This is a genomic window from Archangium primigenium (assembly GCF_016904885.1).
Lineage (GTDB): Bacteria > Myxococcota > Myxococcia > Myxococcales > Myxococcaceae > Cystobacter > Cystobacter primigenius.
The window spans coordinates 5,260,109-5,490,794 of record NZ_JADWYI010000001.1 but is presented as its reverse complement, the minus strand read 5'-3'; the positions used below and the strand labels follow the sequence as shown (position 1 = coordinate 5,490,794).

Genomic DNA, 230,686 nt, shown 5'->3' with positions numbered 1-230,686 from the left:
CACACCTGCACGGGCACGCGGTCATGGCTGCGCCGCCCGAAGTAGACCAGCTCGTCCTTGAGGAAGTGCAGCACGGCGCGGCGCCGGTAGCCGAAGTTCGTCGGGGCCACGAGCAGGGGCCGCACGGCGAAGGCGTCCCGCTGCACATGGCCCAGGTGCTCCAGGGCGGAGAGGACGATCTCCTGCTTCGCGGTGCGCTGGGCGGGCTCGGCGAGCTCCAGCCAGTCACACCCGCCGCAGCGCGCGCTCAGGGCGCACGCCGAGGCGCGCCGGTCCGGGGACGCCTCCAGCACGTCCCCGATCAGGTGCCCGCGCAGCACCCTGCCCTCCTGCTCGAGCCGCACCCGCACCCGGTCGCCGGGAAAGGCGCCGGGGACGAACACGGTGCGGCCCTCGTGGGAGGCCACGCCCTCGCCGAGCTGCCCGAGGCGCTCGATGGTCAACTCGATGGGCGCGTCCGACATCACGCTCCGAACTTCATCTCGCGCACGTCCGGGGCCACCTTGAGCGTGGGCTCGGTGAGCGACTGCACCTGCTCCACGGTCATGCCCGGCGCCAGCTCGCGCAGCACGAGCCCCTCGGGCGTCACGTCGATGAAGGCGTACTCGGTGACGATGTGGTTGACGCACTTGAGGCCGGTGATGGGCAGCGCGCACTTCTTGAGGATCTTCGGCTTGCCCTCCTTGTTGGCCTGCTCCATGGCCACGAAGACGCGCTTGGCGCCCACCGCCAGGTCCATGGCGCCGCCGGGGCCCTTCACCATCTTGCCGGGGATCATCCAGTTGGCCAGGTCCCCCTGCTCGCTGACCTCCATGGCGCCGAGCACGGCCAGGTCGATGTGGCCGCCGCGGATCATTCCGAAGGACAGCGCCGAGTCGAAGAAGGACGCGCCCTTGACGACGGTGACGGTCTCCTTGCCGGCGTTGATGAGATCCGGATCCTCCTCGCCCTCCACGGGCCAGGGGCCCATGCCGAGCAGGCCGTTCTCCGAGTGGAGCATGATGTCCATGCCCTTGGGAACGTAGTTGGCGACGAGGGTCGGCATGCCGATGCCGAGGTTGACGTAGTAGCCATCGCGCAGCTCCTGGGCGATGCGCTGGGCGATCTGCTCACGGGACAGGGGCATGGGGGTCAGGCCTTCTTCTGGACGGTGCGGCGTTCAATCCACTTCTGGAGGTTCTGCGCCTGGATGATCCGATGCACGAAGATCCCGGGCAGGTGCACCTCGTCCGGACCCAACTCCCCGGCCTGCACGATGTGCTCGGCCTCGACGATGGTGACCTTGCCGGCCATGCACATCATCGGGGAGAAGTTGCGCGCGGTCTTGTTGAACACGAGGTTGCCCCAGGTGTCCGCCTTCCAGGCGCGCACGATGGTGAAGTCCGCCTTGAGGGGCGCCTCCAGCACGTGCAGCCGTCCGTCGATCATCCGCGACTCCTTGCCCTGGGCGAGCTCGGTGCCGGCGCCCGACGGAGTGTAGAAGCCGCCGATGCCACAGCCCCCGGCGCGGATGCGCTCGGCGAGCGTGCCCTGGGGGTTGAGCTCCACCTCCAGCTCCTTGGAGATGAACTGGCGCTCGAACTCCTTGTTCTCTCCCACGTAGCTGGCGACGATCTTCTTCACCTGCTTGGCGTTGAGGAGGATCCCCAGGCCGAGCTCGGTGGTGCCGCAGTTGTTGGAGATGATGGTCAGGCCCTTGGTGCCCTTGCGGTGGATCGCCGAGATGAGGTTCTCGGGATTGCCGCACAGGCCAAAGCCGCCACTCATGATGGTGGCGCCATAGGGAATGTCGCGGACGGCCTCGTCCGCGCTCGGGATGATCTTGTTCATGCTCCCCTCCTCTTCACGGGCGGCGTTGGGTGGACTAGCGCTCCACCATCAGGGCGATGCCCTCGCCGCCGCCGATGCACAAGGATGCCACACCGCGCTTCTTGTCGAGATCCTTCATCTCGTGCAGCAGCGTGACGAGCACGCGCGCACCCGAGGCGCCAATGGGGTGGCCGAGCACCACCGCGCCGCCGCGGGGGTTGACCTTGGAGGCCTCCAGCCCGAGCAGCTTGTTGTTGGCGATGGCCACCACGGCGAAGGCCTCGTTGATCTCCCACACGTCCACGTCGCTCGTCTTGTGGCCCGTGCGCTTGAGCAGGGCGTTGATGGCGTCGGTGGGGGCGATGGTGAACTCCACGGGCTTGCGCGCCGCGCCCGCGTAGCCGGTGATGCGGCCGAGCACGGTGCGCCCTTCCTTCTTGGCGCGCTCGGCGCTCATGAGCACCAGGGCCGCGGCGCCGTCGTTGATGGAGGCGGCGTTGGCGGCCGTCACCGTGCCGTCCTTCTTGAACACGGGCTTGAGCGTGGGGATCTTGTCCATCTTCGCGCTCTTGGGGCCGTCGTCCTCGCTCACCACCACGTCGCCGCCCTTGCCGCCCGTCACGGTGACGGGGACGATCTCCGCGGCGAACAGGCCCGCCTTCTGCGCCTCAATGGCGCGGCGGGTGGACTCGAGCGCGTACTCGTCCTGGGCCGAGCGGGGGATGCCCTGGCTGGTGGAGCACTCCTCGGCGCACACGCCCATGTGCACGTTGCCGTAGGCGTCCCACAGGCCGTCATGGATGAGGGCGTCCTTGAACTCCACGTGGCCCATGCGGGCACCGCCGCGCATGTTGGGGCTCAGGTAGGGCGCGTTGCTCATGGACTCCATGCCGCCGGCGACCACCACCTCGGCGTCCCCGAGGGCGATGGCCTGGGCGCCGGCGATCACCGCCTTGAGCCCCGAGCCACACACCTTGTTGAGGGTGACAGCGGGCACGCTGTCCGGAATGCCCGCGTGGATGGCGGCCTGGCGCGCCGGGGCCTGGCCCACGCCCGCCTGGAGCACACAGCCCATGATGGTCTCGCTCACCTGATCGGGCGACACCCCGGCCCGCTCGAGCGCCGCCTTGATGGCGATGGCGCCCAGCTGGGGCGCCGTCAGCTTGGAGAGGGAGCCCTGAAACGCTCCGATGGGAGTCCGCGCCGCGCCGACGATGACCACTTCACGCGCCATGATTCGCCTCCTGGGGAAAAGATGCGGGAATCCGGATCCAATAACTCCCGGCCGAGCCCTTATCACCGTGCTCGGAAAGAGGGTCAAGCCGCCGCCCCGCTCGCACCCCATGGTGACACGAAAAAGCAGACGGCCGGGCCCCCTCTCGGGAACCCGGCCGCCGTGCGGTGCTTCGCTGGGCTTCTACGAAGCGTGAAGCGGACTACTTCTTGAGCTTGCTCGCCATGACGTCGCCGAGGCGCGCCTTGGAGCCCTCGGCCTGGCGGCGGAGGTACTCGCGGTAGTCATCGCCCTCGCCGATGAGGGCCTTCATCGACAGCGCGACCTTCCGGTCCTGGGTGTTGATGTCGATGATCTTCACCTCGACGTCCTGCGCCTCCTGCACCACGTCGCGGGGATTCTCGACGCGCTCCTCCTTCAGCTCGGAGACGTGCACGAGACCCTCGATGCCGGGCTCGATCTCCACGAAGGCGCCGAAGTCCGTCACCTTGGTGACCTTGCCCTTCACGCGGCTGCCCACCGGGGTGCGCTCGCTGAGGGTGTCCCACGGGTCCGGCTGCAGCTGCTTGATGCCCAGGCTGAAGCGCTCGTTCTCGACGTCGATGTTGAGCACCACCGCCTCGACCTCGTCGCCCTTCTTGAACATCTCGCCCGGGTGCTTGATGCGCTGGGTCCAGGAGATGTCGGACACGTGCACCAGGCCGTCCACGCCCTCCTCGACGCCGACGAACACGCCGAAGTCGGTGACGTTGCGGATCTGGCCCTTGATGACCGAGCCGATCGGGTACTTGTCCTCGAGCAGGGTCCAGGGGTTCTGCTCGATCTGCTTCATGCCCAGGGCAATCCGCTTGGCCTTGGGGTCGATGTCGAGGACGACGGCCTCCACCTCCTGGCCGACCTCCAGCATCTTGCTCGGGTGCTTGAGGCGCTTGGTCCAGGACATCTCGGACACGTGCACCAGACCCTCGACGCCCTGCTCGATCTCGATGAACGCGCCGTAGTCGGTGATGGAGACGACCTTGCCCTTGACGCGCGTGCCGACCGGGTACTTCTCGTCGGCGCGGTGCCACGGATCCTCCTGGATCTGCTTGAGGCCCAGGCTGACGCGCTCCTGCGCGGGGTCGAACTTGAGGACGACGACGCGGACCTCATCGCCCACGTTGAACATCTCGGAGGGGTGACCGATGCGGCCCCACGACATGTCGGTGATGTGCAAGAGGCCGTCGATGCCGCCCAGGTCGATGAAGGCGCCGTAGTCGGTGAGGTTCTTGACCACGCCCTTGAGGACCGCACCCTCCTTGAGGTTCTTGAGGGTCTCCTTCTTCATCTCCTCGCGCTGCTTCTCGAGGAGCACGCGGCGGCTGAGCACGATGTTGCCGCGCTTCTTGTTGAACTTGATGACCTTGAACTCGAATTCCTTCGAGATGTACTGGTCGAGGTTGCGCACGGGGCGGATGTCGACCTGGCTGCCCGGCAGGAACGCCTTGACGCCGATGTCGACCGAGAGGCCGCCCTTGACGCGGCCCACGATGGTGCCCTTGACGATTTCATCGCGCTCGCAGGCGGCGCTGATCTCGTCCCAGATGCGCATCTTGTCGGCCTTCTCCTTGGAGAGGACGACCATGCCGGTGTCGTTCTCGCGGCTCTCCAGGAGGACCTCGACCGGGTCGCCCGCCTTGACGGAGACCTCGCCGCGAGGGCTGGTGAACTCGGAGATCGGAACCTGTCCCTCGGACTTGTAGCCGATGTCGACGATGGCGTAGTCCTTGGTCACCTGAACGACGGTGCCCTTGACGATCTCGCCTTCCTTGAGGATGCCTTCGCCGCCACGCTCCTTGAGCGAGGCCTCGAACATCGCGGCAAAATCCTCGTCGCCAACATCTCCGATCTGCTGGTTCACGTTCTGCTGCATTTGGTTGGTGATCCTTGGGAAACGGTGCTGCTGCCCCCGGTTGTTGGACGTCGGCCATTCGCGGGGAGCTACGAATGGCCCGCGATCAGTTCCACACTGGAGCTGACTCGAAGCCGCGCACCCTAGACACCGGATACACCGGCAGTCAAGCGAGCACGTGGTACTGGATTCAGATCTGTCAATACGGTGCTGACCCCCGGCCTCCTTTTTCCTCCAAGGAGCCGACGGAACAGCGGTCCAGGGACGGTAGGGACAAGACCCACAGGGTGCCAGGGTGCTTGCCGCTCCTGGTCCCAGGGCACTCGACCAGGCGTCCCAGGAGGGCGCGGTATCGTTGTCAGGCCTGCCAATGAAGCGGAGGCGGTGTTGTCACCGCTGACAACGAAACGAGGCGCGCATGATGACTCGACGTCCGGTCCGAGGTGTCCGCCCCACCCCGCCCCGGCGCCGCCGGACCCCCGCGGAGGCGCGTGAGGCCCTCCTCCGGGCCGCCGAGCCGCTCCTGGTGGCGCGAGGACCGGACGGGGTGGGCCTCCAGGCGGTGGCGCGCGCCGCGGGGGTGAGCCACGCGCTCGTCACGCACTACTTCGGCACCTACGAGGCGCTGGTGCGCGAGGTGCTCGTGCGCCGGACCCGGCTGCTCACGGAGGCGCTCGCGCGGCGGACGAAAGGGCGCGACGCGCCGTCCACCGCGAGCCAGCTCCTGGAGCACGTCGCCTCCCTCTTCCAGGAGCCAGGGCTCGGACGGCTCCTGGCGTGGGCGCTGCTCACCGGGCGTGCCGAGCACACCCCGCTGGGACAGCCCGGGGCCTTGAAGCCCGTGGCGGACGCCCTGGCGCTCCAGGTGGGCCGCATCGCCGAGGCCCAGGGACTGCCGCCGCCCTCGCGCGCGGCCGTGGAGATGACGCTGCTCGTGGGGCTGTGCGCGAGCCAGGGGTACACGCTCGCGCGGCCGCAGCTGCTCTCAGCGCTGGGGAGGAGTCCAGGTGCCGAGGCCGATGCGCAGTTCCGCGCGGTGCTCTCCGCCATGCTGCACGGCGCGCTGGGGATTGCTCCCGAGCGGTGAGGCCTGGAGCCGACCTACGCGCGCTCCCGCGGTGACTGTATCCACGCGTGAAGCCGGTGCTTGAGGGTCTCGAGTTCTTCGCACGCGCTCAAGACGCCCTGCCACTTGCCGGCCAGGGCGCGCATCGCCCAGGCGCGACCTTGACCTGGGTCGAGCTTGGGAGCCCGCTCGGCGAGAAATGGGTGGGCGTAGCGCTCCTTGGGATGCGGCTCCCGCCGAATTTCGCTCCAGGGGGCACTCAGTGAGTCCCGGTGGGCCGCGAGCATCCAGACCTCGAGTTCCTCGATGGCGAGGCAGACGAACAGGCCATGATGGGCGCTCTCCAGGGCGGTGGCCCGGTCCTGACGCTTGGGGTGGCCATCGCGGTCCACGAGGATCAGGAAGAGGTCCACCATGGGGTAGGTCCGGACGATGTCGGCGATCGTGTCGGCGTCCAGAGCCTGATCGACGCCGCGAAGTCGAGGCCGCGACAGGATCTGGACCCGTGCGTGCTTCCCGAGGTCCGCCAGGAGCCGCTCGACGATGGGCTTGAGGATGTACTGGTCGAGCGACGGGTCCTCGGGAATGACGAGCACCTTCAAAGGGCCATCTCCAACCAGCCCGTGGTGAACAGTTCCTCGATGCTCTTGTGCTGGGCGACTTCGTTGAAGTGCGGCAGGTCACCCAGGCGCCTCACGAGCGTGCCCTCATGATCGGGGACCCGGCCAAAGACGAGGCTGTCGCGCAGGGTCTTCTCGTTCAGCCACTGGAGGATGACGGGCGAGTGCGTGGTGGCGATGACCTGGATGCCGCGCTCGCGCGTCACTGTCTCCAGGTACTCGACCAGGAGGCGGATTCGGGTCGGGTGCAACCCCGAATCAATTTCCTCCAGAAGGAGAACCGAGCCATTGGGGGCGAGCCTGAGTGCCAGCAACATGCCTAGGAATCGAAGCGTTCCATCCGAAGCGCTTCGCGCCGAGACACGCCGACCGCCCTTCTCGACGAACATGGCCATGACGTCGCCGAGTTCCTTGACCTCGACGAAATCAATGTCGGCGATTTCCGGAGCGCAGAACTCCATCATCCAATCGACGAGGGCGCGCTTGGTGTCGGGCTCCTCGCAAAGCCGAGCAAGGACTCCCGAGAGGTTCCGTCCTTCTTCCCCAAGAGGCGCGCTCTTCTTGCCGTAGTCGCGCATCGCCGAGGGCTGAATATTCAGGAACTCAATTCTGGAAAAGAACAAGTCCAGCACCGTAGACCAAAGCGCTAAATATCCAGTGCGTGCTGACTGATTGAATCCTGCGAACACACTCCGGTTCGCGCTGAGCAATCGTGTTTGAGTGTTGTCTCCATCGGAATGCCATCCAGGGGGCACTGCTATCTCAATACGGTCGCCTTTGAGTGCGCCTGTCCTGGCTGTGCTCCCATCTCGGGTCAGGCTCTCCTCTTCCAACAACGGGTGAGGAACTGTCCGGCACGTCATGCGATGGGTGAGTACGAAGTATGGAATACCGGGGAGCGTCTGCCCCGTGTCACGCGAAAGCTCGTAATCCTCAACCGTCCCGTCCCAGTCGCTCTCGATTGTGAACCGCGATGCCCCAGAGCGCGCTGCTTCGGATGCGCCGCCTCTAAGGCCTCGCCAGGCGTCCGGTGAGGCTCGCTGGTCGCCGTTGAGGAGCTGCTCCAGGTTGAGATCGAAGGAGTTGGCGTGCAGGAACTGCAGTGCGTCCAGGAAGTTGCTCTTGCCCGAGGCGTTGGCCCCGAGCAGCAGCGTCAACGGCGCGAGGGGGACTTCTTCATCCACGAAGCTCTTGAAGTCCTTGAGTCGCAGCCGCTTGAGCATGGCGCTCCCCCTAGTCGAGCAGCTTGAACGTCTCGCGGGCGATGACCAGGCGCTGCACCTCGCTGGTGCCCTCGTAGATGGTCTGCACGCGCGCGTCGCGGAAGTAGCGCTCCACGGGGAACTCGTCGATGTAGCCGTAGCCGCCGTGGATCTGCACCGCCTTGTCCACCACGCGGTTGGACATCTCGCTCGCGAAGAGCTTGGCCATGGAGGCCTCGCGGGTGAAGGGCTGGCCCTGTTCCTTGAGGGCCGCCGCGCGCCAGGTGAGCAGCTCCGCCGCCTGGATCTCCATGGCCATGTTGGCCATCATGAAGCGCAGGCCCTGGAAGTCGCCAATGGGCTGGCCAAAGGCCTTGCGGTCCTTGGAGTAGCGCACGCTGGCCTCCAGCGCCGCCCGGGCCACGCCGCACGCCTGCGAGGCGATGCCGATGCGCCCGCCATCCAGCGCGATCATCGCCAGCTTGAAGCCGTCGCCCTCCTTGCCCAGGAGGTTGCTCGCGGGAATGGCGCAGTCCTCGAAGGTGAGCGCCACGGTGTTGGACGCGCGCAGGCCCATCTTGTCCTCGTGCTTGCCCACGTGCAGCCCGGGGGTGCCGCCCTCCACGATGAAGGCGGAGATGCCCTTGCTCCCCTGCCCTCCCGTCTGGGCCCACACCACCATCACCCCGGCGTACGCACCCGAGGTGATCCACTGCTTGCTGCCGTTGAGCACCCACGTGTCCCCACGCCGCACCGCCGTGGTGCGCATGGCGCGCGGATCCGAGCCCGCGTGGGACTCGGACAGGGCGAACGAGCCCGCGATGGCCTCACCCGACGTCAGCCGCGTGACGAACTTCTCGCGCTGGGCCTCGGTGCCGTAGGTGTTGATGAGCTCGGCGCACATGTTGGTGACGGCCATGGTCACCGACGTGGAGGCGCACGCGGCGGACATCTCCATCATCGCCAGCGAGTAGGCCAGCACGCCCGCCTCGGCGCCGCCGTACTTCGCGGGGATGTTCACCCCCATGAGCCCGAGCGCGGCCAATTCCCGGTACAGCTCGGGCGAGAAGTGCTCCTCCCGATCGAAGCGGGTCGCATGCGGGGCCACCCGCTCCCGGGCGAACTGGCGCGCGGTGTCGCGGATGAGCGTCTGGGTCTCGGAGAGCTCGAGGTTCACGGGGGCGTCCTACTTGATGGCCTTGAGGTTGAACGGGTACTCGATGGGGTAGGCGCGCTTGTCCGGCGGGGGCGGGAAGTTGATGCCCGTCAGCACGTTCACCACGCACTGGTTGAGCCGCTCGTTCTTGAGCGTGGTGCCCGCCTTGGCCACCTTCGCGTCCCGCACGAAGCCATCCGGGGAGATGGTGAAGGTGGTCAGGATGCGCCCCTCCTCCACCGTGCTGCCCTTGAGCGCCAGCACTTCCTCGTAGCACTCCTGGATGTCTTGCGCGTGGTACTGCATCACCTCGCGGATGGTGTCCGGGGTGAAGGGCAGCCGGTTGATGTCCGGCGGCGGCGGCCGGGTGGGCGCGGCGGACTTCTTCTCCGCGGGGGCGGCCTCGGGGACGGACGCGGCCTGCTTCGTCGGGGCGGGGGTCGCGGCCTTCTTGCCCGAGGCCGGGCCTTGCGCCAGCGCGAGGCCCGAGGCCAGCACCACGGCCAGTGCGATGGAGGAATGCTTCATGGCGACGGCGGCTCCTACTCCTTCAACAGGTTGGCGGCGATGACGATGCGCTGGATCTCGCTCGTCCCCTCGTAGATCTCCGTGATGCGCGCGTCGCGCACGTGCCGCTCCACGTCCATCTCCTTGGAGTAGCCCATGCCGCCGTGCACCTGCAGGGCCTTGTTGGCCACGCGGCTGGCCATCTCGCTCGCGTAGAGCTTGGCCATGGCGCTCTCGGTGGAGTGGCGCACGCCCTGATCCTTGAGCAGCGCCGCGCGCAGCACGAGCAGTCGCGCCGCGTCGATCTCCGTGGCCATGTCGGCGATCATGAACTGGATGGCCTGGTGCTCGCGGATGGCCTTGCCGAACGTCTTGCGCTCACCCGAGTAGCGCACCGCCTCCTCGAACGCCGCGCGCGCGATGCCGAGCGCCTGGGACGCGATGCCGATGCGGCCGCCGTCCAGCGTGCTCATGGCCACGCGGAAGCCATCGCCCTCCTTGCCGAGGATGTTCTTGGCCGGCACGCGCATGTCCTCGAAGAACATGCTGCACGAGTGCGCCGCGCTGATGCCCATCTTCTTGTCGGGCTCGGCCCGGATGAAGCCCGGGGTGTTGGTGGGCACGACGAAGGCGGTGATGCCCTTGTTGCCCGCTTCCTTGTTCGTCATCGTGAACAGCACGATGGCGTCCGCCTTGGGGCCGTTGGTGATCCAGTTCTTCGAGCCGTTGATGATGAACTCGTCACCCTTGCGCACCGCCGTGGTCTTCTGGGCGCTCGCGTCGCTGCCCGCCTCGGGCTCGGTCAGGCCGAAGCAGCCGAGCTTCTCGCCCCGGGCGTAGGGCGTGAGGAACTCCTCCTTCTGGGCCTCGGTGCCGTACTTGCTCACCGGATCGCAGTAGAGCGAGTTGTTCACGCTCATGATGACGCCCGTGGAGGCACAGCCGCGGCTGATCTCCTCCATGGCGAGCGCGTAGCAGACGTTGTCCAGGCCCGCGCCGCCGTGCTGCTCCGGCACCGCCACGCCCAGGAGCGACAGCTCCGCGAGCGACTTGATCGCCTCGGTGGGCCACTGGTGGTGCTCATCCCACTTGCGGGCGTTGGGGGTCAGTTCGCGCGCGGCGAACTCGCGGCACACCCGCTGGATCTCACGCTGGATGTCGCTCAGCTCGAAGTTCATGGCACTCCTGGGGGGTAAGGAAGGGGGGACGGGGGCCTAGCGGCCGGTGAAGCTCGCCGGGCGCTTCTCCAGGAAGGCCTTCATGCCTTCCTTCTGATCCTCGGAGCCGAAGAGCGCGGCGAAGCCCTGCCGCTCCAGCTCGTTGGCCGCGCGCAGATCCTGATCCGCGCCGAACTCGATGACGCGCTTGGCCTGCGCGATGGCCAGCGGGCCATTCTTGAGCATCTTGGCCACCACCGCCTTGCAGTGCGGCAGGAGCTGGTCGGCCGGCAGCACCTCCAGCACGAGGCCGATCTCCTTGGCCTTGGCGGCATCCAGGCGATCGCCCGTGAAGATGAGCTCCTTCGCGCGCATCTTGCCCACCACGCGCGTGAGGCGCTGGGTGCCACCGAAGCCCGGGATCACGCCCAGGCCCACCTCGGGCAGACCGAGCCTGGCCTTCTCCGAGGCGTAGATGAGGTCGCACGCCAGGGCGAGCTCACACCCGCCGCCGAGCGCGAAGCCGTTGACCGCGGCAAGGGTGGGGATGGCGAGCTGCTCGAGCAGCTGGAAGACGCGGTGGCCAAGGGCGCCGAACTCCCGGGCCTGGGCGGCGCTGATGGAGGCCATCTCCGCGATGTCCGCGCCCGCCACGAACGCCTTGTCCCCGCCTCCGGTGATGATGAGCGCGCGCGCCGTGGCCGGCAGGGACTGCAGCGCGGCCTCCAGTTCCTGGAGCGTCTTGCTGTTGAGGGCGTTGAGCGCCTTGGGGCGGTCGATGGTGAGGACGGCGAGCGTGTCCTCGATGTCCAGCCGGATGTTCTCGTAGGCCATGGTGGATGTTCCTCTCAGTACTTGTAGAAACCGCGACCGCTCTTCTTGCCATACCAGCCCGCGTCCACGTACTGACGCAGCAGGGGGCTCGGCCGGTACTTGTCGTCACCCAGCCCGTCGTGGAGCACCTGGGCGATGTAGAGCACGGTGTCCAGGCCGATGAAGTCCGCGAGCTGCAGCGGGCCCATGGGCTGGTTGGTGCCCAGCTTCATCGCCGTGTCGATGTCCTCCACCGAGCCCACGCCCTCCATCAGCGCGAAGCAGGCCTCGTTGAGCATGGGGATGAGGATGCGGTTGACGATGAAGCCCGGGAAGTCCTTGGACACCACCGTCGTCTTGCCCATCTTCTCGGAGAGCGCGCGCGTGGTCTGGTACGTGGCGTCCGAGGTGGCCGCGCCCCGGATGAGCTCCACGAGCTGCATGATCGGCACCGGATTCATGAAGTGCATGCCGATGACGTTCTCGGGGCGGCTGGTGGCCGCGGCGATGCGGGTGATGGAGATGGACGAGGTGTTGGTGGCGAGGATGCCGCCGGGCTTCACCACCGCGTCGAGCTCCGCGAAGATGCGCCGCTTGAGCTGCTCGTTCTCCGTCACCGCCTCGATGGCGAAGTCCACGTCCCGGGTGTCCGCGGCGCTCGTGGAGGTGGCCAGGTTGCCCTCGGCCAGCTTGAAGCGGGCCTCGTCCAGCTTGCCCTTGTCCAAGAGCTTCTTGAGGCCCCCGCGGATGCGCTCGGCGCCCTTGGCCAGCCCCTCGGCGGAGACGTCCACCAGGGTGACCCGCAGGCCCGCCTGCAGCGCCACCTGGGCGATGCCCGACCCCATCTGCCCTGCCCCGACGACGACGACGTGTTCCGTAGCCATGGCGTTCGTGACCTCTCGCGCGCGGTAAATCCGTAAATGAAGGACCGGGCGGCTATAGCCCCCCCCTCCCCACCGGTCAACGATTCACGGGGGGCCGCAGTGCGCGTTCCACCAGGAGATCCTCGTCTCCGAGCGACAGCCGATCCACTCGGGGTGGAAGCGAGGGGCCCGTCGCCTCGCGGGCGAACACCCACACCTCGTAGCTTCCCGGCGGCAGGTGCGCCTTGACCACGAGGCGCTCGGGCGGCGCGCGGGTAAATGTGTGCACCTCGCGCTCGACGACCTCGCCCTCGGCGTCCTTCACCTGCACGTCGATGGCGCGGATGGCGCTCCAGTCGCGCCCCTCGAGCCGCCACACCAGGGTGCGCTCGGGCACTTCCCCGCTCCTCCACCACCACAGGCCCACCACCGCCAACACCAGCAACGGCAGGCGCTTGAGCAGCGGGTGCTCGCGCCATCCGGTCCGCGTGACTCCCGTCATCCCGTCGTCATTCCTTCTTGGGCGTGGACTTCTTGCCCCCCCGGCGCGTGCGCAATTCGTGGATGGCCACGTCCGTGCGCAGGGGCTCCTTCTTGTCGTCGCGCTCGGCGGGCACCAGGCGGATCTGCGCCTTGACCTCCACCGTCATGCCCGACAGGAGCTTGAGCACCTCGTCGCGCAGCTTCTCCGATTGCAGGAAGCGCCGCAGCTCCTCGGACACGACCCGGCCCACCTCGTCCTTGGTCTTCTCCGCCTGGCCGAGGATGTAGCCGAGCACTTCCTTGGGCAGCTTGAGCTGGCCCGCCATGGCGCGCAGGCCCTCTTCCGTCATGAAGAGGGCCCCCAGCCCCGCCACGGCGACCTTGCGCATGAACTCGGGCACGAAGCCCGCCCGCCCGTCGCTTCGCTCCTGATCGTCGTCGAGGAGCGGGTCGAAGTCGGTCGCGGGGTCCTTGTCGGTCTTCATGAGCGGGGGTCCTCGGGCGGGTGATCTGCGCTTCTAGCGTACCACCGGCAGCTTCACCGCCACCCGCATGTTCTCGGTGGACACCCGGCCCGCGATGTTGCGCGCCATTGTCCTGAAGGCCAGGGCCTCGGGGCTGTCCGGCGCGCCGAGCACCACCGGCAGGCCCGCGTCTCCCGCCTCGCGGATCTTCAGATCCAAGGGAATCTCTCCCAGGAAGGGGATGGAGAACATCTGCGCGGCCCGGTGGCCTCCGCCCTTGTTGAAGATGGGCGTGACGTGCGAGCAGTTCGGGCAGACGAACTGGCTCATGTTCTCCACGATGCCGAGCACCGGGATGTGGACCTTGTCGAACATCTGCTTGGCGCGCACCACGTCCGCCAGCGCCACGTCCTGGGGCGTGGTCACCAGCACCGCGCCCGCGGCCCGCACCGACTGGGACAGGGACAGCGCCACGTCGCCCGTGCCCGGGGGCAGGTCGAGGATGAGGTAGTCCAGCTCGCCCCAGCGCACGTCGCGCACCAGCTGCATCAGGGCGCCGTGCAGCATGGGGCCGCGCCAGATGAGCGCCTGGTCGGCCTCCACGAGGAAGCCGATCGACATCACCTTGAGGCCGTGCTTCTCCATGGGCAGGAGCGTCTTGCCGTCGGGGCTCGTGGGCTTGTCGGTGATGCCCGTCATCAGGGGCACCGAGGGGCCGTAGAAGTCCGCGTCGAGCAGGCCCACCTTGGCGCCCTCGCGCGCCAGGGCCGTGGCCAGGTTGACCGCCACGGTGCTCTTGCCCACGCCGCCCTTGCCCGCCCCCACCAGGATGACGTTCTTCACCTGGGGCAGCAGCGCCTGGCCGGGCGTGCCGCCCATGCCCGCGGGCGCCGAGCGCACCTGGGCGCCCCACTCGATGTCGAACGTCTTGAGCCCCGGCACCGCCTTGAGCGCCGCCTCCGCGTCCGCCTGGATCTTCCCCTTCATGGGACAGGCCGGCGTGGTCAGCTCGATCTTCAGCCGCGCCTTGTCACCCTCCACGCGCACGTCCTTGACCATCCCCGCCTTCACCAGGTCGATGTGCAGCTCGGGGTCCATCACCTTCGACATCGCCGCGAGGATGTCGCTCTCGGAAACGCTCATGCTGGGGTACCTGAATCCTTGAATCCGGGGGTGGGGGACGTCCCTCGGCACGGCGCGCAATAGCGAGCGGCCCCCGGTAGTGTCAACTTCCACTAATCCCCCGACCGCCCGGATGCACGAGTCCTCATTCGAGCCCGGTCACCCGGTACGTCTCCGCCTCGCGCTCCAGCCGCACCGCCCGCTCGGGGCCCAGGGGGAACTCGGCGCCCGTGGCCGTCAGCCGCACCGGGCCCGCCACCACGAGCCGCGCCCGCCGCACCCGCTCGCCCGCCAGGGGCTCGCGCGTGAAGTCCTCGTGCAGGCGCTCGGGCGTGTAGCGCGCGCGCAGGGGCGCGCTCAGCAGCGACCAGGCCCCCTCCCAGTCGCCCGCCTCCACGCCATCCAGGAAGCGCGTCAGCACGGCCCGGGGGGCGTCCTCGGCGGGCGGTCGCGGGTCCTCCCGGACCGGGGCGGGGGCCGAGGCCTCCTCACGCGGACCGGGCGTGTGGGCGCACCCTCCGAGCACGAGCAAGGCCGTCAGGAACACGGGGGACACGGGCAGCCAGGGTCGCGGGGAGGTGGCGGGAGGCACGGGGCCGATATAATACGCCCCGCGCCTCGCCTCCATGACGCTCGCCCCGACGCCTCCCCCGCGCAAGGTCATCCACATCGACATGGATGCCTTCTACGCCTCGGTCGAGCAGCGGGATCACCCTCCCCTGCGCGGCCTGCCCCTGGCCGTGGGCGGCTCGCGCGAGCGCGGCGTCGTGGCCGCGGCGAGCTACGAGGCGCGCCGCTTCGGGGTGCGCTCGGCCATGTCCTCGGCCACCGCGCGCCGGCTCTGCCCCACGCTCGTCTTCGTGCCGCCCCGCTTCGACGTCTACAAAGCCGTGTCCCGGCAGATCCGCGACATCTTCGCCCGCTACACGCCCCTCATCGAGCCCCTGTCCCTGGACGAGGCCTACCTCGACGTCACCGACAGCGCCTCGGGCCTCACCGCCACGGCGATCGCCCAGGCCATCCGCGCGAGCATCCGCCAGGAGACGGGCCTCACCGCCTCGGCCGGCGTCTCCTACAACAAGTTCCTCGCCAAGCTCGCCTCGGATCAGAACAAACCCGATGGGTTGTGTGTCGTCACGCCCCGGAAGGGTCCGGCCTTCGTCGAGGCCCTGCCCATCGGTCGCTTCCACGGCGTGGGGCCCGTCACCGCCGCGCGCATGCACAAGCTCGGCATCTTCACCGGCGCGGACCTGCGCGCGCGCGACCTCGCCTTCCTCCAGGAGCACTTCGGCAAGGCCGGCGAGTACTACCACCTCGCCGCGCGGGGCATCGATCACCGCCCCGTCCGGGCCGACCGGCCGCGCAAGTCCGTGGGCTCGGAGAGCACCTTCCCGGAGGACCTCGTGGAGCACGAGGCGCTGGTCGCGGGGCTGCTGCCCGCGGCGGATGCCGTCGCGGGCCACTGCGCCCGGCAGGGGCTCGCCGGGCGCACGGTGACGCTCAAGCTGCGCTACGCCGACTTCCGGCAGGTCACCCGGGCCCGCACGCTCCCCGCGCCCATCGCCGACCGGGAGACGCTCCTGGCCACCGGGCTGGAGCTGCTGGCGCCGCTCGAGCCCGTCACGCAGGGCATCCGGTTGCTCGGGCTCACCCTGTCCAACCTGACGGGAGACGGGGACGACCCCCCGGACGGGCAGTTGGGGCTCGAACTCTGACAGTGACTTGCCCGGCCCCTTCCCTACAATGCGCGGCCCTGGGAGGGGCGTTCGAGACATGAACACTGACGAGCTGGTGCTGGCCTGGGTGCGGTTGCTCTTCAAGGTGGACGCCCCCCGGTGGGAGGACGCCCTCACCCGTTTCGAGAACGAGCTGGGCCCGGGCTGGAGCGTGCGCGCGCTCGCCGTGCCCAAGACGTACTCCATCGGCGCCCGTCTGCGCGACGGCCGCGAGCTGCCCCTGTCCGCCTGGCGCGAGGCGCTCGGCCTGGAGGCCGCCGTGGAGTCGCGTGTGGTGGACCTCGGGGCCTTCTCCGCCGAGGGCCTGCCCGAACACATGGCCGCCGCGTTCGCCAATACCCGGGGCCTGGGGCTGGCGGTCCGCGTGCGCGGCGTGCTCTCGGTCTACGCGCTGGAGACGGTGAACAGCCGCCGCCACGCCATCACGCCCGCGCAGTGGGTGGAGTTCATCCGCCAGCAGCCCCACCCGGACGCCGTGCGCGAGGCCCTGGCCCGGGAACTCTCCGAGTCCAACGCCTTGAACCACCGCGCGCCCGTCACGGCGGCCGGGCTGGAGGACTACCTCCGCTCCGAGGAGGGCGCGAGCGTGCTCGACTTCCTGGGCAATGATCTGCTCGCCGAGCTCCAGCGGACCCTGCGCCGCCTGGACGCCCGCGAGAGCGTGTCCGACACCCTGCGCCCCTTGTTCCGCATGAACGATCCGGACTTCCTGGATCGCATGATGCTCGGCGTGGAGCGGCAGCAGGAGTTCATCCCCTCCTCCAAGGCCCTCTCCTTGTCGAGCAGGGCCACGGGCCTGGACTTCGTGGCGCTGGTGGACGCGCAGCCCTTCGCGCGGAAGATCTGGGAGCGCGTCGCCGAGCACTTCAACCTCAACCGCTTCTCCGAGGACGCGGACGAGTTCGACGCGGCGGGCGCGCGGGACCGGCTGCTGCGCGATCCCGAGGACTTCTGGAACCTCTCCGTGGACCACCTGATGCGGCAATGGCAGGGCATCTGCCAGGGTCATGGGGCCGCGCCCGTCATTCCCGAGGCCCAGCGCGCGCTCGTGCGCTCCACCTACGAGGAGGCGCGGGCCCAGGACCAGGGCTTCGTCCCGCCCGAGGAGCAGCTGCTCCTCCAGGAGGAGGAAGAAGGCTACCAGGTGCTGCGCTTCCAGGAGCTCGAGCAGGTGCCGCCGGAGCGGCTCACCCCCGTGCCGTCCCCCGGCGCGGAGCGCGAGGCGTTCGTCATCGCCCTGCGCGAGGCGCAGGCCTTCGCCCAGAAGGAACAGTCCCCCTTCGCCGAGGCCTTCAAGCTCGCGCGCTTCGTGCTCGAGACGGACGCGTGGCGGCTGTCCGACGAGCGGCTGTCCGACGAGCGCGTGGAGGTGCTGCGCGCGGCGGTGGTGGCCGCGGGCTTCAGCGACCATGCCTCGGAGATCCTCGGCCGCAAGCTGCGGTTGCTCACACACTTCGAGCAGTTCCACCCCGCCGAGGACACGCTGCGGGGGCTGCTCGCGTGTGCCCTGGCCGATGTCTTCGGGGGCATGGGCTCGTGGAACGACCAGTACTTCGAGACGCCCGAGGCCCAGGCCACCTACGAGCAGGTGTCCGCCCGGCTCCACGCCGCGTTGCGTGCCTTCACCCTCGCCAACCTCAACGCGGAGTAGACGATGGGCCTCTTGCGCGCGTGGCGGCGCCGTTCCCTGAGCCGCCTTCCCTTTCCTCCCGAGTGGCTTCCCTACCTGGAGCGCTACTTCCCCTTCGTGCGGAACCTGGAGCCGGAGCCGCGCGAGCGCTTCCTGGAGATGCTCAAGCTCTTCGTCTGGGAGAAGGAGTTCATCAGCGCGGGCGGCTTCACCCTCACCGACGAGGTGCGGGTGGTGGTGGCGGCCACGGCGGTGCGGCTGGTGCTCTACCTGGACCTCTCCTATTACGATCACCTGCGCGAGATCATCGTCTACCCGGACGCCTTCCGGCTTCCGGACCGCACGGGCGTGGTGCTCGGCGAAGCGAAGCACTGGGGCACCGTCATCCTCTCGTGGAAGTCCGTGGTGGCCGGCCTGAGCAATCCGCACGATGGCCACTCCACGGCCACGCACGAGTTCGCCCATGTGCTGGATCGCGAGGATGGCTCCTTCGATGGCACGCCGGAGCTGCGCCGCTTCTCCCACTACGCGGCGTGGACCCGGGTGATGGACATCCACTTCCACCAGCTGCGCGAGGGCCGCGCCCGGGAGCGTCAGGTCCTGGACGACTACGGCGGCGTCAACGAGGCGGAGTTCTTCGCCGTGGCCACCGAGTCCTTCTTCGAGAAGCCCCGGCAGATGCGCGAGAAGACCCCGGACCTCTACGAGGAACTCCAGCGCTTCTACGGCTGCGACCCCCTCACGGGCCGCGCCGCGGCATCCCCGCCGACATCCTGACCGCGAGCGTGCTCGACCTTCCAGGCAACCCCGCGCCTGGCAGGAGGGGCACCGACGGGCCGTACGTGAAGTGACAGTCCTACACGACCCATGACGGATGCCCTCGGGCACGAGGGGATGTCATGGGTTCTTCGGAAAAATGGTGGAGCGCGTTTGCGTTCCGGGGCCCCCGCGGTGTCCAAGCGGTGGGGGTTCATCCACTCCCGAAGAGGACCTCGTGCTTCGACGACTCATTCTAGGGGCCGTGCTCTGTCTGGCGGGAGGGGCCCACGCCAAGCCTCCCGCCGGTGGCGTCTTCTGCGCCACCTACCCGTCCGCGCCGACCTGTACCGGGCAGCAGCCGGCGTGCACCTACTGTCACGTGGCGCCGCCGCAGCGCAACGCCTATGGGGCCCAGCTGGAGCCGCACCTGGCGCCTGGCGTGCCCCGGCCGCTCTCGGACAGTGACTACGCCGCCGCGCTCCCCGCCGCGCTCCGGGCCATCGAGGCCCTGGACGCCGATGGCGATGGCGTGACGAACCTCGTGGAGCTCCAGCGCGGCACCCTGCCCGCCGACGCCACCAGCTTCCCCCAGGACCCGGGGGGCGGCTGCGTGGCGGGCCAGAATCCCCAGTACGACGTGTGCCGCTATGACGCGCGCTTCGCCTACCGGCGACTGCTGCTCGACTTCTGCGGCCAGTCGCCCACGTACGCCCAGCTCAAGGACTTCCAGACGCTGGGCTCGGAGGAGCGGCTCGCGCGGCTCGACGCGGAGCTGGAGCGCTGCACCCAGAGCGAGTTCTGGCGCGGCAAGGACGGACAGGTGTGGCGGCTGGCCCACCCGAAGATCCGCCCCGTGGGCTCGATCAAATCGGGCGAGAACGCCGGGCCCATCCCCCTGGCGGACTACGACGACGACTACGCCCTCTATGCCTACGCGCAGCTGGACGACCATGACGCGCGCGACGTGATGACGGCGAAGTACTTCGTGCGCCGGCAGTCCGACCCCACGCGCTACGTGCAGGCCCCCACCCTGCCCTCGCAGCGGGTGGACGAGGCGCACCGCGCGGGCAACCTCACCTCGGCCTGGAGCCTGGTGACGTTCGTGATGTTCACCGCGCTGCCGCGCAACGCCGCCTCGCAGAGCTACCGCGCCTACCTCGGTCTGGACATCGCCAAGCAGGAGGGCCTGTTCAGCATCCCCGGCGAGCCCCGGGACTATGACGCCAAGGGCGTGAAGGCCGAGGCCTGCGCCGCCTGCCACGCGACGTTGGATCCCCTGAGCTACCCCTTCCGCAACTACCAGGGCCTCGTCCTGGGGGCCGGGAGCAACACCTCGGCGAGCTACGTGACCCACCGGCTCGAGCGCTACTTCAGCACCGTCTCGCCCACCATCACCCAGACGCCCGAGAAGGGCTACCTCTTCGGCCAGCCTGTGAACGACCTGCGCGAGTGGGCGGAGCTGGGCGCCAACAGCGACGCGTTCGCCATCGCCGCCGTGCGCGACTACTGGAAGCTCCTGGTGGGCCACGCGCCCACGGCCGAGGAGAACGCCGAGTTCGTCACCACCTGGAAGCGCTTCAAGGACATCCACCAGTACCGCGTGCAGCGCATGCTCCACGATCTGATCCGGACGGAGGCCTACGGTGCGCCGTGATCCCCTGCGAGTGATGTGCCTGTCGGCCCTCTGCGTGCTCACCGCGTGCTCCTCCGCCCGGCCGCCCGAGGACGGCGCCGGGCCGCCGCCCCTGCCCGACACGGGCACGCCCACGCCGGAGACGCCCCCGCCGCCGACCCCACCGCCGGGGGGCGGCGTGGCCCGCTCCACGCGCAACAACCCGCGCTTCAAGGGCGCCGAGCGCCTGGCCAACGACTTCGCGGCCGCGCTGTCGCTGCCCGTGGCGCAGCTGTGCAACGAGCTGGGCCAGTACCCCTGTACCTCGTTCGTGCACACGGTGACGCTCGGGGGCGTGGACCCGTACGAGGGCAGTCTGTACGAGCCCCTGTCCGCCTCGGGCGTGACGACCCCCATCGCCGTGGATCGCGTGGCCCTGACGGCCTGTGTCCAGCGGGTGTCGCGGGATGTCGCCACGCCCTCGGCCGCCGTCATCTTCAAGGACATCGCGCTGGATGCCCGGGGCCGGCTGGCCGAGCGCGAGGGCCCGGCCGTCCGGGACGCCGTCACCGCGCTCTACCAGCGGGGGCTCCTGCGGGATCCCTCGGACGCCGAGCGGACGGCGCTGCTCCAGCTCGCCACCGACATCGAGGGCACGGGCAGCACGACGCCCGGCCAGGACTGGATGAAGGCGGCCTGCTTCGTCGTCCTCTCCTCCACCGAATCCATCTTCTTCTAGGGAGCACACGCCATGTCACTTCGCGATAACGGCCGGCTCTCGCGCCGGGAACTCCTCAAGGCGTTGACCCTGTGCGCGGCGGGCTCCTCGACGCTCGGCACGGTCCTCACCGGGTGCCGGGATTCACTCGTCACGCCCGAGCGGCTCGAGCGACTGGGCGGCCAGCGCACGGCCCGGCTCGACGGCAAACCCCGCTTCCTCATCGTCGTGGGCGCCACGGGCGGCGCCTCCATCGTCGATGGCATGCTCGCGGTGCGCGGCTCCGAGGCCGGCGCCAACGCCGCCACGCTCAACACCTTCCCGGACGCCCAGGTGCAGGACGTGCCGGGCTCGCCCTTCCGCGCGGTGAAGGTGGACAGCCGCAAGCTCGGCAGCATCCCCATCCCGGTGAAGACGGATCAGCTCCCCTTCGTGAAGAAGCACAAGGACACGATGCTGGTGGCCACCACCGTGGGCACCTCGGTGAACCACGCCATCGCGCAGAAGCGCAGCCTCACGGGCAACGCCATCTGGCGCGGCCGTACGCTGCAGGAGTGCATGGCCCTGCAATACGGCGCCGGCTTCGCCATTCCCAACGTCAACATGGCCGCGGGCGGCTACTCCGAGCGGGGCACGGACGACGCGCTGCCCGCGCACTGCTTCGGCGAGGTGGTGGCCAATCCGTCGCTCTGGCCGTTGGGGCTCGATGGGGGCAAGGGCATCAAGGACGCGCCCCCGCGCGACGTGCTGGCGCTGGCCCGCGGGACACGCAACGCGCTCGACTCGCGCTCGGTCTTCGGCCAGACGTTCGACAACGCCCCGGCGCTCCAGCGCTGGAACGAGCAGCGCATCGTCGGACAGCCCGCCCTGGAGATGAAGGATCTCATCACCCGGCTCAACATCCTGCCCGACACGCCCCCGCGCATCCCCCTCACCGAGTACGGGCTGGACAGCTCCCCGGACGGGGCGCGGCTGCGCGAGGTGTTCCCCGAGTACTTCACGGATCCCATCCAGGGCCAGGCGGCCATGGCGTTCCTGCTGCTCAAGTACCGGGTGTCGGTGTCGGTGACGCTGGGGCCCTCGTTCAACGTGGTGGTGGGTGGGCCGGTGGGCATCGCCAACCCGCCCCTGGCCTTCGACATCAGCCACAACGATCACCGCACGGGCCAGGCCTTCATGTGGGCGCGGGTGATGGGCGTGGTGGACAAGCTCATCGAGCTGCTCAAGGCCGAGCCCTTCGACGACTCGGGCGAGAGCATGTGGGATCGCACGCTCATCTACGTGGCCACGGACTTCGGGCGCACGCGCACGCGCACGCGCACCGCGAACGCCGCCGAGTTCGGCTCCGGGCACGACCTCAACAACGGGGTGTTGCTGCTCTCGCCGATGCTCCGGGGCAACACGGTGCTGGGCGGCGTGGATCCCCTCACCACCCTGACCTACGGCTTCGATCCCCGTACGGGCGCGCCCGAGCCGGGCAAGGTGTCCTCCAACGAGGCGGACATCTTCTCGGGCCTCTTGCACACCCTGGGGGTGGACACGTCGGGCAGCGGCCTGCCCGACGCGAGCGCCTTCGCGCGGGGCTGAGCTACTTCGTGCGCCAGCGCGAGAGGAAGGCCTCGACGCTGGGGCCCTGGGCCTGCTTGTACGCGATGCACAGGTCCATCTCCTCCAGGGCCTGGGCGTAGGTGCGGGGCCCCTTCGAGAGGCCCTTCATGCGCTCGGCGAAGAAGGTGGCGAAGTCCTCGCGTTGCTGGGGATCGCAGAAGGACGCGACGGCCCACAGGAGGAGGTTCCCCTCGTCCTCCGGCAGGCGGCGGACGAGCGCGTCGTAATGCGCCTTCACGAAGTCGAACGTCAGCCGCCGGGTGCGCGCGTCCCGGCCCGTGAAGACCAACAGGTAGCGCAGCTCGCGGATGTCCACGCCGGGGTCCAGGAGCAAGCCGAGGTTCTCCTGGACCCGCTCGGGTTGCCGGAAGCCCATGAGCGCCCGGGCGAGCTGTGCGCGCCGCCCGCGATCCGGCTCCAAGCGCCAGAGCTTCACCACCCGCGCATGGAAGGCCGCGTCACCATGCAGGGCCGCCACCGACAACACGGTGTTCTGCAGATCCTTGTCGCGCAGCGGCGACGTGCCCTCGAACCACTGGTTCGCCAGGCGCCGGGCCTCGGCGATGATCGCCGGGTCTCCGCCCATGCCCGTCGCCAGCCGCAGCAGCTCATTGCGGAGCAGCCGCGTGTCCTCGTCCTCGCCCGCGCGGGGCAGGAAGCCCGCGGCCCGAGCCCGTGCCGAGTAGGTCTCCCGCAGCAACCGCTCGCGCGCCGCGCGGCCCTCGTCCGACAAGAGCGTGGGCCTCATCAGGCCCATCAACTCCTGCGAGGCCTCGAACACCTGGCGATCCTTCTCGGCGGCCAGGGCGGGCACCAGCGCGAGCGCGTCCGCGGCCGGTAGCGTGCCGTTGTGGGCCAGGGCATTCACGTCCCCGAGCAGGGCCACGCGCTCGGTGCGCGAGAGGGCCCGCGTGTCGGAGGCCAGCAGCGGGCGGAGCGACTTGCCGTCCAGGGCCATGCGGAAGTAGCCGACGCCCTCCGCGTTCGGCAGGAACCACGCGGGACAGCCCTTCGCCTCGGGCAGGGCCAGCGCGCCCGTCTCCTCGCGCAGCACCGTGCAGGCGCGCGCGGGCTTGCCCGCAGTGGGGTAGCGCACGCACAGGGGGATTGCCCAGCGCCGCGCCGCTTCGCCCTGGGAGCCCAGGGGCAGGAAGCGGCTCTGGGAGAGCTTCACCTCGGGCGTCTGGCCCGCGCAGTCCAGCCGCGCGGAGACGAGCGGCGCGCCGCCCTGCTCCAGGAAGGAGGAGAGCACCTGGGACACGTCCTGGCCCGCCTCGGCGGACAGGGCGGACAGGAAGTCGTCGGCGGTGGCGTTGCCATGGGCGTGCGCGGCGAGGTAGCGGCGCACGCCGCGCTGGAAGACGTCCGCGCCCAGCCACGCCTCCGTCATGCTCAGCACCGCCGAACCCTTGCCGTAGGTGATGCCGTCGAAAGCGGCGAGGATGTCGTCCGAGCGCTCGATGGGCTGGCGGATGCGGCGCGCGGACACCAGGGAGTCACTCTCGAGCGCGGAGGAGCGGTTGCGCGCGGCCTCCTCCGTCGCGCCCCACGAGGGCCGCGCCTCGCGCAGGATGCGGGTCTCGGCCCAGGAGGCGAAGGACTCGTTGAGCCAGAGGTCATCCCACCACGCCATCGTGACGAGGTTGCCGAACCACTGGTGGGCCAGCTCGTGCACCTGTGTCTCGTAGAAGCGGCGCTGCCACTCCACCGAGCCCTCGGCGCTCTTGTTCAGGGCGAGCTCGGTGTTGAAGGTCACCAGGCCCGCGTTTTCCATGGCGCCGCCGCGCAGGGGGATGGCGAGGATGTCCAGCTTCTCGTACGGGTACGGGGTGCCGAAGTAGCGCTCCAGGAGGGCGAGGATCTCCGGCGTCACCTGGGCGGCGTAGGCGGCCTGGGCGCCGCGTCCCTTGGGGGTGATGATGCGCGTGCGCACGGCCTTCTGCCCCGAGGGCTGGGCCTCCACGAAGTCGAACGTGCCCACGCCGAAGGCGATGAGGTAGCTGGGCAGGGGTTGGGTGCGCGCGAAGCGCCACGTGGTGGTGCCCGAGGGGCCGGGCTCCTCGGCCACCTGCGGCGTGTTGGTGACGGCGGTGTAGCCCTTCGGCGTGTGGAAGGTGAGCTGCCAGGGCACCTTGAAGCCCGGCTCGTCGAAGCACGGGAAGACGCGCCGCGCGTCCAGGGGCTCGAAGTGCGTGAAGACGTACCAGCCTTCGAACTCCTGGGCCCGGAAGGCGCCCCCCGTCTCGCGCTCGGACAGGACGCCCTCGTAGACGAGCCGCAGCCGCGCGGCGCCGGGCACCAGCGCCTGTTCGGGCACGAAGCCGAGGAAGTCCCCCTCGCCCTTCGTCTGGCGCACCGGCACCGAGGCCCCGCCCACGGTCAAGGTGGCCTCCTTCACCGTGAGCTCCCGCGCGTGCAGCCACACCACGTCCGCGCCCTGCGTCACGTCCAGGTCGATGTCGATCTCGCCCTGGAAGCGCGGCTGGGCCGGATCGATGGTGAGCGCGGCCGTATAGCCGGTGGGCCGCACGTGGGTGGGCAGGCGCAGCGTGGGGGACGCGGGCGCCTTCGTCTCGACGGCGGGCGGCGGCGGGGACTCGGAGGGAGGAGACGGACGGGACGCACACGCCAACAGGGCGGCCAGCAATGCGAGCGGCGGACACCAGCGGAGTCGGGGCATGGGTGGGATCTAGCCCGGAGCGCCCGGGTTGGACAGCGGGCGCTCCGGCCCCCCTGCGTCAGAACAGCGCGAAGTCCCGGTGCACCATGAAGTTGATGATCGCGGGATAGGTGAGCTGTCCGGGCTCCCCGTCATGCGTATGCCCCGCCTCGATGAAGTGCTGGTACACGGGCACCTTGACGGCCAGCGCGAGCGCCACGTCCCCCACCGGGTAGAGCAGCGTGGCGCCCGCGAGCACGTCCGTGCGCCCCACGTTGCCATCCTGCTGCACCACCCCGTCCCACCGCTCGGGCTGCTCGTTGAGCACGTCCACGCCGAGCCCCAGGCGCAGGCGTCGCACCACGGCGGTCTCCACGGCCGCGCCCGCGGCGAGTCGGTTGCCGGCCTGGTAGCCCAGGCGGTTGCGGTAGAGGAAGAGCTGCGCCTGCCCATAGGCCTGGAGCCGGAAGCGCCCCAGGCTCCGCGCCGCATCCACGGACAGGACGGGATTGAAGGTGCCCGTGCCGAACTGGATGTGTTGATGGGTCAGGCCCCGGCGTCCCAGGTCGAAGGGGTTGGCCTCGATGCGGCCCACGGGCAGGGACACGCCCACGCGGCCCACCAGCGCCACGCCCCCCGGGGACCCGGCGCCCCGGCCGCTCAACCAGGGGTCGCCCACGCCCATCAGGGTTTCATTTCGGTGGTGGATGTTCGCGTAGTCGGGCGCGAAGAGCGTGCCGTCCAGCCGGCGGAAGAGGATGGTGGTGCGGGTGAGGCGCAGGGGCACCTGGACCTCCAGCCCGAGGTGCTCGGTGAGCCCCACCTCGAGCATGGGCCGCAGCTCTCCCGCGTAGAGCATCTGATCATGGAGCTGCGGGGGCTCCTCGCGCTCGCGGCAGATGGGGCCGATGTCCGGACAATGCTCGCTGTGGACGATGTTGACGGCCGTGGTCGTCAGGTTGAGGGTGGCGGACACCTGACCTGGCCGCAGGAGGGCGCCCGCGCTGCGGCCCACCGGCAGGTTCGGGTTGCTGCAACCGGCGCAGGCCTCGGCGCGCGCCGTCCACCCCAGGGTCGCCAGGACGAGCAGCCAGGGCAGTCGGCTCATCGCGCCCCCGCCTGGGTGATGGCGCGATCGAGCGCCCCGGTGTCCCCTCCGGACAGCGTGGCCACCTCCCGGCCCTGCTTGTCGTACACCACGAGCAGCGGCAGCCCGGGCGCGTCCGCGAGGTAGTGGCGCGCGAGCGGGGACTCCCACGAGACGACATTCAACTTGCGGTAGGCCACGTCCGGCCGCTGGTTGAGCCGCGCGTAGACGTGCCGGTCCACCTTGCGGCAGACGGCGCACCAGTCCGCGTAGAACTCGAACACCGTCACCTTGTCCGGCACGAGGTGGGGCTGGAGCGAGGGCACGTCCTCCCCGCCTTCCACCAGGATGCGCAGGTCCGCATGGGGCGCGAGCACGGGCAGGGGCTCGAAGGACAGGTCCGGGTGGCACGGGAAGCACTGGGACTCCGGAACGCCATGGGGGCCGCACCAGTCCCCCGCCTTCTTGAAGCGCGCCTCCAGCTCCGGGTGGCAGCGGGTGCAGGACTCGGCGGGGACGCGGTGGGCGCAGAACTCCGCCTGGGGCCCGTTCACGACACTCAACTGGCTCAACGTGCCATGGGAGGCCGCGGGCACGGCGGCACACCCCCAGGACAGGACGACACTTCCACAAACGAGGATCAAGGACCGCATGGACAGACGACTCCGGACAAAAGAAAGGGAGACGCACGGGCGGAGGACCGCCCGGCGGGGGAACCACGGCCAGGTGTGGCGTCAGGCCCTTCGGGGAGGTCGGAAGACCTCGGGGGGAGCGCCGTCCCGGGGAGCGCCCTCACGCATCAGGGCGAAGGCCCTCGAGGCCGGGGGAGGCGCGGGCAGCACGTGCTCGGGCGGCGGCGCGCTCCACATGCCGCGGGCGCACAGGCATGACTCACAGCCGTCTTCGTCCGGACCCTCGTGCTCCAGACAGCTCCGCGCGCAGTCCTCGCCCGCGAGCACGCGCGGCAAACCACTCAGCATGAAGCCGAGTACGCACACGAGCACGAGGAGGACGAGGCGAATCATCGGGGGCGGTGCTTTCTCTTAGACCGGTGCTCCCCTACCCGTCCAGCATGACGGCGCCCGGGGGCCGGCAGCGCGCGCAGTAGGGATCGCCCTGGTGGGCGAAGGCCCGAGGGCCCCGGACGACCACGCCGCACGCCGCGCACGCCAGGCCGCCGACGTCCGCCCTGACCGAGGGCCGGGGCTGGAGACTCGTCACGCCCTCCAGCCGCGCGAAGCCGGCCGCGTCCACCCAGACGCCCTCGCACCGGGGACACACGTCGAGCTCACAGGCGCTCGTCGTCACCCGCGCGAGCCGCTCGCCACACGCGGGGCAGCCCAGGGGCGCGCCCTGGCAGGTCGGGCACACCCGCCGCTCCTCGGGCACCCGGTGCCCGGCGCCTCGACAGCGGGACGGGGCTCCTCGCGCGGCCTCCCGGAAGACGCGCACCGGCGGCCGATCCGCGAGCCTGTCCCACTGCCCCCGGCCGAACCACAGACCATGGCAGTGCTGACACGTGTCCACCGCCACGGGGCCCACCCGCAGGGACCGCAGGGACTCCTTCGCGCACTGGGGACAGGGTCGCGCCATGCGGACCGTGAGTGTAATCGAGGCCCGTGCCGGGCCCCAGCGCCCCCGCGCCCGGGTGTCCAACGGCGAGCATCCGTGCCGCGCCGCCCCCTCCTCGGGCATGCGCGCGGGGGGGCTTGGAAGTCCCCGTGAACACATGCTACCCCGCCATCCCCGTTTTGCCGGACCCGGCATTGGGCACAGGAGTGCATCCAGGATGAGGCGTTCGATGTCGCGCGCGGTGTGGAGTGCGTGGGTGTTGTGGCTCGGAGCGTGTGGCGGAACCGAGCTGCCCGAGCCGGAGCTCGCCGAAGTTCCGGAAGCGCGTGCCCAGGGCCCCATCGAGGACTGTCCCATCGTCGAGGTCCCCGTGCAGGCGCAGGCGGGCGTCCGGGCCTCCTCGTGCGCGGTGTGCGGCGATGGCATCTGTGATGCGAACGAGAGCGACTTCTCGTGTCCCTCGGACTGCTCCTTCTGCGGGGACGGCGTGTGCAATGGCTGGGAGCACTCCGGGACGTGCCCCTCGGATTGCGGCTCTTACTGCGGCGACGGCTTCTGCAACGGGGGCGAGACGATCGGCTCGTGTCTGGTGGACTGCGGGCCGAAGCTGCGCGCCGCCCTGCTGTACAAGGTGCGCCATTGCCGCAACAACTGGCCGTGCAACAGCCGCCAGTCCCGCGATGACTTCCACTGGTGGGACGACTTCGGGGTGGCCACCGACAAGCAGAAGCGCACGTACATCGCCACGCCGCTCAACCCGCCCCGGCAGGACGTGCGGCACCTGGTCTTCATCGCCGCGGGCCAGCAGTTCGACGCCGACGCCTCGGGGCTCACCGGCCAGTACGAGGGGTACAAGAGCAACTTCGAGTACGACGAGCCGCAAAGCAGCAAGTGGGTCAACCTCGCGCCCAACTCCCTGGCCAGCCAGCTCGTGGAGAGGCAGTACCGCAGTTCGAGCGACACCTTCATGGGGCTCGCGTTCGATGCGCGCTTCAACTACGGCTTCAGCAACTCCAACAAACAGGACATCGAGAACGCCTACTACGAGTGGCTCAAGGAGAAGGCGTTCGCGTGGAACCTCCAGTCCATCTACCTGGCCGGCCACAGCCGGGGCGGCTGCCTGGTGTCGCGGCTGGCGCGGCGCTTCAAGCTGGACTTCCCCAGCATTCCGCTCATCGTCCATGTCTTCGACGGCGTGTGCCACAAGGACGACGGCGAGTTCGGCGTCACTCCCTTGTTCTTCCCCAACCCGGTGAAGCATCAATCGGACTGGTTCGCCTACTCCAGCGACATCGGGGGGCAGTTCTCCACCACCCAGAACCTGGCCTTCTACAACATGGTCTCGGGAGATCAGGTGATGCCCGACTTCGTCGATTTGTTCTCGGGCGTGCACGCGTTCGGATACTGGCATCCGAGCGCCTCCTCCTCGCCTTCGTTCACCGTGGGCGACTGGTACCGGCAGCAGTGGTACGACGCCCCGCACATGACCATGTCCCGGTGGTCGGTGGGCGACGCCCTTTCCCACTACCGGACGACCTGCAACCGCTTCGGCTGCTAGGCCTCGCCCTCGTCGACGATCGCCTGGGTCTCCACCTCCAGCCAGCGGCGGGTGGAGGCCAGGTGCGCCGGATCCAACGGCTGGATGGGCAGGAGCTTCCAGGTGGTGAGGAAGCCCGTCCAGAGGATGCTGATGCGCGCCGCCCGCGCCATGCCGTCTGGCGGGCCCAGCCACCGGGCCAGCGGCGCGATCAGCTTCGTCTGGAGGAACTCGACGCTCGCCGCGTGCGCCGCGGGGTCCGCCGCCGACAGCAGCATCATCGCGAGCGGGCCCGGCGAGTCGGGGTTGTCCACGACGGCCGCCATGAGGTTCGCGCCGAAGTGGCGCCGCTCCCCGCCCAGCAGCCCCTCCAGGCTCACCCGCTCGAGCGTCGCGCGGAACAGCCCCTGCTTCGAGTCGAAGTAGCGGATGACGAGCGCGGGGTTGGCTCCGGCGCGCTCCGCCACGTCCCGCACCCCGGTGTTGGCGAAGCCCCGCGTGCTGAACAACGCCTGGGCGGCATCGAGGATCGCCGCGCGGGTGCGCTCGGCGTCCCGCGGGCGCGCCGCTCTCTTGGGCTCGGTCGGACGGGGCATGGCTCCCTCTATTTACTCGGGTCGGGGGTTCGGGGTATGTCCAGGGTGTAAACGGCTGTTTACATACACCTCGAGGAGTTCCACCATGACCGCGGCACGCCCTCTCGAACCCGCCCGTGCGCTCAAGGAGTACGCGCCCTCCACGCTCGAGGTCCTCACGTCCATCCGGCGCGAGGGCTTCCTGGGCTGGCAGATGAAGGTCTGGCGCGAGCAGGGGGACCTGGTCCGCGTGCGCATGGGCGCGCGCGAGTTCGTGCTGGTGACCCACCCGGAGCACGTGCGCCACATCAACGTCACCCAGCGCGAGCACTACGACAAGGCGGAGAGCTACGACGTGCTGCGCGAGCTGCTGCTCGGCAACGGCATCGTCACCGCCGTGGGCGACGACTGGCGCCGGCAGCGCAAGCTCATGGCGCCGTTCTTCACCCCGCGAGGCGTGGAGAAGTTCTTCCCCATCTTCGTCTCCGACACCCAGGAGCTCATGGAGCGCTGGCGCGCGCAGCAGGGCGCCCGCCGTCCCGTGGAGATGCTCGACGAGATGATGAAGGTCACCGCCGCCGTCATCCTGCACTCGGTCTTCAGCACCGACTCGGGCGAGACCCTGCTGCGCATCAAGCACTCGATCGAGCGGATGATCACGCACATCACGGACATTCAGATGAGCCCCGTGCGGATCCCCCAGTGGGTGCCCACGCCCGGCAACCTGCGCTTCCGCCGGGCGCACACGCTCGTGACGGGCTACATCCAGGAGCTCATCGCGCGGCGCCGTACCCTGCCCGCCGAGCAATGGCCGGACGATCTGCTCACCAAGCTGATGACGACGCGGGACGAGGAGACGGGCACGCTCATGGTGGAGCAGCTCCTGGTGGACAACGGCATCACCATGTTCGCCGCCGGGCACGAGACCACGGCGCGCACGCTCGCGTTCCTCTGGTACGCGCTGTCGCAGAACCCGGAGGTGGAGCGGCGGCTGCACGCCGAGCTGGACGCGGTGCTGGGGGACGCGCCGCCGACGATTTCCGACTTGAAGAAGCTGCCGTACACCCTCCAGGTGGTGAAGGAGGTGCTGCGCCTCTACCCCGCCGCGCCCATGTACGCCCGCGACGCCATCGCCGATGACACGCTCGACGGGGTGCACATCCCCCAGGGCACGCGGACCATCATCTTCACCTACGCCACCCACCGGCACCCGGACTTCTGGGAGGCGCCGGAGCGCTTCGACCCGGATCGCTGGCTGCCCGAGCGGGAGGCGGCGCGGCATGCGCAGGCCTACCACCCGTTCGCCGCCGGGCCGCGCATCTGCCTGGGCAACAACTTCTCCCTGCTGGAGACGCACGTGATGACGGCGATGCTCGCGCGCCGCTTCAAGATGCGCCTCAAGCCCGGCCACGTGCCCCAGTTCGACCTGTTCGGCACCCTGGGCTCGCGCAACGGCCTGCCCATGCTGATCGAGGCGCGGTAGCGCGCGGCTCAGCGCGCCCGCTTCCCCTCGCGCGCGAGGCTCCACGCGGTCGGGCAGAAGGCATAGGTGCCCGACCCCGAGGCCCCGCCCAGCACCAGGCGCAGCAGCGAGAAGCGCCGCTCCGCCTCCCCGAACGTCTTCAGGTCGAAGGGCCCCGTCACCTGGGCGAGCGCCATGGCCCGCGCGCACGCCTCCTCGAAGCCCCCGTCCGTGCGGTCCACCAGCCCCACCGCGAGCGCCCGCTGGCCGCTGTACACCCGGCCCTCGGCCAGCGCGTGGATCTCCTCCTTGGTGCGCTTGCGCGCCTGGGCCACCTGCTCCAGGAAGGACTGGTAGGTCTCCTCCACCTCGGCCTCCATCAGCGCCCGCTCGTGCTCGGTGAAGCCGCGCGAGGAGGAGTAGATGCCCGCCGTCTCGCCCCGGGTGATGAGCGTGCGGTGCACGCCCAGCATCCGTTGGAGCCCCGAGAAGTCGAACTTGCCCGCGAACACGCCGATGGAGCCCACGATGGCGTGGGGCGTGGCCCAGATCTCCCGGGCCCCGAGCGCCGCCATGTAGCCGCCGCTGGCGGCCACCCGGTCCACGAAGGCGATGACGGGCTTCTTCCTGGCCACGCGCTGCACCGCCTCGAGGATGATCTCCGAGGCCACCGAGGAGCCGCCCGAGCTGGCCACGTACAGCACCACCGCCTTGGCCCGGCGATCCCGGCCCGCCGCGCGCAGGGCCTTGACGACCGCGTCCGAGCCCGCCATCTCCGGGCCGAGCCCCGAGCCGCCCTTGCCCGGGACGATCATCCCCGACACCGGCACCACGGCGAGTCGGGGCTTGAGGCGCAGCGGGCGCCAGCGCACCGGGGGCCAGGGCAGCCGCGCCCGGTACACGGCCATGGGCTCCACGCCCTCGTCGTCCTCCGCCTCGCCCTTCTTGAGGCCCAGACGCGCGGGGAGATCCACCTCGTCACACAGCCCGTCCACCAGCCCCTCGGCCGCCGCGCGCCGGGCGCTGTAGGGCCCCGCGTCGATCCACGCCTTCACCTGCTCGGGCGAGCGCCGCCGGCCCCGGGCCACGCCCTCCACCAACTCCGTGTAGCGCTCGTCCAGGAAGCCCTCGAGCGTGCGCCGCTGGACGTCCGTGGCCTGGGGGTGGGTGAAGAGCTCGGGCATGGTCTTGTACTCGCCGCGCCGGAAGAAGTGCGCCTGGATGCCCACGCGGGCGAGCCCCTCGCCCAGGGCCAGGGCCTCCGCGGCGTAGCCCACCAGCTCCAGGCGGCCCGCCGGGGACAGGAGCACCTCGTCCGCCGCGCACATCACCTGGTAGCCCAGGCTGTCCACGCTCACGGCCCAGGCCACCACGCGCTTGCCCGCGGCGCGGAAGTCCCCGAGCAGCTTCACCAGCACGTCCCGCTTGGCGGGCGGCACGGCCAGGTCCTCCAGCTCCAGGAGGATGCCCTGGATGCGCGGATCCCGGGCCAGGAGCGCGAGCGCCTCGCGGAAGGACTCCAGGGAGGTGACGGTGGCGGGCTCGGGGCGTGCCTGCCCGGAGAGCAGGCCCAGGCGCCGAGCGCGTGGCCGCTCGCGGTAGGCGGGGTCTCCGGACAGCCGGAAGCGCACGTAGGGGGAGCGGTCGCGGGCGGCGAGCAGACGCAGCGGCCAGCCCAGCAGGGTGCGGATCAGGGTCAGCAGGTTGAGTACGGGGACGAGGAGGAGGCGCACACCTCGGGCGCCTAGTGGACCCCGCTGGGGGACGCAAGCCCTGTTCTGCGCGGATGTCGGGTCGTGATAGGCTGCGCGCCCATGTCCTTCGCCCGTGCTTCGCGTCTGCTGGCGGTCCTCGCGCTCGTCTCCGGAGGCGCCTCCCTCGCCCAACACCGACAGCTCCAGTCCTTCCAGCGTGACGGAACGACGCAGCAGGAGCGCGATGCCCTGCGCTCGCGTCCCAAGTACAACGTCAACGAGTATGGCAAGGACATCAAGATCAAGCAGGATCCCATTCCCTGGAAGGCCATTGGCCTCGCGGTGATCTGCTTCTCGGTGGCGGCGCCCTTCGCGTGGCGCACGTACAAGCGCACGACGAAGGAGATGTCCGAGGCGAACGTGTTCGGCGTGCAGCGCGGGGACGCGGCCGTCGAGCCCGATCCGGAGTAGCCGCCGCGGTGAATGAGGCGCGCATGGCCCGTGGCGTCCAGATCCTCTGGATCGGGATCTCGTTGCTCTCGGGCTGTGCCGCACGAAGTCCCCTCCCCGGATTGTCCAATCAGACGACGGACTCCGCGACGCGATCCCGATGAGCGCGCGCTACCCGCGAATCCGGCTCCAGGAATTCTTCGAGGGCCAACCCTTGGCGTTGGTCCGCGAGGGGGTGTCGTTTTCCTTCTACACGCGGTGCGCTCACGAGCACCTGGCCCCCGCGGTCCTCCGCGCCTTGGAACTCTACCTTCGCACCGTGGGCCCGCAGGCATTGAGCGGATACTTCGATGCCGAGGGCGACTGGCGAGAGCTGGACACGGTGGGATGGCTCGACATCCGCCAGAAGCTGCTGAACCCGCGAGGGGCCCGGATCGAGTTGTCGAGGAGTCCTGACGCGCTCACCGGTCATGCCTGGCGCTACCAAGGGCGGGCCCTCGATGAATCCGCCGGAGCGTCCGAGGAAACCCGTGAGCTGTCCTTCTCGGTGCCCACCGAGTATCTGGAGCAACAAGGACCCCATCGGGTGCGGGACCTGGCACTCCGCATCGCCAGGACCCTTCCCTTCGACTCAGGCCACGCGGGAATGACCCTGCTGTTTCCTGGCTGGACCCCGCGCAATACCCCGCTCCTCCGCGATCGTTTCTTCCGACACCCGGGCCTGGACATTCCCGAACCCACGCTCGCCCGCTCCTTGGGGATGAAGCTCAAGGGCGCCTATTGGTTGACCTTCCTGGGCCCCACCGTCCTCGCGGCCCTGGGCGGAGAGGTGGGATTGCGTGAACGACTGCGCGATCCTGGAAGCAGCGTGGAGTCCTGGGATGGCGCGCACGCGGTGGTGACCTTGGGCGAATGGCCGGAGCTGGGCGATTCGCGGACCGCGGACGGGCTTCCCGCCTATCGCGCGCTGGCCCGTGTCTTGGAGCCCTGGCTCTACATCGAGCCGCGTTGGCCCTGGGGCAATCTCACCCTGGACGAAACGCGCCGCTGGCAATGCCGCTTCCTGGAGGACGAACGCCTGAAATGAAGCGGCCCACTCCCGCCGCGTGGCGGAAGTGGGCCGGCTCACACCCGACTCATGGACTCAGGGCTTGGTCCAGGTGTACGTCGCCGTGTCGTACTGGGCGCCGCTCTTGTTGTAGGTGAACGAGTACGTGAGCACCGTGCCCGAGCTCAGGCCCGACACCGTGTACTCCCAGCGGCCCGTGCCGCTGTTGTACGTGGCGTTCAGGTTCTGCTGGCCGATGCCCGGGGTGCTGTAGTGGAGGATCACGTAGTTCGCCGTGAAGCCCGAGGCCTTGAACCACAGCTGCGCCTGGGTGCTGCTCACGTTGGTCGCGCCGGTGGTGAACTCGGCGCCCGGGTTGGTCGAGCCCGCCTGCGTGGTGGCGCTCGCGGTGTTGCTCGCCCCCGAGGTGTTGCCCGCCGCGTCCCGCGCCCGGACCGTGTAGCTGTAGGCCGTGGAGGCCGACAGGCCCGTGTCGCTGTACGTGGTGGAGCCCGCCGAGCCCACCTGCGCGCCGCCCCGGTAGACGTCGTAGCCCGTCACGCCCACGTTGTCCGAGGACGCGCTCCAGGTCAGGTTGATCTGGCTGCTGGAGCTGGCCGTGGCCGAGAGGTTCGCCGGGGTGCTGGGCGCCTGGGTGTCGCTCGCGGGAGGCGTGCCCGTGCCCGCGTACTCGTTGTAGGTCTGGCGCATGGCGTCCGCGGGCGTGTTGCCGTAGACCCGGCCGCCCAGGCCGTTGACGATGTGGGTGATCTCGCTGCCCGCCGTGCCGTTGAGCCAGATGGTCGTCATGTGGTGCAGCTTCACGCCCGAGGTGTTGGGCACCTCGATGGCGTTCTCCAGCTTCACGGGCGCGTCCCGGAAGAAGGAGTACACGCCCAGGCCCCACGCCTCGTGGGTGGTGACGTTGCTGGCCACCTTGTACGAGGCGTAGCCGTTCACGGTGCCGTTCTTCCACGACGCCTGGTTGGGCACGTCGTAGGGGATCTCCGACTGGTAGAAGTAGACCCGGCCGCCGTTGGCGTTCCACACCGTCTGGTACTCGTTGTGGTGCTCGTTGAAGAGGCCGTAGATGGTCACGTCACGGCCGTTGACGACCAGGCCGTTCTTGGTGGGGTTGGTGGTCCACGCGGCGCCCTCGCCGTGGTCCGCGCGCCACAGCCAGAGCTGGTCGGCCACCACGTTGTGGCTGTTGATCTTGATGCCCACGTCGTTGCGGCCCGCGAACGAGCCGCCCGTGCGCACCGTCAGATCGTAGAGGAAGGTGGGGTTGGTGGAGTGGCTCGCCGAGCTGCCCGAGGGACCGACCTCCAGCAGGCTCGCGGAGTTGATGGGACCGGCCTCGAGGATGAGGCCACCGATCTTCACGCCGTCCACGTCCGCCACGGTGATGGTGGGCTGGCCCGTGGTGGCCACCAGCGAGGGCACGCCGAGGCCCAGCACGATGGTGTTGGCGTTCTTCACGCGCAGGGCGTCGTTGAGCTTGTAGACGCCCGGGGTGAACAGCAGGTGCTTGCCCTGGGTCAGCGCGCTGTTGAGGGTGGCGGCCGTGTCCGTCTCGGGGCGGGCGATGTAGAACTGCGAGATGGGCAGGGACTGGCCGGGCGTCGGGCCGCTGGCCCAGCTGATGCCCTGGGTGTTGGTCTGCAGCGCCGGCACGAAGACGTAGTACTGGCCGTTGCTGAAGTAGGGGTACGGCTTCTCCCGGATGATGGGCGTGCGATCAACCACCGTGTAGGGCGGCTCGGGGAAGGTGGCGCCCGAGGGCGTGTTCACGCTGCCCACGAACACCATGTTCCACACGGCGTTGTTCCAGCTGGCCCACTTGCTGTTGCGCGACAGCCACTGCTGCTGGGAGGCGGGCACCACGATCTTGTCCACGAGCGAGTCGGCCAGGAAGCCGCCGCTGGCCCAGCCCGCGTTCCAGCTCGAGTCGAAGTCGAACAGGTGCAGCTCGCCCTTGACGTGCAGGCGGCGCAGGGGCGCGGCCTGGGACACGGCGATGCGCGTGACGCCCGTGGACGGCGTGACGGCGAAGTTCTCCAGGGTGCGCCAGAAGTTGCACGTGGCGTTGGCGTTGGGCATCCACTGGGAGTTGACGTTCACCCCGCCGTTGATCTGCACGTCGTCCGGGCTCTGACCGAGGCCCGCCACGTGGGTGTAGAAGCCCACGTTGAAGTTCACGTTGTTGTACGTGCCCGGCTTGAAGAGCAGCGCGTAGCGCTCCTGGCCGAACTGGTTGGACTCCATCTTGGTGAAGATGGAGGTGGCGGTGCTGGAGATGTCCCCCGCCGGCATGGTGGGGTCGAAGACGTAGACGCGCGGGCCGAAGATGCTGGTGGTCGCGTCGGAGATGGGCGCCGCCTGGGCGCCGGTCGCGCACAGGCCCGCGGCGGTGGCCACCGCGGACAACGTGGATGCCAGACTTCTGTTCATTGCTGTCTCCTGGGGGGAACGAGCGCTCGTCCGACGGATCAGGGGCATCTCCGCGAGGCGCGGGATGGCGTCCGGACGCGATGTCAGACACTCGCAAGGACAGATTTAAAGAGGATTATCCTGGAAGTAAAGCTTTCTTTTTAAAGCCCTCTCAAGCAGCGAGAGCGGTATTTCGTCCGCATGCGTCAAGCTTTTGTCCGCAACGAACTCCTGGGGCATCTTGCCCCCATGCCAATCCCAGCCATCAAGACGTGCGCCGTCTGTGGCCGCGCCATCGCCCCGGACGCGCTGTACTACCGCTTCGCGCTCACGCTCCAGGCGGAGCAGGACGTGATCGGCGGCGGCGCGGGCACGCCGGGCGCCGACTCCCCCGAGGAGGAACTCACGGTGCTGCTCAAACGGTTGGAGGACAGCCCGGACTCGGCCGAGGCCTGGGAGGAGCAGGTGCACTGGGAGCGTGGCGGCACCGTGTGTACGGCCTGTCGCACCGTGGTGGTGCGCCTGCTCACCTCACCGCCCGGGCCCGAGCGGCCCCACTGAGCGCGGGCGCGCTTGCGAGGCTTTGTCCGGTACAGGACACCGCCTCCCGGCGCGTCTGGTGTTGCGCTGGGCAACCACTCTCACGTTCCGGTGCCGCGGCCCTCGCCCGACACGTCGAGCTGCTCGAAGGCACGGCCCAGGCCCACGATGCCCAGGGCCACCTCCCCCACCAGCACCGCCGCCGCGCTCAGGCCCGCGAAGGGCAGCGCCCACACGTCCAGCCCGCCGAGCTCGTAGAGCGCGAAGCCCACCACCGCCGCGAGGAAGGCCGCGGGCACCAGGCCCACCAGCAGCACCACCAGGGTGCCCACGAGCGTCAACAGCCGCTGGCCCATGGCCTCCAGGCCCCGCGCCCGCTCCCCCTCCGGGGGCAGCCAGGCGGGAAAGAGCACCACCGCCGCGTTCTGCACGAAGAGCCCGCCCAGCGTCACCGCCGGCAGCACGCACAGCGCGGCCAGGCCGCCCGCCACCCACGTCTCCGCCCAGGGCCCGCCCCGCCACAGCGCCAGGCCCATCGCCAGCACCAGCAGCACGATCTGGGTCCCGCCCAGCAGGAGCGCGGGCGCCGCCAGCTCCGCGGCCACCACCTGCCGCCCCGTGAGCGGCAGGGCGCGCAATTGCTCCAGGCGCGGCAGGTCCATGCGCAGGTCCACCCGCACCGACGAGGGCCCGAAGACGCACAACATCACCGCGATGCCCGCGCACAGCGGCGCGAGGAACAGGCGCAGGTGGCCGAGGATCTCCGCGGGCCCCTCGCCCGAGGCCACCGCCGCCACCACCCCGCCCACCACGCCCGCGGCCACCAGCCGGCCCGGGCCGCCCAGCCGCCGTCCGGCGACCAGGTTCTTCCAGAGCAGCGCCACCTCCGGACGGCCCCGGGCGGACAGCCGGAAGGGCTGCCGGCCCACGCGCGCGGGCGCCGCCCCGCCCCGTCGCGCCAGCTGCTCGCGCCGCCGCGCCCGCTCCTCGGCCCGCACCACCGCGGCCTCCTCGAAGGGCACGGCCGACGTCATCACCCAGGTGTAGTGCAGCCCGAGCAGGCCCAGGGCCAGGGGCAGCCGCCGCGCGAAGGACGCGCCCTCCTCCGCGAAGGCCACCGCCAGCAGCACCCGCCCCGGCCACAGCACGGGCGAGTCCAGCCAGGTGAGCAGCCAGGCCCGCAGCTCCCCGCGCTCGCGCGTCTCGGCGGGAAAGGGGTGCGCCTCGAGCCCCGCCAGCACCGCGCCCACCAGCACGGCGAAGACCGCGGTGAGCACGCCCCAGCGCAGCACGCTCCCCCACCGCCCCCAGCGCGCGAGCCGCGTGCGCGTGAAGGACGCCGCCGTGGTGTGCAGGCTCACCGTGGTGAGCGACAGGAAGGTGCCCACGAAGAAGAACGCCGGCTGGGGGCTGAGCACCCGGCTGGTGAAGACGGTGGCGAAGAGCGCGCCCGCCCCGGCGCCCACCAGGCCCCGCAGCAGCTTGAAGTGCAGCAGGTGCCGCCGCGACACGGGCGCGGGGAAGAACTGCTGCACCTCCGTCTCGCTGAAGGACAGCGCCGGCCGGTCCGGGCCCAGCGCCCAGGCGGACAGGAGCGTGCCCAGGGCGGCCGCCATGAGCAACGCCTGGGCGAAGTGCCGCGCCAGGGGCGGCACCGCCTCGCCCGCGTCCAGGTAGCTCAGCCGCCGCAGCAGGAAGGAATAGACGTACAGCGCGCCCACCGCCGCGCCCACCAGGTACTTGGGCTGGCGCAGCCGCCGCGCCTGGTGAATGAGCCGGTTGCGGGTGGACGCCACCCACAGGAACACCGCCGCGCGGGGAAAGCTCATGGCGCCGTGCGGGTGATGTGGATGAAGAGCTCTTCCAGGGACGCGCCCGAGTCCTCGCTCCCACTCAGGTGCGCGCGGATCTCCGCGAGGCTCCCGAGCGCCACCGCCCGGCCGCCGGCGATGACGAGCAGCCGGTGGCACAGCTCCTCCACCAGCGGCAACAGGTGCGAGGAGAGCACCAGCGCCGTGCCCGCCTCCGCGCGCTGACGCAGCGAGGCCTTCATGCGCCGGATGGCCAGGGGATCCAACCCCGTGAGCGGCTCGTCCAGGATGATGAGCCGGGGCTCGTGCAGGAATCCGCACGCGATGGACAGCTTCTGCTTCATCCCCCGCGACAGCTCCCCGGGCAGCGCCTTCTCCTTGCCCGTCAGCTCCATCTCCTCCAGGAGCGCCCGCCCCCGCGCCTCCCAGTCCTCCACGCCGTACAGGCGCGCCACGAAGTTCAGGTGCTCCCAGACGGACAGGTACTCGAAGAGCCGGGGCTCGTCCGGCAGGAACGCCAGGGCGCGCTTGGCCTCCACGGGCGTCTGGGCCAGGTCATACCCCGCCACCCAGATGCGGCCCGTGGAGGGCGGCAGGATGCCCGCCAGACACCGCAGCGTGGTCGTCTTGCCCGCGCCATTGGGCCCCACCAGGCCGAGCACCTCGCCCGGCGCCACCTGGAAGGTGAGGCCCCGCACGGCCTGGACCTCGCCGTACGTCTTCTCCAGGCCGCTCACGCGCAGCACCGGCGCCCTCGTTCCGGCCTCGTTCATGGGCGACAAAATACGCGGCCCCCCCGGGGGTTTCCACCCTCGCGCGCGCCCGGGGACGGTAGGGTGCGGCTCCCGACACGGAGGGTGTGATGCGGTTCCTCGATGGCCAGAAGCCCACCTACGATCTCACGTACACCGATCTCTTCCTGGTGCCCTGCCGCTCGGAGGTGACCTCGCGCCTGGACGTGGACCTGACGCCCCCGGACAAGGTGGGCACCACCCTGCCCCTGATCGTCTCCAACATGACAGCCGTGTCGGGCAAGCGCATGGCGGAGACCATCGCCCGCCGGGGCGGCATCGCCGTGCTGCCCCAGGACATCCCGCTGGACATCGTGGCGAGCAACATCGCCTACGTGAAGTCGCGCCACCCCGTCTACGAGACGCCCATCACGCTGCGGCCCGGGGACACCGTGCAGGAGGGGCTCAACCTCATCCACAAGCGCGCCCATGGCGCCGTCATCGTCGTCAACGAGCACGAGGAGCCCCTGGGCATCTTCACGGAGAACGACGCCCAGGACGTGGACCGCTTCACCCAGCTGCACCGGGTGATGTCCACCGAGCTGCTCACCTTCGAGGAAGGCACGCCCCTGGAGTCCATGTTCGAGCAGCTCGCGGGCAAGCGCTTGTCGTGCGCGCCCGTGGTGAAGGGCCGCCGGCTGGTGGGCGTGGTGACGCGCCGGGGCGCGCTGCGCTCCACGCTCTACAAGCCCGCTCTGGACCCCCGGGGCCAGCTGCTCATCGGCACGGCCATCGGCATCAACGGGGACGTGAAGGGCAAGGCCGAGGCCCTGCTGCGCGCGGGGACGGACCTGCTCGTCATCGACGTGGCGCACGGCCACCAGCGCAAGATGCTCGAGACGGTGGAGCTCGTGCGCGCGCTCTCTCCCACCGTGCCCATCATGGCGGGCAACGTCGTCACCCGCGAGGGCACGCGGGACCTGGTGTCGGCCGGGGCGGACCTGGTGAAGGTGGGCGTGGGCCCGGGCGCCATGTGCACCACGCGGATGATGACGGGCGTGGGTCGGCCCCAGTTCTCCGCGGTGCTGGACTGCGCCGAGGAGGCCCGGAAGCTCGGCCGCCACATCTGCGCGGACGGCGGCGTGCGCCACCCCCGGGACGTGGCGCTCGCGCTCGCGGCGGGCGCGGCCAGCGTGATGATCGGCTCGTGGTTCGCGGGCACCTACGAGAGCCCCGCGGACACGCTGCGCGACAACGACGGGCGGCTCTACAAGGAGAACTTCGGCATGGCCTCGCAGCGCGCGGTGAAGGCGCGCACCCGGAGCGAGTCCCTGTTCGAGCGTGCCCGCAAGGAGCTGTTCGAGGAGGGCATCAGCACCTCGCGCATGTACCTGGACCGCGAGCGGCCGGGCGTGGAGGACATCCTCGATCAGATCGTCGCGGGGGTGCGCAGCGCGTGCACCTACGCGGGCGCGCGCACCCTGGAGGACTTCCACCACAACGCGGTGGTGGGCACTCAGAGCCAGGCGGGCTACGAGGAAGGCCGCCCCGTGCGCACCAGCTGGTAAGGGGCGCCCGGCAATTCAGAAGCCCAGCAATCTCAAGGGGTTGCTGGGCTTCTTGTCCTCGTTCGACCCGCGGCTCGCTTTTTCGCCCTCCGCCAACTGGCTATGCTCGGCGTCGAGAGTTGGATCGTGGAGTCGCATCCGCGATGGAGTCGCTAGAAATGACGCGCCCCTCAGTCCCAGGAACAGCACCGGCCACAGTGAATGCGGCCCAGTCCGATGACGGGCGTCCTGAAGACACCCTTGCCGGCGGCGCCCCACTGCCCCGAGGCAACGACAAGGCCACGCCCGCGGCCAAACCCATCCAACCGCGTGTCGACTCCGATGCCTCGCATACCCAAGACGAGGGGCGCAACACCAGGTACTCCCGTGTCAGTAACATCAAGGAGCTGGTGACCCCGGTCGACGCGGAATGCTGCCTCGTGCAGATCCATGGGCCGGAGTTGGGCAAGAAGTACACGCTCCTCGACCTCGAGTTCTCCATCGGGCGTGAAGAGGGAAACCACATCGTGGTGGACCTCGACAACGTCTCGCGCAGGCATGCGCGCATCCTCCGCCATCAGGGGCGGATGTTCGTGCAGGACCTGGGCTCCACCAACGGCACCTACCTGAACGATCAGGAAGTGATGCAGCCGACGCTCCTGCGCAGTGGCGATCTCCTCAAGGTGGGGGGTGCGGTCTTCAAGTTCCTCACCGGCGACAACGTGGAGCTGCAGTACCACGAGACCATCTACACGCTCACCATCCAGGACGGTCTGACCGGCATCAACAACAGGCGCTACTTCCTGGAGCACCTGGAGCGCGAGATGATCCGGTGCCATCGATATGGCCGCCCCCTGACATTGATCCTCTTCGACATCGACTTCCTCACGAAGATCAACGACGTGCACGGCCACTTGGCGGGCGACTACGTGCTGCGCGAGCTGGCGCAGACGCTCAAGCGACTGATGCGCAAGGATCAGTGTTTCGCGCGCTACGGAGGCGAGGAGTTCGCGGTCATCATCCCCGAGGACGGGGGCGACAGAGCCCTCCTCTTCGCGGAGAAGCTCCGCTGGTGCATTGAGCAGAAGCAGTTCGTCTTCGAGAATCAGGAAATTCCCGTCACCATCTCCCTGGGGGTGGCGGGCTTGATGCCCGACATGGTGGAGCCCTTGCAGTTCATCAAACGGGCGGACGCCAACCTCTACAAGGCGAAGAAGACGGGCCGCAACCGAGTCGTCGGGGCAGGTGCGTCCGTGAGCGATGCGGGCCCCGTCGCGAGCCCGCCCGCACGGATTCCCCGTCGCCCCATTGGTGGACTGGCGCTGGTGCGGCGCAACCTCAACAGAGCCACTCCGGGCCCGGTCCTGGCGTTCGAGGTCGCGGGCGAACGCGACATCATCGACATCTTGGGATCCTCGGGCTTTGAATCGTGGCTCTTCGAATTGGAACAGGACGTTGAAAAAGTCATTGGGCTCACCACGCTGCTCGGGAGCTGGAGGGAACGCTACATCCTCGCGGCGCTGGACGGCGGTGACACGTCGACTTCGGCCCAGGACGTGATCAACGCGGTGAGGATCGCATGGACCTCACGGCCCATCCCAGAGGCCGCGAAAGGAAGATTGACGCGCTCATTGCGCACGGCGTTCGTCGCGCGAGACGAGGTCGTGAAGTTGAGCGAGCGGTGTTTGGATCATCTCGCGGTTCAACTCCTGGATGACGCGGGACGCGCCACTCAGCAAGGCGCGCGGCCCGAGTTCCCCTTTCCGCTCGCCGCGCCTTGTGCGCTGATCGCCGCCCAGCGCACGGCGTTCACCCGCTTCAAAGCCATCGTGGACGCCTTGGAGTCCGCGCTCCGCTTCGTGGTGGCCTTGGAGATCGCCCTGTTGCGCGAGAGTGACGAGGCACGCGTCCTCGGCCAGGCCTCGATCCTGCTCGCCCCGCATACCGGCCGACCGCTCCCTCTCAAGACCTGGGAATCACTGGCCGTCCAGCTCGCCCCATTGCTCGCGCTCGTGCCCGCCTCCCCTCTCGTCGGCATGTTGCGTCAGTTGACCCGACAGTATGGCGAGCGCTCCGGTGTCGCCGAGCGAGTCCACTGGGCGGTTCGCGAACAAGAGCGGCTCATCGGGCAAGGCGTCACCCTGTCCGACGATGCCTACCGTGAACAGGAGGGACTCTTCAGCAAGGTCCTCCATGATTTTCTCGTGATGCTCGGGCCGTTGAAGCACATGTCACTCGTCAGTGTCGCGGAGATCGAGTCACTCGACACGGATGACGAGGACATCCGCTATGCGTTCTACAGCCATCAAGGCATCGCCGAACATTTTCCCATCCACCACGGGAGCACCGAGGCGCGTCTCGCGCGTGACTGGTGCTACCTGATCGCCGAGGATCGGGGTCCGCTCTGCCTCGCGCCCATCGTCGCGGCACGAACCTGCGAGGAGTGTGGCCGGGTCGAGGTATTCCTGGCCGAGGGCCTCTGGCTGGGACCCAAGGGCGTGGAGTCAAGCCTCCGGGGCGTCACCTCCAACCATCGCGCCTCGATTCGTGTTCCCTTCGACAAGCGGGCGCAAGCGTTCTTCGCGGCCACCACGTCCACTCAGGCGCCTGCTGGGGCCCCTCCGAAAACACTGCCTGTCGCTCCCGCCGCACCGGTGGACACCGCCGCGGCTCCGCATCACGTGGGCCCGCTTCCCAAGAGTTCACAAACGGTGTTCATCCGGACGCCGGCGCTCGCGCCTCCGAGCGCTGTCCCTTCGGACATCTCGATTCCCCGAAGTCTGCGGGAGGCGCTCGGCGCGGGACGCGTCATCCCGTTCGTCGGTGCCGGCGCCTCCATGGCCGTCATGGACTCCGCCCATCCGGGCAAGCGACTCTTCCCAAGTTGGGAGTCGCTGCTGTTCACCGCGGCGCAGCGACTGGAGGCGGAGAATCTCAAGGGCGATGCGGATGCGGTGCGTGGCGCCTTGACCAAGAAGACGCCCAACTACCTCGATGCGGCCCAGGCCGCGCGGGAGGGCCTGGGGGCGACCTGGTACAAGATGCTCGGCGAGTTGTTCGATCCGCCTCGTCACCGGGCGCAGGAGTCGAGCCTCGCGCTCGCCCGTGCCCTCTGGAGCCTTGGCAGCAAGCTCGTCGTGACCACGAACTACGATCGTGTCCTTCACTGGGCGTGTCCGCAGTGGCAGGACCTGCGCTACTGGGACGTCCAGGCGCCCGACGGTTTGATGAAGCTCCTGCAAAGCACCATCGAGCATCCGACCCTCTGGCATCTGCACGGCTCCATCGCGAATTCGACGGGCCTGATCCTCACGCCGGACGGTTACAGCCGCTTGTACCCGGACAGCAAGGATAGGGTGCTCCACTACGAGGCCGCGCTCTCGTCGCTGCGCTACCTGCTCGCCTCCCACACCCTGCTCTTCGTCGGATTCAGCTTCGATGACACGAGCTTCGGCGATCAGCTCAGGTGGTTGGAGGAGACCTTCCAGGGCACTGGAGGACCGCATTACGTCCTCGTGCGCGAGGCGGAGCGCGATCGGATGCGTTCACGATTGAAGGGGCTTCCCCTCGAAATGCTGACCTATGCGGAGCATGGAGAGCCCCTCGTGAACCTCGTCACATCACTCGCCGCCGCGCAGCAGTCGAACGCGAAGGGCTCATGACCCCACCAGCTGGTGAGGGTCCCCCAGTCGCGCGGTCAACCTGGAGCGGGAGGCGGAGTGGACCACGTCGAGGTGAGACGACGCATGGCGCGGGCCCTGGAGGAGCGGAGGCTCGGCCCCACGCGGGGTGAGCCCCTGGCGGACGACGCGCTGCCCGAGGGCCTTCGAGCGCTCGTGGCGGTCGAGGGACTCGAGGCGGCCTGCGCGGCGGCGGTGGTGCTGTTCGAGCAGGAGTTCACGACCCTGCTCTGGCCTCCTCCGCTAGGAATCTCAATCCTCCGCGTGATCCTCGATGCGGGGGCGGTCGATGCACAACTCCTAGCGGTGGCGTGCGGCTATGTGTGCCTCTTCTACCAAGAGCTCGATGCAACCACCGACGAAGGCAAGGCGTTGCTCGCCGCCGGGGCGTCCCCCAGCGCCTTGCGAGCCTTCGCGGACCGCCTACGTGGGAAGCTCGCGACCCTGAGCCCTGAGCCGGGTTCTCCCGCCCGTGGAGACGTCAGCGCGTCGGCGGTGGCGGCAGTGGCGTCTTCGTCGTCGCGGTCCGCAGCGCCTCGGTGAGCGGGCCGTAGAGGGCCTCGGCCTCCTTCGCCGTCTTCGTGTGCGTCCGCGCCATGCGCACGATCGCGCCGTCGTCGACGCGGGCCTGGATGTCGTCGCCGAGCAACAACGGGCCCCAGGGACGGAAGCCCGCGACGTCGACGAAGCCATGGTCGCGCTTCGTCGCGCCCCGCACGCGCTCCGGCAGCGACGACGACCATGCCGACCGCAGCGCCTTCAACTGGGCCTGCATCCACGGCCGCCAGCGCGCCTGGGCCCGCGGGCTCACGCGCACCGAGGTGCCTATCGCGAGCGGGATCTCGACGTCGTCGCCCTCGCTCACGAACAGCGGCTGCCAGGCGCGCACGTCCTCGACGGCGAGCGGCGGCGCCGGGGGCGTGGGGGTCTTCGGCGGCTTCGGTCGGCCGTCGTCGAGGTCGACGGTGCCCTCGTCGAGGTCCTCGGGGCGCGCGAGCCGCAAGGACGGGGCATAGATGCCCTCGCGCTCGCGGCGGGGCTCGTAGGCCGGGGTCTTCAGCGCCTGCCGCAGTGACGTGACGAGGTGCTCGCGCTCGTCGTCGCGCAGCGCGCGCGTGGTGGTCAAGGTGATCGAGGCGAGGTCGCGGCCGAGGTCGCCGAGCGTGAGGTGCACGCGCCGCGCGCCGCCGCCCGCCGCGGACGACGGCGGTGACGACGACGACACGGGCAGCCGCCAGTCATCCACGGCCGCCAGGGGCAGCGTCTTGCGCGCCGTGGCGAGGGTGGTCCTCATGAGGGGCATCACGGTGAAGAGGTGACGCTCGGCATTCTCGCGGCGCTTGTCGAACCAGGCGCTGGCCTGTCGGTCGTCGATGAATGCCTTGCGCACATCGCTCATCACGCAGAGCGTGGCCTCGACATCGGCATAGCAGTCCTCGTAGCCACCGCTCAAATGGGCCTCCCGTGCGAAGAGCAGGACGCCCGCCATCAGCGCCCATCGTGTCGTCGTCAACCGTGTCATCTCGCTCCCCATCCGCGCCGCTAATCTTCCAGTTCACCAGGTCCGTCGAGATCGAGTACCAGAAGTTGAGCCGCGTCCGCGCCTGTGAGCGTGCCTATTTCAGGCGCACCTTCAAGCGCTCCACCGAGGCGTTGGGCCGCCCCGTGAAGGCATCGAGCAGGCGTTCCTCAACCCCCACCTCTTCCCAGACAGCCGAGCGCTCAAGCCCGACACACTCCTGGGGCTCCGCGCTTCTCTCATTGCCGACGGTGTCGAAGATCGTGCAGTCGCGGAAGTTCCCAATGTCCTGCATGAACTGGACGATTGGTTGAGAAGACTGCTCCTCCAGCTTTCTCCACCCAATGAGTTCCCAGGCTCTCTCCTCCATATGGCGAACCATGATCTTGAAGAGGATGGGCGTGGAGGCGATTCGATCCAGGTCTGAATCTGGAGTGTCGGTCCTGTAGTCGTGATAGGCCTCATGCGGCATTTTGAGCACCCTGCCGTAACCGAAAGAACCGTCGGCCAGGGGGATTCTCAAGAACGAGCCCGGTTTGTAGATTCGCGGCATCCCTAGTACCCCGTGTAAGGGTGAAGTTGGCCCCACGACTCCGTCGCGGCGGCGTGGAACCGCCTGCCTCGTGGATTTTCTTTCGCCACTCCGCGTGCGGCATTCTCGGTGCGGTAAGGCTCTCCGGTGTCAGAGCGGGCTCCACCTAGGAAGTCCATCAACTGCTGCTCCCTCCCGCGAATCCGCCAATAAGCGATGTCGTCATATCTCCGGCCATAGTCAACCGCGGTGCCGACATCGAATCGATCAGTCTGCGCCAGGTCGAACACGGCGCCCGCCGGTTCCGCATTCTCATCCAGGTGGTGATTCCGATCTCGAAGGAGAACCGCCAGTGCAGCCTGAACTCGCAGCGGCGCGGCAAGATCGACGACCATGCTGGTCCGCCCGGCGTAGTAGCGTTGGGTCATCCGATTGAGCTTCGTGTAGGTGACATAGATGCGCCCTACCCTCTTGCCGGTGCTCTCGTCGGGTTTCGACCTGGGCGCTGCGCCAGGAGGAGGAACCTGGGCCGGATATTGACCTTGAACCCACCCCTTCACGTCTCCGAAGTGTGTGCCGTAATACTCGTCCGCAATCTCGATAGGGGTCTTCTCCCCATCCAGAGCCGCTCGGGCCGTCAAGCAGACCAACAACCCACTGCCCACGGCCGCGACGAACGCTCCCCCCACCACCACCGTCTCCCCTACGGCACCGCCAACCCCTACATCCGCGCCCGCGCCTCCTTCAGGAACCAACCGGAGCACACCCCGGGACATACCGTCCCCCAACCCCTGACCTGACATCCCTTCCAGGGCTGATGCAGGACCTGGGGCAGAGGGAGCCACGGGAGAAGCCCCTGCCGTCGCCGAGACCAGCACCACGTGCACACCCGCGCGAGCGGAGGGAACCTTCTTCCAGGCTCTGGCCGCCTCGTCACGAGACGGGACATAGACACAGCGCCGCTGCTCATCCGGCTTGGGTCGGACGCGTGGCGCGGCACCGCCACACCCCAGCACGGCCACGCAGAGCAGCACCAGTGAACAACGCATCACGTAGCACCTCGAGGTGTGGGCGCCTGCCTCGCCTGTCGCCGGTTCGTGCTCCAGACCCTTCAAGTGAGGAGCTCACTCAGCCAGCGGCGGCCTTCGCGGAACGCGGAGCGTGTTCGCACCATTGGCTCAACATCTCGGTGAGCACCCGGATCTTCCTCGCGGGATTCTGACCTGGCGGACGAATGACATACACGCCCGCCGGGGGCGGTGGGAACCGGGTCATGAGCGGCACGAGCGCGCCGGAGCGGATGGCTTCGTCGGTGAGGCCATCGGGCAGGTAGGCGATCCCGAGCCCCGCCTTGGCGGCCTCGGCCAAGGCGATGCCGTTGTCGGCCTTGAAGCGTCCTTGCGGCCGAATCGTGATGCTCTTGTCTCCCTCCACGAAGTGCCACGCCTCGGTGCCTTGCATGAGGGCTTCATGGGCGAGGATGTCTTCCGGCGTCTCGGGTGCGCCATGCGCCTGGATGTAGTCCGGACTCGCGACGAGCCTGCCGTTGAAGGTTCCCACGCGCCTGGCGAGCAGACTGGACTCGGGGAGATAGCCGACCCGTATCGCGCAGTCGTAGCCCTCGGCGATGAGATCGACGAAGCGATCACTGTAGCTGGTGTGGATCTGGAGCCGGGGATGGCGCCGCGCCATGTCCGCCAGCAAGGCGGCGAAGGAGTTCGAGCCGAAGGAGAGCGGCGCGGCGATCCGCAGGCGGCCACGAAGGTCGCCGGAGGGGAGGATGACTTCCCTCGCGGCGTCGATCTCGGCGCAGACCCTGGCGGCATGCTCCCGGAACGCGACCCCCGCTTCCGTGAGCGCGGCGCCGTGGGTGGTGCGTGCGAGCAGCTGGACACCCAGACCCTCCTCCAGTCGGGCCAGCCGCCGACTGACCATCGACTTGGATACCCCGAGCCGACGCGCGGCGGGAGAAACCCCCCCGGCATCGGCCACCTCCACGAACGTTCTCAGCTCTTCGATATCCAACTCGGCGTTCCCCGTTGTGCAACACCCCGTACCCCGGAGCGAGGCTACCGTCGCATGAATGGGAATGACACTGTCATTCCAGGTGGCGGCGCGGTCCGTGCCCGCCCCCGGTAGCCCCTCCCACTCGCAACCCACAGAGAACAATCATGACCTTTCGCAACGGCCTCAAGTCGCTTCTTCGTCCCGAAGACTCCGTGCTCGTGCTGATCGACCATCAGCCCTTCCAGCTCGCGAACCTGAACAGCCACGATCCGCAGATGGTGGTCAACAACTCGGCGGGGCTGGCGAAGGCGGCCAAGGCCTTCAATGTCCCCACCATCCTCACGAGCGTCATCGCCGAGCGGGGCGGCTTCATCTTCCCGCAGATCACCGAGGTGTTTCCGGATCAGGAAGTGATCGACCGGACCTTCGTCAACACCTGGGAGGATCAGAAGGTGGTGGACGCGGTCAAGGCGACGGGCCGCAAGCAGCTGATCATCGCTGGCCTGTGGACCGAGGTGTGCGTCGCGATGCCGGTGATCCAGGCCCTGGGCGAAGGCTGGGACGTGACGGTCGTCACCGATGCGTCGGGGGGCGCTTCGGTCGAGGCCCATGAGGTCGCCATCCAGCGCATGATCAGGGCCGGCGCGAACGTGATGACCTGGCTGGCGGTGGCGTCCGAATGGCAGCGCGACTGGGCCCGGCTGGAGACGGCGGCCCGGCTGACGGAGGTGCTCAAGGAGCACGCGGCCGGCACCGGCATCGCCTACCTGTGGGAGCAGCAGCTGCTCCACACGCCGGTGCCGACCACCGCGGGCTGATCCGCGCCGGGCTATGCTGCCGGGCGGCCATGAACGAGCGTGACACCCGAGAAGCGCAACCCGAGCTGCGCGCGAGGCTCGAGGCGCTGGGCGCCCAGCACTGGATGGAGCTGGCGGGCGTCCAGCTGGCGTGGACCCGTGGCATGGCGTGGTTGGCGCGGGGGGAGGGGTTCGTCCCCCCGCCCCGCCCCATCGAGGAACTGGACGAGGCACTCCAGCGTTCCGGGGCGGACCTGGATTCGGAGGAGGCCCTCGCGGAGGTGATGGACCTGGTCGAACTAGTGACCGGGGCGCGCGTGGTCCGGACGCGAGAGCACCTGCACTTCCTCACGTTGGACCAACCGGGACCCGAGGTGATTCACAGCGGCACGGTCGGAGCACGGGGCCTGGCCCGCTGGGAGGACCCGCGACGGGATGCTCGAGGCCTGGTGTTCTACGCCAACCTGTGGCGAGCGGATGGCGCGGACTTCGTGTGCCTGCGGGTGGACCGCGCCTCGCGCGCCCTCTCGGTCGAGGTGGTCGACGAAGGATGGTTCGAGATCGCGGCGAGGTTGGGTTAGGGGTGGGCAATCCCGTCCCATGGATGGTGGACAGGGGATCGCCTGACGCGCTAGTCACCCCGCCCCTATGACTCCAAGCAAAAGGCGGCAGTGGGCTCGCGTCTTCATCAGCGCCCGGCGTCACGGGCTCAGTGGGTGGACGCTCCTGCGCTTCTCCTTCGAGTGCGCGAGGGTGCTGGGCTCCGCGATTCCCATTCTCCTGGCGCTGCGTGTGGCGCCTCGGCCGACGTTGAGCCTGCCACCCCTGTGGGTTCCCCGGGCCGTGGGCGTCGTCGCCGTGGTCCTCGCCTCGTGGGGGCTCCTGATGCACGGCGGCAGCCCGGCGCCGCGCGTGGAGAACACGGCGGAGGAGATGCAGGTGCCGGAATGGCTCCTCACCGACCGGAGTGACGCGGGGGTGATCGCCAAGAAGATGCCGAGCAAGAGGATGCGCGGGCAAAAGGCGCCGCCATGCGAGGCGCCCCAGGTGATGCTCAACGATGCGTGCTGGGATCGGCTCGAGCGCACCCCCCCGTGCGGCGACTTCTACGAGCAGGACGGGCGGTGTTACGTCCCGTTGGTCGAGCCGCGCAGGCTGCCCACCTCGGTCGAACCGTAGCGTCAAGGGGCTGCGCGCCCGCCAATCTCCGGGAAGCGGTCGTAGGCCCTTTTGAGCGCGTCCAATTGAGCGGGGTTGTCCAGGTCAAGCGGTGCATCCGTGAGTTGCACGACCCACGCGCCCGTCGCGGTACGCCGAGCGCGTGACAGCAGCTCCGTGTCGCGGGCCGGGTCCGGAAAGCCGATGGCCTCCGCGGTAGCGGGTGACCAGTAATTCAGCCACCCCAGGCGGTGCGGAATCTCAGGTGCGGGGATTTGCTCTGGGAGCTTGAGCGCTGGGAGCCCTCGGGGAGAAACCCCTGGCTTGCGCACCGGATCCCTCGTTTGCCGCGAGATTTCCACGCTCGCTTCGAATGGGGTCGCATGCCCCCAGAACGCGCGAGCACCTTCCGCGATGCCTTCCAGGATGTCCGCCACCGCCGCGAGTCCTGATTCTTCCAGGGGCAGTTCCGCGTGAACTTCGAGCAGCGCCTGGCCACCGGGTCCGAAGCTCGCCGACTCCGCCACACCGAAGATCGTCACGGGATGGCTCCGGTCATTGTTGCAGACGAGCGGAAAGCCCCCGTTCCTTCTGGCCTGAGCGAGCCACGTATCGCGCTGCGGTAGGGGGAGGAGTTCATGCTCGTCAGAGACGGTCCACTCCAGGCGCAAGCCAGGGGTCGCGCGTTCCATGGCATGAACAACGGCGACATGACGGCGGTCATCGTCCATCAGGGCGGGCGCGTAGACATGAATGCTCAAGGTGTTTTGTGTGAATGCCATTTCAGCACCACGTCATGAGGACGATGTTGAAACCGGGCAACAGCGCTTCCAACAGTTTCTTGTGTGCATCGGAGCGAACGCCGATGACAAAATGATAGCCGCAGGCCGCTGCGAGATCACGCTCACACCGCGCCGCCTCCACCTGCTTTTGAATTTCGATCCGCCGAACGAAGGCTTCGGTTCGGCGCGGTGTTCTGTGGAGCAGGCGCTGTTTCAGGCACGGGCAGCGTTTCAGGCGAGGGCCTTACTCCTTGGGGAAGGCCCTTCTTCTCCGCGTAGGTATCCAGCGCTTCTTTGATGGCGAAGCCCACGACCACCACGCCCGCGACAATCACCGCGCCCACGATGATCTCCGGTGCCGCCAACACGCAAACCCCAACCCCCAGGGCAGCGGCACCAGCAGAGGCAACAGCACATCGCCCCGTGGCGTCGTGAAATTCGACCCGGTCATGGTCGAGGGCATGAAAGCACCGTTCCGCCAGCTCGGGCCAGGGCGCGGAGGCCGCCTCGACGGCGCACCGCCCCTCATCCGTCCAGGGCAGCGTCGCTGCTCGCTGGAGGTTGGCGAGCCTCGCGTCCCGGATCGCGGGTTTTCTTGGGCTTGACGATGTTGTCGCGCAGGCTGGGCTCAAGAGCAGCAGTGCGATGCACGCCCGAAAACGCATGGCCAGGTCATCCATTGGAGCGAGGACTTGAGTCCCTGTACGTGGATGTTGTGAGGCGCCCCGCGCGGGCGAGCCGAAGCAGGCCCGCGCGGGCCTCGGACCACTGCCGCGTCAGCGCTTCGGACGGCTCGCCTGGCCGACTCACCGCCTCGAGCAGTGGGAACGTCGAGGCCTGGGCCCCCGGGCTGGGCGAGCGATCCGCCGTGGGGAGGATGGTGGTCATCCCGGCATGGGCCTGGCGCTCGACACACACGACGCCGTCGGGCCAGCGCGCGACGAGTTCCTGGACGACCGGGGCGACCGCGGCCTCTGGCAGCCGCTCGTCGGTGGCCTCGGCCCACTTCACCAGGACGGCCAGGCCGCGCAGCACGTCGTAGAAGTAGAAGCGCGGGAACGTGAGCGCGCGCCAGGCCCCCGCCGCGTCGCGCTCCTCGGCGTTGTGCACGCTCCGCGAGCCGTGAATGAGGGCTCGCTCCATCAGGAAGCCCGCGGCGCGATGGGCGAAGGCCTGTTGTTCGCTCGCTCCGGCGCCGCCGAGCAGCATGGCCTCGAGCGGCGCGACCGTCCCGACCATCGAGCTGGGGCACTCATGGGTCTGGAGGTACGCGGTGGGGTCGCAGGACAGGCCACCATCGGCCATCTGGTAGCGCACGAACCAGGGTTTGACCCAGGGCAGCGTTCGCTCGACGTCGATGCCGCACGCGGCGAGCACTGGCAGCATCGTGCCGAGCGCGCAATGACAGGCACAGTCGCGCTGCGTGTCCGCCCCCGGTGCATCGCCCGGGTGGATGGGGAAGAGGTGCAGGAGGCGATCCATCCGCGCGGCCATTGTCGCGGCCGTGCGCGAGGGAATCTGGCGGGCTTCGCCCAGCTCGTGGAGCAGCAGCATGTGCCACCACGGGGAGTTCCACTTGGGCCAGTACGGATCGCGCTCGAGGCTGTGCAGCGCGGCCTCCGACCCGAGGTAGGCAACGGAATCGGAGATCCCCCGCGAGACCTCCGCGCTCCGGGGCGGGCGGGAGCTGGGAACGGCGGCGAGGGTGTCGAGATCGAGGGTCATGGGGACGGGGAATGTACGAGAAAGCAAGGGAGCGCTCCCCGCGATTCTTCCCGCGGGGCCATTGACCGCGAGAAAACACCGCCGCAAGTTCACCGCGATCATCAGGAGGACATGATGAACAGCCAGATGCGTCCGCTCTACGCCATCGTCCGGTTCGACTTGAAGGCGGGAGAACTCGACACGGTGGTGTCCCTGATTCGGGAGTTCTTCGAGAAGGAAGTGAGCCAGGTTCCCGGTTTTATTTCCGCCAAACTTCATTCCAACGAAGAAGGCACCGTCTTGATCAACTACGCCACCTGGGCGTCGGCGGACGCCTTTCAGGCCTTCGTGACGAACGTGGCGAGGGTGTCTCCAATCTCCAGGAAGCTTCAAGCCTTCTCCCCGAGGACCGATCGCGTTCACGAGATCGCTCTGTGAGGTGACGGCACTGTCACCTTGACGTCAGCGCCCCCTGTCGCCGCCATGCGGGAACGGGCGTCCCTGGTAGGATGACGACCATGAATCAAGGCCAGCCCAGCAAGACCGCGGAGTGGGTCGCCCGTCAGCGCGCGGTGCACCAGGTGCGCGACCAGTCACGGCTCGTCCTCCAGGATCCCCTCGCCGTGCGCATCCTCTCCGAGGATCAGCGCTCGAAGCTGCTGCTCTCGGAGGACATCCACCAGGAGTTCTACGATCAGGACATGCGGGCCTACATGGTGGCGCGCAGCCGCTACGCGGAGGACACGCTCGAGCGGGCCGTCGCCGCGGGCGTCAGGCAATACGTCCTGCTCGGGGCGGGTCTGGACACCTTCGCCTACCGCAATCCCTTCGTCGACGTGCGGGTCTTCGAGGTCGACCACCCCGCCACCCAGGCGTGGAAGCGCGAGCGCCTCGCGAGCGCCGCCATCCCGATTCCCGAGCACCTCACCTTCGCCCCCGTGGACTTCGAGTCGCAGACGATCGAGGAGGGGCTGCGCGCGGTGGACTTCCAGTGGGATCAGCCCGCGCTCTTCTGCTGGCTGGGGGTGACCTACTACCTGACCCTCGAGGCCTTCCAGAACACCCTCGCCTTCCTGGCCGCGCGGCACCCGGGCAGCGGGCTGGTCCTCGATTACATCCTCGATTGGGAGCGGCTGAATGAGCGGGAGCAGCGCACCCTGGAGCGGACGTCGGAACGGGTCGCTTCCATGGGCGAGCCCTTCAAGACATTCTTCACCCCGGAGCAGATGGAGGCCCACCTGACGAAGGCGGGCTTCACGGGCCTCGAGGACATCGGGAGCCAGGGCATCAACGCCCGCTACTTCACGCACCGCACCGATGATCTGGCCCTGAACAACTGGGTCGGGCGTCTGGTCAGTGCGTGGCGCCCCGTGGGTTGAGTTCCGCGCCCTCCGCCTCGCCGCCCGGCCAACGCGTGAAAGGTTCGAGACCCTCCTGCTCAAGCTCGCGCCGTAGCGCGCGACGACCTCCATGGACGACACGACTGGACCCGAAGTTCTGCTCGAAGAGCTCACCGCCAATGTGCTGCGCCAGATCCAGGCCGACCCTTCCATCCAGAAGGGAGACCTCAACGCGATCATCAAGCTCGTCAATGAAAAAATCCTGCCGTATGGCGACTTCGAGCGGACCACGCGTCTGGTGATGGGACGCAACTGGCTCAAGGCCACTCCAACGCAGCGGGCTGAAATCACCGAGCAGTTCAAACTGTTGCTGATTCAGACCTATGCCGGGGCGCTCGCACGGGTGCGTGATCCGAAAATCTCGTACGGGCCCCTGCGCGTGCCGCACGATGCGACCGATGTGGTCGTGTACGCCCAGGTGCTGGACCAGGGCCAGGTCGCCGCGCTCGATTACCGGATGGCGAAAACGCCTAACGGCTGGCGTGTCTATGACATGAACATGCTGGGCGCGTGGTTGGTGCCGGCGTACCGGCAGCAATTCGGCGAACAGATCGCACAGCACGGCATCGACGGCCTGCTCCAGTTCCTGAAGCGGCGCAACGCGAGTCTGGCGAACCCGTAGCCGCCCGCTACCGCCGGGGGCCATCCGCGCCGAGGTGGGTCTGTCGGCGCGGCGCGGATTGACTGCTCTCGCGCGCGGCCAGCTTCGCGCGTTGCTTCCTCGCGAAATACACGCCCGTGGCGAGAACCACCCCCCACGCGAGCACCGGGGACACCAGGGACGTATCGACCCACGTCAAGGCCGCCAGCACGAAGCTCATCACGAAGGAGGCGCCCCCCACGGCGGCGATTCCCATGGCCAGCGGGCTCAGCTCGTCGTCCTCGCCGCGCAGCAACTGCCGCACCCACATGAGCATCCCCATGTTGAAGGTGTTCAGGAACAGCAGCAGGAAGAGGTACATCCCATCGACGCCGGTGATGAGCACCGCCTCCCCAGGCGACTCCGGGTCGTAGAACACCGGGACCTGCGCCCCCACGGGAAAGCGCCGCGCGAAGTCCTCCACCCTGCCCTTGTTCGAGGAGCCCCACGCGGCGTAGCGATACCGCGTGCTCTCGTAGGCAACGCCCTGGACCTCATACGTGTAGCGAACCTCGAAGCCGTGGGAGTTCTTGCCGACGCGCACCACCTCGCTGCGCGTGATGAGGCCCGAGGCGCCGGGATGGGACGCCGAGAGGTACTGACGCGCCATGATGTGGAAGAGCAGTCCATTGGCCGCCAGCAGGGGGAGCCCCACGAGGGCGACCATCAACAGAACCAAGGGGGGCGGAGAGCGCATGGCCGTATCCTACCTCTACCAACCAGAGGGCCCGCTCTCGGCGGATGCGCGCTGGGCGGCCCGTGCGCGCTGGTGCTGCGTGCGCCGCGAGGCCGACTTCGTGAGGGTAACCGCGTCGATCGCCAGCATGGGGACCCCCATGGCGGCGACGAGGAACAGCCTCACGGGGAGCGGGAGCGGGTACGGGTGCGGCATTGCCTCATCCTGGCTTTCGCGAGCTCCGCGTGCTGTTTCCTCGCGAAGTACACGCCCGTGGCGAGGACCGCCCCCCAGATGAGCACCAGGGGAATCAGCGACGAAGTGAGCGACATCGCCATGAACATCACGACGAGCGCCACGCAGGAGGCGATTCCCACGGTGCCAATGCCCATGGCCAGGGGGCTCAGGTCCTCTTCCGGCAAGTCGTAGACGGAGTCCGGGCGCTTGAACATCCCCGACAGGCCTTCCTTGTCGAGCAGCAGGTGCCGCACGCCCATGAACATCGCCGCGTTGAACGGGGTCACGAACATCAGCAGGAAGAGGTACATCCCATCAATGCCGGTGACGAGCACCGCCTCCCACGGCGACTCCGGGTCGTGGAACACCGGGACGCGCGCCCCCACGGGAAAGCGCCGCGCGAAGTCCCGCGCCCTGTCCTCACCCCCGCTCCACGCGGCGTAGCGGTATCGGTCACTCTCGTACGTCAGCCCCTTGACCACGTAGGTGTAGCGCACCTCGAACGTGTAGGTCTCCTCGCCCTCGGACACCACCTCGCTGTGCGTGATGAGGCCGGAAGCGCGGGGATGGGACGCGGAGAGGTACTGATGCGCCAGGACGCGGAAGATCAGCCCATTGGCCACCACCAGGGGGGCCATCATGAGGATGACCGCCAACAGCACGGCGGGATACGGGGAACGCATGGCCGCATCCTACCTCCACCCGGAGGACCGCGGCGCTCAGGGCAGGTGCGCCACGGCGCGGATTTCCACCAGTTGGTGGGGGAACGCCAGCCCCGTGACGCCAATGAGCGTGCCGGCGGGCCGGTGCGCGCCGATGTACTTCTTCCACACGGCGATGCACCTCGCGGCGTGCTCCTGGGGGTGGGTCAGGTAGACGATGACCTCGGCGAGCTGGTTGCGCGTGACGTTGAAGCCCGCCAGGACGCGGTCGAGGTTGCGCAGCGTCTGCTCGGTCTGGGCCTCGATGTCCCCTTCCCCGATGAACGCGCCGCTCATGTCATGGGAGAACTGGCCCGCGATGTAGAGGGTGCCGCCGACGCGGTAGGCCTGGCTGACGCCGTTGGCCTCCTCCCATTCGACGCCGTGGTGGTAGGTGGTGAGGGTGCTCGACATGGGGGCTGCTCCTTGGAAGGTGTTCCCAGAACCCTAGCGGTGGCATTGTCGAATGGCGGGCCCCACTGAGGGGACGCGGGAGCGAGGCCACGGGGTGCGCACCAACCTCAACGACATCTCCGTGTTCATGGCCGTCGTCGACGCCGGCAGCTTCGTGGCCGGTGGGCAGGCGCTGGGCCTGACGCGCTCGGCGGCGGGCAAGGCCGTGATGCGGCTGGAGGATCGGCTCGGGGTGCGCCTGCTGCACCGCACCACCCGGACGCTGAGCCTCACCGACGAGGGCCGGGCCTTCTACGACCGGGGCCTGCGCATCTTCGCGGAGATCGAGGACGCCGAGGCCAGTGTGGCCCGTCGCGCCGGGACGCCGCGCGGCGTGTTGCGGCTGACCGTGCCGGATGCCTTCGGACGGCGGGTGCTCATGCCCCTGGTGATGAAGTACCTGCGCGCCTGGCCAGACGTGCAGGTCGAGGTGAGCTTCACCGACCGCGTGGTGGATCTCATCGAGGAGGGCTTCGACCTGGCGGTGCGCATCGGGGTCACGGATCCGGACTCGCGGCTGGTCTCCCGCGTTATCGCCCGCTACCCGGTGCTGCTCTGCGCGGCGCCGTCCTACCTCGCCGAGCGGGGCGTGCCGGAAGACGCCGAGGACCTGGCGCGCCATGACTGCCTGGTGTTCAGCAGCGCCACCCGGCGGCAGGGCTGGCGTGTCCGGGGCGACGAGGGCGCCTGGGTGAAGGTGTCCGGACGCAGCCGCCTGCGGCTCGACAGTGGCGAGGCCCTCCGGGACGCGGCCGTGGCCGGGGCGGGCATCGCGCTGCTCCCCGACTTCCTCGTGGCCGAGGACCTCGCCGCCGGCCGCCTCACGCGGGTGCTCGCGGACCGGGACGTCGGCGAGGCGAAGATCGTGACGCTCTACCCGACCCGGCGGCTGTTGGAACCGCGCGTGCGGCGGTTCCTCGATCTGCTGACCCAGGAGCTGGAGCCCCTCAAGGCGCCGGAGCGGTGAGGGCCTCCACGGCGCACTGGACGCCCTGGACCACGCGGGCCATGCGCGCGTAGTCCAGGCGCTCCCAGGTGTCCTGGCCCGTGTGGTAGTGCGGATTGCGGAACAGGGCGGTGTCGGTGACCATGACGGCCGGGTAGCCCTCGTCCCAGAAGCTCGCGTGGTCGGAGAAGTCCACGCCCGTGAGCCCGCGCGGCGCGGCCAGGGCCTCGGTGGCGAGGCCCGGCTCGGCCCGCAGCGCGCCGTGCACCGTGGAGACGAGGGCCTCGTCGTCCGCGCGGCCCACCACGGCGATGAAGTGGCCCTCGCGGGGATAGCGCCACTTGAGCGCCGCCACCGGGTACTCCTGGCTGTCGGGCGCGTCGGAGAAGTAGCCCAGGCTCTCCAGGCTGATCATCGCGCGCACGCGCTCTCCCCGCTCGCGCAGGCCCCGGGCGTGCACCTTGCTGCCCTGCGTGGGCTCGCGGAAGTGGGGCGGCTCCTCCAGGGTGAAGCCCACCAGGTCCACCCGCAGGGCGGGCGGATGCGCGCCGAGCCAGGTCGCGAGCTCCAGCAGGCCCGCCACCCCGCTGGCGTTGTCGTCCGCCCCGGGCGCGCCCTCGGCCGCGTCGTAGTGCGCGCCGATGACGAGCCGCTCGCCCTCCTCCGGTCCGAAGCGGGCGATGACGTTGCGGTAGGGCCGCCCCGCCACCGTGTACGGCTCGGAGCGCACGTGGCCCCCGGCGCGCGTGAGCGCCTCGGTGAGGTAGACGGCCGTGCGCTCCAGGTTCTCCGGATGCGCGTGGTCGCGCGGCACGAAGGTCTCGCTCAACTGGCGCACGTGCTCCTTCAGGCGCTCGGGCGCCACCGGGACGGGCGTACACGCGCGCGCCGAGGCGGTGGCGGGCGCGCGCCCCGTCTCGAGGACCCCGGCGGCGAGGCCCCCCAGACACAGGACCGCGAGACTCCCCCCGGCGATCCACCCCTTCTTCATGCGGCGCTCCCCCATGTGACGGCCTCCTGTCTGGACTCCGCACGGGCCTTTGCAAATCATGCACCCGGGCACGGCTTATCGGGTGATGCAGGCCGCCTGCGCCGGGTTTGGGTCAATTTGTCCCAGCGGGGCTTTCATCACGCGACACCGTGTCGGGGTGTGTTTGGCTTCCGCCCATGCCAGAACATGTGAACAAGGTCTCCATCATCGGCGCGGGCGCGGTGGGCGCCACCATCGCCTACGCCGCGATGATCCGGGGGGTGGCCAAGCACTTCGTCCTCTACGACATCAACCGCGCCAAGGTGGACGCGGAGGTGTTGGATCTCAACCACGGGCTGCAATTCATGCCCATGGCCACGCTGGTGGGCTCGGATGACCTGGCCGCGTGCGCGAACTCGGACGTGGTGGTCATCACCGCCGGGGCCAAGCAGCAGCCGGGACAGACGCGGCTGGAGCTGGCGGGCGCGAACGTGGAGCTGTGCCGCAAGCTCGTGCCCGCCTTGATGAAGGTGGCGCCCGACGCCCTGCTGCTCGTGGTCACCAACCCCGTGGACGTGGTGACGTACGTGGTGCAGCAGCTCAGCGGACTGCCCGCCCGGCGGGTGTTCGGCAGCGGCACCGTGCTGGACTCCTCCCGGCTGCGCTTCCTCGTGGCGCGCCACCTGAACCTGGCCGTGCAGAACGTGCACGCCTTCGTCGCCGGGGAGCACGGGGACTCGGAGCTCGCCCTGTGGAGCTCGGCCACCGTGGGCGGCCAGCCCCTGCTCAACTGGTCCGTGCCCGGGCGCCCGGCGCTCACGGAGGCGGATCGCACCCGCATCTTCGATGACGTGCGCAACGCCGCCTACCACATCATCCGGGGCAAGGGCGCCACGAACTACGCCATCGGCCTGGCCACGGCGCAGATCCTCGAGGCGGTGCTGCACCATGAGCAGCGCGTGCTGCCGGTGAGCTCCCGCCTGGAGGGCTACCTGGGCATCGACGACGTGTGCATGAGCGTGCCCAGCATCGTCAACCGCGGCGGCGTGGAGGCGGTGCTGGAGCTGCCCGTGAACGACGCCGAGGCCCAGGGCTTGCGGCACAGCGCCGACACCATCCGCAAGACGATCCGCGCGCTGGGTTTCTGAGGCCCGCCCGGCTCAGGGCGCGGTGAAGACGCAGCGGGTGACCGGGCGGATGATGTCCTCCAGGACATACAGGTAGTAGGCCCGGCCGCTCACGAGCGCCGGGGGCGCGCCCACCCGCGGGAAGCGCTGGGCGAGGCCCCCGGGCACGGTGCCGTAGCGCACCGTGCCGCTCTCGAAGGGCACGCCACCCTCGGGCACGTCGAGGCGCCAGCGCGTGCCCTCGGGCAGATCCAGGTTGGGCGGCACGGTGGGCGTGGCGGCCTCGGCCTCGAGCACGTACAGGTAGCGCGCCGGACCGCCCCGCCACACGACGGTGCCGTCCGCGCCCACGCCCTCGCCCTTGTCACACGCCTCCGGCCGGAAGAAGCGCTGCGCGTCCAGGGGGCCCGCGCCGTAGGGATTGTCGCTGAAGTCGCCGCGCGAGTAGCCCCGGTGGGCCAGCTCCGCCTCGAAGAAGCGGGCGATGCGCGCCGCGTCCGTGGTGACGAAGATGGAGTCGTGGGGCCGCTCGGGCGAGGCGCGCGAGAAGCCGTTGTTGTCCTCGGGCCGGTAGGCGCCAAAGCCCACCGTGTCGATCCACCCCGCGCCCATGGCGAGCCCCCGGGGATGGAAGGAGTTGATGAAGTTGCCCGGCGACTCGACGAACCAGTTGGACGGGCCCCGGGGCGAGCGCGTGGAGTGGCAGCACACGCACGCCGTCGACTCGATCTGCGAGCGCACCCACTTCACCTCCGCCGCATAGGCGGGATCGTTCATGCGCGCATCCTCCCGCGTGGAGTCCGGCGCGGGGGGCACCGGGTAGTACGGGCGCTGGGTGCGCACCCGATCACAGCTCGCGTATTGATCGAAGGACCGACCGGGCTCGGTGGCCCCGGAGATCATCTCCCAGGTGCACACCTGGCCGCCCTCGGACAGCCCCGGGGGCTCGCCCGCCAGGGGCGCCTTGCAGGTGCGCACCGGCTGGAGGAACGTGGCCAGGCCGCCGCCTCCCCCACCGCCCTGCTCCTCCTTGCCGCCACACACGGGCGCGGGATCGAACACGCCGCCGCCGAACAGCTCACAGCCGCGCTTCATGGAGCCGCACTTCTGGGCCTCCGTGCCGGGGAAGCTGATGCGGGCCCAGCGCTCCTTGCCCTCCTCGAGGAAACAGTAGCCCAGCCGCTCCGACAGCCCACACGCCGAGCCCAGCACCACCTGGGCGTCCTGGTCCTCGCAGTCCTCCGTCGCGGCCTTCTCGGTCCACTCGCCCACGTAGTCGCGGCACTCCTCCAGCTCACTGAAGCGGTTCTTGTAGACACAGTGGCCCACCACCTTCTCCGGAACGACGGGGACGGTGCCGCCCTGGCACGCCACGCTGGCGCACACGAGCAGGGACAAGAACAACGGCCGGGACATGGACATACGGCTCCCAAGGGGGTCGGGGGGTGGGACGGCTCGGGACGTACGGGCCTTCTTTTATTCCGCTACACGGGGCATTTCGGGGGGCGCGGCGCCCTGTTCAGCAGTGGACATGGGACCAGGCGGGCGACCCCCGCCCCCGAGGCGCCGAATGCCCGGCCCCCCCGGCGCGGCGCGGTTAGAGTGCCCCTCGCATGTCGTCCCCTGAAGAAGGACCGTTCTCGACGCGCGGCGAGCTGGAGCGCTGGGCCGAGGCCCACCAGGTCCGCCACGCCCTCGCGGTCTCCGCCCCCCTGCTCCTCACGGAGCTGCCCCTCAACGAGGCGCGGCTCAAGGGCCTGCAGTATGCCCTGAGCGGACTGGCGGTGCGGGACGTGGGCTCGCGCGAGGGGGCCGTGCGGCACGTGGGGGCCCGGGGCGCGGGCCTGGAGACGGCGCTCGCCGAGGCGGCCTGGGCCTTCCTGCGCCAGGAGGCCGACTCCGTCGCGCGGGGCCTCGTCGAGGAGGCGGCTCGCCGGGAGTCCCATCCGGACGCCGCGCTCGCGCCCTTGTGGAGCCGGCTGCTCGGGCTGCGCCGCGCGCTGCGGCCCCTGGCGGCGCCCCGCTCGCGGGCCTGGCGGGCCGCCTGTGCGTGGGACTTCGACATGACGGCCTGCGCCTTCAAGTGGAAGGAGCGCGAGCGCGTGGTGCGCGCCGGTCCGGACTACGGCACCGTGGGCGTCTCGGCGCGGCTGACGTTCACCCCGGACGGCGAGGACAAGGTCGAGTGCAGCTGCCTCACCCGGCAGAAGGGCTGCGTGCATGTCCTCGCGCTCGTGGACACGGTGTTGGACTTGCTCGACGACGGCGCCCGCGCCCCCGAGGCCCGGCGGATCGCCGGGGAGATCCTCCGCCCCGCGTGGGCCCGGGCGCTCCAGGAGCTGGAGTGGCTGGAGGCCGAGGCGGACAAGCCCCGGGTGGGCATCGAGGTGTGGTGGTGCATCGCGCACGAGCTGGGCGCGCTGACGGTCTCCCCGCTCGTGAAGAAGCAGACGCGCCGGGGCACGTGGAGCTCGGGCATGCGGATGACCGCGGCGCGGCTGCTCGAGGAGCACCGCGAGCTGCTCGGCGAGGCGGATCTGCGCATCGCCGAGCACCTGGCCTCGTGGGCACCGGCCTCCCGCGCCGCGGGCACCTATCCCGCGCGGGCCTTCCTGGCGCTGGTGGGCCACCCCCGCGCCGCGCTGGAGTTGCGCCCCGACACGCCCCTGGAGGTCAAGCGCGTGCGGCTGGGCTTCAACGCCCTGGAGACGGAGGAGCACATCCAGCTGGAGCCCTCCCTGGACGGCGAGCGCTTCAACCCCAAGACGCTCGCGGCCCTGCTGCGCGCGTTCGCGCCGGGCGAGCCCCTGTTCACCGTGGAGGAGCACCGCGACCGCTGCCTGCTCATCGACGTGGGCGACGAGGCGCGGCGGCTGTGGAGCGTGCTCGACAAGCACGGGGACCGCTTTCCCCCGGAGAGCCACGGCGTGCTGCTCGAGCGGCTGTCCCGGCTGGAGGCGCGGCTGCCCTTGTCCGTGCCCTCCACGCTCAAGGGCCGCGAGTTCCTCACGGAGACGGGGCCCGTGGTGCGCCTGCGCCTGTTGCCCGACGTGTCCCTGGAGCTGGAATTGCTCGTGCGGCCGGGGCCGGGGGCGCCGCTGTACACCCCGGGGGTGGGCCCGCGGGACGTGCTGCTCGCGCGGGACGGCCAGCGCGGGTACGTGCGCCGCCAGTTGCTCAAGGAGGAGGCCCTGGCCCGCGAGGCCCTGCGCCCCCTGCCCCTGTCCACCGCCGAGGAAGGGCCCCCCTTCCACTTCCGGCTCGCGGACACGGAGGAGGCGCTGCGGCTCGTCGCCACGCTGCGCACGCCCCCCGAGGGCCTGGAGGTGGAGTGGCTCGACGCGAAGCCCACCGTCGTGTCGTCCGGCGGCCTCGAGGCGCTCAAGGTGCAGGTGGAGCGCAAGCGCGACTGGTTCGGCGTCCTGGGCGAGCTCAAGGTCGAGACGAGCCGGATTGAGTTGGCGGTGCTGCTGGACGCGGCCCGGCGGCAGAAGCGCTTCGTGCGCCTGGACGAGCACCGGTGGGTGGAGCTGAGCGACGCGCTGCGGCAGCGGCTGCTGGCGGTGTCGGATCACGCCTTCCTGGGAAAGAACCGCGTGGAGCTGTCACCGGGCGCCGTCCCGGCCCTGCGCGCGCTGGAGGACGCCGGGGCCGAGGTGGAGGCCGCGCCCGCGTGGCGGCTGCTGACGGAGCGCCTGGCCGCGTCGCTGTCGCTCAAGCCCAAGCCCCCCGCCGGGCTCACCGCCACCCTGCGCGACTACCAGGTGGAGGGCCATGCCTGGCTCAGCCGGGTGGCGGCCTGGGGCGCGGGCGCGTGCCTCGCGGACGACATGGGCCTGGGCAAGACGGTGCAGGCCATCGCCCTGCTGGTGGATCGCGCGCGGTTGGGCCCGGCGCTCGTGCTCGCGCCCACGTCGGTCTCCCTCAACTGGGTGGAGGAGCTGCGGCGCTTCGCCCCGGGGCTGCGGCCCGTGCTCTACGCGGACCAGGCGGATCGCGCCGCGTGCCTCCAGAAGCTCAAGGGCAAGGACGTGCTCATCGTGAGCTATGGCCTGCTGGTGCGCGACGCGGCGGCGCTCGGCGCGGTGGCCTTCGCCACGCTCGTGGCGGACGAGGCCCAGGCGCTCAAGAACCCCAACACCCGCCGGGCCCGGGCCGCGCGGCAGCTCACCGCGGGCTTCCGGGTGGCGCTGTCGGGCACGCCGCTGGAGAACCACCTGGGCGAGCTGTGGAGCCTCTTCTCCATCGTCTTCCCGGGCCTGCTTGGCAGTTGGGAGCAGTTCCGCGAGCGCTTCGCCAGCCCCATCGAGCGCGGCAAGCACCCCGAGGCGAGCGCGGCCCTGGCGCGTGTCATCAGTCCGTTCCTGTTGCGGCGCACCAAGCGCGAGGTGGCCCGCGAGCTGCCCTCGCGCACGGAGATCCAGGTCCCGGTGGCGCTCTCCGAGGAGGAGTGGACGCTCTACGAGGACGCGCGGCTGGCGGCGGTGGCGGAGGTGAGCGAGCAGGGCAAGGGCGTGCGGGACGAGCAGCAGCGCTTCCAGGTGCTCGCGGCGCTCACCCGGCTGCGGCTGCTCGCCTCGCACCCGCGGCTGCATGATCCGGAGTCCGCCGTGGCCTCGTCCAAGATGCGGCGCCTGCTGGAGCTCCTGGAGGAGCTGCGCAGCGAGGGCCACCGGGCGCTGGTGTTCAGCCAGTTCACCTCGCACCTGGCGCTGGTGCGCGAGGAGTTGGAGCGCGGGGGCTTCAGCTTCCAGTACCTGGATGGCTCGACCCCGGCGGGCGCGCGCGCCCAGCGCATCCAGGCCTTCCAGGAGGGGGCGGGGGACGTGTTCCTCATCTCGCTCAAGGCGGGCGGCACGGGCATCAACCTCACCGCGGCCGACTACATCATCCACCTGGATCCCTGGTGGAACCCGGCCGTGGAGGATCAGGCGACGGACCGCGCCCACCGCATCGGCCAGACCCGACCGGTGACGGTGTACCGGCTCATCGCCCGGGGGACGATCGAGGAGAAGATCCTCTCGCTGCACACGGACAAGCGCGCGCTGGTGGCCGGCGTGCTGGAGGGCACGGACGTGGCCGCGCGGCTCACGACGAAGGATCTGCTCGCCCTGCTCGCCGCCGGAGAAGCCCCGCGCGACGCCCGGGACGAGGACGCCGAGCCGCTCACACGCACGGTGCATTGAGCCCCCGCCCCGGGCACGTGGGAAAGGAATTCGCCCCCGGTGGGAACCGCCGCGCCCCGGCATCCGGGCGGGCACGCCGGGAGGATGTGTGCCTTGTCGCCCCGCCCCGGCGTCCCAAACATCCAGGGCATGAACCTGATCATCCTCCTGCTGGTCCTGGCGCTGATTTTTGGTGGAGTGGGCCTGTTCGTCACGGGGCTCAAGTGGCTGCTCATCGTCTCGGCGGCGCTGTTCGTCGCCAGCCTCGTGAGCGGCACGGTGAACCGGGGTCGCCTGCGCGCTTGACGCGGACGGCCCTGTCCAATCAAGGACACGGGACACGGACTGGGGTAGAAGGCGCGGGTTCCCTCTACCAAGGACACCCACGTGGCCGGATCCAGTCTGCTCGCCTTGCTCGATGACATCGCCACCATCCTCGATGACGTGGCGGTGATGACCAAGGTGGCGGCGAAGAAGACCGCGGGCGTGTTGGGCGACGATCTGGCGCTCAACGCCCAGCAGGTCACCGGCGTGAAGGCCGACCGGGAGCTGCCGGTGGTCTGGGCCGTGGCCAAGGGCTCCATGGTGAACAAGGCCATCCTGGTGCCCGCGGCGCTGGCCATCAGCGCGTTCGCGGCCTGGGCGGTGACGCCCCTGTTGATGGTGGGCGGTCTCTACCTGTGCTTCGAGGGCGTCGAGAAGCTGGCGCACAAGTTCCTGCACAGCGACGAGGAAGCCGAGGCGCACCACCAGCAGCGCGTCCAGGCCATGGCGGATCCCCAGGTGGATCTGGTGGCGATGGAGAAGGAGAAGATCAAGGGCGCGGTGCGCACCGACTTCATCCTCTCCGCGGAGATCATCGCCATCGCGCTGGGCGTCGTGGCGGTGGAGACCTTCACGGAACAGGCGCTGGTGCTGGTGTCCATCGCGGTGGTGATGACGGTGGGCGTGTATGGCCTGGTGGCGGGCATCGTCAAACTGGACGACGCGGGGCTCGCGCTCACCCGTCGGCCCGGGGCGGCGTCGCGCAAGGTGGGCGCGCTCATCCTCAAGGGCGCGCCGTGGCTCATGAAGGGCCTGTCGGTGGCGGGCACGGCGGCCATGTTCCTGGTGGGCGGCGGCATCCTCACCCACGGCATCGCCGTGCTGCACCATGGCATCGAGGGACTGGCGCACCGCGCGGGCGAGGTGCCGGGCGTGGGCGGACTGCTCGGGGTGCTCACGCCGATGCTGGCCAACGCGGTGGTGGGCATCGTGGCGGGCAGCCTGGCGCTGGGCGTGGTGATGGCCGTCCAGCGGCTGCGCGGTGGCAAGGCCAAGGCCGCCTGACCCGAGGCCTCAGGTGCGCGCGGGGGTCGGCGCCGACTCCGGCTCCACGCACCAGCGCGCGAGCAGCAGGCCGACCCCGGACACGAGCGTGCCCCACATCGCCCCGGAGCCGCTCACGCCCTGGAGCAGCGCCAGCACGACCTCGAGTCCCGCGAGCACGAGCAGGCCGCGCCGCACCCGCCGGCGCCCCTCCCCGGTGCGACCCAGGGCCACGGCGGCCCCCACGCTCCCGAGGTTGAGCACCGCCTGCACACCCATCCATGTCCGCGCCTGACGCTTGAGCCCCTGCCGCCAGGCGGGCTCGGGCGGAGGCGGCACGGCGCCCTCGACTCCCGCCAGCATGTCCGCCGTCGCGCCGAACGTCTTGAAGTGATCCTCGGTGGCCTCCACGAGGATCCACTGCGCCCCGAGCGCCATCACCACCGCCAGCACCATGCCGCCCCAGGCCACGGTCGAGCCCTCCGTCTTCATGACACTCCCTCCCGGGCCTCCGCCGATGGACGGACGGCCAGTTCCAGGCGCACCCGGGCGCCGCCCTCGGGTCGGTTCTCCGCGCGGATCGTCCCCCCGAAGCGCTCCACCATCTCGCGCGACAGGTTCAGCCCCAACCCCGTGCCCTTCTCCGGCCCCTTCGTGGTGAAGAAGGCCTCGAAGAGCCGCGGCAACACCTCGGGAGCGAAGCCCGGGCCGTTGTCCTCCACCAGCAGCACCACCCGCCCGTTCTCCACGCCGCCCGAGATGCGCACCTCGCCCTCGGGCACCCGCGCCTCCTCCAGGGCGTCTCCCGCGTTCACCAGCAGGTTGAGCACCACCTGCGCCAGCCGGCGCGGCGCGGCGATCACCTCGGGCAGCCCCGGAGGCACCTCCACGCGCAGCCGGGCCACGTTGCGCAGCCGCACCGCCGCCAGCATCGCCGCGTCCGTCACCACGTCCGCCAGCACGCACTCCGCGGGCTCCTCCCCGTCCATGCGCGAGAAGCCCTTGAGATCCGTGACGATCCGCTGGATGCGCTCCACGCCCACGTGCGTCTCGTCGAAGACCTCGCGGGCCTCCTCCCGCACGGACTCGGGCAGATGGGCGAGCAGCTCGGCGCGCAGGTAGTCCAGGTTGGAGCGCACGAAGGCCAGCGGGTTGTTGATTTCGTGCATGACGTTGGCCGCCAGCCGCCCCACCGTGGCCAGCTTCTCCGCCTGGGTCCGGTGCCGCTCGGCCACGGTGAGCTTCTCCAGGGCCTCGCGCCGGGCGCGCTCGATGAGCACCTGGGCCTCGCTGGCCTGGGCCTTGCGGAAGCGGATGGCCCCGAGCGTGCCGAAGAAGGTGGAGCTCACCACCAGCACGTACCAGCCCAGGAGCCCCTCGGGATGGCCCTCCAGCCCCCCCATGAGGACCAGGCCCAACAGACACACCGCGCCGGAGAGCACGGCGGGCATCGCCGTCTCCGTGAAGACGAGCGCGATCACCAGGGGCACGCTCGCCGTGGAGCCCACGTAGGGGCTCTGGGTGCCGCCCGTCAGGAAGATGAGCCCGACGAAGAAGGCGGACGCCAGCACGGTCTGGAGTGAATCGGCCCAGGTGCTCCAGCGCGCCTGGAGCCGTCCCCGCAGCCACATGACGGCCAGGACCTCCAGGCCCCAGGCGATCCGCAGCACCAGGGTCTCCGGGCTCGGGCGCCCGAGCATCCAGCGGTCCAGGGGATAGAGCAGGGTCATCGCCACGGCGAACAGCCAGGACAACCGCCAGCGCCGTTGGACGTCTGTCAGGGGATTGGACGGGAAGGACAAACGAGGAAGCGACACGTGGGAATCCAGGGAATCCAGCGGACCCCCAGCCTATCATTGGCCTGGAGTCCAGGGGGAGCCCGGCCCGCCCGTGGCCCGGGCCCCCCTTGGCGCGCTCACACGCCGCTCACCTCACTGGCATTGAGCCTGGACGGTGAGCGTGGCGGTGGCCTCCGAGGCAACGTACAGCGCGTCGCCGTCGTACACCGCGCGCACCGCATGGTCGCCGGGCGTCAGGGACAGGGCCAGACCGTCCAAGGACTCCACGGGCTGTCCGTCGAGGAAGTAGCGCACCGGGCGGCTCAGCGGCATGCCCGCCGTGGAGTCGAACAGGTAGGCCTTCATCGTGAGGGGCTGTCCTTGGGGCAAGGTCAAGTCGTGGAGGGACAGCGCGGTGGTGTGCCGGAGAATGGTCACCACGGCCTCGGTGGAGCGGGCATTGCCCGCGAAGTCCTTCACCGTGACGCGCAGGTGGTGGGTGCCCGGGTACAGGCGCTCGCTCCAGGCGCGCCGGCTGAACTCCTTCACCGTTCCGTTGGGGTACACCACCCGCCAATAGAAGCCCTGGACGCCCGAGCCGTGGTCGATGCCCCCGGCCTCGAACTCCATCGGCGCTTCCTGCCAGGGCACGGTCATCGACTCGGGCGTGCAGCCGAAGGTGGGCGGCGTGGTGTCCACGATGTGCGGCCCGCTCTGGGCGGGCTGGCCCTGGCCGGGCTGACCCGGAAGGGACGGATAGAAGAGGTAGCGGGGCTTGCAGTCGTAGTCCGGCCGCGCGAGCACCACCTGGACCCGGCCGCTGGCGTCCGCCGTGAAGGTGCCCCGGGGAAGCTCCCCCAGGCCATCGTTCTGGAAGACCGTCAGCACGCCTCCGGGCACGGTCTTGAGCGTCCAGGACAGCGTGTTCTGGGCGGCGCCGATGATGGCGGGGGGCTGGGACAGGAGGTCGGGCGCGTTGGGCACGCCGATGACCAGGGTCGTGCTGACGTCCGTGCCCCGGGCGTTGCGGGCCGTCACGCGCAGCGTGTGCGGGCCCAGGGGCAGGCGCACGTCACGCGCCCAGGCGCCGCCGCTCGACGGGAAGGCCGTGTAGAGCGTGCCACTGCCCGCCTCGCGGATCTCGATGATGCAGCCACACGGGTGGGCGGTGCCGCCTTCCACGCGCACGGTGAAGAACCCCGCGCCCCCACCGGCCTGGTCCGGCGTGTAGACACGGCCGCTCCAGGGACTGGTGAGCCAGACGGTGGGCGGCGGCGGCGGCCGGCTGGTGGGGTCCAGCGGGTTGGAGCCCGCCTCCACCTCAAGCCCGTCCCCGAAGCCGTCTCCGTCCGTGTCCGGGTCGAGCGGATCGGTCCCGATGATCACCTCGTCCCCGTCGGACAGACCATCTCCGTCCGTGTCCCGGTTGTCCGGATCCGTTCCCCGCGCGTCCTCCTCGCCATCCGGGACGCCATCCCCATCCCGGTCCTCGATCGCGGTGAGGGTGAGGGTGCTCGACACGAAGCCGGGCAACAGGTCCTGCTGGGGCGCGGGCAGATCGATGCCCGAGTAGATGGCGCGCAAGTCCTGCACGCCGGTGGCGGACCAGGTGGAGCCCGGCACCCACTGGACGGTGTAGACGCCATCGCCATCCGCATCGGTGTCCGAGCCCACGGCGATGCCCGCGACATGGAAGGTCACCACGCCCTTGCCGGGACCGGTGATGGCGCGCTTGTCCGCGAAGAGGGAGGCGCCAGAGACGGCCTCCTTCACCTGGACGGACAGGGTCTGGGGAACCAGCCGCGAGGTCACGGTGGCGTGGGCCCCGGAGAGGAAGGTCAGCGCGGTGGCCAGACCCGTCTTGGGGGGCGGCGGATTGGTGGACACGGTGACCGTCGCCGAGGCGGTGATGCGGGTGTTGAGCCGGGAGCGCGCCGTCAGCGTGAACTGCACTGGCAGAGCCTGAGGAAGATGGGCCGGAGCGATGATCTGAAGCGTGGCACTCGCGTGGGTACCCGACGCCACCGCGAGGGTCGGAGGCGTCACCGTGGCCTTCCAGCCCGGCAATCCACCTCGCACGGAGAGGGTATAGGTGTCGGTGACATCGAAGGCGCCCGTGTTCTCGACCTGGACCGGGAATGTCACGAGCTGGGGGTCGGAGGAGTTGGCGTCGATGATCCGATGAGAATCTTCCGGTAGGGCGATCCGCACCCCCAGCTCGCCGAAGCACGACAAACCCAGGATGGCAAAGGTGGTGGGAATGTCCTGGGTGACGAAGCGCTCGTTCTTCCAGAAGCCATCTGGGTCTTGCTGCTTCACCAGCCAGTTGGCCGCGTTGAACACATGCCTGTCGTCCTGCAGGCCTGTGCCCGAGCGGCACAACGCGTACAGGACGAGGCCCGTGTTGAATTCATCTGGAACTCCATCCTTGTAGTCGCCCCACGCGACGGAGCTGGAGGTGGCATTCAGCAGTGCGGTCGTCAGGGTCTGCACGTCCGCATCCGAGGCGGTAGCGCCCGAGGCGATCAGGCCCAGCAGCGCATAGGCCCGCTGGTAGTTGCGACCCATGACCGCCTCATGCGTGTTGTCCTTGTTCGCCCGCAGCCAGTCGGCGGCCCTGGCTAGACTGGCCGAGTACGCCTCGGCTTGCGCCCCGACCACACGCTTATGGGCCTGGGCGATGCCCATCATCATGCGCGCCGTCACGGGTACATCCCCGTAGGTGGTGGGCAGGGAGTGGTGCTCCTCTCGCCACCGACCGTCGGTTTGCTGAACGGACAGGCTCCACTCGGCCGCCTTCACCAGTTCCTTGCTGTAGCGCGTGGCCACGTGCTGGTCGTAGCCCGCGAGCCCGAAGAAGGCGTAGCTCGTCTTACTGACCCGAAGGGTATCCCCCTCATAGACCCAGAAGCCGTCGGCTGTTTGATCCGTCACGGCGTGAGTGGCCAGATAGGCCAGACCCTCCGTCTCACCTTCATCCACGGCGTAGCCCCCTGCCCTGGCGGTGGACGCCCCGAACAGGGCCGCGCCCTGCCGGTGACACGCCTGACAGCCATTGACGCGGGAGAACGCCACCACGTCTGGCACCAGGTAGTTGATGCCCTTCTGCACCGTTCGGGGAAGCGCGTCGCTGGACTGCGCGCGTGCGGGCATGACCATGACGAACGAGAGCAGCAAGGCCGCTCCCAGCCAGTTTCTACGGAATGACATGTGGGAAAGACTCCTCGACGAGCCCAGGTTCCGGCGAGAGCCCAGCTCCGCCCGCGTCCTGGGGACATGACTGCCGTTGAATGCCATGTCTCTTGAGTCCTAATCAATCCATAAGCGCCACATCGTGTCTGGATTGGAATTCGTCCTCGAAATCTCACTTTTCAGGGGCCGACGACGCATGGTTTCAAGACTCGAGGTCTCTATCCCTATCCGCCTGGGAAAAAAGCCTCGCGGCGCCGTTGACCCGCCCCCGGGACTCGGGTCTCTTCGCGCGCGTGAATCGGTTCGCCCTGCTCCTCGCCCTGGCCTTCGCCGTCCATGGCGCCGTGTCGTCCGGCTTCGGGCCCCAACTGCGCGAGGCGTGGAGCGCCGCGGGGGACTACCGCGAGCGGCGCGTCCTGCATGCCTTCGGCGGCATGGACCTCGAGGCCATCCGCACCCGGCTCGATGCCTGTCTGCCCACCTCCCAGGCCGTGGCGCTCGGGCCCGAGGCGCTCGTGGATGGCTTCGCGTCCCAGCGGCTGACCGAGGCCCTCTACCCCCGCCTCATCGACGCCACGTCCCCCTTCTCCCTGGAGTGGATGGATCCCGCGCGGCTCGACCCCTCGCGCATGCTTCCGTTGGCCGCGACGCGGGGGGAGCAGCGGCTCGCGCTGCTCGGCCCCTGCCCCTCCGAGCCGCCTGGCGAGACGCTCGCGGCGGACCGGACGCGGCTCGCCCTGCCCCGGCTCGTCCTGTCGGTGGCGGCCGTGATGGGCCTCGGGCTGTTGCCGTGGGCGCTCGTGGCCCGGCGCTCACGTCGGCCCCTGGCGCTGGCCTCGGTCTGGCTCCTGGGCGCGATGGTCCTCGCGCTGCTCGTCGCCGGGGCCACGGTGCTGCAGGGGCCCCTGTCCTGGACGGCCGTGCGCGTGGGGGGCGTGCTCCTGGGCGGCGCCGCGCTCGTGCGCACGCGGGCCGTGTGGGGGCCGGCGCTCCCCGCCGCGCTCGGGCGCCTGCGCCGCGCGCCGGAAGTCCTGGTCCTCCTGGCGCTGCTCGGCGCGTTCACCGTGCGCCTGGGGCTCTGGCCCGTGACGGGCTGGGATGGCCGGTCCATCTGGCTCTTCCACGCCCGGCGCATCTTCCTGCACGGCATGTTCGCGAACGCGGACGTGCTGAACCTGGACAGCCGCTGGTCCCACCCCCAGTACCCGCCCCTGTTGTCCGGCTGGCTCGCCTTCTTCGGCGCGGACGGCCCCGTCTTCAACGAGCGCTCCGCGGGCCTCGCCCTCGGGGTGCTGCTGGCGGGGCTCCTGGCTCTGCTCTGGCGCGTGGCGCGCGAGGAGCTCGGGCGCTGGGTGGGTGGGGCCCTCACCGTGGGGCTGTTCTTCGCCGTCCAGCGGCTGTGCGCCTGGGGCTACGCGGATGGCTTCCTCGCGCTGCTGCTGGTGCTCCAGGTGCTGGGGCTCGGCTCGGCCCGGTTCCGGTGGGAGGGCTGGCTCGCGGCGTGGGCCGCGGCCCTGCTCAAGCAGGAAGGCGCGCTGCTCGCGGCGGTGTTCGCGCTCCTCCACCTGGCGCCGCGGGTGCTCGCCGCGTCCTCCTGGCGCCAGCGCGTGCGCGAGGTGCTGCCCCTGGGCCTGTTCCTGCCCGCCCAGGCCTATGTGCGCTGGTTCGCCGCGCGCGGCCTGGGCAGTGACTACGCCCAGCCCAACTGGGCCGCCTTCCTCGCCCACCCGCTCGAGCGGCTCGCGGCCATCGTCCAGGCCCTGCCCGCCGCGGCCCGGGATCAACCCGCGCTGCTCGCGGGGCTCGTGGGCGCCGGGGTCTGCCTCGCCGTGCTGCCCGCCTGGGTGCGGCGCGCGCCGGGGGCCCGGGTGCTGACGGCGCTCGCGCCCGGGGTAGGCGTGGCGTTCGTGCTGGGCGTGTTCCTCGTCACGCCCTTCGAGCAGAAGTGGCACCTGATGACGGCGCTGGACCGGGTGCTGCTCCACGCCTCGTTGCTCTTCGTGCTCGCCGCGCTGCGCGCGCTCACGCCCGAGCCCGCCGCCACGTGAGCCCCGGCGGCCCGGGCCGGGGCCTCACCCCAGGGCGCGGATCTCCCGCAGGGCCGCGTCGACGTCCGCGGGCGTGTTGAGCACCCCGGGGGCCAGCCGCACGTACTTCGTCACGTACGGGGACACCGAGGCGACGATGCCCTTGTCCCCCAGGTGGTGGACGACCTCGGCGGGGGTGTGGCCCGCCACCTCGAAGCAGGTGATGCCCGAGGAGAGCGCATCGGCCATGGGGGTGCGCACCCGCACGTGCTTCATCGCCGCGAGGCCCTCCTTGGCCTGACGGTTGAGCGCGTGCACCCGCTCCGCCACGCGCGCGCGGCCCAGGCGCTCGTGCAGCTCGAAGGCCTTGCCCATGGACCAGCGGTGATCGAAGGCGTGGAACCCGCCCGGAGCGATCTGCGGCCCGGGGGCCACCTCCTGCGCGGGGATGTCCTGGGCCCACATGCGCACGGTGGGCGAGAAGAAGGTGGGCACGGACGGCACCACCCGGCCCCAGGCGGCCGTCCGGCCCCAGACGAAGCCCGTGCCCCGGGGGCCGAACATCCACTTGTGGCAGCCGGCCATGAAGAAGTCGCAGCCGAGCGAGGCCACGCTCTCCGCCTCGGCCCCGAGCCCGTGCACCCCGTCCACGCACAGCAGCACGCGCTCGGCCTCGCCGCGTCCGGCGTTCACCCGGGCCAGGGCCTCCGAGAGCGCCCGCAGGGGCAGCTTCACCCCCGAGCCCGAGTGCACCCAGGTCATCGCCAGGTAGCGTGTCCGGGGCGTGAGGGCGTCGAGCACCGCGCGCACCAGGCCCTCCTCGGTGACGGACTCGGGCTCGGTGTACAGGGGGATGCGCCGCACGCGGGCGCCGGTGCGCTCGGCGCGCAAGAGCAGGGACTTGTCCGTGGAGTAGTGCTCGTGGGTGGAGGTGAGGATCTCCTCGCCCTCGGACAGCCGCAGGCCCGAGTAGACGAGGCCCAGGCCCACGGTGGTGCTCTCGGTGAGGCCGATCTCCTCGGGCTTCACCTCCAGGTAGCGGGCGATGGCCTGGGCCACCTCCAGGTCCGCCTGGGGGTAGTACTGCTTGAGCGCCTTGACGGGGTTGGTGTCGAAGGCCCGGCGGTACACCTCGATGGACTCGCGCACGCTCCGGGGATGCGGGGCGAGCAGGAAGTTGCTCAGGTGGACCTCGTCGTGGGTCAGGTCGAACTCGGCGCGCAGGGCCTCCCACGACTCGGCGGCCGGAGGCGCGGCGGGCGGCGCCTCGGGGGTGACGGCGGCGGTGGCGGTGGCACACCCCGGGGCGGTGGTGGTCGCGAGCGCGGCGCCCCCGAGCGCGAGGCCGGTGCGCAGGAAATCCCGACGGTCCATGGACTTGGAACTCCAAAGCGAGAGAAGAGGCCCCATCCTAGTCGCGGGACGGTTGCCGGCGGGGCCCGCCCCATCATAAGGGCCCCTCCCATGACCCCCGCAAAGACGGCGCAGGCCGTGCTCGCCCGCCTCCACACCGCGCACCCGGACGCCCGCTACGAGCTGAACTGGACGACGCCCTTCGAGCTGCTCGTGGCCACCATCCTGGCGGCCCAGTGCACGGACGAGCGCGTCAACCGCGTCACCGCGACGCTGTTCCAGAAGTACCCGGGGGGCCCCCGGGCCCTGGCGGAAGCGGACACCGCGGGGCTGGAGGAGGACCTCAAGCCCACGGGTTTCTACAAGCAGAAGACGAAGTCGGTGCAGGCCATGAGCCAGGCGCTGCTGCGCGACTTCCGGGGCGAGGTGCCCCGAACGGTGGAGGAGCTCACCACCCTGCCCGGCGTGGCGCGCAAGACGGCCAACGTGGTGCTCAACACGGCCTTCCGCCTGCCCTCGGGCATCATCGTGGACACCCACGTGGCGCGCGTGAGCCAGCGCCTGGGGCTCGCCAAGAAGAAGAAGCCCGAGGACATCGAGCAGGAGTTGATGAAGCTCGTGCCCCAGGCCGAGTGGACCTTCTTCGGCCCCGCCCTGGTGCTCCACGGCCGCTACACCTGCACGGCGCGCAAGCCCCAGTGCCCCACCTGCGCGCTGGCGGAGGTGTGCCCGAGGCTCGGCGTGGAGGCGTGAGCCGAGCCTACTCGCAGCCGATGCGCTCCTTGCCCACGGCCAGATCGTCGATCCACCAGTCGGTGGGCACGGACAGGCCCTGGTAGAGGAACACGCCCGTCTCCAGCACCGTGAAGTTCGAGGCCTTCTCGCGCACGGGCGGCGGAGCGGGCGGATCCGAGAAGACGAACGTCTCGGGCCAGGCGAGCTCCTGGCCGTCCAGCCACACGCGCGGCAGGGCCGCCTCGGGCTCGGTGCCGTTCGCGCCGTCGAACTGCCATTCCAGACACGTCCACGCGTCGAGCACCAGGGGCGTGTCGGACACCTGCACCCACTCGGGGAAGCCGGGGGGCTCGGGCGGGTGCCAGATGGACATGTACTTCTTCTGGTAGGTGGCGACCTCGTACCAGTCGAGCGTGTCGAAGGCGCGCTCGCCGCTGCCCGGCCGGGGATAGCGGGCGTTGAAGAGCCCCGCGTGGGACATGGGGCGCTCGGGGGTGGCGTAGACGTAGGCGCGGCCCCAGAGCACGGGTCCGAAGCCCTCGGGCAGGTTGTAGCGGATCGTCTTCTTGGGGCCGCCCTGATCGCCTTCCTTGCCGCCCACCATGCCCTGGGCGTGCAGCGCGTAGCGGCCCCGGTGCGGCCGCGAGTCATCCACGAGCAGCCGGCCCGTGAACTCGTCCCGGAAGGGCGTCCAGCCGGAGGGAATCGTCCCCTCCTCGAAGTCCCAGCACAGGGTGCCCGGCACCGCGCAACCCGTGGCGGCGGGCGGTGGGGGGCTCGTGGGGCTCGGGGTGCCTGGAGCACAGGAGGCCGACAAGGCCAGCACCAACAGCGGGTGGAACCGGGTGAGTCGAGTCCGCACGGTCATCTCCTGCCAGGGGAGGAGGTCCATCCCCCTCGCCACGGGCGGCGCGACGGTACTGGACCCGGGGGGCGCGTCCGGTCGGGATTCGCCTGTTTCCTTCGCCGCACCTGTCCGTTAGAGTTCACCCCGCGTGGAATCGTCCGCTCGCGGAAGAACCGAGGGGTGCGCATGACCCGCCGGGGGACTCATGAACAGGGCAGTGAGCAGGTCGCGAGCCGGGGCGCTCGTGGGGTTGTGCATGGTGGCGTGGGTGGGCTGCGTGCCCTCGCGAGAGCCGGAGGCGCGGCCGTCCGGAGACACGGGCCAGAGCGCGGCGGCGTTGAGCCTCGCCACCGGCGACATGGCGTACACCCGCTATGACGGCTCCGCCACGCCGCTGGCCGACGGCCGGGTGCTGGTGGTGGGTGGCCAGAACGATCGCTGGGTGGTCAACAGCGCGGAGCTCTACGATCCCGCCACGGGCGTCTTCACCCGCACGCGCGACCTGAACAACTGGGAGTCGCGCAAGGATCACGCGGCGGTGCGCCTGGGCGATGGCCAGGTGCTGGTGGTGGGCGGCGCGCCGGACGACTCCGCCTTGCATCCCCACGGCCTGCGCTACGACCCGGCCGCCGATGTCTGGCGCACCACGGGCAACCTGCGGACCGCGCGGCGCAAGCCCACCGCCACGCTGCTGCCGGATGGGCGCGTGCTCGTCACGGGCGGCACGGACAGCAGCGGCTATCCCCTGGCGAGTTGTGAGTTGTTCGATCCCGCCACGGGCACGTTCACCCTCACCGCGTCCCTGAGCGACATGCGCCAGGGCCACACGGCCACGCTCCTGGCCAATGGCAAGGTGCTCGTGACGGGCGGCAACATCTCCCCGATCGCCGAGCTCTATGACCCGACCACCCAGACGTGGACCCGCACGGGCAACCCGGGGGCGCTGCGCAGCGGGCACCTGGCGCTGCGGCTCAACGACGGGCGGGTGCTCGTCGCGGGCGGGTACAACCCGACGCTCTCGTACAGCGTCATGTCCAGCGCGGAGCTCTACGATCCGCTCACGGGCACCTGGAGCGCCACCGGCGGGATGAACCGGGAGCGCATGAACTTCCCGGGCGTGGTGCTCGCCACGGGCCGGGTCGCCGTGTTCGGCGGCACCCCGAACGGCTCGTCTCCCCTGTCGGGCATCGAGCTGTTCGACGGGGTCTCCCAACAGTGGAGCACGGCGGGCTCGATGCTCAAGACCCGGAGCAACCACGACGCGGTGCTGTTGAACTCGGGCCGGGTGCTGCTCACCGGCGGCAGGCCGCTCGTGCAGAGCAACGGCAACGCCGAGCTGTACACCACGGAGTCGAGCTGCACGCCGCTCACGTGCGCGGGCCAGGGGATGAACTGCGGCACCCTGTTCGACGGCTGCGGCAAGTCCGTGGCGTGCGGCACCTGCTCGAGCACCCAGAGCTGCCTGGGCACCAACGTGTGCACGGCCTCCACGGGCGGCGCGGCCCATGACACCACCCGCCGGGCCCCCCGCTGCACCGAGCCCGGCCCGCTGTGTGACTCGATGAAGCTGCTCAATGGCCGGGCCGGTCTGGGTCCCGAGGCCAACGCCCCCAACACGCTCCTGGGCGCATGCGCGGACGGCACCGGAGGCCGCTACCACGTGGATGGCTCGTTGGATCGCCTGCGGATCCTCACGCTGGACGGCACGCCCCTGGCCGCGGGCAAGCGGGTGCGCATCGAGGCCACCGTGTGGGCCACCTCTTCCGGGGTGGACAACCTCGACCTCTACCTCGCGCCCCACGCCGATGCGCCCCAGTGGCGGCACCTCGTCACGCTCACGCCGAACGCCTCGGGGGCCGTCACGCTCTCCACGACCCTCACCCTCCCCTCGGGAGGCACGCTCCAGGCCCTGCGGGGGGTGTTCCGCTCGGGCGGCACGGCGGCCCCGTGTGTTCCCGGCACCACGAACGACCACGATGACCTCGTCTTCCCCGTGGCCGGCATCGCGGACCCGCCGCCGAGCGTCCAGTGGGTCGCACCGACGCAGGACGCCCGTCTCCAGGGCGTGGCGCGGCTGCAGGTGAACGCCACGGACGACCAGGGCGTGAGCCGGGTGGAGTTCTACGCGAACACGACGCTGCTGGGCACGGTGACGGGCGCGCCGTTCGAGTACTCCTGGAACACCACGACCCTGCGCAGCGGCCCGTATGACCTGACGGCCAAGGCGTACGACACGTCCGGTCAGGTGGCGAGCGCCGTGACGCGGGTCACCCTCGCCAACGACACGCAGCCCCCGGTGGTGATCCTGGATCGCCCCAGCGACGGGGACGACGTGGGCCACACGGGTGACACAAACATCACGGCCTCGGACGATCAGGGCCTGGTGCGGTTGGAGTTCTACGTGGATGGCCAGCTCGTCCAATCCAGGACCAGCGCCCACGAGACGAGCACGTCCTGGGACTTCTCCTGGAGCACCTACGGCTTCGCCTCGGGCACCCATACCGCGTACGCCCGGGCGTTGGACGGCGCGGGCAACAGCACCCAGACGACGCCCGTGTCCTTCATCATCGACAACGCACCGCCCCACCGGGCCCTCATCACCTCGCCCCAGAACGGGGCTTACGTGGACTGGGAGTTCGTGCCGGTGACGGTGGACGTGGCGGACAACCGGGAGATCCAGGCGGTGGTGCTGCTCATCAATGGCAACCCCGTCACCACGTCCTCCACGCCGCCCTACGCCATGACCTGGGAGACCCACTACACCACCCGCGCCCCGGGCGGCGCGTACCAGCTGAGCCTCCGGGTCTATGACGGCGTGGGCAACGAGACCACGGGCGCCCCCATCACGGTCCACATCGTCCCGGACACGGTCGCGCCCTCGGCCAGCATCCTCTCCCCCGCCCCGGGGGCCACGGTGTCGGGCACGGTGAGCGTCCAGGTGTCCGTCCAGGACAACCGGCGACTGGGCCACCAGGAGCTGTTCGTGGATGGCCAGCTCGCCGTGACCGGCCCCTACGCGGGGGACTCCCTGTCCTGGAACACCTCCACGTCCTCGAACGGGAGCCATGTGCTCGTGCTCCGGGCCCATGACGCCGCGGGCAACTCGACGGACTCCGCGCCCGTGCAGCTCACCGTCGCCAACGCGCCGCCCGCCCAGGGCGCGCTCGCCACCTACGACTCCACGCGCAAGGCGCCGGGGTGCCTGACGCCGGGCCAGGCCTCGTGTGACTCGGGGGCGCTGCTCAACGGCCGGGGCGCCCTCGGCCCCGAGTCCAACGCCCCCAACACCCTCTTCTCCTCCTGCGCGGACAACTCCTCGGGCACCTACCACTCCGACGAGTCCCTGGACCGGCTCAAGGTCATCACGGTGGATGGCACGCCACTGGCGGCGGGCAAGACGGTGCGCATCGAGGCCACCGTGTGGGCCTACTCCAGCAGCTCGGATGCACTGGACCTGTACACCGCCCCCAACGCCAACAGTCCGACGTGGACCTTCCTCACCACGCTCGTGCCGCCCGGCACGGGAGCCCGGACCCTGTCGGCGACCTACACCCTGCCGAGCGGCGCGCTCCAGGCCGTGCGCGGCGTGTTCCGCTACGGGGGCACGAAGAGCGCCTGCGCGCAGGCGAGCTACCGGGACCACGATGACCTGTTCTTCGCGGTGCAGTAGCCGATGAGCCGCTTCATCGAGCGCATCCAGATCCGCTGCCCCCGGGAGCGCGTGTTCGCCTACACGCAGGACTACGGGCAGCGGCTCGTCTGGGACACGTTCCTGCGCGAGGCCCGCCTGGTGGAGGGGGCCTCGCGGGTGGACGTGGGCGTCCGGGCATGGTGCGTGTCACGGTACGGGCTGGGCATGGAGACGGAGTACGTCTCCTTCGACCCGCCCGCCGTCACGGCGGTGAAGATGACCCGGGGGCCCTGGATGTTCGCGTCCTTCGCGGGCTCCTGGCGGTTCGACGCGGTGGACGCCGACACGACGACCACCACGTTCACCTACGCCTTCACCTTGAGGGCCCCGCTGCGCCCGTTCACGGCCCTGGTGCGATTCATCCTGGTACGCAACGTGCGGGAGCGGCTGCGCGACCTCAAGGCCCGCCTGGAGGCGGCGCTCTGAGGCCCGCGCGCGTCCTCACCGTCCGAACAGCGGCTGATCCACGAGGCGCGACCAGCGGTAGTCGCGGACATCGTAGCGGTTGATGATCCACTCGCCATCGCCGCTGGAGCCCTGGCGGTACTTGAAGAGGAAGTCCCCCTTCGGGCTCCGGTAGAAGCGCGGATAGGTGGCCCGCGTCTCCAGGGCACCCACCATGGGCTGCCGGGCGAACGTGGACGGGACGAGCCCGCGCGAGCGCCAGTACGTGAGCGGATGGCCATGCAGGTCGCCGGACAGGTGGACGTCGTGGTTGTCGTCCACCTCCAGGTTCAAATAGTTGTGGCTGTCCCAGCCCTTGAATTGATCATCGAGCACCTTGTAGCTCCAGGCGCCCTCGCCGTTGCGGATGGCGACCTTCACCCGCCGCTCGGCGTCGTAGTAGGCGACGAGCTGGTGGCGTTTGAAGACCACGAAGTCGAACGCGGCGGAGCTGCCGCCCCAGGCCTGATCCACCGGGCTGCTCTTCCAGGCCTGGGTGGCCGGGTCGTAGCGCCAGACGACGAGCCGCGTGAGGAACTTGCCCGGGCAGGTCGTCTCCGAGGGCTGGTACGCGTTGAGCGGCCGACCCGAGCAGTCATAGGGCTGATCCCGGTTGGTGGGCAGGGCCTCCCAGCGCAGGTAATGCGTGAGGGTGGGATCCTGCGAGTCCCAGGCCGTGGGCCCGTCCGTGGCGCCAAGCGCCGCGACGCCGCCCGTGCCGGACACGTCGGCGGTGCCGCCCTCCAGGATGTCGCGCAGGTGGTAGCGCTCGGTCACGGGGTCCACGATGCCGAGGGTGGACAGGCCGTCCTGGTTCCAGTCGCCCACGAGCGGCAGGAAGGGCGTGGAGGCCGGGCCGAAGGTGAAGCGCTGGGGCCCGTCCCGGCGCTGGAGGAGGAAGGTGCGCGTCTTGGGCAGGAAGAGGCCCGCGCGGTTGCCATCCCCGTCCCAGTTGCCGCGCAGGACGATGGCCTCCTTCTGGACCCGGGGCCGGACGAGGCGCAGGGAGAACGGCGTCACCCACCCCGACTCGCGGGGCTCCTTCACCTGGGCCTCGGCGGGCAGCGCGGGCACCGGCCGGGTGAAGGTGTCGTAGTCGATGCCCGCGCCCGGTGTCGTCGTCACCGCGAGGTCCGTCCCCGCGGCCGACAGGGTCCAGTTGCCCGAGGCGGGCGAGCCCGTGGTGTCGGCATCGGCGCGGGAGAAGGTCTGCACGACGGCGCCCGTGTTCGTCGCCCGGGGCACGGAGTAGGACACCGAGGTGGACGTGCGCGGCAGGGACCCGCCCCCCACGAGCACGTGCCGGGTGTTCCACGCCGTCATCTCGTGGATCGTCCACTGGGAGCCCTCGAGCCGGGCGTTGTAGACCTGGGTGGTCCACACGGGCCGCTGGGTCTCGGAGTAGACGGCCTTGTACTTCTGGTAGGTCAGGACGGGCCGCCCCTCGGCATCGAAGCCGACGCCCACGTTGTTGAGCACGCCCTGGTTCGTCTGGAGGGGATCCACGACGGCGCGCGAGGCGGTCGTCAGGGGCAGCGTGAGCTTCTCGCCGCAGGTGTTGTACCAGGTGACCAGATCCTGGCTGCGCGCCACGGAGACGCTGTGGTTGGTCTCCACCAGGGGCGTCTCGCGCCACACCCAGGCCATGTAGACCCAGGGTTGGCCGTGGCCCTGGGCGTTGTTGGAGGGATAGGCATTGCGCTCGGCGACGTCGCCCCAGAGCGAGGCCATGCACCCGCGCGGCGCGCTCGCGAGCGGCCGGGGGAAGCGAATCTTGCCCGAGTTCACCAGGGCGCTGTTGCGCACCCCGTCGACGACGCGGAGCCCATGCACGTAGATGGGCTGACCGCCCACCGCGGCGAGCACCTGCTCGGGAAGGGAGACGTGGAAGCGGTAGCGCCCACCACTGCCCGCGCCACAGAGCGCGTCCACCGCGGGCTCGGCGAGGAAGCGCGAGGTGCCCTCGAACAGGAACTGGCCCTGGGGCGTGTCATAGGCCGAGGCCCCGGCGTACACGTGCAGCTTCAGGGACGCGGCGGCGCCTTGCTGACACGTCCACCCGTCGAGGAAGTACTGGTCGCCCTCGAGCACCACGCCGTCCAGCTGGCCGATGACCTCTCCGGGTGAGGCGACGAGGGATTGCGCCGCGCCTGGAACGGGCAGCAGCAGCGCGGACACGACGAGATGACGAAGGCAGCGCGAAAGGACGCTCATGGAGGCCCGAGCATCCCATACGTGACGCGCGGGGAAGCGGGCTAGGCTGGCGTGCATGAACGAGTCTGTCGCGAATCCCTCGTGCGCCCTCGGACGCTGGCTCGGGGCCCTGGGGGTGCTGCTGGCCTTGGCCGCCTGCGGCCATGGAACGGGCCTGCCCACGGAAGCGGCTCGACCGATCGTGATCGGCCAGTCCCAACTCCTCCCCTCCTCCATCCTCGGTGGCGCACGACGGATCAACGTCTACCTGCCCCCGGGCTACGCGGACGCCTCGCGGCGCTTCCCCGTGCTGTATCTGCTCGACGGGGGCGAGGCGGAGGACTTCCACCACATCACGGGGCTCGCCCAGGTCGTGGCCTTCAATGGCAGGACGCAGGAGCTCATCGTGGTGGGGATCGAGGGCGTGGATCGCAAACACGATCTGACGCCGCCCTCGAAAGTGCCCGGCGACCGCGAGCTGTTGCCCACGTCGGGAGGCGCCGAGGCCTACCGGCGCTTCCTCGTGGAGGAGCTCCAGCCCTGGGTGACGGCGCGCTATCGCACCAACGGCCACTCGGCGCTCATCGGCGAGTCCCTGGCGGGCCTGTTCGTGACCGAGACCTTCCTGCGCGCCCCCAGGAGCTTCGACGACTACATCGCCATCAGTCCCAGCCTCTGGTGGGAGGGCGAGGCGCTGTCCCACGAGGCCACGACCCTCCTGCGCGCCCAGGGCTTCCAGGGTCGGCGCCTCTGGCTGAGCCTCGGCGACGAGGGCGGAGCGATGCAGTCGGCCGTCGACCGCCTCGTGAGGGCTTTGAAGGACGCGCCGCCCGCGGGCGTGACGTGGCACTTCGATCCGCGTCCGGACGAGCGCCATGACACCATCTACCACCCCGTGGCCCTCACCGCGCTGCGCGCCCTCTTCCCCGTGTCCGAGCCGTAGGCGACCGCGCGCTCACGGGGAGGGCCCGGGGCTCAGTAGTCGACGCGGCCCTTGGTATCGAGGTAGCCCCCGAACGAGTAGCTGCGCTTGGTGTTCTGGACGTAGCCCTTGAGGTACGCGTTGCCCTGGTAGTTCGGAGGGGACACGTAGAGCGAGCCGACGCACCCGGCGCACGTGGGCTCGCCGTTCTTGAAGACATCCCACTCGCCATTGATGGTGTCGAGGTTGGACGAGGTGACGCGCACCATCTTGAGCTCGAGCTGGTCGACGGCGCCGGTCTTCGCGTCGCTCAGCGTCGCGCGCAGGTTGCCGAACCCCTGCAGCGAGTTCTCCTGCCAGGACACCAGCGCGCTGCCCCCCAGGAACGTGGCGTTGCTGGCCTGGCCGTTCTCGTAGTGGCTGAAGAAGTAGAGGGTCGGCGCGCGCACGCTGTGCACGGGCAGGAGGTTGCTCCACGCGAGGACCGGGATCGCGACCGTCAGGGCCGCCAGACCATTGAACACGGACTTGGACATGTTGCTCAGCACGGGGGTACTCCTTTGTGGGGAATCCTGATTATTCACGGAGGATGGCGCGGGAGCCAGGGGGATCTCATTTTCCGAGAAACTCCAGGAATCCTCGCGCCGATAACCTCCGGTGCCCTTCCCTGGAGACCCCCGAATGCCCTCGAAGCGAATGACGTGGAACACCGCCCTCTTGTCCACGGGCCTCCTGCTGGCGTCGTGTGGCGGCGGGCCCGAGGAGGCGCCGGTCGTCGACGCCGCCGAGACGGGCTCGCTCGCGGCCGAGGCCAACTCGGCCATCTATGACCGGGCGCGCGCCTACGCCGCCGCCAACCCCAAGCGTGATGGCGGCTCGTGGGACCAGTGGTGCGGCTCGCTCATGTGGCGCTTCGGGCAGCTGCCCGATTCCTCCGCCCGCCCCTCCGCCATCGAGGCCTACCGGGCCTCGAAAATCGTCTCGACCAACGCCTCCACGGCGCTCATCGGCGCCTTCCACTGGTGGGACATCGGCGCGTACGGCCACGTGGGCGCGGACCTCAACGGCGGGGGCCGCCAGGTGTTCATGGCCACGCGCAAGCTGTCCGCCTCCTGGGGTGACGCCATCGGCATCAACAGCGTGTCCGGGTACTCGGCCGCCACGGGCGCGCGCTACCTGGGCTGGTCCATGGACTACGCGGGCGGCCGCATCTCCGGCGGGGGCGGCGCGCCCGTCGACGACGGCGGTGGGGGCGGCTCGTCGCTGCCCAAGACGACCACCGAGCAGGACGGCATCCCCGGCACCATCTACTACAAGCGCATCCAGACGGTGGGCCAGCGGGACTTCGGCTACACGGGCCCCATCGACGGGGTGACCGGCCCGGCGACGGAGAAGGTGCGGGTGCGCATCACCGCGCGCGAGCTCAACAACCGGGGCACGCCGCGCACCTCGGCGCAGGAGGATGGTGTCCCGGGCTCCATCTACTGGACCCGCGTGCAGACGGTGGGCCGGAGCTTCGGCTACACCGGCCCCATCGACGGCATCCCCGGGGAGAACACCTACCTGGCCGAGCACAAGATCGCCGCCTACGCGGTGAACCGGGCGTTCTAGCTCAGGGGAGCGCCACCGCCTGCTCCAGGGCCTGCTGGATCTGCGGCATCGAGTAGGGCTTGGGCAGCACCACCACGCCCTCCAGCGGGGCCTCGCCCTGGGGCAGCGCCACGTTGCCGTGGCCCGAGGCGAGGATGATGCGGGGCCCGGACTTGCGCGCCGTCACCTCGCGCGCCAGGTCCACGCCCGAGGCCCCGGGCAGCGTCACGTCCGTGAACAGCACGTCGAAGCCGCTGGCGGCCAGGGCGCCCTTGGCCTCCTCGGCGCTGGTGACGGCCAGGACCTCGTGGCCCAGCAGGTCCATCAACTCGCAGGCCGACGAGCGCACGTCCTCGTCGTCCTCCACCAACAGCACGCGCAGCCGACGTGACGCGGGCGGCACGGGCGCGCGCGCGGACACCGGCTCGGGGCGCGGCGCCGGGGCGCGCACCGCGAGCTTCTGTTGCCGGTGGTTGATGAGCTGGCGCAGCTTCCGGGCCAGGTCCTCGCGGCTGTAGGGCTTGCTCAACAGTTGCACGCCCGCGTCCAGCCGTCCGCCGTGGACGATGGCGTTCTCCGTGTAGCCCGAGGTGAAGAGCACCTCGATGTCCGGGTGCAGCACGCGCGCCTGCCGGGCGAGGTCCGGGCTGCGCACGGGGCCGGGCATCACCACGTCGGTGAAGAGCAGGTCCACGGGCACGCCGCTCTGCAGGATGATGAGCGCGCTCTGGGCATCCACCGCCTTGAGCACCCGGTAGCCCAGCTCCCCCACCATCTCCACCACGGTGGCGCGCACCTCGGCGTCGTCCTCCACCACGAGGATGGTCTCCGTGCCGCCCTCGATGGGGCCGGTGAGCACCTGGGCCTCGGAGGCCTCGGCCTCCAGGGCGCGGGGCATGTAGAGCTTGATGGTCGTGCCGTGCCCCAGCTCGCTGTAGATCTTGATGTGGCCGCCGCTCTGCTTGACGAAGCCGTACACCATGCTCAGGCCCAGGCCCGTGCCCCGGCCCTCGGGCTTGGTGGTGAAGAACGGCTCGAAGGCGCGCTCGAGCACCTCGGGGGACATGCCGCCGCCGGTGTCCGACACGGCCAACAGCACGTAGTGCCCGGGCAGCACCTCGGGGTGCTGGCGGCAGTAGCGCTCGTCGAGCACGGTGTTGCCCACCTCGATCGTCAGCTTGCCCGCGCTGTTCATGGCGTCGCGGGCGTTGACGGCCAGGTTGATGATGACGTTCTCGAGCTGGTTGGGATCGATGGCGGTGTTCCACAGCCCGCCGGCGGCCACGGTCTCCAGCTCCACCTCCTCGCCCAGGGTGCGGCGCAGCATGTCGTCCATGCCGCGCACCAGGCGGCTCAAGTTGACGACGAGCGGCTGCAGGGGCTGGCGGCGCGCGAAGGACAAGAGCTGCGAGGCGAGCTTGGCGCCGCGCTCCACCGCGCGGGTGGCCGTCTGGACGCGGGCCAGGGCGCGCTCGTTGCCCGCCACGTCGCGATGCAACAGCTGGAGGTTGCCGGCGATGACCTGGAGCAGGTTGTTGAAGTCGTGCGCCACGCCGCCCGTGAGCTTGCCCACCGCTTCCATCTTCTGGGACTGGCGCAGCTGGGCCTCGGTCTTGCGCCGCTCGGCCTCGCTCTCCTCGAGCGCGCGCGTGCGCTCGCGCACCAGCTCCTCCAGGTGCTCCTGGTAGTGGCGCACCTGCGCCTCGGCGCGCGTCTTCTCGGTGACGTCCTGGCCGTAGATGAGCACGGCGAGCACGGGGCCGCCCGGCAGGCGCACGGGCCGGTACTCGAAGTCGGCGACGATCTCCTCGAGGGGCCCGTCCACCGTCTTGCGCACGGGGACCTTGAACCCGCGCATGACGATCGTCTCGCCCTTGTAGAGCACGCGCTCGAGCATGTCGTAGACGGCCTTGTTGCCCTCGAGCTCGGGGCGCGCCTTGTGCAGCGGCAGGCCGACGACGTTGCGGAAGTTGAGGTAGGGCAGATAGCTGGCGTTGGCCAGATCGAACACGAAGTCGGGGCCGCGCAGCACGCCCACGCACCCGGGCAGCAGGTCCAACAGCTGCCGCAGGAAGAGGCGCTCGTGGTCCAGCTTCTGGTTGTGCTCCTGGACGGTCCACGCCTGGCCAATCAACGCCGCGATCTGCTCCGAGGACACCCCCTCGAGCCGCGCGCCAGGAGACTCCGAGGCGCGCAGGGCCGTCACGTCCACGGCGTGCTGGAGGATGAAGGCCACCTCCCCCGAGGCGTCCAGCAGGGGCCGGTGCGAGTAGGTCCACAGCCGCTTCTCGACCACCGGGCCCATCTCGGTGCGGCGGGTGACGGGCTGGACGGCCAGGGCGAGCAGATCCGGCAGCCGGCTGGAGCGCACCCGCTCGAGCGAGTCCCGCAGCCGCCGCGCGCCCGGGGCCTCCGCGGGGGCCTCGTCCTCGGGCAGCACCTCGAAGACGTTCTTGCCCAGGACCTCGTCCCGCCGCAGCGCGGTGGCCTGGAGGTAGGCCTGGTTGGCGGCGACGAACGTGAAGTCGCGATCCAGCACCATGAGGGGGGCCGGGGCGGAGTCGAACAGTTGCTGGGAGTCGATCATGGAGGACACGCGGGGCCGAGGCTCTTTGCGCTCGGAGGATAGCCGCGTGGTGGGAAAACGCGTGTCCGAAAGCAGCACCCCCCCGGTCCGCCCGCGTGGGGGGCGTTCACCCGACACCCCTCACTTCGACGCGTCGCTCCGGGGGCTCGGCGGCGGCGTCTCCGGTCGCACGGGCCGATCGCGTGAGTCCTGGATGCCCTGCTTGAAACCTTCCACCGCCTCCCGCGTGGTCTCCCCCACGTCCCGGGCCGCGTCGCCTAGCTGCCTGCCCGCCTTCCGGGCGTCCTCGCGGACCTCGCCGTCACGCCGCTCGTCGCAGCCCACCAGCCCACACCCCACGCCGACCAGGCCCAGCACCAGGGCCCTCCTCGCGCCGCGCATCCCCATGGCTCTCTCCTTCCGGATCGTTCGTCGTTGGCCGGAGAAAGCTAGGCATCGGGCCCGGAGGGCGCGGACCCCGGTGGGCCCGTGGGTGGGAGGGCAGGCAGGGGGCGGAGGGATTCAAGCCGCGCGGGGCCGGGGCGCGTCGCTCGCCGACGTGGACGGCTCCCGCGCCGGGTCGGACGCCGCCCGCGAGAACACCAGGGTGCCGTCGTCGAGCGCGCCAAAGCGGAGTGTGAGCAGATCCAACGCGTAGTTCTGATGCAGCCGCCAGGGCCGCCGGGCGCCTTGCTTGGGCAGCAGGTGCGCGGCCCGCTGCACGTAGCCCGAGGAGAAGTCGAGGAAGGGCCGCTCCTCCACCGCGGGGTCGCGCCGGGGCGTGCAGATGGCGTGGCCCCGCCGCTTCATGTGGTTGAGCAGCCGGCAGACGTACTCGCTGGTGAGGTCCGACTTGAGCGTCCAGGACGCGTTGGTGTAGCCGAACACGAAGGCGAAGTTCGGCACGTCGCTGAACATCATGCCCTTGTAGCAGAGGCTCCGGGACAGCTCGCGCCGCTCCCCGTCGATGCGGAACTCGACGTTGCTCAGGAACTGCACCCGCAGCCCCGTGGCGGTCACCACGATGTCCGCCTCGAGCCGCTGGCCGGAGCGCAGCGTGAGCCCGTGCTCGGTGAAGGTGTCGATCTCGTCGGTGACGACGGAGGCGCGGCCCTCCTTGAGGACCTGGAACAGGTCGGCGTCGGGCACGAGGCACACGCGCTGATCCCACGGCGCGTAGCGGGGCGTGAAGTGGGTCGCGACGTCGTAGTCCGCGCCGAGCTGCTCGCGCACGCCCTCGATGAGGTGGGCCTTGGCCCGCTGGGGCATGCCGCGCGCCACGCGGAACCAGAACATGCTCGAGAGCACGTTCTTCCAGCGCGTGAGCGCGTAGGCGAGCCGCTCGGGCAGCACCCGGCGCAGGGCATTGGCGAGCCGGTCCTCGGCCGGACGCGAGACGACATAGGTGGGCGAGCGCTGCAGCATGGTGACGTGCGCGGCCGTGCGCGCCAGCTCCGGCACGAGCGTGACGGCGGTGGCCCCGCTGCCGATCACCACCACGCGCTTGTTCGCGTAGTCCAGGTGCTCGGGCCAGAACTGCGGGTGCACGAAGGTGCCCCGGAAGTCCGCCTCGTGGGGGAACTCGGGCCGGTGCCCCTGGGCATAGTCGTAGTAGCCGCTGCACATGAGCAGGAAGCCGCAGGTGAAGCGCACGGGCGTCCTGTCCGGACCCCGCTCGGCCTCGACCGTCCAGCGCGCCTGCCGCGAGCACCAGGACACGCGCAGCACGCGGTGGCCGAAGCGCACGTGCCGCTCGATGCCATGCTCGCGCGCGGTGTCCCGCACGTAGCGCAGGATGGACGGCCCGTCGGCGATGGCCTTCGCCTCGGTCCACGGCCGGAACGAGTAGCCGAGCGTGTGCATGTCCGAGTCCGAGCGGATGCCCGGGTAGCGGAACAGGTCCCAGGTGCCCCCCAGGGCCTCACGGCCCTCGAGGATGACGTAGGAGCGCCCCGGGCACCGCTTCTGGAGGTGGTAGGCCGCGCCGATTCCGGACAGGCCCGCCCCGACGATGAGGACATCGTGGTGCTCGGGGGGCGTCTGCGTGCTGTCGGCCGAGGCGTCGGCGGGAGCCTCGGGGTTCATCCGGGAGACCGTCATGCGTACGTCCTGGAAAGTGACACGGTTCATTGTCAGTTTGAATCTGACAACGCTTCGTGTCAATCAGGGGCGCATGACCTCTCCTTCCGTGGCCGAGCAGCGGCGATACCGAGGCACCTCGGCCGAGGCGCGCCGGGCGCAGCGGCGTGAGCAATTGCTCCAAGCGGCGATCGAGGTCTACGGAGAAAAGGGCTACCGCCACGCGACGGTGAAGGCCGTGTGTGAGGCGGCCGGGCTCACCGAGCGCTACTTCTACGAGTCGTTCGCCAACAGCGAGGAATTGCTCATCGCGACGTTCCACACGGTGGCGGATCGGCTGTTGGAGGAGCTGGCGCGGGGAGTCGCCGAGGTGCCAGGCGGACCGCTGGAGCGGACGCGGGCGCTGCTCACCGCGTACTACGGAGCGCTGCGCACGCAGCCGCGGTCGGCGCGGGTGTTCCTGGTGGAGATCTCCGGGGTGAGCCCGGCGGTGAACCAGGCGTTGGTCGCGTCGCTGCGCACGTTCGGGGAGCTGCTCACGCGCACGATGGATCCCCACGGCCAGGGCGGCGCGAGCACCCAGCCCTTGCTCAGGACGGGCGTGGTGGGCGGCGTGCTGCACATCGCCCTGCGGTGGATCTCCGAGGGCTACACCCAACCCATCCACGAGGTCGTCGAGGCGGCCCTGGGGCTGTGCCGCGTGCTCGGCTGAGGCCGTGAACTGATTGATGAGGCCCGAATGAAACTCCAATCCGCCATGATGGCGGTGCTATTCGCTGCCAATGCATCCAACGCGAGTGAGGATCTCGTTCCCATTCCGCTGTCTCATGCGGAGATCAAATGGCCCGACGAGGTGAAGCCGCTCGCCACCCTGGATGGTCCGGCCATCATCGCCGCGAATGCCGCGCTTCAACGACTGCTGGCGAGCTTTCCGAAAGAGTACGCCACCGACTGCTCGTACTCCGCCAAGGCCATGGACGTGACCGTGGGACAAGAACGGGGGTTGTACTTCGTCGAGATCAAGCGCCGCCTGGAGCGGTGCGGTTGGGCAGCGCCCGGTTTCGAGCCCGTCCTCCCAGTGTGTCGCGCAGGCTCACGCGGACATCAACGCGTCCTATCCACGAGATGGCGGTACGCCCTTCAAAAATGGGAAGTTCCCGAATGACGCCGAGTGCCAGCGCGTCGTGCGGATGACTGAACGGGGACAGGCGGTGACCCTCGCGCAAGAACTGGGCAACCGGAAGCATGCCGCCACCTTCGCTTGCATCAACGCCCGCCTCCCGGACGATCTGCGCGACCATTTCTCTCTCGAGCCTCGCTACAAGGGAGATCCCGCGCTCAATGGGACCCGCCTCACCCAGACCGAGCGTGGATCCCTCAAACCCGATGCGGTCGTGCATGCCACGCGCAACGCCACGAATGTGCAGTGTGTCTACGAGTTCAAGTTCCCCTGCCTCGAGCGGCACCGGCTCGATCCGCTGAATTCTCCAGGCGTCGTGGCTCAACTGGAGAGCTACAAGCACCTCTCCAAGAGCTGCCGGGTGACCTTGGTGACACCAGCGGGTCTCGACCCCTATCAGGGACCGTGATGCCGCGAGACTACCCGCGTCTTCGCCTTCGCGGCGTTCCCGACCTCCGGATGTTGCGTCCGGGAGGTGCTCCGCGTCCACGTCGACGCTTGCTCGCTCGCGAGGTCTTCCGTGTCGCCTTCTACCTGCCGCACGACCATCCCGACATCGCCCTGGGCGTGAGCCAGGCCATCGACCGTTATGTGCGTGCCGTGGGAGAAGGTCCCAAGACCCTTCACCACGTCAGTCTCTCTCATGACGAGGGGGGTCCCTTGACGGTGGAGCGGTGGACCTGGGTCCGCCGTCTTCTCTTGGAGACCCGCCGTTGGACCTTCCCGGACGATTACGAGGAGTGGGAGCGCCAGGCCATCGAGAAGAGGCGCTTCGAGCGTGGACTCCTCTTCACGGGAGGGGTCGGCATCCAGAATGGTTACGCGCTCGAGTACAAAGCGCGCATTCCGTGGCGACCCGAGGCGCCCTTCGCGAGTCTGCTCACGGCGACCCTGCCACTCAAGTACCTCGAGGCGCATGGACCTGGACACGTGCGCCAGTTGGCGCTCGACATGGCCGCTCCTCTCCGGTTCTCCTCGGGGCACGCGGGACTCGCCTTGCGGCTCCAGGGACCACTTGCCCCTCGGGATGCCGCCTTCCGCTTTGAAGCGCTGCGCCATCCCGGCATCGATCTCCGGGAAGCCTGGGGGCAGGAGGAAGGGATGGGCGATCGGATCGATGGCGTCCATTGGCTCAATTTCATCGGGCCGCCCGTCTTCTCTCGGCTCGGGGAGATGAAGGTCCTGAGTGCCCGACTCCGCCTGGCGGGGGCCTCAGTGGAGACGCTGGACGCGGAGCGCATCGTCATCTCGTTGGGCCCACATCCCGACGCGGGAACTTCAGCCGCTGGAGAAACCCTGCCCTCGTACCGCGAACTCGCCGGGCTCTTGGAGCCGTGGCTCGAACCGCCTCCCTCGCGACCACCACCCTTGCACCTCACCGCGGACGAGGCGCGGCATTGGTGGAGACGCTTTCTCGACTGACCCATTCCACCGTCGGCTCAGCGGGCGATCCGGGCGTAGTGGTGGGCGAGCCGCTCGATGAGCTCGCGGTTCTCCGGCTCGGCCGCGCGGAGCTTCGGAATCTGGGCGCGCAGTTCGTCCACGTTCTTCTCGTGCAGTTCGGTCAGCTCCTCCGCGTCCTTCACCAGCCAGTGGTCGAACACGTCCGCGGTGAGCTCCAGGTGGAACTGGAACGCGTACGAGTCCCCGAGCCGGAAGGCCTGCTGCGAGTAGCGATCCGTGGACGCCAGCAGCGTGGCGCCCGGCACGGCCTTGTAGGTGTCCTGGTGCCAGTGCGCCACGGCCGTGCGAGGCCGGACGCCCGCGAGCACCGGATCCGCGAGCGCCTCCTTCGTCCAGCGCACGGGGAGCACGCCCACCTCGAAGCCGTTCTTGCCGAGGAACACCTCCGCGCCCGCCGCCGCCGCGAGCATCTGCGCGCCCAGGCAGATGCCCAGCGCGGGCCGCCCGAGCGCCAGCCGCTCGGCCAGCAGCGCCACCTCCTCACCGAGGAAGGGGTGCCGCTCGGCCTCGTAGACGCCCATGTAGCCGCCGAGCACCACCAGCAGCTCGGCGTCCACGTCCTCACGCTTCGTGCCCCGGAAGCGGTGGACGAGCTTGAAGCCCGCCGCCTCCAGGGCCGGGCCCACGAGGCCCGCGTCCACGTTCTCCTCGTGCTGCAGCACCACCGCGCGCATGGCGCTCCCTGGGGTTGAGGGTCCTCGCCTACCCTAACCACCCCGGGCGTCCCGCTCCACCTGGAATGACGGGGAGCGAGGGACACTCAACGCAGGTTCCGGATGACCCGGCAGGGGTTTCCCGCGGCGAGGACGTACGGGGGAATGTCCCGCACCACCACGCTGCCGGCGCCAATGGTGGAGCCCTCCCCGATGGTGACGCCCGGGCAGATGATGGCGCCCCCCCCAATCCAGACCTTGCTTCCAATGGTGACGGGCCGCCCCAGCTCGGGGCCCTTGATCCGCTCGTCCGGATCCAACGGGTGCGTGGCCCCGTAGATGTGCACGCCGGGACCCAGGAACACGTCATCGCCCAGCGTCACCCGATGGCAGTCGAGGACCACGCACTGGGTGTTCATGAAGACTCGCGCGCCCAGCCGGATGTGCTCGCCGTAGTCACAGAAGAACGGGGGCTCGATCCAGACGCCCGTGCCCGTGGCCCCCAGGAGCCGGGCGAGGAGCTCCTCGCGCCGCGTCGGCTCGTCCTCCGTGGTCTGGTTGTAGTCGCGCAGCAGCTTGCGCGCGCGGCTCCGTGCCGCCGCCAGCTCCGGGTCCGCCGCGGAATACAGCTCGCCCGCGAGCATCTTCTCCTTCTCCGTCCGCATCACCGCACCTCCTCGAGTTTCGCGTTCCAATCCTCGCCATCCCCGCGCTTTCCGGAGGCCCGGGGGGAGGCCCGGGTGGCGGACAACACGCCCGCGAGCGACAGCACGAGCAGGCCCGCGAAGGGCACCACGAGCAGCCCCACCCTCAAGCCCACGGCGTCGGCGACGAGCCCGACCACCGGGGGAGACAACAGGAACCCGAGGCGCATCAGCCAACTGACGACGGTGAGTCCGGTCCCGGCGCGCAGGCCCGGCAGTTCGTCGGCGCCGTGCATCGCGGCGGGCACCAGCGTCGCGACGCCGAAGCCCGCGAGCGCGAAGCCCACGAGGGTGCCCGGCACCGAGGGGAACAGCAGCGCCGAGCCCATGCCCACCACCAGGGTCGCGCCGCCTGTCCGGGCGACCGCGCGCTGACCGAACCTGTCGACGAGGCCATCGCCGAGCAGCCGCCCGACGAACTGCGCGCCCACGAGCGCGATGTAGCCGAACGAGGCGACGGCGATACTCGTGCCGAGCGTGCCGGAGAGATAGACGGCCGCCCAGGTGGAGCCCGCGTCCTCGACGAGCGTGCCGCCGATGGCGATGAGCACGAGCGCCGCGATCATGAGCCCGAGGCGCGCGGAAAAGCCCTCCGTCCGAGCGCCTTGCTCGGCGCGCTCGCTGGACTCGACGGGCTCCGGGCCCGGCAGCGTGGAGCGCAGCGCCGTCAGCGCGACGAGCGCGAAGAGCCCGGCCGACAGGGCCAGGTGCACACCGCGCGGCAGGTGGAGGCTCGCGGCGAGGCCCCCCATGAGGCCCCCGCACACCGCGCCGACACTCCAGATGGCGTGGAACCCGTTGAGGATGGACCGGCCGTAGAGCCGCTGCACGCGCAGGCCGTGCGAGTTCTGCGCCACGTCGGTGATGGCGTCCATGCAGCCCGCGAAGAAGAGCGCCCCGGCGAGCAGGCCCCAGGTGGGCGCCAGTCCCGCGAGCAGCACGCCCGCGCTCGTGAGCAGCGTGCCCGCCACGGCGACGCGCGACGAGCGGAAGCGGCGGATGAGGGCCCCCGCGGTGAGCCCGGCCACCAGGGCGCCGAACGGAAACGCCGCGACGGCGAGGCCATACTCGGCGTTGCCGAGCCCGAGGTCGGCCTTGATCTGCGGATAGCGCGGCAACAGGTTGGCGAAGATCGCGCCGTTGGTGAGGAACAGGGCCGCGACGGCGAGGCGCGCGGCCCGGGGCGGACGCGGCGTCGGAACAGGAGAATCAGTCGTCATGGGGGAGAGGCTCAGAGCGAGAGGATGCGGCGCACGGCGTCGCGGGTGACGGCGCGGCTGCGGGGAATTGAGTCGAGACTCGTGTGGATGAACAGGCCTTCGATGAGGGCATCGAGTTCGTATGCCGTCCGGGCGTCGACGAGCCGCTCGAGCGCCTGGCGGCTCTGGCGCATCCAGTCATGGGTGAGTTGCCGGAAGGCGGGCTGGCGCGCGGCGAGCGTGTAGAGCTCGAGGGAAATCACGAGATCCTCCGGGCTGGCCGCCAGGTCCTCGTGCACCAGCTGGACGACGGTCTCGGCCAGCGCGTCGAGGTCCGCCGCCGCCGCGATGCGCGCGGTGAAGTGCGCGCTCATGCGCGTGGCGAAGCGCGTGAACGCCTCGCGCAAGAGCTCGTCCATGCTCGTGAAGTGGTAGGTCATCGAGCCGAGCGGCACCCCGGCGCGCTCCGCGACCCGGCGGTGCGAGGTGCCCGCGACGCCTCCCTCGGCGATGACCGCCAGGGCCGCGTCGATGATGCGATCGCGGCGCTCGGGATCGTACCGACGCGTCCCCCCTCGTTTCTCCGGTGTGTCGTTCATGCGTACGCTCGTCCATATCATAGGGACGAACGTACGCATCCGCCCGTGTCATTCCCGGTTGCGCGCCGGAGGACCCGGCCTTCAATTCCGAGAAAACCCGAAAAAACCTGGCTCCGCCTCTTCCTCCGCCATGACTCCACGGTTCGTCACGTCCCTGGCCACGGCGCTCGCCGTCTCCGCCATGTCCCTCGCCACCTCGGCCCTCGCGGCCCCCAACGTCACCTCTCCGGTGAAGGGCCTCGCCGGCAAGTGCCTGGATGTGTCCGGCGGCAACACCGCGAGCGGCACCCGCATCCAGCTCTGGGACTGCAACGGCAGCGCCGCCCAGAACTGGGCCTTCCAGGCCGACGGGACGGTCCGCTCCTTCGGCAAGTGCCTGGACGTGTCCAACTCGGGCACCGCGGATGGCACCGTCATCCAGCTGTGGGACTGCAATGGCAGCGCCGCCCAGCAGTGGCTGCACACCGGCGCCAATGATCTGGTGAACCCCCAGGCCAACAAGTGCCTGGATGTGTCCGGCGGCAACAGCGCGAGCGGCACCCCGCTCCAGCTGTGGACCTGCAATGGCAGCGCCGCCCAGAAGTGGACCGCCAACGTGCGCCCGGTCAACAGCCGCCGCACCGTCGTCTACTACCAGACGCAGTACGCCAATGGCGTGTACGTGTCGCCGCTCGGGCTGACGAACAACAACACCCGCGTCACCGACGTCATCGTCGCCGCCATCCACCTCAACTCCCCCACCCTCGTCCACCTCAACGACGATCCGCCGAGTGCGTCCAAGTTCACCCAGATGTGGGCGGACCTGCGGACGATGCAGTCGCGCGGCGTGCGGGTGCTCGGCATGGTGGGCGGCGCGGCGCAGGGCAGCTACAAGCGCCTGGACACCGAGTTCACCACCTACTACCCCCTCCTCAAGAACATCATCACCACGTACCGGCTGGATGGCGTGGACCTGGACGTCGAGGAGTACATGTCGCTGGCCGGCATGGAGCGCGTCATCCGCGCCTTGCGCGCCGACTTCGGTGACGACTTCGTCATCACGCTCGCCCCGGTGGCCACCGCGCTCTACGGCGGCGGCAACCTCTCTGGCTTCAACTACGAGCAGCTCTACCGGAACGTGGGCGGGCAGATCTCGTGGTTCAACGCCCAGTTCTACAATGGCTGGGGCTACATGGGTTCCACCGCCAACTACCAGTCCATCATCAACCGCCGTGTCATCCCCGCCCAGAAGGTGGTGGCCGGCATGCTGAGCAACCCCGGGAACGGCGGCTCGGGCTACGTGGACATCACCACGGCGCAGAACACCGTGCGCGCGCTCGTGGGCGGCTCCCAGGACTTCGGCGGCGTGGCGAGCTGGGAGTACTTCAACTCGCTGCCGGGAGACCGCGCCGCGCCCTGGCAGTGGGCGGGCACGATGTCCTCGGCCATGGGCCGCTAGCCGCCTCCACTCGCCTCCGCGCCCGGGGCACAGGGCACGTGCCGCAGCGGCTTCTTCTCCTGCCGCGTCACGAGCTCGCCCTGGCGCGCGGCCACCTTCCAGGTGCGCGTCTCGGTCTCCACCCGCGTGCCGTCCTCGCACGTGTCCACCACGCGCTCCTCCAGCACCACCTCGCCCCGGGCCGTCCCCAGGCGCTTCACCGTCGAGGCCACGTCGTCCTCGGGGGGCTCGATCACGGTGCTCTCCGCGTTCCCCTTGGTGAGCAGGGCCACCACGAGCAGCCACGTCGGGGGCTTGCCTTCCTCCGTGAAGTCGAAGCTCGCGGCGGCCAGGGTGCCGCCCGCCCCGCGCGCCCGGGTGCTCTTGCCGAAGGACCAGCCCGGCAGGAACGCGGGACACGGCGAGGCGCTCCCCTCCTCCCACAGGACGCTCCGGGTCGTGCTCAGGGGCTCGAGCGCCTGGAAGACCTGGGCCAGCCGCGCGCCCTCACGCGCCTCGCACACGCCCAGCGCCACGAAGAAGGCTCCGGGGCGCAGGCCCGGCACCTCCGCGCCCTCGAAGACGCGCGGGTAGCCCGGCGCCAGCTCCAGCACCCGCGCCCAGTCCGTCGCGCGCTCCCGGTAGGCCGTGACAAACGTCTCCGCCTCCTCGCGCGTGCGGCCCCCGCCCCACAGGAGCATCACCCGATCCCGGAAGCCGGTCAGCGGCAGCTCCGGCGGCTGGGCCCGGGCCGGAGAGCACCACGACAAGAAGAGGAAGAGCACGCACGGACGGTACATGGCGCGGCGCACCATGCCACGGGAGGCGGTCCGCCGCCGAGGGGCTTCAATCCAGGGCGCGGGGCGACACCCGGGCGCGGCCCTCCAGGGACGCGCGCGCCACGGCCACCTGCTCCACTTTGTAGCCTGGAAGCGCCCGGAACAGCAGCCACTCGCCGCTCGCCAGGGGCCCCTTCACCAGCTGGCCGGAGTCCTGGAGCTGCCGGCCCAGGGGCGAGCCGTCGTCCCCCCGCGGGTGCTGGAAGTCCTGGCGCTCGCGGCGGCCATCGTCCAGCACCACCTCGCCCTGCACGCACACGCTGTCGTCGCGCAGGAAGATGCGCGAGGCGCCCTTCACCCGGCCGTAGGAGTTGTCCCCGAGAAGGAGCTCGAAGTCGTCCTCGCGCAGCAGCGAGGGACAGTCCCCGCTGGGCGTGTGCCCCACCACCAGCCGGTGGAGGCCCTCGCGGGCCAGGGTGGCGATGAGTCCGGGGGACGGCAGCCCGGGGTGGTTGATGGCATCGGCCATGCGCCCGTACACCACGCTGGCGGTGTTGACGCGCGTGCGGGGCACGGGGGCCTGGTAGGCGATGAGGGGCTCCCACGCGGGCGTCCCGTCCGCCTCCAGCCGACCCTCCACGAAGTCGCGCACCTGGGACTGGTACCAGCGGTTGAGGGCCTCGCCCCAGGCGTCCACGCCCTCCACGCGGCCCACGTGCGTGGGCACGTACCCGAGGCTGTCCTCGTGCAGGCCGCCGTGCAGGAACAGCGTGGCGCCGATGCGGTGCACGAGCCGGGCCGCGGCGAGGTAGTCGCGCATCGGTCCGCCCGGGGCCACGTCCTCGAGGAAGCTGTCCACCACGGCCTCCTCGCTCACGGAGGCGTCTTCCCGAGCCAGCTCCTGATGGCGGAACTCGAAGGCGCCCTGGGCGCCCATGGTGTTGGCGAAGATCCAGCGCAAGAGCGCGGGCCGGGGCCCGTCGCGCACCTCCGCCGGCGTGCGGGCCAGGGGGTGGCCGGTGAGCTCCCGGCCGAGCCGCAGCTTGTTGATGTCGCGGTTGCCCGCGAGCAGCACCACCTGGCCGGGCTGACGGCGCCAGGCGTCCACGAGCACGCGCAGCACCCGCCGGCCGTCCGGGCCCCGGTCCACGGCATCGCCGCCGAACACGAACGTGGAGCCCGGACGCACCACGAGCCGGTCACCCGCCTCGAGCGACACGTGGGGGTTGCCCTGGCAGAAGCTCGCGAGCTTCTCCCAGAGCCCCTCCACGTCCGAGAGGTAGGCGACGGGGTGATCGACGATGGGGGGTGCCCGCGGCGAGCCCATGGCGCGTGAAGTGCCGCGTCAGCTCACGGGCAGGGCGTCGAGCACATCAGCTGGCCGGTGATGGGGTGCTTGTAGCAGGTCGGCGTGCAGTCACCGGCCTGGGCGGACACGGACACCCCCACGAAACCCAGGGACAGGACGGCGGCGACGGCGAGGACGAGACGCTTCATGGGATGGCTCCAAGCAAGAGGGACGGCGGGCGCAGTCTACCGGCAGAAACACGGGGGCGCCTCCACGGATTCTGCACGAACAATCCCCGGGGGCTGCACGGGGGCGCCATCCGCCGTGCACGGCGCGGGTCCACTGTGGGCCCATGAACCTCGACCCACCGCTTCCGCCCCGTGCCGCCCCGTCTCCGCTCAAGCGGACGCTCCGGGGACTCGGGCGTCACCATGTCCTGGGCAGCCTCGCCATCGTCGTCTTCGCCACCGCGGTCATCGCCAGCCAGGTGGTGGACCGGGCGGACTTCGCCAGCTCGGAGCTCGCCAGCGACGTGCGCGAGCGCTGGGGCGCGCCCGTGGTGCAGCCCGCGCCCTCGCTGCGCTACGTGCAGAGCGGCACCCTGTTCACCGAGCTCAAGCCCCTGCCCTTCGAGCAGCAGCACGTGCAGGTGCGCGCGGAGATGAACTACCGCAAGCGGGGCCTGCGCTACTTCTCCGGCTTCGACTTCGCGCTCTCGGCCGACTACGCCGCCGTCAACCGCGAGGGCCATGACATCGACGTGGCCTTCATCTTCCCCATCGAGGTGGACAAGTCCCAGGTGCTCCTGTCGGAGCTGGCCTTCCTGGTGGATGGCGCCGAGTCGGCGTTGGACCTGGGCGAGGCCGGCAACCGGCTCGTGTGGACGGGCCGCATCCCCCAGGGGACCACGCGCCACTTCTCCATCCGCTACCGCGCCCGCGGACTCGACTCGTTCCTCTACAAGCTGGACCCGGCCCTGCCCGCGCGCGACGTGCGGCTGCACGTGGCCGTGCAGGGCGGCGAGACGTACGACTACCCGGCCCAGGTGCTCGCCGCGAGCGAGGTGAAGAGCGGCGAGGGCACGGTGGTGCTCGACTGGGCCTTCCAGTCCCTGGAGTCGGGGGTGAACCTGGGCGTCATCCTGCCCTCGGTGGAGGCCTATGACGCCCTCATCGCCACCATGGCGGGCCGCGCCTGGGTGCCCTTCCTGTGCCTCCTGGCGCTGCTGGCCGCCTTCAGCCTGCACCACCGCCGGCCGCTCGCCTTCTACGAGTCCTGGCTCGTGGCCGCCGCCTTCGGCTTCTTCTTCGTGCTGCTCGCCTACCTCGCGGCCTTCATGAACTTCTACGTGGCCTATGCCGTATCGCTCGGGGGCATGGGCGCCGCGGGGGTGCTCTACGTCTGGCGCCTCTATCCCCAGGAGCGCGTCTGGCGCCTGGCCGCCGCCTGGGCCGCCACGCTGGGCGTGCCCACCGCCGCCGTCCTCCTCCAGGGCTATACCGGCCTCATCTACACCCTGGAGCTGCTCGCCGCGCTGCTCGGCCTGATGGTGCTGTCCACCCGCGCCGAGGTGCGCGCCCTCCTGTCGGATCTCCCCCTCGCCGCTCCGGAAGCGAAGTGACCCATGTGGACCGCCCTCTCCTCCCTCGTGCTCGGTACCGTCCTGTCCGCCGCGCCCGCCGCCGCCTCCGGCACGGGCTCGGTGACCCTGCCCCTCTCCGACCTGTTGGCCCTGCACGAGCAGCAGCAGCAGCGCACCGACGCCCCCACCCCGCCCCCCGTCGCCGCCCTGGTGGTGAAGAGCCAGCTCAAGGGCCGGCTGTCCGGGGACGCCCTCCGGGTGGAGGGCCACTTCGAGGTGGAGGTGCTCGCCGGGGACACCTGGACCGAGGTGCGCCTGCTCCAACTGGACCCGGACACGTACCTCACCGCCCTGCCCTCGCTGGACAAGGCCACGGTGGCCCCGCTGGGCGGGTACCTGAGCCTGGTGACGCGCGAGCCCGGCCGCTATGCCTTCGACGTGGGCTTCACCCTGCGGCCTCCGGCCACGGGCGCCGAGCGCCAGGTGCAGCTGCGCTTCGGACCCCACCTGCCCCCCGTTCCCTTGCGGCTGGAGGCGGACGCCTCGGCCTTCACGGTGACGGAGCCGCCGCTGGGCGGGAGCGAGGGCGCCGAGGTGTACCCGCGCCAGGGCGCGCTGCGCGTGGCGTGGCGCACGGCCGCGGAGCCCAAGGTGGCCCGGCAGGCGGTGCGCCCGCCGCTGGAGCCGAGCATCCCCGAGGCCCGGGCCACCTGGGTGTCCACGCTGGAGGGCAAGGCGAGCCTGCGGGTGCGCTACGCGCTGCGTCTGGATCGCGAGCAGCCGCTGGAGCTGACCCTGCCCGAGGGCTACCACCTGGAGCGGCTGCTCCTGGACGCGGTGCCCCTGGCGCCCGGTGAGCCCCAGGACGGCCGACTGCGGGTGCGGGTGGCGCCCACGCGCGTGGGGGAGACGGAGGCCACCCTGGAGGTGGTGCTCACGCGGGACCTGGGGGTGTTCCACTTGTCGGGACGGTTGAACCTGGCGCTGCCCCGGGTGTCGTGGCCGGTGGCGCGGCTCCAGGCGCGGGCGCACTTCCCGTCCGTCTTCAACTACCGGCGCGAGGGCGGCAGCATGGAGCCCGTCGAGGAGTCGGCCCCGGACGAGTCCTCCTCCGACATGCCCCTGCCCGGCAAGGTGCTGCGCTTTCGCCAGTACCTCGTGGCGGCGTCCGCCCCCACGCTCGAGCTGGGCTATTCGGTCGACATCTCCCAGAGCTACTTCCGCTAGGGTGTCGCCCATTCATTCGTGAGGGAGGTCGGCGTGACGCGTGCGTGGTGGGTGCTGGTGGCGGTGGTGCTGGGGGGGGTCGGTTGCAAGAAGGAGGCACCCGCCTCGATGGAGCTGGTCCGCGCCTCACCGGATGCCCTGCTCGCCTCCTTCGACGCCACCGGCAAGGAGCTGGAGGTGGTCGGCCTGGTGAAGGACATCCGCGACGCCGGCGGGCTCTTGACCGTGTCCCTCGAGACGCGCCACGCCTCCCGCACGGTGGCGTGTCAGGCGGACGCGGCCCAGTCGGTGGCCGTGGGTCGGCTCGTGCAAGGCCAGCTCGTGGCGCTGCAGGGGCTCGCCCGGGGCGCCCAGGGTGAAGACATCCTGCTGGACCGATGCCGGGTGAGCTGGACGGGACCGTCGCCCCGGACGGATCCCCCCGGGGGACGCGAGGCCGTGCGCGCGGCACGTTCCCTGGAGGTGTGCCTGATTCCCATCCTCGTGGACAGGCAGCGGCGCGGGGGCCTGACCCGGCCGGACGGCAAACCCTCCACCGAGGCCACCTTCCGGCAGATGCACCCCGAGGAGTTCCAGCGGCTCGAGGCCGCCGCGAAGTCCGCCCGCGCGGAGCTGGCCACCCTGGGCCTCACCGCGCTGTCCTGCGAGCACCCGCTCATCCACCTGCTCAATCGCTGTGAGAGGGGCTCCACGCAGGAGCGCGGGGGCGCGGAGTGCGCGTCCCGGTACGTGGTGGAGATCCGCGACCTGCTGCCCCACTGACGTTCGGGAGGCTCGACGGAGACGGGCCTAAGCCGGAAAACAGAATTAACGTTATTTTCTTGTAAAGACCGGAAGATTCAGGGATATCCCCGGGCGACCAACTTGAGCCCTCCCCCTCCACATGGTTGACTTCCGGGGTCGGTTTCCCGAGGGGTGACACATGATGGGCCGTGGAATCCGCGCCTCGGCGGTCGAGGTTTTGAGCCTCAACATCCAGTCGCTGCTCGGGACGTACAACGTCCTCAATGGCGAGGTGCAACGCATCCTCGCCTCGCACGGCATCGAATTGGAGTCCGACAGCTCCCGGCGCTGGTACCCGCTCGAGGCCATCATCCGGAGCCTGGAGGACATCCGCGAGCGCATCGGCACCCATACCCTGAGGGCCTTTGGCTCGCAGGTGCCGCGCATGGCCATCCTCCCTCCGCAGGTGGACACGTTCGAGCAGATCCTTCCCCTGCTCAATGACGCCTACCGCAGGAACCACCGGGGCGAGGGCGACATCGGGGGCTATCACTATCAGCCCTTGAAGAAGAACAGCGGTCGGCTGCGCAGCGACAATCCCTATCCGTGCGAGTTCGATCAGGGCTTGCTGGATGGCTTCCACGCCCGCCTGCCGCCCCGGAGCAGCGCCTTCCAGTTGCGGATCGTGCACGCGCCGGAGGGCTGTCGCTCCCGGGGCGCCGAGGCCTGTACCTACGTGCTCACCTGGTGAGCCAGGGCTCGTCCCGGGGCATCCGCACGGGCACGGGCAGCCCGGGGGCCTCGGGCAAGAGGAGCACGAAGCGCGCGCCGCCCGGATGATTCTCCGCCTGGAGCGTGCCCCCCACCCGCGCCACGTACTCCCGGCACAGCGCCAGGCCCAGGCCCGTGCCCTTGCCCGGGGGCTTGGTGGTGAAGAAGGGCTCGAAGAGGTGGGGCAGCACCGCCTCGGGGATGCCCGGCCCGTTGTCCTCCACCTGCACGCGCACGCCGCCCTCCTCGCGCCGGACCCGCACCTGGATGCGCGGTCGCCGCACGGGCCGCGCCGATTCCACCGCGTCCCCGGCGTTGATCAGCAGGTTGAGCAGCACCTGCACCATGTGCCGCTGGCCCAGCCGGACCATGGGGAGGCCCGACGGCAGCTCCAGCACCACCTCGCCGCCGTGCAGCCGCATCGCCGCCAGCCGGGTCGCCTCGGACAAGGCCTCCGGCAGTCCCCCCCGCTCCTCCGGAGACGTGCCGGCGCGCGAGAAGCCCCGCAGGTCCTCGACGATCTGCTGGATGCGCAGCACGCCCTGCTGGGTCTCGTCGAGCATCTCCTGGAGCTCCTCGCGCCCGAGCGTCCCTCCGCCGCCGCGCGTCTCGCGCTGCAGGTAGCTCAGGTTGGCCTTCACATAGGCCAGGGGGTTGTTCACCTCGTGCGCCACCCCGGCGGCCAGCTGTCCCACGAGCACCAGCCGCTCCACCTCCGCGCGCGCTCTCTCGGCCTCGCCGCGCAGCCGCTCGCTCTCCGCGAGCCGTTCGAGCGCCCGGAGTCGCTCCTGATGGGCCGCGACATGCGAGTGGAGGATGTGCCGGTACATGCGGGTGCCGTAGAGCGCCAGGCCCAGGAAGATGCAGAAGCTCGTCACCGTGAGGATCTGCTTGGGCAGGGGGACGCCGCCCCACGCGTTGAAGAGGAGGATGGCCAGCAGCGAGCTGACCCCGCCCACCACCGCGGGCAGGCGGCTGTCCGGCGAGTACACGGCCTGGAGGAAAGGCAGGGCGATGAGGATGTGGAAGTAGGGACTGTTGGCGCCGCCGCTCAGCAGGATGAAGCCCGTGAGCCCCAGGAACGCGAGGGCCGCGGCGGCGGTGCCCGTCCATTTCAGGGACAGCCGGTCCGCGCCCAGGCCGATCCCCATCAACACGAAGATCAGGACCCACGCGGACTGGAGGAGGATGAGGTTCACGGACCACGCGCCCAGCACCGCGCAGTGCAACACCAACCCCAACACCAGGCCCCCCGCGCCGATGAAGTAGTTCGTGCGCTGCATCCGCAGCAGGTCCGTCTTCCCAAAGGACAACATGTGCTCACCCCGACTCTCCGCGCCCGTCAACCACGGCCACCCATGATGGGCCAAGTGTCCCCGCCGTGAACCTGGACCCGGGTACACGCGCGCGGGCCCCGACTGTTCGCTTGAGCGCGAAGGAGCGGCGCCTCCGGCTGCATCCGGGCCGCGTCCCGGTGACACTCGGCGGACCATGAGCGCCGTGCGCCGCCTGTTCATCCTCCGCTGTGGCTATGAGATCCTCCCCCGCTCCGTGTCCCTCCGAGGCGCGGATCCCACCGTCATCCTGTGCGAGCCCGTGTGCGCGTACCTCCTGGACACGGCGCACGGCTGGGTGCTCTTCGACACGGGCGCGGATCCGGCGGCGCTGAAGGATCCCCTCCGCCGCCAGCGGTTCCAGGGTCCTGGCTGGGTCGCCCCGCCCGTCATCCTGCCCGAGCACGAGCTGCTGCCCCAGCTGGCCCGGCTGGGGGTCCAGCCCGAGGACATCCACGCGGTGATCCTCAGCCACGTGCACTACGACCACACGGGCCACCTCAAGTACTTCCCCCGGGCGAGCATCCACATCCAGCGCCGGGAGTACGCCTACGCCATGGGTCCCCACGGCAACCCGGCGGTGTTCGATGAGGACTTCCGGCTGCCGGACCGCGACTGGCGGCTGGTGGACGGGGACTGGGAGCTGATGCCCGGCGTGCGCGGCGTGCTGACGCTCGGCCACATGCCGGGGCACCAGTCCCTCGTCGTCGAGTTGCCCCGGAGTGGCACGAAGATCCTCGTGGCCGACGCGGGAGACCTGCGCGAGAACTTCGAGCGGGAGATTGCCCCGGGCGAGTGCGAGGACCCCGCGCTGGGGATTGCCTCGATCCGCAAGCTCAAGGCGATCCGCGACGCCTCGGGGGGAGAGCTCGTCCTGCTGCATGACCCGGACGAGGTGCACGCCCGGCCCCTGGCCCCCGCCTGCTACGATTGAGGGTCACTGCCCTTCCCGAGCCGCGAACGAGGACAGCGCGCGGACCCCTCGAATGGCGGCACCGCAGGCGAGCGCCGCCAGCACCAGCAACCCGAGCATCGGCGCGAGTGGCAGGGAGGCGCTCGACGGCCGGGGTTCGTAGCGGGGCAGCTGCTCGAAGTCGGCCCGTTGGAACGGCCGCTCGTGGAACAGGTACGGGTAATAGAAAGCGCGCAGCCGGGTATGGAACGCCTCGATGCCCCGCTGGTAGGCCAGCTGCGCCCGCAGGTCGCTGTCCGCGGCCCGGTGGAGGAACGTCTGCACGGCGGCCGCCGGGAGCACCCAGCCGAGCCGGGCGGCCCATGCCTCGCGCGCCGTCAGGCTCTGGCGGTAGTCCGCCACCTCGGCGGCGACCCCGTCATCCCCCACCTCGTGCATGGCGTAGTACCACTTCCAATGGAAGCGCCCGAGCACCGGCGGCGTGTCGCGCCACTCCGGATGCTTGACGAAGAAGGGCCGGAAGGTCTCCTCCTTGGGAATGTCCCAGGCCCGGTGCACCCGCTCGCGCTGGGCCAGGGTCAGGTCGACGCCTTGGGCCACGGGGAGGGCGCGGGAGATGACGGCGTTGGCCAGCGCGGGCGCCAGCAGGGTCAGCGCGATCCAACAGGCCATCAGCGCCGCGCCGTTGGCCGCCGAGCCGCGGCCTCGCGCGGAGACCCAGAGCGACAGCGCCGACCAGAACGCCGCGTAGAGCGCCGTCGCCAGGGCGATGGTCAGGGTGCCCGCCACCGGGGCCCGGGCGATCACCGCGCCCACCCCGAACGGGACGAGCAAGGCGCCCAGGACCAGCAGGGAGCGCAGCAGGCCGCGGCGTCCCCAGACCCCGAGGCCCGAGCCCGGCAGGGAGACCAGGAGCCGCAGCCGCCCCGCCTCGCGCTCGCCTGACACCAGCTCGTGCATCAGGGCGATGATGACCAGGGGCGCCAGGTAGATGAGCACGAAGGCGAAGTCGAACGCGCCGGGGAGCGCGAGCTCCGGGTTCAAGGTCTCGGACTCGTAGAGTTGGGACTGCAAGCCCAGCAGCCGCACCCGCAGGACATAGGGCTGCACATCCCGCTGGCCCATCGCCGCGAAGGCCAGGGGCGATGGAGGATCCGTGGTGAGGTGGAAGGTGTAATAGGCGGCGGAGCCCGCGTCTCCCTCGGGCTTGCCGTACTCCCGGGTCACCGCGTCCAGGTCCTGCCCCTGCGTGGCTTCCACCCGCTCGATGATGGCGGCCTGCCGGGCGGTCGCCGCGAGGCCGGCCGCCACGGACAGGGCCGTGAGCAGCAGCAGCAACAGCAGCGCGCCCACGCTCAACGGCGCCCGGAGCAACAATCGGAGTTCCACGGTCCAGGTGCTCATCGCGAGGCCTCCTCCAGACGCCGGGCCGCGAGGCCACAACCGACGAGCAGCGCCACGAGCCAGCAGACCAGCACCAGGAGACTGGCCTGGATGCGGTCGCCCGCGAGCTGGAGCACGTCCGGTGGCCGGTAGGTGAAGCCGGGCAGTGTCTTCCAATGCTCGGCGGCGATCCGAGGGTCCGCGCCGGCGTTCTGGTTGGGGATCTTCGTCACCTGCAGGAGGTTGAGCGCCTGGACGAAGGCGTAGCGGTGCCGCTCCACCTGCTCCAGGAAGTCCTGGTGGCTCTCGGTGTCGGTGGCGGCCAGACTCATGGAGAGCTGGCGCACGGCGATGAGCGGGCTGAGCACCCCGAACCGGCGCACGAGCTGGTTCTGCTCGGCCTCGCGGGCGAAGGCGTCCCGCGCATGGCGATCGAACAGTCCGCTCGTCATGCGCTCGCCCTCCATGGCGACCAGGCCCGCCCACTGGACGGGAAGCGCCTCCACCGAGTCGACGCCATAGTGGGCGAGGGTCTTCGCCTTGAACTCGGAGAAGTAGGGGTCGTCCGGATCGTGGCTGTCGCCGAGCCGCTTGAGTTCCTGATGAATGGCCACGTCCGTCTCGATGCGCGTGGGCGTGGGGACGCGTGCCACCGCGAGCTCGGGAAGGAGCCGGGGCGCGAGGATGACCACGCCCATCCAGGCCGCCACCAGGACGATCATCGCGTCCCGGGCGCGCCGGACCCGCAGCGACACGAGCAGGGCCCCCACCGCCCAGATGGACAGGTAGAGGAGATAGCCGGACACCAGCAGCAGGCTGGGCATGGGGGGCACCCAGCCCGCGAGCCCCGCGGCCGTCAGCACCAGGAGCGCCGGCGCGGCGATCGCGGCCACCACCCCGGCATGGGCCCCCAGCTTGCCCAGGGCGAGCTCGGACGGGCGCAAGCCCTGGGCCAGCAGGAGCCGCAAGGTCCCCTGCTCGCGCTCGCGGGCGACGGCCCCGAAGGCGAGGAAGACGATGAGCAGCGGCGCCAGGGTCTGCAGCACGAAGGCCGGCGTCAGCTGACCAAACCGCAACAGCAGCGAGGACTGCCGCGCCTCGCTGAAGTTGGCGCTGTTCTGCCGGTGCCCTTCCAGGAACACCGTGTTGCCGGTGAAGCCATCCACTCCCGGATCGAAGAAGGCCAGGGCCGAGAGGGGCCGGAAGACGAACTGCCCGTAGTGCACCATCCGGTGCGGGTGTCGGTCCGGCTGGGCGTCGAACGCCTCGTCCGCCGTGGCCTGGTAGCGGGCCCGGGCCGCCCGCGTGGCATCGCGCTGCTCCACGCCCAGGAGGGCGGAGGTCACCAACAGGGCCGCGAGCGTGACGCTGGCGATCATCGCCACGCGGTTGCGCGCCAGGGCCCGCAGCTCCTCGGCGGCGACTCGGAGCACCTTCGTGCGGTGGGCGCTCATGCGGCCTCCCCTGCCCGCGCGTAGCGCTGATGCAAGGCCCGGACGTCGAAGCGCTCCGCGCCGGTGGCGGCCAACTCCTCCTCGAGCCTGCCCTGGGCCAGGAAGCCGATCCGGTCGGCGATCTCCGCGGCGCTCAGCAGGTCGTGCGTCACCATCAGGGTGGCGACCCCGCGCGCGCGCGCCGTGTCCAAAAGCCGGTTGAAGTCCCCGGTCGCCCGGGGATCCAGGCCCGAGGTCGGCTCGTCCAAGAGGAGCACGGGCACCCGCCGGGCAATGGCCAGCGCGATGGCCACCTTCTGGCGCATGCCCTTGGAGAACCCGCCCACGCGCTTGCCCCAGGCCTCGTGCACCAGGCCCACCGCCTCCAGCGCCGCGTCGATGTCCGACGGCGCGCGCTGCTCACTCCCCGCGACGGTCAGGAAATAGTCGAGGTTCTCCCGCGCGCTGAGGTGCTCGTAGAGGGCCACGTTCTCCGGCACGTAGGCCAGGCGCGAGCGCGCGGCCTGGGGATCCGCCGCCACGTCCTGGCCACACACCCGGGCCTGTCCCGCCGTCGGTCGCACCAGGCCCAGGAAGATGCCGAGCGTCGTCGACTTGCCCGCGCCGTTGCCGCCCAGCAGGGCGTAGATCCGCCCAGGCTCCACGGTGAAGTTCAACCCCCGAAGAACGGTCTTCGAGCCATAGCGGTGCTCGAGCCCAAGGGCCTCGAGCCCGCCGGTATTCACGATGTCGGACATGCGCTCCTCGCTCCGAATGAACCGCGACCACCCGCGGCCCCCCGTCCCATCACGGGGATTAAATGCAACACGGTGGCAATTGCAAGGCGGTTGTCGGAGAGTGGGGGCGCCTTCACGCGAGGCGAATGGGAACCGCTTATCGGGCGGATGATGTTTCCGCCCTGCCCTGTCAGCGGAGGGTCCTGACGCGCCAACGGGAGGACGGACACGTCAGGCGAGGCCCCTCCGAGAGGAAAATGGGCCTGGGCCTGCTGGGAACGGGATTTGCTGTGGGTCCTCCCGCACGTCGCGACACCCATCCCAGCCCCGAGGAATCACAGATGGAACAGCAGTCCTGGAATCCGTTCTCGATCGCCGATGTGAACGTCCGACTGGAGACGCACTGGTGGGGCTTCACCCTGCACCTCAACGAAGCGGCGACCCAGCTGCTCGAGCAGATCGACAAGTGGGAGGGCTACCTGGTGAAGGTGCTGGGCTCGGAGTTGGGGCCCTGCGCGTCCCTCATCAAGTACTACCTCAAGGCGCGCAACCTCATCATCAAGGCCGAGGATCAAAACGGACTGGGCGTCCGGCTGGTCTCGCCCTGGATCATGCCGACCCTGCTCGTGCCGCTCCCGGAGACCGGGGGCCATGTCGACGACTCCCAGCTGCGGTGGTCCGCGTTCGACCCCAGCAGCGGTGCATGGGGACCCGAGCAGAAGTTGAGTCATGTCTACGCGGAGTATGGCGCCGAGCTGGCGGTCTTCCAGGACAAGCTGTTCTGCGTCGCCCGAGGCGGCGGCAGCGACAGCCACCTCTGGTGGATGACCTTCGATGGCGAATGGTCCACCTATGAGCAGGTGGGCGGTTCTGTCTTTTCCGCGGATGCCCCGGGCCTCGCGGCCTACCAGGGCAAGCTGCACCTCGTCGCGCGCGGTGGCGGGAACGATCAGACCTTCTGGTGGTCGACCTTCGATGGACACGGCTGGAGCGGCTACCAGCAGATCCTCGGGGGACATGCCACGTCCCAGTGTGGCCCGGCGCTCGTGGAGTTCCAGGGCAAGCTGCATCTCGTCGCGCGCGGCTCCGGCTCGGACTCATCCCTCTGGTGGACGACCTTCGACGGCCACGGCTGGAGCCGCTACCAGCAGATCCATGGAGATCGGGCCTCGTCCATCTGCAGTCCGTCGCTCGTGGTCTTCCAGGGCAAGCTGCACCTGCTGGCCCGAGGCTCCGGCAAAGATCAGTCGATCTGGTGGATGACGTATGACGGAAACACCTGGACGACCTACCAGCAGATCCGCGGGGGCCACGCCTACTCCCAGTCCAGTCCGTCGCTCACCGTGTTCCAGGACACGCTGTACCTCGTCGCGCGCGGTGGCGGGAAGGATCAGACCCTCTGGTGGACGACCTTCGACGGTCAGGGCTGGGGGCAGTACCGGCAGTCCGACGGCGTCCACACGTGGATGCGCCCGCGCATCATCACCTACCGCCATCCCTCGGGAACGCGCGATCAGCTCCTGTGCGTGAACCGCGGCATCGAGACCTGAAGGGAGTGGCGCGCCACGCCGTCCCGGGAAAGGCTTTGACACCTGAATGAAGCGTCATTCATGTTCTCCGGGTGAGCCCGTCCCCTGACGGACGAACCCGGAGGAGCACGATGACGAAGCGACTGATGAGCGCGGTGGCCCTGCTGTCCGTCTTCGCGGTGGTGGGAGGCGCGGCGTCCGCCGAGGCGGCCTGCCAGGACGCGGTGGTGCTGGTGCACGGCAACGCGGGCAAGCCGGCGGACTTCGACAACACGTACAACGAGCTGCTGCGCCGGGGTTACGCCGCCGGGGACATCTTCCGGCCCAACTGGGGCTCGAAGACGTGCGCGGCGTGCAACGATCATGACGGCTCGGAGCTCGTCGCGGTGAAGGACGCCATCAACCAGGCGCTCGCGCGCTCGTGTACGGGGAAGATCGACGTGATCGGCCACTCCATGGGGGTGACGTTGTCCATCAAGTCCATCCTCGATCTGGGCGTGGCCGGCCGCGTGGACGCGTTCGTGGGCATCGCGGGGGCCTACCGGGGCCTGTGGAGCTGCGGCACGTACCCGTACAACGTGGTGACGTCCACGTGCGGCTACCACGGCCTGTCCATCAGCAGCCCGTTGCTCAAGGGCATCGCCGGCAAGCGGATGGCCAGCCGCATCTATTCCATCAAGAGCAACAGCGATCAGATCGTCTGCTCCACCCTCGTGTGCACGGTCAACGGCGTGCACTCCAGCAGCATCGACAACGAGAACGCGTCCTACACCTACAACACGGGCCACTTCGGGCTGCTGACGGACACGGCCACCCGGCAGGCGGACCTCATCCAATAGGCGCGCCGCCTCCCCGTGTTGACAAGCCTTGAACAAGGCTTCTACGGTCCCAATCACCTGGAGTGACAAAGTGTTCACTCAGGTTGCCGCTCGGAGGCGGCAAGTGGTCCAACACGAAGGGAGATCATCGGTCATGGCGCACATCTTCGGAAAGCTCGCACTGGCGTTACTCGCAACGGGAACGGTCACGGCTCCGCCCGCCCTGGATGAACAAGGCGCGGAAGACGCCATGGAGACGGCCGCCGTCGCCACCAACATCTGCTCCAGCGCTCCCACACCGGCCGGCTGGGTCGACATCCAGTGGTACTACTCGGCGGGCTGCGGCACGGGCTCCTTCGCGCCGAACACCAAGCGGATCCAACAGATCTCCGGCGAGCCCATCGGCGCGACGGTCAACGCCTGCAACACGACGCCGATCCCGGCGGGGTGGAGCCAGCTCGACTACTACTATTCCAGCAATTGCCAGTCGGGGAGCGTGGGCAGCCTGAACCCGAACACCCGGATGTTGAAGCGCGTGTATTGAGCCGCGGCACCGGGTGAGCATTCTCCAGGCCGCGGTTTCCGGGGCACCTGCCTGGAAATCGCGGCCTTTGTTTCGACACCGCGTCTAGGTTCGACCTCTCCAAGGAAAGTGGCTTGGACAAGGAGTCGACATGGACGTGCGGTGGAGCAAGTCGTGGGGGGCGCGGATGTTGGCGCTGCTGGTCGTCACGGTGGGGGCGCCAGGAGCCTGGGCACAGCAGCAGCAGCAAGGCGCGGGCTGCGCGGATGGGCAGCGCGAGGGCTTCGTCGATCAGGCGCGCTACCCGAACATCGCCGGCTGTAGCGGCGGCTGGAGCATCGCGGGCGTGCTGATCTCCACGCCGGGCATCAAACCGTATTGCCCCCAGTCCCCCTTGAACGCCACGGACAAGCCCGCCTGCAAGCGCGCCGGCGGCGATGATGGAAAGAACCCCTGGGGCGAGGGCTGCAACGTGGAGGACCTGTGCGCCTCCGGCTGGCACGTCTGCGCCGACACGCATGACGTCGAGGCCAATTCCCCCACGGGCTGCAAGGGCGCGACCCGCTCGGGAGATCCCGCCCTCTTCTTCGCCACCCGCCAGTCCGGCACGGGCCACGGCGTCTGTGCCACGGGCACGGACACGGGCCCCAAGTGCGACAGCAGCACGGGCGTCCCCACGTGCAAACCGACGACGCGCACCAGCAATGATCTGTTCGGCTGCGGCAACCTCGGCGCGCCGGCCGGCCCGGCGTGCGGCGTGCTCGACCGCTTCTCCCACGATGCCTGCTCCTCCCTGGGCGAGCCCTGGCTGTGCGGCCGGTCCCCCGAGTACTGCGAGGCGCAGATCGTCCGCAAACCCCATCCGGGCCGGGGCGGCGTGCTGTGCTGCCGCAAGCGGATGGAGGTGGCCCGGGGCGCTCGCCCCGCCCGCCCGGCGCTGGTGGGCACGGACCTTGCTGACGCGAGCACGCATGAGACAAAGCCCGCGCCAAACACCAGCGATTCCCCGGGACGTCTACGAGCTGCGGCTCTGGCGGATCTGGTCGGAGCATCTGCGCCGTAACGACTTCGGGATGAAGGACGATTTCTTCGCCCTGGGGGGTGACCGCGACACGGCGGAGGCCCTTCGCGCCGAGATCGTGACCCGATTCGACACACCGCTCTCGCGCGAGGCCTTCCTCGATGCGCCGACCATCGAGCGCCTCGGCTGCCTCCTGCGCGCCCATTCTCGGAGCCTCAACGAGGCGCCCGTCGTCGAACTCCAGCCCCACGGCCCGAAGCGGCCCTTCTTCTTCCTGCCCGGCGGCGAGGGGACCACCCTCAACGCCTACGCGTTCGCGCGGCGCATGGGGCCGGATCAGCCCGTCTACGGGCTCCAGAGCCGGGGGCTCTATGGAGATCGCCCCCCGTTCAGCCGGATCGAGGACATGGCGGCCGATCACCTCGAGTCCCTGCGGACCGTACAGCCGCGCGGCCCCTACCTCCTGGGCGGCCATTGCGCGGGCGGCTGGGTCGCGCTGGAGATGGCGCTGCAGCTCCAACGCCGAGGGGAGCAGGTGGCCATGCTCGCCGTCTGTGACGCCTGGTCCCCCGCGATCGTGGGTGCCCGCATGGCGAACGAGACCTTCCTGGACGATCTCGTCGAGTTCTGTGCCATCGCCGCGGCGGGCTTCCGGTACTGGTTCGGTGCGGACCTGCGGCTCGACAGCGACGAGATGCGGGCCCTCGCGCCGGAACAGCGCGTCGCGCACTTCATGCGACTGGCCCGGGAGCACGGGGCCTATGCGCCCGACGAGCCCGACACGCGCTTCGAGCGGCTCCTGGCGGTCTTCCGCTCCTACCCACGGGCGGGCTACGTGCCCACGGAGCGCTTCCAGGGGCCGCTCACCTTCCTGCGCGCGATCGACAGCAAGTTCTGCGAGACGCCCACCGAGGGCTGGGAGGACGTCACGACTCAGCCGCTGCGCTTGCGCATGGTCCCGGGCAACCACGTGTCGCTCCTGACCGAGCCACATGCGGAGGCCGTGGCCCACGAGGTCCGCGCCGCCATCGCGGAGTCCGGGGTGTCCTGACGCTGTCACGTCCGTGGCGTGTCATTGGCGTGTCAGCCCAGACCGCATGGGAGCGCCGCCGCGGCGGTGCCTCCCGTGGGGGTGATTGGTACGGGCATTGCTGTGAGGTCGCGGGCCACGCCCCCCGTACCCGCCAGGAGTTCGCCGTGTCTCCGCGTTCCGCCCCCGCATCTTCCGTCGCTGTTTCCGAAGGACATCCGACCCAGGCGTCCGGCGCGTCGCCCGCGCTTCACCCCGAGCGGTGGGGCCTGACCCGCGCCGAGGGGGGATTGTGTCTGGGGGGCACGTCCCTCGCGGGTCTGGCGGACCGGTGGGGCAGTCCGCTCTTCGTCGTGGATGCCCACCGGCTCGACGAGAATGTCCGGCGCTTCGAGCAGGCGCCCCCGGGCGTCGACGTCTTCTACTCCTACAAGACCAATCCGGTGCCGGCCGTGCTCCAACGCCTGTCGGGGCTTGGCGTGGGTGCCGAGGTGGTGTCCCCGTACGAACTCTGGCTCGCCCTGCGGCTCGGCGTGGCGCCCGAGCGGATCATCTACAACGGTCCGGGCAAGACCCCGAGCGCGGCGAGCGCGATCGTCCAGGGCGATCTGCTGCTCACCAACTTGAATCACCGCGAGGAGATCGCGCTCGTCGCCCAGACCGCCGCGCGGCTCGGCAAGCGGCCCACGGTGGGTCTGCGGGTGGCCACCTCGGACAGCTGGTCGGGCAAGTTCGGGATCCCCATCGCCGGAGGGCAGGCGCTGGCGGCCTACGAGGAGGCGCTCGCGCATTCCTCGCTGCGGGTCGTCGGGTTGCACGCGCACCGGGGCGTGGCCATCGAGGACGCCGGGACCCTGGCGGGCTTCCTTCGGGAGGTGCTGGAGTTCTGTGACACGCTCCACGCCCGGCTGGGCCTCACCGTGGAGTTGCTCGACCTGGGCGGAAGCCTGGCGGTCCCGACGGTGCTGCCCCTCGACACCTCGACGCTCCCGCTCGACGAGCGGGTGCGCCGCAGGCTGACGATCGAGCACTACCTCGCGCTGCTGGTCAGCCAGGTCGAGAACCACTTCCGCCGCGTCGGCCGTCCCATGCCGCGCATCCTGCTGGAGCCCGGACGGGCGCTGACCGGCAGTACCCAGATGTTGCTGTGCCGGGTCAGCAGTCTCAACGAGGCCAGCGCGGGGCCCGCGCATGCGATCCTGGATGCCGGCGAGAGCCTCGCCCACATCCTGCACCGCGAGTATCACGAGATCTTCCACGTCGAGCGCTGGGGCGAGCCCCCGGGCGGGACGTACACCCTCGACGGTCCCACCTGCAGCCCGATGGACCGCCTGCGCACCGCCATCGACCTGCCCCGGCTCCAGGTCGGAGACACGCTCGCGGTCATGGACGCCGGGGCCTACCTCGTCTCCTTCTCGAACTCCTTCTGCTTCCCCCAGCCGGGCATCGTGCTCCTGGAGCAGGGCCGCGAGACGCTGGTGCGTCGCGCGGAGACCTACGAGGACATGGTCGACCGGGATGCCTACGCGCGCGAGGTCTCCCGGTGAGGGCCGAATCGCGGGTCGTGTATCCGCCGTGGGACGAGCCCTCCTGGACGGTTCGCGGAGAGGTCGTCGTGCTGTCCTTCGGCCGCATCGAGGTGCACTACCTCGCGCCGGGTGCGCTTCCCCGGATCACCGTCGCGGGACAGCCGCTGGCCCTCGCGGACGCGCCGCCCGCCGAGGGCACCGGGGCCTTCGCCCTGGCCGCGGGCGCGGAGGGGCTCCTGGTCTCGGATCGCGAGGCGCGGCGGGCAATGCTCGTGCCCCGCGACGGCGCCTGCGCGCGGGAGGCCCGGACGCCGTTCCATGTCACGGAGCCGGATCCCCAGCGCGAGGGCCGCTTCCGGGTGAGGGCCCACCGGGGATCGGCGGCCCCGGGCGTGGTGTACGTCGCCCAGGCCTTCGGGCACACGACGGGCTGGGTGCCGGCGGTGCATGGCGCGCTCGCCCGGCTCCCGGAGCCGCGGGCCTTCACCGCCGCCATCCGGCGCCCGGAGGACGCCGCGTACGCACGTCGCAAGGCCGGGGCCACCGGGGAGCTCCAGGTGGTGCCGCTTCATTACAACGACGCGGAGTCGGCGACGATCACCCCCGCCGACATCGCCAACCCCTCGCGCCCGGCGCTCCTCAACCGCGAGGCGGCCCTTCTGTGGCTCGCGGACAATCGAGAGCTCGCCCGGGTCAGCGTGGGCGCGACCGCCCTGGTGAATGATTGTCGGCCCGAGACGTGGATCCTCCACCAGCTCGCCGAGCATGCGCAGCACAAGGAAGTCCCCCTGCATGCCGTGCGCTATGCCTTCGAGGAGTTCGCGTGGCTGCGGCGGCTGGCATCCCCGCCCTCCCCGGCCGCCCCCCCGGAGGCGGGCCTGGCCGAGCTGCTGGAGGCCTCCGCGCCCGCCATCCATTCGCGGCGCGCGCTGGAGGACGTGCTGCGCGCGTGTGACATCGATCCGCGCCGCAACCCCTCGGTCGACTTCGAGGGCGCGAGCCGGGCGCTCATGGACGACGTGCCGGAGCGTGGCACCATCTGGTACCAGGCCATCCACTGGCGCGAGGGGCGCTCGCTGGAATCGGGCACTCGGCCCTATGTCGTCATCCCGCCCCTCGGTCAGGCGAGTGCGCTCTCCGCCGAGGAAGCCGCGGCGCGGGCCGGCGCCGTCCTGGCCCAGCATGACCCCTCGCTCCAGCACCTCTTCACCCCGGAGGATCCGCGCGGCGTCGTGCTCGTGTCCCAGGGCAATGGCTACTCCACGTGCAGCCGTCAGCACTGGCGCGCGATGCTGGCGCTGGCGGCGGAGATGGAGGATGTCCACTTCCTGTTCGCGGGCGGCAACGCGGAGGACCGCGCCTGGCTGGCGCACGCGCTCGAGCACACGCGGCGCACGAACGTGACGCGGCTCGGATGGATCGACGCGCACTGGAGCACGTTCCTGCGGGCCCTGGGGGCCAAGCCACGGGCGACCTTCGTCTGCCGTCCCGGCCTGAGCAGCATCGGCGCCGCGCTGGCCAACGGCATTCCGCCGCTGCTCATGTCGCCCGACCCCCTGGTGGGGCCCGAGGGCGCCGTGGACGCCATCACCGCGGAGGTGGCCATGGAGCGCGCGGTCTACGCCTTCCAGTTGGATCGGCTGTACGCCACCCAGTGCGCCTCGCACCGGGAGGACCCGCTGCCGATCCTCGTCGACACCCTCGGCCCCCGACCCGAGCGGGCGCTGCGCACGCTGCGCCGGGCGGTGGACCCTTCCGTCCAGCTGCGTCAGCGGGCGGCGATCCACGGGTACTGTGATTGGTCACGCGTCGCGCACCTCATCGCGAGTGTGCTCGCGCGGGAGGCGGCCTCCGGGGTGCTGCCCCTCCCGGTCAAGCGCCAGCTGCGCGATCAGGTGCTCTCCGGGGCGGCGGAGGACGAGGCGCGCTCCTCGTCGGGCCGGGTCTCCGGCATGCCCATCGCGAAGAGCACGAGTCCCGCCAACGCCAGGACCGAGAGCGACAGGAACCCCGCGGTGAAGCCAAAGCCCTCGACGATGTAGCCCGCGAGGAAGTTGCTCAGTCCGGCGCCCAGGCCGGTGGCGAGCGCCACCAGCCCCTGAGCGAAGTTGAAGCGGCCCGTGCCCCGCATCACGTCCGCCGCGATGATGACGGAGATGACGCCGAAGATGCCCGCGGCCACGCCGTCGAGCAGCTGGATGCCCACCACGCCCACGGGACTGCTCGTCAGGCAGAACAGCACGCCGCGCACGGGCAGCACCGCCAGGGCCACGAGGAAGATCGTCTTGCGGCCCACGCCCCGCGCCATGGCGCGGCCCACCCCCCACGCCACGCCCACCATGACGAGCTGCGCGGCGATGATGCAGGCGCTCAGCGCGAGCGTGTCCGCGCCCGGGTGCTTCAAGGCCAGGACCTGACCCGCCATGGGCAACATCGCCGCGTTGCCCAGGTGGAAGAGCGTCACCGCGCCGAGGAAGACCCGCAGCTCGCGCTTGCGCCACACCTCGCGGAAGCTCAGGGCCCCCTTGCCACTCACCTCCTCGCTTCCGCTGGCCTCGGGATCCACGCCCCCGCCCCGCGCCTGCTCGTGGTCGATCTCCCGAGGGTCGATGAGCCAGGTGACGAGGGCGCTCGCCACCGCGAACGCACACACGAGGTAGAAGATCCACGCGTAGCCGAAGTACTGCCCGAACACGCCCGCGAGCACGGCGGCCAGCAGGTTGCCCGCGTGGTTGAAGGACTCGTTGCGGCTGATGCGCGTGGGCAGGCGCCGCCGCCCGACCAGCCCCAGGCTCAGCGCCGCGATCGCCGGGGGAATCACCGCCGAGGCCGCGCCCAGCAGCGACTGCGCCACCATCACCGTCCCGAGGCCCGGCACCCACACGATGGCCAGACAGGCGACGCCCACGGCCAGACCCGACACCGCCACCAGGGCGCGCTTGATCTTCAAACCATCCACCAGCAGCCCGGCGGGCACCTGGAAGAGCGCCGCCGCGATGCTGCTGGCGGCGAGCGCGGCCCCGATGGCCCCCGGCTTCCAGTGCAAGGCCCCCGTCAGATAGACGGACAGGTAGGGACCGACTCCGTCCCGCACGTCCGCCATCAACAGGTTCAAGCCATCGAGGCCCCGCAGGCTGGACGACGAGGGTCGCTGCTCTCGCATGAAGCCTCCTGGCTCACCCTAGGGGCCGCGCGCGGTCCGCTCCAATCCGCTCGGCTCGCGCTGTCCAAAGGTATACACTCCACGACGAGATGGCTTGTGGCGGTCCGAGCGCTTTCAATGGCCGAACCCGCACAAGGAGTCCTGTTTGTCAATTCAGCAAATAACTGAGTTGTCTATTCCCGCGACGGTTCGCTAGGAGTGCTCCCCCCTTGCCTGGAGCATGACAAGGCTTCACCGCCCCGCGTCTCGTAAGGAATCAAACACATGAGCCCACTCGCCACCTCGGAAGTCCACGCGGCGGTCAATCGCGCCGCGGCCCAACTCCTGGACGCCGCGGGTCCCGACGGCATCGTCAGCCGCAAGGACATCCGCACCAAGCTGCTCTCGCTGGAGGGGGCCGAGCGGGACCTCGTCGACGCGCTCTACCGCTTCATCGATCGCCGCGACCCCGAACGCGCCACCCGGATGACCCAGAAGACCATCGACGCCGCGCTCGCGTACGTCCGCACCGAGCTCGTCGACCGCTTCGACCTCGACAACAACGGCCTGTCCGAGGACGAGGTCGCGCGCATGTCCGAGCTCGGCAAGCTGGCCGTCGGCCTCGCCCGGTCGCTCAAGTCGTCGACCGGCCCCACGGGCGAGGCCCTCGCGCAGAAGCTCCAGACGCTCTCCAAGGGGCTCTTCTTCGACGGCTACTTCGGCACGGAGGGCGGCACGCCCCTCCAGGTCACGCACACGGCGGCGAAGCTCTCCCAGCTCACCCGCGAGACCTTCCGCGCCGCGCTCAAGCTCACGGACGGTCCGGAGCACGAGATCGTGCGGTTCGAGCCCGCGGAGCGCTGCCTCCAGGCGCTCGTCAACGTGCATGCCGACATGCCCGAGCAGGAGCAGATCGAGGCGCTCGTCCAGTTCATGAAAGAGCAGCTGCGCGAGCTCCACGCGGTGCTCATCGGCCGTGACGCTGGTTACGACACCGATTGGGAACACGGGCTCTACATCGTGGGCCTGGACGCCGCCGGCAATCTCGCGGGGCTCAAGACGCACGTGGTCTGGACCTGAGGCATTACCGCGACACCGCATCACCGCGACAAACGCAGACCCCCTCACACAAGGAATCTCAAACATGGCAGATCCATCCAAGGCCCCCTCCGCTGAAGCGCTCGACCTCGTGTTCTGGGATCCCTCGGGATACAGGTGGGGTGGCGGCGGTGACTGGAACCAGTGGCGCTACGTCCCCGACGGCCTGGGGGGAGAGATCGGCATCCGCTTCGGCGTCAGCGCCGGTTTTGGCACCTTCGACTGGAACAACGGCGGCGTGGCCCCGCACGGCTCCATCAACGACGGCACCGGCGCCGCCTCGTTCGGCAAGAACCAGCAGGCGCACCTGGCCTCCGCCAGCGTCAACGCCATCCGCATGCAGGCCAACCGGCAGTTCACCGGCGCCCAGAACAACTTCACCGTCGAGTTCGACTTCTCCCGGTACAAGGGCTCCAAGGTCGGGGGGAAGGACGGCGTCGCGGGGGCCAACACGTTCGTCGGCGTGAGCGACATCTACGCGGGCCTGACCTACGCCAAGACGGTGGTCACCATCACCGGCACGCTCGGCGACGGCGGCGCCGCCAGCCCCCAGGGCTGGACGCTGGTCAACGGCGGCGTGGCCCCCAATGTCGCGGGCGGCAATCAGCCCAGCGCGCAGCTGAGTCTCACCAACGGCGCGCTCCAGGGCACCAACACGCCCGCCCCCGGCGGCATGGCCAATTCGATCGACACCGTGATGGGTCTGGTGCGGCTCGACGCGGCTGGCTACAAGACGCTGCTGCTGCGCTACGACATCTTCCCGGTGGGCAACAACCGGTCGCCGCGCATCGACAACTCGGGCCTGTACGTCGCCTCCGCGTTCCCGCGCAAGGTCGAGAAGCCCGCCACGCCTCCGCCCGCGGCCGAGAAGCCGACGCCGCCCCCCGCGGCCGAGAAGCCGGCACCTCCGCCCGCGGCCGAGAAGCCCGCGACGCCCGCCGCGCCGCTCAAGCCCACCGTCGTCATCAAGGACGAGCCGGGCAAGAAGCCCGGGAGCACCACGAGCTACACCTATACCGTGCGCAATCCGGACGGTTCGATCGCGGGCAAGGGCTGCTTCACCTACGAGACCCCGGCGGACGGCGGCGAGCCCAAGCTGACCGCGTTCTACTACCACGACAAGATCGCCGGGACGATCGACCAGAGCCAGGTCCAGACGTTCTACTTCAACCAGGACAAGGGCGCGGAGCGCTTCACGTTCGTGGCCGGCAGCCCGGCCAAGGGCCTGTGCAGCGTGACCGCGGACACCACCCTGCCCGCCCAGCTCACCGGCATTGGCTCCGAGGGCTCGAAGTACCTCGGCAAGACGCTGGACTTCCCCAAGCTGGCCACGGGGACCTCGGTCACCGAGGAGAACACCACCACGCCCGCGGTGGACCTGGTGGTCGTCATCGACTCCAGCGTCTCGATGAAGGACGAGGCCGACGCGCTCAACCAGGCGGTCGGCGCGGCCATCGAGGCGGCGAAGACCAAGTGCCCCTCGGACTTGCGCGTCACGTACCTGGGCATCGAGGGCACGTTCAAGAACACGCGCTTCGACACCACGGTGAAGAGCTACCTGGTGGGCACCGCCAAGGCGGATGAGGCCGCGCTCAAGGGCCGCAAGAAGGGCAGCGTGGCGGGTGGCGGCGCGCAGGAGGACGGGTCTCGGGCCATCGAGGACGTCGTCGCGCACTACGACTGGCGGCCGGACGCCAGGCGCGCGATCTTCTACCTCGGCGACGAGGCGTTCGAGGGCGGTGGCAAGGTCGACAAGGACGACATCGAGGCCAACACCCGCGCCATCGAGGCCGCCAAGAAGGGCAACGTCAAGGTCCACACGTACCTCGGCACGAGTGGCGCCAAGGGCAAGGATCGCAAGGCCCTGGAGGACGAGTTCGCGCGCGCCGCGACCGAGACCGGCGGCAAGGCGTTCACCGACAAGGACGCGCTCAACGGCTTCCAGGAGCTCCTGGAGAAGGTGATCTGCGGCAGCAAGACGAGCACGACCACCACGACCGAGTTCTGCTGCTGCCAGGAGTACGTGGAGAAGGCCGGGGACTGACGGCCTCGCCAGACGGGCCCGGGGCACCTTCGCCGTCCCCCGGGTCGTTTCAAGGCGTCAGCGTGAACCGCGCCTCCTGGAGTTTGTCCGAGGCGGTGCCGATGAACAGCGAGAAGTCGCCGGGCTCCGCGCCCCAGCTCATGTCCTTGCGCGTGAAGGCCAGGTCGGCGTCGGTGAGGGTGAAGCGGACACGTCGACGCTCGCCCGGCGCGAGCTTCACCTTCTCCCAGCCCTTCAGCTCCAGCACCGGCCGCGTCACCGAGCCGACGAGATCGCGGACATACAGCTGCACCACTTCCTCGCCCGCGCGCTTGCCCGTGTTGGTGACGGTCACGGTCGCGGTCAGCGCCTCGCCGGGGCGGATCGACTGTTTGTCGAGCGAGACCGGCGAGTAGCCGAACGTCGTGTAGCTCAAGCCGTGGCCGAAGGCGTAGAGGGGCGTGTTCGGCACGTCGAGATAGCGCGACAGGTACTTCTGGGAGGGCGTGTCGGACAGGACAGGACGCCCGGTGTTCTTCATGTCGTGGTGGAGCGGGACCTGGCCCACGGTGCGCGGGAAGGTGACCGGCAGCTTGCCCGAGGGGTTGTAGTCACCGTGGAGCACGTCGGCGATCGCATGGCCGCCCATCGTGCCCGGATACCAGGCGTGGAGGATGGCGTCGACATGCGCCTGCGCCCAGCCGAGGGTGTTGGGTCGACCCGACAGCACCACCAGGACGATCGGCTTGCCGAGCTTCTTCAACTCCATGAGCAGCGTTTCCTGCATGCCGGGCAGGCCCAGGTCGGCGCGGCTCGCCGCCTCGCCGGTCATGTCCCACTTCTCGCCCATCGCGGCGATGATGACGTCGGCGTCGCGAGCCACCGCGATCGCCTCGGCGAAGCCCGAGGTGTCGGTGTCTCCGAGCGCGGAGCTCGCTCCGCGGGCATGGGTGAAGGTCACGCCCTCGCCGCGCGCCCGGAGCCCCTCGAGCAACGTGACCGGACGTTCCTTGCGATCGCCCGCGGCCGACCAGCTGCCGATCATGTCTTCCTTCGAGTGGCCCAGCGGACCGATCACCGCGATCCGCTTCACCGAGGCGGCCAGGGGCAGCGTGCCGTTCTCGTTCTTGAGCAGGACCATCGACTTGCGAGCCACCTCGCGCGCCGCCTCGAGGAACTCGCGCCGGTAAACGGTCGCCTTCTCGCGCTGCTCGTCCGAGTAGCGGTAGGGATCGTCGAACAGGCCCAGGCGGTATTTCATCCGCAGGATCGCCTTCACCGCGGCGTCGACCCGCGCCATCGGTACCCGGCCCTCCTCCACCAGCCGGGCGAGGTGGTTCATGTAGACCGCGCCCTGCATGTCCATGTCGACGCCGGCGTTGACGGCCTGCTCGCCCGCCTGGGCCAGATCCTTCGCGTACCCGTGCGGCACCATCTCGTTGATGGAGGTGTAGTCGGTGACGACGAAGCCCTGGAAGCCCCACTGCGCGCGGAGCACGTCGGTCAGCAGGTACGTACTGCCGGTCGCCGGCACGCCGTCGTACTCGTTGAACGCGGTCATCAGCGAGGCCGCGCCCGCGTCGATCGCGGCCTTGAAGGGCGGCAGGTAGACGTCGCGCAGGGTGCGCTCGGAGATGTCGACCGTGTGGTAGTCACGGCCGGCCTGCGCGGCCCCGTAGGCGGCGTAGTGCTTCACCGTCGCGAGCAGCGTATTGAGCGCGCGCGGATCCTCGCCCTGGTAGCCGCGCACGCGGGCCTCGGCGACGCGCCGGGCCAGGTACACGGCCTCGCCCGCGCCTTCGGACACGCGGCCCCAACGCGCGTCACGTGCGATGTCGACCATCGGCGCGAAGGTCCAGTGCAGCCCTTCGGCGGTGGCTTCCTCGGCGGAGACGCGCGCGGAGAGCTCGATCGCCTCCAGATCCCAGGACGCGGCCTCACCGAGTGGGATGGGGAAGATCGTGCGGTGGCCGTGGATCACGTCATAGCCGAACAGCAGGGGAAGCTTCAGCCGACTCTCCTCGACGGCGATGCGCTGGAGGTCGCGGGTGTAGCGGGCGGTATAAGCGTTGAAGACCGCCCCCACCCTGCCCGCGCGGATGTCGTCCCGGTAGCTCGCGCGCAGCGTCGGGCCGGTGGTGTCCCAGTCGCTGGTGAACAGCGTCATCTGGCCGATCTTCTCCTCGAGCGTCATCTTCGCCATGAGGAGGGCGATGAAGCGGTCCATCTCGGCTGTATCCGTACGTGTCCAGGCGGCGGCATCGACCTGCTTCGCGGTCGCGCGGCGAGGGGGGGCGTGGGCGGGATGGGCCTGAATCGGTGCGGCGAGGACGAGGGTGGCCAAACCAGCCCCGATGAGCGGACGCGCGGTCATTCGATTCCTTCTCCTGGTCACGCACTATGTGACAGGAGCCACGGAAGAAGGTGCTCCGCGACCGGAGGCCGAGGCTGCCCGGGGAACACGGAAAAGGCCGGGGACCGATGGCCCCCGACCTCTTGCGATTCCCGCGCCCCGCTTCGACGGGGCGTGTCTCGTGGAGCCTGGCTCAGAACACCGAGGTCTGCTGCGTGTCCTGCTGCTGGGGCAGCGCGGCGTTGAGCAGCGAGGGCACGACGCTGGCGGCGCCACCACCGACCTGGTTCATCAGGCCGGTCACGGCCTCGGCCATCTGGGTCACGGTGGAGACGGCGTTGGCCACCGTGTCGAGCAGGCCACCCAGCCCGGACGGGCCACCGGCAACCGCGCTGGGGGCCGAGGGCATCGCCCCGGCCAGCTCAGGGGGCAGGCCCCCGGCGGCGGCGTAGGGGTCCATCATCGGCGCCCCGGCCAGCTCGGGCGGCAGACCGCCGGCGGCGGCGTAGGGGTCCATCATCGGCGCCCCGGCCAGCTCGGGCGGCAGACCGCCGGCGGCGGCGTAGGGGTCCATCATCGGCGCACCGGCCAGCTCGGGCGGCAGGCCACCGGCGGCGGCGTAAGGGTCCATCATCGGCGCCCCGCCGAAGCCCGCGGCGGCCATGGGGTCCATCATCGGCGGCATCATCTGCTGCGCCATGCCCATGGGACCCATGGGGCCCATCATCTGGGGCGCCATCATGGCCGCCGTGGAGGCGATATCGAGGCCCGCGCCCGCCAGCCCGGCGACACCCTGGGCCACGCCGCCGAAGGCATCCACCGCGCCGCCCAGACGGCCGCCCAGGCCGTTGGACAGGGGGTTGTTGGGCATGTTGGGGGCGAAGTTGCTCGGGTCGAAGCCGGGGCGGTTCAGGCCCGGCGTGTTGCCGTTGATGTCGGGACGGGGCGAGAACTGGGGCTTGCCGCCCGGCGTGTTGCCGTTGATGTCGGGGCGCGGCGAGAACTGGGGCTTGGTGTCCGGCTTGGCGCTGCTGGGCGTGCTCGGCTTCGTGTCCGGCTTGGCGCTGCTCGGGGTGCTGGGCTTCACGTCCGGCTTGGGCGTGCTGGGCTTGGTGTCCGGCTTGGGCGTGCTGGGCTTGAAGCTCGGAACCTTGCTGCCGCCACCCTTGAAGAGACTGCCACCACCGATTTTCATGCCCATGACGTGCTCCGGAAGAAAGAGGTTCGAGAGAAGAAGAGGTTCGCGAGGACGCTGCGACGGAGAAGGGTTATTGCAGCGCGCGTGCCAAGCCTTGGTTCCTCGAAAAATCCTGTCTTCTCAGGGGGTTGGCTCGGAGGGCATCGCCTCGGGGGGCCCGGGTGGTGACGCGGCTCATCAGGTGCGGGGCGGAGCCGAGTCACCACTGGTGAGTGCTGTCATCAGGCCCGCGCACGAGGCCATGGTGACGCTACGGACCCAACTCCCTGTCCCACGCCGCCAGGCGCGCGGTCACCGCGTAGGTGTAGCCGCCGGAAACCTCCTCGAAGTCGTCCGAAGCGAGTGCGGCGAGCCGTTCGCGCAGGAAGTGTGGGTCACACAGCTTCTCGCGGTGTTTGAACTCGGGGTCCTCCGCGACCAGCACGGGCATCAACCGGAGGACGGCCTCCATGCACTCCTCCCGGGTTGCTCGAGACATGCGCCCGACCGTCAACTCCAGGAGCCCTCGTAGCGAGGATGGATATCCAGGACACCATGCCCGCAGGGTCTTGCCATGGATGTTCTCGACCAGTTCATCGAGCGTGGACCGCTGTTCCGCTGACCAGAACGCGTAGCGCGGGCCCTCGAGCACGTCCCAGAAGTGCAGCACCGAGGCGAGCCTCTTGGCCATGCGCTCCGCGCTCCTCAATGGCGGCGGAGACACCGCGTGGTAGAGCGCGCCCCACGGAGTGCTCAGACAAAAGGATTCAAAGGCCTCCCGAGCGCGCTGGCGGCTCTCTTTGGGAATGCCCTCATTCAAGCAGGAGAAAACACCGACGAACGCGTGAAGCCGCCAGCGTGGTTGTGAGCTGACGTCGAAGTCGGCTCCCGAGTGCATCACCAGGACGTCACCGGGTACGACCTGGAGCGTCTGTCGGGGTGGCGTAAAGGCACCGGTCTTGAGGTACTCCCTCGCCCACGCTTGCCCCTGGGCCTTGATCTTGCGGAGGACGGCGCCCTTGTGGTCGTGAAAAAGCGCTGGAAACTCGAGCACCCAGGACGGTGGCGTCGCCATGGTGGGGCCCTACCATGGCGGTCACCACGGCCTCAAGCGCCAGCCACTTCGAGGAGGGATCATCGACAGTCCACGGGCAGGTAGACCTGGCCCTGGAAACCCTCAGGCCAAGCATCCTTGTCATAAGCGGCCCGAAGCACCTGCTCGACCAGCTCGCCTCGCTTTTCCATTTCCCTCTTGGGAAGCACCTCTTCTCGCTGGGCCGTACGCTCCTTCCACGTCGCACCGGGACGCTTCGTCCAGTAGCTCCAGCGGTAGAGTGTCACCCCGGGCTCCGGCGTTCGCCAGGACAACCGCCACAAGGCGCCTCCCTCCTCGAAATCCAGGAACACAGAGCCCTCGAAGCCAACACCCCCGCTGAGTTTCTTGTCAGGATCAACGGCGTCATTGAGCGCCGCCAGGTAACGCCTCGAGCAAGACGCCCACCCACCATGGATGCGTCCTCATCCGCTCGTTCCTCATCTCCTGGATTCATTCGACGTGGTCGCCTCCGGTGCGCCCAGGTCCCAGGCGCCGTCGTGCCAGAAGGAGCTCGAGAGCACGTACTCCACCTCGGGCTCCTGGACGCCCTCGCTCAGGGGCAGTCCGAGCGCCTCGGCGAACGCCAGGTCGTAGTCGAGGAACAGCGCCTGGAGCGCGGGCGACGTGCTCGGCGGGTACACGCCGAAAGGCACCAGCGTGTCCTCGCGTGAGAGGGCGAGCAGTTGTCGCGCCAGCACACTCCCTCGGGCGTCCCGCGCGTAGAGCACCCGCTTGTTGACGTCGAGCGCCACCGCCGCCGCCGACTCCGCGCGCAGGCCATTGAGGCCGAAGCAGCTGCCCACGTAGGTGCCCATGCGCAGCACCTCCAGCGCGTCCGCCTCCAGCTCCAGCGTCACCGTCCCCCACCCCGGCACCTCCCGGCGCACCACCGGCCCGGTGAGCCACGTCTCCGGCTTCACCCGGGGGTGGCGCGCGAACCACGCCCGGGACGCGGGGTGCTCGCGGATGAAGTCGCGCTCGCCCGCGAAGTAGTGCCGGAGCAGCCGACGCAGGCCCCGCCGGTTGCCCTCCACCAGGCACGCCATCTGCAGCGCGTGCCGCACCCGCGTGTCCCCCACATCCGCCGCGAGGCTTCCCCGCAGGAACTCGAGTACGCGCCGCGCCAGCACTTGCATCCGCAGCCGGGGCAGTTGGGCCCGCGCCAGCCGCAGCGCCCGCTCCGTCTGGGCCGGGGACAGCGTCTCCCCCGCCTCCCACGCCCGCCGCGCCGTCCTCGGCAGCGGGCTGTCCACGCCCTCGCCTCCGTGCTCGCGCAGGCTCTCCACGAGGCGCCGGGGCTCCCAGGTCAGCGGATCCTCCCGGACCCACGGGTGCCGGGTGAAGTCCTCCAGCAGCGCGACCTGGGCGTGCTTGTGCGGGGTGCCCAGCAGGGCCACCGTGCGCGCCAGGGTTTCGGGGCAGGACTCCAGGGCCGCGAGCACCAGGTCCGCCCCCCGGGCCACCAGGGCCGCCATTCCATCGCCCAGCAGCCCCGCCATGTCGCCCCGGGAGCAGCTCTCCTCCAGGCGCAACAGGCTTCGCTCCGGCAGACGCGTGAGCCGCTCGCGCACCGAGGGCTCGGGGTGGTTCACCAGGGATTCGAGCACGTAGGAGAGGCGGTCCGCGTCCCCGAAGGGCGGCTGGCACACGCGCTCGGTCAGGGCGAGCACGGTGGGCTCGAGCCAGTCGGGACCCGACCACCTCGCCCCCGCGTTGCCCAGGAGGTTGAAGACCATCTGCACCGCGCGATGCTGGTGGCTCGCCGGAATGCGCTCCAGCAACCGGAGCAGCCGGGGATGGAGGCGCAGGATGGCCTCCCACGCCCGCCACGTTTCCTCGTCGGGCTGGAGGGCCTCGGTGAGACCGTCCACCAGACGTCCCGCCGCGTCCGGGCTCAGGCTCCGCCAGGGCGTCTCGACAAGCAATCGGGTGAAGCCCGAGCGTTGGCCGCACAGCGCCCACAGGCGCCCCATCGTGCTTTCGTCGTCCTCGATCGCCGCGAAGGAGAAGAGCTCCAACAGGAACGCCTCCGGGACGGGACGGCCCTGCGTGGGCAGCATGTCCATCAGCCGGGCCCGCGGGTAGGAGCCCTCGACGGCCGCGAGCAACCGGTAGCCGCTGAGCAGGTAGTCGCTGGTCAGGCCCAGGGCGAGGCCACACAGGTAATACATCCGCCGTCCGGGCACCGCGGCCGCGAAGGCCTCGATGCGCGGGTCGTACCGGCCCGGCTCCAGGCCCGCCACCTTGGACTTCGCATCGAGGAGGGTCTGGAGCAGCACCGCCTGGTGCCCGGGTTCGAGCGCGGCGGCGACCTCCAGCCAACCCACGCCCTTGTCCGCGGGCCACTCGGCCAACAGCCGCGCGGCGAGCACCCGCGCCTCGGGGTGGGTGTCGATCGCCAGGCGCCCCCGCAGGGCGAGCAGCCGGTGGAAGTCGGAGGCCTCGCCCGGCCGCAGCAGGCACCCGAGCTGGAGCAGGCTCCCGGGCAGCTCCGCGCTCCGCTCCTCCAGGACGCCATGGCGCCACGCCAGGGCCACGTCCGCGCGTCCCGGTGCCGTGAGCGCGCGATCCACCCACGCCAGCCGCTCGCGCGACAGGCCCTCGTCCCCGAGCCGTTGGAGGGCCTCGGCCCGGTGGGGCCGCAGGGGCTCGAGCAGGGCCCGCGCCGGGGAGCGGTGCAGCAGGGAGGGCCGCACGTCGAGCGCCTCGGGCTGGCCGCGCTTGGGGGGCTGAGAGGTGGTGCCCCGATAGCCCCGGGGGTGGGCGGCGGTCCGCTTGTGCGGCGCGGGCGGGGGCGCCAGCCACGGGTGGGCCCGCGCGGGCGCGGGGCCCGGCGCCCCCGGTACGGTGTGCAGCAGCACGCGCAGCACGTGGGTGAGCGTGTCCACCGTCGCGCCGCGCGCCTGGCCCAGGTGCGCCCAGGACGCGAGCAGCGCGGCGCGCTCCCGCGAGCCGTCGCCCTTCACGTCCCCGAGCGGCATCCGCACGAGGTGGCTCGCGTCCGGCGCCTCGGGCAACAGGAGCGCGACGAGTCCTTCCGGCTCACGTGACACACAGATGAGGCGTGGCATGCATCCCCCTTCCCCGCCCACGATAGCCCAGGGCCCCTGGCCCGTTGAGGCTTCCGGGCCACACGCGCCGTGGGCGCCGAGCCACGCCGCCGTGTCCTTCCCGGGGTCCTTCCGAGGGAACGGTCGCCGGGCACGCGGCCTGCACAAGGCCAGACGCGGCGGCGCCTGGATCCCCCTCGCCGCGGCTTTCCCCTCGTGGAGCACACAGACATGAAGCGGTTTCTCGCCCTGGCCCTCACCCTTGGACTTCCCCTGCACGCGCTCGGCGCCGAGGAGGTGCGCGTCCAGGTGCTCAGCGCCACCGTGAAGGATCAAGCCCTCTCCGGCGCGCAGGTCATCCTCCAGAAGAACGGCGAGGCCTCGGCCCAGACCACCACCACGGCCGAGGGCAGCGCGCGGTTGAGCGGCTTCTCCGGCGCGGACGACGGCTCGGTCAACCTCATCATCAAGAAGGACGGCTATTCCAACCTCGTGGCGCGCTGCCCGTGCAACGGTTTGACGTATGCCTTGAGCCCGGTGATGACCCAGAACCTGGACGGCATGCGCATCGTGCTCAACTGGGGCGCGACCCCGGCGGACCTCGACTCGCACCTGGTCCACCCCTCCACCCACGTCTTCTTCTCCAACCAGGGGGGCGATCTGGCCCGGCTCGACGTGGATGACACGACGGGCTTCGGTCCGGAGACCATCACCCTGGACAAGAAGAAGCCCGGGGTGAAGTACCTCTACGCCGTGCACAACTACTCCGAGGCGGCCGCCACCGGGAGCAAGAGCCTGGCGGACATCAGCAAGGCCAAGGTGTTCGTCTACGTGGGCTCGTCGCTCGTGCGCACGTTCACCCCGCCCCCTGGCCGCGCGGGCAACACCTGGGTGGTGTTCGCCATCGGAGAGAACGGCGAGTTCTCCGATCTCAACCAGTTCACCGACACGGGGGGCGGCAAGAACCTGGGCCCCCAGCTCCAGCGCATGCTCCAGACGGGCGATCTCACGTCCGCGCCCGCGGTGACGGGGGCGCAGGCCTCCAGCGCGGATGACCTCAACCGCCGGGGCGAGGCCGCCTACCACGCCAAGAAGCTGGACGAGGCCGTATCGCTCTACCTGGAGGCCATCGCCAACAACCCCGAGCACGGACAGGCGTACAGCAACCTGGGCCTCGCCTACCAGAAGCTGCACCGCGACGCCGAGGCGCTCTGGGCCAACCGCAAGGCCATCGCCCTGGCCTCCGGGCCCAACGCCGACACCGTCCGGGCCAGCTCCCACTACAACATCGCCCGCGTCTACGAGGCGGACGGCAAGTGGGCCGAGGCGCTCGACAGCTACCAGACCGCCCAGTCCTTCAAGGATCATCCCGCCTACCGCAAGGGCGTCGAGAAGATGAAGCAGAAGCTCGGCCAGCCGTGAACCCCTCGCCCCTCTCCTCCATGATCTCCCGCTCCCTGTCACTCGCGGCGCTCGCGCTGCTCCCCCTGTCGCTCACCCCCACCTCCGCCCGCGCCGCCGGGCCCCAGGAGGTGGCGACCCTCGATCGCTCCCTCTGGCCCGTCATCCCGATCGCCCCCCGCGAGTTCGATCAGGCCTCCCGCGCGGAGAACCTGGTGTTCGCCCAGGTGCTCGGCGAGCTGGAGGCGCACCCCGAGGCCTTTCCCACCCTGCTCGGCGTCAAGCAGGTGCACACCGCGTCCGTGAGCCGCTGGCTCACCCAGGTGAAGGCCACGGTGGCCGCCAACCTGCGCGCGGGCCGGGCCACGTGCCGCGATGCCACGGAGCTCGGGTGCGCGGGCGAGGCCCCCACCGCGGCCACCGTCGTCGCCCAGGGCCGGGCGTTCGTGGCGGACGTGCCCGAGCGGTACAAGGACTGGCTCGCCATGGATCAGCGCTTCTACGCCGTCTATGCCCGGGAGCAGCTGCGGCTCGCGGCGCTCTTTCCCGGGCCCACCAGCGAGATCCTCACCTTCGGCGCGGGCGAGGAGACGGGCGCGGACTGGCCGGACCGCGAGTTCCTGCTGACGTTCGACGATGGGCCCACGCCCGCGGGGGGCGGCACGGACAAGCTCGCGGCCCTGCTGCGCGCCCGGAAGGCCAACGGCGTCTTCTTCGTGCTCGGCGACGCGCTCAAGGCCCGCCAGGACAAGCTGGGGGCCGCGTCCCTGAAGGCGCTGTACGAGGGCCAGTGCGTGGCCTCGCATGGACAGAAGCACGTGTCCCACCAGAAGCTCGCCACGTGGAAGGAGTCCCTGGACACGTCCCGGGGCCTCGTGGCGGAGCTGGGCCTCGCGGGCACGAAGCAAGTGCTCTTCCGGCCGCCCTATGGCCAGCGCACCGAGGCGCTCATGCGCACCCTCACCCAAGAGGACAGCCAGGTGATGCTCTGGAACATCGACTCGCAGGACTGGAACGCCCGCATGGCGGCCAAACCCACCACGGATCGGGTGATCACGCTGATGCTGCTGTGGCGGCGCGGCATCGTCCTGTTCCACGACGTGCACGACAAGGTGCACCAGGCGGTGCCGGACCTGCTGGACTTCGCCCAGGTCACCGGCCTGCGCTGGCGCGACTGCCACACGCTGTAGCGGCGGCTCACCCCGCGCGGCGGCTCGGGGCGCGGACGTGGCCCTGGGCGAGCTGCTCGCGCAGCGTGTCGAGCACCACGCGCTCGGCGAGCGGGCCCGACAGGTAGGCGTGTACGCCCAGCGCGCGTGCCCGCTCCGTCTCGCGGCCCCGGCCGGCGATCACCAGCCGCGCCCGGACGCCCTTGCGCATCACGCCCTCGATGGACTGCAACGGCGCGAGCACCACCGTGCGCGCGCTCGCCTCGCGCACGTCCTCCGTGCGCGCCACCCGCGCCCGCAGGCCGGACGTCTCCAACAGCCGCATCAGGCCCCGCGTCGCCCCCGTGCCCCAGCCGTACACCCACACCTCGGGCTCGCGCGGCGGGGGCAGGGGCAGCAGGACACACGGCATCTCCCGCTCGGTGAGCCGCGCGTGCGCCGGCAGCTCGTCCGTGAGCGGCTTCATCACCGGCAGGCCATGCCCGTCCGCCTCGCTCGCCGCCTCCTGGCGCTGGAGCTGGCCGTCCAACAGGAGGCACTCGGCGCGGCCGAGCACCAGGGGCATGGCCGCCTCGGCCTCGGGCAGCTCGATGGCCTCCACCGGCCGCTTCGCGCCCACCAGGTGCGGGTAGTACAGGCGCTCGATGGCCTGGGCGATGGAGGCATCCGTCGCCAGCACCGATACCACACGCGCCTTGCCGGTCAGCCGCGCCACCTCGTCCAGGGCGAGCGGATCTCCCGGCGCCTGCGTGGCCACCACCAGCACCGAGTCCCGGGGGCCTTCCTGGCGCAGGGGGATGACCCGACAGGACTCCGCCACGTGCACCGGCAGCACGTCCACGAGGTCGCGATCCAGCACCTCCGCGTCCAGGTCCACCGTGGCCAGTTGGGCCTGCTCGGCCATGAGCGCCAGCACCTGCTGGGCGGTGCAGAAGCCCAGGTCCACCACCACCTGGCCCAGCGGCACGCCCCACGTGTGGTGCACGCCCAGCGCCGAGCGCAGTTGGAGGGCGTCCACGAGGCCCGCGTCCCGAAGCAGATCTCCCAACCGTTTCTTGCGCATCGCCAAGGCTCCTCGGGACCCGACCGCCGCCCGAGGGGCCTTCCTTGCGTCCCGCGTGCCAGGGTGCGCCCGCGTCCCACCTGAGTGATTCCAAGGGGTTGGGACGGAGGCGAGGGGTGGGAGCTGGGGTGCCCATTCACCACCCGGTGACTGAAGTCACCGCCCGTACTCGGACAGGAGGCCCTTGAGCCGCTGGCCCATCGCGTTGAGGTCCTGCATCGCCTGCTCGGTCTGCCGGGTGCTGGTGAGGCTCTGCTGGGTGGCCTGGCTCACGTCGCGCATGGCCTGGCGGATCTGCCCGATGCCGGTGGCCTGCTGGTTGGCGCTGGCGGAGATCTGCGCCGCGGTGAGTGACGCCTGGCTGAGCAGATCACTCAACGTCTGGATGGTGCTGCCCGTCTGGGTCACCACGCGGGTGGCCGAGGCCACGCTCTTGGTGCCCTCCTCGGTGGTCATCACCGCGCCCTGGGTGGCCTTCTGAATCTGTCCCAAAATCTGCCGCACCTGGGAGGTGGCCTTCTTGGACTGGTCGGCGAGCGCCTTGACCTCGGTGGCCACCACGGCGAAGCCCCGGCCGTGCTCGCCCGCGCGGTTGGCCTCGATGGAGGCGTTGAGCGCGAGCATGTGCGTCTGCTCGGAGATGTCGCTGACGGTGGTGATGATGTCGCCGATGGCCTGGGCCTGCTCGGCCAGGGCCAGAATCCGCGAGGCGATGGACTCCACCTGCTCGCGCACGCTCGTCATGGCGCCCACGGCCTCGTCCACCGCGCGCCGGCCGCTCTTGCCCACCTCCTCGGAGTGGCGCGCCGAGTCGCTCACCGTCCGGGCGCGGCCCGCGGCCTCCTCGGACGTCTGGGCGAGCTCCTCGATGGTGCTCACCGTCTGGGCCACGGCGCTGCCCTGCTCCTGGGCGCCGGCCACCTGCTGGGTGGTGCTCACGAGGATCTCCGCGGAGGTGCCCGCGAGCTGGTTGACGAACTCGGCCACCGTCTTGAGGGTGTGCTCGCGCTCCTGGGCCTGCTGGGCGAGCTGGGCGTCGGCCTTCTCGCGCCGATCGGCCATCTCGTTGAAGGCGCGTGCCAGCTCGCCCGTCTCGTCGGTGTTGCTCACGTCGATGCGGTGGCCGAGCTGGCCGCGGCCGAGCATCACCGTGCCCTGCACCAGCTTGGACAGGGGCCCGGTGATGTTGCGGGTGATGATGGAGCTGCCCAGCACGACGACGAGCAGGCCGAGCAGCGTGCCCCCGCCGATCACCAGCACGCTCAGGTGGGCGCTCTCCTGGGCCTCCTGATCGAGCCGCGCCCAGCGCTTGTCCTCGGCGTCGACCATGGCGTCGATGCCCTGGCGCACCTGGACCATGATCTGTCGGCCCCGGCTGGAGCCTGTGCGCACCGACTCCAGCACGGCCTCCAGTCCGTTGGGCCCCTCGCGCAGCAGGCGCGTCTTCTCCATGGTGACCAGGCGCTCGCGGATGACGGGCTCGACCACCTCCAGCCGCGCGCGCTGCTCCGGATCATCGCGCAGGTGCAGGCGCAGGTTGGCCAGCACCGTCTCCACGTCCCCCAGCGCCTGTCGGTAGGGCTCCAGGTAGGTGGTGTCTCCCGTGATGACGTAGCCGCGCTGGCTCGTCTCGGCGTCCACCAGGGCCGCGCGCAGGGCGCGCATGAGCCGACCCTGATCCCGGCAGTCCACCAGCAAGGCGGTGGTCGACTGGAGCGTCCGCGCCCCGACCAGCGCCACCGCCGAGACCGCCAACAACACCACCAGCGACAGCCCGAAGCCCAGGGCGATCTTGTTTCCGATGCGCATGCGTCCTTCCTAGACCGATTCCACGGTGGGCCGAAGCCCGCAGCAGCCTGTAGCACCCTGTGTCGGCCAATACAGCCTCACGGACTGGGCGACACTCGAGGCCCTTGGATCTCCTGATCCAGCCGGACGCGTGAGGTCGGGGGGTAGACGAGCGGGCGATCACGACTCAGATCGCGAGCGAGGATCACCCCCGGATCAGGAGTCTCCCCCCTTTTTCCCCGCCAGGACCGGTCCACCGGCCCCGGTGGGGATCAGCCCTGAGGGAGAAGCCGGACTCCAGGGCGTGTCCCGGGAGGCGGAGACATGGCCGGATTGGACTGGGTACAGGTGGACGTGGGCTTTCCCATGAGCCTCGAGGCGGTGTGCGCCGCGAGGACCCTGGGGATGGACCGGCGCGCCTTCCTGGGCTCGATCGTGGAGCTGCAGATCTGGGCCGTGCAGGCGCTGCCCTCCGGGCGCTTCGAACGCTTCGGTCTGTCCCGCGGACAGGCGCCGGACGCATCCGCGGACGCATCCGCGGACGAGGCGGTGTGGTGCGAGGCGCTCGAGTCCGCGGTCCGGTGGACGGGCGCTCCCGGCGCCTTCTGGGATGCCCTCCTGCGCGCCCGCATCCTCGTGCGGGAAGAGGACGCCGTGCGCCTCACCCTGTGTGATCGCTACGTGCAAGTGCTCGAAAAGAGGAGGAAAGAGGCCGAGCGCAAGCGCAAGGAACGGGCGGCGAAGACCCCGGGCGCGTCGGACGGACGTCCGGCGGACGGGGTCGGGACATCCGGCGCTAGAAAGAAGAAGGAAAAGGAGAGTGAGAAGAAGACTTCTTCTTCTGCTGCTGCCGGCACGGGTCTGGGAGGTTCACGGCTCCAACCCGTCCCGCTCACGCCGGTGGAGGCGGAGGAGCCCCGGACGGACGCCGAGCCCATCCAGCGCTGCCTGCCGGGCATGCACATGGTGCCCGCCTCGCCTCCGCCGGAGGAGCGGCTCCAGGCGGTGGTGACGGCCGGGGCCGCCGAGGCCTTCTTCAGCGCGTGCCAGGACGAGCGCTGCCGCACCCTGCCCGGCCTGCCCGCCGAGGAGCAGCCCCGGACGTGGGAGGGCTGGTACCGCTTCGCCCTGGAGAAGGTGGGCGGCGACGAGCGCCGGCTCCAGGCGGCCTGGCGGGGCTACATCCACTCGGACTGGGGCCGCACCCGGGAGCCGCGCTGCACCGCCCTCGCCTTCTGCTCGCCCAAGGTGTGGAGCCGCTACCTGGAGCCCGTGGCCGAGCCGTCCGCGCCGTCCACCGAGGACACCGCGAGCGAGTCCACCGAGGCGGGCCGGCGCTGGAAGGCGTGCCTCGGCTGGCTCAAGGACAGCGGCAAGCGCTACGCGCTGACGTGGCTGGCCCAGGCGCGCGCGGTGGACGTGGAGGACGGGGTGCTGGTGCTCGCCGTGCCGGACGCCTACTTCCGCCAGTGGGTGGAGGAGAACTACGGCGAACTGGTGCGCGCCGTGGTGCGGGACGTGGGCCTGGACGGGGTGCGCTGGTGCCTCGCCACGGAGGCGCTCGCCACGGGGGCCTGAGCCCCGCCTTTGGCCTTACCGGACTACATGAAAATTCCGGGGGCCGTCTCCAGGGCGGCGCGCAACTCCTCGACCGTCGTGTCCATGTTCTTGGCCACGGTGGGCGCGTGCCAGGTCACCGCGACCGTGTCCTTGGTGGACTCGCAGACCACCTCGATGGTGACCCGGCCGACCCGACCGGGCCATGCGCGCTGGCGCAACTGCGCCGCGTGCCCGAGGGGATCCAAAACGGTGAAGCACGGCCAGCGTGGCAGACGAATCGTGCTCATGTCGCAGTTGTAGAAGGCGCACCCATGGAGCTCGGCCTCGGAGAAGTCGCAGTCCTCGATCCCACCAGCCCTCCACCTGTCGTCCACGTCCTCGCGGAATCCGAAGTCGTTGCCCGTGAAGCAGCCCGTGAAGCGGCACCCCTTCAGCTTTATCGGCGCCCACGGCATCGTCTTGAGCTGGCTCTTCGCCTGAATGCCACAGTTGATGAATTGCCCTGAGACCAGGCTCAGTGAGCGTCGAGCCGCGCTGATGACAATGGTGCAGTCCCTCAACGTGAGGTCGGGGCCAAGCCAATAGAACGAGCCCTTGCGCAGCTCCAGCCGCTCGCCGATGAGCTCTCGCTTCTCGTAATGGATGTTGGGCGTCACACGGACCTCAGAAGAAGATCATGCGGAAAAAGGTGCTCGCCATCCGTCGCCCGTGCAGCGCGAAGTTCGACTCCGTCCCCGACAGGATCTCGTAGTGGTAGCTCTGCCCGCTCGGGCCTGTGATGTCTACACCGCGGCTGTTCCAGGACAAGCTTGGGAATCGGTCCTTCACCCGGAACTCGATCCAGCGCCCGCGAGCTTGGCGCTCCAGCAGATTCGCCCTGTGCTCCTTTCCCGCGTCCCGCATGGCCGTGATGGCTGCTTGCTCCTCCTTCGACAGTCTAGCGTGTGACCACCTCGCCGCCTCCTCCCTCACGGCGGCCTGCAGCTCGTCGCCAAGCCGATCCTCCGCCGGAATGTTTCTGTAACTCTTGCCGCGTGGGAGGTGCCATCGCTCGCCGTTGCTGAGGATGACCTGCGTGTTGCCCCCTCGGTGCTGGATGGCCACGGTGCCCCCAGGCCCTTGAGCAGTTCCCGAGCCGACGCTCCTCGCCAGGACGTTGAGGGCAGCGGGCGCCTGCGGCGATGTGAGGACGACGAGCGCCCGGCTCCGCTCCACCGCGACTTCGACCGCGGCGGCTTCTTCCAGGGCCACCGCCACCGAGCCCTCCATGCCCTGAACCACCCACTGCGCCTGCGCCTGGTTGAACCTGGGCAGCGAGCGCAGGTGCGTGGCCCCCTCTCCCAGCGTCCGCCCGGTGAGGGTGGCCACCGCGAGAACGAGCGCCCGGGCCGCGTCCGTTCCGATGCGGTTGCCGAAGGCCTCACCCGCGTCGCGCAACTCCTCGAACGTGGTGGCCTCGTGGGCCGCGTGCGCCATGAGGACCCACCCGTCCAGGAGGCCCCACAGGGCGTCCACGCCCAGCCAGGCCAGCAGCACCACCGAGAGCGAGGCCGCCACGGCCTTCGTGCTCGGCTCCGGGAGCAGCCAGAGCGCCAGGTAGAGGCCCGCGGCCCATACCAGGGAGGCGAGTAGCGCCTGGGGGCTGAGCTCGCGTCCGAGGGCCGCGCGCGTCTCGTCGAGCACCCCTCCGAACGCCAGGGCGAGTGCCAAGGTGCGCCTGTCGTCGGTCCTCAGGTAGGGCCCATCCGTGAAGAGGCCCAGGCAGTCACCCCCACCGCGTGACTGACACCACCGGAGGTACTTCTCCTGGAGCGCCGCCTCGGCTTCGGGGACGAGCGAGCCCTTGTCGGTGAGGGGCACCAGTGTGAGGACCCTGTCCCGATACACCTCGGCGAGCAGTTCCTCCTCGGGCAGGGTCTGGAGCATCCCTTGCGCGGTTTCCTGGGGCGTCCCCAGCACCGGGTGGTGCTGGAGGAGCCGCGACACCGCGCGTTGGTATTCCTCCCGCGTGACGGCCACCACCCGCGTACCGCCGCGCGCCTCGACCTCGGCCGCGTAGAGGATGACCACCGGTTGCAGGTCTCTCGGCGCCGCGCGCGCCTCGCGCTCCGCCGCGGTGTTACCTGCCCGGCCGCCCCCGGTCTCCCGACTCGCCATAGGCCCCCGCGACGCGCAGGCCGCATGGAGAAACAGGACAATGAGCCAGAGAGCTCCGGCCGGCGCCCAGGGGGGCGGGCCTTGTCGCCGAGGCTTGAGCTGCGTACCTTCACCCTCCCTTGCCCCAGGACGTCGGTGCTTCTCCGCCACGAACATTGGCTTCTCCAGGTGTAGCAGCGCTGAAGGATGGGATGCGGAATCCCAACCCCCAATGGCGGGGCATTACACTCCTGGAGTTTCAGCCACCGCTACTGACGGCCACGTGATGGGCTGGGGCGCCGCAAACGCGCTGGACTGGAATGTGTGAGCCTTGGGCTTGAGCCGCGCTGACGTGGACAGTAGGGCTATGCTGCCAACTTCTGCGGTAAGGCGGCAAGCTCAGACAATTATCGGCGAGGGCTATCAGATGAGCCCTCGCGCCCTGCTACAGCGTCGAGAGTCAGGAAGGTAGTGAGGCAGTCCAAATCGACACCCTCTGGCCGAACCAGAGGTGGAAGGAAATAGTAGCCTTGAATACCTACAACTCCAGCAGTCACACCGGCTTCGTTCCCGCCAGCATCCTGCCGCCTCTGCCCCGCAACCTGCACTTGGGCGGGGTCATCCAGCTCGGCGACCACCTGCGCTCCACGCGCGGCATGTACTACCACCACGGCATCTACGTCGGTGAGGGCCAGGTCGTGCATTACGCGGGCGACCGCACGAAGGACACCACCAGCGCGAGCGTTCGCCTCGGCACTCTCGCGGAGTTCGCAGATGGTCGCCCCGTCGAGGTCGTGCCCTACGGCCAGAGCCTCCCACCCATGGAAGTGGTGCTACGCGCCCGTGCCCTCTTGGGCGAAGCTCGCTACAACCTCGTGCTGCGCAACTGCGAGCACTTGGCCACGCTTGCCAAGGTTGGGGAGCCGTTCAGCAACCAAGTGCGTGAGGTGCTCGCGACGGCTGGGGCGCCGCTAGCGGCGAAGATGGCAGCTGTCTTCCTCGCTGGGGGAGCCGCGTTGAGCCTCACCGGTGCCGCCAGCACGATGAAGTCCCTCGCGACGGCTGGCAGCCTCGTTGGCGGTGGCCCCCTGGCCGGTGTGGCCGTTACCGGAGCCGCCGTGGGGGCCGCCTCGCTCGCGACGCTCTTCCTGGCCTATCGGGACGACCCGTACGCGACCGATCTTGAGCGCGAGGCGTGCTCCGATGCGCGCCTCTCCGGGTGGTCGACGCTCTTCTTGGGGGCGCTGGGCACGACCTTTCTCGTGGCGTGCCTCGGTCGTGGTAATGGGGCGGCTGTCGTGAGCAGCGGTCTCAAGTCCATCGGGAAGGCCGTCGGTGGTGGCATGGCCGCCGGTGCCATCATCTGCACGGGCGCGCCGCTCGTTGCCGCCGCTGTGAGCGCAAAGACGACTTACAAGCGCTCCAAGAAGCGGCGGACGCCGAGCGGGAAGTGAACTAGTGCCCGAGGCGCTCCCACCGGCCCAGGAGTGTCTCCATCGCTCTGTTTCTCGATGTGCAGTCCGGGCTGGTGGAGCGCGCGCAGCGGACGGGCCGCCTCATCGTGCTAGTGCTCGACAACGACGGCTGCTTCGTCAGCCGAGAGTTAGGTCGGCCTAACCGCCGATGTTGCGCACCACCGTCATGGCCTGCTCGTGATCGCCCTTGAGCAGGCCAGTGATGAGCTGCGTCAGTTCCTGCTCCTTCTGCATCTTCATCTGCGCCTCGAGAAAACCCCTCATCTCGGCGGGCGCCTGGGCGAGCACGTCCCGCTGGGCTCCGGACAGCTCCTCGAAACCCGCACGTACCTCGGCTGGCAGAGCCTTCAGGTTCATCATGCCTCCACGGCTGGGCATTATCGCGGGAAACGGCCGGAAGTTGCCGGGACGGGCGCGGCGCCCTCCTGCACCACCGCGAAGGCGGCCCCCCGGCCCTCGTCCGGGAGCAGTTCCAGCCGGGCCCCGAAGGCGCGCAGCATCGACTGGCCGATTGTCAGCCCCAGGCCCGTGCCGCCCTTCTCCCGCGCCGTGGTGAAGAAGGCGTCGAAGACCCGGGCCCGGTTGGCCTCGGAGATGCCCCGGCCATCGTCGCGCACCACCACCCGGCCAGGTTGGGCCTCCAACTGGATGTGCACGCCCTCGCCCCCGTGCTGCGCCGCGTTGGTGACGAGCTGCCAGAGCAGATCCTCCAGCACCTCCCCGGGCAGCGCGAGCACGTGTCCGGCGGACGCGGGCGCCACCGTCACGGACAGCCCCTCGGCGCGACCCCGCTCGGCGAGCGCCTCCAGGAGGGGCGCCACGTCCGTGCGCGCGGGCCGGGCCACGAGCGAGTCCGCGCGCGCCAGCTCCAACAGCCGCTGCACCAGCCGGGTGAGGCGCCGGGCGTCGGCGTCGATGTTGGCGAGGAAGCGCTCGCGCTGCTCCCCGGACATCTGATCGGCGCTGTCGCGCAGCAGCTCCACCGCGCCCTGGATGGCGGCCAGGGGCGTCTTGAACTCGTGAGACACGTTGGCCGCGAACGAGCGGATGTACTGGTTGCGATCCCTCAGGGCCACGGCCATGCCAGCGAGCGACTCGGACAGCTCGGCGAGCTCGCGCACCACGGGGTGGGCCACGGGGGAGAAGCCCTCGGGCGCGCTGGCGGCGATGTCGCGCGTCTGCCGCACCAGGGCCCGCACCGGGCGCACCACCAGCGCCGCGCCGGCGAGCGACATGAGCGCCACCACGCTCAGGAGCACCAGGCCCGTGGCGGAGAGGTTCCACCGGTCCGCGTACACGGCCTTGGCGAGTGTCATGGGCGTGCGCGAGAGCACCACCGCGCCCCAGACCCGGCGGCCCTCCAGCACGGGCAGCACCACCGTCACGCGCACGCCGGCGTCGCGGCTGATGGAGGCCAGGGGCGCGTCCGTGGCGGTGGAGAAGCGCTGGCGCAGCACCGAGCGCGGCTCGCCACGCAGCGCCGCCCGCACCTCCTCGCGCGCCACGAGCGAGCCCCCCACGTCCGTGTGGTTGCTGGCCACCACCACGCCCTGGAAGTCCACCACGCGGATGCCGGCCAGGGTCGCGCGGCCCACCTCGGTGACCAGCGCGGACAGGGACTCCCCCAAGGGGGCCACCTGGGCATCCACGGGCAGCAGGGCGCGGGGCGGCGCCTCGGCCGCGGGCAGCACCGGCGCCGAGGCCCGGAGCGAGGGCATCACGGGCCGCAGGCCGGACTCCGCGGAGAGCGGCGCCGGGGGCGGCACGAAGGCGCTCAGCCCGTAGCCCTCCCCCACCCGCTCGCGCAGCCCGGCGCGCACCACCTCGGCGATGACCACGCCCTGGGAGATGAGCTCGGACTCCGTCTGGCGGACGAGCTGATCGTCATAGAGGCGCAGGAACACGAGCCCGAGCAGCGCGAGCACGAAGGCGCCCAGCCCCACGGAGGCGAACACCATCCACAGCCGCGCGCGCGGGCGCCGGGCGTCAAGGGAGCGCGAGCCGGTAGCCAAGGCCATGCACCGTCTGGATGACGTCTCCGCCCGCGTCGGCGAACTTGCGCCGGATGTGCCGCACGTGACTGTCGATGGTGCGATCGCTCACCACGCCGTCGTCATAGACGCGGGTCATCAGCTCGTCCCGGGTGAACGCCTTGCCCGGAGCGCGCAGGAGCGCCGCGAGCAGGTGGAACTCGGTGACGGTGAGCACCACCTCGCGCTCGCCCCACCACGCGCGCCACAGGTCCACGTCCAGCTTCAGGGGCCCCCGCTGGAGCACGGGAGAGGGCGTGGCCGGAGGTGCCGCCACGGCGCGCGCCCGGCGCAGCACCGCCTTCACCCGGGCCACCAGCTCCCGGGGACTGAAGGGCTTGGTGATGTAGTCGTCCCCGCCCAGCTCCAGCCCGAGGATGCGATCCACCTCGTCGTCGCGCGAGGACAGGAAGACGATGGGACAGGTGTGCGTGCGGCGGACCTCGCGGCACAGCTCCAGGCCGTCCATCTCCGGCATCATGATGTCCAGGACGATGAGCTCGGGCACGGCGCGGTGGATGCGTGCCAGCGCCTCGCGGCCGTTGGTGGCCTGCTCCACGGAGAAGCCCGCCTGGGAGAGGGCGAACGTCACCACCTCGCGCAGGTGCGGATCATCGTCGACCACCAACAGGGACATGGGCGCGGCCTCCGGGAGCACACTCTAGCGCATGCACGAACGCATACCGGGAATGCGCAAGTGTGGATTCCCGCGGGCGCGCCGCTGGGCCACCTTGCCGCCCATGAAACCCCCCCTGATCGCCGCGAGTGCGCTGCTGTTGAGCGCGTGTGCTTCCCAGACCCCCCGCCCCCCCACGGACTCCCCGCTCGTCGTGGCCGCCGAGAGCCGCGAGCAGATCTGGAACGGCGTGGCGCTCGCCGAGGACGGCCGGGTGTTCGTCGCCGGGCCCCGCTGGACGGGCACCCGGGGCCCCGCGCTCGCGCACCTGGACGCGGACGGCAAGCCTCACGCCTTTCCCGATGAGGCCTGGAACGCGTGGACGCCGGGCGGGGACGCCCAGCGGGCGTTCGTGAACATCAACGCCATCCACCGCGAGCCGGACGACTCGCTCTGGGTCATCGACACGGGCTCGCCGGACTTCGGTGGCGCGCCCTTGCCGGGGGGCGCCAAGGTGGTCCGCATCGAGCTCAAGAGCGGCACCGTGAGCCGCGTCTACCCGCTGGGCGCGGACATCGCCACGCCCCAGAGCTACGTGGACGACATCCGCATCCACGACAAGACGGGCTACCTGACGGACGCGGGCCGCGCGGGCCTCATCGTGCTCGACCTGGAGACGGGCGCGGCGCGCCGGGTGCTGGACAACCACGCCTCCACCCTGGCGCCTCAGGACCGGCCCATCCGCCTGAGCGGCCAGACGGTGAAGGCGCCGGACGGCTCGGTGCTCCGGGTGAACGCGGATCCACTGGAGCTCAGCGCGGACGGCCAGTGGCTCTATTTCGCCTCACTGCACGGGCCGTGGTCGCGCATCGAGACGCGCTGGCTCCGCGACGCGAGCCTCTCCCCCGAGGCGGTGGCCTCGCACGTCGAGCCCTGGGCGGACCTGCCGCCCACGGGGGGCACGGCGCTGGATGCGAACGGCGACCTGTACTTCAGCGACCTGGCGGAGGACGCGATCAAGAAGCGCACGGCGGACGGCCGCATCGAGACGGTGCTCGTGGATCCGCGGCTGCACTGGGTAGACGCGCCCTACCTCACCCAGGACGGCTGGCTGTGGCTGCCCGTGCCCCAGATGGACCGCGTGGCGCTGTTCAACGGCGGCCAGGGGAAGACCACCTGGCCCATCCAGCTGCTGCGCCTGAAGGTGCGCTGAGCCTCAGGTGCGGTGACGGGCGGCGGCGTGGAAGAGCCCGGAGAGGGAGAAGTCCAGCAGGGCCTGTCGCGACTCCAGATAGCGGCGGGCTCGCGCGAAGGGCAGCCAGTTCCGGGAGCCCACCCGCACCTGGGCCTCCTCGAGGTTCTGGCGGGGAATCCACTGGCCGCCGAGGTGGCGCACGAGGACCTCGCCCAGATAGGCGCCGAGCGCGGGCAGCGCACGCTCTTGCAGGGACTGGGCGAGGTGCCGGGAGGGAAAGTCCTCACGCCAGAGCTGGAAGTCGATGTCCGAGAGGGACTCGGGTGTCGCGGCGAAGACGGAGGGCACCTCGGCGTGCAGCAGGGCCACGAGGTACTCGGCCTGCAGGCGGTAGTGCGCGAGGGCCGCCTCCCGGTCGCTCACGTCCGGAGGGAGAGCGGCCTCCGCGGGAAGCCATTCCTCGGGCGCTGGGGGCCGCCAAGCGTTGAAGTCGCGGATGGCGCGTGAGCGCAGGTGACTGGGCGTGGCGTCCACGACACGCGAGAGCAGTGGCGCCAGCTCTGGGGCGAAGCGGGGCTCTATGGGCGCGAGCGCGGCACTGCGCTCGTGCAGGGCGCGCAGGACGGTGGCGTAATCGAGGTCGGGTCTCAGGTGGACATGGGCACGGGCCTGGAGCTCTCGGGCCGCGTCGCTCGCGAAGTCCGTGGGCGTGGGCCAGAGCACCAGGAGGACGGCGCCGTTGGGCAGCGCCTCCACCCGCCAGGCCGGCGTGGAAAGCATGCGCTCACGGCCCACGGTCTCCACTAGCTTCGGACCGAAGACATTGAGCCAGAACAGCTCGTAGATTTGATCGAAGCCGTCACGGCGCGCGGTCTTTTCGTCGCGACCGAAGTCCGGAAAGTCAGCCAGCTCGGCGTCATCGCTGCAATGGGCGACGGCATGCTCGACGACGTAATGCGTTGCCCAGACGTGCACCAGGTCCACGAACCGACGGCTGTGTTCCTGCTCCGCGAAAAGGGACAAGGGTTTGACCTTGATCGTGACGTCCAATTCAGGCGTGAGCGGTGGAAACCATGTCCTGACCGTCATGTCCAAGGCGGGTACGGTGCTCCGATAGAGGCCAAGTGCCGCGCCCCTGTCGTGACGTTCTTCTTCCAGGGACTTCCAGAGGGCGGCCCGGGCGAATTTGCGGCGCCGCTTTCCCTCCACGACATCCGGCATCCACGCGTGGGAGTGCGTCTCGATCGCCTGGACGAAAGGCTCGAGTGCACGCTCCATCGGGACTCGGGAGTCGAGGGCGCCCTTGAAGGTGGACCAGAGGTAGTCTTCGTCGCGTGGACCTTGAAATTCCAGCACCTTCATTGGAACGCGATCTCCACGTCGGGCACTGCCTTCTCCACAACGTTCACCAGTGTTTGCAGATCCCTTCGCTTCGCGGGCTTGAACGTCCCCCCTTCGTAAACGAGGCGAACCCTTGAAACAGGTACGAATCGCCCCTCGATGAGGATGGGGCGAAGGGATGGCCGACGGATGTCCAGGGCCCCGCCGTAGTACACCAGCGCTTCCCGCGCGTCCGCAATCATCCGCGTCTCCACGGCTTTGTCTCCCAGATGCGACAGGTCCCGGCTCTTGAAGCTGAAGGTCTCCACACGCGGCGCCTGGCCCGCGAGCGAGCCCTCCTCGATGACGAGGACATCCGCGAAGCGCAGGCCACCTTCGGGTTTCCACACGCCCACGGACCGCTCGATACGTGGCCGCTCGAAATCCCCGAGGAAGCGGCGCGAAGCGCGGGGCAGTGCCGCGTCGGTCCGGAGCCGCTCCACCATGAGCCGCTCGAACTCCAACCCCCGAGCGAACCCTCCGCGCATCGAATCGTACGCGTCCCAACGCAAGGGTCCTTCGACGGCCCTGCCCTGCCGGAGTTCCACGAGACGCTGTTCCCGGTAGGTGATGTACTCGCCCCACCGGGGGTTGTGCTCGGCTCCAAGCGGAGGTGTCTCCCGTGCGGGGCGCTGCCGCTCCAACATCGCCACATCCGCGGACAGACGCGCGCCCAGGGCATCGCGCTCGGCCAGGGCCAGTCGCGCCTCCAGCACATCGGGGGAAAGGCCGACCCCCTCCTCCGCCAGCGCGGTCAGGCGCTCCGCGGCGCCCTTCCCAGCGGAGAGGTTCATGCGCTGGGGCTTCGCCTGGGACAACCAGACCGGGGCCTTGTGCACGTCGCCTCGGGCTTCTCGCAACGCCAGGGCCGCATCCAGGCCGCCCTCCGCCACGAAGAAGCTCGCCTCGCGTCGCGAGCGGATGTCCGCGAGCAACTCCCGCACTCCGCTCGCACCCAGCCGGGCTTCCCACCACTGCCCCAGCTCCTGGAGGGCCTCCCAACGTGAGGCGCGCGCGCCTCGACTTCCGGCCCCGGCGTACACCGCCACCAGCAGCGCGGGCGTCAGCTCCCGCGTGGCCTGCTCGTACTGGCCTTGGGACAAGCTGGTGAGTCCCTGACCCGTGCCCGCCACGAGCGCGTAGACGCCCAGCGGAACGCCGAAGGTCAACGCGTCGAAGCTGCCCGCGCTCACGTGGCCTGGGGCGAAGTGCTGTCGCGCCAGGGCGCGCTCCACTTCATGGAGGGCCTCCTGGTAGGGCAAGGGCAGTTGCGCCCGCCGAGTGGCGAGCTCGGCATAACGGAGGCCATCGCTCATCGGACTGGTGCCCAGCACGTCCCGGACGGCCCGTCCGAGCCCTCGTTGCACATCGCCAGGCGCTTCACCCCGGTCGGCGTAGGCGGACAAGGGTCGGCCCCGCGCCTTCAGTTCCTCGCGCACCGTGGGCATGAGCGCCAGGGTCTGTCCCAAGCGCTTGTCCCGGGCGAGCCGCCGCAGGATGTCGTCCACTTCGTCGTCATGGGCCGAGTGCAGGACGAAGAGGGCGAACACCTCGGCGTAGAAGGAACCGTATCGCTCGGTGGCGGAGACGAGGAAGGCGGCGCGCTTGCGATTGAGGATCGCGGAGGTGTCCTCGCGCACGGGGCCCAGGGCGCCCAGTCGCACGGCGCTCCAGTCGTCGAGCGCCTCCATGAGCCGTGGCAGGTCCATCCGCCGCTGCTGTGCCACGTAGTCGGCCAGCGAGACGCATGTCCGCAGGAATCCGAGCAACGCCTCGGCATCCTGGTGAGCCCACTCGGGCCAATCCTCGGGCGGAGGTGGCCTGTCACAAGCGATGCGGCGCGGAAGAGGGAACCCTCCCGCGCTGCCCACCGTACCAGGAGGGACGTTCATGGAGCCCGTGACGCACCCCAGCAGAAGCGTGAGCGTCACCAGGACCAGGGGCTTCATCGCGGGAGCACTCCAGGTGCGGCGCTACCGCGTGGCGTGAGTGAATACCTGGCGCGACACGTCGACGATGAGCGCGCGTGCCACCCGCTCGTCCGGAATGCCGCTCGTGAGCACCACGAGCACGTAGGGCGCGTGGCCAAGCGGATAGACGATCGCGGCGTCGTGGAGGACGCCGGAGATCTGCCCCGTCTTGTGCGCCACGGGCGTGCCCGGAGGCAGTCCCGCGGGAATCTCCTGGTTCAGCTCCTGCGCGCGGAGGATGGCGCGCATGGCGTCGGTGGATGCGGGCGAGGCCGCCTTGCCCTCCTCGATGGCGGCCAGCAGCCGGGCCAGGTCCCGGGCCGTGGTGGTGTTGTTGAGCCCCTTCGCGTACGCCTTGCCGTCCTCCACGCCGCGCAGCACCGTCATCTTCCGCGCCCCGAGCGCGCGCAAGGTCTTCGTCACCCGCTTCGCGTCCACCCGGGCGATGACCGCGTTGGTGGCCAGGTTGCTCGACCGGGTGATCATCCGCTCCACCAGCTCGCGCACGGGCACGGGCTGGCCCACGCGCTCGTGGAGGCCGGGGTCCTCGTCGTTCTTCGCGTCCACGGTGAAGGGCGAGCCATCCACGATGGAGGTGAAAGCGTTGGTGAGCACGGGCGCCGCGTCCAGGGACAGGGTGCCCGCGTCGACCTGGCGGAAAACCTCGAGCAACACCGCCACCTTCATGGTGCTGGCGGCATGGAAGACCCGGTCCGGCGCCAGCGTGACGGTGTCCCGGGGCGCGCCGAGGCGCTGGTACACCACGGCCACGGTGGCGCCCTGCTCCCGGGCCACGCGGGCCTGGAGCGCCGAGGTGAGGGTCTCGGTCGGTGTCGCGGCGAGCAGGACGGACACCAGGACGGACATCATGGGCGTGCCTCCTCCGCGGTGAGCACCGTGGCGAGGGCCCGCTGCGTGGAGTCGAGCCGACGCTCGGCCTCGCTGCCCGCGACCACGACCGGGAGTGCCACGCCCTCCAGGTGGGCCTCGGCCGCGAGCCTCACGGCGATGGGCGCCATGACCCGGGCCTCGATGAGCCGCTTGAGGGGCCGCGCGCCCAACTGGGGCTCATACCCCTGCCGCGCGAGCCACGCCCGAGCCTCCGGGTCCACGGCCAGCCGTAGCCGCCGCCGGACCAGGCCCTCGCGCGAGGCCGCCTTCTCCAGCTCCAGATCCACGATGCGCAGCACGTCCGCCTCGGACAGGCGGCGGAACGGGATGACATGGTCGATGCGGTTGAACAGCTCGGGCCGGAAGGCCTGACGGATGGCGCGCAGGAAGTCCTCCGCGCCGCGCTCGGCGCCGAAGCCCGCGGGCTCGGCCGACTCGACGCCGAGGTTGCTCGTCATGCACACCACCGTCATCCGGAAGTCCACCAGGCGGCCCAGGTGATCCGTGAGCCGGCCCTCGCCCAGGATGCCCAGGAGCAGGTCGAACACGTCCGCGTGGGCCTTCTCGATCTCATCGAAGAGCACGAGCGACAGGGGCTGGCGCCGCACGCGCTCGGCGAGGCTGGAGATGCCCGGCCCCACCTCCATGAGCCGCTGGGCCGAGCCGGGCAGCATGTACTCGGACATGTCGAGTCGGATCATCCGCGACTCGTCGCCGAAGAGCGTCCGGGCGAGCTGCTTGGACAGCTCCGTCTTGCCCACGCCCGTGGGGCCGGCGAACAGGAGCGTGCCCACGGGCTTGTCGGGATCGTTCAAGCCGGCCTTGAACCGGGCCAGCACCCCGGCGGCCAGCGTGCACGCCCGCTCCTGGCCGATGACCCCCGCCTGGAGCTGGGCGGCGAGCGCGCTCCGCTCGGCGGGGATGTCGTCGCTGATGAGCTGCAGGGGCAGGCCCGTGTAGCGCGCGTAGGCCTCGGAGGCATCGCGCGGATAGAGGGTGCGGCCGCGGCCCGGCTCGCCCTGTTGATCCAACCAGTCGATGAAGCGGAAGGCCTTGCCGGGAAAGGCGCTGTCGCGCTGGAACGTCTCCAGGTGCCCCACGAGCTGCCGCAGGCCCACGGGGTGGATGGTCACCCGGCTGCGGCGCACCGCCTGGTAGCGCAGCATCAGCTCCGGCATCCGCGAGGCCGTGGGCGGCTCGAGCCGCAGCACGTGGAAGGGCCGCAGCGCCTCGGGAAAGCGCCGCTGGCAGCGCTCGAACTCGGCCTCGGTGCACTCGGCGATGAGGGAGATCTCCCCGCTCATCGCCGCGGGCAGCAGCAGGTCTCCAATGGAGGAACCATCCGGCTGGGGGGCGAGCAGCGACGTGAGCTTGTCCACGAAGAGGTAGTCCTCCTCGAAGGACAGCGCCCCCACGAGCTTCAGGCAGCGCTCCTGCCACATGCCCAGGTACACCATGCCCGCGACGATCCGCTCGGCGCTCGTGCGCCAGATGTCCGGCAGGTGCGCGCTCTTGTCCTCGCGCCGCGCCTCGGCGATGCGCCGCGCCAGCATGAGCACCTGGCTCGTCTTGCCCGTGCCCGCCTCTCCCACGAACAGCAGCGACGGCGGCGGGTGGCGCCGCGCGAGCTCCCAGCCCTCCAGGGGCCCTCCCGCGTCGTACACGAGCGGCGGCTGGCGGCCGCCGAGCGCCCGGGACGTCAGCTCCTCGCCCACCTGGGTGAGCACCTCGGCGGGCGGAGGCGGCGACTCGTCCGGGCGCGCATCCTGGCGCAGGCCTCCCGGATCCCACGCCTGGACGTACTCCGCGCCCTCGTGGCGGAAGTCGTAGAGGCCCCGGGGGTTCTCCCCGAGCAGCGCGGTGGTGAGCGCGTTCTGCAGCACCTCGCGCGCGATGGACAGGTCCTCGAGCACGAACGACCAGCCGAAGCGCGGCACCCGCACGCGCCAGGCGCCGCCCGCCATGCGCCCGTAGACGTAGGTGAGCCGCAGGGGGACGAGGGCCCGGGCGATGACCGGGTGCTTGCGGTGCATCGCCTGGGGGTGGATCTCCACCGTGAGGGTGCGCGACTCCAATGTCTCCGACCACAGGAAGCGCTCGAGCGCGGCCGCGTCCTCCCGGAGCATCCGCCGCACGTGCGTCTCCAGCTCCGCGTACACGTCCGCCTCCCGAGGCCCGTAGGCGGAGGGCGGAGGCGCATCGAAGAGCCGCTCCCACACGGGCAGGAGTTGTCCGGTGAGTCGGCCGTCCTGGTGGGTGGTGAAGTAGACGCGCAGGCTCTTGTCGCTCATGGCGTCCCTCCCGTCTCGGTGCCGCTCGGATTCTGGCTCATGCGCAGCCGCCACAGGGTGGGCAGGGCGTCGGCCGGCGAGCGCACGCGGTGCACGCCGCTGTAGGTGAGCAGGTAGTCGTCCAGCTCGAGCTCCGCCACCTGCTGGCGCGAGGGAGGCTCGAAGCGGTAGGCGCGGACCACGGGCATGGCGGCCTCGGGATCCTCCGGCAGCGGCTGGAGTCCCTGCTGGCGTGCCTCGTGGAAGGCCTGGAGCCGCGCGGCATGGCTCGCGAGCAGCAGGGGCGGCGCGGGGGCGTCGGCCGGGTGGACACGCACCTTCACGATCTCCGGCAGGCGTCCCGAGGATTGCCAGACGTGCAGCCCGCTCTCGCCCTCCAGGAAGGGCCGGATGCCGGGGCCCACCAGCTTGATGGCGGCGTGCACGGGCTCCACGGTGGAGGCATGCAGGAATTCGCGCAGCTGCCGGGCGCCACCACTCACGCGGGCCCCGTTGGGCAGGAGCACGGCGAAGGACTCGATCGTCCCGCGCGAGTGCGCGTAGGCGGTGCACAGCCAGCGCGTGAGCTGCGAGCCCGAGGTGGCGCCCCGCCGCCACTGGCCGAGCGGCAGCAGCTCCAGTTGCACCAGGTGCTGCTCGGGCGAGGCGAGCCCCCGCAGGATGCGCCGCAGGAAGTACACCTCGGCCAGCACGTCGAGCATCTGCTCGCGCGACGCGGTGCGCACGGGGGCGAAGGAGCGGCGGTCGAACAGGCGCACCACGTTGGCGTGGGACACCTCCAGGAGGCCAAAGCGCTCCACCTCGATCATCTCGCGGGCGTCCTCCTCGGGCGCGCGCGACAGGGTGTCCAGCTGGGCGGCGAAGTGCTCCAGGTACATGCGCATCGCGTCCAGGGTGTAGAGCGACTCGGCGTGCTCGCGCTCCCCGGCCTGGAGCCGATCCAGGTGGAAGCGGACCTGCTCGGACAGGGCCCCGAGCGCCTCGCTCTCGCGCATGGCCCGCACGTCCTCGCGTGCCTCGCGCAGCGTCTCCCGCAGCCGCGCCATGGGCAGGGACAGGAGGGGCTCCAGCGCGAACCCCTCGGCCACGGGCTCGCGGGGGATGAGGGCATCGGCTTGGACCTCGAAGTGGCCCTCGCGCAGGTAGAGCTGGAACAGGCGCAAGGGGGACTGGGGCCCGCGGATGATGGCCTCCGCGAGCACCTGGCCCACGTGCTCCTCGAGGTAGCGCTTGAGGGGCCGCGCGCCGAGGTGCGGATCGAAGGACTCCTCCACGATGCGCCGCTTCACCGCGTCGTCCGCGGACACGAAGATGTTGCGGGACGTGAGCCCCTGACGCGCGAGCAGCCGCGCCAGCTCCTTCTCGACGACCTGCTCCCCCACCTCGCGTGACAGGGGCGAGAAGTACACGACGCGGTCGATGCGGTTGAAGAGCTCCGGGGGGAAGAACTCGCGCACGGCCCGGTCGGCCTCGAGCGCCTGGGCGCGCGCGTCCGCCTCCACCAACCCCACGCGGGGCCGGCGCCGGGCGCCGAGGTTGCTCGTCATCACCAGCACCGCGTGGGTGAAGTCCGCCGTCTCGCCGGAGGCGTCCGTCAGCCGGCCCTCGTCGAACACCTGGAGCAGCAGGTGGAGCAATGACGGGTGGGCCTTCTCGATCTCGTCGAGCAGCACGAGCGAGAAGGGCTGCTCGCGGATGAGCCGGGTCAGCCGGCCCTCGGGGTTCCACGCATCCCCGGTGAGGCGGGCCACGGCCTCGGGCGATTGGAACTCGGCCATGTCCAGTCGCACCAGGCGCGAGGCGTCTCCGTAGAGGTAGTGGGCCAGGGCGCGCGCCAGCTCCGTCTTGCCGGTGCCGGTGGGGCCGGTGAAGAGGTAGACGCCGTAGGGGCGCTGGGGATCCGTGAGCCCGGCGTGGATGCGCAGCACCAGGTCGCACGCCGCGTCCATCGCCGCGGGCTGGCCCATGACCTTGCGCGCGAGCGCCTCGCGCACGTCCTCGGGCATCAGCCGCTCGCGCGCGCTGAGCAGTTGGGGCGGCAGCCCGGTCCGATCCGCGAGGGCGGCGAAGAGCTCCTCGGAGGTGATGACCCGGTTCGTGTGCTGGTGGCGCGTGGCCAGCTCCCGCAGCGTGTCGATGGCCTTGCCGGGCAGCGCCGCGCCGGCGAACAGGGCGCTGGCCTGCTCGAGCAGGGCGGGAAACAGCAGGGGGTGCCAGCGCACCTGGTGCCGGACCTCCAGCTCCCGCGACTCGTGCAGCAGCATGCGCAGGGTTTCGTCGGCGGCGGTCGGCCGGACGTGCAGCTGGGTGAAGAGCGCGGCGAACGAGGGCGCGTCGGCCTCCAGCCGCTGGAGCTGCTCGGGCGTCACCGTGCCCACCAGGAGGATCTCCCCCCGCGCGAGCGCGCCCTGGAAGAAGAGCGCCAGGTGGGTGTCGCTGTCCCGGGTGCGACCGATGCGGCCGAAGGCGTGCAGGTCCTCCACGAGCAGCACGCGCGGCCGGCCCCGGACGTCCTCGAGCAGTTGGAGACAGCGCTGCTCCCAGTCGCCCACGTAGCTCATGCCCGCGATGATCCGCTTGCCCGCGAGCGTCCAGACGGCGGAGACCTTGTCGAGGTTGTGGTGGGTGGCGTACCCCTCGGACTCGAGCAGATCCACCACGAAGCGCTTGAGCAGCGTGCGCTTGCCACACCCGGGCGGCCCCACGAGCAGCACCGGCGTCTTGCGCTCGCCCCCGAGCAGCCACTGCAACTGGTCGCGATAGGGCGCGCGGGGCATGCCCGCCGCGAGCGTGCCCTCGGCGGCCTGGAGCGTGAGGTTGGTGCCGAGGGTGTGGAGCACCTGGGTGCCCCCCACCGAGGACTTCTTGTGCTTCTTCTCCGCGCCGGGCCTGTCCTGGGGATCCAGATCGGCCCAGGGCCCCTGGCGCTTGCCCAGCAGCTCCAACGGGCTTCGGGGCGTCGCCTCGAAGGACAGGACCTTGAGGCTGTCCTTGCGGTTGGAGCGCAGGGACTCGAGCTCCGGCGCCTCCAGGCCGGACCAGGCATGGGTGAAGAAGGCGCGGGCCTGCTCCGCCAGGGAGCCCTGGGCCTCCACGGTGAACCACTCCCCCTGCCGCTCCGGGTGGTAGGCGATCGTCACGGACTCGCCGCGCGTGCGCCACCGGGGCTCCAGGATGAGCGGGAACGCGCCCGACACGCGCAGGCGCTTGAAGTCCAGCTCCAGGGGGATCCGCTCCAGGCGCACGCCCCGGGAGAGCTGGAAGGCGGCGAGCTCGTGCACGGGGAGCTTGCCCACGAGCGTGCGCAGCTCCTCCACGATCTTCTGCTGGAGCTTCACCGCGCCCCGGCCCGTGCGCGCCTGGGTATGGGGGCCGAGCCCGAGCGTGGTCCAGGACAGCCCGCCCGCGCTGTCGCGGCGCTGGTAGACGGAGATCATGAAGTTCATGACGTGGCGCTCCGGAGCTGGTCGACCGGAAAGGACGGGGCGCTCTCCGGGTCGAACTGGCGGGCGGACTCCATGAGGAGGATGTGCTCGAGCAGGACGAGCTCCAGCGCCTGGAAGTAGCCCTGCCCGTCCAGCGCCACCGTGCGGGCGCCGTCGCCGATGGAAACCGTGCCATCGGGCAGGTGCTCGCGCGTGGCGGGGATCAACCGCAACTGCGCGAGCGGGGGCGGCTCGGGGGGCGCGACGAGCGGCAGGACGAGCTCCTTCTCGGACAGGTGGGTGGTCGTCGCCACGGGGCTCACGGTGAGCAGCACCTGCTCGCGCAGCTTGTCCGAGGACGGGTAGCGGTGCAGCCCGGCCTCCAGGGAGAGGAAGGAGCCGGCATAGGGGCCGCCCACCGACAGCAGCACCTCCCGGAAGGGACGCTCGGGCTCGTTCAGGGCCCGCTTGAGCGCCTCGGCGGACAGGACGTCGGGGGACCAGTCGCGCCGCTGGGGCTCGGCGCGCCGGGGCACGGAGATCCGGCCTCCGGCGACCCAGCCGCGCGCGGACAGGACGTCGAGCAGGGGCAGCAGCCAGCGATCCATGGCACGCGTGTCCCCCGCCTCCTGGACGATGAGCGTGATGCCATCGCGCTGGGGTTGCAGGGCGAGCAGGACGGAGGGCAACAGCCGCCGCAGCTCGCGCATGTGCGCCAGGGCCTCGTCCACGAAGGGGGTGACGTCCTGCTGCTCGTAGAGGGAGAGCAGGGCCAGCTCCTCGGCCGAGAGGATCGTGGCGCGCAGCCGCTCGACCTGGCTCCAGAGCAGCTCGAGCCGACCGTGCTCGGACTGCTGCCGGCTGATGGACACGGCCTCGGGCCCGCGCGCCGCGTGCGTCTGCTCGCGCGCGAGCTGGGCGACGAGGAAGCGCAGCTGCTCGCCCAGGCGCTCGGCCGCGTCCAGCTTCAGCAGGGCCTCGATCCGGACGCGCTCCGCGCGCAGCTCCTCCACGCGCGCCAGCTGATCGCGCACCTGGCGCGGACGGCCCCGGGCGAGCGCCACGGAGAAGCCCTCGTCGTTGGGCGAGAAGACCAGCTCCCCTCCCCGTGCATCGGGCCCGGCGGCGGAGAGCGCGCGGGCCAGGGGCACGACGAGGTGTTGATCCAGGTGCCGGCGCAGGCCCCGGGCCCCATGCGCCTCGTGGTAGCCCGAGGTGGCGAGCCGGGAGGTGATGTCCGGGGGCACGTCCAGCGAGAGCCCGCGCTGCAGCAGTCCGCGCCGCTGGCCGAGCTTGCCCACCGCGAGCCGCGCCACCTCCTGGATCTGCTCGGCCGACAGGGGGCGGAAGGCGATGAGCTGATCGATGCGGTTGACGAACTCGGGCCGGAAGTGCCGGTGCACCTCCCGCAGGTAGTAGGCGCCGTCGTCCACCTCCGCGGCCCCGATGCCCAGGGGCGAGCGGCGGTGCGCCACGCCCAGGTTGCTCGTCATGATGATGAGGGCGTTGTGGAACCAGGCCGTCTGTCCCCGCGTGTCCGTGAGCCGCCCTTCCCCACACACCTGTAGGAGCAGATCGAAGACGGCGGGATGGGCCTTCTCGATCTCATCGAGCAGCAGCACGCAGAAGGGCTGCTGGCGCACCCGCCGCGTGAGCAGGCCCTGCCCCTGGGCATTGCCCCGGATGAGCCGCTCGGCGGCCCAGGAGTCCATGAACTCGCTCATGTCGAAGCGGAACAGTCGCTCCGGGGAGCCGAAGAGGAACGTGGCCAGGAGCCGCGCCAGCTCCGTCTTGCCCACGCCCGTGGGCCCCACGAAGAGGAAGGTGGCCAGCGGCTTGCCCTGGGGCTGCAGCCCCGCCTTCACCATGCACAGCGTCTCCACCACCCGGCGCACGGCCAGCTCCTGCCCCACGAGCTGGCGGCGGAAGGTGGCCTCGACGTCCGAGGCCAGGAGCGCGCGATCCTCGCGCAGCAGGAACTCGGGCACGCCCGTCTTGAGGCTGAAGAGGGAGTAGAGCCGCGTCCGGGTGAGCCGGGGCACCTGACCATCGCCGGTGCGCTCCTGGTGAAGGCCCGCGCGCAGCTCCTCGTACAACCGCACCGCCTTGCCCGGCAGGGCCCGGCCCGGCAGGTAGCGCTCGGCCAGCTCCACGAGCGGCTCCACCGCGTCCTCCGCGAGCGAGGGCCGCGTGGGCTCGGCCCGCTGCTGCCACGCGGCGCGCAGGCGCAGGGCCTCGCGGGTCGGCCGGGCCCCCAGGGGCTCCAGGCGCACGCGGGAGAACGCGGCGAGAAAGCCCGGGTGCTGGTTCTCCAGGAGATCCAACGCCTCGGGGGTGAGCTCGCCCACCACCCGGACCCGGCCCTCGTCGAGGAAGGGCTTCATCGCGCCGGGAAGGTTGATGGACTCGGTGGAGTGCTGGGCCAGCAGCTCGCCCAGGTTCTCGAAGTAGAGGATCGCGTCGAGCTGCTGGGCGGCGCGCATCACCCGGAGCACCCGCTCCTGCCACTGGCCAAAGCCAGACATGCCCGCGATGAGCTGGGAGCCGCTCGTCGCGAAGACGGGCCGCGCCCGCCCCGCCTTGTGCTCCGCGCGCATGAACGCCAGGAGCAGCTCCGTCTTGCCCACCAGCTCCGGGCCCACCAGCAGCACGCCCTGGCGCTTCTCGCCGCCCACCAGGGTGCCCATCAGGGCCAGCTCGGTGTCCCGCCCCACCAGCGGGGGCCCGTGGCGCGCCTCGTCCCGGGGATGCAGGGGCGTGGAGACGGAGCGGAGCACCTCGTGCGCCTGATCCTTCTGGAGCTTCTCGTCCCGCCGCTTGCGCTCCGCGCGCGCCTTGTCCCCCGGCTCCCCTCGCCGGAGCGACAGCGCGAGCGTCTCCAGCGTCGTCGCGCGGGGCGGCAACAGCTTCAGCAGCTCGGGCCCGGACAGCTCCCGCGCGGCGAGCAGTCGCTCCACGTCGGCGCGCACCGTCTCGCGCACGTCCTGCTCGCGGCCCACGAAGACAGTGTGATCCAGCACCGGGACGGACACCCACGTCTCGTCCGCGAACGGGATGACGACGACGGCCAGCTCGATGGGCAGGGGCCGCGCGAGCCGCTTCGGCACATCGCCCCGCGTCACCGGCAGCTCGAGGAACTCCAGCCGCACCCGCTCGGGCAGGGAGAAGCGGGCCAGCTCCTCGGGCGCGCTTTGGGACAGGTGCTCCTCGAGGAACAGCCGCTGCTCGGTGAGACAGGCCTCCAGCGAGGCCGCATGGCTCGCCAGCTCCGGCGCCGCCACGGGGAACACCTGGTAGTCGCCGTTCCAGAGCTGCTGGCAGAGAAGCGGTGTGGAGAAGTCGAGGGTCCCGGTCGCGGCGTCGGAAACGGCCATGTGCTGGGCATCCTATGCCGGGTGGACACCACCATCAATCCCTATCATTCCGGCGATTGTTTGTTAATGATTGCAGATAAACACAGACTCAAAATAGACATCGAAAACAAAAGACAGACAAAAATCAAAGACAAACACGGGGCATGGGGTTCACATCGTCCGTCTATGTAGGCGCCATCGCGATACACTGTCACGTCGGTGACTGGCTGCCCAGTCTACGGCCGAGCGAGCGGGTGCGCCAGCCTTCCGTTACTCCCGTGGGAATCCGGAGCCGTGTCCCGCCTTTCCCTCGACGGGCTGGGCGAGTGTGCCCTAGACCGTCTAGGGGAAGCGGGGCGGGCCGGGTAGCATCCGCCCCCTTTCCCGGCCCCAGGAGAGCCCCGTGGATGAGACCGCTCCCCCCGACCTGCCCTTCCCCACCAGCCTGTGCCACCGCTGCGCGGCTCCGCCGAAGTACGTGCGGACGAAGACGTCCACCTTCATCCTCTGCCCGCTCCTGCCCAACAAGTATCCGCCCCAGCCCGTGCTCCGCTGCGCCCTCTTCCGGCCACGTCCCGCCGTGGAGTGAGCGCGACGCGGCTCGGTGCGAAGGGGGTTGACCTTGACGCAACGTCAAGCCGTACCGTGATCGTCGTTGGAGCGAACCCCAGGAGGCGCCCGATGGAGTGGTCCATTCAGGACATCGCTCGCCTGGCGGGCACCACGAGCCGCACGCTTCGTCATTACGACGACGTGGGGCTGCTCAAGCCCAGCCGGACCGGAAGCAATGGCTACCGCTATTACGACCAGGCGGCGCTCGTGCGCCTGCAGCGCATCCTGCTGCTGAGGGAGCTCGGACTGGGCCTGCCCGCCATCGCCGAGGTGCTCGAGGGGCAGCGCGACACCACCCAGGCCCTGCGCACGCACCTGTCCTGGCTGCGTGAGGAGCGGCATCGGCTGGAGCGGCGGATCCAGTCGGTGGAGACGACGATTCACAAGCTGACGCGAGGAGAGGCACTCATGGCCGAGGAGATTCTGGATGGGTTCGACCACAGCCAGCACGAGCAGGAAGTGGTCGAGCGATGGGGCCGCGAGGCCCATGACGAGAGCACGCGCAAGTGGGCGGCGCTGAGCCGCGAGGCCCAGCGCGAGCGGATGGCGGAGCACGAGCGGGTGGCCCAGGCGCTCGCCGAGGCCCACGTGCGGGGCGAGGACGTGGCCAGTGACACCGTGCAGTCCCTGGTGCGCCGGCACTACACGTGGACGTCCTTCTTCTGGACACCCAACCGCGAGGCCTACATCAACCTGGGCGAGATGTACGTGACGGATGCCCGCTTCGCCGCCGTCTACGAGCGGCACGCGGAGGGGGCGGCGGGCTTCATCCGGGACGCCATGCGCGTCTTCGCGGAGAAACACCTGGCCTGAGGTCCCATGCGCTTACAAGAAGGGCCGACACCCGTGCGAGGGGTGTCGGGCCGTATTCCCCGTGCGGCTACTTGCAGGTGGGATCTGGACGGTCCCACTCGCCCCACACGTTGAGGTTGGTCACACAGCGGGTCGGCGGGCCCCAGTCCAGGATGGGCGTCTCCGCGCAGGTGGCCTCCCAGTTCGAGCCCCAGGGAATGTTCCAGAGGACCGCGGAGAACCGATGGACATTCGCGCCCTTGCAGCCATCGTCCTTCAGATCACCCCAGTTCGCGGCGTGGGCCTGGGTTGACAGCAGGAGCGTGACGCCCACCACGGATGCCAGTAGCCATCGCATATTCCCTCCTTCAGACTTGCGTCCATTGTCAGATATTCAATAGGAAACCTGCGTCGGCCTGTCTGCCGATGCAAGTCCTTACCCTCCCTCTCTTGGATTGCGTGGGAATGGGAAGGCAGACGAGACACAGGCGACTCTATCGGTGTCACGCGGAGCGCTGCGCCGCCCGCCTGTTGCTTTCATCCCTGACGGGCGGATGTTTGCGCTGAGGATCGCACGCGAAGACACCGCACGCGGTGCTTTCACCTCGAAGCAACTCGACGCAAGGAGAGTGCCATGGTTGAGCGCAACAAGAGTCGTCACTCCGCTGGACGCATCCTGCTCGTCGCCACGATGGTCTGTGGGTGGCCCCTGCATGCCCTCGCCGCGGAGTGCCGTACCCTGCCCACGGTGAAGAACAGCGGCGTGGCCGACAACAACACGGGAAGCGGAGGACACCTGACGCAGCACATCCTCGGCAAGAGGCCTCCCGCGCAGCCGGCGTCTGGTCAGGCGGGCAAGACGCTCTACACCAGTCCCGAGGCCTACCTGGGCGTCTGGCGCAACTACGAGTCGAAGGAGGGCATTCCCAGCCTCAACTGCTCGGGCACGAGCGCGTACCACGAGGTGCCCGTCAACAAGGTGCTGGGCTCGGGCGTGGATCTGATTGGCGCGTTCTCCTGCGACAGCACCAACGCCGACGGCACGTGCAAGGACAAGCGCAGGACCCAGTGCGACAAGCTCGCCTTTGGCTTCGTCCTCTCGCCCCAGGGGCAGTGGATCCTCAACACCTCGTTCCCGGTCAACTGCAAGTCCTGACAACCCGCCCCGCCCTCCCCCATGAATGTCTGGGAAGGGCGGAGCGTCAGACCTCACTGCACCGCGAAGACCAGGTCGTCGTGGTCGATGTAGTCACCGGCGGTGCAGGAGGACGCGGAGCCGTTGTAGCGGAAGCGGGCGCGCACGACCTGCACGCCGCCCGTGGGCAGCGTGTACGAGGCGGAGATGGTGGTGAGCCCCGTGCTGCTCGGGCTGTACGTGCCGATGAGCTTCCACGAGGGGCTGGTGGCGCTCGCCGAGTAGTACAGGTCCAGCTTGTCGGCCGTGGTGGAGTAGGCATACACCGTGGCCTCCACCGTCACCGTCTTGCCCGCGGCCAGGGTGGCCCCGTCCGAGGTGCTCACCCGGATGCGCTCGTTGGACTCGTCCGTGCGGTAGGTGCCCTTGGAGCTGTCGGCGCAAGCCGCCGCGGCGATGGTGTTGGGGGCGTTGGCCTCGGAGGGGCTCATGGTGCCGCGGCCGTTGAGCAGCGTGCCGGAGTCACACCCGATGCCCGCCGCCGCGCAGCGCGGCGCCTTGTACGTGCTGTCGTAGGAGGCCGTGGGCAGGGTACCACCGCCGCCGCTGTCCACGGGGGGCGGCGTGTTGCCGGTGGTGGCGCCCTTGGCGAGCTCCGCCAGGAAGGACGCGCCGAGCTTGGCGAACTTGACCGAGTTGTTCGCGTTGCCCGACGTCACCGACAGCGTGTCGTTGGGGGTGTGGATGCTCTTGTTGTCCGTGGACATGGTGGCCTCGAAGGGCATCGAGGCGGGGTAGCCCGCGGCGGTCCACGAGGCGTGGTCCGAGCAGCCGTAGCCGCAGGTGATGTTGGTGTAGGAGAGGCCCGGCTGGTACTTGCCGATGAGGCTCGTGGTGAAGGCGTTGAGCTGGGCGTTGGTGTTGTCCGTCACCATGGCGAAGTCATAGCTGGAGCCCTTGTAGTTGGTCATGTCCAGCTGCAGCACGCCCACCACGTTGGTGCCCGCGCTCTTGAACGAGTTGGCGATGGCCTTGGAGCCGTAGAGGCCCACTTCCTCGCCCGCGTAGGCCATGAACTTCACCGTGCGCGCCGGCTTGTAGCCCTTGGCCACCGCCACGCGGAAGATCTCCGTCACCGAGGCGATGCCCGAGGCATCGTCATCCGCGCCGGGCGCGACGCCCGTGGAGGGGTTGCTCTGGTTGATGGAGTCCAGGTGGCCGCCGAGCACCACCACCTCGTTGGGGTGCGTGGAGCCCTGGATGGTGGCGATGACGGAGGACTGCTTCCAGGAGTGGGTGAAGAACTCGACCTTGATGTCCGAGCGGCCGTTGGCCAGGGTCGTCCACTGGTTCTTGAGCCAGGTGGACGCGTCCGCGCCGTTCTGCACGTTGTAGTAGCGGTTGGTCCAGTTGGTGGACAGGGAGTTGATGGTGTTGCGGATGTTGATTTCCTGGATGTCCTCGAGCAGCGCGTTCACCGAGGCGGCGTTGTTGAGCGTGTAGCTGGCCGCCAGCGCCATGCCCAGCGTCTGGGGCTGGTGGGCGGCCTCGGCGGCGGCCATCGCCTCCGCCTGCGAGTCATGGGCGATGAAGCCCGCGCAGCGGTTGAGCCCCTGGTGCATCGCGCCCGAGAGCTTCTCCACCTGGGACTCGCTCACGCGCAGCACCGCCACGCCGCCCTTCTCGAAGGTGGGCGCGGCCAGCCGCAGCCCCTGACCCGAGAGCGCCGTGCGCACCGGTGCCAGCGCGTCCGTGCCGATGGTGATCCACACCTCCCGGTCCTGCACCTTGCCCTTGAGCGGCGCCTCCGCGTACGCGGACGTGGCACACGCGAGCCAAACGACGACGGGGCCGAACTTGCTCATTCCCATGCACTTCTCCTCGGGGGACTGCGTCTACGGGGGGACGGACTCGAACAGGGCTTCTCGCTTCACGAGAAAGACGGAGTTATCCGTCACCCCCCGAATCTAGGGCCTGTGACGCCTCCCTGGAAAAACCCGACTGTGCTTTTCTAGACGGACGGGAAGTGCGAACCGTTCGTTGGCCCGTCAATGATTGGCGGGGGCGGAGGTCGGGGCGACCTCCACGGTGCCCTCGGCGTCCACCGTCACGCGCACGGGCAGGAAGCGCTCGAGCAGCCGGGCATGGGTGGTGAGGTGCTCGGTCACGCGCTCCGGGGTGAAGCGGGTGGTGCCGGGGGACGCGGGGCCGAGGCGGCCGGCGGCCAGCAGCGCCGCGGGCAGGAGGATCTGGTCTCCCAGGTGCGCGTCCACCGCGCCCCCGCTCTCCATGAAGCGCGCGAGCGAGTCGACGGCGGCGCGGCCCACGTCCTCGGCGGGCAGGCCCCGCCGACCCAGGGCGGTGAAGCCCGCGAGCGAGCGCTCGAACTGGGCCAGCACGAAGGTCACCGAGCCGCGCGAGTGCAGGGTGGACAGGGGCCGGTTCTCCGCGTGACTGGGCAGGCCGTGCTCGCGCAGCGCCGCCACGGCCGCCTGGGACTGGCGCTCGGCGATGCCAAAGGGCAGCCCGCCCACGAACGAGCCCACGGCGATGTCCCGGAGCATGCCGCGCGCCGTCCACTCCACGAGCCCGGGCGGTGCGTCCACGGGGGCCACCTCGGCGACGAACTCGCCGGCGCGTTCCGGATAGAAGCCCGCGTGCACCAGGCGCAGCGTGGTGTCCAGGCCGTACGCCCGCGCCATGGGCCGCCAGATGCCGGAGAGGTAGTGGTAGCTGGGGCTGTGCGGCAGGTGCGTCCCGCCCCGCAGGGTGAGGGAGCCGCCCCCCGCCAGGGCCAGGGGGTAGACCAAACATTGGAACAGCAACGGGGTGCTGCCCGCGGTGCCGACTTCCAGGACGTAGTCGCCGGGGCGCACCGGGCCCGGCTCGAAGTGCAGCTCGCTCGCGCCCACCTGGGCGCCCTCGCACCGGCCCCCGCCGAGCGCCAGCGCGCCCCGCACGCACGCGAGGTGCTGGGGGCGCAGGCCCGGGGGGTCGCGGTGGGCGCGCGCGTTCACCAGGTGGAAGGGGCGCCCGGTGATGAGGGACAGCGACAGCGCCGAGCGGAGGATCTGCCCGCCGCCCTCCCCTTCACTTCCATCCAGCTCCACCGTTCCCACGCCAGTCCTGTCCCTTCCGTGCACGGAGGGCAGCGTAACAGAACGCTTTGGGCTACTGTCCCGCGCCCCGTGGCCCTCGCGATCTTCCTGTTCACCTATGTCTTCATCGCGGGCATCCGCCTGCCCTTCCCCCGCCTGGATCGTCCCGGCGGCGCGCTGGTGGGCGCGGTGCTCATGGTGGTGGCCGGCGTCGTCACCCCCCACGAGGTCTTCAACTACAGCGATGACCCCGAGCGGCACGCCGTGGACATGGACACGCTCGTGCTGCTCCTGGGGATGATGCTGCTCGCGGACTACCTGGCGCGCGCGTCCTTCTTCCGCGCGGCCGGGGCCTTCGCGCTGCAGAAGGCCCACACGCCGCGGCTCCTGCTCGTGGCGGTGGCGGCCACCAGCGCCTTCCTGTCCGCCTTCCTCGTCAACGACACGGTGTGCCTGATGCTCACGCCGCTCGTGCTCGTGGTGGTGGAGGAGGCGCGCCTGCCGCCCATTCCGTACCTCTTGGCCGTGTGCATGGCCTCCAACGCGGGCTCGGTGGCCACCTTCACCGGCAATCCGCAGAACATGCTCATCCAGGGCGCCTCCCGGCTGCCCTATGCCCAGTTCGCCGCCTACATGGCGCTGCCCGCCGTGGTGTCCACCGCCGTGGTGATCGCCGGCCTGCTGTTCGTCTTCCGGCGCGAGCTGTCCCACGAGCGCTTCACCACCCACCCCGCGGCCACCGAGGTGGATCGCCCCCTCTTGGGGCTCACCCTGGTGACGCTCGTGGGCGTGGTGGGAGCCTTCTTCGCGGGCCTGCCCATGAGCTGGAGCGCCCTCACCGGGGCCGCGGTGGTGATGACGCTGGCGCGGCGGGTGGAGCCCCGCCAGGCGCTCGAGCGCGTGGACTGGGTGCTGCTGCTCTTCTTCGCCAGCCTCTTCGTGGTCGTCTACGGGGTGAACAAGGCGGGCTGGGCGGAGGACATCCACCAGCTCTTCGCCCCCGTCATGTCCGGGCCGCCGTGGCGCGAGACGCTGGGCTTCGCGGGGCTGACGCTCGTGGCGAGCAACCTCTTCAGCAACGTGCCCTTCGTCATGCTCGCGCGCCCCTGGGTGCCCACGCTCCAGGATCCGGTGCTCGGCTGGCACGTGCTGGCGCTGGGCTCCACGCTGGCGGGCAACCTCACCCTGGTGGGCAGCGTCGCCAACCTCATCGTCTTCGAGGCCGCGCGCGACAAGGTGTCCCTGAGCTTCATGGGCTACCTGCGCGTGGGCCTGCCCATCACGCTGGTGAGCTTCGTGCTGGGGCTCGCGGTGCTGCTGGCCGAGCACGCCCTGTTCTGAGGGCGCACCCGCCGGGCTCAGAGCGTCCAGGGAAACCCGGTCAGCAGCGAGTGGACCTGGGTGACGAGCTGCGCGGCGTCCACGGACTTGGCGATGTGCAGCTGGAAGCCCGCCCTGAGGGAGCGGGCGCGATCCTCCTCGCGCATGTGGGCGGTGAAGGCGGCGGCGGGCAGCTGGCGCGTGGGGGACTCCAGGGCGCGCACCTTGCGGATGAGGCCGTAGCCGTCCTCCCCGGGCATGGCGATGTCACACAGCATGGCGTCCACCCGGGTGCGGCGCAGCACCTCGAGGGCGATGGCGGCGCTCTCCGCCACGAGCACCTGGGCCCCGTGCTGCTCGAGCACGGAGCGCACCGCCAGGCCCGTGAGCGGATCATCCTCCACCAGCAGCAGCCGTGAGCCCGCGAGCCGCCGTTCGATGCCATGGGGGGGCGGCAGGGGCACGCCGTCCGGCACGTCCGTCATGCAGGGCAGGCGCACGGTGAAGGTGGCGCCCTGGCCCGGGCCGGGACTGGACGCGTCGATGCGCCCGCCATGCAGCTCCACCAATTGCCGGGCGATGGACAGCCCCAGCCCCAGGCCCCCATGGGTGCGGGTCGTCCCCTCCTCCTCCTGACGGAAGGGCTCGAAGAGCAGGGGCGCGAACTCGGCGGGAAAGCCCTTGCCCGTGTCCCGCACGGTGAGCAGGACCTGCTCCCGGTCGGACCGCAGGTGCACGAACACCCGGCCTCCGGGCGGCGTGTACTTCACGGCGTTGGACAGCAGGTTGCACACCACCTGGTGCAGCCGCTCCGAGTCCCCCAGGACGAGCCCCGTCTCCTCCAGCGTCACGTGGAGCGCCACGCCCTTGCGCGCGGCGATGGGGCGGATGTCCGCGAGGGCCGCGTTCAGGGGCTCGGTGGGCTCACACGCCTCCAGCGACACGCTCAGCTTGCCGCTGAGGGCCCGGGTGGTGTCGAGCAGATCATGCACGAGGGTGGATTGGACCTGGGTGCTCTGCCGCAGGGACGCGAGGGCTTCCGACGTGCGCCGCGGGTCGGCCTGGAGCACGTCGAGCCACAACCGCATGCTCAGCAGGGGCGTGGCGAGCTCATGGGACACGCGGGCGAGGAACTCGTCCTTGCGCCGGTTGGCGTTCTCCGCCTCCGCGCGCGCGGTCTGCTCGCTGCGCAGCAGGGCCTCGCGCTCGCGCTGGGCCTGGTTCCACCCGGTGACGTCGAACAGGGCGATGAGCATGGACTCCACCCGGCCGTCGGGCGTCTTGATGGGCTGACAGGAGAAGTTGAGGTAGCGATCCTCGAGCACCCCCGTGCGCTCCGGATCCACCCGCACCGGCATCTCCACGCCCGTGAAGTCCACGCCGTCGCGGTAGGCGGCGCTCAGCTGCTGGAGGAAGGACTGCCCCCGGAACTCGGGAAACACGTCCAGCAGGGGCCGCCCCAACAGGGGGCGGCGGGGCACGAGCGCCGCGAAGTTCGTGTTCACGAAGTCGAGCACCAGCTCCGGCCCGCTCAAGACGATGATGGCCGCGGGCGCGCGGCCGAGCAGCCGGCGCAATTGCTCGCGATGGAAGTCCGTCACCCACCGGGAGTCGCGCTCCGTGCGCGCCAGGAACGACAGCGCGAGCCCCGCCACCCGTCCACACTCGTCGCGCAGGGGGACCATCGACACGGCGTGGTCCGGCAGAAAGCGCGCGTCCTCCACCTGGAGGGGCTCGCCGCCGAGCGCGCGGTCGAGCAGGTGGTTGGCCTCTGGCCAGTCCCGTGCCCATTGCGTGCGGAAGCCCAGGCCCAGCGCCGCCGGGTGCCGGTGTCCGTGCAGCCGCCGACAGCCATCGTTGTAGAGCTGGATGAGCTCGGGACCCCAGAGGATCTCCATGGGCGCGATCGAGCCCAGACAGAGCGTCACCGCGAGGCGCAGACTGGCGCTCCAACTGGCGAGCGGCCCGAGCGGCGTCTGGGACCAGTCCCGGGCGCGGATGAGCGCCCCCAGCTCCCCGCCCCCCACGAGCCAGGACACCTCGGCCTGAGACTCTCGTCCGCCGGAAGCCATGTAGCCCACTGTGTCACCCCCCCTGGCCCGGCGTCTTGTGTCCCCCAGGCCGAGGACAGGCCTCGGCGTCCTTTGGCCGACACAGCCGTCAGGAGTCGGGATCCGGCAGCTCGCCCGGTGCGGGCTCGGGGGGCTCGGGCTTCTGCTGCAACGGCCGCTCGCGTCCCTGGGCGTCGGCCTCCGGTCCGGCGTCCGGCACCACGGGCGTGGCCTCCTGGCGATCGTCCGGGGTCATCTCCTGGGCGAACTCGGTGGACAGCTCGTCGAGCATCTCCGTCATGGCCTGGCGGAACAGGGAGGGCTCCTTGCCCACCTTGAAGGGATCCAGGGTCTCGGCGCCCTGCTCCACCCGGTCCACGCCGAAGGGGTGACGCCAGATCTCCCGCTTGTTCTTGAGCCAGAACATGCGGGTGTAGCCGCGCACGTACGCCCCCGCGCGGCCCTTCTTGCTGCGCATGCCGTAGTCCTGGATGACGAACTCCACCACCGCGTCCGTGCCGAGCGGGGCGAGCAGATCGTAGTCCGGGGCGTTCGCCGGGACCTCCTCCACCAGGAAGCTCTCCAGCACCGAGGCCACCCGGGCGGGGTCCACCGCGTTGAGCCACGGCTGCTCGCGGGGCAATTGCCGGAAGGTGGTCACCCGGAGGCGCTCGGAGACCTCGAAGCGCGTCACCGAGGAGGCCAGCTTCGACTGCAGCCGGCGGTCCGCCTCCTTCGGCTCGAGCTTCTTGAGCTTCTCCCGGTAGGAGTCGTCCTCGCGGAACACGAGGCTGTGGGGACCGGCGTCCAGCTCGATGCGCGAGATGAAGGCGGGCCGCTTCACCACGTCGAGCTCCCGGCCCGCCAGCCGCTGGGAGGCACATCCCACCAGGAACAACGCCACGAGGCCAAGCAATGCGTGTCGCGTCATTCCCCAGCCATACACCGGATCGCCGCCCAGGCCCTAAAGGACGGTGTGGGCTGAGTGACACGGGCCGGGCGCCGCCGGCCGGACATGCGTCGCGCGGCCGACGTCCGGGGCCGCGCCGGGCCCGTTCAGCGCGAGCCCTCCGTCGCGGTCACCGTCTTGGCCAGGGCCGCCTCGGCGCTCTCGCGCACCCGGCGGTAGTAGTCGCCCTTGAGGGCATCCAGGGCCTCGGAGACGGCGGGGGTGCGCGTGCCCATGCGCGCGAGCGCGGAGGCGGCCGCGGCGCGGATCTCCGGCAGATCATGGTACAGGTCGCGCGCCACCACGTCGGACACGGAGCCGTCGCCCATCTCGCCCAGCGCGGTGAGCAGCTCGCGGCGGCCCGGACTGCTCGGATCCTTGAGCGCCTTGACGAGCGTGGGCACGGCCTCCCGGGCCTTGATCCGGCCCAGCAGCGTGGCGGCCAGCACGGACTCCGGTCCGCCCTGCTCCACCACCTCGCGCAGCGCGGGCGCGGCGGACGGGGGCACCGCGCCGCGCATGAGCGCATCGAGCAGCACCAGCTTCTCGCCGCCGACCTGCGGCAGCAGCTTCACCAGGGCGGTCTGTCCCGCCTCCCCCTGCTCGGCGAGCGCCCGCGCCAGCTCCTTGAGCAGCTCGCGGTCGGACTCGAACATGCCCCCGCTGGCCACGGCCACGCCCTCGGGCCCCAGCCGCGTGAGCCCCACCAGCGCGGCCGTGCGCAGCGTCACGCTGGAGTCCCCCGCGAAGCCCTTGAGCACGTCCATGGCGTCGGGCGTCTTGAGCGAGCCGAGCGCGCGCAGCAGCGCCGCGAGCGGCTCCAGCCGGAGGGGCTCCACGTCGTCGAACAGCTCGGTGGGCACGCGCGGCTGCACCGTGGGGCGGCCCAGCTCGCGCGACTTGGCCTGGTTGAGCGCCTTGACCCGGGACATGAGCGTGGCGTGCCGCTCCTTCTTCTTGCGCATCGGGTTGTTCTCCTCCCCGAGCACGGGCGCGTTGGGATCGAACCCCACCCCGTACGTCTCCGGCAGCGCCTGGGGAACCCAGTCCTGCCGCAGGGCCTGCACCGCCGCGAGCTCCTGGGCATAGGCCTTCTGGAGGGCGGGCGTGGCCGAGGCATCACCGATGGCCGCGACGGCGTCCACGGCGAGCGTGCGCAGCGGCGCCTCGCCCTGGGTGAGCCAGGGCAGCACCTTGGGCAGCAGCTCCTTGGCCGAGGGCCCCAGGCCCACCACGGCCTGCAGTCCCCCCGAGGCGGAGGACGGCCGCGAGAGCCGCTCGGCGATGGGCTCGAGCGGACAGCCGCCCCGCTCGCGCATGGCGCGCGCCGCGCGCACCGCGTCCACGGCCACGGCGTCGAGCGCCACGGTGCACAGGGCCGCGTCGGTGGTGGCCTGCCGGGGCAGCTCGAGCAGCGCGTCGATGGCCAGCGGGCTCACGGCGCCCTTGTCCACCGCCACGGCCTGGAGCTGGGCGGTGGCCTGGGGCTCCTGCAGCCGCACGAGCGCGGTGATGGCCGACTCGCGCAGCTCCGGGAAGCTCTCGTCGAGCAGGGGCAGGATGGCGGCGGTGGCGCGCTTGTCGCCCAGGTCACCCAGGCCCCGCACCGCCGCGGCGGCGAGCACGACCTGGCTGTCACGCACCAGCGGCATCAACCGGGTGAACGCCTCGCCCCGGCCACTCTTGCCCAGCTCCTCGGCGGCCCCCACGCGCTCGGGCAGCGAGCCCTCTCCGAGCGTGAGCAGGTTGCGGTTCCAGATGCCCTTGGACTCGGCGGCGACGACCTCGGCCATGGCGCCGGGGACGTTGGCCTGCTTGAGCGCCTCGACGATCACCTGACGCGTCTGCCGACCCCGGCGGCCGTACTGCAGCGTGAGGTAGCCCTTGGCCTTGTCGTTCTTCACCTGCGCCAGGGCCATGGCGGCCTTGCCCTGGACGTCCACGTCGGAGTCCTCGAGCAGCTCGCCGAGCAGATCCACCACGCGGGGATCCTGGCTCTTGCCGAGCGCCACGGCGGCCTCGCCTCGGACGATGGCGGCCATGTCCTTGGCCGCGCGCGTGAAGAGCGGGAGGTCGTCCGACTGCGACTCCTCGGCCAGCTTCTTCACGGCGAGGGCCCGGACCTCCGGGCGAGGGCTCTGCAGATCCGCCAGGAGCTGATCCCGGTTGCCACTGCAACCGGCGATGCCGAGGAGGGCCAGGGTGATGAAGAAGTGACGCGCGCTGGTTCTCATCGGGCTCCGGAATGGAAAAGCGGAAGATTCCAGAGCCCGCTTATATCAGCGGCGCGCGTCACCGCCCAAGGCTCAGCGACCCTTGCGGGGGCCGCCCCGGCCGCGGGGCGCATCCCCACCACCGCGAGGCGACCATTCCCGGCGCTCCGTGCGCGGCTTCGGCGCGGGCACCCGGCGCTCGGCGCTGGGGTTCGAGCCGAAGGACGGACTCTCGGACCGGGCCTCCCGCTCGGGCCGCCCCGCCCCGAAGGGCTTGCGGGCCGGACGATCCGAGCCGAACGACTTGCGCTCGGGACGGTCGGCACCGAAGGTCTTGCGGGCAGGCCGCTCGTCACGGTCCGCGCCGAAGCTCTTGCGGGCGGGCCGCTCGGGGCGATCCGCGCCGAAGCTCTTGCGAGCGGGCCGCTCGGGGCGATCCGCGCCGAAGGTCTTGCGAGCGGGCCGCTCGTCACGGTCCGCGCCGAAGCTCTTGCGGGCAGGCCGCTCGGGACGGTCGGCACCGAAGGTCTTGCGAGCGGGCCGCTCGTCACGGTCCGCGCCGAAGCTCTTGCGGGCAGGCCGCTCGGGACGGTCGGCACCGAAGGTCTTGCGAGCGGGCCGCTCGTCACGGTCCGCGCCGAAGCTCTTGCGAGCAGGACGCTCGGGACGGTCCGCACCGAAGGTCTTGCGGGCAGGACGCTCGTCACGGTCCGCACCGAAGGTCTTGCGAGCAGGACGCTCGGGACGGTCCGCACCGAAGCTCTTGCGAGCAGGACGCTCGGGACGGTCCGCACCGAAGGTCTTGCGGGCAGGACGCTCGTCACGGTCCGCGCCGAAGCTCTTGCGAGCAGGACGCTCGGGACGGTCCGCACCGAAGGTCTTGCGGGCAGGACGCTCGTCACGATCCGCACCGAAGGTCTTGCGAGCGGGCCGCTCGGGGCGATCCGCGCCGAAGGTCTTGCGGGCGGGCCGCTCGTCACGGTCCGCGCCGAAGCTCTTGCGGGCGGGCCGCTCGGGGCGATCCGCACCGAAGGTCTTGCGAGCAGGCCGCTCGTCACGGTCCGCGCCGAAGCTCTTGCGGGCGGGCCGCTCGGGGCGATCCGCACCGAAGGTCTTGCGGGCCGGACGCTCGTCGCGGTTCATGCTGAAGCTCTTGCGGACCGACCGCTGCGCCCGCTCCGTCGGCGCCTCGCTGCTCTCCTCACCGAGGGGCAACTCCTCCTGCTCGTCCTCGCGAGGCGTCCAGGTCTTGCGCTCGGCCCGGCCCCCCGTCGCGCTCCGGAACGCGGGGCGAGAACCGCCCTCGCCCCGAGGACCTCCCGCCGCGGCTCGCGCCGGAGCGGCCGCGCCCCGCGCGGGCTTGCGCGCCGGACGCGACGGCGCCAGCGCGGGCACGTGCTCGGTCGCGATGTCATCGTCCTCATCGTCCGCCGCCTCGAAGCCCGGGGCCGACCGGCCATGGCGCCGGGGCGGCAGCTTGAGCTCGCGCTCGGTGGGCGAGGTCTTCCCGTCCGCCACGTCCTGCAGCAGGCGCACCTGGTTGTCGCCGAGCGGCCGCAGCTCACCGGGCCGCATGCCATCCACCGACACGCCGCCGTAGGACGGACGGTACAGGCGCACCACGGGCGCGCCCACCGCGGCGCACAGGCGCTTGATGAGGTGCGGCCGGCCCTCGGCCACCACGATCGTCAGCCAGGTGTTGCGCTCGGCCCGCTCGAACACCTCCACGGACACGGGCGTGGCCATGCCGTCCTCCAGCCGCACGCCGCCGCGCATCTTCTCGAGCGTGGCCGCGTCCGGGGTGCCCTTCACCTTGGCCAGGTACGTGCGCGGCACCTGGAAGCTCGGGTGCGTGAGCTTGTGCGCGAGCGCCCCGTCGTCCGTGATGAGCAGCGCGCCCTCGGCGTCGTAGTCCAGCCGGCCCACGGGGAACAGCCGCTTGCCCGTCTCTTCCAGGTAGTTGGCCACCGTGGGGCGGCCCTGGGGATCCGACAGCGTCGTCACGACGCCCACCGGCTTGTAGAGCAGGTAGTACGAGGACTGCTCGGGCGGGGTGACGAGCGAGCCATCCACGCCCACCAGGTCCCCCGGCTCCACCTTGGAGCCCAGCTCGGTCACCTTCTCGTTGTTGACCGTCACGCGGCCACTGGTGATGAGCTCCTCGGCGTGCCGGCGCGAAGACACTCCCGCGCGGGCCAGGTACTTCTGCAAACGTTCTGCCATGTCCTACACCTTCCGCCCGGCTATGCGGGCTCGGACCCCGGTTCGCCCTCGGTGGGCGGGGGGGTCGGGTTCAAGAGATTGGTGGCGGCCTTTTGCGTGATGTCCGCGGCATTCATGGCTTCCTCCAACTCCGCGAGCGCGGCCTCCGACGCCGCCACGCTCTTGTCCATCCGTTTCTGGAACTCCGGATCCGCCAACGCCTCCACCGTACCACTGGCGCCGGGGACCGCTGGGCGCTCCTTTTCCACAATCTCTTGATGTTCCTGGGTCAGCTCGTGGAATTCCCGGAGCGTGGGCAGGGCCGACAGATCCTTGAGGGCGAAGAACTCCAGGAACTCGCGGCTGGTGCCGTAGAGCATGGGGCGGCCCACCTCCTCCTTCTTGCCGAGGATCTTGATGAGCTTGCGGTCGAGCAGCGCCTTGATGACGGCGCCGCAGTCCACGCCGCGGATGTCCTCCACCTCGGGCCGGGTGACCGGCTGGCGGTAGGCGATGATGGCGAGCGTCTCCACGGCGGCGCGGGTGAGGCGCTGGGGCTTCACCCGGAGATAACGCCGCACGTACTCCGCGGAATGGGGATCCGTGCGGAACTGCCAGCCGCCGGCGACTTCATAGAGCACCAGGCCGCTGATGCCGTCGCGGTGGATGCCGGAGATCTGGTTGAGCGCCTCCTGGATCTTCTCCCGGTCGATGCCGGTGGCCTCGTAGAGCTGGTGGAGGTCCAGGGGCTTGTCGGCCACGAAGAGCACGCTCTCCACCACGGTGCGCACGCGCTCCGCGGAGAGGTTGCGGCTCTTCTGGACGAGCTTGTCGAAGGAGGTGTGGAGATCCGGGGCCTCGTCGGCCTCGATGGTGGCCGTCTCCGAGTCCTCCAGCTCGTCCGGGTCACCCGGGCCGGTGACGGCGGCGATCTCCTCCTCGGTGAAGGGACTGGGCCCGCCCGAGGCGCGCGGCGGCTTGTCCTCGAGCCCGTCGTCGTTCTCCTCCCCGGGGTCTCCAGGGTTACCGGTACTCACTCTCGTCTACCTCCGTGGGCAACAGCCGCTCCAGGGCGTCGCCATTGGGCGTGAGGAAGATGTCGGCCAGGGGCTCGTCCTGCCGCACCTTGAGCAGGCGGCGCTTCACCATTTCCAGCAGGGCCAGGAAGGTGATGAGCACGGACTGGCGGGTGCGTGTCTCGTCGAACAGGCTGGCGAAGGTGCACGTTCCCGCCTCCGCCTCCTTGATCCGCTGGGCGATGCGCTGCATGGCCTCCGACAGGCTCACCTTCTCGCGCACCACCTCGTGCTGGAGCTTGGGCGCCAGCCGCTCCATGACCCGGTCCAGCGCCTCGATGAGCTTGAGGACGCTGAACTCCTGCAGGCCCACCTCCTCCTCGGGGATGGGCACCGCCTCCACGGGCACGCGGCGCGGGAAGACGTCCCGGTCGAGCAGATCCTGGCGCGCGAGCTGCTCGGCGGCGTCCTTGTACTTCTGGTACTCGAGCAGCCGGCGGACGAGCTCCTCGCGCGGATCGCCCACGTCCTCCTGCTGCAGCTCGGCCACGGCGTCCACCACCCCGCCCTGGTCCGCGGTCTCCTGCCGGGGCAGGAGCATGCGGCTCTTGAGGTGGGCGAGCGTGGCGGCCATCACCAGGAATTCACCGGCGATGTCCAGGTTGATCTCCCGCATGCGCTCCAGGTACTCGAGGTACTTCTCGGTCACGAGCGCCAGCGGGATGTCGAGGATGTCGAGCCGGTGCTCCTTGATGAGGTGGAGCAGCAGGTCGAGCGGACCCTCGAAGTTGGGCAGGGCGAGTCGGAAGGCGTCGCCGGCGGGCGCACGGGTGACGTCCGCCTCGACATCGAGGGGTTCCTCGACGGGGAGGTCGTCGCGGCGTCCGCCAGTGCTCACCTGGAGTCCTTCACGTGAAGTCCGTCAACGGCCAGGGCTTCAGGGAACGCCCATGGCGCGGCGCACGCGCTGCATGAGACGCGCGGCCTCGGCACGGGCCCGGTCGGCGCCATCCGCGAGGATGCGCTCGAGCTCGGCCGGATCGTTGGCCAGCTCCGCGTAGCGCTTGCGCGCCGGGGCGAACGCCTCCAGGTAGGCGGCCAAGAGCAGCTTCTTGTAGTCGCCGTAGCCCTTGCCGCCCGCGCGCCACGAGGCGTCCACCTCGGGGAACTGCTCCGGGGGCACCATCAGCTTGAGCAAATCGTAGAGCGGCGCGTTCTCGGTGGGCTTGGGCGACTCCACGGCCGTGGAGTCCGTCTTGATGCCCATGATGCGCTTCTTGATGTCCTTCTCCTCGCCGAACAGCTCGATGGTGTTGCCGTAGGACTTGGACATCTTCTGTCCGTCCACGCCGGGCACCGTGGCGGTGTCCTCCTGCACGCGCGCCGCGGGCAGCTTGAGCAGGCCCGGGGCGTGGCCCTTCTCCTTGCCCTCGGGGTCCTGCGGGTCGTAGCCCGGCACGTAGGTGAGGTTGAACTTCACCGCCCAGTCGCGGGCGAACTCGATGTGCTGGATCTGATCCTTGCCCACCGGCACCACGTCCGGGCTGTAGAGCAGGATGTCCGCGGCCATCAGCACCGGGTAGGCGAACAGACCGAAGTCCGCGCTGATGCCCTTGGCGATCTTGTCCTTGTAGCTGGTGGCGCGCTCGAGGTTGGCCACGGGCACCACCGTGCCCAACAGCCAGTAGAGCTCCAGCACCTCGCGCACGTCGCTCTGGCGGAAGAGCACCGCCTTCTTGGGATCCAGGCCCAGCGACAGGTAGGCCATGGCGGCCTCGCGCGTATAGGCCTCGGCCAGCTTCGGGTCGCGCAGGGAGGTGAGCGAGTGGTAGTTGGCGATGAAGAAGAAGGCCTCGCCCTCCTCCTGGAGCTGCACGAACTGCCGGATGGCGCCGTAGTAGTTGCCGATGTGCAGTCGTCCCGAGGACTGCACGCCCGATAGAATCCGCATAGGCTCCACGCCCACCATCGAAAAGGGTGACAGTGGTGGTTCGCACACCCCCGTCCACCCTGCAACTTTCCGGCGGGCGCAAGCGGCACTTCCGTTCAGGCCCGCCTGGCCGCTCCCCCGGCGCCAGGACGGCTTGCACGTTGGGCCCGTGACACCCATTTCCCCGTGAATTCAGGGGGTTGAGGACAGCCTCGGTCTCCGCTATCCTGGGTTTCCATGGAGCGCTTCAAGGGCAGCCTGGCCAGCTATGGTCTGACATTGTTGATGCCCGCGTTCTTCGACGCCCTGGGCGTGGAAGGAACGCTGAGGGTCGAGCGAGCGGCCGTGCGGCGCCAGTTCTTCCTGCGAGATGGGTACCTCGTGGGCGAGAGCTCGAGCGATCCGCGCGAGCACCTCGGGCAGGTGCTCGCCCGGCTGCGCATCCTGGACGCCTCGCGCGCGGCCATGGCCTTCGAGGCCTCGGAGGCGGCGCGGGTGCCACTGGGTGCCTTCCTGGTGGAGCGCGGCCTGGTGGAGCGCACGCGCCTGATCGAGGCCATGGAGCACAAGGCCCGCGAGGCGCTCTTCGACTGCTATGGCTGGCAGTCCGGCGAGGTGGAGTTCATCCCCGGGCGGCCCGCCGCGCTCCAGGGTCAGGGCCAGGCGGTGGCGCTGCCGCGGCTGGGCCTGCGGGAGTTGCACCGGGACGCGCGCACGCGGCTGCGCGAGTGGAGTGTGTTCTGGACGCTCTTCGCGGGGCCGGACACGACGTTCGCGGCGCGGCGCGAGTTCCTGGTGGAGACGGCGGCGGCCGAGGAAGAGCAGCTTTTGCGGCTGGCCGAGCAGGGCCGGACGCTCGGGGAGCTGCTCGCGGCGTCCAACGAGGGCGCGGTGCACGCGGCGCGCTGGGTGCTGCGGCTCTACCGCCGGGGCGCGCTGTCCCCGTGCAAGGCCCCCGTGGTGTCGGCGGACGCGGGCCTGGCGGAGCTGCTCGCCCAGGCACGGCGCCTGGTGGAGGCGGGCCGCTACGAGGAGGCGGTGGCGGTGGCCGCCCAGGCGCTGGAGCGCGCGCCCATTCCCGAGGCACACGCGCTCTACCGGGAGGCCGAGGTGCGGCTGACGGTGGCCCTGGCCGAGGAGGTGCTCGCGCTGGATGGGCGGTTGAGCTTCGAGCCCCTGCCCCGCCCGCTCCCGCCGAGCCTGACGGCGGATGATCTGTACCTGCACGCGAAGCTGCGCAACAGCCGGAGCGTGCGCGAGGTGTTGCGCAACGCGGCCATGGGCGAGCTCGCGGCGTACCGCGCCCTGCGGCGCCTCATGGCGACGGGCGTGGCGCGGGTGCGCACGGAGCAGGAGTCGCGCGCGTCGAGCGGGCCCGCCAGGACGAACCCCTACGGGCTGCCCGTGGTCGTGGGCTGACGCTCGCGGTGGCGGGTGGGATGGGCTTGCGTGTCCCTCCAAGGGAGCGGCCCTCCGCACATTCGCGGGTGCCAGTCAATTCAACAAATTCTCTATGGAGACATCCCGCGCCAGGACATACAGCTCGCGCGCTTCACGAATCGGCATTCACGCCGAGCCTTGACGGTCACAGGAGCGACACCCATGGCGTATTTCGCATTCATGCAGCAACAGGGTCAGGAGTTCATCTTCGAGGTGACCGACGAGGCGAGGATCCAGAAGGCGCGGGACATCCTCGCCGGGAAGGAGAAGAACGAAATCCACGTCCACGGTCGGCTCATCAAGCGTCGGCAGCCCTACAACCCCAAGTGGGACTTCCACCTCGATCCGGCGACCATCAGCTTCTTCATGATGGCCATCGAGGTCTGTGATGCCAACATGCAGTACGTGCAGGATCACCTGGACGAGGCGGGCGGCGCGTTCCTCCCGGGCGCCCACTGGTGCCCCTGGGACTCCAGGCTGGTGCGGGAAGTCACCCCCTGATCCAGGGGCGCGCCGTCCCGGCCCTCGCGATTGGGGCGGGCGGCGCGCACCTTTCCAGCCCGGGGCGCCAGCCATGAGCGACAAGATCCTTCACCTGTCCGAGAACAGCTTCGATGCGCTCGTGCTGAAGAACGAGGGCCCCATCCTGGTGGAATTCTGGGCGGATTGGTGTGGTCCCTGCCATCGGCTCTCGCCCATCCTGGACGAGCTCGCCGAGGACTACGCGGGCCAGTTGACCATCGCCAAACTGAACATCGAGGAGAACCGCGCCCTCGCCCAGGCCCAGGGGGTGCAGCGCATCCCGGTGATGATGGTCTTCAAGCGGGGCGAGCGCGTGGCCGTGAAGGAGGGCGTGCCGTCCAAGGACCTCCTGTCCCAGTTCCTCAACGCGTATCTGTGACCCGAGCGGCGGCTCGCAGGCTCAGAACCCCGGGGGCCGCGCGTCCGCGACGCCCGAGGCCTTCTCCAGGGCCATGCCCACCCGGCCCAGGGTCCCCTCGTCGAAGAGCCGACCAATCAGCGTGACGCCGTGGGGAACGCGGCGCGGCGGCGAGAACGTGGGCAGGGGCTTCGCGGGGTTCGGCGCCCAGTCACTCCGGGCCTGGGACACCTCCACGAAGCCCGTGCGCACCGTGAGCGACGGGTGCCCCGTGTGGTTGGAAAGGGTGAGCATCTCCTCGCGCAGCGAGGGCACGAGCAGCAGGTCCACCTCCCCCATCACCCGCGTCATCTCCTGGGCCACCTTGCGCCGCAGCCGGTCCGCCTGCACGAAGTCCACCGCGGACAGGTAGCGCGACTGGCGGAAGAGGTTGGGCCACGCGTCGGGCACCTGCATGCCCAGCGCGTCCACGCCGTGCCCGAGCGTCAGCTCCTCGAAGGACGCCGCGGCTTCCGCGAAGAGGATGACCTGCAGGGAGGCATAGGGCCAGTCCGGCAGCTTCACCTCCACGGGCTTCAATCCCAGCCGCTCGAGCGCCGCGAGCGCGGCCCGGTCCACGTCCGTCGCCGGCGCCTCCTTCATCCACGCGGGGACATAGCCCACGCGCAGGCCCTTCACCGGGGCGTTGGCGTCGAAGTCGAACCGCGCGCGCACGCTCGACACGTCCCCCGCGTCCGGCCCGGCGAGCGCCGCGAGCACCAGCAGCGAGTCCTCCACCCCGCGCGTCATGGGGCCCAGCTTGTCGAGTGACCAGCTCAGTGTCATGGCCCCGGTCCTCGGCACCCGGCCGAAGGTGGGCCGCAGCCCCGTCACCCCGCAGCGCATGGAGGGCGAGACGATGCTGCCGCCCGTCTCACTGCCCAGCGCGAAGCCCACGCACCCCGCCGCCACCGCCGCGCCCGGCCCCGCGCTGCTGCCCGAGGCCCCCTCCTCCAGGAGCCACGGGTTCTTCGTCTCGCCGCCGAACCAGATGTCGTTGAGCGCGAGCGCCCCCAGGCTCAGCTTCGCCACGAGCACCGCGCCCGCCTGGTGCAACCGCGCCACCGTCGTCGCGTCCGTGGTGGGCACTCGATTCCGGAAGGGCTCGGCCCCATAGGTCGTCGCGATGCCCGCCGTGTCCACCAAGTCCTTCGCCCCCCAGGGGATGCCATGCAGCGGCCCCCGGTAGCGGCCCGCGGCGATCTCCGCGTCCGCGCGCCGGGCCTGCTCCAGCGCCAGCTCGGGCGTGAGGGTGATCACGCACTGGAGCTTCGGATCGAAGCGCCCGAGCCGCTCCAGGTACAGCCGCGTGAGCCGCTCGGACGTCAGGGCCCGGGACTCCACCCAGCGCGACAGCCGCCAGAGCGGCGCGAAGGCGATGTCCTCGTCCCGCGTGGGCAGCGGCCCCGCCGCCCCCTTGGCGGAGCGCACGAACCGGTCCTGGGCCCGCACCACCTTGCCCCCGGGCGGCAGCGGCTCCCAGCGCGACGCGGGCGCCAGCTCCGGCTCCAGCGCCACCCGGCGCGGTCCCGTGCGCCGCTCCAGGAGAGGCGCCATCATGCCCCGCCAGTTGCTGGCCGCCTGGGCGCACTCCTCCGGGGAGAGGGACACCTGCAGGAGCGGGCCGGCCGCGGCGAAGCTCGCCGCCGTCACCTCCGGCCCCACCGCGGACGCGGTCCCGAACGCGGGCGGGGCCCCGGGCGGCGAGGCCGGGACGCCCGCATCGGACGACGCCCCCTCCGCCCGGGCGGCGGCCACCGCCCCCACCAATCCGATTGCGCCCTGGGACAAAAACCGCCTGCGAGATGAACCGGCCATGGGAGATCCTCCGGACCGGAGTAAAGCGCATTTTCCCCCGTCACCCCGGAGTTGGATGCATGAACCCGTCTCCCCTTCCCTTCGTGCTCGCCGTGTCGCTGGCCCTCGCGGCCTGTGGCCCCGAGCAGGCCACGTGCGCCGTGGGCAACGAGCTCTACCGCACGGAGCTCTTCTTCGGTCTCGACCGGGCCAACGCCGCGCCCATCACCGACGCGGAGTTCCAGGGCTTCGTCGACACCGTCGTCACGCCCCGCTTCAAGGATGGCCTGACCGTGCTCGAGGCCCGGGGCCAGTACCGCATGGACACGGGCGAGCTGGTGTACGAGCCCAGCAAGCTCATCGTGCTGCTGCACGACGGCTCCGCCGCGATCTCCGGGGAGATCAACGCCATCCGCGAGGAGTACAAACAACGCTTCCAGCAGGAGGCCGTGCTGCGCATCGACTCCCTGTCCTGCGTCGCCTTCGACTGACCCTGTCCGCGACGTCCACCACCGGACGCATCGAGCGGGAAACCGAGCGGGCGCGGCGATACGTTTTGCCGCCCCCCTTGGCACGACACACCCTGTGGCGGTGGTGTGCGCGGTCAAGCGCGGGAGGAAGACATCGTGGCGGGAAGCGATTCGTCGATAGGCCAACCTTCGCAGGTCACCCTCAAGACGGCCTTCACGGTGTGCTTCGCCGTGGTGATGGTCGCGGCGTTGGTGGTGCTCGTCATCAAGGCGGAGTTCGCCCTCATCCTCACCGGGCTCGCCGCGCTCATCGCCGTGGCGCTCAACCACCTGGTGGTGTTGCTGATGAGCCGCACGCGCATCCGCCGGGGCCCCGCCATCGCGGTGGTGCTGCTCACGCTGGTGCTGGCCGTGTCCGCCCTGGGCCTCATCGTGGTGCCCGCCGCCGTCACCCAGGGCCAGTCGCTGACCGAGCAGGCCCCCGAGCTGACGGAGAAGATCCGCTCCTCGCGCGCCTTCCAGATGATCGACGCGCGCTTCAACGTCCTGCAGCAGATCAAACGCCAGAGCGACAACCCCTCGGAGCTGGCCTCGGGCACGCTGGCGGTGAGCGCCCTGCACGCCGTGACGGGCGTGTTCAGCCTGCTCGGCGCGTTCGTCACCATCCTCTTCCTCACCGTGTTCATGCTGGCGTTCGGGCCCGGGCTGGTGCAGCGGATGCTGTCCCAGACGCTGCCCGAGCGTCGGCCCCGCTACGAGGGCGTGCTCGACAAGGTGTACAGCGCGACGGGCGGCTACCTGAGCGGCCTGGTGCTCATCTGCACCATCAACACCACGCTCACCTCCACGTGCCTGGCGCTGCTCGGGGTGCCCTTCTTCCTGCCCCTGGGCATCGCCAGCGGCTTCTCCAGCCTGGTGCCCTACGCGGGCCCCATCGTGGCCGGCGGCGTCGTCACGCTCATCACCCTCGCCACGGTGGGCTCCTGGAAGGCGCTGGCCGTCTTCGGCTACTTCCTCATGTACGGCCTGCTCGAGGGCAACGTGCTCGCGCCGCTCATCTTCCGGCGCACCGTGCACGTCAACCCCCTGCTCACCCTGTTCGCGGTCGTCTTCTTCGGGGAGCTGGCCGGCATCATCGGCGCGGTGCTCGCGGTGCCGCTCATGGCCACCGCGCAGATCATCGTGCGCGAGCTGCTGCTCATCCGCCGCGAGAAGCTGGGCGACCGCGTGCCCGTGCCCTGACACGCGACGCGGGGCCCGGGAGCGGTGTGCTCCCGGGCCCCGCTGTCCTCGGGTGTCACTCAGGCCACGCGGGCCTGGGGGACGGCTACTTCTTGCACGTGGGGCTGCCGATGGCCGTGCCGCTCGGGCACCCGGCGCCGAGGCAGAAGCGGGTGCCGCTGTCGACCGCCGCCTGGAGCGGGTTGTTGGGCACGCTGACCTGGCAGGTGCTCTGCGTGGTCGCGCCGGACTTGCTCGTCACCGCGTAGTGCACCGTGTAGACGCGGCCGTTGCTGCGCTGATCATTGCCGTTGCCGTTGGCGCGCTCGACCCGCAGCTTCACGGACGAGGCGTTCAGCTCGGCCATGTCGTAGCAGGTGCGCAGGCCGTCGCGCTCCTCGTCGACCTCGTCCTCGTCGGAGGACACCCAGAGGATGCGGCCGTAGGTGTCCAGGGGCAGCGGGTTGCCGCACGCGTCGGTGGCGTTGGCGGCGCAGCTGGACAGGGACACGTTGGCGTAGCGCGAGTTGGGCGACCAGAGCACCAGGCCCTTGCTGGCGCCAGGGATGGGCGCGCCGCCGCCGTCGCCGTCACCCCCGGCCCCCTGCGTCACGTCCACCGAGAAGGCGCACGAGGAGGTGTTGCCGGCGGGATCCCGCGCGGTGCAGGTGACGGGCGTGGAGCCCACGGGGAAGTTGGAGCCGGAGGCGCGCGAGCAGGTGACGGTGGCCCCGCCGCAGGTGTCCGTGGCCGAGGTGGTGAAGGAGACCTGGGTGCCACCGGCCGCGCAGGTGCTCGCCCGCACCGGCGCGGTGGGGCACGAGAGCGTGGGCGGCGTGATGTCACCGCGCACCTTCACGTTGAACTGGCAGGAGTTGGTGTTGCCGGACTTGTCCTGGGCGGTGCAGGTGACGTTCGTGTCGCCCACGGGGAAGTTGGCGCCCGAGGGGTGCGAGCAGCTGACGGTGGCCCCGCCGCAGTTGTCCACGGACGTGGGCGTGTAGGAGGCCACGGCGCCCGTGGCCGCGCAGGAGTCGAGCTGCTGCGAGGCGGGGCACTCGAGCGCCGGCTTCGTCGTGTCCACCACGGAGATGGTGCCCACGCACGAGGCGTTGGCCTCGCCATCCCACGCGGTGAGCGTCACCGAGTGGCTGCCCAGGCCGAAGGACACCGAGGGATCCTCGGTCACCACGAGCGGCGAGGGCGCGTTGTCCGGATCATAGCTGCCGTGGTTCACGCTGGAGCGCGCGAGGCACTGGCCGTCCGCCTCCACGGTGACGTCGCGGCAGAGCGCCACGGGCGGCTTGTTGGTGGGCGTGGGGCGGCAGGTGAGATCCTTCGGGGCGGAGGTCGCGTTGTTGTCCTTGCGGCACTCGGTCTCGCGGCCCTTGCCCGCGCCGTCATCGTCCGCCACCACCCACACGTCCGAGGTGCCGGTGAGGGGCGTGGTGACGGAGACGGTGGCGAGCACGCTGCCACCCGCGGGCACGGCGTCCGTCAGGGTGGCCACGCCGAGCAGCGTGCCGCCCGCGGCGGGATTGCCCCGGTAGAAGGACACCTTGAGGCCCGCGGGCACGGGCACCTCGCCCTGGTTGCTCACCCGGGCGCCGAGCACCAGCGCGCCGAAGCCGTCACACGACGTGGTCACCGCGGAGACGGTGAGATCCGCGGCCGGCACGCCCCCGTCCCCGTTGGCCGGGTAGTTGGCCACGTTGGAGCGGAAGAGGTTGAGCGGGGCCGTGTGGCGCCAGTGCGCCGTGGGGCGCGAGGGAATGGTGCCGTCGTCGTTGACGTTCGTCACCGAGTAGGCGTGCTGGTTCCAGATGGGACGGGCGCGCGCCCAGCCCTCCTTCTTGTCATGGAACAGGCGCAGGCCGTTGGTGCCGCCCGGGGGCGCGTGGTTGTTGGTGATGACGAGCAGCTCGGCCGCGCCATCCGCGTCCACGTCCGCCACCACGGGGTACTCGTGCGTGGTGCCCGAGCTGTTGTTGATCTGCCAGCGCACGGTGCCCGTGGCGGCATCGAGGATGCGCAGGTGCAGTTCGTCGCTGTAGATGACCTCCAGCTTGCCGTCGTCCTCGAAGTCGAAGGTGGTGGAGGTGGTGCGGCCCGAGCTGTAGTCCTGGGTGGACAGGGTCCACAACACGCTGCCATCCGACTTGTAGACGGTGTAGTTCCAGTCGGCGGCCAGGCCGATGTCCGGCTTGCCGTCCCCGTCGAAGTCCGCGATGTTGGGCGCGCCGCCGTGGCCCGCCTCGTTCTGCGGATGGCCCGTCACGTGGACGTCCCGGGTCCACAAGAGCGCGCAGTTGTCATCCAACAGGCTCACCTTGCCGTAGCCCGCGACGACCACCTCGCCCGCGGGGTCCGCGTCGAAGTTGGCCACGCCCGCCAGGCCATGGGGGATGAAGGTGTTGGCGCACTTGAGCGTGCCGTCGTGCCGGTAGATGGCCCGGCCGTTGACCACCTCCTGCTTGCCGTCCCCGTCGATGTCCACCGCGAAGGAGACGGGGCCGGTGCCCTGGGCGCCGCCCATGCCGTCCGAGCCCACCCACTTGAGCACGCCGGTGTGGGAGTACACCCGGTTGCCGTCGAGGATCTCCACGGTGCCGTCCCCGTCGAGGTCCGCCAGCGAGGGCCCGCCCCACTCGTTGTAGTCGTTGGCGCCCGGCGCGGTGCGGAACTTGAAGGTGCCGTCGTGCTCGAAGCAGATGACGCCGCGGCCATTCTCGGGCACGCCGCAGATCTCCACCTTGCCATCCCCGTCGATGTCACCGGCGGCGATGCTGGCGGCGGCCTTCACGCGCAGCGTGGGATCCGACACCGCCCACAACTCGTGGCCGTCATTGCCGCTGATGGCGCGCAGCACGCCGTCGGTGGTGTAGTTGCCCCCCGCGTAGGTGCTGAAGATCACGTCCGGGACGCCATCCCCGTTCACGTCCACCACCGAGGGCGTCATCATCACCTGCTTGTGCTCGGCGAGCGTGGGGCTGCCCGTCCAGGCCCACTGCACCTCGGGCTCGAAGTTGCCCACGAAGGGCGCCCGCACCACACAGCGCTCCGCGACCTTGTCCGCGCGCGAGGCCGGGGCCTTGGAGGGGATGACGCCCTCGGCGGGCGAATCCTTGCTCGTGCACCCCCCGTTCGCCACGAGCGTCGCCAGGGCCAGGAAGAACGTCCCACGACCATTGCTTCGTCCTCGTCCTGGAACGAAACCCGGAATGTTGCGTTTGGATTTCATGTCGCGCTCCTTCTCTTTCGGGCTGGGCCCCTGTGCACGGCGGCCGTGACAGCGAAAACCACTGTACCGATAGTCTTTCAATGCGCGCAGTCCGAAAAAGACGCAAAGACAGATATTCAAACACAGTCTCACCAACGGGGATGGTGCTCTCGCAGTTCTGCGCCGCCGGTGGAATTCCCGTCGAAGTCTGTCATTGCATGAACGGGGACCGGGCGGAAAGGACGAGCCGGCCTCCGAGGGCCGACGAGTGTTCACGCGCGCCGCGTTCCGCCCCCGGAGCGGAGGCGAGCGTTGGGGATTGTGTCTGTCTTTGCCCCGGGGGGCGAGGCGTCCGGACACCCGCGCCCGGGCGTGCACCCCACGCCGGCGGCTATGCCCCGCGGGGAGGCTTGCGCGTGGGAGCCCGGCCGCCAATGGCGCCGCCGCCCCGGCCCCGCACGTCGTCCCCGCGCGGGTGGGCATGGTCATACACCGCCCGGAGCCGGGCGCTGTTCACATGCGTATAGATTTGCGTGGTGGCCAGGTCCGCGTGGCCGAGCATGGCCTGCACGGCGCGCAGGTCCGCGCCCCGCTCCACCAGGTGCGTGGCGAACGAGTGCCGCAGCTTGTGCGGGGAGATGGGCTTGAGGATGCCCGCCTTGAGCGCGTAGCGCTTGAGCAGCTTCCAGAAGCCCTGCCGGGTGAAGCCCTCGCCCCGGAGGGTGACGAAGAGCGCCTGGGACTGTCGCTCGCCGAGCAGTGCGGGCCGGGCGCTCTCCAGGTAGGCGCGCACCTTCTCCCCGGCGATGGTGCCCACCGGGACGATGCGCTCCTTGGCGCCCTTGCCCCGGGCCACCAGGTAGCCGGCGCTCAACTGGAGATCGTTCACCCCCAGGCCCACCAGCTCGCTCACGCGCAGCCCCGTGGCGTAGAGCAGCTCCAGCATGGCCTTGTCCCGCTGGCCCGTGGCGTCCTTCTCGTCGGGGGCGGCGAGCAGCTGCTCCACCTCCTCCAGCGTGAGGAAGACGGGCAGCTTCTTCGCCGAGCGCGGGGTGTCCAGGTCCTCGGTGGGATCCTTCTCCACGTACTTCTCCGCCACGAGGAAGCGGTGGAAGCCGCGGATGGCGGCCAGGTGGCGCGCCTGGCTGCGGCGCGACAGCTTCCGGGCCCCGAGCGTCGCCAGGTGGGCGAGGATGTCCTCGGGCGTGACGCGCCGCAGGTCGCCAATGCCCCGGCGCTTGAGGTCCGCGAAGTACACCCCCAGGTCCGCCGCGTAGGCGTCCACCGTCTTGCCCGACAGCCCCCGCTCGGCGCGCATGAATGCGATGAACGCGTCCAGGTAGCCCTCCACTGCCCCTTCCATCCGCCGCTCCTCAGTCCAGCTCGCCCTTGCCCTGGCGCAGCACCTCGAGCTGGTCGCCGATGAGCGACACCACGGTGCTGGCCTCCAACAGCGTCACGCCCGCGTCCAGGATGAGATCCAACCCGTGGCCCAGCGCGTCCTTGATGCTCCGGGCGTCCGTGAGGGGCTCGCCCTCCGCGTCCGTGGCGGACGTGGTGACGAGCGGCCGGCCCAGGCCCGCGGCGATCGCCCGCGCCAGCTCCGAGTCCGGCACCCGGATGCCCACCTGCTTCTGCTTGCTCATCATCACCTCGGGCACCAGGCGCGTGGCCTCGAGGATGAAGGTGAAGGCCCCGGGCGTCAGGCCCTTCATCGTCCGGTAGGCGAAGTTGCTCACGTGCGCGTACTTGGCCACGTCCGACAGGTCCGGGCACAGGAAGGACAGGGGCTTCTTCCGATCGCGCCCCTTGAGCTGGTAGAGCCGCTCGATGCCCTTCTTGGAGCCCAGGTCGCACGCCAGGCCGTAGTAGGTGTCCGTCGGGTAGGCGATGAGCCCCCCGCCCGAGAGCACCTCCACCGCCCGCTGCACGTGGCGGGGCTGGGGGTGCTCGGCATTGACCTCGAGGATGGGGGCCGCTGACGCCATGGTAGGGGGTCTCCGCTTACGCCACGTTCGGGGCGTCGTCCGTATGGGACTCGCCGCTGCGCTGGATGGCCCGCCGGGTGAGCACGGGACCGATGAGTTCGTGGGCGGTGATCATCGCCACGATGAGGACTTCCACCTGGGCCCCGAAGTCCGGGAAGGTCCGGCTCACGAGCGCCGCGAGGCCAAACGTCACGCCCGCCTGGGAGATGAGCCCCATCCACAGGTACTGGCGCAGGCGGGGATCGTCCGGGGGCGCGAAGCGGCGGCACGAGCCGTAGATGGCCACGGCGCGCAGGGCCACGAGCAGCAGCGCCGCCGGGCCCACCGTCACCAGCGCGTCCAGCTTGAGCCCCGCGCCCGCCGCGGCGAAGAACAGCGCGAAGATGGGCAGCCCCGCGCGCTGGATGGCGTGGTGGATGCGCTCGCCCTCGCGCTCGTCCAGGTTGACGATGAGCGCCCCGGCCGCCAGCGACACGAGCAGCGGCGAGAGGTGCAGGCGCGCGCCCGCCTCCGCGGAGGCGAAGCACAGCCCCACGAGGAACAGGGGCAGCTCGCGCTTGACGCGCCGCATGTACAGCAGCATGCACACCGCCAGCACGCACCCCACCACCACCGAGCCGAACAGCTCCCAGCCCACGCCGCCCACCAGTCCGCCCACGTCCAGCCCCCCGCCGAAGCTCGCGCGGGTGATGCCCGCCGCCACGGCGAAGCCCACCATGACCACCAGGTCGCCGATGATGACCAGGGCCATGAGGAATTCGGTGAAGGAGCCCCGGGCGCTCGTCTCCTGCACGATGGCGATGGTGACCGTGGGCGAGAAGGACACCACCACCATGGACACCAGCGCGCTCACCGCGAGCGCCTGCCCCGTCGTCATGGGCGCGAGGAACGGCAGCCACGGCTTGAGCGAGAAGAGCGCCGCGCAGATGACGACGAACGTCACCCCGCACACCAGGCAGCACAGGGTGGCCACCTTCACGCCCACCCGGCGGATGAGCCCCCACTGCAACTCCGTGCCCGCCACCAGCGCGATGAGGCTCACCGCGAGCCCCTTGACCAGCTCCAGCCCCTTGACGCCCGCGCCGGGGATGAAGCCCAGCGCGTAGGGCCCCACCGCCACGCCCACCAGCAGGTAGCCCGTGAGCCGGGGCAGCCCCACGCCCTTGGCCACCTTGCCCGCGAACAGGCCACACAACAGCAGCGCCCCGGCGGCGAGCGCCACCGACGTGCCCGTGTCCACGCGCCACACCTGCGCCCGCGCGATGACCGCGAGCAGCACCAGCAAGAGCAGCAGCCGCAGCAGCACCGCCCTCATGGTGTGCCCTCCCAGCCCCGCCGCCCATGGGACGGCGGCGTGAGCACCCGTTGGAAGGCCCGGTTGCCCAGGAGCTCGTTGATGATCGCCCCCGCCACCACCACGTCGAACACCCGCTGCGACAGGGAGCCCGGCACCAGCACGAGGTACTCGGCCACCAGGCACAGCGCGAGCCCGCCCTGGGGGATGAGCGCGTAGCCCAACCGGGGCGGCAGGGACAGCCGGTGGCCCGCCACCCGCTGGGCGAGCGCCCCCCCCAGGATCTTCCCGAGGAAGCGCAGGCCCAGGTACGCGGGCAGCAGGGCCCACGCCATCAGGTCGCGCGTGTGCACGTGCACGCCCACCAGGAAGATGAGCAGCAGATACGCCGGCCGCTCGAAGCGCCCGAGCACGCGCGCCGCCTGATGCACCGCGCGGCCGCCCACCCAGATGAGCGTGGCCCCACACGCCACGCCCGCCAACAGCGTGGACATCCGCAGGTAGGCCGCCGCCCCCGACACGAGCGCCACCCCGCCGAGCAGCACCGCCATCAGCTCGCCCAGGTCACTCAGCCCGTGCATGAGGAAGGCGAGCAGCGCGCCGCACACCGCGCCCAGGAGCAGCGTGAGCACCACGAGCCCCAAGCCCTCCCACGGCAGCGCCGCGGTCCCGAAGGACAGCGCGATCATCAGCACGCCCAGGCCCACCACGTCGTCCAGCATGGTGAGCAGCGCCACGGACAGGCCCCGGTGCCGCTCCATGCGCCCGGTGCGGTAGCCCAGCACCGCGAAGTGGCCCGAGGACAGGCTCGCCGCCGCGCCCAGCAGCGCCACCGCGCCCACCACCGCGCCGGCCGGCATCCCCGCGGTGAACAGCAACGGCCCCGCCAGGGGGAGCGCCACCCACAGGAAGGCCGTGCCCGAGTGCGCGAGCGCCGCCAGGTAGATTTCCTTCGGCAGCATCCGCAGGAGCCGGGGCTCCAGGTTGAGCCCCACGCTCACCCCGGCCACGCCCAGCCCGAGCGCCAGCAGGGGCTGCATGGCCACCAGATCCTTCGGGGAGAAGATGCGCAGCGCGTCCGGCCCCACCAGCGCCCCCAGGGCGAGGAAGAGCAGACCACTGGCGGCGAGCTGGGCCAGCGCCGCCGAGCGGCCCGGGTCCAACACCCGTCGGTCAGAGGCCAGCAGCGAGAGCGCCGCGATGGCGAGTAGGACGAGCAACGCCTGCACGGCTCGGGTGCTTACACCGCCGGACGCGCGCCGTCACCCCCGCCGATGCAGGGGGGCGCCGATCACCGGCAGGGCCACCAGGCGGCCCATGGGTGGGTCATCCGCGTCCATCTCCAACTGGACCCGGCTCACCAGCCGCTCCACCTCCTCGGCGGAGCCCGTGTCCAGCACACTCAAGAAAATCAGCCGGTCCTCGTCCGCGCCCAGCACGAGTCCGCGCAGGCCGGCGAAGACGGGCACCTCGGCCGACAGCGTGGCCTCGGCACTCCGGGCCCGAACGACCAGCGGCTCGGGAATTCCAAACTCCCGCAGCCGCCGGATGGCGCGTTCAGGCTGGTCCACATGGTCCAGTAGCGTGATCAGGAGGTACACGGCCCGGATGTCTACCCGGTCCCCCCTCCCACGTCACGCTTACTCCGTGCGGCCCGTGTCGGGCGTGCCCGGCTCGGGCGTGGCGGCGGCCGGGGCCTGCTCCTCGGTGCTCGCCGCGGGCGTGGCGGGCGCGGCGGCCGCGGTGGCGGCACCACCCTGCTGCTGGGCCTCCATGGCCGCGCGGGCCGCGCGCTTGCCCTCCTCGATGAGCTTCTTCACCTTCTGCCCACCCTTGCGGCCAATCTCCTCGTAGAAGTTCGGCCCGCGGGTCGCCTTCACCCGATCGCCGCCCTTCTTGCCGATCTCCTCGTAGAACTTGGCGCCGCGCTCGGCCTTCACGGTCTCGCCGCCCTTGCGGCCGATCTCCTCGTAGAACGAGCGGCCGCGCTCGGCCTTCACCGTCGCGCCGCCCTTGCGGCCGATGGTCTCGTAGAACTCGCGGCCGCGCTCGTTGCGCACCGTCTCGCCACCCTTACGCCCCGCCTCAGCCACGGTCATGCTGCCCTTGTTGTCTTTGTCCTGTTGCATGTCGGTCTCCTCCTGCGTTCTCCCCGTCCCCACGAGGGTGCTCCTTGCTTGAAACCTTGGGACGGAGGCGCCCCGATGCAAGCAAGCTCTGTACTCCGGCAACCGTTCACACCCCCTGAAACACCCCCAAAACCCCAATGATTCCGGGAGGTTGGGACAAAATGCTGTCCGTGCGTGCGAGACTACGGCCTGCCCGCCCGGATGCTTCATTGTTCACAACACACCAGGTCGCGTTGCCGATTCCCGATAGATGTCGCACTTTTCCCGGCGATCACGGCGGGGAGGTAGGCGTGGCGGACGGTGGGCAGGGTCGGGGCAAGGTCTGGCTCAAGGTGTTGGCGCCGGTGCTGCTGTCGGTCCTGGGACTGACCACGCTGCGCCTGCTCGGTCCCGATGTGGTCAACCAGGAAGAGCTGCGCGCATTCCTCAAGCCGCTCGGCCCCTGGGCTCCCGCCTTCTTCGTGCTCGCCCTGGCCCTGCGGCCCCTCGTGCTGCTGCCGGGCCAGCTCTTCACCGCCGTGGGCGGCATGGTCTTCGGCGGCCCCGCGGCGTCGCTCTATTGCCTGATTGGCAGCTTCCTCTCCTCGGCGCTCCTCTTCCTGCTGGCCCGCCGACTGGGCACGCGCTTGATGCGCCGCCTGGCGGGCCCGCGCTACCCGGCCATCACCCGCGCGGCGCGCAAGCACGGCTTCAAGTTCGCCCTGCTCACCTGTATCAATCCGCTCTTGCCCACCGACGTGATGATCATCGCCGCGGCGGCCTCCGGGGCGCGCTTCTGGCCGGTGGTGCTCGGCGTGCTCATCGGCACCGTCCCCGGCACCCTGCTCACCGCCTCGTTCGGCAGCGGGCTCGCCCAGGGCCGCACCTGGACGACGGTGGCCTCGGGCGTGGGCATGGTGATTTCGCTCGTGCTGGGCGCGGTGCTCGGCCGCCGCATCTTCCAGGAGATCAACCAGGCGCCCGAAGACGAAGGGGAACCCGCCCCGGCGCCCGTGCCGCCCCGCGTGGCGGTGACCCCGGTGCCCGTGCTCTCGGCCGTCCAGGACACGCCGCCGCCCGCGCCGTGAGCCTCAGCGTGACGCGAGCGCGTCCACCGCCTCGGTGAGCGTGGCCACGAGCGCCGCCTGCTCCGCGGGCGCCTCCAGCCGCGCGCCCGCCTGGGTGACGTAGAACGAGTCCATGGCGCGGTGGGCCTCGGTGGACACCTTGGCCAGGGCGATGCTCGCGCCCGAGCGGGTGAGCGCCGAGGCCAGGGCATGCAACAGGCCCACCTGATCCAACGCCACCACGTCCACCACGGTGAAGTCGCGCGAGGCGCGGTTGTCCAGGGTGATGCGCGGGGACACGGGCGGCAGGTGCCGCTTGGGCAGCGCGCCCGGACGGCGGCGGTTCATCAGCGCCTCCAGGGTCAGGTCGCCCCGGAGCACCCGCAGGAGATCCGCCCGGGCCTGGCGCCAGCGCGGGCGATCCAGGCGCGGCCCCTGGGGCGGACGCACGTCGAAGACATCCAGGGCGAGCCCATCCGCCGTGGAGACGATGCGCGCGGAGAGGATGTCGATGCGGTGCACGGACAGCACCCCGGCGAGCAGCGCGAGCAGACCGGGCCTGTCCGGGGCCGCGAGGGTGAGCTCGCTCGAGCCCGCGTCCGGGTGGTGGCGCAGGGCGGCGGCCAGGGGCTGACGCCGGGCCCGGGCCAGGAGCCGTCCGTGGAGCACGGCGCGCGCGGGATCCGTGCCCAGGAAGTAGCGCTCGGGCATCACCTCCGCGAGCTCCCGCGCCCGGGCCTCACCGGACACCTGGGCCCATCGGGCGTGGAAGCGCTCGCGCACTTGGCGCCCTCCCATGGGCTCGCGGCCGAGCAGGTGGGCGCGGGTCTTGTCATACAGCTCGCGCAGGAGCTGCGCCTTCCACGCCGTCCACATGCGCGGCCCCACCGAGCTGATGTCCGCCCAGGTGAGCAGGTAGAGGCAGGTGAGCTTCTCCACGTCCCCCACCCGCCGGGCGAAGTCCGCGATGAGCGCGGGATCACTCAGGTCGCGCCGCTGCGCGGTGTGGCTCATCGTCAGGTGCTCCAGGACGAGGAACTCGGCCACCTCGCGCTGCCGCGCGGTCAGGCCCAGCCGCTCGCCGAGCGCCACCATGAGCACCCGGCCCTTCTCCGAGTGATCGCCCCCCATGCCCTTGCCCGCGTCGTGCAGGAGCATGCCGAGGTAGAGCGGGAAGGGATCCGTCAGCTCGCGCATCTCGCGGGACAGCTCCGGCTCGGTCTCCACGAGCTCTCCGGCGCGCAGCGTGTAGAGTCGGCGCAGGGCGAACAGCGTGTGCACGTCCACGGTGTACACATGGTACAGGTCGTGTTGGTGGTGCGCGGTGACGCGGCCGAACTCGGGCACCACCGCACCGAGCAGGCCCAGATCATGCAGCTCGAAGAGGCGCTCGCCCCGGGTGCCGGGCCGGGCGAAGAAGGCGCGGAAGGCGGCGAGCACGGCGGGCGTGGCGCGCGCGGCCTCGAGCGCGGGCACGGCCAGGGAGGCCTGGACGCGGGCCTCGGAGTGCAAGGGCAGGCCGTGCTCCTCGGCGGTGCGCATGAAGTCGAGCAGCGTGGCGGGCTCGCGGGTGAAGCGGCCCGGGTCCGCCAGGGTGAGCTTGCCGTGGAGGGCCTGGAACGGCCCGAGCGGCTGCTCGGAGAAGCGGGTCGAGCGGCGCGCGGCGCTCAACTCCTCGCACCGGATGATGAGCGCGTCCACGGCCTGGCGGATGGCGCTCGCGGCGAGGTAGTCGTCGCGCATGAAGGCCTCCACGGGCAGCACGGGGCCCTCGGGGTAGCCGAGGAAGCGCGCCACCTCCTCCTGGAGATCGAACGTGAGCCGGTCCTCCTTGCGCCCGCGCAGGAAGTGCAGGTGGTGGCGGATGCGCAGGAGGAAATCGCGCGCGGCCTTGAGCCGGGCCACCTCGGCGGCGGGCAGGAGCGACTGCTGGAGCAGTCCGGTGAGACCCCGGGCATGGAAGCGCACCCGGGCGATCCACAGCGCGGTCTCTAGATCGCGCAGACCCCCCTCCCCTTGCTTGATGTTGGGCTCGAGCAGGAAGACGGAGTCACCGAACTTCTCGCGGCGGGCGCGCAGCTCCCGGGCCTTCTCCTGGATGTACGTGTCGGCCTGGTGCGAGAGCAGATCCGGCAGCACGTCGCGGTTGAAGACATCACAGGCGGTGGCGTCCCCGGCGACGAAGCGCGCATCGAGCAGCGCGGTGCGGATGGTCTGGTCCTCGTCGGCGGCGCGCAGACACTCCTCGGGCGAGCGGGTGCTCCAGCCCACGGCGCACTTGATGTCCCACAGGAGCGTGGAGAAGGCCTGGGCGAGCGGCGCGGCGGCGGCCTCGGGGACGGACCAGGGCCTGAGCAGGAGCAGATCCAGGTCCGAGTGAGGGGACAGCTCCCGGCGGCCATAGGAGCCCAGGGCGGCGAGCGCGAGGCCCGGGGGCGCCTGAAGCTCGGCGGACAGCTCGGTGAAGAGGCCCTGGACGAGCGCGTCGGTGGCGGCGGCGAGCAGACGGCTGGTGGAGAGGCCCGCGGCGCCGCCCCGGTGGAAGGCCTCGGCATGGGCGCGGGCCTCGCGCAGGAACTCCCGGGCCCGGGTCCGCCGGGTCTCGGGCCCGCCCGGGGTGAACACGGGCAGCGAGCCGAGGGTTTCACGGTGGGTCGCCGGCGGCGGCGGCGGGACGGGCGGAAGGCTCATGGCCCCGCGACCATGTCCCAGGAACGGCGAGGCCCCAAGCGCCAGTTCCTCGGGGACGTTCAGTCCTGGAGGCTGGCGCTCGGGGCCGGGTACGGGACTACGGCAGCTCTTCCAGCATCAGCAGGGACTGGCCCCGGAGCCATCCAAAATAGTTGGTGCCACAGATCGTTCCGTCTCCGTCATAGCGCGTCGTCGACCAGATGGAGAAGGTATGGGGCCCTGGAGGCAAATTCTTCACCAGGCACACCTGATTGATGGGGTGATAATGGTTCTGGTTGGCCTCTGCGTTGTACGCGAACTGGCCATTGCCACATCCCACCGGCTGGTTGTCGACATAGAGTTGGAAGTAGCCCCATCGGCCATTACATCCCAGCGCGGATCGGAAGGTATCCGAGTACGTCACCCTCAACGTCTTCTCGGGAGATGTCACGGTGTGGCTCAGCCACCGGCCTCCGCCAACGCCTGACCAGGCGCCGCCAATCTCGCCACTTACCCCAGACGCGGTAGTGTAAGAGATATTTTGGTTGATCAGTTCCTCCACCATGAGGAGTGGAGCGGACCGGCCCCATCCCAGTTGGATCGCGCCACCCGAGTCCGCTCTGGCCCAGACACTGAGGTTATGACTACCCGTAGAAACATTGGGCAACACACAGGTCATGACAAAAGGATGAATAAGGTTTCCACCTGTCCCTTGCGCATCGTACTTGCCGGTGACGCACGACGTATCGACGTCGTCCAATCGGACCATGACGGTGCCCAAGCCTCCGTTCTGCTTGTACCCGACGCTAAGGGTGTCCGCGAGAGTCACCTTGAGCAATGTCCCTGGGCTCTGCTTGGTGAAAAAAACTGTTCGACCAGAGGCGCGCTGGAACGACGTGCTCGTCGTCGAGAAGGCAGCTCCTGTCTGTGAGTGCCCGTAATTGCTGGTGGGCTGGAGTTCCTCCACGAGGAGAAGGGGCTGGCTCACGCCATTGCCAACTACTGCCTGACCCACATGCGCCTGGGCCCACGTGTCGAATTCATACAATCCCGCTGGAAGCACATCCGTGAGGCAGACGGTCGAAAAAGGAAACTGGTAGTTGTTCGCCCAGCCGGAGGCATTCCAACTGTACTGGGCTTGGTAGCACGCGGGCGTCATCCTGCCGCCGTTCATCCTGACTTCGTAGGTCCCTTGGCCTCCATTGGTTGAAATGCCGGTCGCGAAGTTGTCCGACACCGTGATCTTCAATCGAGAGGCTGAATTCACCTTGAAGATCGTGGTCTTCCTGCCCGTGGGGTGCCAGACACCGACAGGGAGCGTTCCTGAAGGGATTCCATACAGAGACGAGGCCGCCCAGTTGCTCGGATAGGGTGGGACGGAGGAACAGACGAACTGGGTCTGCACGACCTCGTCCTCCTCCAACACTCCGTTGCCGTTGTCGTCGAGGCCATTGCGCACCTTGGTGCCTCCGTAGGTGCATTGCGTGCCGATGGGCTCGGGATCGAGCCGCAGGAGCACCTGGCTTCCCGCCACCGCCTCGGTGTGGATGGTGCCGTGGCAGGAGGACGAGGTCTGCGTCACCTCGGCATCGTCCAGCGTGCCGTTGGCGTCCACGTCCGCGCCGGACTCGACCGTCGTGCCACCCGCCGCGCACTGCGAGCCGGGCAGGATCTCGCTCCAGCGAAACAGGACCTTGGCGTCGGACTGCTCCGGCACCGCGGGCACCTCTTCAGGGGCCACCGGCGCCTTGTTCGCCATCTCGGGCTCCGAGCCCGAACCGCACGCCACCGCCAGCAACCCCAGGACACATCCCCAGCTCCGCAGCCCACTCGGCATGGCTTCCACCCTCCGCTGCACCGCCCTCCAGGGCGGCTCCAGTGATTCGGAGTCGAATGTGTGGGGGCATGTACTTCGAGTGTAGGCCTGATATCTGACATTCCAGGGATTCCCCGCCTACCTGCTCGCCCCTCCGGCGGGGTGCCCTGCCGAGACGACAAATCCCCTATCGTCCGCGCATGGATGGCGGACGCGGGCCCTCGTATCTCTCCGTGGTCGAGGCCGGTGCCCGTCGGTACTCGGCGCACCTCCAGGAGCGGAGCCGTCACGCCTCCCGGTCCCCCCAGGACCTGGCGTTTCGGGAGGTGGCACGCGCCGTGTCCCAGGCCCTGGAGCGCGTCTTTCGGACCGGCCACCTGTCCGCCCAGGACCTCCAGATTCCCCAGGCGCCCTTCGCTCGCGGCGGGGGCCATCTGGAGCTGCTCAACCCCTGGTCGGTGGGGCTGGGCAATCCCCGGGCGCCCGTGGTGGTGCTCACCACCGGCCCCCACTACGGCCTGGACAGCCCGGAGTTCTTGCTCGAGGCCTTGCTGCTCCAGGCCCTCTGGCTCGTGGAGGCGCCCGTGCAACTCGCGGCGGAGGCCCTGGGGATTCCCGCCTGGAGCGAGGTCCCCTTCCAGCGCTACCCCAATGACTACTACCGGGCGCCGTCGGGCAGCTCCTGGGGTCGGATCGCGGGCCTGCTCGCGCTCGCCTGGGGCGAAGGCACCGCCCGGGAGTGGCTCCAGCCCAAGCACGTCATGGGCAACACCGCGCCGCACCTGTTCGATGAAGTCTATCTGCTCGACCAGGCCACGGTCCCCGAACACGCGTCTGCCCTCGTCGACGGCCCGCCCGTGGCGCAGCGCGAGGCCTTCCTGGGCGATCTGCTCGCGGCGATGCCCGAGGCGCGCGTGCTGCTCATCGAGGAGCGGCCCGAGGACACGCTCTGGTGGGACACGCGGCTGCGGCTCGCGTCCCGGTTCCTCGGGCTCCCCGTCCAGACGGTGAAGGACTGCCTCCAGACCGAGCGCCCCACCCGCACGTGGGCGGAGCTGCGCTGGTGCATTCAGGGAGCCCGGGGGGTGCTCTTCACCGGGCCGTTCTGGCACAACGCGGAGGCGGGTGACTGGGAGCGCGAGGCGGAGCTGCTGCGGATGCTCCTGCCCGAGCGCCCCACGCCGGTCTGACGTCTCAGGGGGCCTTGGCCACGGGGCCGCGGCCGCCCACGAAGCCCAGCACGCCCTGGGCGATCGCCTTGGCCACCTCGTCCTGGTACGCCTCCGAGGCCAGGCGCTTCTCCTCCTCGGCGTGCGACAGGAAGGCCGTCTCCACGAGGATGGCCGGCATCTTGGCGCCGAGCAGCACGTAGAACAGCGCCTCCTTGGTGCCCAGGTTCTTCACGTCCGAGTAGTGCGAGGACAGGTGGCCCACCAGGTTCTTCTGCACCTGGGTGGCCAGCCGCGTGGACTCGCTGGTGTTGGCCTTGGTGGCCAGGTCCGCGAGGATGAACTGCAGGTCGCTGATGCCCTTCTCGGACATGGCGTTCTCGCGCGCCGCCAGGCGGATGGAGTAGCGGTCCGCCGAGGTGTTGAGCGTGTACGTCTCGATGCCGCGCAGCTTGCCGCTCTCGGCCGCGTTGCAGTGGATGGAGATGAACAGGTCGCCCCGCGCCTCGTTGGCCACGTGGGCGCGCTCCTCCAGCTTGAGGTAGCGATCCTCGTCGCGCGTGAGCAGCACCTCCATGCCCTGCTCGCGCAGCTGCTGCGCGAGCTTGCGGGAGATGGCCAGCGTCACGTCCTTCTCCCGGGTGCCCTTGCGGCCGATGGCGCCCGTGTCGTGGCCGCCGTGGCCCGCGTCGATGACGACCCGGCGCACCTTGAGCCCCAGCTGCTCGGCGAGCGTCAGCTCCGCCTTGTTGGACACCCGGGCCACGGCCTTGAGCCGCGCCTGGGCCATGTGCTCGTCCACCGGCGCGGTGACGGGCTTGTTCGCCGCCAGGACCTCGGCGGGCGCGGGCCTCGGCTCGGGCTTGGGCTCCACGGGCCGCGGGGTCTCCACCGGCTTCACCTCGGCGGGCGGCGTCTCCACCGCGGGCGCCACGGGCGTCTCCACCACCGCCACGGCCTCGGCGGCGGGCGTCGGGGCCGGCGGCGTCACGGGCGTCTCGCCGCGCGGCGCGGGCGCGCGGCCCTGCTGGCTGATGGCGTCGAGCAGCGAGGGCGAGGCCCCGGCCGCCGACGTCTCGGGCTTGCTCAGGTCCACCTTGATGACGGTCGGCGGGGGCGCGGACGCCACGGCGGTCGCGGGCGGGCTCACCGGCGGCTTGACGCGCGCGGGCGAGGCCGGGGGCGGCGCCTTGGCGGGCAGCGAGGCCAGGAGCGACTTGAGCTCGGGCACCCGGTCCCCCTTGGGGTTGGCCGAGAGCATCTGGGTGATGACCCGGCGCGCTGACTCGGGCTGATCCAGCCGCTCGAAGTAGATGCGCGCGAGCACCGCCGCGGCGTCATCGGCGAGCCGGTGGCGCGGGTGGCCCTCCACCAGGCGGGTGTAGTCGGCGATGGCGGCCTGCTGATCCTCGGCCACGAAGGAGATGCGGCTGAGCGAGTGGAGCAGATCCGCGGCGGTGTACAGCGCGTCCGGAGCGCGGGGGCTCTTGGGGTGCTGCTGGGCCACGGCCTCGAACTTGTGGACCACGTTGAGCCAGTGGTGGCGCAGCTTGCGGCGCGCGGCGTCGTCCTTGAGGACGTAATAGGACCGGCGCGCGTCCTGGTAGGCGGCCTCGGCGGGATCCTTCCGGGCCTGGGCGGAGAGCGGCAGCAACAGGGCCAGAAGCGGAGCGAGGTGGGAGCGCATGGACACGGGTCCTCCGGGCGAGGGCGAGGGCTACAGACGTGTGTCACGGCCCCCCACCCCCAGCAATTTTTTGCCCGGCCCGGAAGTCGCTAGCGCACCCACCCCAGGCGCCGGGCCAGCTCCTCGTCGATGACGCGGGCCTGCCCCGGCAGGGAGGACAGCACCGCGGCGAGGACCTTGTCGCCGTTGCGCACCGGGGCGCGGCGGGGCCCCAGGCGCGCCCGCACGGAGTGCTTCTGGTCCTGCTTGAAGTAGGTGGCGGGGAAGTAGCGCTCCCGGGTCGACTCCTCCAGGGGCTGCTCGGGGGTGAGCCACACGAGCATGCCCTTGCGCAGGGGCGCCAGCTCGGCGCGCAGCGTGCGCCGCAGCTCCCAGGCGAAGAGGCTCACGGCGGCGAGCGCCCCGAGTCCGAGCCCCCAGGGCACCAGGCCCAGGCCCAGGGCGCGCTCGCGCACGTAGCCCGCCTCGCGGGGCCGGTCCGGGGCGTGGGGATCCACCAGGAGCAGCACCCGGGCCCCGCGGCCGATTCCCTCGGCGTACTCGGCGCGCGTGCGGACGCCCGCGGCGGAGTATTGCACCTTGCCCACCGAGTAGATGACCTCCAGCCGGGCCTCGGCGCCCTCGCGCTCGTCCTTGGGCGGCAGCGTGGAGGCCATGAGCTGGCCCTCGACCTCCTGCGCCCGCGCGAGGAAGGTGCGCTCCTCCACCAGGAAGCGGCCCACCACCCAGGTGCCCGCGACGACCAGGGCCATCAGCGCGAGGCCCACGATCACCACCTGGACGAGCCGGAACACGGCGCCGGGGACACGCGTGAGGGGGACCGGACGGGGAGCCTGGGGAATGGCGAGCTGCATGGCCCTCGTATACAGCACTTGCCCCCCTATCCTATACAGATACAGCGCGCACCCCAGGACCCGGAGCGGTCCGGGCCAGGCACGGGAACGACACATGCCGGAGACCGCTCAATCGCCGTGGCGTTGGATGGACGGCTTCCTGTCGCCCGAGCTCAAGCGGGTGCCGCCCGAGGAGATGGGCCGCGCGCGACTGCTCATCGTCATCACCCTCGTGCTGATGCTGTTCGACGGGATGATCCTGCTGTTCCTGCCCGTCAGCCCCCAGCCGTGGGTCCATGGCCCGGTGATCCTCATGTCGCTGGCCGCCAATGGCGTCGCCCTGGGACTGCTGCGCCACAGGTCCACGCTGGACGCCTCGGCGACGCTCGTCTGCGCGACCATGGCGGCGATGCTGGTGTTCACCCTGTCCACCAGCCAGTGGTCCGCGTCCGCCTCCCACGCGGCCATCACCCTCTTGCCCGCGCTGTCCGTCTATCTCATCGGCCCGCGCGCCGGGCTCCTCATCACCCTGCCCGTGGCGCTGTTCATCGCCGTCATCCACCCCTTGCGCTTCACGCTGTGGGGGGACCTGCGGGGGCCGGAGGCCGTGCGCCTGTGGATGATGAACGTCTCGGCGGCCTTCTGCATGGGGTGCCTGTGGGTGGTGAGCTGGCTGCACTCCTCGGCCCGGCGCAAGGCCCATCAGGCGCGCGAGCAGGCCCTGCGCACCCTGCGCGAGAGCGAGCACAAGCTGCACACCCTCATCGAGAACACGGATGATCTGGTGTGCTCGCTCGACGTGGAGGGCCGGGTGCTCGTCGTCAACTCGGCGATGCGCAAGGCCTATCGGATCCGCGAGGGCCGGGAGCCCGTACCGGGCGAGCCGCTCTTTCCCCGGGGCAGTGCGAAGCTCGCCGCGCTGGGCCGGATGATGGCCCAGTCGTTCAGTGGCCGGGGCGTGCGCCGCGAGGACACCTTCGTGCACGCGGACGGCCGGCACGAGACGGTGGAGGTCTCCTTCAAGCCCATGTTCGGCGAGGATAGCCAGCCCCTGGGCCTCACGCTCTTCGCCCGCAACATCACCGAGCGCAAGGTGGCGGAGGCCAAGCTGTCCGAGGTGCATCGCACCCTGCTGGACGTCTCGCGCAAGGCGGGCATGGCCGAGGCGATCACCGGCCTGCTGCACAACGTGGGCAACACGCTCAACAGCGTCAACGTCTCCGTGCACCTGGTCACCGAGCGGCTGCGCGCCTCGCGCGTGGGGGGCCTGGCGCGCGCCGTGGAGTTGCTGCACGCGCACCGGGGCTCGCTCGCCGCGTTCCTGGAGCGGGATCCTCGGGGCCAGCAGTTGCCCGCCTACCTCGTCGCCGTGTCGAGCCAGCTCGTCGAGGAGCAGCGCGCCCTCTTGGCCGAGCAGGACACGCTCGCCCACGCGCTGGAGCACGTGAAGTCCATCATCAGCACCCAGCAGCAGCACGCGCGCGTGTCCGCCCCGGTGGAGCGGGTGTCGGTGACCCAGCTCATCGACGATGCCCTGCGCCTGCACGCCCTGCCCCTCGAGCGCGCGGGCGTGGAGATCCGGCGCCAGTACGACGCGCTGCCCGAGGTCATGCTGGACCGGCACAAGCTGTTGCAGATCGTGCTCAACCTACTGAGCAACGCGCGCCAGGCCTTGCTCGACACGCCCCGCTCCGACAAACGACTCACCGTGCGCATCGCCGCGCGGCCCGAGGAGCGGCTGCTCATCCAGGTGACCGACAACGGCCCCGGCATCTCCCGGGAGCACCTGCCGCGCATCTTCACCCAGGGCTTCACCACCAAGAAGGACGGCCATGGCTTCGGGCTGCACACGAGCGCCCTGGCCGCCCTCGAGATGGACGGCACCCTCACCTGCGACAGCCCGGGCCCTGGCCAGGGGGCCACCTTCACCATCGATCTGCCGATGCAACCGCCGTCCGCCCGCTAGACTCGGGGGCGATGGCATCCACCTCCTTGCTGGCCCTCGTCTTGAGCACCCTCACCGCCCAGACCGCCCCTCCTCCGGACTTCAGCGCGGAGGCCGCGGAGCGCTTCGCGCGGCTCGCGCTCGAGTGCGTCCACCGCGAGTACCCGAACAAGATCGCCCACGTCATGGCCGGGGACGCGGATGCCCGGCCGCCCCGGGAGCTCACGCCCGCCTTCTACGGCTGCTACGACTGGCACTCCTCCGTGCATGGCCACTGGCTGCTGGCGCGGCTGGCGCGCGTCTACCCGGAGGCGCCCTTCGCCGCCCAGGCCCGCGAGGCCCTGGCCCGGAGCCTGACGCCCGAGAACATCGCCGCCGAGACGCGCTACCTCGGCGCCCCGGGCCGTGTGTCCTTCGAGCGCCCCTATGGCCTCGCGTGGCTCCTGCAGCTCGCCGCGGAGCTGCGCGAGTGGGACGACCCCCAGGCGCGCGGCTGGGTCACCACGCTCGCCCCCCTGGAGACGCTCTCCGCCCAGCGCCTGCGCGAGTGGCTGCCCAAGCTCTCGCGCCCCATCCGCGTGGGGGAGCACGACCAGACGGCCTTCGCCTTCGGCCTGGTGTTGGATTGGGCGCGCCGGGCGGGCGACGACGGCATGCGCGGCCTGGTGGAGACCCGGGCGCGGGACTTCTACGAGAAGGACCGGCGGGCGCCCCTGGCCTACGAGCCCTCGGGCCACGACTTCCTCTCCCCCTGCCTGGCCGAGGCGGACCTCATGCGGCGCGTGCTCCCCCCGGCGCGCTTCGCCACCTGGCTCAAGGACTTCCTGCCGGACCTCCCCACCCAGGCCGTCGGCTCGAAGTCCGCCCCGAAGGCGGACGCCTGGCTGGAGCCCGCCGTGGTCACCGACCCCGGAGATCCCAAGCTCGCGCACCTGGATGGGCTCAACCTGAGCCGGGCCTGGATGCTGGAGGGCATCGCCTCGGCCTTGCCCGCCCAGGACAAGCGCCGGGGGACGCTGGAGGCGGCGGCCCGGCGCCACCGGGAGGCGGGGCTCCGGTCGGTGACGGGCGCCCACTATGAAGGAGGGCACTGGCTGGGCAGCTTCGCGGTGTACCTGGTGACGCGCCGGGGCCTGAGCCAGCCCTGAACGCCCTCCCCCGTCCGCTTGCCCGCCATGGGAGCGCGGGCCGGTGCTAACTTGCGCGGACATGAAGCGTTTCGTGTTGGCGCTGTGTGGACTGCTGCTGCTCGGGGTCCTGGCATTGGGTGGTGTGTACATCTGGGCGGAGCAAGGGGTGCGTCAGGCCGTCGCCCCGCCGGGGGCTCCCGCCGTGGAGTTCGCCGTGGCCAAGGGCACCACGGGCCGGGGCCTCGGGCCCCAACTCGTCTCGGGCGGGCTCATCCGCGACGCGCGGCTGTGGCGCTGGCACCTGTACCGGCGCGGCGGACTGTCGCCCAAGGCGGGCCGGCACCTGGTCAGCCCCTCCATGACCATGGAGGAGGTCTCCGCCGCGCTCGAGGCCCCGCCCCTGCCGGAGGACGTGCCGTTCGTGGTCATCGAGGGCTGGCGCCTGCGCGACACGGACGAGGCCCTCGCCGCCGCGAAGCTCATCAAGCCGGGCGCCTACCTGGCCGCCGCCAGCCACCCCGAGCGCTTCACGGCGCCCTTCCCGCTGCCCACCCGGGGCACCCTGGAGGGCTACCTCTACCCGGAGACCTACGGCGTCATCCCGGGCGAGTTCAAGGTGGAGGAGCTCATCCAGCGGCAGCTGAACACCTTCGCCGAGCGCTTCTACGTGCCGCGCAAGGACGCGCTGGCCAAGACGGGGCGCACGCTGCACGACGTGGTGGTGATGGCTTCCATGCTCGAGCGCGAGGAGCCCGTGCCCGAGCAGCGCCCCGTGGTGTCCGGCATCCTCTGGAAGCGGATCGACAAGGGGTTTCCCCTGGGCGTGGACGCCACGTCCCGCTACGAGCTGGAGGAGTGGAATGATCGCAAGGCCTTCCTCAAGCGCCTGCGCGACACCACGGACCCCTGGAACACGCGCCACCGCAAGGGCCTGCCCCCCGGCCCCATCGGCTCGCCCACGGTGGCGTCGCTCGAGGCCGCGCTCCAGCCCCAGGCCAACGAGTTCTGGTACTACCTGCACGATGCCCAGCGGCGCCTGCACCCCTCGCGCAACGCCGAGGAGCACGAGGCCCTGCGCCGCAAGTACAACGTGTACTGACACGGGCGGTGCGCGCGGGTGTCCTGCGCGTCACATCCGCCTGCTACAGTGAATGCCTCACCGCATCCGAGCGCCATGACCTCTCGCACCGAAAACCTGAATGTCGTCGGCATCGACCGCATGTCCACCCCGGCGGAAATCAAGGAGCGCGTGCCGATGACCGACCGCGCCGCCGAGTCCGTGCTCGCCGGGCGGCGCGCGTTGATGAACATCCTGGAGCGCAAGGACCCGCGGCTGTTCGTCATCGTGGGGCCGTGCTCCATCCACGATCCGCAGGCGGGGCTGGACTACGCGCGCCGGCTGCGCGCGCTCGCCGACGAGGTGCGCGACACGCTGTGCCTCGTGATGCGGGTGTACTTCGAGAAGCCGCGCACCTCCACGGGGTGGAAGGGCTTCATCAACGATCCGCGCATGGATGACTCCTTCCACATCGAGGAGGGCATGGAGCGCGGCCGTCGCTTCCTGCGGGACGTGGCGGAGCTGGGCCTGCCCGCGGCCACCGAGGCGCTGGATCCCATCGCGCCGCAGTACTACGGCGACCTCATCTCCTGGACGGCCATCGGCGCGCGCACCGCCGAGTCGCAGACCCACCGGGAGATGGCCTCGGGGCTGTCCACGCCCGTGGGCTTCAAGAATGGCACGGACGGCTCGCTGGACGCGGCGGTCAACGGCATCCTCTCCGCCTCGCACCCCCACAGCTTCCTCGGGCTCAACGAGAACGGCGTCTCCTCCATCATCCGCACGCGCGGCAACGCGCACGGCCACCTGGTGCTGCGCGGCGGTGGCGGCCGGCCCAACTACGACACGGTGTCCATCACCCTGGCCGAGCAGACGCTCGCCAAGGCGAAGCTGCCGCCCAACGTCGTCGTCGACTGCTCGCACGCCAACTCCTACAAGAAGCCCGAGCTGCAGCCCCTGGTGATGCGCGACGTGATGCACCAGGTGCGCGAGGGCAACCGCTCGGTGGTGGGCCTGATGGTGGAGAGCTTCCTCGAGGCGGGCAACCAGCCCATCCCCGCGGATCTCTCCCAGCTGCGCTACGGCTGCTCGGTGACGGACGCGTGCGTGGACTGGGACACCACCGAGCAGATGCTGCGGCAGGCGAATGAACTCTTGCGCGGTGTGATCCCCCACCGTCGCGCCGCGTGAGCACCGCCCACCGGCTGCGCTGGCTCGTCGTGGGAGCGTTCCACCCCGAGCCCACGGGCCAGCGCTTCACCGTCTCCGCGGACGGCCTCGGCGAGCGGCTCGCGCTCGCCGCGCGGGATGTGTCCGTCACCGTGGCCGACCGCCTCGGCGCGGGGGACGCGAGCCCCTACCCCCTGTCCTTCCAGCGCCTGGAGGACTTCTCGCTCGAGGCGATCCTCGCGTCCCAGCCGGACCTGAGGGCCCTGGGCGCGCTGCGCGAGGCGCTCTCGGGCACGCGGCCCCTGGCCCCCGAGGAGGCCGCCCGGCTCCAGGCCACCGTGGGCACGGGGCGGCTGGCCGAGGCGCTGCGGCAGGTCCGCGGGTCCGCGGCCGAGGCCCGGCGCGCCGCGCTCGCCGTGATCGACGAGGCGATCCACGCCACCGCGGAGGATCTGCTCCACCACCCGCTCGTGGCGCGGCTGGAGTCCGCCTGGCGGGGCCTGCACTGGCTGGCGAGCCACTGTCCTCCCGGCACGGGCATGGATCTGGAGGTGCTCGACGTGGCGCCCTCCCGGCTGGAGGAGGCCCTCGCCGCGAGCCTGGACGGGCCGCCCCTGCTCCTGCCCGACGCCTGCTTCCTGCTGGAGGCGGATGCGCGTCCCGAGTCCCTCGCGCGCCTGGCGGCCCTGGGCGAGAGCGCCTCGGTGCCCCTGGTGGTGGGGCTGCCCCTGGACGCGGACGATCCGGGCGGCTGGAGCGCGCTCCGGGCCGAGGAGGCCTCCCGCTGGGTGTGTGCCGCCGTCAACCCGGTGGTGATGCGGGCGGAGCGGCGAGGCACCGTGCGGAGCACCTGTCTGGCCAGTCCGGTGTTCGCGGTGGCGGCGATGCTGGCGGCGAGCTTCCGCGACACGCGCAGCCTCGCGCACATGGTGGGGCCGGGTCGGGGCCTGCGCGCGCCCGCCAAGGGCACGCGGGGCACGGGCGCCCCCACGGGGACGGAGGTGGCCTTGTCCCTGCGGGAGCAGGAGCGGCTGCGTGCCCGGGGCCTGCTGGGGGTGAGCGGCTGGCCGGACTCGGATCAGGTGGGCCTCCTGGCGGCGCCCACCCTGCACGCGGGCCGGGACGTGACGCTCCTGCCGGCCCAGGTGCTCACCGGCCGCCTCGTGCGGCTCGCCCTGGAGGTGTCCGAGCGCCTGCCGGCCCAGGCCACCCCGGACGAGGTCTCCACCGTCTGCGCCCGGGCCGCGGCGGCGTTCCTGCCCGGGGGCACTCCCGGCGCGGGCTGTGAGCTGGGGGGACAGGTGGTGCCCACGGGTGGCGGCGGGCGGGGCCTGCACCTGCGCGCCGCGCTGCGGCCGGAGCTCGCCGGGACGCTCCTGCGGCTCGAATTCACCGTCCCGCTGCGCGGCTGAAGTGCGATGATGCGCGGCGAGGCGCTGGCGCGAGACAGGGGGTGCACCCGGTGAGTACGCCATTCCAAGAGGAACTCCGATGGGAGTTGTCCCTCACGTCCGGTGGCCAGTCCTTCACCATCCCGGGCGGACAGGTGAAGCACGTGTCCGCGCGCATGGCCCCCCATGGTTTCAGCGCGTCGCTCACCTTCTGGACCACGATGGAGAAGAAGGACGCGCCCCTCTTCCTCGCCTTCCAGAAGCCGGACCTCATCGAGGTGCGGCTGGCCGTGTCCGAGGCCCGGCCCCAGGCGGAGCCGCCCCCCGCGCCCCTCGTCCTGCGGGGGCTCGTGCGCGGCCGTCGGCTCCAGGCGGAGACCCACGGGGCCTTGAAGGGCGAGGCCCGCGTCTTCCGCCGCTACACGGTGGAGTTCGCCGACCCCGCCCAGGTGCTCTGGCGCCAGCACCGGCCCACCGAGCTGCACACCGACATGTCGATGGCGGAGATCCTCGAGGCGCACAAGGCCTCGCTCCAGCTGTCGCTCGACTGGGCCACGCTCAAGATCAAGCAGCCGCTCTTCTGCCTCGCGCTGGGCGCGGACGCGCCGGGGGTGAGCTTCTACGACTTCGTGCTCTGGTACGTGCACACCCACCAGGGCGTCTTCACCTACGACTCCCAGAAGAACCAGTACCTGCTCACGGACAGCAAGCCCGCCGAGGGGCAGCCCGCGAACCTGAGCCCCCTGTCCGTCCAGTCCCTGCGGGTGCACGTGCCCGCGCCCATCCGGCACGGCACCCGGGTGCTCAACGCCCTGGCGGCCGCGCCCACCACCCAGGCGCTCGAGCAGCCCCAGGCCGTCGCGGGCGTCTCCCATGACGTGCTCCTGCGCGAGCCGCTCGCCACGCGGGCCGAGGCGCGGCAGAAGCAGGAGAAGACGCGGCTCCAGGTGCGGCAGCCCCGCTACCAGCTCGCCTTCAAGGACTTCCCGCCCGTGAACGTGTTTCCGGGCGCGCGCCTGCAGCTCACCGGCCCGCTCTGGGCCGCGGGCCTCACGGGCCGGGACGAGGACCTGCGCGTGCAGACAGTGGAGCTGGAGGCGCGCGCGGACGACGAGGGCCAGCACGCGGGCCAGGCCAACCCCAGCGCCACCTTCCAGACGCGCGTGGCCCTGGAGCTGGAATCCGCGGCGGAGCCCGCCGTCGCCCTGCCCGCCTTTCGCGCGCCCCGCTACCCCATCCACGTCGAGGGCCTGGTGCACAGCCCGGGCGGCGAACCCGAGGACCGGCGCTACCTCATCTCCGAGGACGAGAAGACCTCCATCCACTCCTTCCGGATGACGGTGCCGCTGTGGAACAAGACGGTGAGCGTGCTCGCCGAGCCCATCCACTTCCCGGGGCAGTTCTTCTTCCCGCCCTACAAGAACACCCGGGTCCTGGTGGCGCTGCACCACGAGCGCGCCGAGCTCTTGCGCTTCCTGGACTGGAAGGAAGGCGTGCGGCCCCCGCAGGACGGCCAGGGGGATCAGATCCTCCTCGGGCAGAACAAGAAGAGCCAGACGGCGCTCACCCACGACTTCCAGGACGACAAGCCCGTCTGGCGCATGCTGCGCACCTCCGGGGGCGACACCCAGGTGGTGCGCATGGGCGAGGGCCACCTCTTCATCCAGGTGAAGGAGAGCGAGGCCTCGGCGGCGCCCACGCCCACCTATGACGTCTCGCCCCAGGTGCAGGCCGCCAAGGGAGACCTCACGGCGTCCGTGGGCGAGTCCATCGGGATGACGTCCACGGCCTACCAGGGGGCCATGGGCGCCACGCGGGCGAAGATGAAGAGCGCCCAGGCGGAGGCCAAGACGGCCTTGAGTGGCGCGCGCAAGGAAGTGGGCGCGAAGGTGGCCGAGGCCAAGGGCACCCTCAACGGCGCGGCGGCGCGGCTCGACCAGGGCACGGGTGAGCTCGCGGCGGCGGCGGCGTCGGCCAAGGCCTCACTGGAGAAACTGCGGTAGCCCCCGGGCGGACGGAGCACACCCATGCGGCAATTGAGCGGCAAGGTAGCGGAGCTGCGCGGAGAACTGGAGTCCTTCCACACCGGCATGACGGCCCAGGTGACGGCCCTGCGCACGGGCGTGGACGGCCTGTCGGGCAAGCTCGTGGCGGCCCTGGGCGCCTTGCGCCCCGAGGTGACGGGCCTGGGCCAGCGGCTCGCCGGGAAGATCGACGCGCTGGATGCCGAGTTCGCGGAGCTGGAGCCCTGAATGAAGGCCCTGTGGAGCCAGTTCGACAAGACGGCCGGGGACGTGCTCGCCCTTCGCGCGAAGCTGCAGGCCCCCGCGGGCAAGGTGCGCGCCACGGTGGCCTCCCTGGAGCCCGCCGTGTCCACGCGCTGCGTGGCGCTCGAGCAGCAGGTCAAGGGCAAGCAGCAGGCCTTCTCCCAGCAGCTCGACGGCCTCACCCAGGAGGTGAAGTCGCGCTGCGAGGCCCTGCTGGACGAGGGCAAGGCCGCGCTCGACCAGCGCAAGCAGGGCCTCGAGGCCCTGCTCGACGCCGCCCAGAAGAAGCTCGAGGCGGAGCTGGCGCAGGTCACCACCCGGGTGGAGCAGGAGGTGAAGAAGGTCCAGGCGCCCCTGCTCGAGCTGGAGAAGCGCTACGAGGAGGAGCACGCCCGGGTCAAGGCCAAGGCGAAGCAGAACCCCCAGGACGCGGCGCTCCAGGCCCACGCGGAGCAGGCCCTGGAGGAGCTGCGCAAGGTGCGCGCCCGGATGGACGAGGAGACGCGCAAGGTGCGCCTGCCGGAGACGCTCGCGCGCGAGCAGCTCCAGAAGGCCCGCGCCCAGGCGGACGCGCAGCTGCGCGCGCTCGAGGAGCAGATCGCCGCGCGGGAGAAGCAGCTGCGCGAGCTGCTCGACGCGGGGGGCACCCAGGTCGCGCAGCGGATTCGCGGCGCCAGCCAGACGATCACCGCCGCGACGGATCAGGTGTTCGGCAAGACGGCCAAGGCGCGCGAGACCGTGCAGGCGGAGACCCAGCGGCTGCTCGGGGTGCTGGACACCACCCTCGCCGTGCCCGCGAACACCCTGCAAGGCCTCCATGACGAGATCCAATCCACCGGAGAAACGTCCAAGGCCGAGGTGCGCGAGCGCATCGCCCAGCTGCGCGCGACGCTCGTCCCGGTGAAGACGCAGCTGGAGGGGGCCACGCAGACGGTGGACCAGACGCTGGCGACCCTGGAGACCACCGTGGGCACCACCCTGGAGACGGGCGGCAAGAGCCTCAATCAGGCCCTGGACACGCTGGAGCAGGCCCTGGGCACGCCCGTGCGCGCGCTGCTCGGGCAGATCGAGGCCGTGGAGAAGCTCATCACCCAGGTGGGCGAGCAGATCGACTCGGTCATCACCCAGGGCGTGGGCGCCGTGGAGGCCCTGATGAAGACGGCGCTGCTCACCGTCGAGTCCATCAAGTCCCCCATCCGCCAGACGATCGACGCCACCTTCGCCGTGCTCGACAGCCTCATGGACACGGTGGCCCAGCTGGAGAAGCAGCTCATGGCCGTCTTCTCCGCCCTGCCCGAGAAGCTCGAGCAGCTCCAGACGCTCTTCAAGAACCTGGTGGGCACCCTGGAGTCCCTGCTGTCCAAGGCCGTGCAGATGCTGGACGCCATCCCCGCGTCGGACCTGCCCAAGGCCCTGGTCAAGCCCGCCATGGCGGCCATCGACAACGTGGTGAAGCAGATCTCCACCCAGCTCGGCACCCTCACCCAGCAGGTGAGCCAGCAGATGACGGCGCTGCAGGACCAGCTCATCACCCAGGTGGAGCAGCTCCAGTCCCAGGCGCTCGCCCAGGTGGACGCGCTCAAGCAGCAGCTCGTGCAGCAGATCCAGACGCTCACCCAGTCCGTGCAGAGCGGGATCGATCAAGCGCTCGGGCAGCTGGAGCAGTTGGTGGCGCAGGTGACGCGGCAGATCGCCACCGCGCGCGATCAGGTCACCCAGCAGGTGGAGAAGCTGGAGGCGCAGGTGGTCGCGCGCGTGGACACGCTCAAGCAGCACGTGTCCGAGCAGCTCACCACGCTCCAAGAGAACCTGGACACGGGCGTGAAGGCCGCGATGCAACAGGTGGAGACCGTGGGCCAGACGATCGATCAACAGGTGGCCACGGCGCGCGAGCAGGTGAAGACGGGCCTGGACGCGGCCAGCACCGCGGTGGATCAGGCGCTGGCGCAGGCGCGCGAGGCCCGCGTCCGGCTCGAGGCCGAGCTGGCCCGGCGCATCGAGCAGCTGCTCGCCACCTTCGTGGAGCGCGCCGGGGGCGTGGTGGACACGGCGTCCCAGCGCATCGACGCGATGACGGGTCAGGTGGACGCGGCGAAGAACCAGCTGCTCGCGCCCGTGGACGCCCTGGAGGCGTCCCTGCGGGACTTCGATCCCTTCTCGCCGGTGGTGGAGCAGGCCCGCACCCAGGTGGGCGCGGTGATGGACGCCCTCCATGCCCAGGTGCGGGCGCTGGGGGGCTGAGCTACTTCTTGCCGCCCAGGGGGTTGGGCAGCTCGGGCATCTTCATGCCCTCGGGCGCCTTGGCCTCGGGGGCCTTGCCCTCGGGCGCGGCGGGCGCCTCTTCCTTGGCGTCCTCCTGGGAGATCGACTCGCGCAGGATGCGGCTCGTGGCCAGCTCCACGTCCACCGAGCGCGACAGGGGCGGGCTGAGCAGCAGCTGCCAGTTGCCGTCCGGCGCGGTGAAGAGGAAGGACACCGCCACCGAGCCATCCTTGGGCGCCTTCACCTGGAAGCGCTGGATGGTGCCCGGGTAGATGACGGACGTCTGCAGCACGGTCTCGTCCGGGGAGCCCACCCGCGAGGCCACCTCGGAGTACGCCTCGTTGGCGTACTGCTTGGGGTCCACCTGGCGCACGAGCATGTACAGGGGCCGGCCCATGTTGGTGCCCACGGGCGACTTGATGCTCAGGTTGATCCGACTCGGCCCACAGGCGCCCAGCACGAGCGCCGCCAGGGCGACGAGCCCCACGCGGAGGCTCATCGCGGCACCTCGCGGAAGGGCATCCACGGGTCGCCCTTGAGTCCGAAGCCAATCTCCACGCCCCGCTTGCTCACGTTGTTTCCTTGCAACACCAGGCTCCATTGCCGCCGTTGATCCGACGTCACCAGGGCCTCCTCGAACAAACGGAAGCAGCTCCACACGGAGCGGTTCCAGGGCAACGACAGGAACTTGGGATCATCGCGCGCGGGCGAGCGCAACTCCAGCACGATGGAGGACACCTGCTGATCCCACCAGCTGAGCGGGAAGTCCTGCCAGGTGGGGCTCTGGTTGAAGCCGTAGGCGGTCGTCTTGCCGCACTTGAGCGAGGACATGGTGACGAAGACGCCCGGCATGGGTGGAGGCGGCAGCGGCTGGGGCTGCACCTTGAGCATCAGCGGCCGGGGCCGGCCCTCCTCGTCCCAGAGCAGCTTGGACAGGCGCGAGAGCTGACTGAGGGTGGGCAGCAGCGGCTCGGGCAGCTGCAGCTTGTCGCGCAGGGTGCCGCGCAGGGCCCACTGGGTGCCCCGCTCCATGCACACCCGGGAGAAGACCTGGTCCACGAAGTGCCAGAAGGCGCCGTCCTTGCGCCGCAGCACTTCCAGCTCGCTCGGATCCACGTCCTCCTTGGCGCTGGCGTTGAAGGGGTAGCGCGTGAGCAGGGGCCGCAGCATGCGCCCGGAGGCCTCCGACCACTGGCGCGCGAGCGTGTTCTCCAGCTCCTCCTTGCCCAGCTTCTGCACGGCGATGAAGGGCTCGAGGAAGGGCTGGCGCAGGTCGCCCGTGATGCCCTGCTGATCCAGCCAGGCCTGGGCCTTGCGCAGGTAGGAGCCCTCCTCCTCCAACATCATGGCGAGGGCGACCTTCTCCAGCGGCGAGAGCAGGTCCGCGAGCTGGGCGTTGGTGCCTTCCGCGCCGGGCGCGGGGGCCTCGGCATCGGACTTGGCGGCGGGCGCGGCGCCCGGCTTGACGGCGCCAGGCGCGGAGCCGGCATCCAGCTCGTCGCGCATCTGCGCCACCAGGGCCTGATAGGGCGCGAGCGCCGTGTAGAAGCCGCTCTTGTCGGCCACCATCAGCTGAACGACGGGCCGGAAGGGGGCCACGGCGTTGCGCAGGGGCTCGTAGTAGGGGCCCTCCAGCGTCTCCAGGTTGGCGCGCGCGGCCACGTCGCGCAGCATGTCCACCTGCTCGGAGGACGGCTGGGACAGCCGGCCCAGCTCATCGAGCAGCAGCTTGCGCGGGGCGCTGAAGCGGTAGTGGCGCACGCTGTAGAAGAGGCCATCGCGGTAGCCCTGGGAGAACACGTCCACGCGCTTGCGGATGTACTGGGAGCGCTTGGCGGACTCCTCCGTGGGCAGCTGCGCGTCCTTGAGCCGCTGGGTGAACTCGTCCACCAGGGGCCGCAGGTCGGTCTCGAAGGGCGTGCGGCTGAGCACCATCTGTCCGGGACGGATGGGGGCCTGGCCATTCAACGTGAGCCGCCCGTTGGCATCCTGGGTGTCGAGCAGGGCCTGGAGCAGGTCCCGCGACAGCTGGGGCGGCCGGAACTCGAAGGACTGCTGCAGGAGCTCCACGCGGTAGGGGCCCTTGTTGCTGCCGGGCAGCCAGAGCCCATCGCGCGTGAGCAGCTCGGAGGGGCCCATCTTCTCCACCGCGAGCAGGCCCGCGTAGGCCTCCTCTTCCATGCGCAGGATGCCCGCGAGCGTCTCGCGGTTGCGCTGCAGCCACGCGAGCACGTCCACCGTGGTCTCGATGCCGTGGAAGTGCCGCGTGTTGACCTGGACCTTCGACGTGTCGAACAGGTTGAGCACGGTGGACAGCGAGGCGTAGACGTCCAGGTCGGCCAGCTGCGCCTGCAGCCGCTCGCGCTCGGCGCGGCGCAGGTCTAGGCGGGCGATGTCCTTGGCCTCCAGGGCCTGGCGCAGGAAGAGGAAGTGCTCCATCCACGGCTTGAGCTGGCTCTCGAACGTCAGCCGCTCGGTGAAGGGCCAGCACGACCAGGGCTCCTCGTTGCCGGACAGCTGCACGGTCGCGTCCTTGCGACACGGCGGGTTGCGCTCCCAGGGCGAGTCACTGGCGAGCACGTACGTGGCGATGAGCGGCTCGCTCAGGTCGAGCGCGGAGATCCACGTGCGGCTGGCCGCGGTGGTGCTCCCCGCCGTCTCGGACGGCGCGGCGATCACGTGCCGACGCGAGGACTGGACGTGGAGGCTGGAGTTGACGAAGGTGCCGAGCCCGTCCTTGTTGGAGGCATGCAGGGTGGACAGCAGGTAGACGACCTGCTCGGGGCGGCAGTCCTCGGGGTTCTTGCGGCAGCGCTCGAGCGCGGGCCGCAGGTGGCTCTCCCGGATGCCCGTGGCCAGGCGCTGGCGCAGGGCCAGGGTCTCCTGGGGGAAGCTGGTGCGCAGCGGGGGCCACCAGCGCTCGGCGCCCTTGAGGTGCAGCAGCGCGTCCGCGGCGTGGTTCACCAGCTCCTCCACCACCTCGCCCCGGCCCTCGATGCCCTGCTCACGCAGCTGGGAGACGGTGTCCTCGAGCCGTTGCACCTCGTCCTGGGCCTCGCCCAGGAGCAGGTAGAAGTGCACGTAGGCGGCCACCACGGGCAGACAGAACACGGCGGCGATCGCCGCGGCGCGCCGCAGGTGGGTGCTCAGGTAGAGCCGGCGCAGCGCCTCGTTGGCATTGGCCTCGGCCACCACGGACAGGGTGCCGCTGGCGCGCGCCTCGGGCGTGAGCGAGGACAGGTAGACGCGCGTGAGCCGCGGCTTGAACGAGAGCGTGTCTCCCTCGAGCAGCGCGGTGACGAAGCGGCCCAGGCCCGAGAACGAGCGGCCCCCCTGCGAGTAGAAGTGCTCGAGCCGCTCGAAGGCATCCACGGGCAGCGAGGTGAGGCCCAGGGCGAGGTACTGCTCCTGGCCCTGCAGCAGCGAGGACAGGCTGTCCTCCTCACCCCGCTTGGGGATGTCGAAGGCGAGCGACACGCCGTGCGTCTTGAGCAGCCGCGCGAAGTCCTCGAAGCCCTCCAGCCCGTCCATGTGCGTCAGGCACAGGCGCGTCTCCACGGGACCGCCGCAGGCCTCGGACATGAGGTTGAGCTTGCCGCGCAGGAGCTGCGCGTAGCGCCGCTGCTCGTCGGGAGGCGTATCGGACAGCCAGCGCACGTCCAGGGCGATGACGGCCATGCCCTTCTGCCGGTGGCTGAAGCAGCGCTTCCACATGCGGCGCAGGGCCGCGCGGGCCGGCAGCGTCTCGTCCTCGAGCAGGGGCGCCGACACCTCCTGCACCACGCAGTCCGGCCCCAGGTAGACCTGCAGCAGGGGATCCGACGTGTAGCTGGGCAGGTACTGGCGGGCCTGGCGCTGCCAGTCCACGTCCAGGCCGATGAGCTGCGTCTTGCCGCTGCCCGCCGGACCGAACACCACCACGGTGGGCAGATCCACCACGGCGGCGCGGTTGACGAGCGGCAGTCCGGACAGGAACGCGCTGCGCACCTGGGCCAGACGGTGGCCGTCCATGGGCGGCGGGCCGCTCTCGGTGGCCGCCGCGGGCCGACCGCCGCCGCGCCGACGCTTGAAGAACTTCCAGGTGAAGAAGACGGCGAGGCCCACGACGAGCGCGAGCAACACCCACGGGAGCACCGGCCCCACGAGCGCCCAGATTTTCTGGAGCACCGTGAAGCTGCTCTTGACGGCGGTGACCTCGGTGTTGAGCGCCTTGACGCCCGAGCTCAGGGCCTGCGTGGGCTCGGCGCCCAGCACCTGGGAAACGATGATGTCTTGGGGCGATACCACGGTTCAGCCCTCCCCCCGGCTCGTGCCCGCGGCGGGGCGGCCCGAACGCGCGGCCAGCTGGAGCGCCTCCAGCACTTCTTCCAGACCCTCCAGCGACTCGAGCAGCTTCGCGTGGCGCGCCTCGTGCTCGGCGGGAGCCAGCCGGGTGCCACCCGCCTCCGGCTCGATCGCGCCCACGCCCGCGCGCACCTCGTCCAGCAAGGGCACCACGCCCGCGCTCAAGCGCCCGAGCTCGGTGTGGATGAGCTGCTCCAGGCGGGCCAGCTGGGCCCGGGCCCCGGGGGCCTCCCGTGTCGTCTGCACTTTGTCCTTCATCGCGACAACCACCACAGGATGACGGGGAGCGTCACCACCAACAGCGAGGACGCCGCGTAGTAGCGCCAGGGAAAGGCATGGACGAGCGGGGCCTGGGCCTCGACGGGCGGCGGCGCCGGCATGGCCTCGGGCTTGGGGATGCGCGCCGCCAGCCGCGTCTTGTACTCGCGCAGCCGGGCGGTGTTGCCCTCGTAGCGGCCCTCGAAGCCCGCGGTGAGGCAGAAGTGCAGCATCTCGAAGACGAGCGCCGAGGCGGTGCGCTGCTGCAGCTTCTCGTCGGCCAGCTCGTAGAAGCGATCGCCGCCCGCGTCGGTGCCGAACAGCTTGAACTGGAGCATGGGCCACTCCATCTGCTCCTCGTCCGCGAGCCGGCGCCGCACCTTCTCGTCGATGAGGTAGACGAAGGGCCGCAGCGCCTCCTCCAGCTCCTGCTCCCCGTAGGCCGCCCCCAGCGCCGCGCGCAGGGCGTCCACGTCGAAGAGCAGCTGCTGCTGCAACAGCGCCAGGCCCTGCGCGCCCACCCGGACCTGGATGCGCTCCTGCGCCGAGGCGGGCTCGGGCGGCAGCGATTGATCCAACAGGGCGCGCACCTGCCGGTAGGTCCGGAGGATGTTCTGCCAATGCTCGAGTTTCATGAGGAGACCGCCAGGGGAAAGGCACCCGCCCCGGCCACGGAGGCGCGCAGCACCACCGTGGCCTCGCCATTCCAGGCACTCAACAGGCGCTGCACCTGCTCCAGGAAACACGCCACCAGGGGCTCGGCGCTGGCGTCGAAGGGCTCCAGGAGGATCTCGTAGACGTGCAGCAGGCCCGCGCCGCGCAGCGCCCCATCCGGCGCCACCGTGGCCTTGAGCTCGCGCAGCCAGGGCAGGACGCGGCGGAAGGGCTCCTCGACGGGCGTGCCCAGGTAGTTGAGCAGCGCGGCCAGCTCATCGCGCTCGAGCGTGGACTTGACCTTCCAGGCCAGCAGCCGCGTGAGGCCCGCCACGTCATGGCGCAGGCCACTGTCCCGGTGCGGCTGGAGCCGACCCACGAGCTGCCACCCCAACCCCTCCACGTGTCGGCCCGGCGTGGACACCGTCACCCGGCCCACGGCGTTGGAGACGAACTGGGGCTGGTACCACAGGGCATCCACCAACAATTTGCTGGGCTCGGAGAAGGCTTCGGGCATGCGCACGAGCAGACTGTGACGCGGGCGCATTTCCTCGTCGAGACCCTCATCCACTTCGTAGCTTGGCCCCTCGCCCGGTAGGAAGGCCGGACGCATGGGCATGCGCCCCGAGCGACCCAGCACGAACACCCCGGTAATGGAGTGCAGCTGGGAATCCCGGCCGGCGGACATCCCCCGGATGGCGTATTCCGAGCGGGTGCCATCCGCGCTGATGGGTTGGGCAGGCTCGGCCTTGAGGTTCTCCACGGGCACCACGAAGGGGTGGAGGAAGTCCGGATGCGCCGAGCGGCCGACCGACCAGGCGCGGTCCAGGTCCAGGCACAGGCTGAAGCGGCTCCACTCCTTGCGCGCCGAGGGCACCGTCACGTGCAGGAAGAGGCCCTGCTCGGGCATCTGGAAGAAGGAGCGCACCGCTTGCACGGGGTGCTCGTAGCGGGCCGAGTCCTCCTGCTCCGGGGGGCTGCCGCCGAAGGCGAACTCACACGGCAGGCCCTGCGTGCCGTCATTGGCCGGGGCGTCGTACACCACGCTCGCCTGTTTGAGGTGCTGGCGCAGCGCGTGGAAGACGGCGAGCGAGGGTCGGTACTCGTCCAGGTGGCGCACGTGCAGGCTGAACACGCCCACGGGATCCCGCCGGGGAAAGGCGGACGCGTAGCGGAGGATGAGCCGCCAGCGGCCATCGGCCAGGCGGACGACCTCGGCGCCCTGCTGCGCGATGGGCAGCACGCGCAGCGCGCGCCGGGTGCGGAACGTGCCCGGCGCCCCATGCGAGGGCGTCAGCCGCAGCTCGGTGCCCCGCGCCAGCTCCAGCGTCTCCGTCATCTTCTCCGCGGGCAGGGCCTGCACGAGGCCCACCGCGGGCAGGGGCTTGAGCAGGAAGTCGAAGAAGGAGGAGAAGAGCCGCAGCCAGGTGGAGCGCAGGTTGTGCTGCGTGGCCAGGCGGGTCTGCACCGAGAAGAACGCCATGGACTCGATGAGGCGCCGCACATGCGGATCCTCCCGGTCCAGGGGCACGGTGGGATGGGATTCCAGGAAGCGCTGCCGGAAGCGCTCGAGCGCGTCCAGCTCGTTCAAGTAGTCCAGGTAGATGCGTTCGGATGCGTCGCTCACCGCCCACTCACCCCAGTTTCACGAGCGAACCACCCACGGTGGTCATCGAGCCCTTGAGTTCCGCGAGGCCCGAGGACTCGAGCCCGAGTTTGCCCTGCGCGGCCACCTTGGTCATGGGCGCGGACAGCTCCGCCTGGGCCGTGCCCGCCATCTTCAGGTTGACGCCCTCCAGCTTGTTGTCGCCCGCGGAGGCCGTGAGGCTCGTCTGCATGGCCTTCATGTCCAGCTTGGACGCGGCCTCCACGGCCACGTTGGCGTTGGAGGTGAGCTTGGCGTCCTGGGTCGCGCTCTGGGTGAGCTTGGCCTTGGAGGTGAAGGCCATGTCCTTGGTGCTCTCCAAGGACAGCGTGTCCTGGCTCGTCCAGCTCGACTCCTTCTGCGACTTGAGGGTGAGCGTCCCGGTGGCGTCCACGGTGAAGTCCTTGCAGGTGATGGTGACGCTGTCTTGCTTCTGGACGTAGGTGCTCGTCTCCGAGGAGCCCTTCACCGTGATGGTGATGCTCGTGCCGTCCATCACCACCGTCTGGGTGATCTGATCATCGGCGTTCTCCACCTTTACGGTGACGCCTTTCTCCTTGTCCAGTTCGACGGTGCAGACGAGCTTGCCCATGGTTCCTCGCCTCGTGGGTGGGGAGCCCGCGGCTCCGCTGTCCTGTTACGACGGCTCTTCCTTCACCTGGATGAGCAGCGTGCCTTCGTTGAGCTGGATCTTCTGGGTGTCCTTGTCGTGGGTGCGCTGCATGAGGAACACGGGCTTGTCGTCCGCGTAGAAGTGCTTGAGCGCGGTGCCATTCTCCGGGGTCTTGCCCACCAAGAGCTGCACGCCCTGCCCATCCTGGGGCATGCGCGCGCCCGCGCGCCAGTCCAGGAAGCGCTTGATCCACGCTTTCTGGAACCCCAGCCCCACCAACACCCGCTCACCCTTGTAGGCGGGGAAGTAGAAGTGGCCCGGCAGCAGGTTGGGGTTGAAGGGCGTGGGGATGATCTGGTTGGCGAAGAGGGGAATCTTGACCTTGTACCCGTCCAGCGACGTGGCCGAGTCCGTGTACGCCTGCCACGTCTCGTCCTTGGTGTCGCCCTGCTCGCTGACGATGAAGCCCTCCACGTAGCGGGGGTAGCGCGGGGGCTGCCAGGCGGGCAGCTCCACGTGGGCATTCTCCTTGGCTTCCAGCCGGGTCGACATGCCGAAGGTGAACAGGGCGGCGTCATCGCCGTACACCTCCTCGCTCCCCTGCTCCTCCGTCACCTCGCCCCACAGGTGCAGGCCGCGCACGCGCAGCACGGCGTCCTGGGCCACGCCCGCGGCGCCCCAGGCCGCGCTCGCCGGCAGCTTGACGAGCGCGCCGGGCGTGAAGGCCTTCTCCGGAAAGGAGCGCCACACCAGCTCCAGCTCCGGCTCGCGCGCCTTGAGCCGCGCCGTCTCCAGGTTCACCTGGGCCTGCATCTCGTCCGCGATGGGCGTGCACAGCAGCACGTCCTGACGGATGCCGGTCACGGCGTTCTTCTGGCTCACCACCTGGGTCTGGGGACTCTCGGCCGTGGCGTTGAGCACCGTCACGTCGTGGCGGATGATCTCGGGCAGCAACACCTCCAGCCCGGCCAGGTTGTCCGCGTGCAGCGCCATCGGCGTGCCCGAGGCCTCCTTGGCGCCCGCGAACTTGTAGCCGTGGGCGGCGTAGTCGTAGGTGAACACGCCCGTGTGCTCGTGCACGTACCAGAGCACCCAGTCATAGAAGCTGATGCCACTGCCGGGCTCCAGCCCCACGAAGAGCATGGGGTGCGTGGCGCCGAGGCCCGCGTCCCAATCGTAGGCGAGCGCGATCTTCTCGCCCTTGTGCTCCTCGAGGATGTCCCGGACGGTCTTCGACGTGTAGAGCGCGCAGGGGTGGTGCTGGCGCCACAGCAGCCGCGCCGCGTCCTGGAAGCGCAGCCCATAGCGCCGATGGAGCACCACCTCCGAGGCGTCCGTGGCGACACTCTCCTCCACGAGCGTCTTGTCGGTGGCGAGCCCCTTGAGCTCCAGTGCGGTGTGGGTGGGCTTGGCCGAGGTCTCCGGGAGCACGGCGGACAGCGAGAGCGACACCTCGACCAGGTCGGGCTTGAGGAAGTCCGGCAACAGGACGTCCTTGTCCTGGCCCCCCTTGGCCTGGTTGTCCGTCAACACGAACTCGACCTCGCCCTCGAACCCCCAGCTGGACAGCTCCAGGGTGAAGCGCTTGAGGTGGCCCGCGTCGATGTCATGGGTCTTGCCGCCCATGCGCAGGGTCAGGCTGACCGCCAGTCGATCCTGGAAGACGCGCTCCATCAACGCTCCTCGTCCTCTTCGTCCACCCGGACCTGTCCACTCACGGTGTGAAACAGAAGACGCAGGGTACACGGAGCGCCGTGGAGCATGCCAGTCAGGACGAAGTGCAACCACAACCCGGAGTCCCGGCCGCGCAGCTCCAGCTCCGGCTCCTGCAGGCGCGGCTCCTGGTGGCGCACCACATGCAGCAGCTCGTCCGTCAGGGTCTGCATCAACTCCCGGGTGCCGAAGCGCTCGGTGTAGCGACCCAGCCCGAAGCCCTCGACGAAGTAGCCGTACCCCTCCTTGGTGTTGAGCACGGACTCCAGGTTCTGCCGCACGCGCACCAGCTCCCCCTCGGCGTCCGAGCCATGGGCGGGCGGGATGAATTTGTCGAGGAACGAGGGACGCGCCATCTCAAGCCCTGCGCCAGAAGAGGAAGACCTGCATGCCCTGGAGCGCGGGGGTGACGTAGAAGGCCATGCCGTTGTCGCGCTGGGCGAACTGCCACTCCTCGCCCATCGCCAGCTTGTACCAGGAGATTTCCGGACCGAAGGCGTGCGGGAAGGACGTGTGCGGCACGTGCTGGAACGCGATGCCCCGGAGGGCCAGTCGGCGCACCGTGGGCAGCCGCGCGGGGCTCGCCACCTTCACGCCCTCCATGGACGGGGGCTTGTTGGGATCCGCGCCCCGCACCAGCAGGTACAGCTCGCTCGAGGCGCCCTCCTCCAGCTCGGGCAGGGGCGAGAGCACGAACTGCCCGTCGCGCTGCTCGAAGGGCTTGTAGGTGAGCCGCGTGTCCTCGGGCCGGAAGACGCGGTTGAGCAGATCCATCCAGCCCCACAACCCCTGGCCCAGGTCCTCGTGCAGATAGGCCGGGAGCGTCTCGCCGGGCTCCTGCTCCAGATAGCAGCACGTCTCGAAGTAGAGGCGGCGCAGCAGATCGAAGAACGCGTGGGGATGCGGACAGATGCCGCCCCGCATGTCGGAGCGAAGCGACTGCAGGCGGCGCACCTCCAGCAAGGTCCGCCGGGCACTGGCGAGCCGCTCGCCGCGCTGGTAGCTGTCGAGCAGCAGCGTGCGCAACTGGCCGTGCACCTTCTCGAGCAGCGAGTCCAGCTCGCCGAGCAACTCCTCCAGGAAGGGATTGGGCCCCACGAGCAACAGGGGCGGCACCCGGCGGGGCGAGGCGTGCCAGGCGCCCTGGACGTCCTTGAAGAAGGTCGCCAGCTCCAGCGTGGAGAGCGCGCGCTCCGCGGACTGCTCGCTCGAGAGCATCAACCGGCGCAGCACGCGCTGCACGGTGGGCGGCTCATCGGCGTAGAGCGGCACGCCCTCGGCGCCGCGGGTGTCCTCCAGCAGGTGCAGGAAGACGGTGACTTCCGCGCGCCCGGTGGCCTCCAGCGAGAAGGACGGCAGCGCGGCGTTACCGGGCACATCCACCAGGAAGCCTCCCGGCAGGACGGCGGTCATGGTGGCGATGGACAGGCTGCCCTCGGCGAGCATCGCCTCGCTCCAGGCGAGCGAGGCGATGCCCGTTTGAGGCAGTCCGGACAACTCGGCATGCAGCCGCGCCTCCGACGAAAGGGCTTCATCCTGGGCGCGAAAGTGCTCGGGAAGGAGCGTCTGGCCAACCTGCCAGCGGACCCGCGCGAGCTTGAAGCGCTGCATGTCGTGGAATCCTGACGTGAGCGGTGAGCGACTAGCTCCCCGCGGTGATGCCCCACTTCTTGGCGACGTTCTTCTGGAAGCCGGTCGCCATCTCGATCGTCTGCTCCTTCGTCTGGGGCTTGATGCCCATCTGAAGGGTGAAGTTCTTGGGCGACTGCACCTCGGTGGACTCGTCGTCCGCCACCGTCAGGTTCAGGCTGTCGCCGTTCTTCTCGAGGATGCCCTCGAGCTTCTCGCCCTTGTTGGACAGGAAGTACTTCTTCTCGATGGGATCGTACTCGTAGACGACGTAGCTGAACGTGACCGACATGTCGGTCATGTCACCGAGCAGCGCCGCGCTCAGCTGCATCTTGTTCTCGGTGGAGACCTGCGCGGACAGGTACATGGCATCCGTGGTGCCGAGCTCCCACAGGTAGTGGCCGAGCACGCCCACCACGCCGCCGGACAGCGCCGCGCTGGGGTTGGCGGGATCCAGCACCGTCTCCTGATCGGCCTTGAGCGCCACGCCGCCCACGGTCATCTCGGTGACGAAACCGACCGCCGCCTGCTTGTCCTTCCGGAAGTTGAAGCCCTGGGAAACATTCAAGGAACGCGCGAATTGAGGCATTGTACCTTCCTGCTGTTGATGGGTGGGGGACTACGACGAGCGCCCAGCTATCCCAGGCGGGACTCCAACATCAGCTCCACATTCAGGCCCTCGAACTGGATGTGCGGCAGCACGGCCACCTTGCAGTCATACCAGCCGAGTTCTCCCGCCCGCGATTCTACCTGGACGCTGATGGCTTTGAAGGGGAATCGACGCAGAGTGAAATCGTCGGGGTTGGTCACCGTGGTGACGTAGCCCGCGAGCCACGACTCGATCTGCCGCTGCACGTACGTCGCATCCGCCGTGCTGCCGATGTTGTCGCGCATGATGCTCTTCACGTAGTGCGCGAGGCGGGTGATCGAGAACGTGTAGGCCAGGTTGGTGACGAGCTGCGCGTTCTCCGAGTCCTTGGGGTCCTTGAACTTCTGGGCCTGCTTGATGGACTGGGTGCTGAAGAACGTCGCCTCGCCGGTGCCCTTGCGGTACACGAGCGGGATGAAGCCGTTGCGGGCGAACTCGAACTCCCGGTAGTCGGGAATGGCGATCTCCACCGGCATCTGGATCATCTTCTGGCCCCGCAGGGTGAAGCTGTCCACCGGCAGATCCTGCACGAGGCCGCCGCTCTTGGGCCCGCGGATGGACTGGCACCAGCCGGACAGCTCGAAGGCGTTGGCCAGGTTGCGGCCCATCAGGTAGGCGGCGCTGCCCCACAGGTACTTCTTCGAGTCGCCCTCGGCGTCCTCCTTGAAGTTGAGCACCTCGCAGGGGTTGCTGTCGGGGTTCCACGGCAGGCGCACCACGTAGCGCGGCAGGGTCAGGCCAATGTAGGCGGCCTCTTCCTTGTTCCGCAGGGCGTGCCACTTGCTGTAGCGCGGGTGGCTGAGCACGCCATCCAGGTTCTTGAGCGACTCGAGCTGCTCGACGGTCTCGCAGTCGAAGAACTTGGGGCTCGCCGAGGCGATGAACGGGCAGTGCGCCGCGTTGGCGACCAGCGCCATGCGCTCCAGCCACGTCAGGTCCGCGCGCGTGGCGGCGAAGTCATACAGACCCAGCATCACGCCATAGGGCCGACCGCCGAACTGGTCGTACTCCTTGATGTAGACCTTGTCGAACAGGGCGCTGGAGAACAGGCTGCTCGAGTTCTTCTCGAAGTCCTCGGCCAGCTCCTCCTTGGCCACGTCCAGGATGTCGAGCGTGATGTCGGCCTGGAAGTTCGTGTGGTTGACGAGATCCTCGAGCCCGCGCCAGGCGGCCTCCATCTGCTGGAACTTCTCCGCGTGGAGGATCTCGTTGATCTGCGACTCGATCAGCTCGTCGATGCGCGCGATGCTCTTGAGCACCTCGCCCTTGTCGAAGCGGACCTGGCCCACGTCGTCCTGCACGGGCTCGACGTTGTAGAGCAGCGCCGCGAGCGCCGACATGAAGCGCTCGTCACCGGGCGTCTGCGTGTCGTTGGCCGACAGGGGCACCAGGCCCGTGCCGATCATCGGCTCGGAGCTCGTGGGAATCTCGAGCCCGCGGAACTTGAACAGCTCACTGAGGTAGTTTTTCTCGACGGCCATGGGAAGAGGAGTCCTCGGCGTGATGAAGGGGGCGGAAGGGAATCAGGCCTTGGCGGCCGCGGTGTTGTCGGCGGGAAGCGCGGGCTGTCCGGAGGACTGCGCGCGCGCCGTCTTGGGCAGCCGCATGGACACGTAGCTCTTGAGTTCGTCGCTCTCGAGCATCTTCTGCAGCTGCTCCTTGTTGGAGAACAGCTCGTAGATGGTGCGCCGCAATTCCTTGCGGTTGTCGATGTCCGCCTGCATCTCCATCAGCAGCTTGCGCAGCAGCATCAGCGCCTGGAGCTTGGGCACGTGATTGACAATCTCATCCGGGTTGAACGACTTGATCCCGGTGATGGGCAGCTGGATGTTCATCTTCCCCTGCCCATCCGCGCTGACCTTGTCGGTCACCTCGAGCGACAGGCTCATGCCCATGTCCCGCATCAGATCGTTGATGTTGGAGCCGGTGACCGAGCGCGTCTGACGCTCGTCCAGATCCGCCTGCCGATCCGTGGAGCTGCCTTGGGAGAAGTCCCCAAGCACAACCATCCGGAAGGGAAGCTTGACGTCCTCCTTCTGGCCGTTGATGGTGGTGCGGTACTTCAACGTGATACGAGACTTGGGCAACTTATCCTGGATGGACACGGCTTCTCCTTACAACACGAAGCGTTGTGCCGTTCCCGCGGTTCCCGACTCTCCCCCTCCACCGCGAGGACACAGCCCGCTGTGTTCTAGGGCGTTACTTTAGGGAGAAGCGATTCCGGGGGTCAAGGGTGGTCACCCACTTGGCGCCCGCGTGTACCCGTCTGGCGCGTTCGCGAGGCCCTGGAGCCCCGTGGTGTCACCCGAGAAGATGACGACCTGTTGGGTCTGCGCGGGGGAGTCCTGGAGCGCGTAGTACCCGAGGTACCCGTCCGGGGCCAGGCGCAGGACGCTCTCCTGGTCCCTCAGGACGAGCACCACCGTGAGCATCAGCACCGTCTCGGACAGCAGTGGGAGCACCTGCGCGTCGAACCGACGCCGCGCCTCCTCGGCCCAGAGCACGCCATTGCTCGCCCGGGGCTCGTCGCAGTGGATGCGCACCTCCACCCCTCCTGTGGGAATGGCCGCGAAGCCCCCCATGGAGTCCCCTTCCCCGAGCGTGCTGGCGCCCATGCGCAGCTCCCGCGCCGGCACGCGCTGCTGGCGCACCTCGCGCCGCACCGCCAGCTCCGTCTCCGGGAAGACCTTGTGGAAGAGCCAGTGCAGGGTGCTGGGACACGTCGGACGCAACAGCCGCAGGCGATCCCGCGACGCCCGTCTCCAGCCCGGCAACAGCGACTCCTCCCGCTCCGGATACAGCCCGGCGAAGCAGTCGCGCAGCAGCAGGTGATCGAAGTAGCCGATGAAGCGCTCGAGCCGATCATGATCGAGCTGATCCATCGTCTGCATCAGGAAGGAGGGCAGCGGAGACTGCGCACTGAGCAGCCCCATGTTCACCGTGATGATGACCTTGAGGTCCGGCGCGTCGATGAACTCGATGTCGTGTACCAGGTGGGACTGGTGCACGGCCGTGCGCTGCCCCCGGTACTCGATCTCCGCGCCCGCGTAGCGGGTCGTCTTGAGCAACGTGAGCAGCGCGGGGATGTCGAAGGAGCGGATGCGCTCGCGGATGCGCTGCTCGAGCGGGCCGTCCATCCGGTGCTACTCCCCTTCTTCCGGGCCCACGAAGGCCTCCAGGTCCACGCGGTAGAGCTGGTCCAGGGCGCGGAAGGTCAGCGAGTCGGTCCCCTGCTGCATGAGGGACTCCACCTCCTCGGCATGGCTGCTCAGCCCCACGAAGAACTTGGAGAACAGCGTGGGCAGGTAGACGCGCGGATCGAAGTGCTCCATCACCTGGAGCAGATCCGCCGCCACCACGCTGGCGCGCCGGTAGTCCTGACGCTCCAGGAGCGTGTCGAACGCGGCCAGCCGACGCATCAACTGCGCCAGGGCGGGCGAGACCGGAATCGTGGGCCCCGAGGGCTCGGGCGCCGCGCGGACGGGCTCGGCCACGACGGCGGCCACGGGGGCCACCTCGACCCGTGCCTCCTCGACCCGCGGCTCGGGCGCGGGCGGCGGCGCCGGCAGCGGCAGGGATTGCAGGTGGCCCTCCATCCACTGGGTGAGCCGCCGGAAGGGCGCCTCGCACCCGTTGCGGGGCATCACCCGGGCGAACGAGGAGAAGATCTCCTCGCTGAGCGCGAGCGCCTGCTCCAGCGGCTCGCGGTTGGCCGGCGCGCTCCAGCGCTTCCAGGTGTCGTTCTTGAGCCGCTCGTGATGCTCGATGTGCTTGTTGAGCACCTTGAGCAACCAGCGCAGGCTGCCATCGGCGAACACGTCCTTGCGCTCGCGCGGCCCGAAGGACGGCCAGTTGTAGAGCAGCGTGCTGGAGAGCGAGTGGAAGAGGATGGGCAGGGACGCCATGCCTCCGTCCAGGAAGAGGCCCAGCAGGTAGGGCCCCACCAGCCGCACGTCGTACACCCCGCCGCGCAGCAGCGCCTCCGCCTCCCGCGCCGCCTCGGCGTAGGCGCTCTTGGCGACCAGCCCGGTGATCCGCTCCAGCCGCTCGTCCGAGCCATCGAGCTCCGGCGGCTCGCCCTGCAGCGGCTTGTCCAGCAGGTGCGCCTTGAGCGGAGGCAGCGCCAGCGCGGGCTCAGCCATTCTGCACCGCCACCTGGCCCGGGGAGACGACCTGGATCATCCCGCCATAGGAGCACATCAGCGTGCAGGTGCTGTCCACCGCCGGCATGTTGCCGATGAGGACCTTGGGGCACCCGGGCGCCCAGGGGGCGGCCGTGGCCGGCACACACGGCATCGGCGTCAGCACGCCCAGCGCCGCCGCAGTCGCCGCGGCCACCATGGGGTTGGCCATCGATTGGCACATGCCAAACGGCAGGATGTTCACCATGGGCTTGTTGTCCATGATGTTGGCCGCCGGCGTCGTGGCCAGGATCTTGTTCGCGGGCAGGACCACCAAAGAGGAAGGCGCCAGCCCGAAGCTGCACTGCAGCATCGCACCCATCACGACTTGCACACCCATGGCCTACCCCCAGCGAGGAACTTCACGGGACGCGCCATTCTCACACAGCCGTCCCATCCTTTTCCAGGAGCTGCCCCCTGAGCGCGGTGAGCGCCTGGAACAGTCGGTCGGTGCTCTTGCGGTGGAGCGCACCCGTCAGGTACTGCGACTGGCACCACGCCACGTCCAGCGCGCCGTCCACCTTCTTGGGATAGAGCGGGATGAAGTCCGTGCGGTCCGGCAGATGCTCCGCGCCCAGCAACAGCTCGATCCGGCGGCGGATCTCCTGCAACCACGGGCCTGACTGCGAGCGCTGGGCTCCGGTGAAGACCAGCAACACCTGCCGGTAGTGCCCCGTGATGCCGCCCGTGGGCGCGGGCACCACGAGCGCGCCCCGGACGAAGGGCAGCTCCCCCACCACCTCGGCCACCTCGTCCGCCGGGTAGACGCGGCCCTCGCGTCGGGCCGAGCGCGGACCGCCATAGTGGTACACGCCGAAGGCCCGCGTGAGCACCAGGTAGCCGGGCGGGCGCTGCTCCGCCGGCACGAGCGTGAAGATGCCCAGGTCACCCGGGGCCTCCTGCCCGCTCATGTTCACGTCGCCCAGGATCCAGGCGCGGCCCGGCGCCGGGGGCGCCTCGGTGTGCACGTCTCGCACCCGGCGCGGCGAGTTGAGCACCGTGCCCCCCGCGGCCGGGTCCACGAGCACGTTCGAGGAGGGCACTGCGGCCAGTCCGCATTGCTTCACCCACGCCATCCAGCCCTGCCAGTCGATGGGCTCCTCGGGGTTGCGGAACCAGTGGGCCACGCCCTTGAGCGGCGTGCGCGTGCGCATCAGCAGATCCCTCAGCGCGGGGGTGACACCCAGCGCGCGCAGGGGGTGCTCGGTGAGCAGCTTGGGGTTGGCCTCCACGTCCGCCAGGTCCAGGTGCACGTAGGTGGCGCCCCGCAGCAGGGTCGCGAACAGGAACGCGGGCAGGTGTTGCAGCGGGTGATAGCCCGGCGCCGCCAGGTGCTCCCCCGGGCCCAGGCCGAACGTCAGCAGCCCGTCCACCAGCGCGCCCCGCCATGCGTCCTCCGCGAGCAGGGGCACGGGCGTGCCCGTCGGCTCCACCAGGGGCGAGAACAGCAGCCCCACCGGCTCGTCCGGCTTGTAGGTGTGCGAGGTGAACGCCGGCGCCGCCTGGCCCCGGCTCTGGAGCACCTGCTTCTCGAAGCCCTCCACGAGCAGCACCTGGTGCGGCTCGGTGGCGATGAAGTCGGGCTGGAGCAGGGCCAGCCGCCGCGCGATGAAGCGCCGTCCCTGGGGCGGCAGGTAGCTGATGCACGCACCCAGCCCCAGCGCCGCCGTGAGCGACACGAGCAGCTCCCCACCCACGGTGTACAGCAGGCAGACCTTCGCGCCCGCCTTGACCCCCTGCCGCGCCCACTCCGTGGCCCGGCGCGCCGCCTGCTCCTGCAAGGCCCGGTAGCCCAGGGTCTGCCAGCCCGCGCGCCGATCGTAGCTCCTGAGCGCGAGGCGCTCGCTCCCCCCATGCCGCACGACGATGTCATGGAAGAAGTCGTACTGCTGCCCCACCCGGCTCTTGAGCGGAGCGCCGCGGCCCACATGCGCGGCGGCCAGGGCGTTGGCGAACCCCTCCGCGTCGCTCCAGCTCGCCTGCTGCCACTCGGGCACGCCCGTCTCCGCGGGGGTGCCCGTCTCGAGCTGATCGAGGATCTTCCGGACGTCGAAGGGCATGCGTCGCTACTCCCGCCTCCGCCGCCGGGCGTGCATGCCCAGCAGGGTCAACAGCGTCACCATGCCCGCGCTCCCCCACTCCACGCCACTCGCGGAGCAGCCACTGCCGATTCCCGTCAGGATGCGGCCCACGCCTTCGACGGGGATCACCGCCTCGGGCGTCACCGAGTCCTGCAACCGGATCTGCACCTCGTCCTTGGTCTCACCGACCTCCTTCGGCTTGAACAGCACCCGGAACGTGGCGATGGCCGTGTCCGAGCCGGTGGGCCCCAGATCGAAGGTCCGCACGGAGTCGTTCTCCGCCACATGGAACACCGAGGCCCCCGCCTCCTTGACCGACACCAGGACGCGCTGGGACTGCGACGAGTTGTTGGTGATGAGCACGACCTCGGACTCCACTGACTTCGACACGTCGACCTGTCCGAAGTTCAGCGAACTCCGATTGACGTTCAGCACCTGCTTCGCCGCTTCTCCCTTCAAGGTCACTTCCACGGACTTCTGCTGGGAGGGCGAGGTCGTGCCGAACATCAACCGCATCAGCGAGGACGTCGCCACGAGGGGCTCGTATTCCACGGACACGTAGAGGGCCTCCTGCGCGGCGAGCACCTTGCCCTTCAAGGCCTCCAGATTGACCTTGAAGCGCTCGCCCTGCGTGCCAGGGGATTCCTCCACCGCAAGGGTGACGCTGTCATTGAGCTCATTGCGGATGTAGAAGCCTTCCGTCCGCTTGGGCCCGCCCGCGGTGACACTCCCGAAGTCCACCGCCGCCTTCGAGACGGAGAGCGTCGACGCCACGCCCTCACCCGTCAGCGTCACTTCCTTGTTGCCCGATTGTCCGAGCCCGAAGTCCAGCCGCAGGGTGCACGGCGCGGCCAGCGCGCCCACGGCCGAGGGCGTGAAGATGACGCGCAGCTCCGCCTCTTCCAGACCCGCCAGCGTGAAGCCCCGGTTCTGCTCGGGATCCGGCAGGAACTGCGAGCAGCCCACGCCCGAGGCCATGGTGGCCTTCACGAAGGTGGCGGGATCGATCAACCCATTGGTGATCCGCACATAGCGGTACGACGGCGTGTTGATGAGCTGTCGTCCGAACTCCAGACGCGAGTCCACCGACAAGGCCTCGGAAGTGCCTCGGCCATCCAGATTGATGGATTTGATCAACGGACGCGCGTCGTCCGTCGTGACCACCATCTGGACGAACGCGGACTGGCGGGTGGCGATGGGCTTGAAGCGGACCGTCACCGCCATGTCCTCGCCCGGATCCAAGCGGTAGGGCGTGGCCAGGTCCGCGTGCTGCAGGCTGAAGACGTCCCCGCCATCGGACAGGACGATGCTCCGGATGTGGAGCGAGCCCGAGCCCTCGTTCTTGATGGTGACGGTCTGCGGCTGGGAATAGCGATCCAACAGGATGCCCCGGAAGGTCAGCCCCTCGGCGGGCAGGAGCTCCAGCTTGGGGGCCGTTCCCTCTCCCCGTGCTTCCGTGGAGACCTCGCGGGCGTTGGACACCACCGAGAGGATCGCCGTGCGCTTGCCCTCCGTGGCCGGCTGGAACTTCAAGGGGATGTTCTTCGAATCGTTCGGGGCGATGACCATGGGCAGCGCCACGCTCCCATCCGCCAGGCGGTCGACCGTGAAGATCTGCGCCGTGTCGTCCACCCCGGTGTCGCCCGGCGAGGGCTTGCGCGTGAACACCAGTCGGCTGATGTTCAGCGGGCTCTCGCCCGTGTTGACCACCGTCAAGACGGAGGTGGTGGGCGCCTTCACGTTGATCTTTCCGAAGTCCACCCCCTCGGCCATCGTGGGCAGGAACGCCTCGGGTCCCTTGGCCTGTCCCGACACCGCCAGGCTGGGCCGCCGGTAGCTCTCCGAATCGGTCTCGATGACCAACACGCCCGCTTGATTGCCGCGGTACTCGGGCTTGAACTGGACGTCGAACTCGACGTAGTTGCCCTTGTTGGGCAACAGCACGTAGTTCGACTTGAAGTCGTGCACGGAAAAGGGTGGCGGGGTGGAGTTGCTGGTGAGCGTGGCGCTCTTGAGCACCAACGGATGCTCGCCTTGATTCTCGACCCGCACCCGCTCCGTCCGGGACGTTCCCACGTCCGTCGGAATGAAGGTGACCTCGCGGCCCACCAGGGCGATGCCATCGATGCCCCGGCCCTCCAACGTCACGGTCGAGAAGCCACCCGTGGCATTGATGGCGTTGCTGTAGACCTTCATGGGCCCCGTGATGTTGCCCAGCGAGGCCAGGCTGGGATTGAAGGCCACCTGGACCTGCTTCACGGCCGATCCGTCAATCGTCCAGGGCTGGGTGGCCGTGGGCGGCGTGATCGGAGACACGAGGACGAAGTCCGAGGGCAGGTCGAGCCCG

The 230,686-nt window shown here is 70.3% G+C and carries 191 protein-coding genes and 1 pseudogene (2 of these 192 cut by a window edge); 75 read left to right on the top strand and 117 right to left on the bottom strand.

Annotated features, from left to right (window positions below; translation table 11 throughout):
- The 5 genes from I3V78_RS22545 to I3V78_RS22525 form a co-directional block, all read right to left on the bottom strand.
- A protein-coding gene (locus I3V78_RS22545; protein WP_204490516.1) for a class I SAM-dependent RNA methyltransferase crosses the window boundary here: on the bottom strand, positions 1-464 show its start. It extends 823 nt beyond the left edge of the window; only the first 464 of its 1,287 coding nucleotides appear in the window; the start codon lies at positions 462-464; its stop codon lies beyond the left edge, outside the window.
- The gene (locus tag I3V78_RS22540; RefSeq protein ID WP_204490515.1) at positions 464-1,126 is read right to left on the bottom strand and encodes a CoA transferase subunit B; all 663 of its coding nucleotides are present in this window, start codon (positions 1,124-1,126) and stop codon (positions 464-466) included. Before I3V78_RS22540 ends, I3V78_RS22545 begins: the two co-directional genes overlap by 1 nt.
- Positions 1,127-1,131: 5 nt before the next feature.
- Entirely contained in the window at positions 1,132-1,830 is a 699-nt protein-coding gene (locus tag I3V78_RS22535) for a CoA transferase subunit A (RefSeq protein ID WP_204490514.1), read from the bottom strand.
- Between the two features lie 34 nt (positions 1,831-1,864).
- The gene (locus I3V78_RS22530) at positions 1,865-3,043 is read right to left on the bottom strand and encodes a thiolase family protein (RefSeq protein ID WP_204490513.1); all 1,179 of its coding nucleotides are present in this window, start codon (positions 3,041-3,043) and stop codon (positions 1,865-1,867) included.
- Positions 3,044-3,245: 202 nt separating this feature from the next.
- Entirely contained in the window at positions 3,246-4,955 is a 1,710-nt protein-coding gene (locus tag I3V78_RS22525; RefSeq protein WP_204490512.1) for a 30S ribosomal protein S1, read from the bottom strand.
- A gap of 397 nt (positions 4,956-5,352) precedes the next feature.
- On the opposite strand from I3V78_RS22525, the gene I3V78_RS22520 reads away from it, so the two are divergent.
- Entirely contained in the window at positions 5,353-6,021 is a 669-nt protein-coding gene (locus I3V78_RS22520; RefSeq protein ID WP_204490511.1) for a TetR/AcrR family transcriptional regulator, read from the top strand.
- 14 nt (positions 6,022-6,035) lie between these two features.
- Here the strand turns inward: I3V78_RS22520 and I3V78_RS22515 are convergent, their stop codons facing one another.
- From I3V78_RS22515 to I3V78_RS22465, 11 genes are all read right to left on the bottom strand, one after another.
- On the bottom strand, positions 6,036-6,602 hold the full coding sequence (locus tag I3V78_RS22515) for a hypothetical protein (protein WP_204490510.1): 567 nt from the start codon (positions 6,600-6,602) through the stop codon (positions 6,036-6,038).
- Entirely contained in the window at positions 6,599-7,843 is a 1,245-nt protein-coding gene (locus I3V78_RS22510) for an AAA family ATPase (RefSeq protein WP_204490509.1), read from the bottom strand. Before I3V78_RS22510 ends, I3V78_RS22515 begins: the two co-directional genes overlap by 4 nt.
- 10 nt (positions 7,844-7,853) lie before the next feature.
- Positions 7,854-8,999, bottom strand: coding sequence for an acyl-CoA dehydrogenase family protein (locus I3V78_RS22505; RefSeq protein ID WP_204490508.1), 1,146 nt, complete (start codon positions 8,997-8,999; stop codon positions 7,854-7,856).
- 9 nt (positions 9,000-9,008) lie between these two features.
- On the bottom strand, positions 9,009-9,506 hold the full coding sequence (locus tag I3V78_RS22500) for an AgmX/PglI C-terminal domain-containing protein (protein ID WP_204490507.1): 498 nt from the start codon (positions 9,504-9,506) through the stop codon (positions 9,009-9,011).
- Positions 9,507-9,520: 14 nt separating this feature from the next.
- On the bottom strand, positions 9,521-10,663 hold the full coding sequence (locus I3V78_RS22495) for an acyl-CoA dehydrogenase family protein (protein WP_204490506.1): 1,143 nt from the start codon (positions 10,661-10,663) through the stop codon (positions 9,521-9,523).
- A 36-nt stretch (positions 10,664-10,699) separates the two neighbouring features.
- Positions 10,700-11,476 (bottom strand): enoyl-CoA hydratase-related protein, encoded by a 777-nt coding sequence (locus I3V78_RS22490; RefSeq protein WP_204490505.1) that lies wholly within the window; start codon positions 11,474-11,476, stop codon positions 10,700-10,702.
- 14 nt (positions 11,477-11,490) lie between these two features.
- Positions 11,491-12,339 (bottom strand): 3-hydroxyacyl-CoA dehydrogenase NAD-binding domain-containing protein, encoded by an 849-nt coding sequence (locus I3V78_RS22485; protein WP_204490504.1) that lies wholly within the window; start codon positions 12,337-12,339, stop codon positions 11,491-11,493.
- A 76-nt stretch (positions 12,340-12,415) separates the two neighbouring features.
- Entirely contained in the window at positions 12,416-12,820 is a 405-nt protein-coding gene (locus I3V78_RS22480) for a hypothetical protein (RefSeq protein WP_204490503.1), read from the bottom strand.
- Positions 12,821-12,827: 7 nt separating this feature from the next.
- Positions 12,828-13,286: a hypothetical protein gene (locus I3V78_RS22475; protein WP_204490502.1), complete on the bottom strand. Its 459-nt coding sequence runs from the start codon at positions 13,284-13,286 to the stop codon at positions 12,828-12,830.
- Between the two features lie 33 nt (positions 13,287-13,319).
- Complete coding sequence (locus I3V78_RS22470; protein ID WP_204490501.1) at positions 13,320-14,408, bottom strand: Mrp/NBP35 family ATP-binding protein; 1,089 nt, start codon at positions 14,406-14,408, stop codon at positions 13,320-13,322.
- A 124-nt stretch (positions 14,409-14,532) separates the two neighbouring features.
- Complete coding sequence (locus I3V78_RS22465; protein WP_204490500.1) at positions 14,533-14,979, bottom strand: hypothetical protein; 447 nt, start codon at positions 14,977-14,979, stop codon at positions 14,533-14,535.
- A 34-nt stretch (positions 14,980-15,013) separates the two neighbouring features.
- On the opposite strand from I3V78_RS22465, the gene dinB reads away from it, so the two are divergent.
- The 6 genes from dinB to I3V78_RS22435 all read left to right on the top strand — a co-directional run bounded on the left by dinB (position 15,014) and on the right by I3V78_RS22435 (position 22,429).
- Positions 15,014-16,102: a DNA polymerase IV gene (gene dinB, locus I3V78_RS22460; RefSeq protein ID WP_204490499.1), complete on the top strand. Its 1,089-nt coding sequence runs from the start codon at positions 15,014-15,016 to the stop codon at positions 16,100-16,102.
- A gap of 58 nt (positions 16,103-16,160) precedes the next feature.
- Positions 16,161-17,774, top strand: coding sequence for a hypothetical protein (locus tag I3V78_RS22455; RefSeq protein ID WP_204490498.1), 1,614 nt, complete (start codon positions 16,161-16,163; stop codon positions 17,772-17,774).
- A 3-nt stretch (positions 17,775-17,777) separates the two neighbouring features.
- The gene (locus I3V78_RS22450; RefSeq protein ID WP_204490497.1) at positions 17,778-18,530 is read left to right on the top strand and encodes a M90 family metallopeptidase; all 753 of its coding nucleotides are present in this window, start codon (positions 17,778-17,780) and stop codon (positions 18,528-18,530) included.
- A 217-nt stretch (positions 18,531-18,747) separates the two neighbouring features.
- On the top strand, positions 18,748-20,166 hold the full coding sequence (locus I3V78_RS22445) for a hypothetical protein (protein WP_204490496.1): 1,419 nt from the start codon (positions 18,748-18,750) through the stop codon (positions 20,164-20,166).
- Positions 20,156-20,863 carry a hypothetical protein gene (locus tag I3V78_RS22440; protein ID WP_204490495.1) on the top strand — a complete coding sequence of 236 codons (708 nt, stop codon included), beginning with the start codon at positions 20,156-20,158 and terminating at the stop codon, positions 20,861-20,863. The genes I3V78_RS22445 and I3V78_RS22440 overlap by 11 nt, the downstream gene beginning before the upstream one ends.
- Before the next feature lie 12 nt (positions 20,864-20,875).
- Positions 20,876-22,429 carry a hypothetical protein gene (locus tag I3V78_RS22435; RefSeq protein WP_204490494.1) on the top strand — a complete coding sequence of 518 codons (1,554 nt, stop codon included), beginning with the start codon at positions 20,876-20,878 and terminating at the stop codon, positions 22,427-22,429.
- Between the two features lies 1 nt (position 22,430).
- Here the strand turns inward: I3V78_RS22435 and I3V78_RS22430 are convergent, their stop codons facing one another.
- From I3V78_RS22430 to I3V78_RS39950, 5 genes are all read right to left on the bottom strand, one after another.
- On the bottom strand, positions 22,431-25,130 hold the full coding sequence (locus I3V78_RS22430) for a M1 family metallopeptidase (protein ID WP_204490493.1): 2,700 nt from the start codon (positions 25,128-25,130) through the stop codon (positions 22,431-22,433).
- A gap of 58 nt (positions 25,131-25,188) precedes the next feature.
- A complete protein-coding gene (locus I3V78_RS22425; protein ID WP_204490492.1) occupies positions 25,189-26,217 on the bottom strand; it encodes a hypothetical protein in 1,029 nt (342 codons plus the stop codon).
- A complete protein-coding gene (locus I3V78_RS22420) occupies positions 26,214-26,849 on the bottom strand; it encodes a thioredoxin domain-containing protein (RefSeq protein WP_204490491.1) in 636 nt (211 codons plus the stop codon). The genes I3V78_RS22425 and I3V78_RS22420 overlap by 4 nt, the downstream gene beginning before the upstream one ends.
- 81 nt (positions 26,850-26,930) lie before the next feature.
- Entirely contained in the window at positions 26,931-27,221 is a 291-nt protein-coding gene (locus tag I3V78_RS22415) for a hypothetical protein (RefSeq protein WP_204490490.1), read from the bottom strand.
- 34 nt (positions 27,222-27,255) lie between these two features.
- The gene (locus I3V78_RS39950; protein ID WP_204490489.1) at positions 27,256-27,789 is read right to left on the bottom strand and encodes a TFIIB-type zinc ribbon-containing protein; all 534 of its coding nucleotides are present in this window, start codon (positions 27,787-27,789) and stop codon (positions 27,256-27,258) included.
- A gap of 196 nt (positions 27,790-27,985) precedes the next feature.
- Here I3V78_RS39950 and I3V78_RS22405 point away from each other — a divergent pair, with 196 nt between their 5' ends.
- Positions 27,986-29,326 carry a hypothetical protein gene (locus I3V78_RS22405; protein ID WP_204490488.1) on the top strand — a complete coding sequence of 447 codons (1,341 nt, stop codon included), beginning with the start codon at positions 27,986-27,988 and terminating at the stop codon, positions 29,324-29,326.
- Here the strand turns inward: I3V78_RS22405 and I3V78_RS22400 are convergent.
- Positions 29,323-29,901, bottom strand: coding sequence for a TetR/AcrR family transcriptional regulator (locus I3V78_RS22400; protein WP_204490487.1), 579 nt, complete (start codon positions 29,899-29,901; stop codon positions 29,323-29,325). The genes I3V78_RS22405 and I3V78_RS22400 overlap by 4 nt on opposite strands.
- A gap of 85 nt (positions 29,902-29,986) precedes the next feature.
- Between I3V78_RS22400 and I3V78_RS22395 the strand changes: the two genes are divergently transcribed.
- Positions 29,987-31,363, top strand: a complete 1,377-nt coding sequence (locus I3V78_RS22395) for a cytochrome P450 (RefSeq protein WP_239576530.1) — start codon at positions 29,987-29,989, stop codon at positions 31,361-31,363.
- Between the two features lie 8 nt (positions 31,364-31,371).
- Here I3V78_RS22395 and sppA read toward each other — a convergent pair whose 3' ends face one another.
- On the bottom strand, positions 31,372-33,075 hold the full coding sequence (sppA, locus tag I3V78_RS22390; RefSeq protein ID WP_204490485.1) for a signal peptide peptidase SppA: 1,704 nt from the start codon (positions 33,073-33,075) through the stop codon (positions 31,372-31,374).
- 81 nt (positions 33,076-33,156) lie between these two features.
- Between sppA and I3V78_RS22385 the strand changes: the two genes are divergently transcribed.
- Both I3V78_RS22385 and I3V78_RS22380 read left to right on the top strand, forming a co-directional pair.
- Complete coding sequence (locus I3V78_RS22385) at positions 33,157-33,507, top strand: hypothetical protein (RefSeq protein ID WP_204490484.1); 351 nt, start codon at positions 33,157-33,159, stop codon at positions 33,505-33,507.
- Positions 33,508-33,646: 139 nt separating this feature from the next.
- Positions 33,647-34,573: a type VI immunity family protein gene (locus tag I3V78_RS22380; protein ID WP_204490483.1), complete on the top strand. Its 927-nt coding sequence runs from the start codon at positions 33,647-33,649 to the stop codon at positions 34,571-34,573.
- A 57-nt stretch (positions 34,574-34,630) separates the two neighbouring features.
- Here the strand turns inward: I3V78_RS22380 and I3V78_RS22375 are convergent, their stop codons facing one another.
- Entirely contained in the window at positions 34,631-36,988 is a 2,358-nt protein-coding gene (locus tag I3V78_RS22375; protein ID WP_204490482.1) for a fibronectin type III domain-containing protein, read from the bottom strand.
- A 228-nt stretch (positions 36,989-37,216) separates the two neighbouring features.
- Here I3V78_RS22375 and I3V78_RS22370 point away from each other — a divergent pair, with 228 nt between their 5' ends.
- Positions 37,217-37,528, top strand: a complete 312-nt coding sequence (locus tag I3V78_RS22370; protein ID WP_204490481.1) for a hypothetical protein — start codon at positions 37,217-37,219, stop codon at positions 37,526-37,528.
- Between the two features lie 80 nt (positions 37,529-37,608).
- On the opposite strand, the gene I3V78_RS22365 is transcribed toward I3V78_RS22370, so the two are convergent.
- Positions 37,609-39,336: a putative ABC exporter domain-containing protein gene (locus I3V78_RS22365; protein ID WP_204490480.1), complete on the bottom strand. Its 1,728-nt coding sequence runs from the start codon at positions 39,334-39,336 to the stop codon at positions 37,609-37,611.
- Positions 39,333-40,091 carry an ABC transporter ATP-binding protein gene (locus I3V78_RS22360; protein WP_204490479.1) on the bottom strand — a complete coding sequence of 253 codons (759 nt, stop codon included), beginning with the start codon at positions 40,089-40,091 and terminating at the stop codon, positions 39,333-39,335. The genes I3V78_RS22365 and I3V78_RS22360 overlap by 4 nt, the downstream gene beginning before the upstream one ends.
- Before the next feature lie 89 nt (positions 40,092-40,180).
- Here I3V78_RS22360 and I3V78_RS22355 point away from each other — a divergent pair, with 89 nt between their 5' ends.
- From I3V78_RS22355 to I3V78_RS22345, 3 genes are all read left to right on the top strand, one after another.
- Positions 40,181-41,617, top strand: a complete 1,437-nt coding sequence (locus tag I3V78_RS22355) for a GuaB1 family IMP dehydrogenase-related protein (RefSeq protein ID WP_204490478.1) — start codon at positions 40,181-40,183, stop codon at positions 41,615-41,617.
- Between the two features lie 197 nt (positions 41,618-41,814).
- A complete protein-coding gene (locus I3V78_RS22350) occupies positions 41,815-45,258 on the top strand; it encodes a diguanylate cyclase (protein ID WP_204490477.1) in 3,444 nt (1,147 codons plus the stop codon).
- 57 nt (positions 45,259-45,315) lie between these two features.
- The gene (locus tag I3V78_RS22345; RefSeq protein ID WP_204490476.1) at positions 45,316-45,819 is read left to right on the top strand and encodes a hypothetical protein; all 504 of its coding nucleotides are present in this window, start codon (positions 45,316-45,318) and stop codon (positions 45,817-45,819) included.
- On the opposite strand, the gene I3V78_RS22340 is transcribed toward I3V78_RS22345, so the two are convergent.
- The 4 genes from I3V78_RS22340 to I3V78_RS22325 form a co-directional block, all read right to left on the bottom strand.
- Positions 45,758-46,765, bottom strand: a complete 1,008-nt coding sequence (locus tag I3V78_RS22340; protein WP_204490475.1) for a hypothetical protein — start codon at positions 46,763-46,765, stop codon at positions 45,758-45,760. The two genes, I3V78_RS22345 and I3V78_RS22340, sit on opposite strands and share 62 nt — an antisense overlap.
- Before the next feature lie 127 nt (positions 46,766-46,892).
- Complete coding sequence (locus tag I3V78_RS22335) at positions 46,893-47,348, bottom strand: immunity 26/phosphotriesterase HocA family protein (RefSeq protein ID WP_204490474.1); 456 nt, start codon at positions 47,346-47,348, stop codon at positions 46,893-46,895.
- Positions 47,349-47,350: 2 nt separating this feature from the next.
- Positions 47,351-47,755, bottom strand: coding sequence for a hypothetical protein (locus I3V78_RS22330; RefSeq protein ID WP_204490473.1), 405 nt, complete (start codon positions 47,753-47,755; stop codon positions 47,351-47,353).
- A gap of 700 nt (positions 47,756-48,455) precedes the next feature.
- Positions 48,456-49,352, bottom strand: a complete 897-nt coding sequence (locus I3V78_RS22325) for a LysR family transcriptional regulator (RefSeq protein WP_204490472.1) — start codon at positions 49,350-49,352, stop codon at positions 48,456-48,458.
- A gap of 146 nt (positions 49,353-49,498) precedes the next feature.
- On the opposite strand from I3V78_RS22325, the gene I3V78_RS22320 reads away from it, so the two are divergent.
- From I3V78_RS22320 to I3V78_RS22310, 3 genes are all read left to right on the top strand, one after another.
- A complete protein-coding gene (locus tag I3V78_RS22320; protein WP_204490471.1) occupies positions 49,499-50,152 on the top strand; it encodes a hydrolase in 654 nt (217 codons plus the stop codon).
- A 29-nt stretch (positions 50,153-50,181) separates the two neighbouring features.
- On the top strand, positions 50,182-50,712 hold the full coding sequence (locus tag I3V78_RS22315; RefSeq protein ID WP_239576528.1) for a hypothetical protein: 531 nt from the start codon (positions 50,182-50,184) through the stop codon (positions 50,710-50,712).
- Positions 50,713-50,779: 67 nt separating this feature from the next.
- Entirely contained in the window at positions 50,780-51,310 is a 531-nt protein-coding gene (locus tag I3V78_RS22310) for a hypothetical protein (protein WP_204490470.1), read from the top strand.
- A gap of 2 nt (positions 51,311-51,312) precedes the next feature.
- Here I3V78_RS22310 and I3V78_RS22305 read toward each other — a convergent pair whose 3' ends face one another.
- Genes I3V78_RS22305 through I3V78_RS22295 form a run of 4 tightly spaced genes read right to left on the bottom strand, consistent with a single transcriptional unit; the run spans position 51,313 to position 53,796 of the window.
- A complete protein-coding gene (locus I3V78_RS22305) occupies positions 51,313-52,071 on the bottom strand; it encodes a DUF5953 family protein (RefSeq protein WP_204490469.1) in 759 nt (252 codons plus the stop codon).
- Position 52,072: 1 nt separating this feature from the next.
- Entirely contained in the window at positions 52,073-52,213 is a 141-nt protein-coding gene (locus I3V78_RS40200; protein ID WP_338023710.1) for a DUF6310 domain-containing protein, read from the bottom strand.
- Positions 52,194-52,751: a hypothetical protein gene (locus I3V78_RS22300; protein WP_338023709.1), complete on the bottom strand. Its 558-nt coding sequence runs from the start codon at positions 52,749-52,751 to the stop codon at positions 52,194-52,196. Before I3V78_RS22300 ends, I3V78_RS40200 begins: the two co-directional genes overlap by 20 nt.
- Positions 52,744-53,796 carry a hypothetical protein gene (locus tag I3V78_RS22295; protein ID WP_204490468.1) on the bottom strand — a complete coding sequence of 351 codons (1,053 nt, stop codon included), beginning with the start codon at positions 53,794-53,796 and terminating at the stop codon, positions 52,744-52,746. Before I3V78_RS22295 ends, I3V78_RS22300 begins: the two co-directional genes overlap by 8 nt.
- A 111-nt stretch (positions 53,797-53,907) precedes the next feature.
- On the opposite strand from I3V78_RS22295, the gene I3V78_RS22290 reads away from it, so the two are divergent.
- The 3 genes from I3V78_RS22290 to I3V78_RS22280 all read left to right on the top strand — a co-directional run bounded on the left by I3V78_RS22290 (position 53,908) and on the right by I3V78_RS22280 (position 55,797).
- Entirely contained in the window at positions 53,908-54,213 is a 306-nt protein-coding gene (locus tag I3V78_RS22290; protein WP_204490467.1) for an antibiotic biosynthesis monooxygenase family protein, read from the top strand.
- An 80-nt stretch (positions 54,214-54,293) separates the two neighbouring features.
- Positions 54,294-55,154, top strand: a complete 861-nt coding sequence (locus I3V78_RS22285) for a class I SAM-dependent methyltransferase (protein WP_204490466.1) — start codon at positions 54,294-54,296, stop codon at positions 55,152-55,154.
- A 91-nt stretch (positions 55,155-55,245) separates the two neighbouring features.
- On the top strand, positions 55,246-55,797 hold the full coding sequence (locus I3V78_RS22280; RefSeq protein WP_204490465.1) for an MlaC/ttg2D family ABC transporter substrate-binding protein: 552 nt from the start codon (positions 55,246-55,248) through the stop codon (positions 55,795-55,797).
- Positions 55,798-55,804: 7 nt separating this feature from the next.
- On the opposite strand, the gene I3V78_RS22275 is transcribed toward I3V78_RS22280, so the two are convergent.
- From I3V78_RS22275 to I3V78_RS22265, 3 genes are all read right to left on the bottom strand, one after another.
- Complete coding sequence (locus I3V78_RS22275; RefSeq protein ID WP_204490464.1) at positions 55,805-56,512, bottom strand: DUF3592 domain-containing protein; 708 nt, start codon at positions 56,510-56,512, stop codon at positions 55,805-55,807.
- Positions 56,513-56,673: 161 nt separating this feature from the next.
- The gene (locus I3V78_RS22270) at positions 56,674-57,411 is read right to left on the bottom strand and encodes a DUF3592 domain-containing protein (RefSeq protein WP_204490463.1); all 738 of its coding nucleotides are present in this window, start codon (positions 57,409-57,411) and stop codon (positions 56,674-56,676) included.
- Positions 57,412-57,447: 36 nt separating this feature from the next.
- Positions 57,448-57,843, bottom strand: coding sequence for a RidA family protein (locus I3V78_RS22265; RefSeq protein WP_204490462.1), 396 nt, complete (start codon positions 57,841-57,843; stop codon positions 57,448-57,450).
- Positions 57,844-57,937: 94 nt separating this feature from the next.
- Here I3V78_RS22265 and I3V78_RS22260 point away from each other — a divergent pair, with 94 nt between their 5' ends.
- A complete protein-coding gene (locus I3V78_RS22260) occupies positions 57,938-58,849 on the top strand; it encodes a LysR family transcriptional regulator (protein WP_338023708.1) in 912 nt (303 codons plus the stop codon).
- On the opposite strand, the gene I3V78_RS22255 is transcribed toward I3V78_RS22260, so the two are convergent.
- The gene (locus I3V78_RS22255; RefSeq protein WP_239576527.1) at positions 58,830-59,834 is read right to left on the bottom strand and encodes a M28 family peptidase; all 1,005 of its coding nucleotides are present in this window, start codon (positions 59,832-59,834) and stop codon (positions 58,830-58,832) included. The two genes, I3V78_RS22260 and I3V78_RS22255, sit on opposite strands and share 20 nt — an antisense overlap.
- 161 nt (positions 59,835-59,995) lie before the next feature.
- Here I3V78_RS22255 and I3V78_RS22250 point away from each other — a divergent pair, with 161 nt between their 5' ends.
- On the top strand, positions 59,996-60,946 hold the full coding sequence (locus I3V78_RS22250; RefSeq protein ID WP_204490460.1) for an L-lactate dehydrogenase: 951 nt from the start codon (positions 59,996-59,998) through the stop codon (positions 60,944-60,946).
- Positions 60,947-60,958: 12 nt separating this feature from the next.
- Here I3V78_RS22250 and I3V78_RS22245 read toward each other — a convergent pair whose 3' ends face one another.
- Positions 60,959-62,341 carry a hypothetical protein gene (locus I3V78_RS22245; protein WP_204490459.1) on the bottom strand — a complete coding sequence of 461 codons (1,383 nt, stop codon included), beginning with the start codon at positions 62,339-62,341 and terminating at the stop codon, positions 60,959-60,961.
- Between the two features lie 197 nt (positions 62,342-62,538).
- Here I3V78_RS22245 and I3V78_RS22240 point away from each other — a divergent pair, with 197 nt between their 5' ends.
- The 3 genes from I3V78_RS22240 (at position 62,539) to I3V78_RS22230 (ending at position 67,419) form a co-directional block, all read left to right on the top strand.
- Positions 62,539-66,111, top strand: coding sequence for a DEAD/DEAH box helicase (locus I3V78_RS22240; RefSeq protein ID WP_239576526.1), 3,573 nt, complete (start codon positions 62,539-62,541; stop codon positions 66,109-66,111).
- Positions 66,112-66,240: 129 nt separating this feature from the next.
- On the top strand, positions 66,241-66,396 hold the full coding sequence (locus tag I3V78_RS22235; protein ID WP_239576525.1) for a hypothetical protein: 156 nt from the start codon (positions 66,241-66,243) through the stop codon (positions 66,394-66,396).
- An 81-nt stretch (positions 66,397-66,477) separates the two neighbouring features.
- On the top strand, positions 66,478-67,419 hold the full coding sequence (locus I3V78_RS22230; RefSeq protein WP_204490457.1) for a DUF808 family protein: 942 nt from the start codon (positions 66,478-66,480) through the stop codon (positions 67,417-67,419).
- 9 nt (positions 67,420-67,428) lie between these two features.
- On the opposite strand, the gene I3V78_RS22225 is transcribed toward I3V78_RS22230, so the two are convergent.
- The 3 genes from I3V78_RS22225 to I3V78_RS39370 all read right to left on the bottom strand — a co-directional run bounded on the left by I3V78_RS22225 (position 67,429) and on the right by I3V78_RS39370 (position 72,386).
- Positions 67,429-67,890: a hypothetical protein gene (locus tag I3V78_RS22225; RefSeq protein WP_204490456.1), complete on the bottom strand. Its 462-nt coding sequence runs from the start codon at positions 67,888-67,890 to the stop codon at positions 67,429-67,431.
- Positions 67,887-69,215, bottom strand: coding sequence for a sensor histidine kinase (locus tag I3V78_RS22220; RefSeq protein WP_338023707.1), 1,329 nt, complete (start codon positions 69,213-69,215; stop codon positions 67,887-67,889). The genes I3V78_RS22225 and I3V78_RS22220 overlap by 4 nt, the downstream gene beginning before the upstream one ends.
- Before the next feature lie 114 nt (positions 69,216-69,329).
- The gene (locus tag I3V78_RS39370; RefSeq protein ID WP_239576524.1) at positions 69,330-72,386 is read right to left on the bottom strand and encodes a prenyltransferase/squalene oxidase repeat-containing protein; all 3,057 of its coding nucleotides are present in this window, start codon (positions 72,384-72,386) and stop codon (positions 69,330-69,332) included.
- Positions 72,387-72,661: 275 nt separating this feature from the next.
- On the opposite strand from I3V78_RS39370, the gene I3V78_RS22210 reads away from it, so the two are divergent.
- Complete coding sequence (locus I3V78_RS22210) at positions 72,662-74,416, top strand: hypothetical protein (RefSeq protein WP_204490455.1); 1,755 nt, start codon at positions 72,662-72,664, stop codon at positions 74,414-74,416.
- A 24-nt stretch (positions 74,417-74,440) separates the two neighbouring features.
- Here the strand turns inward: I3V78_RS22210 and I3V78_RS22205 are convergent, their stop codons facing one another.
- Positions 74,441-75,769, bottom strand: a complete 1,329-nt coding sequence (locus I3V78_RS22205; RefSeq protein ID WP_204490454.1) for an aminotransferase class V-fold PLP-dependent enzyme — start codon at positions 75,767-75,769, stop codon at positions 74,441-74,443.
- A 90-nt stretch (positions 75,770-75,859) separates the two neighbouring features.
- On the opposite strand from I3V78_RS22205, the gene nth reads away from it, so the two are divergent.
- Complete coding sequence (nth, locus tag I3V78_RS22200; RefSeq protein ID WP_204490453.1) at positions 75,860-76,501, top strand: endonuclease III; 642 nt, start codon at positions 75,860-75,862, stop codon at positions 76,499-76,501.
- A gap of 7 nt (positions 76,502-76,508) precedes the next feature.
- Here nth and I3V78_RS22195 read toward each other — a convergent pair whose 3' ends face one another.
- A complete protein-coding gene (locus I3V78_RS22195; protein WP_338023706.1) occupies positions 76,509-77,345 on the bottom strand; it encodes a hypothetical protein in 837 nt (278 codons plus the stop codon).
- Between the two features lie 202 nt (positions 77,346-77,547).
- Between I3V78_RS22195 and I3V78_RS22190 the strand changes: the two genes are divergently transcribed.
- Both I3V78_RS22190 and I3V78_RS22185 read left to right on the top strand, forming a co-directional pair.
- Positions 77,548-81,000 (top strand): Ig-like domain-containing protein, encoded by a 3,453-nt coding sequence (locus I3V78_RS22190; protein WP_204490452.1) that lies wholly within the window; start codon positions 77,548-77,550, stop codon positions 80,998-81,000.
- A 3-nt stretch (positions 81,001-81,003) separates the two neighbouring features.
- The gene (locus I3V78_RS22185) at positions 81,004-81,447 is read left to right on the top strand and encodes an SRPBCC family protein (RefSeq protein ID WP_204490451.1); all 444 of its coding nucleotides are present in this window, start codon (positions 81,004-81,006) and stop codon (positions 81,445-81,447) included.
- 15 nt (positions 81,448-81,462) lie between these two features.
- On the opposite strand, the gene I3V78_RS22180 is transcribed toward I3V78_RS22185, so the two are convergent.
- Complete coding sequence (locus I3V78_RS22180; RefSeq protein WP_204490450.1) at positions 81,463-83,679, bottom strand: BNR-4 repeat-containing protein; 2,217 nt, start codon at positions 83,677-83,679, stop codon at positions 81,463-81,465.
- A 55-nt stretch (positions 83,680-83,734) separates the two neighbouring features.
- Here I3V78_RS22180 and I3V78_RS22175 point away from each other — a divergent pair, with 55 nt between their 5' ends.
- The gene (locus I3V78_RS22175; RefSeq protein ID WP_204490449.1) at positions 83,735-84,601 is read left to right on the top strand and encodes an alpha/beta hydrolase; all 867 of its coding nucleotides are present in this window, start codon (positions 83,735-83,737) and stop codon (positions 84,599-84,601) included.
- A gap of 32 nt (positions 84,602-84,633) precedes the next feature.
- On the opposite strand, the gene I3V78_RS22170 is transcribed toward I3V78_RS22175, so the two are convergent.
- Positions 84,634-85,128, bottom strand: a complete 495-nt coding sequence (locus I3V78_RS22170) for a hypothetical protein (protein WP_204490448.1) — start codon at positions 85,126-85,128, stop codon at positions 84,634-84,636.
- A 133-nt stretch (positions 85,129-85,261) separates the two neighbouring features.
- Here I3V78_RS22170 and I3V78_RS22165 point away from each other — a divergent pair, with 133 nt between their 5' ends.
- Positions 85,262-86,191 carry a hypothetical protein gene (locus I3V78_RS22165; protein WP_204490447.1) on the top strand — a complete coding sequence of 310 codons (930 nt, stop codon included), beginning with the start codon at positions 85,262-85,264 and terminating at the stop codon, positions 86,189-86,191.
- Between the two features lies 1 nt (position 86,192).
- On the opposite strand, the gene I3V78_RS22160 is transcribed toward I3V78_RS22165, so the two are convergent.
- The 3 genes from I3V78_RS22160 to I3V78_RS22150 all read right to left on the bottom strand — a co-directional run bounded on the left by I3V78_RS22160 (position 86,193) and on the right by I3V78_RS22150 (position 90,836).
- A complete protein-coding gene (locus tag I3V78_RS22160) occupies positions 86,193-88,757 on the bottom strand; it encodes a response regulator (protein WP_204496752.1) in 2,565 nt (854 codons plus the stop codon).
- A 120-nt stretch (positions 88,758-88,877) separates the two neighbouring features.
- The gene (locus I3V78_RS22155; protein WP_204490446.1) at positions 88,878-89,144 is read right to left on the bottom strand and encodes a hypothetical protein; all 267 of its coding nucleotides are present in this window, start codon (positions 89,142-89,144) and stop codon (positions 88,878-88,880) included.
- Positions 89,145-89,258: 114 nt separating this feature from the next.
- The gene (locus I3V78_RS22150; RefSeq protein WP_275583499.1) at positions 89,259-90,836 is read right to left on the bottom strand and encodes a flavin-containing monooxygenase; all 1,578 of its coding nucleotides are present in this window, start codon (positions 90,834-90,836) and stop codon (positions 89,259-89,261) included.
- 73 nt (positions 90,837-90,909) lie between these two features.
- On the opposite strand from I3V78_RS22150, the gene I3V78_RS22145 reads away from it, so the two are divergent.
- The 4 genes from I3V78_RS22145 (at position 90,910) to I3V78_RS22130 (ending at position 93,417) form a co-directional block, all read left to right on the top strand.
- Positions 90,910-91,527 (top strand): TetR/AcrR family transcriptional regulator, encoded by a 618-nt coding sequence (locus tag I3V78_RS22145; RefSeq protein ID WP_239576523.1) that lies wholly within the window; start codon positions 90,910-90,912, stop codon positions 91,525-91,527.
- Positions 91,528-91,554: 27 nt separating this feature from the next.
- Positions 91,555-91,980, top strand: a complete 426-nt coding sequence (locus I3V78_RS22140; protein ID WP_204490445.1) for a hypothetical protein — start codon at positions 91,555-91,557, stop codon at positions 91,978-91,980.
- Between the two features lie 46 nt (positions 91,981-92,026).
- Positions 92,027-92,404 (top strand): hypothetical protein, encoded by a 378-nt coding sequence (locus I3V78_RS22135; RefSeq protein WP_204490444.1) that lies wholly within the window; start codon positions 92,027-92,029, stop codon positions 92,402-92,404.
- An 89-nt stretch (positions 92,405-92,493) separates the two neighbouring features.
- Complete coding sequence (locus I3V78_RS22130) at positions 92,494-93,417, top strand: type VI immunity family protein (protein WP_239576522.1); 924 nt, start codon at positions 92,494-92,496, stop codon at positions 93,415-93,417.
- 17 nt (positions 93,418-93,434) lie between these two features.
- Here I3V78_RS22130 and I3V78_RS22125 read toward each other — a convergent pair whose 3' ends face one another.
- The 4 genes from I3V78_RS22125 to I3V78_RS22110 form a co-directional block, all read right to left on the bottom strand.
- A complete protein-coding gene (locus I3V78_RS22125; protein WP_204490442.1) occupies positions 93,435-94,133 on the bottom strand; it encodes a glutamine amidotransferase-related protein in 699 nt (232 codons plus the stop codon).
- An 86-nt stretch (positions 94,134-94,219) separates the two neighbouring features.
- Entirely contained in the window at positions 94,220-94,777 is a 558-nt protein-coding gene (locus I3V78_RS22120; protein WP_204490441.1) for a sugar O-acetyltransferase, read from the bottom strand.
- A complete protein-coding gene (locus I3V78_RS22115) occupies positions 94,777-96,036 on the bottom strand; it encodes an MFS transporter (protein WP_204490440.1) in 1,260 nt (419 codons plus the stop codon). Before I3V78_RS22115 ends, I3V78_RS22120 begins: the two co-directional genes overlap by 1 nt.
- Before the next feature lie 11 nt (positions 96,037-96,047).
- Positions 96,048-96,614, bottom strand: a complete 567-nt coding sequence (locus I3V78_RS22110; RefSeq protein WP_204490439.1) for a TetR/AcrR family transcriptional regulator — start codon at positions 96,612-96,614, stop codon at positions 96,048-96,050.
- A gap of 130 nt (positions 96,615-96,744) precedes the next feature.
- Between I3V78_RS22110 and I3V78_RS22105 the strand changes: the two genes are divergently transcribed.
- Positions 96,745-98,052, top strand: coding sequence for an RICIN domain-containing protein (locus I3V78_RS22105; protein WP_204490438.1), 1,308 nt, complete (start codon positions 96,745-96,747; stop codon positions 98,050-98,052).
- Here I3V78_RS22105 and I3V78_RS22100 read toward each other — a convergent pair.
- Genes I3V78_RS22100 through I3V78_RS22090 form a run of 3 tightly spaced genes read right to left on the bottom strand, consistent with a single transcriptional unit; the run spans position 98,049 to position 100,307 of the window.
- Positions 98,049-98,831, bottom strand: coding sequence for a hypothetical protein (locus I3V78_RS22100; RefSeq protein ID WP_204490437.1), 783 nt, complete (start codon positions 98,829-98,831; stop codon positions 98,049-98,051). The two genes, I3V78_RS22105 and I3V78_RS22100, sit on opposite strands and share 4 nt — an antisense overlap.
- 46 nt (positions 98,832-98,877) lie before the next feature.
- The gene (locus I3V78_RS22095; RefSeq protein WP_204490436.1) at positions 98,878-100,137 is read right to left on the bottom strand and encodes a metallophosphoesterase family protein; all 1,260 of its coding nucleotides are present in this window, start codon (positions 100,135-100,137) and stop codon (positions 98,878-98,880) included.
- A gap of 23 nt (positions 100,138-100,160) precedes the next feature.
- Positions 100,161-100,307: a hypothetical protein gene (locus tag I3V78_RS22090; RefSeq protein WP_204490435.1), complete on the bottom strand. Its 147-nt coding sequence runs from the start codon at positions 100,305-100,307 to the stop codon at positions 100,161-100,163.
- 143 nt (positions 100,308-100,450) lie between these two features.
- Here I3V78_RS22090 and I3V78_RS22085 point away from each other — a divergent pair, with 143 nt between their 5' ends.
- The 4 genes from I3V78_RS22085 (at position 100,451) to I3V78_RS22070 (ending at position 104,381) form a co-directional block, all read left to right on the top strand.
- Positions 100,451-101,719 carry a hypothetical protein gene (locus tag I3V78_RS22085; protein WP_204490434.1) on the top strand — a complete coding sequence of 423 codons (1,269 nt, stop codon included), beginning with the start codon at positions 100,451-100,453 and terminating at the stop codon, positions 101,717-101,719.
- 3 nt (positions 101,720-101,722) lie between these two features.
- The gene (locus I3V78_RS22080) at positions 101,723-102,907 is read left to right on the top strand and encodes a hypothetical protein (protein ID WP_204490433.1); all 1,185 of its coding nucleotides are present in this window, start codon (positions 101,723-101,725) and stop codon (positions 102,905-102,907) included.
- Between the two features lie 33 nt (positions 102,908-102,940).
- Positions 102,941-103,669 (top strand): OB-fold protein, encoded by a 729-nt coding sequence (locus I3V78_RS22075; RefSeq protein ID WP_204490432.1) that lies wholly within the window; start codon positions 102,941-102,943, stop codon positions 103,667-103,669.
- A 160-nt stretch (positions 103,670-103,829) separates the two neighbouring features.
- The gene (locus I3V78_RS22070) at positions 103,830-104,381 is read left to right on the top strand and encodes a hypothetical protein (RefSeq protein ID WP_239576521.1); all 552 of its coding nucleotides are present in this window, start codon (positions 103,830-103,832) and stop codon (positions 104,379-104,381) included.
- Here I3V78_RS22070 and I3V78_RS22065 read toward each other — a convergent pair.
- The gene (locus tag I3V78_RS22065; protein WP_204490431.1) at positions 104,371-105,717 is read right to left on the bottom strand and encodes a sensor histidine kinase; all 1,347 of its coding nucleotides are present in this window, start codon (positions 105,715-105,717) and stop codon (positions 104,371-104,373) included. The genes I3V78_RS22070 and I3V78_RS22065 overlap by 11 nt on opposite strands.
- Before the next feature lie 175 nt (positions 105,718-105,892).
- On the opposite strand from I3V78_RS22065, the gene I3V78_RS22060 reads away from it, so the two are divergent.
- The gene (locus I3V78_RS22060; RefSeq protein ID WP_204490430.1) at positions 105,893-106,669 is read left to right on the top strand and encodes an N-acyl homoserine lactonase family protein; all 777 of its coding nucleotides are present in this window, start codon (positions 105,893-105,895) and stop codon (positions 106,667-106,669) included.
- 3 nt (positions 106,670-106,672) lie between these two features.
- Here the strand turns inward: I3V78_RS22060 and I3V78_RS22055 are convergent, their stop codons facing one another.
- From I3V78_RS22055 to I3V78_RS22045, 3 genes are read right to left on the bottom strand one after another with little or no spacing between them, the layout of a single operon-like run.
- Positions 106,673-108,052: an ABC transporter permease gene (locus I3V78_RS22055; RefSeq protein WP_204490429.1), complete on the bottom strand. Its 1,380-nt coding sequence runs from the start codon at positions 108,050-108,052 to the stop codon at positions 106,673-106,675.
- Positions 108,049-109,485 (bottom strand): ABC transporter permease, encoded by a 1,437-nt coding sequence (locus I3V78_RS22050; RefSeq protein ID WP_204490428.1) that lies wholly within the window; start codon positions 109,483-109,485, stop codon positions 108,049-108,051. Before I3V78_RS22050 ends, I3V78_RS22055 begins: the two co-directional genes overlap by 4 nt.
- A complete protein-coding gene (locus tag I3V78_RS22045; RefSeq protein ID WP_204490427.1) occupies positions 109,482-110,222 on the bottom strand; it encodes an ABC transporter ATP-binding protein in 741 nt (246 codons plus the stop codon). Before I3V78_RS22045 ends, I3V78_RS22050 begins: the two co-directional genes overlap by 4 nt.
- A gap of 320 nt (positions 110,223-110,542) precedes the next feature.
- Between I3V78_RS22045 and I3V78_RS22040 the strand changes: the two genes are divergently transcribed.
- From I3V78_RS22040 to I3V78_RS39365, 7 genes are all read left to right on the top strand, one after another.
- A complete protein-coding gene (locus tag I3V78_RS22040) occupies positions 110,543-111,751 on the top strand; it encodes a DUF8189 domain-containing protein (RefSeq protein WP_204490426.1) in 1,209 nt (402 codons plus the stop codon).
- Between the two features lie 110 nt (positions 111,752-111,861).
- On the top strand, positions 111,862-112,569 hold the full coding sequence (locus tag I3V78_RS22035) for an alpha/beta hydrolase family protein (RefSeq protein WP_204490425.1): 708 nt from the start codon (positions 111,862-111,864) through the stop codon (positions 112,567-112,569).
- A gap of 133 nt (positions 112,570-112,702) precedes the next feature.
- A complete protein-coding gene (locus tag I3V78_RS22030; protein WP_204490424.1) occupies positions 112,703-113,092 on the top strand; it encodes a hypothetical protein in 390 nt (129 codons plus the stop codon).
- Between the two features lie 130 nt (positions 113,093-113,222).
- Positions 113,223-114,134: a hypothetical protein gene (locus I3V78_RS22025; protein ID WP_204490423.1), complete on the top strand. Its 912-nt coding sequence runs from the start codon at positions 113,223-113,225 to the stop codon at positions 114,132-114,134.
- Between the two features lie 10 nt (positions 114,135-114,144).
- A complete protein-coding gene (locus I3V78_RS22020; RefSeq protein ID WP_239576520.1) occupies positions 114,145-115,143 on the top strand; it encodes a thioesterase domain-containing protein in 999 nt (332 codons plus the stop codon).
- Positions 115,144-115,289: 146 nt separating this feature from the next.
- Positions 115,290-116,669, top strand: a complete 1,380-nt coding sequence (locus tag I3V78_RS22015; protein WP_204490421.1) for an alanine racemase — start codon at positions 115,290-115,292, stop codon at positions 116,667-116,669.
- A 68-nt stretch (positions 116,670-116,737) separates the two neighbouring features.
- Positions 116,738-118,693: a hypothetical protein gene (locus I3V78_RS39365; RefSeq protein WP_338023705.1), complete on the top strand. Its 1,956-nt coding sequence runs from the start codon at positions 116,738-116,740 to the stop codon at positions 118,691-118,693.
- On the opposite strand, the pseudogene I3V78_RS22010 reads toward I3V78_RS39365, so the two are convergent.
- Positions 118,624-119,754, bottom strand: a pseudogene (locus I3V78_RS22010) (MFS transporter); the annotation flags it as partial. The gene I3V78_RS39365 and the pseudogene I3V78_RS22010 overlap by 70 nt on opposite strands.
- 324 nt (positions 119,755-120,078) lie before the next feature.
- Between I3V78_RS22010 and I3V78_RS22005 the strand changes: the two are divergent.
- Positions 120,079-120,873: a nuclease A inhibitor family protein gene (locus I3V78_RS22005; RefSeq protein WP_204490419.1), complete on the top strand. Its 795-nt coding sequence runs from the start codon at positions 120,079-120,081 to the stop codon at positions 120,871-120,873.
- Positions 120,874-120,937: 64 nt separating this feature from the next.
- A complete protein-coding gene (locus tag I3V78_RS22000; RefSeq protein WP_239576519.1) occupies positions 120,938-122,935 on the top strand; it encodes a vWA domain-containing protein in 1,998 nt (665 codons plus the stop codon).
- 49 nt (positions 122,936-122,984) lie between these two features.
- Here I3V78_RS22000 and I3V78_RS21995 read toward each other — a convergent pair whose 3' ends face one another.
- The 4 genes from I3V78_RS21995 to I3V78_RS21980 all read right to left on the bottom strand — a co-directional run bounded on the left by I3V78_RS21995 (position 122,985) and on the right by I3V78_RS21980 (position 130,611).
- The gene (locus I3V78_RS21995) at positions 122,985-125,288 is read right to left on the bottom strand and encodes a glycoside hydrolase family 3 N-terminal domain-containing protein (RefSeq protein ID WP_204490418.1); all 2,304 of its coding nucleotides are present in this window, start codon (positions 125,286-125,288) and stop codon (positions 122,985-122,987) included.
- A gap of 172 nt (positions 125,289-125,460) precedes the next feature.
- Positions 125,461-126,468: a hypothetical protein gene (locus I3V78_RS21990; RefSeq protein ID WP_204490417.1), complete on the bottom strand. Its 1,008-nt coding sequence runs from the start codon at positions 126,466-126,468 to the stop codon at positions 125,461-125,463.
- A gap of 247 nt (positions 126,469-126,715) precedes the next feature.
- Positions 126,716-127,519: a hypothetical protein gene (locus I3V78_RS21985; RefSeq protein ID WP_204490416.1), complete on the bottom strand. Its 804-nt coding sequence runs from the start codon at positions 127,517-127,519 to the stop codon at positions 126,716-126,718.
- Positions 127,520-127,977: 458 nt separating this feature from the next.
- Complete coding sequence (locus I3V78_RS21980) at positions 127,978-130,611, bottom strand: hypothetical protein (RefSeq protein WP_204490415.1); 2,634 nt, start codon at positions 130,609-130,611, stop codon at positions 127,978-127,980.
- 210 nt (positions 130,612-130,821) lie between these two features.
- Here I3V78_RS21980 and I3V78_RS21975 point away from each other — a divergent pair, with 210 nt between their 5' ends.
- The gene (locus tag I3V78_RS21975; RefSeq protein WP_204490414.1) at positions 130,822-132,012 is read left to right on the top strand and encodes a tetratricopeptide repeat protein; all 1,191 of its coding nucleotides are present in this window, start codon (positions 130,822-130,824) and stop codon (positions 132,010-132,012) included.
- Positions 132,009-133,181 carry a polysaccharide deacetylase family protein gene (locus tag I3V78_RS40195; protein WP_204490413.1) on the top strand — a complete coding sequence of 391 codons (1,173 nt, stop codon included), beginning with the start codon at positions 132,009-132,011 and terminating at the stop codon, positions 133,179-133,181. The genes I3V78_RS21975 and I3V78_RS40195 overlap by 4 nt, the downstream gene beginning before the upstream one ends.
- 7 nt (positions 133,182-133,188) lie before the next feature.
- Here I3V78_RS40195 and I3V78_RS21965 read toward each other — a convergent pair whose 3' ends face one another.
- Both I3V78_RS21965 and I3V78_RS21960 read right to left on the bottom strand, forming a co-directional pair.
- Positions 133,189-134,223, bottom strand: a complete 1,035-nt coding sequence (locus I3V78_RS21965) for a GspE/PulE/PilB domain-containing protein (protein WP_204490412.1) — start codon at positions 134,221-134,223, stop codon at positions 133,189-133,191.
- A 156-nt stretch (positions 134,224-134,379) separates the two neighbouring features.
- A complete protein-coding gene (locus I3V78_RS21960; protein WP_204490411.1) occupies positions 134,380-136,032 on the bottom strand; it encodes a methyl-accepting chemotaxis protein in 1,653 nt (550 codons plus the stop codon).
- A gap of 303 nt (positions 136,033-136,335) precedes the next feature.
- On the opposite strand from I3V78_RS21960, the gene I3V78_RS21955 reads away from it, so the two are divergent.
- A complete protein-coding gene (locus tag I3V78_RS21955) occupies positions 136,336-137,589 on the top strand; it encodes a DnaA N-terminal domain-containing protein (protein ID WP_204490410.1) in 1,254 nt (417 codons plus the stop codon).
- Positions 137,590-137,612: 23 nt separating this feature from the next.
- On the opposite strand, the gene I3V78_RS21950 is transcribed toward I3V78_RS21955, so the two are convergent.
- Positions 137,613-138,227: a pentapeptide repeat-containing protein gene (locus I3V78_RS21950; RefSeq protein WP_204490409.1), complete on the bottom strand. Its 615-nt coding sequence runs from the start codon at positions 138,225-138,227 to the stop codon at positions 137,613-137,615.
- A gap of 7 nt (positions 138,228-138,234) precedes the next feature.
- Positions 138,235-139,884, bottom strand: a complete 1,650-nt coding sequence (gene sitA5, locus I3V78_RS21945; RefSeq protein ID WP_476756491.1) for a SitA5 family polymorphic toxin — start codon at positions 139,882-139,884, stop codon at positions 138,235-138,237.
- Positions 139,885-140,237: 353 nt separating this feature from the next.
- Here sitA5 and I3V78_RS21940 point away from each other — a divergent pair, with 353 nt between their 5' ends.
- Positions 140,238-141,161 (top strand): lecithin retinol acyltransferase family protein, encoded by a 924-nt coding sequence (locus I3V78_RS21940; protein WP_204490408.1) that lies wholly within the window; start codon positions 140,238-140,240, stop codon positions 141,159-141,161.
- Between the two features lie 159 nt (positions 141,162-141,320).
- Here the strand turns inward: I3V78_RS21940 and I3V78_RS21935 are convergent, their stop codons facing one another.
- The 3 genes from I3V78_RS21935 to I3V78_RS21925 are packed head-to-tail and all read right to left on the bottom strand — an operon-like array spanning position 141,321 to position 143,849.
- Positions 141,321-141,539, bottom strand: a complete 219-nt coding sequence (locus I3V78_RS21935) for a hypothetical protein (protein ID WP_204490407.1) — start codon at positions 141,537-141,539, stop codon at positions 141,321-141,323.
- Between the two features lie 20 nt (positions 141,540-141,559).
- Positions 141,560-143,200, bottom strand: a complete 1,641-nt coding sequence (locus tag I3V78_RS21930) for a sensor histidine kinase (protein ID WP_204490406.1) — start codon at positions 143,198-143,200, stop codon at positions 141,560-141,562.
- Positions 143,169-143,849: a response regulator transcription factor gene (locus I3V78_RS21925; protein ID WP_204490405.1), complete on the bottom strand. Its 681-nt coding sequence runs from the start codon at positions 143,847-143,849 to the stop codon at positions 143,169-143,171. Before I3V78_RS21925 ends, I3V78_RS21930 begins: the two co-directional genes overlap by 32 nt.
- Before the next feature lie 103 nt (positions 143,850-143,952).
- On the opposite strand from I3V78_RS21925, the gene I3V78_RS21920 reads away from it, so the two are divergent.
- Positions 143,953-145,041, top strand: coding sequence for an L-dopachrome tautomerase-related protein (locus I3V78_RS21920; protein WP_204490404.1), 1,089 nt, complete (start codon positions 143,953-143,955; stop codon positions 145,039-145,041).
- Between the two features lie 3 nt (positions 145,042-145,044).
- Here the strand turns inward: I3V78_RS21920 and I3V78_RS21915 are convergent, their stop codons facing one another.
- The 6 genes from I3V78_RS21915 to I3V78_RS21890 form a co-directional block, all read right to left on the bottom strand.
- Entirely contained in the window at positions 145,045-146,046 is a 1,002-nt protein-coding gene (locus I3V78_RS21915; protein ID WP_338023704.1) for a hypothetical protein, read from the bottom strand.
- A gap of 335 nt (positions 146,047-146,381) precedes the next feature.
- Positions 146,382-148,352, bottom strand: a complete 1,971-nt coding sequence (locus I3V78_RS21910) for a hypothetical protein (RefSeq protein WP_239576517.1) — start codon at positions 148,350-148,352, stop codon at positions 146,382-146,384.
- Between the two features lie 24 nt (positions 148,353-148,376).
- Complete coding sequence (locus tag I3V78_RS21905) at positions 148,377-149,243, bottom strand: serine hydrolase (protein WP_204490402.1); 867 nt, start codon at positions 149,241-149,243, stop codon at positions 148,377-148,379.
- Positions 149,240-151,555 (bottom strand): AAA family ATPase, encoded by a 2,316-nt coding sequence (locus I3V78_RS21900; protein ID WP_239576516.1) that lies wholly within the window; start codon positions 151,553-151,555, stop codon positions 149,240-149,242. Before I3V78_RS21900 ends, I3V78_RS21905 begins: the two co-directional genes overlap by 4 nt.
- Positions 151,552-155,001: an AAA family ATPase gene (locus I3V78_RS21895; RefSeq protein WP_204490401.1), complete on the bottom strand. Its 3,450-nt coding sequence runs from the start codon at positions 154,999-155,001 to the stop codon at positions 151,552-151,554. Before I3V78_RS21895 ends, I3V78_RS21900 begins: the two co-directional genes overlap by 4 nt.
- Positions 154,998-158,354, bottom strand: coding sequence for an AAA family ATPase (locus tag I3V78_RS21890; protein WP_204490400.1), 3,357 nt, complete (start codon positions 158,352-158,354; stop codon positions 154,998-155,000). The genes I3V78_RS21895 and I3V78_RS21890 overlap by 4 nt, the downstream gene beginning before the upstream one ends.
- Before the next feature lie 382 nt (positions 158,355-158,736).
- Between I3V78_RS21890 and I3V78_RS21885 the strand changes: the two genes are divergently transcribed.
- The gene (locus tag I3V78_RS21885) at positions 158,737-158,922 is read left to right on the top strand and encodes a hypothetical protein (RefSeq protein WP_204490399.1); all 186 of its coding nucleotides are present in this window, start codon (positions 158,737-158,739) and stop codon (positions 158,920-158,922) included.
- Positions 158,923-159,014: 92 nt separating this feature from the next.
- Positions 159,015-159,758 (top strand): MerR family transcriptional regulator, encoded by a 744-nt coding sequence (locus I3V78_RS21880; protein WP_204490398.1) that lies wholly within the window; start codon positions 159,015-159,017, stop codon positions 159,756-159,758.
- A 67-nt stretch (positions 159,759-159,825) separates the two neighbouring features.
- On the opposite strand, the gene I3V78_RS21875 is transcribed toward I3V78_RS21880, so the two are convergent.
- Positions 159,826-160,095, bottom strand: a complete 270-nt coding sequence (locus I3V78_RS21875; protein ID WP_204490397.1) for a hypothetical protein — start codon at positions 160,093-160,095, stop codon at positions 159,826-159,828.
- Between the two features lie 276 nt (positions 160,096-160,371).
- Between I3V78_RS21875 and I3V78_RS21870 the strand changes: the two genes are divergently transcribed.
- Entirely contained in the window at positions 160,372-160,893 is a 522-nt protein-coding gene (locus I3V78_RS21870; protein WP_204490396.1) for a hypothetical protein, read from the top strand.
- 53 nt (positions 160,894-160,946) lie between these two features.
- Here the strand turns inward: I3V78_RS21870 and I3V78_RS21865 are convergent, their stop codons facing one another.
- Positions 160,947-162,743, bottom strand: a complete 1,797-nt coding sequence (locus tag I3V78_RS21865) for a M20/M25/M40 family metallo-hydrolase (protein WP_204490395.1) — start codon at positions 162,741-162,743, stop codon at positions 160,947-160,949.
- Positions 162,744-162,920: 177 nt separating this feature from the next.
- Positions 162,921-163,991 (bottom strand): RNA 3'-terminal phosphate cyclase, encoded by a 1,071-nt coding sequence (gene rtcA, locus I3V78_RS21860; protein ID WP_338023703.1) that lies wholly within the window; start codon positions 163,989-163,991, stop codon positions 162,921-162,923.
- Positions 163,992-164,060: 69 nt separating this feature from the next.
- Between rtcA and I3V78_RS21855 the strand changes: the two genes are divergently transcribed.
- Complete coding sequence (locus I3V78_RS21855) at positions 164,061-165,311, top strand: SLC13 family permease (RefSeq protein WP_204490393.1); 1,251 nt, start codon at positions 164,061-164,063, stop codon at positions 165,309-165,311.
- Positions 165,312-165,328: 17 nt separating this feature from the next.
- Here the strand turns inward: I3V78_RS21855 and I3V78_RS21850 are convergent, their stop codons facing one another.
- The 7 genes from I3V78_RS21850 to trpS form a co-directional block, all read right to left on the bottom strand.
- Complete coding sequence (locus I3V78_RS21850) at positions 165,329-167,329, bottom strand: ATP-binding protein (protein ID WP_204490392.1); 2,001 nt, start codon at positions 167,327-167,329, stop codon at positions 165,329-165,331.
- A 121-nt stretch (positions 167,330-167,450) separates the two neighbouring features.
- Positions 167,451-168,272 carry a hypothetical protein gene (locus tag I3V78_RS21845; RefSeq protein WP_204490391.1) on the bottom strand — a complete coding sequence of 274 codons (822 nt, stop codon included), beginning with the start codon at positions 168,270-168,272 and terminating at the stop codon, positions 167,451-167,453.
- A gap of 125 nt (positions 168,273-168,397) precedes the next feature.
- Positions 168,398-170,524 (bottom strand): HEAT repeat domain-containing protein, encoded by a 2,127-nt coding sequence (locus I3V78_RS21840; RefSeq protein WP_204490390.1) that lies wholly within the window; start codon positions 170,522-170,524, stop codon positions 168,398-168,400.
- Positions 170,525-170,596: 72 nt separating this feature from the next.
- Positions 170,597-172,726 carry a pseudouridine synthase gene (locus tag I3V78_RS21835; protein WP_204490389.1) on the bottom strand — a complete coding sequence of 710 codons (2,130 nt, stop codon included), beginning with the start codon at positions 172,724-172,726 and terminating at the stop codon, positions 170,597-170,599.
- A gap of 20 nt (positions 172,727-172,746) precedes the next feature.
- A complete protein-coding gene (scpB, locus tag I3V78_RS21830; RefSeq protein WP_204490388.1) occupies positions 172,747-173,742 on the bottom strand; it encodes an SMC-Scp complex subunit ScpB in 996 nt (331 codons plus the stop codon).
- Positions 173,729-174,619 carry a segregation/condensation protein A gene (locus I3V78_RS21825; protein ID WP_204490387.1) on the bottom strand — a complete coding sequence of 297 codons (891 nt, stop codon included), beginning with the start codon at positions 174,617-174,619 and terminating at the stop codon, positions 173,729-173,731. The genes scpB and I3V78_RS21825 overlap by 14 nt, the downstream gene beginning before the upstream one ends.
- A 39-nt stretch (positions 174,620-174,658) precedes the next feature.
- Complete coding sequence (gene trpS, locus I3V78_RS21820) at positions 174,659-175,672, bottom strand: tryptophan--tRNA ligase (protein ID WP_204490386.1); 1,014 nt, start codon at positions 175,670-175,672, stop codon at positions 174,659-174,661.
- A gap of 216 nt (positions 175,673-175,888) precedes the next feature.
- Between trpS and I3V78_RS21815 the strand changes: the two genes are divergently transcribed.
- From I3V78_RS21815 to trxA, 3 genes are all read left to right on the top strand, one after another.
- On the top strand, positions 175,889-177,070 hold the full coding sequence (locus tag I3V78_RS21815; protein ID WP_204490385.1) for a DUF4388 domain-containing protein: 1,182 nt from the start codon (positions 175,889-175,891) through the stop codon (positions 177,068-177,070).
- Between the two features lie 183 nt (positions 177,071-177,253).
- A complete protein-coding gene (locus tag I3V78_RS21810) occupies positions 177,254-177,592 on the top strand; it encodes a BP74-related protein (RefSeq protein WP_204490384.1) in 339 nt (112 codons plus the stop codon).
- A gap of 73 nt (positions 177,593-177,665) precedes the next feature.
- Positions 177,666-177,992 (top strand): thioredoxin, encoded by a 327-nt coding sequence (trxA, locus tag I3V78_RS21805; RefSeq protein ID WP_204490383.1) that lies wholly within the window; start codon positions 177,666-177,668, stop codon positions 177,990-177,992.
- Positions 177,993-178,013: 21 nt separating this feature from the next.
- Here the strand turns inward: trxA and I3V78_RS21800 are convergent, their stop codons facing one another.
- Entirely contained in the window at positions 178,014-179,768 is a 1,755-nt protein-coding gene (locus I3V78_RS21800) for an amidase (protein ID WP_338023702.1), read from the bottom strand.
- 119 nt (positions 179,769-179,887) lie between these two features.
- Here I3V78_RS21800 and I3V78_RS21795 point away from each other — a divergent pair, with 119 nt between their 5' ends.
- Both I3V78_RS21795 and I3V78_RS21790 read left to right on the top strand, forming a co-directional pair.
- A complete protein-coding gene (locus I3V78_RS21795) occupies positions 179,888-180,298 on the top strand; it encodes a DUF3574 domain-containing protein (protein WP_204490381.1) in 411 nt (136 codons plus the stop codon).
- A 135-nt stretch (positions 180,299-180,433) separates the two neighbouring features.
- Positions 180,434-181,519 (top strand): AI-2E family transporter, encoded by a 1,086-nt coding sequence (locus tag I3V78_RS21790; protein ID WP_338023701.1) that lies wholly within the window; start codon positions 180,434-180,436, stop codon positions 181,517-181,519.
- Between the two features lie 85 nt (positions 181,520-181,604).
- On the opposite strand, the gene I3V78_RS21785 is transcribed toward I3V78_RS21790, so the two are convergent.
- The 7 genes from I3V78_RS21785 to I3V78_RS21755 form a co-directional block, all read right to left on the bottom strand.
- Positions 181,605-184,739, bottom strand: a complete 3,135-nt coding sequence (locus tag I3V78_RS21785) for an HYR domain-containing protein (protein WP_204490380.1) — start codon at positions 184,737-184,739, stop codon at positions 181,605-181,607.
- Positions 184,740-185,109: 370 nt separating this feature from the next.
- On the bottom strand, positions 185,110-186,069 hold the full coding sequence (gene xerD, locus I3V78_RS21780) for a site-specific tyrosine recombinase XerD (protein ID WP_204496743.1): 960 nt from the start codon (positions 186,067-186,069) through the stop codon (positions 185,110-185,112).
- Between the two features lie 22 nt (positions 186,070-186,091).
- Positions 186,092-186,706 carry an L-threonylcarbamoyladenylate synthase gene (locus I3V78_RS21775; RefSeq protein ID WP_204490379.1) on the bottom strand — a complete coding sequence of 205 codons (615 nt, stop codon included), beginning with the start codon at positions 186,704-186,706 and terminating at the stop codon, positions 186,092-186,094.
- 16 nt (positions 186,707-186,722) lie between these two features.
- Entirely contained in the window at positions 186,723-188,021 is a 1,299-nt protein-coding gene (locus tag I3V78_RS21770) for a cation:proton antiporter (RefSeq protein ID WP_204490378.1), read from the bottom strand.
- Positions 188,018-189,229 carry a cation:proton antiporter gene (locus I3V78_RS21765; RefSeq protein ID WP_204490377.1) on the bottom strand — a complete coding sequence of 404 codons (1,212 nt, stop codon included), beginning with the start codon at positions 189,227-189,229 and terminating at the stop codon, positions 188,018-188,020. Before I3V78_RS21765 ends, I3V78_RS21770 begins: the two co-directional genes overlap by 4 nt.
- A 33-nt stretch (positions 189,230-189,262) precedes the next feature.
- A complete protein-coding gene (locus I3V78_RS21760; protein WP_204490376.1) occupies positions 189,263-189,601 on the bottom strand; it encodes a hypothetical protein in 339 nt (112 codons plus the stop codon).
- 39 nt (positions 189,602-189,640) lie between these two features.
- On the bottom strand, positions 189,641-190,129 hold the full coding sequence (locus I3V78_RS21755) for a general stress protein (RefSeq protein WP_204490375.1): 489 nt from the start codon (positions 190,127-190,129) through the stop codon (positions 189,641-189,643).
- Between the two features lie 290 nt (positions 190,130-190,419).
- Here I3V78_RS21755 and I3V78_RS21750 point away from each other — a divergent pair, with 290 nt between their 5' ends.
- A complete protein-coding gene (locus I3V78_RS21750; protein ID WP_338023700.1) occupies positions 190,420-191,196 on the top strand; it encodes a TVP38/TMEM64 family protein in 777 nt (258 codons plus the stop codon).
- Between the two features lie 3 nt (positions 191,197-191,199).
- Here the strand turns inward: I3V78_RS21750 and glnD are convergent, their stop codons facing one another.
- The gene (glnD, locus tag I3V78_RS21745) at positions 191,200-193,866 is read right to left on the bottom strand and encodes a [protein-PII] uridylyltransferase (RefSeq protein WP_204490373.1); all 2,667 of its coding nucleotides are present in this window, start codon (positions 193,864-193,866) and stop codon (positions 191,200-191,202) included.
- Positions 193,867-193,963: 97 nt separating this feature from the next.
- On the bottom strand, positions 193,964-195,604 hold the full coding sequence (locus I3V78_RS21740) for a DUF7151 family protein (protein WP_204490372.1): 1,641 nt from the start codon (positions 195,602-195,604) through the stop codon (positions 193,964-193,966).
- Positions 195,605-195,999: 395 nt separating this feature from the next.
- Here I3V78_RS21740 and I3V78_RS21735 point away from each other — a divergent pair, with 395 nt between their 5' ends.
- A complete protein-coding gene (locus tag I3V78_RS21735; protein WP_204490371.1) occupies positions 196,000-196,851 on the top strand; it encodes a hypothetical protein in 852 nt (283 codons plus the stop codon).
- Positions 196,852-196,855: 4 nt separating this feature from the next.
- Here I3V78_RS21735 and I3V78_RS21730 read toward each other — a convergent pair whose 3' ends face one another.
- Positions 196,856-198,517, bottom strand: coding sequence for an N-acetylmuramoyl-L-alanine amidase (locus I3V78_RS21730; RefSeq protein ID WP_204490370.1), 1,662 nt, complete (start codon positions 198,515-198,517; stop codon positions 196,856-196,858).
- An 89-nt stretch (positions 198,518-198,606) separates the two neighbouring features.
- Positions 198,607-199,389: a DUF3592 domain-containing protein gene (locus tag I3V78_RS21725; protein WP_338023699.1), complete on the bottom strand. Its 783-nt coding sequence runs from the start codon at positions 199,387-199,389 to the stop codon at positions 198,607-198,609.
- A 76-nt stretch (positions 199,390-199,465) separates the two neighbouring features.
- Here I3V78_RS21725 and I3V78_RS21720 point away from each other — a divergent pair, with 76 nt between their 5' ends.
- The 8 genes from I3V78_RS21720 (at position 199,466) to I3V78_RS21685 (ending at position 210,551) form a co-directional block, all read left to right on the top strand.
- On the top strand, positions 199,466-201,316 hold the full coding sequence (locus I3V78_RS21720; RefSeq protein WP_204490369.1) for a two-component system sensor histidine kinase NtrB: 1,851 nt from the start codon (positions 199,466-199,468) through the stop codon (positions 201,314-201,316).
- Between the two features lie 11 nt (positions 201,317-201,327).
- Positions 201,328-202,443: a DUF2891 domain-containing protein gene (locus I3V78_RS21715; RefSeq protein ID WP_204490368.1), complete on the top strand. Its 1,116-nt coding sequence runs from the start codon at positions 201,328-201,330 to the stop codon at positions 202,441-202,443.
- 61 nt (positions 202,444-202,504) lie between these two features.
- Positions 202,505-203,524, top strand: a complete 1,020-nt coding sequence (gene mltG, locus I3V78_RS21710; protein ID WP_204490367.1) for an endolytic transglycosylase MltG — start codon at positions 202,505-202,507, stop codon at positions 203,522-203,524.
- Between the two features lie 75 nt (positions 203,525-203,599).
- On the top strand, positions 203,600-204,673 hold the full coding sequence (locus I3V78_RS21705) for a 3-deoxy-7-phosphoheptulonate synthase (RefSeq protein WP_204490366.1): 1,074 nt from the start codon (positions 203,600-203,602) through the stop codon (positions 204,671-204,673).
- Positions 204,670-206,064, top strand: coding sequence for a type VI secretion system contractile sheath domain-containing protein (locus I3V78_RS21700; protein WP_338023698.1), 1,395 nt, complete (start codon positions 204,670-204,672; stop codon positions 206,062-206,064). Before I3V78_RS21705 ends, I3V78_RS21700 begins: the two co-directional genes overlap by 4 nt.
- A gap of 86 nt (positions 206,065-206,150) precedes the next feature.
- Positions 206,151-208,046 (top strand): hypothetical protein, encoded by a 1,896-nt coding sequence (locus I3V78_RS21695; protein WP_239576514.1) that lies wholly within the window; start codon positions 206,151-206,153, stop codon positions 208,044-208,046.
- 24 nt (positions 208,047-208,070) lie between these two features.
- Positions 208,071-208,295 (top strand): hypothetical protein, encoded by a 225-nt coding sequence (locus I3V78_RS21690; protein WP_204490364.1) that lies wholly within the window; start codon positions 208,071-208,073, stop codon positions 208,293-208,295.
- Positions 208,296-210,551, top strand: coding sequence for a coiled-coil domain-containing protein (locus I3V78_RS21685; RefSeq protein ID WP_204490363.1), 2,256 nt, complete (start codon positions 208,296-208,298; stop codon positions 210,549-210,551).
- Position 210,552: 1 nt separating this feature from the next.
- Here I3V78_RS21685 and I3V78_RS21680 read toward each other — a convergent pair whose 3' ends face one another.
- From I3V78_RS21680 to I3V78_RS21600, 17 genes are all read right to left on the bottom strand, one after another.
- Positions 210,553-211,071 (bottom strand): hypothetical protein, encoded by a 519-nt coding sequence (locus I3V78_RS21680; RefSeq protein ID WP_204490362.1) that lies wholly within the window; start codon positions 211,069-211,071, stop codon positions 210,553-210,555.
- Positions 211,068-214,859, bottom strand: coding sequence for a type VI secretion IcmF C-terminal domain-containing protein (locus tag I3V78_RS21675; protein ID WP_204490361.1), 3,792 nt, complete (start codon positions 214,857-214,859; stop codon positions 211,068-211,070). The genes I3V78_RS21680 and I3V78_RS21675 overlap by 4 nt, the downstream gene beginning before the upstream one ends.
- A gap of 3 nt (positions 214,860-214,862) precedes the next feature.
- Positions 214,863-215,174: a hypothetical protein gene (locus I3V78_RS21670; protein ID WP_204490360.1), complete on the bottom strand. Its 312-nt coding sequence runs from the start codon at positions 215,172-215,174 to the stop codon at positions 214,863-214,865.
- Positions 215,171-215,809, bottom strand: a complete 639-nt coding sequence (locus I3V78_RS21665) for a DotU family type IV/VI secretion system protein (protein ID WP_204490359.1) — start codon at positions 215,807-215,809, stop codon at positions 215,171-215,173. Before I3V78_RS21665 ends, I3V78_RS21670 begins: the two co-directional genes overlap by 4 nt.
- A complete protein-coding gene (locus tag I3V78_RS21660; RefSeq protein ID WP_204490358.1) occupies positions 215,806-217,455 on the bottom strand; it encodes a type VI secretion system baseplate subunit TssF in 1,650 nt (549 codons plus the stop codon). The genes I3V78_RS21665 and I3V78_RS21660 overlap by 4 nt, the downstream gene beginning before the upstream one ends.
- 7 nt (positions 217,456-217,462) lie before the next feature.
- A complete protein-coding gene (locus tag I3V78_RS21655) occupies positions 217,463-218,065 on the bottom strand; it encodes a hypothetical protein (protein ID WP_204490357.1) in 603 nt (200 codons plus the stop codon).
- Between the two features lie 45 nt (positions 218,066-218,110).
- On the bottom strand, positions 218,111-219,760 hold the full coding sequence (locus tag I3V78_RS21650) for a hypothetical protein (protein ID WP_204490356.1): 1,650 nt from the start codon (positions 219,758-219,760) through the stop codon (positions 218,111-218,113).
- Positions 219,760-220,155 carry a GPW/gp25 family protein gene (locus tag I3V78_RS21645; RefSeq protein ID WP_204490355.1) on the bottom strand — a complete coding sequence of 132 codons (396 nt, stop codon included), beginning with the start codon at positions 220,153-220,155 and terminating at the stop codon, positions 219,760-219,762. The genes I3V78_RS21650 and I3V78_RS21645 overlap by 1 nt, the downstream gene beginning before the upstream one ends.
- Position 220,156: 1 nt before the next feature.
- Positions 220,157-221,410, bottom strand: coding sequence for a type VI secretion system baseplate subunit TssK (gene tssK / locus I3V78_RS21640; protein WP_204490354.1), 1,254 nt, complete (start codon positions 221,408-221,410; stop codon positions 220,157-220,159).
- A gap of 31 nt (positions 221,411-221,441) precedes the next feature.
- Positions 221,442-222,017: a hypothetical protein gene (locus I3V78_RS21635; protein ID WP_204490353.1), complete on the bottom strand. Its 576-nt coding sequence runs from the start codon at positions 222,015-222,017 to the stop codon at positions 221,442-221,444.
- Between the two features lie 47 nt (positions 222,018-222,064).
- Positions 222,065-223,558: a type VI secretion system contractile sheath large subunit gene (tssC, locus tag I3V78_RS21630; RefSeq protein ID WP_204490352.1), complete on the bottom strand. Its 1,494-nt coding sequence runs from the start codon at positions 223,556-223,558 to the stop codon at positions 222,065-222,067.
- Between the two features lie 42 nt (positions 223,559-223,600).
- On the bottom strand, positions 223,601-224,182 hold the full coding sequence (gene tssB / locus I3V78_RS21625) for a type VI secretion system contractile sheath small subunit (protein WP_204490351.1): 582 nt from the start codon (positions 224,180-224,182) through the stop codon (positions 223,601-223,603).
- Positions 224,183-224,314: 132 nt separating this feature from the next.
- Positions 224,315-225,214 (bottom strand): hypothetical protein, encoded by a 900-nt coding sequence (locus tag I3V78_RS21620; RefSeq protein ID WP_204490350.1) that lies wholly within the window; start codon positions 225,212-225,214, stop codon positions 224,315-224,317.
- A 6-nt stretch (positions 225,215-225,220) separates the two neighbouring features.
- Complete coding sequence (locus I3V78_RS21615; protein ID WP_204490349.1) at positions 225,221-226,219, bottom strand: type VI secretion system protein IglI family protein; 999 nt, start codon at positions 226,217-226,219, stop codon at positions 225,221-225,223.
- Positions 226,212-226,598, bottom strand: a complete 387-nt coding sequence (locus I3V78_RS21610; RefSeq protein ID WP_204490348.1) for a DUF4280 domain-containing protein — start codon at positions 226,596-226,598, stop codon at positions 226,212-226,214. The genes I3V78_RS21615 and I3V78_RS21610 overlap by 8 nt, the downstream gene beginning before the upstream one ends.
- Before the next feature lie 40 nt (positions 226,599-226,638).
- Entirely contained in the window at positions 226,639-228,318 is a 1,680-nt protein-coding gene (locus I3V78_RS21605; RefSeq protein ID WP_204490347.1) for an acyl-CoA synthetase family protein, read from the bottom strand.
- 6 nt (positions 228,319-228,324) lie between these two features.
- Positions 228,325-230,686, bottom strand: partial view of a choice-of-anchor D domain-containing protein gene (locus I3V78_RS21600; RefSeq protein ID WP_204490346.1) — the 3' portion only. 3,908 nt of this gene lie beyond the right edge of the window; only the last 2,362 of its 6,270 coding nucleotides appear in the window; the start codon falls outside the window, past its right edge; it ends in the stop codon at positions 228,325-228,327.

Excerpts from the sequence above, each read along its gene's own strand:
- I3V78_RS22540 (WP_204490515.1), bottom strand. The coding sequence starts at position 1,126 with ATGCCCCTGTCCCGTGAGCAGATCGCCCAGCGCATCGCCCAGGAGCTG.
- I3V78_RS22535 (WP_204490514.1), bottom strand. The coding sequence starts at position 1,830 with ATGAACAAGATCATCCCGAGCGCGGACGAGGCCGTCCGCGACATTCCC.
- I3V78_RS22530 (WP_204490513.1), bottom strand. The coding sequence starts at position 3,043 with ATGGCGCGTGAAGTGGTCATCGTCGGCGCGGCGCGGACTCCCATCGGA.
- I3V78_RS22525 (WP_204490512.1), bottom strand. The coding sequence starts at position 4,955 with ATGCAGCAGAACGTGAACCAGCAGATCGGAGATGTTGGCGACGAGGAT.
- I3V78_RS22520 (WP_204490511.1), top strand. The coding sequence starts at position 5,353 with ATGATGACTCGACGTCCGGTCCGAGGTGTCCGCCCCACCCCGCCCCGG.
- I3V78_RS22510 (WP_204490509.1), bottom strand. The coding sequence starts at position 7,843 with ATGCTCAAGCGGCTGCGACTCAAGGACTTCAAGAGCTTCGTGGATGAA.
- I3V78_RS22500 (WP_204490507.1), bottom strand. The coding sequence starts at position 9,506 with ATGAAGCATTCCTCCATCGCACTGGCCGTGGTGCTGGCCTCGGGCCTC.
- I3V78_RS22495 (WP_204490506.1), bottom strand. The coding sequence starts at position 10,663 with ATGAACTTCGAGCTGAGCGACATCCAGCGTGAGATCCAGCGGGTGTGC.
- I3V78_RS22490 (WP_204490505.1), bottom strand. The coding sequence starts at position 11,476 with ATGGCCTACGAGAACATCCGGCTGGACATCGAGGACACGCTCGCCGTC.
- I3V78_RS22485 (WP_204490504.1), bottom strand. The coding sequence starts at position 12,339 with ATGGCTACGGAACACGTCGTCGTCGTCGGGGCAGGGCAGATGGGGTCG.
- I3V78_RS22480 (WP_204490503.1), bottom strand. The coding sequence starts at position 12,820 with ATGACGGGAGTCACGCGGACCGGATGGCGCGAGCACCCGCTGCTCAAG.
- I3V78_RS22475 (WP_204490502.1), bottom strand. The coding sequence starts at position 13,286 with ATGAAGACCGACAAGGACCCCGCGACCGACTTCGACCCGCTCCTCGAC.
- I3V78_RS22470 (WP_204490501.1), bottom strand. The coding sequence starts at position 14,408 with ATGAGCGTTTCCGAGAGCGACATCCTCGCGGCGATGTCGAAGGTGATG.
- dinB (WP_204490499.1), top strand. The coding sequence starts at position 15,014 with ATGACGCTCGCCCCGACGCCTCCCCCGCGCAAGGTCATCCACATCGAC.
- I3V78_RS22455 (WP_204490498.1), top strand. The coding sequence starts at position 16,161 with ATGAACACTGACGAGCTGGTGCTGGCCTGGGTGCGGTTGCTCTTCAAG.
- I3V78_RS22450 (WP_204490497.1), top strand. The coding sequence starts at position 17,778 with ATGGGCCTCTTGCGCGCGTGGCGGCGCCGTTCCCTGAGCCGCCTTCCC.
- I3V78_RS22435 (WP_204490494.1), top strand. The coding sequence starts at position 20,876 with ATGTCACTTCGCGATAACGGCCGGCTCTCGCGCCGGGAACTCCTCAAG.
- I3V78_RS22430 (WP_204490493.1), bottom strand. The coding sequence starts at position 25,130 with ATGCCCCGACTCCGCTGGTGTCCGCCGCTCGCATTGCTGGCCGCCCTG.
- I3V78_RS22425 (WP_204490492.1), bottom strand. The coding sequence starts at position 26,217 with ATGAGCCGACTGCCCTGGCTGCTCGTCCTGGCGACCCTGGGGTGGACG.
- I3V78_RS22420 (WP_204490491.1), bottom strand. The coding sequence starts at position 26,849 with ATGCGGTCCTTGATCCTCGTTTGTGGAAGTGTCGTCCTGTCCTGGGGG.
- I3V78_RS22415 (WP_204490490.1), bottom strand. The coding sequence starts at position 27,221 with ATGATTCGCCTCGTCCTCCTCGTGCTCGTGTGCGTACTCGGCTTCATG.
- I3V78_RS39950 (WP_204490489.1), bottom strand. The coding sequence starts at position 27,789 with ATGGCGCGACCCTGTCCCCAGTGCGCGAAGGAGTCCCTGCGGTCCCTG.
- I3V78_RS22405 (WP_204490488.1), top strand. The coding sequence starts at position 27,986 with ATGAGGCGTTCGATGTCGCGCGCGGTGTGGAGTGCGTGGGTGTTGTGG.
- I3V78_RS22400 (WP_204490487.1), bottom strand. The coding sequence starts at position 29,901 with ATGCCCCGTCCGACCGAGCCCAAGAGAGCGGCGCGCCCGCGGGACGCC.
- I3V78_RS22395 (WP_239576530.1), top strand. The coding sequence starts at position 29,987 with ATGACCGCGGCACGCCCTCTCGAACCCGCCCGTGCGCTCAAGGAGTAC.
- I3V78_RS22385 (WP_204490484.1), top strand. The coding sequence starts at position 33,157 with ATGTCCTTCGCCCGTGCTTCGCGTCTGCTGGCGGTCCTCGCGCTCGTC.
- I3V78_RS22380 (WP_204490483.1), top strand. The coding sequence starts at position 33,647 with ATGAGCGCGCGCTACCCGCGAATCCGGCTCCAGGAATTCTTCGAGGGC.
- I3V78_RS22375 (WP_204490482.1), bottom strand. The coding sequence starts at position 36,988 with ATGAACAGAAGTCTGGCATCCACGTTGTCCGCGGTGGCCACCGCCGCG.
- I3V78_RS22370 (WP_204490481.1), top strand. The coding sequence starts at position 37,217 with ATGCCAATCCCAGCCATCAAGACGTGCGCCGTCTGTGGCCGCGCCATC.
- I3V78_RS22365 (WP_204490480.1), bottom strand. The coding sequence starts at position 39,336 with ATGAGCTTTCCCCGCGCGGCGGTGTTCCTGTGGGTGGCGTCCACCCGC.
- I3V78_RS22360 (WP_204490479.1), bottom strand. The coding sequence starts at position 40,091 with ATGAACGAGGCCGGAACGAGGGCGCCGGTGCTGCGCGTGAGCGGCCTG.
- I3V78_RS22355 (WP_204490478.1), top strand. The coding sequence starts at position 40,181 with ATGCGGTTCCTCGATGGCCAGAAGCCCACCTACGATCTCACGTACACC.
- I3V78_RS22340 (WP_204490475.1), bottom strand. The coding sequence starts at position 46,765 with ATGGCGGGCGTCCTGCTCTTCGCACGGGAGGCCCATTTGAGCGGTGGC.
- I3V78_RS22335 (WP_204490474.1), bottom strand. The coding sequence starts at position 47,348 with ATGCCGCGAATCTACAAACCGGGCTCGTTCTTGAGAATCCCCCTGGCC.
- I3V78_RS22330 (WP_204490473.1), bottom strand. The coding sequence starts at position 47,755 with ATGACCCAACGCTACTACGCCGGGCGGACCAGCATGGTCGTCGATCTT.
- I3V78_RS22320 (WP_204490471.1), top strand. The coding sequence starts at position 49,499 with ATGACCTTTCGCAACGGCCTCAAGTCGCTTCTTCGTCCCGAAGACTCC.
- I3V78_RS22315 (WP_239576528.1), top strand. The coding sequence starts at position 50,182 with ATGAACGAGCGTGACACCCGAGAAGCGCAACCCGAGCTGCGCGCGAGG.
- I3V78_RS22310 (WP_204490470.1), top strand. The coding sequence starts at position 50,780 with ATGACTCCAAGCAAAAGGCGGCAGTGGGCTCGCGTCTTCATCAGCGCC.
- I3V78_RS22305 (WP_204490469.1), bottom strand. The coding sequence starts at position 52,071 with ATGGCATTCACACAAAACACCTTGAGCATTCATGTCTACGCGCCCGCC.
- I3V78_RS22300 (WP_338023709.1), bottom strand. The coding sequence starts at position 52,751 with ATGGATGACCTGGCCATGCGTTTTCGGGCGTGCATCGCACTGCTGCTC.
- I3V78_RS22295 (WP_204490468.1), bottom strand. The coding sequence starts at position 53,796 with ATGACCCTCGATCTCGACACCCTCGCCGCCGTTCCCAGCTCCCGCCCG.
- I3V78_RS22290 (WP_204490467.1), top strand. The coding sequence starts at position 53,908 with ATGATGAACAGCCAGATGCGTCCGCTCTACGCCATCGTCCGGTTCGAC.
- I3V78_RS22285 (WP_204490466.1), top strand. The coding sequence starts at position 54,294 with ATGAATCAAGGCCAGCCCAGCAAGACCGCGGAGTGGGTCGCCCGTCAG.
- I3V78_RS22280 (WP_204490465.1), top strand. The coding sequence starts at position 55,246 with ATGGACGACACGACTGGACCCGAAGTTCTGCTCGAAGAGCTCACCGCC.
- I3V78_RS22275 (WP_204490464.1), bottom strand. The coding sequence starts at position 56,512 with ATGCGCTCTCCGCCCCCCTTGGTTCTGTTGATGGTCGCCCTCGTGGGG.
- I3V78_RS22270 (WP_204490463.1), bottom strand. The coding sequence starts at position 57,411 with ATGCGTTCCCCGTATCCCGCCGTGCTGTTGGCGGTCATCCTCATGATG.
- I3V78_RS22265 (WP_204490462.1), bottom strand. The coding sequence starts at position 57,843 with ATGTCGAGCACCCTCACCACCTACCACCACGGCGTCGAATGGGAGGAG.
- I3V78_RS22255 (WP_239576527.1), bottom strand. The coding sequence starts at position 59,834 with ATGGGGGAGCGCCGCATGAAGAAGGGGTGGATCGCCGGGGGGAGTCTC.
- I3V78_RS22250 (WP_204490460.1), top strand. The coding sequence starts at position 59,996 with ATGCCAGAACATGTGAACAAGGTCTCCATCATCGGCGCGGGCGCGGTG.
- I3V78_RS22245 (WP_204490459.1), bottom strand. The coding sequence starts at position 62,341 with ATGTCCCGGCCGTTGTTCTTGTCCCTGCTCGTGTGCGCCAGCGTGGCG.
- I3V78_RS22240 (WP_239576526.1), top strand. The coding sequence starts at position 62,539 with ATGTCGTCCCCTGAAGAAGGACCGTTCTCGACGCGCGGCGAGCTGGAG.
- I3V78_RS22235 (WP_239576525.1), top strand. The coding sequence starts at position 66,241 with ATGAACCTGATCATCCTCCTGCTGGTCCTGGCGCTGATTTTTGGTGGA.
- I3V78_RS22225 (WP_204490456.1), bottom strand. The coding sequence starts at position 67,890 with ATGAAGACGGAGGGCTCGACCGTGGCCTGGGGCGGCATGGTGCTGGCG.
- I3V78_RS39370 (WP_239576524.1), bottom strand. The coding sequence starts at position 72,386 with ATGTCATTCCGTAGAAACTGGCTGGGAGCGGCCTTGCTGCTCTCGTTC.
- I3V78_RS22205 (WP_204490454.1), bottom strand. The coding sequence starts at position 75,769 with ATGGACCGTCGGGATTTCCTGCGCACCGGCCTCGCGCTCGGGGGCGCC.
- nth (WP_204490453.1), top strand. The coding sequence starts at position 75,860 with ATGACCCCCGCAAAGACGGCGCAGGCCGTGCTCGCCCGCCTCCACACC.
- I3V78_RS22185 (WP_204490451.1), top strand. The coding sequence starts at position 81,004 with ATGAGCCGCTTCATCGAGCGCATCCAGATCCGCTGCCCCCGGGAGCGC.
- I3V78_RS22180 (WP_204490450.1), bottom strand. The coding sequence starts at position 83,679 with ATGAGCGTCCTTTCGCGCTGCCTTCGTCATCTCGTCGTGTCCGCGCTG.
- I3V78_RS22175 (WP_204490449.1), top strand. The coding sequence starts at position 83,735 with ATGAACGAGTCTGTCGCGAATCCCTCGTGCGCCCTCGGACGCTGGCTC.
- I3V78_RS22165 (WP_204490447.1), top strand. The coding sequence starts at position 85,262 with ATGCCCTCGAAGCGAATGACGTGGAACACCGCCCTCTTGTCCACGGGC.
- I3V78_RS22160 (WP_204496752.1), bottom strand. The coding sequence starts at position 88,757 with ATGATCGACTCCCAGCAACTGTTCGACTCCGCCCCGGCCCCCCTCATG.
- I3V78_RS22155 (WP_204490446.1), bottom strand. The coding sequence starts at position 89,144 with ATGGGGATGCGCGGCGCGAGGAGGGCCCTGGTGCTGGGCCTGGTCGGC.
- I3V78_RS22150 (WP_275583499.1), bottom strand. The coding sequence starts at position 90,836 with ATGACGGTCTCCCGGATGAACCCCGAGGCTCCCGCCGACGCCTCGGCC.
- I3V78_RS22145 (WP_239576523.1), top strand. The coding sequence starts at position 90,910 with ATGACCTCTCCTTCCGTGGCCGAGCAGCGGCGATACCGAGGCACCTCG.
- I3V78_RS22140 (WP_204490445.1), top strand. The coding sequence starts at position 91,555 with ATGAAACTCCAATCCGCCATGATGGCGGTGCTATTCGCTGCCAATGCA.
- I3V78_RS22125 (WP_204490442.1), bottom strand. The coding sequence starts at position 94,133 with ATGCGCGCGGTGGTGCTGCAGCACGAGGAGAACGTGGACGCGGGCCTC.
- I3V78_RS22120 (WP_204490441.1), bottom strand. The coding sequence starts at position 94,777 with ATGCGGACGGAGAAGGAGAAGATGCTCGCGGGCGAGCTGTATTCCGCG.
- I3V78_RS22115 (WP_204490440.1), bottom strand. The coding sequence starts at position 96,036 with ATGACGACTGATTCTCCTGTTCCGACGCCGCGTCCGCCCCGGGCCGCG.
- I3V78_RS22110 (WP_204490439.1), bottom strand. The coding sequence starts at position 96,614 with ATGAACGACACACCGGAGAAACGAGGGGGGACGCGTCGGTACGATCCC.
- I3V78_RS22105 (WP_204490438.1), top strand. The coding sequence starts at position 96,745 with ATGACTCCACGGTTCGTCACGTCCCTGGCCACGGCGCTCGCCGTCTCC.
- I3V78_RS22100 (WP_204490437.1), bottom strand. The coding sequence starts at position 98,831 with ATGTACCGTCCGTGCGTGCTCTTCCTCTTCTTGTCGTGGTGCTCTCCG.
- I3V78_RS22095 (WP_204490436.1), bottom strand. The coding sequence starts at position 100,137 with ATGGGCTCGCCGCGGGCACCCCCCATCGTCGATCACCCCGTCGCCTAC.
- I3V78_RS22090 (WP_204490435.1), bottom strand. The coding sequence starts at position 100,307 with ATGAAGCGTCTCGTCCTCGCCGTCGCCGCCGTCCTGTCCCTGGGTTTC.
- I3V78_RS22085 (WP_204490434.1), top strand. The coding sequence starts at position 100,451 with ATGAACCTCGACCCACCGCTTCCGCCCCGTGCCGCCCCGTCTCCGCTC.
- I3V78_RS22080 (WP_204490433.1), top strand. The coding sequence starts at position 101,723 with ATGTGGACCGCCCTCTCCTCCCTCGTGCTCGGTACCGTCCTGTCCGCC.
- I3V78_RS22070 (WP_239576521.1), top strand. The coding sequence starts at position 103,830 with ATGATGGGCCGTGGAATCCGCGCCTCGGCGGTCGAGGTTTTGAGCCTC.
- I3V78_RS22065 (WP_204490431.1), bottom strand. The coding sequence starts at position 105,717 with ATGTTGTCCTTTGGGAAGACGGACCTGCTGCGGATGCAGCGCACGAAC.
- I3V78_RS22060 (WP_204490430.1), top strand. The coding sequence starts at position 105,893 with ATGAGCGCCGTGCGCCGCCTGTTCATCCTCCGCTGTGGCTATGAGATC.
- I3V78_RS22055 (WP_204490429.1), bottom strand. The coding sequence starts at position 108,052 with ATGAGCACCTGGACCGTGGAACTCCGATTGTTGCTCCGGGCGCCGTTG.
- I3V78_RS22050 (WP_204490428.1), bottom strand. The coding sequence starts at position 109,485 with ATGAGCGCCCACCGCACGAAGGTGCTCCGAGTCGCCGCCGAGGAGCTG.
- I3V78_RS22045 (WP_204490427.1), bottom strand. The coding sequence starts at position 110,222 with ATGTCCGACATCGTGAATACCGGCGGGCTCGAGGCCCTTGGGCTCGAG.
- I3V78_RS22040 (WP_204490426.1), top strand. The coding sequence starts at position 110,543 with ATGGAACAGCAGTCCTGGAATCCGTTCTCGATCGCCGATGTGAACGTC.
- I3V78_RS22035 (WP_204490425.1), top strand. The coding sequence starts at position 111,862 with ATGACGAAGCGACTGATGAGCGCGGTGGCCCTGCTGTCCGTCTTCGCG.
- I3V78_RS22030 (WP_204490424.1), top strand. The coding sequence starts at position 112,703 with ATGGCGCACATCTTCGGAAAGCTCGCACTGGCGTTACTCGCAACGGGA.
- I3V78_RS22025 (WP_204490423.1), top strand. The coding sequence starts at position 113,223 with ATGGACGTGCGGTGGAGCAAGTCGTGGGGGGCGCGGATGTTGGCGCTG.
- I3V78_RS22020 (WP_239576520.1), top strand. The coding sequence starts at position 114,145 with ATGAAGGACGATTTCTTCGCCCTGGGGGGTGACCGCGACACGGCGGAG.
- I3V78_RS22005 (WP_204490419.1), top strand. The coding sequence starts at position 120,079 with ATGAGCCCACTCGCCACCTCGGAAGTCCACGCGGCGGTCAATCGCGCC.
- I3V78_RS22000 (WP_239576519.1), top strand. The coding sequence starts at position 120,938 with ATGGCAGATCCATCCAAGGCCCCCTCCGCTGAAGCGCTCGACCTCGTG.
- I3V78_RS21995 (WP_204490418.1), bottom strand. The coding sequence starts at position 125,288 with ATGACCGCGCGTCCGCTCATCGGGGCTGGTTTGGCCACCCTCGTCCTC.
- I3V78_RS21990 (WP_204490417.1), bottom strand. The coding sequence starts at position 126,468 with ATGGGCATGAAAATCGGTGGTGGCAGTCTCTTCAAGGGTGGCGGCAGC.
- I3V78_RS21985 (WP_204490416.1), bottom strand. The coding sequence starts at position 127,519 with ATGGCGACGCCACCGTCCTGGGTGCTCGAGTTTCCAGCGCTTTTTCAC.
- I3V78_RS21980 (WP_204490415.1), bottom strand. The coding sequence starts at position 130,611 with ATGCCACGCCTCATCTGTGTGTCACGTGAGCCGGAAGGACTCGTCGCG.
- I3V78_RS21975 (WP_204490414.1), top strand. The coding sequence starts at position 130,822 with ATGAAGCGGTTTCTCGCCCTGGCCCTCACCCTTGGACTTCCCCTGCAC.
- I3V78_RS21965 (WP_204490412.1), bottom strand. The coding sequence starts at position 134,223 with ATGCGCAAGAAACGGTTGGGAGATCTGCTTCGGGACGCGGGCCTCGTG.
- I3V78_RS21960 (WP_204490411.1), bottom strand. The coding sequence starts at position 136,032 with ATGCGCATCGGAAACAAGATCGCCCTGGGCTTCGGGCTGTCGCTGGTG.
- I3V78_RS21955 (WP_204490410.1), top strand. The coding sequence starts at position 136,336 with ATGGCCGGATTGGACTGGGTACAGGTGGACGTGGGCTTTCCCATGAGC.
- sitA5 (WP_476756491.1), bottom strand. The coding sequence starts at position 139,884 with ATGTTCGTGGCGGAGAAGCACCGACGTCCTGGGGCAAGGGAGGGTGAA.
- I3V78_RS21935 (WP_204490407.1), bottom strand. The coding sequence starts at position 141,539 with ATGAACCTGAAGGCTCTGCCAGCCGAGGTACGTGCGGGTTTCGAGGAG.
- I3V78_RS21930 (WP_204490406.1), bottom strand. The coding sequence starts at position 143,200 with ATGGCCTTGGCTACCGGCTCGCGCTCCCTTGACGCCCGGCGCCCGCGC.
- I3V78_RS21925 (WP_204490405.1), bottom strand. The coding sequence starts at position 143,849 with ATGTCCCTGTTGGTGGTCGACGATGATCCGCACCTGCGCGAGGTGGTG.
- I3V78_RS21920 (WP_204490404.1), top strand. The coding sequence starts at position 143,953 with ATGAAACCCCCCCTGATCGCCGCGAGTGCGCTGCTGTTGAGCGCGTGT.
- I3V78_RS21910 (WP_239576517.1), bottom strand. The coding sequence starts at position 148,352 with ATGAAGCCCCTGGTCCTGGTGACGCTCACGCTTCTGCTGGGGTGCGTC.
- I3V78_RS21905 (WP_204490402.1), bottom strand. The coding sequence starts at position 149,243 with ATGATGTCCGTCCTGGTGTCCGTCCTGCTCGCCGCGACACCGACCGAG.
- I3V78_RS21900 (WP_239576516.1), bottom strand. The coding sequence starts at position 151,555 with ATGAGCGACAAGAGCCTGCGCGTCTACTTCACCACCCACCAGGACGGC.
- I3V78_RS21895 (WP_204490401.1), bottom strand. The coding sequence starts at position 155,001 with ATGAACTTCATGATCTCCGTCTACCAGCGCCGCGACAGCGCGGGCGGG.
- I3V78_RS21890 (WP_204490400.1), bottom strand. The coding sequence starts at position 158,354 with ATGGCCGTTTCCGACGCCGCGACCGGGACCCTCGACTTCTCCACACCG.
- I3V78_RS21880 (WP_204490398.1), top strand. The coding sequence starts at position 159,015 with ATGGAGTGGTCCATTCAGGACATCGCTCGCCTGGCGGGCACCACGAGC.
- I3V78_RS21875 (WP_204490397.1), bottom strand. The coding sequence starts at position 160,095 with ATGCGATGGCTACTGGCATCCGTGGTGGGCGTCACGCTCCTGCTGTCA.
- I3V78_RS21870 (WP_204490396.1), top strand. The coding sequence starts at position 160,372 with ATGGTTGAGCGCAACAAGAGTCGTCACTCCGCTGGACGCATCCTGCTC.
- I3V78_RS21865 (WP_204490395.1), bottom strand. The coding sequence starts at position 162,743 with ATGGGAATGAGCAAGTTCGGCCCCGTCGTCGTTTGGCTCGCGTGTGCC.
- I3V78_RS21845 (WP_204490391.1), bottom strand. The coding sequence starts at position 168,272 with ATGACGCGACACGCATTGCTTGGCCTCGTGGCGTTGTTCCTGGTGGGA.
- I3V78_RS21840 (WP_204490390.1), bottom strand. The coding sequence starts at position 170,524 with ATGAGAACCAGCGCGCGTCACTTCTTCATCACCCTGGCCCTCCTCGGC.
- I3V78_RS21835 (WP_204490389.1), bottom strand. The coding sequence starts at position 172,726 with ATGGCAGAACGTTTGCAGAAGTACCTGGCCCGCGCGGGAGTGTCTTCG.
- trpS (WP_204490386.1), bottom strand. The coding sequence starts at position 175,672 with ATGCGGATTCTATCGGGCGTGCAGTCCTCGGGACGACTGCACATCGGC.
- I3V78_RS21815 (WP_204490385.1), top strand. The coding sequence starts at position 175,889 with ATGGAGCGCTTCAAGGGCAGCCTGGCCAGCTATGGTCTGACATTGTTG.
- I3V78_RS21810 (WP_204490384.1), top strand. The coding sequence starts at position 177,254 with ATGGCGTATTTCGCATTCATGCAGCAACAGGGTCAGGAGTTCATCTTC.
- trxA (WP_204490383.1), top strand. The coding sequence starts at position 177,666 with ATGAGCGACAAGATCCTTCACCTGTCCGAGAACAGCTTCGATGCGCTC.
- I3V78_RS21795 (WP_204490381.1), top strand. The coding sequence starts at position 179,888 with ATGAACCCGTCTCCCCTTCCCTTCGTGCTCGCCGTGTCGCTGGCCCTC.
- I3V78_RS21785 (WP_204490380.1), bottom strand. The coding sequence starts at position 184,739 with ATGAAATCCAAACGCAACATTCCGGGTTTCGTTCCAGGACGAGGACGA.
- I3V78_RS21775 (WP_204490379.1), bottom strand. The coding sequence starts at position 186,706 with ATGGCGTCAGCGGCCCCCATCCTCGAGGTCAATGCCGAGCACCCCCAG.
- I3V78_RS21770 (WP_204490378.1), bottom strand. The coding sequence starts at position 188,021 with ATGAGGGCGGTGCTGCTGCGGCTGCTGCTCTTGCTGGTGCTGCTCGCG.
- I3V78_RS21755 (WP_204490375.1), bottom strand. The coding sequence starts at position 190,129 with ATGCAACAGGACAAAGACAACAAGGGCAGCATGACCGTGGCTGAGGCG.
- glnD (WP_204490373.1), bottom strand. The coding sequence starts at position 193,866 with ATGAGCCTTCCGCCCGTCCCGCCGCCGCCGCCGGCGACCCACCGTGAA.
- I3V78_RS21740 (WP_204490372.1), bottom strand. The coding sequence starts at position 195,604 with ATGGCGAACAAGGCGCCGGTGGCCCCTGAAGAGGTGCCCGCGGTGCCG.
- I3V78_RS21730 (WP_204490370.1), bottom strand. The coding sequence starts at position 198,517 with ATGCGCTCCCACCTCGCTCCGCTTCTGGCCCTGTTGCTGCCGCTCTCC.
- I3V78_RS21720 (WP_204490369.1), top strand. The coding sequence starts at position 199,466 with ATGCCGGAGACCGCTCAATCGCCGTGGCGTTGGATGGACGGCTTCCTG.
- I3V78_RS21715 (WP_204490368.1), top strand. The coding sequence starts at position 201,328 with ATGGCATCCACCTCCTTGCTGGCCCTCGTCTTGAGCACCCTCACCGCC.
- mltG (WP_204490367.1), top strand. The coding sequence starts at position 202,505 with ATGAAGCGTTTCGTGTTGGCGCTGTGTGGACTGCTGCTGCTCGGGGTC.
- I3V78_RS21705 (WP_204490366.1), top strand. The coding sequence starts at position 203,600 with ATGACCTCTCGCACCGAAAACCTGAATGTCGTCGGCATCGACCGCATG.
- I3V78_RS21690 (WP_204490364.1), top strand. The coding sequence starts at position 208,071 with ATGCGGCAATTGAGCGGCAAGGTAGCGGAGCTGCGCGGAGAACTGGAG.
- I3V78_RS21685 (WP_204490363.1), top strand. The coding sequence starts at position 208,296 with ATGAAGGCCCTGTGGAGCCAGTTCGACAAGACGGCCGGGGACGTGCTC.
- I3V78_RS21680 (WP_204490362.1), bottom strand. The coding sequence starts at position 211,071 with ATGAGCCTCCGCGTGGGGCTCGTCGCCCTGGCGGCGCTCGTGCTGGGC.
- I3V78_RS21670 (WP_204490360.1), bottom strand. The coding sequence starts at position 215,174 with ATGAAGGACAAAGTGCAGACGACACGGGAGGCCCCCGGGGCCCGGGCC.
- I3V78_RS21665 (WP_204490359.1), bottom strand. The coding sequence starts at position 215,809 with ATGAAACTCGAGCATTGGCAGAACATCCTCCGGACCTACCGGCAGGTG.
- I3V78_RS21655 (WP_204490357.1), bottom strand. The coding sequence starts at position 218,065 with ATGGGCAAGCTCGTCTGCACCGTCGAACTGGACAAGGAGAAAGGCGTC.
- I3V78_RS21650 (WP_204490356.1), bottom strand. The coding sequence starts at position 219,760 with ATGGAGCGCGTCTTCCAGGATCGACTGGCGGTCAGCCTGACCCTGCGC.
- I3V78_RS21645 (WP_204490355.1), bottom strand. The coding sequence starts at position 220,155 with ATGGCGCGTCCCTCGTTCCTCGACAAATTCATCCCGCCCGCCCATGGC.
- tssK (WP_204490354.1), bottom strand. The coding sequence starts at position 221,410 with ATGCAGCGCTTCAAGCTCGCGCGGGTCCGCTGGCAGGTTGGCCAGACG.
- I3V78_RS21635 (WP_204490353.1), bottom strand. The coding sequence starts at position 222,017 with ATGCCTCAATTCGCGCGTTCCTTGAATGTTTCCCAGGGCTTCAACTTC.
- tssC (WP_204490352.1), bottom strand. The coding sequence starts at position 223,558 with ATGGCCGTCGAGAAAAACTACCTCAGTGAGCTGTTCAAGTTCCGCGGG.
- I3V78_RS21620 (WP_204490350.1), bottom strand. The coding sequence starts at position 225,214 with ATGGACGGCCCGCTCGAGCAGCGCATCCGCGAGCGCATCCGCTCCTTC.
- I3V78_RS21615 (WP_204490349.1), bottom strand. The coding sequence starts at position 226,219 with ATGGCTGAGCCCGCGCTGGCGCTGCCTCCGCTCAAGGCGCACCTGCTG.
- I3V78_RS21610 (WP_204490348.1), bottom strand. The coding sequence starts at position 226,598 with ATGGGTGTGCAAGTCGTGATGGGTGCGATGCTGCAGTGCAGCTTCGGG.
- I3V78_RS21605 (WP_204490347.1), bottom strand. The coding sequence starts at position 228,318 with ATGCCCTTCGACGTCCGGAAGATCCTCGATCAGCTCGAGACGGGCACC.